Genomic DNA, 230,686 nt, shown 5'->3' with positions numbered 1-230,686 from the left:
GTCATCATGATGCCGCTGCTTGAAGGGCTTGATGGCGTTAAGAAAATGTCCAAGTCTGCCGGTAACTACATCGGGGTGAGTGAAGCCCCGGACGAAATGTTCGGCAAACTGATGTCCATCTCCGATGAGCTGATGTGGCGTTATTTCGAGCTGCTGTCATTCCGTCCGCTTACGGAAATCGAGCAGTTCAAGCAAGATGTGGCCAATGGCGCCAATCCTCGGGACATCAAAATTCTGCTGGCCAAAGAGATTATTGCCAGATTCCACGATGAGGCGGCAGCCGAAGCGGCCCATCAGGCATTTATTGCCCGTTTCCAGAAAGGCGCCTTGCCTGACAATATCGATGAAATCACCCTGACTGCAGGGGCTGAAGGCATTGCCGTGGCAAACCTGCTCAAAGACGCCGGTCTGGTGGCTTCCACCTCCGAAGCCCTGCGCATGATTAAACAGGGCGCCGTGAAAATGGATGGTGAGCGGGTGGATGATGCCAAACAGCATTATGACGCCGGCACCGAGGCCGTATTCCAGGTGGGCAAGCGCAAGTTTGCCAAAGTGACCGTGGCCTGACGCGCGGTTAAACCCGAATGAAAAGGGCCTTTCGGCCCTTTTTTAATGGGAATTACCGGGGCACGGGCACCGTTTTACAGTGGTTGGTGCCGAAAAAGTCATCGCTGGCACAGCGCCAACTCAAGCAGGCTTTATCCAGAGCCCAGTGGCCCTGCTGTTTTCCCAGTGACAAAATCAGCAACATTTGCGGATGCCCCGGGTGGGGCGCCTTGATGCTGTAAGTGATCATCTGTCCTTTGTATTGTTTGGCGTCAACCAACTGAAAGCCCTGGCCGGAATACTGCCGGCTTATCTGTCGGGGATCCTGGCTCCAGGCCGCTTGTTGCCGTTGGGCTTTGGCCAGGGCCTGATTGAAATGACTGACCGGTTGCACTGCATAGGAAAGCACCATTGGCGGCTCTGCCAATGGGGATGCTGGTGTTGCAGCCGTTTTAAGTGATGCGGCAGCCATGTTGCTGTATAGCAAACACAGCGCGGCTGCACTCATGGCTGAAAAATGCCCCATACGTACCTCAATTACAGATGCAGCGCCCACCTGCGAGTCAGGTTTGGGCACCATTCATTCTCTTTCTTGTGGGACAGTGATTGGGCAGGGGAGTTCCCCCCACGAACAATGGCCGGTTACTGGGCCGCCAGTTGATCCGTCATGGTTTGATAATCGATAAAATCCTGATGCTTGCTTACCCGGTGATTGAGCAAATCCAGCTTGAGGGTGGTCACGCCGGGAACGGCAATATCAATGATTTTCCCCGGTTTGCCAAACTGTTCCCCCGGCCCTTTGAAGTGGTAGTTGCCTATCATGACCACCAATGCGCCGGAGTTGAACATGTGCTCGATATTGAAGTCATATTCCAGGACTCCCCGATGGGCACGTTCCAGAAATTCAATGATATGGCGCCTGCCGGTGTAGCTGCGGCCGGCGGTCACATCCACAAACACGCTGTCACGGTTATAGAATGTTGCCAGCTTTGGGTAGTTGTGGTTGGTGTATGCCTTGAGATAACTCATGGCCATCTGTTGCTCCGCCGGCATTTCGCTGTTATTCGCCGACAGCGGAAGAGACATGAAAACGAAAACTAACCACAGATAACGCAAACTATATTTCTCTTTTTTGGGGAATGTAACACTGGGTGCGGCATAACGTCATATTGCGGCGGCACGGCTATGGTGCATGCGCCGCAGCACAGAAAGGGCAAGCCCCTTTCAAATCACGGGCATAATGCCCTGTGTCAGGATGCTAATCAAGCCGCTGATGGCGCAGAAATGTAACCAGGCGTCAATGACACCGCCATTGACGTTAACCTGGACAATAAGACGGCCATAACGGCTTAATGTTCATCCATTTGCTGTAGATGGATATTGAGCGCATCCACTGAAATGCGAATTTCAATCACTGACAAAATCAACGAATGCAGCAGTAACAACAGGCTTCCGCCAAAGACCAGTGAGCCGCTTTGATGAAAGCCAAGATAGATAAGGATCATGCACAGTACGCACAAGGCAAAGCTGGAAACCCCGGCTTCCTGCATGCGCTTGATGATCACAATCCGCCGGCGCAGGTTTTTAAGTTGCTCACTGGCAATGGGCTTGTCGCTGGCACTTAAATTGCGGATTAATGCCGCCAGTGAAAAAAAACGGTTGGTATAGGCCAGTAACAGCAATGAAATGGCCGGAAACAGCAGTGCCGGTGTGGTGAGTGATATGGGCATTTGTTCCAGCACAAAACCTCCTGGGGTGCAGTGAAATAGTAACAATCATGACAGGGTGTGAAACCAGCGTAGCCCCACCCACAGCAACGGTATGGCGCTGAGCAGGATCAGCCAGAAAGCCAGTGTAGCATTTACCAGCTGTTGTGCTCGGTTAATATCCCGGGCCGATGGCAAGGGGCCAAAACAGTGGCGTTGCAGCCTGACTTTGTTGCCATCATATTTTTGCGGGCCGCCCAGTTCAATCTGCAGCATGGCAGCACTGGCGGCGCACAGTTGCTGGTGGCCCCGTAACGCCGGATGGGTTGTTTGACATTCTGTTCCCGCACTGCGGCGAAATCCCCCATAAAATGCCAGTGACAGGCGCCATAGCTTTAAAGGGACCCAGAACAAACCGTAATTCAGCCAGCCCAGGATTTTGGAAAACTGGCTAAAGCGGGGGGACTGGGGCCACCAGCTAAGCTGCAGCTGCCACAACATGGCCAACAACAACGCCAGTGGTGCTCCCAGCAGCAGATAGGCCAGCAGGGTGCCCAGCAGCCGGTATGCGGGCATGGTTACCAGCAGTTCAATGGTGGCTTTCACCATGCCGGTTTCCGACAACTCTGTGGTGTCCCATGGCACCCAAGGACTCAGTAACTGCCGGGCCAGCGGCTTGTCATGTTGTTGCAGCGCTTTTTGAATGGCCGAGGCTGTACCCAGTAGTCCCATGTCCTGCAAACACAGGTAAAGAATGAGCATTTCAAAAAACCAGGGATAGGCAGCCATATAAAGCAGCAGGGCGCTGATGATCCAAAAAGGCAGCACCAGAAGCAACAACGACAAAACGCCGGCAAGGGATTGCTGTTGCTGGGGGCGGTGTAGATGCAACACTTTGGCTGCCAGCGCCGTTGCCAACTTGCCCTGCCAGCGCAGGGGCTGCAGTTGTGCTGGTAACGGCAGCACCTTTATGGCCAGTAGCGGCAGCAGCATGGTGGCAAAATGGCGCAACAGTTCGCCATCTTGTTGCCATAGGGTGTCAATAAAGGTGCCGGGCATGGCAATCTCAGAGGTGATGCAACATGCCAATCACCATCAGTGCCGAATGCTTGCCGGCTTTTACCAGATAAGCATCAAAATCGACAGGGGAATTGTTGTTGGCATTGTCAGACAAGGAACGGATCACCACAAAGGGCACGTTGAACTGATGACACACCTGGGCAATGGCGGCACCTTCCATTTCGCAGGCGGCCATTGCGGGGAAATGCTGGCGCATGACGGCTGTGCGCTGTGGATCGCAAATAAAGCTGTCACCGGTGCAAATGAGTCCGCATACTGCTTTTACCTCTCCTAAGCCCACAATGGCCTGTTGGGCGGCGTTGACCAATTTGGGCTCGGCAACAAAGGCGGCAGGTTGCTGGGCCATCTGGCCGATTTCATAGCCAAATGCGGTCACGTCCACATCGTGGTAACGCAGCTCGCTGGAAATCACGATATCGCCAATTTCCAGGCTGTCCACAAAACCACCGGCTGAGCCTGTATTGATAACGGCATCAACAGCAAATTTTTCAATCAGCAAGCTGGTGGCCATGGCCGCAGCCACTTTGCCAATGCCTGAACGGGTGATCACCACCTCTTTACCGCCCAGGCGACCGCTGACAAATTCTACCGAGCCAATGGTAACGCTGTGGGGGGCTTGCAGTTCAGCAATCAGGTGAGCAACTTCCGGCTCCATGGCGCCGATAATCCCAATTTTCATGGATAACCCTTATCAATTCAGTGACGGAAAACCGGCTCAATATACCATAGTGAATTTGGCTGCCACAAAAAAATGCGCATCAGGGCAAGCCCAGGATGCGCAATAGGAGAAGCAATCTTTAAAATGCTTAATCGAAGAAGTTCAATATGCCCTTGGCGGCTTCCCGGCCTTCGGCAATGGCGGTTACCACCAGATCCGACCCCCGCACCATGTCGCCACCGGCAAACACTTTGGGATGGGTGGTTTGAAATGGGGTATCGCTGTCTTTGGGGGCTTTCACCCGTTGCCATTCATCCACTTCAATGCCGTGCTCGGCAAACCAGGGGGCAGGGCTTGGCTGAAAACCAAAGGCGATAATCACCGCATCCGCGGCCAGCAGTTGTTCGCTGCCGGGAATGGGTTCCGGTCGCCGCCGGCCACTGCTGTCAGCTTCACCCAGTTGTGTTTCCACAAATTCAATGCCCACCACTTTGCCATTGTCGGTTTTGATGGCGGTAGGCTGGCGGTTGAATAAAAACGCCACTCCTTCTTCACGGGCGTTTTTGACTTCACGGCGGGAGCCCGGCATGTTGGCTTCATCCCGGCGATAGGCGCAGGTAACACTTGCCGCGCCCTGGCGCACGGCGGTGCGCACGCAGTCCATGGCCGTATCACCCCCGCCGAGTACCACCACCTTCTGGCCTTTCAGGTCGATATAGGGTTGCTGGGCTGATGCCGTTTCACCCAGCAGCTGGCGGGTATTGGCAATCAGATAAGGCAATGCCTGGATGACGCCGCTGGCATCTTCACCGGGCAGGCCGGCTTTCATGGCACTGTAAGTGCCCATGCCAAGGAACACGGCATCGTACTCCTCCAGCAACGTGCTGAAGGCAATATCCTGACCCACATTAACGCCCAGGCGGAACTCGATGCCCATGCCTTCCATCACCTGGCGGCGGGTATTCATGACGGCTTTATCCAGCTTGAAGGCCGGAATGCCATAGGTGAGCAAACCGCCAATCTGCTGATAACGGTCATACACCACCGCCTTGACCCCATTCCTTGCCAGAATGTCAGCACAGCCCAGACCGGCAGGGCCGGCACCGATAATGGCCACCCGCTCCGGGCGCGGCGTTACGCCGCTCATGTCCGGTCGCCAGCCTTGGGCAATGGCCGTATCGGCAATGAATTTTTCCACATTGCCAATGGTCACGGCACCAAATTCGGCATTGAGGGTGCAAGAGCCTTCACACAACCTGTCCTGGGGACACACCCGGCCACAAACTTCCGGCAGGGTGTTGGTTTCATGGGCCAAATCGGCCGCTTCCATAATCCGTCCCTCTTTCACCAGCTTGAGCCAGTTGGGAATGTAGTTATGGAGCGGGCAGCGCCACTCACAGTAGGGATTGCCGCAATCCAGACAGCGGTCAGCCTGCTGGTTGACCTGTGCCTGGGTAAATGGCTGGTAGATCTCGATAAACTGCGCCTTACGCAAGGCTACGGGCTGTTTGTCCGGATCAACGCGGTCCACTTCGATAAATTGAAAATTGTTACTCATTGACTCATTACCCCGCATTTACCGCCAGTTCAGGGCTGGGTGTCTGTGTTTTTAGCAGATCCGCCGCTGCAATATTCTTGGGTTTCACTAGTACGAAACAGTCCAGCCAGTTCTCAAAGTCATGCAGAATGGCTTTGGCATGTTCGCTGCCGGTTTCTGCCACATGCTGTTCAATCAGGCCTTTAAGGTGCTGTTGGTGGATGGGGGCATCCACTTTCATCAGCTCGACCATTTCCGGGTTGACCCGGCGACCGAAACGGCCAAACTGATCGAACACATAGGCAAAACCACCGGTCATGCCCGCACCGAAGTTAACGCCGGTGGTGCCCAGTACCACCACAATGCCGCCGGTCATGTATTCACAGCCGTTGTCACCCAAGCCTTCTACCACCGCCAATGCACCGGAGTTGCGAACGGCGAAGCGTTCGCCGGCGCGACCGGCCGCAAACAGCTGGCCACCGGTGGCACCATAAAGACAGGTGTTGCCGATGATGGCGCTGCGTTCAGACTTGAACGGGCTGCCGTGAGGCGGATAGATGCTCAGCTTGCCGCCGGACATCCCTTTGCCCACGTAATCATTGGCATCCCCGCACAAGGACAGCTCAAGTCCAGGGCTGTTCCAGACGCCAAAGCTCTGTCCGGCGCTACCGTTGAAGTGCACCTGAATGGGCTGCGGGCAACCTTTTCGTCCCCACTTGCCGGCAATATGGCCGGATAACGCCGCGCCTACGGAGCGATCGGTGTTGTTGATGGCAAAACAGGCGTCAAATTTTTCGCCCTTGTCCACCAGTGCGCCGCATTTGGACAGCAACTCTTGGTTGAGTACGCCTTTATCGGCAGGGTCATTGAGCTCCTGCCAGGTGAGGGCGGTAGCACTGCTGACTGCTGGCCGGTACAAAATGGGCGATAAATCCAGCCCCTGCTGTTTGTCGGTTTCGCCAGGCAGCAGTTGCAGCCATTCTGCATGGCCTACCAGCTCCTCAAAACGGGTAACCCCCAGTTTGGCCATCCATTCCCGCACTTCTTCCGCCACAAACTGGAAGTAGGTCATCACCCGCTCAGGCAAGCCGTGGAAGTGTTTTTCACGCAGTGTGGGATCTTGTGTGGCCACACCGGTGGCACAGTTGTTCAGATGGCATATCCGCAGATAACGGCAACCTAGGGCAATCATGGGCACGGTGCCGAAACCGAAGCTTTCGGCGCCCAGCAGGGCGGCTTTAATCACGTCGGTACCGGTTTTAAGACCACCGTCCACCTGCAGGCGGATTTTATGGCGCAGGCCGTTTTGCACCAGAGACTGATGCACCTCTGACAGACCCAGTTCCCAAGGACTGCCGGCATATTTCACCGAGGTCAGCGGGCTGGCGCCGGTGCCGCCGTCATAACCGGCAACGGTGATCATGTCGGCATAGGCTTTGGCCACCCCGGTGGCAATGGTGCCAATCCCCGGTTCGGATACCAGTTTGACTGACACCATGGCTTTGGGGTTAATTTGCTTCAGATCGAAAATCAGCTGCGCCAAGTCTTCAATGGAGTAGATGTCATGATGCGGTGGCGGTGAAATCAGTGTCACACCGGGACGGGCGTAACGCAGTGTGGCAATTTCCACACTGACTTTATGCCCCGGTAACTGGCCGCCTTCACCGGGCTTGGCGCCCTGAGCCACCTTGATTTGCAACACGTCGGCATTAATCAGGTAGTGGGCTGTTACCCCAAAACGGCCGGAGGCAATCTGTTTGATGGCCGAGTTGCGCTCGGTGTTGAAGCGGCGCGGATCTTCACCCCCTTCCCCGGAGTTGGAGCGTCCGCCAAGGCGGTTCATGGCAATGGCCAGCGCTTCATGGGCTTCAGGGCTAAGGGCGCCAATACTCATGGCAGCGGTGTCAAAACGCGGATAGAGGTTTTTATCCGGCTCGACGGCATCGAGCGAAACCGCCGGCTGCTGGCCTTGAATGGTCATCAAATCGCGGAAGGTGGTCACCGGCCGCTCATCCACCAATTTGGCAAATTGTTTGTACTTGGCGTAATCCTGCTCTTTCAGTGCCGTTTGCAGGGTGTTGACCACATCCGGGTTGAAGGCATGATATTCACCGCCTTCAACATACTTGAGCAGTCCGCCCTGGGCCACATTCTGGTGAGGGCGAAAAGCGGCTTTGGTGCGCTGCTTCACATCGGCTTCTATGCCGGTAAAACCCACCCCCTGAATGCGGCTGACCACCCCTTTAAAGCACTGGTCAATGACTTCATCCGCCAGTCCCACGGCTTCAAACAACTGGCTGCAGCGGTACGAGGCAACGGTTGAAATGCCCATTTTGGAAATGATTTTCCGCAGCCCCTTTTCAATACCATAACGGTAGTTGAGCATGGCGGTAATCACTTCCTGCTGCTGGCGTTGTTTGGCCAGTTGGGCGATGGTTTCGTACACCAGATAGGGGTAAATGGCGGTGGCACCAAAGCCCAGCAGTACGGCAAAGTGGTGCGGGTCGCGCACGCTGCCGGTTTCCACAATGATGTTGGTGTCGCAGCGCAGGCTCTTGGCAACCAGCATCTGCTGCACAGACCCTACGGCCATGGCCATGGGAATGATCAGGGCGTCTTTGCTGATGTTGCGATCAGACAGCACCACCAGTGTGGTGCCACTGCGAGCCAGTTTTTCCGCTTTGTTGGTAATGCGTTTTATGGCGTTTTCCAGGCCTTCTGCCGGCGCGTAGGACAGATCTATCACGTTTGCCCGGTAGTAGGTGCTGTCAAGGGCCAGCAACTGGTGAAAATCGCTGTATAACAATACCGGCGAATTAAACATTACCCGATAGGCATGGCCGGTGGTTTCATTAAACAGGTTTTGCTCTTTACCGATGCAGGTGGCCAGTGACATCACGTGTTTTTCACGTAGCGGATCAATGGGCGGGTTGGTCACCTGGGCAAATTTTTGCCGGAAATAATCGTAGAGCGTGCGTTGTTTGCGGGACAATACCGCCATGGGCGTATCATCACCCATGGAGCCGATGGCTTCTTCTCCTTTACTGGCCAGCACCCAGATGACCTGTTCCATCTCTTCCCGGGTGTAGGCAAACATTTTTTGGTAAGTGAGCAGGGTGGCCGCATCAAATTCGCTCACGCCCAGCTGTGACTCCTCTACCCTTTCCGCGGGTACCAGGGTCCGGCTGTTTTTCGTCATCCATTCTTTATAGGGGTGGCGGCGCTTGAGGTCGTTGTCAATTTCAAACGATTGGTACAGACGGCCGCGAACCGTATCCAGCACCAGTAACTCCCCGGGGCCTACCCGGCCTTTTTCCGTCACTTCATCCGGCGCATAGTCCCAAATGCCCACTTCTGAAGACAGGGTCAGAATGCGGTCCTTGGTTATCACGTAACGGGACGGGCGCAGGCCATTTCTGTCTACGGCGCAGGCAGCGTGGCGGCCGTCTGTCATCACAATCCCGGCCGGGCCGTCCCAAGGCTCCATGTGCATGGAGTTAAAGTCGTAAAAGGCCTTGAGTTCATCATCCATTTCCGGATTGCTTTGCCAGGCAGGCGGGATCAACAGCCGCATGGCACGGTATAAGTCCATGCCGCCGGCCAGCAGCATCTCCAGCATGTTGTCCAGCGAGGAAGAGTCGGAGCCGGTTTCATTGACAAACGGCGCCGCCTGTTGCAAATCGGGCAACAACGGCGAGTTGAATTTGTATGCGCGAGCGCGGGCCCATTGGCGATTGCCGGTAATGGTATTGATTTCACCATTGTGCGCCAGGTAGCGAAAGGGCTGAGCCAATGGCCACTTGGGGGAGGTATTGGTGGAAAACCGCTGGTGGAACAGGCAGATGGCGCTTTGTAAACGCATGTCGGCCAAATCGGAATAAAATGCCGGTAAATCTGCCGGCATCATCAACCCTTTATAAACAATCACCTGGCCGGATAAACTGGCCACATAAAAATCAGGGTCATCCAGTAGTTGTTGTTCTATGCGGCGCCGAGCCATGTAAAGGCGCCGCTCCACATCTTCCGTGCGCCAACCTACCGGTGCATTGATTAACACCTGCCATATTTGTGGCATGCTGGCTTTACCAATCTCACCCAAAATGTCGCTGTTTACCGGAACCTGCCGCCACCCTGCTATGCTGAGTGTTTCTTTTTCGAGTTCTCGTTCCGTGATGTATTTTGCCGTGGTGGCACGGGCGTCATCCTGGCTCAGAAACAGCATGCCCACCGCAAACTTACGGCTAAGGTGCCAGTCGGATTCTGCGGCAATTGCCTCAAAAAAACTGGTGGGCATCTGCATCAGCAAGCCGCAACCATCGCCGGTGCGTCCATCTGCGGCGATCCCACCTCGATGTTTCATTCGATCTAGCCCGTGAATTGCTGTACGCACGATGCGATGGCTTGCTTCACCATCCATCTGGGCAATCAGGCCGAATCCACAGTTTTCCCGCTCGAAACTGGGATGATACAAACTCATACAAACCCCCAACTAAACGTCCACATACAGCGCTATAGTAACCATTTTCTATAGATATGCACCCGAACCTCTCAAATTATCCTGAGACTCTTCAAAGGTCAAACCAAAAAATTGCATATATAGAAATAAAAAGCTGGTATTCCATAAAGAATTTCTAATTGTTTTCCGTTAACGTAAACTGAAAATTGCCACGTATAACCTTATGAATAAAAATAAATTTATAAAGTCATTAAAAAATAAGCTACGAAAAATTAACGAACAGGCCACCCAGAGTGTACCAGACTGTTTGCCGATTATTTAGTCAAACTTTAGTGGTAATAAAAAATCACAACAAATGACTAAATATTCAAATTTAGCCGTTTTTTGGTTTGGGATTTGTTAACTCGGGCAACTTTGATACCGGGCAATATGCTGGTGCGCCGGAATTGCTACACTGACAGCTATTTTTCTTTGCGGATGTTGTCGTCATTTATGGGTCTGGATGATTTTGTTGTAACGTTTGCCACATACTGCCGGCAACGATTTGGTGAGCGGGTACAAAAGCTGACGTTGGATGCCAGTTTTACCTGCCCGAACCGGGACGGCACCTTGGGGCGTGGTGGCTGTACTTTTTGCAATGTGGCTTCTTTCAGTTATACCCCTGACAGCGGTTTGCCCATTGCCACCCAGTTGCAACAAGGCAAACAGCGTTTGCGGGCCAAGGCCTCCAAGTTTTTGGCTTATTTTCAGGCTTACACCAGTACCTACGAAGAATATGCCGTACTGCAGCAGCGTTATGATGAAGCGCTGGCAAGCACCGATTTGGTCGGGTTGTGTGTGGGCAGCCGCCCGGACTGCGTTCCCGATGAGGTGCTGGATCTGTTACTGGCATACCAGCAACAGGGGCGGGAGGTCTGGTTGGAGCTGGGGCTGCAAAGCGCCCATGATGCCACCCTGAAACGCATCAACCGTGGTCATGATTTTGCGGCGTATGCCGATGCGGTGCAACGGGCCCGCCAGCGGGGATTGAAAGTGTGCACTCACTTGATTTTGGGGCTGCCCGGGGAAAATGCGGACATGCACCTGCAAACCTTGCAACAGGTGCTGGCCGTTGGGGTGGACGGTTTAAAGCTGCACCCATTACATATTGTGCAGGGCAGCATCATGGCCAAAGCCTGGCGCAGCGGGCGTTTGTCACCGCCATCCATTGATGAATACGTGCAAAGCGCCGGTACGCTCATTCGTCATACGCCAAGAGAGGTGGTGTTTCACCGGGTTACCGCTTATGCCAAACCCCCGGTATTGCTGGCACCGGAGTGGTGCAGTAGCCGCTGGAAAGGGCTGATAGGCATTGTGGATGATCTGGCCCAACACGGTGGTCAGGGTGCTGCGCTATCTCGTTGATTTTAAATTTGTTCGCCAGTTTTGTCGGGATAGTGTTAACAAATTATTGGGGGCGGGTTACAGACCGCATTTTGGTTGCGTCCAGCGTTTTACTGGGTATGATGTGGTAAATTTTAGTGGTTAAGGAGTGCCGGTATGGCTACCTCAGATTTGGACACGATACTGGATCTCAACACCCTGGAGCAATACTGCAGCGCCATTGGCGCCGGCACTTTGCTGAAAAGTGTGGTGTTGTTTGAACAGTTGCTGCCGGAATACCTGAATAACCTGCAACAAGCGGCAGATACCCAGAATCATGAGTTATTGTGTTCCGAGGCTCATAAATTCAAAGGGGCTGCTGGGTCCGTGGGGCTGAAACGCATCCATTATTACGCCCAGTTATTACAGCATGGTGACACCCCGGAATGGGCGGGGCAGCATCCGGCGTGGTTAAAGGCCATTACACAATACGTGGCGGATGATCTGCAGCAGCTGAAAGCGTTTTTACAAGCCAAAGCCTGAGATACCCCTTCAAAGGGCATGTTGGTAAATTCCTGCGAGGTTTTTGCCATCATGACCACGTGACACATTTGCCAGGGTTGGCAGATGCCTGCCAACGCGGTTTGTGATAAGTTGCTGAGTACCAGTCTCAGGAATATAACCGTCGGGAACGGATTCGATGAAACCTTTGCCTAGTCTGAAAAATCTCTATTATCTGGTAAACCTGCATCAAGAGCAGAACTTCAACCGCGCTGCCGGTGTGTGTAACGTCAGTCAGTCCACCCTTTCCAGTGGCATCCAGAATCTGGAAGAACAACTGGGTTATCAGCTTATTGAGCGGGATCATAAATCCTTTATGTTTACCGCCATTGGTGAAGAAGTGGTGCAGCGTGCCCGCAAGATCCTTACCGATGTGGATGATTTGGTTGAATTGGTGAAAAACCAAGGAGAGCCGATGACCGGGGACATCCGTCTGGGATGCATTCCCACCATTGCCCCGTTTTTGCTCAGCCGCCTGATGAAGCAGTGCCACGAAAGTTATCCCCAACTGAGCTTGTTGCTTAAGGAAGATACCACCGACAGGCTGTTGGCATCTTTGGGGAAAGGTGAACTGGATTTGCTGCTGCTGGCCCTGCCGGCAGACATTACCGGGTATCACAGCATGAAGGTGGGGATTGACCCTTTTAAAATGGTGATCCACAAAGACCTGGCCAACAGGGTGCACGAGCCGGTGGATTATCATGCCCTGCCGGATGAAAGCATCTTTTTGCTGCACAGTGAGCACTGCATTACCGGGCACGCCATTACCGCCTGCCAGCTGGGGGACAGCCGTAAGGTAAACCCTTTTGCCGCCACAAGTCTGCACACCTTGGTGCAGATGGTGAACAGCAAACTGGGCACTACGTTCTTGCCACAAATGGCCATTGATGCGGGCATTTTGAATGATACGGATCTGATGGTGCTCACCCCGCCGGGGGATTTGCCTTTCAGGGAAATCGGGTTGGTATGGCGTCAGACCACCAGCCGCATCCGGACGTTCAGGACCTTGGGGCTGGAAGTACAAAAATTGCTGCGGCAAACCATGTAGCGGTTTTTGGGGCAGCCCATCTGGCTGCCTGTCCATAAAGGGAAAGGGGTTATCCCTGTTTGGGCTTAACCCCGTACACCTCAATCGAGTGTTGCTTGCCTTTGAGTTTTACCGGACCTAGGTTGGTCAGTTGATATTCACTGTGATCGTTTTCCAGCCGGGAGACCAGCGCGCCGGATAACAGCATGCGTTGCCCAAGGGGATTGCATTGATCCTGTAATCTTGCCAGGGTATTGAGTACATCGCTGAAGAAGCTGATTTCCTGTTTTTGCACCCCAACCACGGCCGCAACCACCTGTCCGCAATGGGCCGCTGCCTTGAACTTGGGCACAAAGCCGTATTGCTCTTCAAAATAGCGCCGTTGCCAGTTCAGCTGTTGGCTGAATTCAAAATACACATTCATGCAGCGGTCATTCACAATGCCCTGGGGCAGGGACCAGTGGATTAATACCGCATCTCCCATATAGCGGTAGATTTCAGCATCATTATTGTTAATGGTTTCAGACAACAAGCTAAAACAATCCTGGATAAGACGGCTAAAGCGGTAATCTCCCAGGGATTCGGCGTGGGTGGTGGAAGCGACCATGTCGATATACAAAAAGAGCCGCTGTTCATAACGGGGACGGTGATATTTGCCCATGCCGATGTTCAGCAGAATTCTGGGCCCTACCAATAAGGCCATCTGCTCAATGAAGGCCAAACCCACCCGCACCACGACCAGATAAATCATCAGTGCCTGGAATGAAGGGCTGTACAGAATGTGTATGGTGAGCATCTGCCGCAGGGTGGCAATATGGTTTTCAATGGCCCACATGTTCAGGTACTGGGTCATGTATGCCAGCGTAGTGGCACCAAGCAACAGAAACAGCCCTTTGAAAATAACCGAAAAAACATAAGGTAAGCGATTGATGGCGCTGAAGTCGGCAATCAGGTTTGACATCCAGTGCAAGCTGCCGAAGATGATCCCCATGTATATCGCCAGGGTGGCAAGATCCCCTGAGCCTACAGCCCACTGGGGCAACTCAGTTGATTGGGAATAGCGAAAAAATACGAAGGCCGACATGGCTCCGGTCCAGGCCAGAATGGCGAACAGGAGTTTTTTTGCCTGTACACGAGCTCTCACGGAATGGGCAGGATCCTACAATTATGTTGGCTTACTAAAAGGCGGTAGTTTATCCGCATCAGCAGGGTGATTCCAGCGATAAGTGTGATCTACATCAAATCAAACTCACATCGTTAGTGGGGATGTCCAAAATAGTGCTGCAGTATTTGACGGGTGAAACTGGTTTTCAGATAAAAGCCCCGGGGATTGACCAAACGCAGGCTGCCGTCCTCTGCAATACTCTCGGTGAGCGACCGGCTATTGGCGGCTTTGGGACGCAGCTGCAGCACTTCACCGTGGCGGGCGGTGATGGTGGTGACTTTCCCGAGGCTTATCAGCTCCATTATCTCTTCCCAGTCCTGCTGCAATTGGCGTTGCTGTTCCCTGTCCGGTTGCCATAACAGCGGCATGCCGATTCTTCGTTCAGCAGGCGGCAGTGTGCGTTCACCCTGTACCGGTATCCACAACACTTGCTGCAATTTATGAAACACCAGGCTTTGGTGCCAGCGCAAGCCGGTAATGTTCACCAACGGCGCCACACAAACATAAGTGGTTTCCAGCGGCATGCCTTGCATATCCACCGGAATGCTCTTTAGCTCTACCCCCAGATGCAAGAAATCCTGTTGGGGTTTGGAGCCCGCATCGGCACCGAGGGCCATTTCCAGCAATTGTCCTGGCCAGCCCTTATGGCGGCGCAAGTTGGCCGGCACCGGCAAATCCAGGGAATGTGCCACTTGCCCGAGGGTTAAGCCCGCCAGGGATTCGGCGCGCTGCATTAACTCGGCAATGGAGGATGGAGGAGGCGTAAGCGTATTCATGGCACGATTTTACCTGAAATCAATCGCGACACAACGGTGTTCAAAAAATGGCCAATGATGAAATGGTGACGTTGCCTATCACCGCCATGGGATAACATCATAATGATTTATAAGTAGTTTAATCTGATCACTTCAGGCCGGTGGACATTTTTCCAGAATTACCCGCTGGATTTTCCATAGTTGCCAACACCTTTATCCACAGCTTTATGGGATAAAAGCCAAGAAAAACCCATGGCATAACAGTTTAATCGTTTAAGTTAATCAATTTGATGATTTCAAATCTAAAAACAAGTAAAAATGGAACGAATTATGGCTTCAATACACAGCAAAAAATCCGCAAAACCGGGATCGTTTAAAAAATAAGCGCTTGTGATTGTGAGGCAATCCATTATGGTTAAATAGTAAAAAAATGATAATTTACATAATGTTATGGTGAAATTAAAAACGATCCCAAGGGTTGACAATTGTAACATCCCCGGTTTTTGACGGCTTTCACCCTGTCATCAACATGGTTGTCCACAGTTTTTGTGGATAGTGTCGTGCCAACATGAAGTTAATATTGCATTGGAGTGAGTTGGCACAGATATTTACCTGCATTGATAACTGCCAATTGCTGCCGCGCAAGCTTTGTGAAACAATCGATGCATTGAAATTTATCAAGTTTTCGGAGTCCATGTGATTGATAGCGATGGCTTTCGCGCAAATGTGGGCATAATCATCTGTAACAGGGTCGGGCAGGTCATGTGGGCTCGCCGGTTTGGGCAGCATTCATGGCAGTTTCCGCAAGGTGGCCTGGATGATGGGGAACAGGCTGAAGAAGCCATGTTCCGGGAGCTGTACGAAGAGGTGGGGTTGCAACCGGAACACGTGAGGATTTTAACCTCCACCCGTTCATGGTTGCGCTACCGCTTGCCCAAACGATTGATCCGCCAGGACAGCCAACCTGTTTGCATCGGTCAAAAACAGAAGTGGTTTTTATTACAGTTGAAAAGCCAAGATAGCGCGGTAAACCTTAATGCATCCGGCCACCCGGAGTTTGATGACTGGCGCTGGGTCAGTTACTGGTACCCGGTGCGGCAGGTCGTATCCTTTAAACGGGATGTGTACCGCAAGGTGATGAAGGAGTTTGCTTCCACGGTGCTGGTGTTGCAGCAACAGCGGGAGCAACCTTATCGCCGCAAGGGGCGAAACCGGCAGTCTCGTTGACAAGATAATATGGGGGGCGTGCGTTGCTAAATACACTCAGGGATATCACTCAGGCGGTGGCCAGTGCCAGAGATTTAGATGCCGCGCTGGAGTTGCTGGTCAAGCAGATTAAAACCGCCATTGCCACTGAGTGTTGCTCCATTTACATTCTTGATAAAGAAAAGCTGGTATTGTCGGCCACTGATGGCCTGAAACCTTCCGCCGTGGGCAATGTGCGCATGCCCATTACCGAGGGCTTGGTCGGGTTGGTGGCTGAGCGTGAAGAGGCCATAAACCTGGCCGATGCCCGGCAGCACCCCCGCTTCAAATTATTCCCGGAAGCTGCAGAAGAGGAGTATCGGGCTTTTCTGGCGGTGCCCATCATTTACCAGAAACAGTTACTGGGGGTGATTGTGGTGCAGCAGGCCCATTCCCGGCAATTCAGCGAAGGGGAAGAAGCCTTTTTAATGACGCTGGCAGCCCAGTTGGCCATGGCCATCCGGGGATTGAAACAGAAAGCCAGTGTCAAAAGCCGGGAAAAACAGATCCTGTTCCAGGGCACCCCAGCCTCCAACGGCATCGCCATCGCCCACGCCCTGGTCTTGGGCGGCGAAATCTCCCTGCAACAACCCAACCGCAAAGCGCTTGATGTCAACGTGGAACTGGAGCGCCTCAGCGGTGCCGTTACCCGTTGTCGCAATAATCTTGGCACGCTTACCCAACGTTTTGACCGGGAACAGGATCAGGAAGTGGTTGCCATTTTTTCAGCGCTTACACTGCTGCTGGACGATTCCAGCCTGGGCGGTGAATACGTGCGGGAAGTGGAGCAGGGCTGGTGTGCGGAATCCGCCATCAGCCGGGTATCGCTGCGTTACATTGAGCAGTTTCGTGCCATGGACGATCCCTATATCAAGGAGCGCGCCAGCGATATCCATGACCTGGGGCAAAAAGTGCTGCGACAGCTGATTGAACCCGACAGACTGGTGCTCGATTCAGACAAACCGGTGATTTTGGTCACCAAAGAGGCCGATACCACCTTGCTGGCAGAGTTTCCCCGGGCCAAACTGGCAGGGATTGTCACGGAACTTGGCGGGGTCAACTCCCATGCCGCCATTTTTGCTCGGGCGCTGGGCATTCCGGCGCTTACCGGGGTGCAGCAGGTTTTAGCCTCCAATATCGACCGCAAAATGGTGGTGCTGAATGCCACCCGCGGGCAGTTGATGGTGTCGCCTTCCGGTGCCGTTATCAGTGAATACCGCAGCTTGCTCAGTGCTGAAAAGGCACTGCAGCGGCAATTCATGCAGGAAGTGAAACTACCCGCGCAATCACTGGACGGGGAGCGGATCCAGCTGTTTATCAATGCGGGGCTCATCAGCGGGCTGGCTTCCGAGCTGGCGGAAGGCGCCGACGGCGTCGGCCTGTACCGCACGGAAATTCCCTTTATGCTGCACCAGCGCTTTCCCAGCGAGTCCGAACAAATCAAAGTTTATACCCAGGTGCTGGATCTGGTGGCCGGTCGCCCGGTGGTGATGCGCACCCTGGATGTGGGCGGCGACAAGCCCTTGCCTTATTTCCCCATAAAAGAGGAAAACCCGTTTCTTGGCTGGCGCGGGATCAGGTTGTCGCTGGATCATCCCGAGCTGTTTCTGGTGCAAATCCGTGCCATGTTGCAGGCCAACGGTACCCGCAACCAGCTTAAAATTCTGTTGCCCATGGTCAGCAATCTGGTGGAAATTGATCATGCCATTGAATATTTCCATCAGGCCTATCACGAATTGAAAGCTGACATGGAGCCCGGTTTGTCCAAGCCCCAGCTGGGGGTGATGCTGGAAGTGCCAGCATTACTGTACCAACTGGATGAAGTGGCCAAACGGGTGGATTTCATTTCGGTAGGCTCCAATGATTTGACCCAGTATTTGCTGGCGGTTGATCGCAACAATCCCCGGGTAAGCGCCTTGTTTGACAGTTATCACCCGGGCGTTTTGCGTTATTTGCAAACGGCGCTGCAGCAATGTCGCCAGCATGGTTTGGGGATCAGCATTTGTGGTGAAATGGCCGGTGAGCCAGCCGGGGCGCTGCTACTGTCTGCCATGGGTTACCGTGAGCTGAGCATGAACCAGGGCGCTCTGGCCAAAATCAATTATCTGATGCGGCGGGTGAGCATGGATGAGTTGCAACGCTTGTTGCAGCAGGCGCTCACTTTGCGCTGTGGTCTGGAAGTGCGGGAATTATTGCGGGATTATCTGGATAACAAAGGGCTGGCGGCATTGCTTAACTAGCGTATCGTCATGGTCATGATCTTGAAAGATGGGGAACGATAGTGGAAAGCCTGATGCTAATGCTGGGAGCATGTTTGTTACTGGGAGTCGTGGTGGGGTTTTCTGCCGGGCTATTGGGCATCGGCGGTGGCCTGATTGCGGTGCCGGTACTGCTTTATTTGCTGCCCTTGGCAGAGGTGCCCGCCAATTATCTGCCTCACGTGGCCATCGCCACGTCGTTGGCCGCCATTATCCTCACCTCCTTTTCATCGGCCAGGGCCCATCACCAGCGCGGTAACGTGCCCTGGTTCTTATTCAAGCCCATGCTGCCCGGCACCATTTTGGGGGCCTTGGCATCTGGGTTTATTGCCGAGTTGATTTCCGGGGATGATTTAAAGCGCGGCTTTGCGGTATTCGTGATGTTAATGGCCGTGAATATGGCATTTCCCTACAAGCCGTCAGCCGAAGGGAAAACCATGCCACCGCCGGTGGTGATGTTTGTGGTGTCGGCGTTGATTGCGGTGATCTCCGGCATGATGGGCATTGGTGGCGGAACCCTGACTGTGCCATTTCTGTGCTGGTGCGGTTTGCAGATGCGCCAAGCGGTGGGTTTCTCCTCAGCTAACAGTCTTGTCATCGCACTTTGGGGCAGTTTAGGGTATGTTATTGCCGGCTGGAACATCCAGGGGATGCCGCTTGGCTCTCTTGGCTATATTTATCTGCCCGCACTGGTAGGCATTGTGGTGACCTCGATGTTGCTGGCTCCGGTGGGAGCAAAAGCCGCGAGTGTCTGGCCAACGCCGGTGCTGAAGAAAATCTTCGCCGCTTTGCTGCTTGTGGTAGGTCTCAAGCTGATGCTGAGCTAATAATCATCATAAATACCAGGATGTAATTTCATTTTATGGCGCTGCAATTTCCCGATATCGATCCGGTGATCGTTTCTTTTGGCCCTTTTGAACTTTTCGGACAAACCTTTAACCCGGCGTTGCGCTGGTACGGTTTCATGTATCTGGTGGGGTTCATGGCGGCCATGTTCTTGCTGAACCGTAAAGCCGATCGCTCCAATGGCCTTTGGAGCCGGGAGCAGGTGTCCGATCTGCTGTTCTATGCGTTCCTCGGGGTGATCCTTGGCGGACGCATCGGTTATGTGCTGGTATACCATCTGGATTATTTTCTGGCAGATCCCATGTACCTGTTCAAAATCACCGAAGGGGGAATGTCCTTCCACGGCGGTTTGGTAGGGGTGATCCTGGCCATGTGCTTTATTGCATACAAACAAAAACGCAGCTTTTTCGGGGTTGCCGACATTGTGGCTCCGGTGGTGCCCATCGGGTTGGGGGCCGGACGCATTGGCAACTTCATCAATGGCGAGCTTTGGGGGCGGGTTACCGATGTGCCTTGGGGCATGGTGTTTCCCCATGGCGGGCCGTTGCCACGTCATCCGTCCCAGTTATACCAGTTTGCCCTTGAAGGGGTGGCACTGTTTGTTTTGCTGCAATGGTTCAGCCATAAAACCGACAAGCGGGGTGCGGTTTCCGGCATGTTCCTGCTTGGCTATGGCATTTTCCGTTGCATTGTGGAGTTGGTGCGCCAGCCCGATGCCCAGTTAGGACTGTATCTGGGATTTTTTACCATGGGGCAGATTTTGTCTGTGCCGATGATAGTCTTGGGTCTCTATCTGGTGCTGCGTAAAGCACCAAGCAACAGTTTGAGTAAAGGAAAGTAAGCATGCAGCAATATCTTGATTTAATGCGCCACATTCTGGCGCACGGTGCAGAAAAATCCGACCGCACCGGTACGGGCACCCGCTCGGTGTTCGGTTATCAGATGCGCTTTGACCTCAGTAAAGGCTTTCCGTTGGTCACCACCAAAAAATGTCATCTGCGCTCCATCATCCATGAACTGTTATGGTTTCTGAAAGGTGACACCAACATCGGTTACTTAAAGGCCAATAAGGTTTCCATTTGGGATGAATGGGCGGATGAAAACGGCGATTTAGGCCCGGTATACGGCGCCCAGTGGCGCAGCTGGCCTGCACCAAACGGTGAACATATCGATCAGATAACCCAGGTGATTGAACAGATTAAGCAGCAACCGGACTCGCGCCGCATTATCGTGTCTGCCTGGAATGTGGCAGAGTTGGACAAAATGGCGTTGGCACCATGTCATGCGTTTTTCCAGTTTTATGTGGCCGACGGTAAGCTCTCATGCCAGCTTTATCAGCGCAGTTGTGATGTTTTCCTCGGTTTGCCCTTCAATATTGCCAGCTATGCGCTGTTGACCATGATGGTGGCGCAGCAGTGTGATTTGGCGCTGGGCGATTTTGTCTGGACCGGCGGCGATACCCATTTGTATTCCAACCACATGGAACAAACCCAATTGCAATTGAGCCGTGAGCCACGGCCTTTGCCAACCATGACCATTACCAGAAAACCCGCCTCCATTTTCGACTATCAATTCGAAGATTTCGAACTGACAGGTTACGATCCTCACCCTCATATTAAAGCGCCTGTTGCGATTTAATTAATCATTTTTCTGCCATTACCTCGGAAAAACCGAGCGTAATGGCAAAAACTTTCGATTTTTCTTGCTTTTCTCCCTCGGCTACACTTCTACGCATTACTGATTTTTGGAGTGCGTTATGGATAAAGTGATTCGGAATTTCCTGAGCCAGGAGTCTGCCGGCGGCATTTTGCTGCTTATCGCAGTGGCATTGGCCATGGTGTTGGCCAATTCACCATTGGATATTTTTTATCAGGGATTTCTGGATACCCCCATGCAGTTGCGTGTTGGCGCACTGGACATTCACAAGCCATTGCTGCTGTGGATTAACGATGGCCTCATGGCGCTGTTTTTTCTGCTGATTGGCCTGGAAGTGAAACGGGAACTGGTGGAAGGGGCGTTATCCAGCGTGGCCAAAGCCTCCTTGCCAACCTTTGCGGCCATTGGCGGCATGATTGCCCCGGCGGCCATCTATCTGCTGTTCAATTACCAGAACCCGGTAACGGCGGGTGGCTGGGCTATTCCTGCGGCCACCGATATCGCCTTTGCCCTGGGGATTATGGCGCTGCTGGGCAGCCGGGTGCCCGTTGCACTAAAAGTGTTCCTGTTGGCGCTGGCGATTATTGACGATCTCGGCGTGATTGTGATTATTGCGCTGTTTTACAGCAGCGATCTTTCCGTGACCAGCCTGGTGATTGCCGCAGTTGCCGTATTGGGGCTGATAATACTCAACCGAAAAGGAGTGACGGCGCTGGGCGCTTACGGTTTGGTGGGTGCCATTTTATGGGTGGCCGTGCTTAAGTCTGGCGTGCATGCCACGTTGGCCGGGGTAATTATCGCCTTTGCCATTCCTTTGCGTGCTGCAGACGGCAGCTCACCCTCCCAGCATCTGGAGCATGCGCTGCATCCGTGGAGTACCTTTTTAATCCTGCCGATGTTTGCCTTTGCCAATGCGGGCGTGTCTCTGGGGGGAATGTCGCTCAGCAGCCTGGTATCACCGGTGCCTTTGGGAATTGCCCTGGGTCTGTTGGTGGGTAAGCCTGTTGGCGTGCTGCTATTTAGTTATGTGGCCGTAAAACTCAAGCTGGCAGAGCTGCCTGCCGGTATTGGCTGGCGCCATATTGCGCCGGTGGCGGTGATGTGCGGTATCGGTTTTACCATGTCGATGTTTATTGCGTCACTGGCGTTTGAGCACGGTGGTGTGTTGTACGGCGATTTGGCCCGCTTGGGGATTTTGCTCGGGTCCATGACCGCTGCAGCGCTGGGCTATTTTTGGTTGTCAAAAGCGTTACCTAAAACAGGAGAAAAAGCATGAAAAGACCTTACTTAATGACTATTCTGTTGGCGGCTGGCATCATTCCGTTAGCCCAGGCGTCACAAATCGAGCGCTGTAAAACCGCCAGCAAAGAGGCAATTTGCCAAAGTTATCTGGAAGGTGTGGTCGATGGCGCATTGATGTACAAGCCCATGGCGGTAGGTGCCAGGCTCGATACTGGGGATTATCAGTCCAGGGCCCTGAAATTTCGCGGTGGCAAGCGCTTTCAGGAAGCCAATCGTCAGTATTGTCTGGGACGGGTACCGGACAGGGACGATTTGGTCAACGGGCTTACTGAAGCATTTGAGCGCGGCGAGGTAGCGGATAATACGAGCCTGCAAACAGCAGTGTTCAGCTTATTGGATTGCCAGCGCCTGCGATAAACAGGAGAGCGGTATGTCCCATCTCAATTACAACCATCTGTACTACTTCTGGATGGTACAGAAAAAAGGCTCGGTAACCAAAGCGGCAGAAACCTTGTGTTTGACACCGCAAACGGTTACTGGGCAAATCCGGGCCTTTGAAGAGCGCCTTAACGGCGCTCTGTTCAAGCGCAATGGCCGCCGTCTGGAGCCTACGGAGTTGGGTGAGTTGGTATTCCGTTATGCCGACAAGATGTTTGCGCTGTCTTACGAAATGCAGGATGTGTTGAATTACACCAAGGATAACAACCTGTTGTTTGAAGTCGGCATTTCCGACGTGTTATCTAAGGCCCTTGCCAGCAGGGTGTTGATGTCTGTCATTCCTCGGGATGGCACCATGCAACTGGCCTGTTATGAGGCCACCCACGAGAGCCTGATGTCCCGTTTGCGGGAACATAAACTGGATATGATCCTCTCGGATTGTGCCGGTGAATCATTGAAATACCCAGAAATCCTATCCAAAAAGCTGGGGGAATGCGGCATTGCCTTTTTTTCTGCCATGCCATTGCAACAGCCGTTTCCCGCTTGTCTGGAAGAAGCCCCCATTTTGCTGCCCAGTAAACGGACCTCCGTAGGCCAGCAACTCTACCGCTGGTTTGATGAGAAAAACCTCAATGTCACCATTTTGGGGGAGTTCGATGATGCGGCCATGATGAAAGCGTTCGGCTATTTCGGACGGGGCATTTTCGTGTCGCCCTCCATCTACCAGCAGGATATCTTAAGTCACAACGTGCGCCTGTTGGGCACAACCCGGGATGTACGTGAAGAATACCACGTGATGTTTGCCGAGCGGATGATCCAGCACCCGGCGGTAAAACGGCTGCTGGGCACTGATTTTGAAGAGCTGTTTGCCGGCATGGACGTGCAGGTGCAAAACCTGTAGTGATTCGACAGCCACAGCAGCAAGCAGTAAACTGGCCTTAGCATTTACTAAAGGAGTTAGCTGGTGGCAGATTTGATGAATTACGCTCGGGTGAAATGGGCCTGTCGTCGTGGAATGTTAGAGCTGGATGTACTGTTCCAGCCCTTTGTCGAAAAGTACTATCAGGACTTGCCTGATGCAGACAAAGCCTGTTTTGTCCGGTTGCTGGAATGTGAAGACCCCGAACTGTTTGCCTGGTTCATGGGGCATGAACAATGCCCGGACCCGGCCCTGGCACAAATGGTGGTCAAGGTTCGCGGACGTGCAGCGCCATAGATTTTTGGTGACAACCTCTCCCGGCCAGTATGCGGCATTGCTGCTACTGGCCGTTGTTTGTTTGGGGAGCGTGGCTTTTTGGCCAGCACTGGATTACCCCGTTTATCCCTATCTTCGGTGGGGAGCGCTGCTTGCCATGACCGGCTATTTTGCCTCCCGGATTCGGACACTATCGCGTTGGCAACTGGATTTTTGGCTGGCGGGTAACGGGGAAGGGCAGTTTGTTGGCAGCAGTCGTTTTCAGGTTGGGGGGCCGGTGCTGATCACGCCGTGGATGGTGAGTTTCCCCTGCCGGGGCCCTGGCGGTTTTCGCCGGCTTTACCTGTTTCGCGACATGTTTGACGACACAAACTTTCGTCATTTGTGCCGTCTTTTGCTCAATCGCCACAGCCCTTATTCGGGCTGAAGAATCGTTGGGGTCGATGTGGGCAGTTTGTCAGGATAATCAATGTTGTAGTGCAGCCCGCGGCTTTCTTTGCGGCACATGGCACAACGGATGATGAGCTCTGCCACCTGTACCAGGTTGCGCAGCTCCAGCAAGTTGTTACTCACCCGGAAGTTACTGTAATACTCTTCGATTTCCTGCTGCAACATGTTCACCCGGCGCAGCGCCCGCTCCAGGCGCTTATTGGAGCGTACAATGCCCACATAATCCCACATGAACAGGCGTAACTCATGCCAGTTATGGGCAATGACCACCTCTTCGTCAGAATTGGACACCTGACTTTCATCCCAGGGAGCGATGGCGCCCGGCATCTGCATTTTATGGAGCTGGCTGACAATGTCACTGGCAGCGGCCCTGGCAAACACCAGACATTCAAGCAGCGAATTGGACGCCAGACGGTTGGCACCATGCAGCCCGGTATAGGCCACTTCACCAATGGCGTATAAGCCGTTGAGGTCGGTTTGCCCATGAAGATCGGTCATTACCCCGCCACAGGTGTAGTGGGCCGCCGGCACCACTGGAATTGGCTGCTTGGTCATGTCGATGCCCAGGGCCAGACAACGCTGATAGATGGTGGGAAAATGCTTGGTGATAAATTCAGGGGCTTTATGGGAGATGTCCAGAAATACGCAGTCAGCGCCCAGCCGTTTCATTTCATGGTCGATGGCGCGGGCCACAATATCCCGGGGTGCCAGTTCTGCTCGGGCATCATATTCCGGCATGAAACGGCTGCCATCCGGGCGTTTCAGTAAGGCGCCTTCGCCCCGGAGCGCTTCGGTCAGCAAGAAGTTGCGGGCCTCGGCATGATACAGGCAGGTGGGGTGGAACTGGTTGAACTCCATATTGGCCACCCGGCAACCTGCGCGCCAGGCCATGGCAATGCCGTCACCGGAGGCAATGTCCGGGTTGGAGGTGTACTGGTAAACCTTAGAGCTTCCCCCGGTTGCCAGTGCCACGAATCTGGCCTTGACGGTTTCTACCTGCTCTTGTGCCCGGTTCCAGACGTAAGCGCCCAGTACCCGGTTGCCGGGCAGTGCCAGTTTGCGTGACGTGATTAAATCAATGGCGTTATAACGCTCCAGCACGGTAATGTTGGGGTGTGACAGTACCTGTTGCTGCAGGCGGGTCTGCACCTCTTTGCCGGTTGCATCTGCTGCATGCAAAATGCGCCGGTGGCTATGGCCGCCTTCACGGGTCAGGTGATAGCTGGATTCATCAATGGTGCCGTCGGGCAACTCATCCTTGTCAAAGGCCACGCCACATTCAATCAGCCATTTCATGGCGGCCTTGGCATTTTCGGCGGTGAAGGTGACGGCCGCTTCATCACAAAGTCCGGCGCCGGCAACCAGCGTGTCTGCCACGTGGGATTCTATGGTATCCTCTTCGTCGAAAACTGACGCTATTCCCCCTTGGGCATAATAGGTGGAGCCTTCACTGAGGGGACCTTTGGACAAGACGATGATATTGCAGTGGCTGGCAAGATGTAATGCCAGGGTTAAACCCGCGGCACCACTGCCAATAATCAATATGTCGGCTTGGTGTTCAACTGCTTGTTTCATAGGGTATCATGAGCCGATGGTTAGAGGGCTCAATCCTAAACCAATGGCGCCATGTTGGGTATATCTTTTGACCCAGAACAGTTTTTCCACGAGATTTTAACGTTCATTAAGAACTTTTCATCAAGGGGCTGGTCTACATCTGTGAATGTAGTTCGAGCGACCGAAAAAAGCAGCATAAAAAGAGTTGGGAGAAGTCGGCTCGGATGAGTGCACAGACGAGTGATCAACAGTTAGTTGAACGCGTACAACAAGGCGATAAAAACGCATTTAACCTTTTGGTACAGAAGTACCAGGGGAAGGTGATAAACCTGATTTCACGTTATGTGAGAAATCAGGCCGACGTGGCCGACGTAGCGCAAGAGTCCTTTATCAAGGCTTATCGGGCGTTACCCAATTTTCGCGGCGAAAGTGCGTTTTATACCTGGTTGTACCGCATTGCGGTAAATACAGCGAAAAATCATCTGGTATCGCAGGGACGTCGGACGCCAGCCAATGATGTGGATGCTGAAGAAGCCGAATATTACGATGGCAGCGATGCGTTAAAGGAGTTTGCATCTCCAGAGCGTTTAATGCTGTCAGACGAGATTAAAAAGGTAGTGTTCGATACTTTGGAATCACTGCCGGAAGATTTGAAAATGGCAATTTCTCTGCGGGAACTTGACGGTATGAGTTATGAAGATATTGCCAATGTGATGGATTGTCCCGTGGGTACCGTAAGATCGCGCATCTTCCGGGCTCGTGAAGCCATCGACAAAAAGCTCCAGCCATTGCTGGAAAGATGACCATTAAACTAACAGGTGAGTTGAGTAATGGAAAAATTAGGTCAGGAGTGGGTTTCCGCTGTCGTGGACGGTGAAGCCGACCCACAGGCACTGGCAGATTTAGCCAGCGATAAATCTTCTCATGATAAATGGCGTAACTATCATCTGATAGGCGATGCCATGCGCGGTGAGTTGCCACAAACACTGCAGTTGGACTTGTCTGATCGCATTGCCGCTGCATTGGAGCAGGAACCTGCCATTCTGGCGCCAGCGGCAATAACGCCACCTGTTACCACAGTACCCAAAACTTCACGGGTGATCCCGCTGTTCAAACAGTTCGGTCAATATGCCATTGCCGCTTCCGTGGCGTTGGTGGCCGTGGTTGGGGTACAGAATTACAACGCCACCGGTACTGATGATGAAGTGTCACCGGTACTGATGACTCGGCCACTTGTGGGTGGTGCCTCACCTGTGAGCTTGCAAACCGGTACGGTGCAGCAGCCTCAGGGGTATACCAATGAGCAACTGAGCGAACAACGGCGACGCATTAACAGCTACCTGCAGGATCATATGTTGCAACAACGATTGAATGCGGGTGTGGTTATGGATAACAATAACGAGGTCGTTACTTTTCCGTTGAAACAATAAGGAAATCTCTTGCGTCTCTTCTGGTTGGCTTTCCTGGCCTTAGCATTGCCTGCCTTTGCGCAGGAGCAACTTTCCGCCAAGGCCTGGCTCGAAAACATGAGTCAGGCCCTGCGTGACAAACAGTTCAAAATCTCGCTCATTCAACTCCAGGTCGACAGTATCCGTCCTTTGCTGTATCTCCACGGCACAGTGGACGGCAAGGAAGTGGCTTTTCTGGAACATTTGAATGGCCCGATAAAAAATGCCGTGCGTGTGGGAAATACCGTCACGTTCATTGAGCATGATCAGCCCGCCTACAGCATGACATCCAACCGTATTCAAGGGGTTATTCCCGCCGCCTTTGCCGGGGACATCTCGGCATTGGAGGCCGGCTATAACCTGGTGCTGGGGGGCAGGGCGCGCATTGCCGGCCGTACCGGACAGATGATCCGCTTGGTGCCCAATGACGAGTACCGTTATACCGTTCAGGTGTGGGTGGATACCGCCTCCTTTTTGCCGCTGCGTTATGACATGCTGTCTCAGGACAAACAGTTGCTGGAGCAACTGCTGGTAATCGAGCTGTTTGAAACCAAAACACCAGCGCCCATTTTGGAAGAAGCTTACCAGCAGGAATGGCCACCGGTGATGAACCCGTCCGAACGGGCTGATGGTCAAAACTGGCAGTTTAACTGGTTGCCCGCCGGGTTTCGGGTGATTGTGCGGGATCATCACCGCCTTATCGGCACGCATGAACCCGTCGAGTACATTGCGCTGACTGATGGCTTGAGCAATATCTCCATTTATGTGGCTCGCTCGGGGGATGCGCCAATTCCGGAAGAGCTGATGACTCGGGACGGCATCTCCATGGCGTCAGAGCGGGTGGGAAATCTGGAAGTTGTTGCCGTTGGCCGCGTGCCCACACAAACGCTGGTGCGCATTGCGTCAGGTTTGAGGCTGGATTGAGGTAACGCCGATGATGGAACAGGTTGCCACCGTGGTGAACTCTGACGATGAGGGTTGGGTTACGGTGGAAGTGGAAATGAAAAGCGCTTGCAACCATTGCTCCCAAGGAGAAAGTTGCGGCACTTCTGCGGTGGCCAAGGCCTTTGGCAGCAAATGGCAGGTGTTTTCCGTACCTGCCACAGAGCCTTATCCCAAGGGGACGCTATTGCGCTTGGGATTGCCGGAAAGCGTGGTGCTTAAAGCGGCAGCATTGGTTTACCTGTTGCCGTTGCTGGGCATGTTCATTGGCGGCACGGCAGGCAATCTGTTGGCTCGCTTCACCCACAGCAACAGTGACATAAGCAGCATGTTATTGGCATCGGTTATGGCCGTTGCAGCCTGGTCTCTGGGTAAACGCTGGGCAAAAAAACTGGAAGATGCCGCCCAACCGGTGATCCTGGCCAATTTGGGGCTGCCCTTATCCGGAAGCGTGCAATCCATCAATGAGCATCAGTAAAAAGGGCACGCGCTTAAGTAACGGGCACTTGGGCACGCCCTTTTTCTTGTTTCATCTTGCAAGTGCTCATCTTTCCATTCCACGTTCACGTTTAAGCACCGTGAAGTGCTGCAGCATCGACGCAGCACAATTAATTGTGCCATGGCCCCCAGCGTCTTTTCCGTCACCTACCTCAATCCATCCACTTTCATGTGCGCCCATGCCTTAACCTGCATGATGGTATCACTCATATTACCAATATGCTGCAACCGTACGGGGTGGCTTGGCATGACGGCTTAAGGCAGCCGGTAGCGCCGTCAGTTGATAACGGTTAGCCTAAAAATTATCCAGTCATGCGGCTATCATTACTCAAACCGTTCGCTGTTTGTGAAGTATCTGAGTATTAAAATAATAACCACTTGTTTACAATCGCAATAGTTAATTTCCAATGGGGTTGGAACTCATATGGCCTATAGCGGCGTGAAAGAAAAACAATGGGTGTTAGTCAAGTATGCTCATTCGATAGTGCGCCCTATCGGAATGGTCAGCATCTTCTTCGGCTTGGTGGCATTAGTCGGGTATCTGGGGAACATCGAGCCGTTGTACCGGCCGATAATGAATGGTCCGGCAACCAATCCGCTTACGGCCGTGTGTATTATTCTGGTGGGGTTGGCCATTCAGAAAACCGACCCAAAAAGCATTGATAAATGGTTGCAGCGGCTGTTGGTGATGGGGGTGCTGGCCATTACCCTAAGCCGCATGATGGACTTGGTGCTGCACACCCATACCGCTGAGTTGATTATGCCCTTTCATGATCTGGTCATTCATGAAATTCAACTTGGCAAAAGTAACGATATGGGGATGAATTCATCCGTCATGTTTTGTTGCATCGGTATAAGCTTGTTGTTTTATAACGTAAAACGACCTGCCATATCGCAATTCTTTGCTTTTGTTGCCATTGCCATACCCACCATCTCCTTTACCGGTTATGCCTATCAGCTGAATAACTTTTACGGACAAATGTCCATGTTGACGGCCATGGCCGGATTCACATTGGCCGTTGCCACCCTGGCATTGACGGCTCATGTAGGGGGGCTGAAGGCGATTTTAAGCCCTTACCATGGTGGAACCGTTGCCAGGTTACAAAGCCTGTGTGGCTACATCGTTCCTTCCGTTTTGGGGTTTTTGATTATTGAAAGCCTGCGCTTTCACGATGGTAATCTGTTCGGAGCCTTTGTGGTCAGCATCAGCTGGTTCATCATCCTGATGGTGAGTATTTCGGCCATTTATTATGAAAAAGTGGATGAAAAAAGGCGCCACAGTGAACGCTTATTGGCCGAGGCCGTGTTGATTGACCCACTCACCGGACTCTCAAACCGCAGAAAACTGATGCAGTTTGGTAAAGAGGAAATACGTCGCATCCATCGCAATAAAAACCAGGCATGGGTGCTCATTCTTGATATTGATTATTTCAAAAAAATCAATGATACCGCCGGCCATGACATGGGCGATCGGGTGCTGGTGGCCTTGGGGCGCATCTTGAAAGGTTCTGTACGGGCCGTGGATTTGGTCAGTCGGCTGGGAGGCGAGGAGTTTGCCATCATCCTGGTGGATACCACCATCCAGGGCGCCCAGCGCGTTGCCGACAGCCTGCGGCAAAACATTGAAAACATGGTCATCGAAGGCTGGACGGATATTTATGGCCCCATTACGGTGTCCATCGGCTGTGCCAAGAATGATGGCCACGGCACCATGACCCAAACCATGAAACAGGCGGATGAGGCGTTATATCAGGCAAAACACAATGGCCGTAACCAAGTGGTTTTTGCCGCTGAGTCTGCACAACAAAACAGGGTGCCAGAACCAGCACAATCATGATGTTTATGTGGCTGTTGCAATGTATCAGCGCCGCGTATGCTGAGTGCGGCGCCCCCCGCGCTTTTGCTAACGACAACCTCTTAACAGTCAGATATAATGCGCGGCATATACGCAAAATCGCGCAGCCAAAGAATTGAGATGGGGTGTTGTCAATCGATGCCCCACATGAGCAAGGCCTTTATGCAGGAAAAAGACAAAATCAATTACCTCAAGCATATCCGTAACTTTTCAATTATTGCCCACATCGACCATGGCAAGTCCACCCTGTCTGACCGTCTGATCCAGGTTTGCGGTGGTCTTACTGACCGGGAGATGGCCGCCCAGGTATTGGATTCCATGGATCTGGAGCGTGAACGTGGCATCACCATCAAGGCTCAGAGCGTAACCTTGGAGTATCAGGCCCAAAATGGTGAAACCTACCAGCTCAATTTTATTGATACCCCGGGGCATGTGGATTTTTCTTATGAGGTATCCCGCTCGCTGGCCGCATGTGAAGGTGCGCTGCTGGTTGTGGATGCAGGGCAAGGGGTGGAAGCCCAGACCCTGGCCAACTGCTATACCGCGCTGGACATGGATTTGGACGTGGTGCCGGTACTGAATAAAATCGACTTGCCTCAGGCCGACCCTGAGCGGGTTGCCGCTGAAATTGAAGATATCGTTGGCATCGAGGCCCAAAACGCCGTGCGTTGCTCCGCCAAAACCGGGGTTGGGGTTGCCGAAGTGCTGGAAACCATTGTGGCGGAAATTCCGGCGCCGGAAGGCGATCCTGAAGCGCCACTGCAGGCCCTTATCATCGACTCTTGGTTTGACGCCTATCTTGGGGTGGTGTCTTTGGTGCGCATTAAAAATGGCACACTGAAAAAAGGCGATAAATTCAAGGTGATGTCCACCGGGCAGAACCATATTGCTGAACGTGTGGGGATTTTTACGCCCAAACAGACCGATAAAAGCGAACTGCGAACCGGTGAAGTAGGGTTTGTCATCGCCGGCATCAAGGAGATCCACGGCGCGCCGGTGGGGGATACATTAACCCATGCAAAAAATGGTGCGCAAACGCCGCTCCCGGGCTTTAAAAAAGTAAAACCCCAGGTTTATGCCGGGGTATTCACTGTCTCTACCGATGATTATGAAAGTTTTCGCGATGCCCTGAATAAACTCAGCCTGAATGATGCCTCGTTGCAGTTCGAACCTGAAACCTCCTCAGCCTTGGGATTTGGTTTCCGCATTGGCTACCTTGGGTTGCTGCATATGGAGATCATTCAGGAACGCCTGGAGCGGGAATATGATCTGGATCTGATCACTACCGCGCCCACGGTGGAATATGAAGTAGTGATGACCAACGGTGATGTCATTTATGTGGACAATCCGTCGGAACTTCCGGCCATCAATAATATCGAAGAAATTCACGAACCCATTGTTGAAGCTAACATTCTGGTACCCAAAGACTATTTGGGAAATGTGATCACCCTGTGCGTGGAAAAGCGCGGCGTGCAAAAAAACATGGTGTATCACGGTAACCAGGTTGCGCTCACGTACCATATTCCTGCGGCAGAAGTGGTGATGGATTTCTTTGACCGACTGAAATCCACCAGCCGGGGCTATGCGTCACTGGAATACAATTTCGTTTATTTCCAGGCGGCGGATATGGTGCGCCTGGATGTGCTGATTAACGGTGACAGGGTGGATGCCCTGGCGATGATTTTGCACCGCTCCAACATTCGCCATCGCGGTATTGCGCTGGTGGACAAAATGAAAGAACTCATTCCGCGGCAGATGTTTGACATTGCCATTCAGGCCGCTGTCGGCAGCCAGGTGGTGGCCCGTTCCACCGTGAAAGCCTTGCGCAAGGATGTGACGGCCAAGTGTTACGGCGGGGACGTTTCCCGTAAGAAAAAACTGCTGCAAAAGCAGAAAGAAGGTAAAAAACGCATGAAACAACTCGGTAATGTGGAAGTACCGCAGGAAGCGTTCCTGGCCGTATTGAAACTGAACGAATAAACACGAGTTGTTCGGCTTGTTGATAACGTATTCTGGCGCCGCGGTTTGCGGCGCTTTGATTGGCAGGGCAGTAATGGTGCTGCACTAAAATCAGAAGATTAAGCCAACGTTATCAACAGTTTATTTTATTTATTGAATTCAAGGCAGGAGTATTACTGACCGATGGCAGCCTATTTCTCGATTTTTTTAGTGTTAGTCACCTTAGCTACCGGGATTGTCTGGGCGTTGGATGCCTGGTTGCTGGCGCCCAAGCGCCGTGCCCGTTTGGCAGCGGTAGAGGCGCGGCAGGGCGCGCTTTCCCCGGAACTCAGAGGCCAGATGCTGCAAGAGTCGGTTGTGGTGGAAACGTCCAAGTCCATCTTTCCCGTCATTGCCTTCGTGATGATCCTGCGCTCATTTCTGTATGAACCCTTTCAGATCCCGTCCGGCTCCATGATGCCCACCTTGTTGGTGGGGGATTTCATCCTGGTGGAAAAATTTGCCTATGGCCTGAAAGATCCTGTATGGCGCAAAAAACTGGTATCCACCGGCGAGCCCAAACGCGGCGACATTATCGTGTTCAAATACCCCAAAGACGAGTCCGTGGATTACATCAAGCGGGTGATTGGGCTGCCCGGTGACCGGATTATCTATCACAACAAGCAGTTATACATTCAGGAAGCCTGCCACGGACAAAATCCCTGCCCGCAACCACGACTGGTGATGCGGGCCGAGGTAAACCGGGGCGAGTTCAGCCTCGATGGGGTGGCGCAAATCCGTTATCGCGAACAGTTGGGTGACGTAACCCACGATATCCTGATTGACCCTGCAAGGGGTGAGCCTACTGCCTTCTATTTCCGTCAGCATGGCTTGGCCGCCGGGGAATTCATTGTTCCTGAAGGTACGTACTTTGCCATGGGTGATAACCGGGATAACAGCACAGACAGCCGTTTCTGGGGCTTTGTGCCCGAAAAAAACCTTGTGGGCCGTGCGGTGGTTATCTGGATTAGTTTTGAATTTGAGCGCAAGCCGGATGACTTCTTACCCACTTGGATCCCGACCGGTGTGCGTTTTAACCGTGTTGGAGGTCTTCAATAATGATGGAACCCATCAAGAATTTACCCAGACTGTGCCGAACCCTCGGCTATCAGTTTAAAGATTTATCACTTTTGGAACAGGCGCTGACTCACCGCAGTGCGGCAAACAAACACAATGAACGGCTGGAGTTTCTCGGGGATTCGGTTTTGTCGGTGGTCATTTCCGACAAACTGTTCCACCAGTTTCCCAAAGTGACCGAGGGCGACCTTAGCCGCATGCGCGCCACTTTGGTGTGCGGTAATATGCTGGCCAAAATAGCCAAAGAGTTTAAATTGGGTGATTATCTGACCTTGGGGCCGGGCGAACTCAAAAGCGGCGGTTTTCGCCGTGAATCCATTCTGGCCGATGCGGTAGAGGCCATTATCGGTGCCATCTATCTGGATGCGGATCTGGAAGTGGTCAGAGGGCTGCTGCTGGGCTGGTATGAACAGCGACTGGAAGCCATCCAGCCCGGTGAAGGGCAGAAAGATCCGAAAACCCAATTGCAGGAACGACTACAGGGCCATAAAAAACCACTGCCGACTTATCAGGTGCTGAAAGTGGAAGGTGAGGCCCATGATCAAACATTTACCGTCGAATGTCGTGTTGCCGAACTGTCCGAGCCGGTTACCGGAACCGGTAGTTCCCGGCGCAAAGCTGAACAACAGGCGGCGGCTCAGGTACTGGAGTTGATGAAATGAGTAAACCTCCCCAAATGCCAGAGCAGGAACCCAGCCTGGATGATCTGTTAGCCAAGCTGCAGCAGCCAGAGCAGCCTCAGTATGACACCACCTATTGTGGCATGGTGGCCATTGTGGGGCGCCCCAACGTGGGGAAATCCACCCTGCTGAACCGGCTTCTGGGGCAAAAAGTCAGCATTACCTCCCGCAAACCGCAAACCACCCGTCACCGGATTATGGGCATTCATACCGATGGCGACTCCCAGGTGGTGTTTATTGACACGCCCGGGCTGCACATGGAAGAGAAGCGTGCCATCAACCGTCTGATGAATCGGGCCGCCTCCAGCTCCATTGCTGATGTGTGCATGGTGATTTTTGTGGTGGATGGCCTGCACTGGACAGCCGATGATGAAATGGTTCTCAATAAACTGCGCCGCGGGGCCGATGAGCGTAAAACCGTGTTGGCGGTGAATAAAGTGGATCATGTCAAAGACAAGGATGTGCTGTTTCCCCATCTGCAGGCGTTGGCGCAGAAATTCCCGTTTGACGACATTGTGCCCATCTCCGCAAAATCCGGCACCAACGTGGGCAAGCTGATGTCGCTGGCCCGGGCAAGCCTGCCTGAAAGCGTGCACTTTTTCCCGGAAGATTACATTACCGACCGCTCCCAGCGTTTCATGGCCTCGGAAATCGTGCGTGAAAAGCTGATGCGCTACTTGGGGGATGAACTGCCTTACGATGCCACCGTGGAAATCGAACAGTTCAAAATGATGGAAAACGGCGTTTACCAGATCAATGCCTTGATCCTGGTGGAGCGGGAAGGGCAGAAGCGGATGGTGATCGGTAAAAATGGTGAACGCATCCGTACCATTGCCACCGAATCCCGTTTGGACATGGAAAAGCTGTTTGATAACAAAGTATTCCTCGAAGTGTGGGTGAAAGTGAAATCCGGCTGGGCCGATGATGAGCGGGCCCTGCGCAGCTTGGGTTATGGTGAAGACTAAAGACCCATGCACCGCGGATACGTGCTGCACAGCAAACCCTACCGTGAAAACAGTGTGTTGGTAAAACTGTTGGTGGACGGCCTGGGCCGAGTGGATGCGGTTGCCAGGCTTGGCAGCGGCAAGCGGTCGGTCAAGGGGATTGTGCAGCCGTTTCAGCCCTTGTTATTTGAGCTTTATGGCCGCGGTGAATTACAAACATTACGGCAGCTTGAGAGTGCGTCCCCGGCAGTTCCGCTGACCGGGGACGCTTTGTATGCAGCCATTTACCTGAATGAATTACTGGTAAGGGCGCTAAAACAGGTACAAAGCGGTGAAGCCCTGTTTGTGGCTTATCATCAAACCCTGATGGCTCTGGCCCGGGAGTTCAGCCAACCCCCGCTGCGTTTTTTTGAATTGTCGCTGCTCGATGAGCTGGGTTGCCTGCCGTCATTGACCCACGATGCCAACGGCATGGCTGTGGAGCGTGATGCCTGTTACCGCTGGCTACCGGAGGCGGGTTTTATCCAAGGGGAAGGCATGTTTCCGGGGCGGTTGTTACTGGGGCTGGCCATCAGGGAACTGGATGACAAAGATTGGGGATACGCCAAGCGCCTTACCCGGTTATTACTGCAACCCGTGCTGGGCGACAAGCCATTGGTCAGCCGGCAATTATTCCAGGCGCGTGGTTCGCAAAGCAATCAAGCATGAACATTGGGCTGGCAAAAACCTGCCCAGCATCGTTATCAGGAGTGAAAGGTTATGGGAAGAATTCTGTTAGGGGTTAATATCGACCATATCGCCACATTGCGTAACGCCCGTGGTACTGATTTCCCGGATCCGGTACATGCCGCCGCAGTGGCTGAACATGCCGGCGCTGAAGGCATTACCGTGCACTTGCGCGAAGACCGCCGTCATATCAAGGATCGGGATATTTACCTGCTGGCCAAAACCCTGCAAACCCGCATGAATCTGGAAATGGCGGTGACCGAAGAGATGTTGACCATCGCTTGCGAAGTTAAACCGCCCCATTGCTGTTTGGTGCCGGAAAAGCGCCAGGAGCTGACCACCGAAGGCGGATTGGATGTGGCGGGCCAACTGCCCAAAATGACCACTGCGGTGCAGCGCCTTAAGGAGGCGGGGATTTGTGTCTCCCTCTTTATTGATGCCGACCAGCGCCAGATTGATGCTGCCGTTGCCGTTGGTGCTCCCGTGATTGAAATCCATACCGGACATTATGCCGATGCCACTACCGAGGCCGAAGCGGCCAAGGAGCTGCAGCGCATTCGTGCCATGGCCGCTTATGCCCACAGCAAGGGGTTGGTGGTCAATGCCGGTCATGGCCTGCATTACCACAACGTCAAACCCATTGCGGCCATTGCCGAGCTGTACGAGCTCAATATCGGCCATGCCATTATTGCCCGGGCAGCCATTGATGGACTGGCAAAGGCCGTTGCGGACATGAAACAGCTGATGCTTGAAGGCCGCAGGGGCGAGTAAGCCATGGCCATTGTAGGGTTAGGCACGGATATTGTGGAAATCGGCCGTTTGGAGCGGTTGTCGCCACCTGTGCTGCAACGGTTGGCGCAGCGGGTGCTGACGCCTACAGAGCTGGCACAATTTCATGAGCACAAGCAACCGGTGCGTTTTCTTGCCAAGCGTTTTGCCGCCAAGGAAGCGGCGGCCAAGGCGCTTGGCACCGGTATCGGCAGCGGCGTGTCTTTTCAGCATCTGGTGATTTCCAATAATGCGCTCGGGGCGCCGCAGCTGACGTTGTCTGAGGGGGCCTTGGACCGATTGCAGTTATTGGGTGGCAGCGGCGCCTTGCTTACCATTGCCGATGAGCGCCATTATGCCGTGGCCACCGTGATTTTAAGCTGAACCTTGGCTAAGGTTAATATCATCACTCGCTCATCAATGATGCAGGTAACCGATGAAAACCGCCCAAGAGCAGCTCTCTTGCTATAAAAGCGTGCATCTTAATCCCGTCAATCTGACAACCCATTTCGTGGGCATTCCGTTAATCATCTGGTCGCTGTTTTTACTGGCATCATTCATCCGGTTGCCATGGGGCGCTGGCAGCATCGGTGGCGGCGCGTATTTGTTGCTGCCATTAATGTGCTATTACCTGTGGTTGCACTGGCGCTTGGCCATCGGCATGGGGCTTTTCATGGCGATGCTATTGTTGGGCGCAGAATGGCTTTATCGCAGTGACAACGCCTCTCTATGGCTGGCGTTGTCGGTGTTTGGCTGCGGTTGGCTTTTTCAGTTTGTAGGTCATTACCATGAAAAAGCCAAACCGGCTTTTATTGATGATCTGCAGCAGTTGTTTATCGGACCATTGTTTTTAATGGCCGAGATCTATTTCTGTCTGGGCTGGCTAGCGCCGTTACGGCAACAGATAACCCCGTTGGCGCTGCAAAAGCGCCGGCAGTTGGAGCAGCAACGCCAAGGAACATAACGGTGCCGCACCTAATGGCGTGATGATATCGGGGTAAGGGTGTGGCAATCTTTAGGGAACACGGTAAAACTGGGGCATTACCCTGACGGTTTTAATCATGTTATCGGCCACTTCAAGAATTTCCATGGGATACCCCGCCAGACGCAATCCGGTGTTGGCTGACGGAATGTCTTCCAGATATTCCAGAATAAGCCCATTCAGGGTTTTGGGACCATCCGTAGGGAAGTTCCAGTTTTTCTCCTTATTGAGATCACGGATGTTTACCGTGGCTTCAATAATGAAGGTACCGTCCTGCTGAGCCGTGATTTCTTCACTGGCCGATGGGATCATGGACGTGGTGAAATCCCCCACGATTTCTTCCAGAATATCTTCAAGGGTGACCATTCCCTGAATGTCTCCGTACTCATCCACCACCACGCCAATGCGTTCCTTGTTTTTCTGGAAGTTTGCCAGCTGTACGCTGAGCGGCGTGCCTTCTGGCACGTAGTAAATCTCTTTTACTGCCCGCAGCAGGGAGGATTTACTGAACTGCCCCTTGGATTGCAGCCTGAGGGCATCACGCAGATGTACAAACCCCACGGTATCGTCGATATTTTCCCGGTACAGCAACACCCGGGTGTGGGGGCTTTGAATGATCTGCTTATTGATGCTCTTGAAATCATCATTGATGTTAATGGCATAAAGCTCATTGCGCGGCACCATGATGTCTTCCACCGACACATTGCCCAAGTCCAGTACCGACAGCAACATCTCCCGGTTGCGTCTGGGGATCAGGGCACCGGCTTCATGTACCACGGTTGCCAGCTCTTCCTGACTCAGCGCATCACTGTGTTTGACCGATTTCACCCCCATCATTTTCAAGATGTAGGAGGTTATCCAGTTCATGACTTTCACCAAGGGCAACAACAGTACCAGTAGCCATTTCAGGATAAGGCTCGACGGGAATGCCACAGGCTCAGGGCGTAAGGCCGCGAGGGTCTTGGGGGTTACTTCGGCAAAAATCAGGACGACAAATGTGAGCATGCCGGTGGCCACGGCAATCCCGGCATCACCATACAGCCGCATCCCCAAAACCGTCGCAACCGCCGAGGCCAGAATGTTCACCAGGTTGTTGCCAATCAGGATAAGGCCAATTAACCGATCGGGTCGCTCCAGCAGTTTCAATGCTCGCTGGGCACCTTTGTGGCCATTATCGGCAAGATGGCGCAGACGATAACGGTTCAAGGTCATCATGGCGGTTTCTGAACCGGAAAAATAGGCGGAAATCAGGATCAGGGCAAATAGAATGAACAGAAGTGCGCCGGTCGATATAGCGTCCAAAAAGGGGCTCCGTAAGCAATAGTAAGCTTAGTAAATACTGGGAATTATTTTAGGTGTCAAGCAAACCGGCAGCGGATTGGCCACTGCCGGTGGTGTTTATCAGTTGAGGATCAGCTCTTTAACCGCCCGGGCGCCGAAATATGCCAGTGACAACAGCACGGCTCCCAAGATGGTGTAGATGACGGCAGTCTTGATGCGACAACCGATGGTGTACTGTTGCCACAGCATGGCGATATAGACAAACCAGGCCATGATGGACAACACCGCTTTATGGCCCTGGCCGCCGGAGAACATGCTGTCCATGAAGATAAAGCCGGTAGCCAGCGACAAACTCAGCAAAATAAGGCCGATGATGACAAGATGGTACAACTGTTTTTCAACGGTAAGCAGCGGCGGAATGGCATGAGCAACCAGCGGCTGCTTGTTTTTCAGCTTGTTCTGAATGAACATCAACTGCAAGGCATACAGCGCGGCAATCAGCAAGGCACTGTAGGCCATGAGCGATAGCACCACATGCACCAATACTGCTGGGTGTTCGTCAAAATGCAGTATGTATTGTGGCGGCACCAGCCACAGTAGCGCCACGCCGATAATGGCGCAGGCAAACACCACTGGCACTACCACGATGACCTTGATGTGAGACATCACGATGGTAAACATCAGGGCAATAATCCAGCACACCATGGAAATGACGTTGGTTAAACTGAAGTTTTGTCCATCCGCGGTAAAGATGGCGGGATACAGCGCCAAAGCATGCAACACCACGCCAATGGCCGCAAAAATTGTCACCAGTTTCCTGTTCGGTCCTTGGGGATGAAAAAGGCGACTTGTCACCAAAATCAGTGCCACGGCGTAAAATGCCATTGCAACAGCAGGAAGAATGACCATCAGATGTTAACCTATTCCTTTATTGATAAGTATTGCGGTGCGAAACCACAAAAAATTACTGCTTCAAGAATAACATGAGCGATGCATACTTGGGCAGTGATACAGACAACAAAATTAGTTTGTTTGCCATTTTTAAACGTCAATGCTAGGGCCGCGTCCTGGCAGCACACCCGCATGCGTGGTGAGGGCTGTCATCATGATTTACGATAAGCGGCGGCGTCTTGCTTGGTGGCATCTTGCCCCGACATAGTTATAATACGCCCAACTGCAGCAATTGAAAAACGGAACAGATCACACCATGTTTGAGAACCTTTCCGAGCGTCTTTCCCGAACACTCAAAAATATCAGTGGTCGAGGTCGTCTCACCGAAGAGAATGTTAAGGACACCTTGCGTGAAGTGCGCATGGCATTGCTAGAAGCCGATGTGGCATTGCCGGTGGTGCGGGAATTTGTCAACAGTGTGAAAGAGCGCGCTGTCGGTCAGGAGGTTACCAAAAGCCTGACGCCCGGACAGGTGTTCATCAAAATTGTCCAGAGCGAACTGGAACGGGCCATGGGCGAGGCCAACGAGGTCCTGAACCTTGCCACCCAGCCGCCTGCCGTATTAATGATGGCCGGGTTGCAAGGGGCCGGTAAAACCACCAGTGTGGCCAAACTTGCCAAATTCCTGCGTACCCGCCAGAAAAAATCCGTGCTGGTGGTGAGTGCCGACGTTTACCGCCCTGCCGCCATCAAGCAGCTGGAAACCCTGGCCCAAGAAGTTGAAGTGGAATTTTTCCCCTCGGATGTGGGCCAAAAACCGGTGGACATTGCCAATGCGGCCATTGCCCACGCCAAACGCAAGTTCATTGACGTGGTGATTGTGGATACCGCCGGGCGGTTGCACGTTGATGAAGCCATGATGGATGAAATCAAGGCACTGCATGCCGCTGTGGCTCCCATTGAAACCCTGTTTGTGGTGGATGCCATGACCGGCCAGGATGCGGCCAATACCGCCAAGGCGTTTAATGATGCGTTGCCGCTCACCGGGGTCATCCTGACAAAAGTGGACGGCGATGCCCGCGGCGGCGCGGCGCTGTCCATTCGCCATATTACGGGCAAGCCCATCAAATTCTTGGGGGTGGGTGAAAAAACCGATGCCCTGGAGCCTTTCCATCCGGACAGGGTTGCCTCACGTATCCTGGGCATGGGTGACGTACTGTCACTGATTGAACAGGTTGAGCGCGGCGTTGACAAAGAAAAAGCCCTGAAACTGGCGCAAAAAGTCAAATCCGGCGGCGGCTTTGATTTGGAAGATTTCCGCGAACAGTTGCAGCAGATGAAAAACATGGGCGGCATGATGAGCATGATTGAAAAAATGCCCGGGGTGGGCAAATTGCCCCCCGATGCCATGGCACAACTGCAAGAGGGCAAGATGACCGGCCAGATGGAAGCCATTATCAACTCCATGACGCCCGGCGAGCGCCGCCATCCCGACATTATCAAAGGTTCACGCAAACGCCGTATCGCCGCGGGTTCCGGCACTCAGATCCAGGATGTCAACCGCCTGCTGAAACAGTTTGCCCAAATGCAGAAAATGATGAAGAAAATGTCCGCCAAAGGGGGCATGAGCAAAATGATGCGCGGCCTTGGCGGGATGATGCCACCGGGAATGCGCCTGCCCAGACGTTAATCCGGTAACAGACACAGCTTTGGCTGGGGGAATTTTGGCCTGATGCGGTTGCAATTGGCTAAAAGTCAGGTAAAATTCTCCGGCTTTCTATGCTGGGACTCTTGGCGAACACAGGGTTCCAGTTTTTATTTTGCTGGCAAGCAAATCAAACAGAGGAACTAGAACGCATGGTTACCATTCGTTTATCTCGTGGTGGCGCTAAAAAGCGTCCATTTTACAACATCGTAGTGGCTGACAGCCGCAATGCACGCAACGGTCGTTTCATCGAGCGTGTAGGTTTCTTCAACCCACTGGCCCGCGGTCAGGAAGAAACACTGCGTCTGGACATGGACCGTGTACAGCATTGGCTGTCTAACGGTGCTGCCACCAGCGAACGTGTTGCAAAACTGATCAAAGACGCTACTAAAGCTGCTTGATCTCAATAAAGGTATAGATTGATGAACAGTAACCCGGAGCCAGTTGTATTGGGCAAGATAGGTTCCAGTTATGGTGTAAAAGGTTGGCTGAGAATCACCGCCTATACCGAAACTGTTGAAGGTATTTTTGAGTATGCTCCCTGGCTGGTACAACAGCAAGGCGAGTGGCGGGAAGTCAAGGTCAATCGCTGGCGTTTCCATGGCAATACGGTAATTGCCTTGCTGGAAGGTCTGGAAAACCGCGAGCAGGCGCAGATGCTCACCAATTGTGACATCGGCGTTTTGCCACAACAGATGCAAGCACTGCCTGAAGACGAGTTCTACTGGCGGGACTTGATTGGTTGTGAAGTGATTAATACCAATGGCTACCATATGGGCGTGGTTGATCAGATCGTGGAAACGGGATCCAACGACGTACTATTGATTAAAGCCAACCTGAAAGATGCCTTTGGCAAAGTGGAACGCATGATCCCCTTTGTCACCGAACAGTTCATCAAACAGGTGGACTTGACGGCGAAACAGATAATCGTGGATTGGGAACCGGACTTCTGAGTCGAGGAAACAGCTTATGTGGTTAGGGGTTATCACCCTGTTCCCGGAGATGTTTCGAGCAATCACAGACTTTGGTGTCACGGGCCGGGCCGTTAGAAACGGTTTGCTGGAACTGAAAACGTGGAATCCACGTGATTTTACGTACGACCGTCACAATACGGTGGACGACAGGCCTTATGGCGGTGGTCCAGGCATGTTGATGATGGTACAGCCGCTTCGTGAAGCCATACATGCTGCCAAGGCAGCGGCGGGCGAAGGTGCTAAGGTGATTTACCTGTCACCTCAGGGGCGCAAGCTGACACAGCGAGGCGTGACTGAGCTGGCAACGGCTTCCAAGCTGGTTCTGGTATGCGGTCGTTACGAAGGTATCGACGAGCGCCTTATCAAGGCAGAAGTCGACGAGGAATGGTCAATCGGTGATTATGTGCTCTCGGGCGGAGAATTACCGGCAATGACCCTTATCGATGCGGTGTCACGGCTGGTACCCGGCGTGCTGGGTAAACAAGCCTCGGCAGAGCAGGACTCCTTCTCTGACGGATTGCTCGATTGTCCTCATTTCACCCGGCCGGAAGTACTGGACGGTGAAGCAGTTCCATCAGTGTTGCTTAGTGGCAACCACGAAGAAATAAGACGCTGGCGTTTGCAGCAGAGCCTTATCAGGACCCTGACGCGAAGGCCGGAATTGTTTGAAACTCTAGCTCTGACTGACGAACAAAAGACGTTATTGGCGCAGTTTGTTAAACCAACGGACTCGGCGTAGTCAAGCTCAGTTAATCCTAGAACGGAGATGCAAATGAACAAAATTATCAAGATGCTCAACGATGAGCAGATGAAACAAGACGTACCAGCGTTTGGCGCCGGTGATACCGTAGTCGTTCAGGTACGTGTTAAAGAAGGTGAGAAAGAACGTCTGCAGGCGTTTGAAGGCGTGGTTATTGCCAAGCGTAACCGCGGTCTGCACTCAAGCTTCACCGTACGTAAGATCTCTAACGGTGAAGGCGTTGAACGTGTGTTCCAGACTCACAGTCCTCTGGTTGCCAACATTGAAGTTAAACGTCGTGGCCGTGTACGTCGTGCTAAGCTGTACTATCTGCGTGAACGTTCAGGTAAAGCCGCACGTATCCGTGAAAAACTGGTGACTAAATAATCCCCAGCTATTTCGTTAACATAAGTGTTCGCACAGAAGCCCGCCTATATGGCGGGTTTTTGTTTGTGTTAAAAAAATAAACAGTGCTTGATCCCGCCTGCAAATCAGGGCACACTTATTCAAAACGTAATGGCGTACCATTACATCGATACATTTGAGCGTAAAATCAATTAGCAGGTGAAGTAAGTGTCGGAACAATTAAAATCGGTTAATCCGCTGGAAAACGTGCGGATCCATGCAGAAAAAGTACTGTTTACGCCGGAACAACTGAAACAGGAATTACCCCTGTCGGAAAGTGCCCATCAGTTTATTTTGAATGCCCGCAAAACGGTGGCGGATATCATCCACAAACGCGATAACCGCTTGCTGGTGATTGCTGGCCCCTGTTCCATCCATGATCTGGCCTCTGCCAAAGAATACGCACTGAAGCTGAAACGTCTGCGGGATGAATTGCAGGATCAGTTTTACATTCTCATGCGGGTGTACTTTGAAAAGCCCCGTACCACCGTGGGCTGGAAAGGGATGATTAACGATCCGGACATGGATGAGTCTTTTGATTTGGAAAAAGGCCTGCGCCAGGCACGGGAACTGATGCTGTACCTGGCTGAGCTGGAACTGCCCGTTGCCACCGAAGCGCTGGATCCCATCAGTCCCCAGTACATCTCGGAGTTAATCAGTTGGTCGGCCATTGGCGCCCGCACCACCGAATCCCAGACCCATCGGGAAATGGCCTCCGGCCTGTCCATGCCGGTAGGTTTTAAAAACGGTACTGATGGCAATCTGGATGTGGCCATCAACGCCTTGAAATCTGCCGCCAGTCGCCACCGTTTCATGGGGATCAACCAGCAGGGGCAGGTGGCGTTGTTGCAAACCCGAGGGAATCCGGACGGACACGTGATTTTGCGTGGCGGCGCCGAGCCCAACTACGATGCTGACAGCGTTGCGCAAAGTGCCGAGGCGTTGCACAAAGCGGGGCTGACGGCACGGCTCATCATTGATTGCAGTCACGGCAACTCCAGCAAGGATCACCGGCGCCAGCCATTGGTTTGCCACAACATTTTTCAGCAGATTGCCGCTGGCAACCAGTCCATTATCGGCGTGATGCTGGAAAGTCACCTGTTTGAAGGCAACCAGAAGTGCGACAAGCCGCTGGCCGAGCTGCAATACGGGGTGTCGGTAACCGATGCCTGTATTGACTGGGGGGCTACCGAGTCTTTGCTGCGCCAGGGCGCTGAGCAACTGGCTTCGATTCTGCCGGGCCGATTTGATATGCTCAAGGCTGCAAATGCCTGAGGGACGATACAACATGAATGAAAAGACCACCGCAGAACTGGAAAAACTACGGGATCTTATTGATGGGGTGGATCAACAGTTACTGCACCTGCTGCATAAACGTTTGGAGTTGGTTGCCCAAGTCGGTGCGGTGAAGCATAAAGCCGGATTGCCCATTTATGCGCCGGAGCGGGAAGCGGCCATGCTGGCCAAGCGCCGCAGTGAGGCGGAAGCTTTGGGGATCCAGCCGCAGCTCATCGAAGATGTGTTACGGCGGTTGATGCGTGAATCCTACCTCAATGAAAAGGATGTGGGATTCAAGCAGGTGAAAGAAGATCTGGGCAAAATCGTCATTGTGGGCGGCAAGGGATTGCTCGGGCAGTTGTTCGCTCAGATGTTCAGTTTGTCCGGTTACGATGTGCGCATACTGGATAAAGACGACTGGCATCAGGCACAAACCCTGTTTGACGGCGCCGGGCTGGTGCTGGTTACCGTACCGATTGCCATCACCTGTGAACTGATTCGCCAGCAGTTGACGCGCTTGCCCGCCAATTGCATTTTGGCGGATTTGACCTCCATTAAGGCCGAGCCTTTATCTGCCATGTTAGAGGCCCATGCCGGGCCGGTGGTGGGATTGCATCCCATGTTTGGCCCTGATGTGGGCAGTTTTGCCAAACAGGTGGTGGTGGTCTGCCACGGCCGCCAGCCTGAAACCTACCAGTGGTTACTGGAGCAGATTAAAATTTGGGGGGCCAGATTGGTGGAAGCCAAAGCGGCCAAACATGATAAAGCCATGCAGCTGGTACAGGCCATGCGCCATTTCTCCACTTTTGTGTATGGTTTGAACCTGTGCCGGGAGCAGGCCGACATGCAAAGCCTGCTGCAGTTCAGTTCTCCCATTTATCGGCTGGAGCTGGCCATGGTGGGGCGCTTGTTTGCGCAAAGCCCTGAGCTGTACGCCGACATCATCTTTGCCCAAAAGGATAGTTTAAAAGCCATTTCCGATTACCTGGCCAATTATGCCGAAGCTCTCACGGTGCTGGAATCCGGCGACCGGCAGGAGTTTGTGCGCCGTTTTCAGGAGGTGGCGCAGTGGTTTGGCGAGCTGGCACCGCAATTTCAGCATGAAAGCCGGGCCATGCTGCAGTCGGTTAACGATTTGAAAAGCCACTGACATCACCCCGTGTTACAGCCTTCCTTGACGTAGCTTGTCCTTAACTCAGGTTAAGGACATTTTTTTATCTGTATATCATTGTGTTAGTGATTTTTATCGCCACCATTCCACAAAATGCACAGTGATCTGCCTCGCTCTTTTGCATTCATGTTGTTGGTCTTTTTATGGTTTCCATTACACTGCTTTTAAACATGCAAAATAAAAGCATGATTAAAAGGAGACCTCCCGTGTTTTGTATTCAATGTGAGCAAACCATCAAAACGCCTGCGGGTAACGGCTGCCGTTACGCCCAAGGCATGTGTGGCAAACAGGCTTCAACGTCCGATCTTCAGGATTTGTTAATTTACCAGCTGCAAGGGGTATCGCTGTATGCCGCCCAGTTGCGACCGCTGGGGGTGGTTGATGAAGAAGCGGACACCTTTGTGCCCAAGGCGTTTTTCGCCACCCTGACCAATGTGAATTTTGATGACGAGCGGATTGTGGACTATCTCCATCACGCCAGCGCATTACGCAATCGCTTGCAGGCGCAATATCTGCATTTGTGTGCTGAGCAGCATCTTGTGCCGGCCACCTTGCCGCCAGCTGCCACTTTGCAGCCTGCCAGCACCAAAGAGGCGTTGTTAGCACAGGCCAAGCAGGCAGCCCCCAATCGCGGCGAGGTGCATGAAGATATTCTGGGGCTGCGGCTATTGTGTTTATACGGTTTGAAAGGGGCGGCAGCCTACATGGAGCATGCCCGGGTTTTGGGGCAGACCAATCCTGAGGTGGCCGCCAGGTTTCATGAGATCATGGGTTTTTTGGCCACAGACAGCGAAGATGCGGAGCAACTGTTCAGCACCGCCATGGAGATTGGTCAGCTCAATTATCAGGTGATGGCCATGCTGGATACGGGCGAAACCGCCGCTTTTGGCCATCCGGAGCCTACCCAGGTCAACACCAAACCGATAAAGGGCAAAGCCATATTGGTGTCTGGTCATGACATGAAGGATCTGGAGCTGATTTTGCAGCAAAGTGCCGGCAAGGGGATTAATGTTTACACCCATGGTGAAATGCTGCCGGCACTGGCTTATCCCCACTTGAAAAAATATCCGCACCTGGTGGGGAACTATGGCAGTGCCTGGCAAAACCAGCAAAAAGAGTTTGCCAATTTCCCCGGGCCGGTGGTGATGACCTCAAACTGCATTATCGACCCCAATGTGGGCCAATATGCCAAGCGCATTTTCACCCGTAGCATTGTCGGCTGGCCCGGTGTTACCCATGTGCATGGGGATGATTTCAGTGACGTGATTGAGATGGCGCTGGCACTGGATGGCTTTAACTATGATGAAATTCCCCACCGGATCACCATTGGATTTGCCCGAAATACCTTGATGAATGCCGCTCCAGCGGTGGTGGAAAATGTCAAAAACGGCAATATCCGCCATTTCTTTTTGGTGGGAGGATGCGATGGTGACAAGGCTGAACGCAGCTATTTTACCGATTTTGCCAAGGCAACCCCCAAAGACAGCCTGATCCTGACGCTGGGATGCGGCAAGTATAAATTCAACAAACTGGATTTCGGGGAGATCAACGGCATTCCCAGACTGCTGGATATCGGCCAGTGTAACGATGCTTACGCTGCCATCCAACTGGCACTGGCATTGTCTGAGGTATTTGAGTGCGGCGTTAACGAGTTGCCGCTGAGTCTGGTGTTGTCCTGGTTTGAGCAAAAAGCCATTGTCATTTTGCTGACGTTATTGTCATTGGGCGTTAAAAACATCCGTACCGGCCCGACGCCGCCGGCGTTCTTGACCCCTAATTTACTGCAAGTGCTGGAAGACAGATTCGGTCTGCGCAATGTGACCAGTGTGGATGAAGATCTGCAAAGCATTCTTGGGGCAGCCTGAGGTAACAGCATGAGCGCGGCATTCGCCGCGCTCTGCGTGATAGGGGAAAATTCATGACAATGACGGCACGAGTGCAAGCTACCGCCATGAGCCATTTGGCGGCCACTCCTTGGCAACAGGGGAAAATCAGGCTGGTGTGCAGTGCCCGCTGGCAGGAGACCGCCGATGTGGTGAGTTTTCGCTTCCGGGCCGTAGAGCCTGTGACATTCCTGTTTAAGCCCGGACAGTTTTTGATATTCCATCTGGACATCGGCGGTGAACTGCTGCACCGGGCCTATACCATTGCCTCATCGCCATCGCGGCCCCATTCGCTGATGGTTACCATTAAGCGGGTGCCTGGCGGCAAGGTTTCCAATTACCTGCTGGACCACCTGCAGCCGGGGCATCGTTTGCAGGCATCCGGCCCCCATGGCGATTTCAATCTGATAGACATACCCGCTGAGCGTTACCTGTTTCTCAGCGCCGGTTGTGGCATTACCCCCATTTATTCCATGAGCCGCTTCCTGACGGATACCCAGGGCAGCGAAGCCGATATCTGCTGCATTCACAGTGCTCGCAGCCGTGAGGACATGATTTTTCATGACGGCTTGAGCGCCATGGCGCAGCATCATAAGGGGTTTTCGCTGGGGCTATTGTTACAACATGAGGCGCCATCAAGCAAAAGCCCGTTATCCACATGGCATTCGGGGCATTTGGATGTGCAAAAATTGACGGCATTGGCGCCGGATTTTCATGATCGCACCGTGTATGTGTGTGGCCCGGAGCGTTTCATGGCAGCAACCCGCAGGCTGTTTGCAACGGTGGGATTTGATATGTGCAACTACCATCAGGAAAGCTTTACCGGGAACTTACCATCACCAACTGGCACCTCGATGGGCAATGACTATGGATTGCGTGTCGATGCCCACAGTACCCGGCTTGCGGCCGAGCAAACCCTGTTGGATGGCATTGAATCCATGCAGCTGCCCATCATCGCGGCATGTCGCAGCGGCGTTTGCGGTGCTTGCAAATGCAAAGTGGTTAAGGGGCATGTGGCCTCAAGCAGTACACAAACCCTCACTGCGAAAGAGATTGCCCAAGGCATGGTGCTGGCTTGCTCCAGCACACCTTTATCGGATGTGGAGTTGTTATTAACCCTTTGATACGGGACCGGGATTTGCGCTTTGAGCATTGCACAAATGCATAACACACAGTATGGTTAAATTACGGGTCGTTGCTGGCCCTATCTTCACTGATGTTGGCTGGAGAACATGATGACCGAATCACCGTCGCAATTTCTGCTTGATGAAGACCGCAGTCTGGGGCACCTGCTGTATGGCCTTATGTGTGCCTTCCCGTTATTTTTACTGCCGGTGGTGTTGGGATTGCTGATTAATTTCAGTCAACGGCATATTGCGCCTTTATCGCTCATGGGCAGTCATTTGCGCTGGCAGCGTCATAGCAGCTTTGGTTTGTTGCTACTGATAGCGCTGGGATACTGGACCGGGCCGTTGTGGCTCAGCCTGAGCTTTTTTGCCTTTGGGGTCATTTGGTTCAGCTACCGGATTTTTAAAGGCTGGTTGAATTTAACCGATGGAGTGCCAATGTGATGCCGCATGCCATGTGATGGGCTGTAAGCATTTATCAGTGTCCATGTAATCAGTGTCCACGTAAAAAGTCCGGTCATGTGCCGGACTTTTTACGTTTTGCTGCAGTCTTGCCGTAATCTGAGCGCGGTTTTAGCGTCGCTGTTGATAAAGCTGTGCCAGCAGCTGGCTTTGGCGGGTGATGTCACCTTCGCTGAATATGACACCGTCAACCTGCAGTCGGTTGGCGGCCTGTGCCAATTGGGCATGCAAGGCGGCATCAATAAAACCAAGGTTTATCAGTATGGGCAAGTGGGTGATGGCCTGAAGGTTTATCACTGATGCCAAATCAAGGGTCAGCTCTTCCGGGTGATTGAAACTGCGAATGCCGGCTTCAATCAGCATTAATTGCTGATTGCCACATGAGAGCAATTTTTCTGCCGCCGCCAGCCAGTCCTGCTCGCTTGCCATGGTGTTGCGCTCAAGCAGTACCGGCAGGTTGAGCGCCCCGAGTTGCGTCAGCAAGCTGTCATTGAACATCTGTTTACCGGTTAACAGCAACATGTCGGCATAAGGTTGCAGCATGGCCGGATTTTGCTGTTGCTGGATGGCAATCACGCATTGCAGGCCTGCATGATTGAGTTGTTGCCTGAGTGCGACCAATTGTTCTGCCGGGAAATGCTCCGCCTGATGGAGGATCACCGCCTGAAAACCCGCTTCGCGCAGGGTGAGGGCCACTTGTGCCAGATTGTGCTGTACGGCTTTGGCATTGAGTGCAATCATGGCACTGAGACTGCCATTGCCCACATGCAGCTCGCCGCTGATCACCTCTGTTTTGTCAGTATCATCCCGCCGCAAATAACGGGCGTCTGTGCCGGTTCCCCCGGCGGTGGTCATGTCTTTGCTGCCGGGTGTGGCAACGGTTTGCTTGGAGCTGTCCGGTTCAATCATCAGCTGGTGGTTTTCCAGTCGGGTGGGTTTGACATTTTCAGAGGCATAGCAGCCCAGCACCTTGAGAAAACGGGTGAGTCGCTCCAGCTCATGGAGCGCATGTTGCACATTAGGGTGGGCGGTATTGCCATCAATATCCAGATAAAACATCTCTTCCCATGGGGTGCCGGGAATGGGGCGGGATTCCAGTTTGCTCATGTTGAGGTTGTGGGCCTTGAGCACCAGCAGCGCATCCACTAACGCCCCGGGTTTTTGGGCGGTGGCCATAATCAGGGTGGTTTTGGCCGGAAGCTGTTCAGGCACCACCACCGCCTTGCGGGCCACCACAATAAAGCGGCTTTGGTTGATTTTCTGATTAGCCAGATTTTTTGCCAGTGGCTCCAATTGGTAAAGGCTGCCGCCTTCTGCGCTGCCTATGGCGGCCATGGTCTGATCGCCTTCACTTACCAGCTCCATGGCTTCTGCACTACTGGCACAGTAATGGCGTTTCAATTGCGGGTGTTGGGTGAGGTAATGGCTGCACTGACTGATAGGCTGCGGGTGGGCATAAATGGTGGTTATCTGTGACATTTGGGTACCGGGTTTTACCAGTAAACAATGGCCTACCTCGATGGTGGTTTCGCCGACAATTGACAAGTTCGTGTGCTGTAACAGGTCATAAACTTCATTAATGGCTCCCGATGAGGTGTTTTCAATGGGTAAGAAACCATAATCGGCATGACCGGATTCTACCGCTTGGATGATTTCATCAAAACTGTGGCAGCCCATATCCTGCATTTTCAGCTCGCGGCGATCACAGTAGCGATGTGCGGCCAAATAGGAATACGAGCCTCGGGCGCCCAGATAAGCCACAATGTATTGCTGTTTATGCTCGCTGCCGTCGGCACGCAGTTGCAGGTAAGCCTGTTGGTTGAGTACCGAATCCTCAATGATGGTTTGGTAAAGGCTCAATACATAATGGGCATCCAGCCCTTGCTCCCGGCCCAGTTTGACCAGGCGGGCGAGAAGTTCCTTTTCCCGCTGGGTATCCCGGATGGGACGAATGTCCACCTCTTTGCTGCGAGCAACTTCCAGGCTCAATTGGCGCCGTTGTGACAGCAACTCCAGCAGCGATTTGTCCACATTGGTGATCTGTTCTCGGATCTGGTTAAGTTGCGGCGCTTGTTTCATTCCAACCCCTGTACCTGCTGTGTGCATCTCAAGACAAAAAAGCCTCCCGCGGGGGAGGCTTGGTGTTTTCACTGTGATTTTTACACGCTAACACCGCCTCCGGGGCTGAGGTGTAAAAAAGAAAGTGAAAAAGAAAGCATTAACTGTGTGCATGAGTTTTAAACTAAAGCGAAGGCTGGAACCTGTCAACGAAAAAATAGCCAACGGGGGGCTCATGGATAAAAAAAGCGCCCCGTAGGGCGCTTGAACGCTAACACACGTCAGGCCGCATATTCAGTGGCATATTCTTCTGCCTCAGCCCCGGTTAACAGGGTGCGTTTGGCGGGTTTGTGTGTCAGTCGATTCAGTTGTTTCTCCAGCTTCTGTCCCATTGCGTTGATAGCCGCGTAAAGGTTCTGGTGTTTTGCCTGGGCAAATAACTGGCCATTGTTCAGCTTGATAGAGGTTTCAATTTTAAATAAAGGTCCATCTGTATGAATAATGACGTGGGGGTTAATGAGCTGGACATCGTAACGGTCGAGCTTTTCAAGCCGACTTTCTATGCGGTTACGGATAGCTTCGGTGACGTTAAATTCTTTGCTGGTGATTTTTAGCATATTGTTTAACCCTCTTTCATTCCCGTGGTTTCAGATTACCAATTGCACGCATTCTAAATGTGATAGGTATCAACATTTTTTGCCAATGAAATTTTGCAGAACCAGAAGTTTGAAGCGCTGGGCAAGATTGGCAGATTGTCAGTGAAAAAGCTTGAAACTACCGGGTCAAATCGCCATATTTGAATGAATGGCTACTGCATGTTTTAAGTCTTCGCGTTGTTTCTGCTGGTGAAATTCCAATCGTTCCTTTATTTTCTATTTTCTTTCTTTCGTTAAGCTTTGCTGAATATTGAATGGCTAGCATGGGCGCCATTAACGTTATGGATAATGGGAAATGGAAAAATGACGCAAAAAATAAAAGTATGGGATTTTCCCGTAAGACTGTTTCACTGGCTGACGCTCGTGTGCGTGTGTTTGCTGTGGTGGTCGGCGGAGCAGGGAGAAATGGTTTGGCATCAGTTGTTTGCTTATGTGCTGATGATCAATCTTTTATTGAGAATCGCCTGGGGGCTGGTGGGAAGTCAGCATGCACGGTTTGGCGATTTCGTCACCACGCCGTCAAAGGTGCTGGCTTATTTGCGACAGGGGCATGGCAGTGGCTACCTCGGACATAACCCCGTTGGGGGATACATGGTAATTGCCCTGATGCTATTGTTGCTGCTTCAGTTGCTGAGCGGCATGTTTGCCACGGATGAAATTTTTACGGAAGGCCCTTGGTATTCTTTGGTCAGTGACGAGACGGCACAGTTGTTAACCTGGCTGCACAAGCGCAATTTCAATGTGCTGCAGTTATTGGTAGCGGTGCATGTAGCGGCGGTGCTGTTTTACGAGGTGCGTGGCCATGGCCTCATTGGCAGCATGATTAGCGGCAACAAACGCGTGGTCACCGTGCCGGCAGCACCAGAAGCGGTGTCGATGGGACGTTGGTGGATTTTACTGTTGCTGATTGCCTCCCCCATTGTTTACTGGCTAATCATGCCGTTAATGGGGCGATTTTAAGTTTGCTTGCCCATACCCATAGCGGGTAGTGGGCAGATGTTGGCGGTAGCACCGAGCATTATTGGTGCTACCGCAACAAATCAGTCTTTTTTGTACAGGTCATGGCAGGCTTTACAGCTTTTTCCTGTGGCAGCAAAAGCCTGTTTTATCTGGGATTCATCACCGGACTGGGCTGCCTGCAACAGGGTTTGGGTATTGGCTTGCATGGCGGTGAATTTCGCTGAAAAATCAGCCTGGTTTTTCCAGATGGTGGGCAAGGCGTCAGAGTCCTTGTTGTCTTCACCGGCAATAAAGCCTTCTTGGGGGAGCATGGCCAGCGCCGCCACATTTTTTGCCCGCATCAGCAGTAAATCGTTATCAAAGGCTTTTTTGCCTTTCACCATGGCGCCAATATCCGCGAAGTTATGGGCCATCACCTCAAAGGCTGCTTGACGGTAGTCGATGGCAGCATCCACATCTTTGAAATTGTTGGCCTGGGCGGCGGTAGCGGCCAGTGCAGTACTGCCGAGTATTGCCAGGCATAACGTTTTGATACGCATCTTTCTGTCCTTGGAATAACGTGATTTAGATCGCTATTTTAAGCAGAGTATGCCTTGCGCCGTCAATAGCTATATCGTTACGAGCCGGGGCCGTTGACTCGGCCTTTGGTGGCTTTATTTCACGGTGAGTGCAAGGTATACTGTCATCATGTAATGCTACGTGATGACACTTTGGCCATGCGTCCCCATTGGAATAATGTGCAGCAACTGGTACAGCAACATGCCCAGTCTCAGCAACTGGACTGTTTATTTGAACTGTTATTGACCGAGGATGAGCGCCAAGCCATTGCCGGGAGACTTAAAGTGTTTCAGTTGTTGCTCCAAGGTGAATTGAGCCAGCGGCAGATAGCCGCAGAACACGGCATCAGCATTGCCACCATTACGCGTTGCTCCAATTATTTGAAAAACATGCCGGAGCCTTTACGCAATAAGATAAAACAGCTCATTTTGTAGCCCATAAACAACAAGAGCTCCCTAGGGAGCTCTTGTGTTACATGCGGGCAATGCTTAGTGGCAACCGCAGCCGCCGTGACCGCCGCCACCGCAGCAGCCTTCTTCTTCATGGTGATGACCATGACCGCCACCGCAGCAACCGTCTTCATGCTTATGTTCGCCGCCACAGCAACCGCCTTCATGGTCATGGCCGCCACAGCAACCACCTTCGTGACCGCCGGCATGGAGATGGCCGTGTGCCATTTCTTCAGGCGTGGCTTCGCGTACTTCCATCACTTCCACGGCAAATGTCAGTGACTGACCGGCCAGAGGATGGTTGCCGTCAACTACCACGGAGTTTTCCAGCACTTCGGTCACTTGTACCGGGCGTTGTCCCATTTCAGTTTCAGCAATGAAGCGCATGCCGGGAACGATATCCTGAATATCGCCAAAGGCTTCTAAAGGTACTTCCTGACGCAAACCATCGTGGTAAGGGCCGTAGGCTTCTTCGCAGTCAATGGTAACGTCAATCTTTTCGCCTTGGGCTTTGCCTTCCAGCGCTTTCTCAAGACCAGGGATCAGGTTTCCCATCCCGTGAAGATACATCAGTGGCTCGGCGTCAAAGGAGTTTTCGATGAGTTGACCTTTGGCGTCAGTCAAGCGGTAGTGAATGGTTACCGCACTGTTTTGGGTGATTTGCATATCGCCTCCCGTTAATCGTGTCGGCGCATGATAACGTGGAAATGCAAGGCTGGCGACAATTGTTATTGGCAAATGCCAACTGTTGCACATTGTTTGAACATGAAGTGGTGATTAAGGGACATTATGCGCACCGCAAATCCGTTGCATTGGCGGTCATTGTCTCAGGTTTGTACAGGTTACCTGGGGATACTTTTAATCATTATGTAGTAATTTCACTGGATTATTGAGATTCTTTTAAGTTAATGAGAAATTTGTTGTGAAAGAGTTCAATAAAACCCTTGACAAGTTTGAGACAAAAAAGCGATTCTGTGGAACATACTTATTTACACAATCAATTAACATTAATTACTGTGCCTAAATGATCTTCGTCAATGTTGTGATTACCACCATTATTACAACCACCACCATTACTGGTGCGGGGGCGGGCTGACGCATCTTTTAGGAAGTATAAGAATCAGGCCCGCTCCCACCAGAGCGGGCTTTTTTGTTTGCAGAGGGCTGGTTTACAGGAGAAATACAATGAAGGTGATGAAGTTCGGTGGGACATCTTTGGCAAATTGGCAGCGATTTGACATGGCCGCCGCCATTATTGCAGATTCCGCCAGGGAAGAGAGTGTCGCAACCGTGTTGTCTGCACCTGCTACCGTAACCAATGGCCTGCTGGCAATGGTTGACACTGCCTTGGACAAGGGCGATGTGACGGCCGCCATTGAACAGGTTGAAGGGGTATTTCGCCGTCTGTACGGTGCGGCATTTGCCGAGTTGAATGATGAAGCGGTGCAGGTGGCCTTAAGCCAACTGCTGGATGGCCAGCGCCAATACTGGTCTGAAAAGCTTCAGGGGATCATGTTGCTGGGAGAATGCCCCGACAGTGTTCGGGCGCAGCTGGTGGTGACGGGGGAAAAAATGTCGGCTGCACTCATGGTGCGAGTGCTGGAAGCCAAAGGCGTCAGTGCCGGTTTGTTGGAGCCTACCGCATTGTTTTTGGCTCATGGCACGCCAATGGAATCCACGGTGGATATTCAGGTCAGCAAGCCGCGCTTCAAACTGCTGGGGCTGGATGAAAAACGGGTATGGGTCATGCCGGGATTTACCGCCGCCGATGAACAAGGCCAGGTGGTTACCCTTGGGCGTAACGGCTCGGATTACTCAGCTGCAGTACTGGCGGCATGTCTTGATGCCTCAAGTTGTGAAATCTGGACGGATGTCGATGGCATTTATAATACCGACCCAAGGGTAGTGCCCGATGCCAAACTATTGTCACAGCTCAGTTACCAAGAAGCCATGGAGCTGTCTTATTTCGGTGCCAAGGTGTTGCATCCGCGCACTATCTCTCCCATTGCCCAGTTCCAGATCCCCTGTTATATCAAGAACAGTTTCAACCCCGCGGCACCGGGTACGTTGGTGTCCAGTCATCCTGATCAGACCGGCCTGCAGGTCAAAGCCATTTCCAATCTGGATAACCAGACCATGGTGGATGTTTCCGGCCCCGGCATGAAGGGTATGGTGGGCATGGCATCACGCATTCTGGCATCCATTGCCCGTAGCGGTGTATCGGTCACGCTGATCACCCAAAGCTCCAGTGAGTACGGGATCAGCTTTTGTGTGCCCACCGCTGATGCCAAGCGGGTCAGGCTGGCACTGGAGCAGGAATTTGAGCTGGAACTGAAAAGCGAACTGTTAGAGCCGTTGGTGATGCGCCATCAACTGGCCATTGTGTCACTGATTGGTGATGGCATGCGCACCCACAAAGGGGTGGCGGCCAAGTTTTTCCAGGCGTTGGCCCAGGCCAGCGTTAATATTGTGGCCATTGCCCAAGGGTCATCCGAACGCTCCATTTCAGCAGTCATTGAGCAGCGTAAAACGCCTCATGCCATTAAAGCCTGTCATCAGGGATTTTTTGATGTGCAGCAATATCTGGATGTATTCCTGGTGGGGGCTGGCAATATCGGGGCGGGGTTGCTGGCGCAAATTACCCAGCAAGAGCAAGTACTGCATAAGCAAAACATCAGCATCCGGGTCTGCGGTGTGGCTAACTCCAATGGCATGTTATTACAGGCAGGCGGCATAGATTTGCACCATTGGCAGACATTGCTGGCCCAAAGTGCCGAGCCATTTGATTTGCCAAGATTACTGGCATGGGCCAAAGAACAGCAATTGCTGACACCGGTGTTTGTGGATTGCACCTCTTCCGATGAGATTGCCGCGCAATACCCGCAGGTAATGGCGGCCGGTTTCCATGTGGTGACTCCCAATAAAAAAGCCAACACCCGGGATTTGGCATTTTACCGGCAACTGCGCCAGAGCGCGTTGGCACAACGTCGGCAGTTTTTGTACGAAACCAATGTTGGCGCCGGATTACCGGTTATCGACAACCTGAAAAAACTGATATTTGCAGGCGATAAACTGTTGCATTTCAAAGGCATTTTATCAGGTTCCTTGTCTTACATATTCGGTAAGCTGGAAGAGGGCATGTCACTGTCGGAAGCCACGGCCCATGCCCGGGAAAAATGCTTTACCGAACCGGATCCAAGGGATGATCTCAACGGCATGGATGTGGCGCGCAAAGTGCTTATTTTGGCACGGGAAGCGGGAATGCCGCTGGAGATGCAGGATATTCATGTAGAGCCCGTATTGCCGCCGGCATTTGACAGCGAGGGCGATGTTGCAAGCTTTATGGCGCGGTTGTCTGACGCCGACGCCTGGATGGCAGATAAAGTGTCTGCCGCCAGTGCAGAAGGCAAGGTATTGCGTTATGTCGGGGAAATCACCGCTGACGGTTGCCGGGTGGGCATTCGCGCCGTGGATGAGCTAGACCCCTTGTTTCGGGTAAAAGACGGTGAAAACGCGCTGGCTTTTTATAGCCGTTATTACCAGCCCATCCCCTTTGTGTTGCGTGGCTATGGTGCCGGTACCGAAGTGACCGCCGCCGGGGTGTTTGCCGATTTGTTACGCACGCTTAACTGGACCCGCGAGGTGGATTTATGAGCCAGCCAGCGTCATTAACGGTTTATGCGCCAGCCTCCATGGGCAATGTGGGCGTGGGATTTGATTTGTTGGGTGCGGCGCTGGCACCGGTAGACGGCAGTTTGCTTGGCGATACCGTGACCATCAGCGCGGCAAATCAGGGGGTTCACTTTCAGCAGGTAGGCCCGTGGGCTCACAAGTTACCTGCGGATGCTGAGCAAAACATTGTTTACCAGTGTGCGGCGTTTTTTTTGCAGCGTTTTGCTGTAGAGCAGGGCGTGGCATTAACCCTGAGCAAAAATTTGCCAGTGGGCAGCGGGTTAGGCTCCAGTGCCAGCTCCGTGGTGGCGGCATTGGTTGCCCTGAATGCGTTTTTGGGAAGTCCTTGCAATCAGCAACAGCTATTGGCATTAATGGGCGAGTTTGAAGGGCGCATTAGCGGTGCGGTGCATTATGACAATGTTGCGCCCTGTTATCTTGGCGGCATGCAACTGATGCTGGATTTGCCCCAACGCATTTGTGAGCCCATCCCGGCGTTTACCGACTGGTACTGGGTGGTTGCCTATCCGGGAATTTCCTTGTCTACCGCAAAAATGCGGGAGTTGATGCCCGCACAGTATGACCGGGCGGTTACCATTGATTTCGGGCGCAATCTGAGTGCATTTGTACATGCAAGTTACCGTCAGGATGAAGCGCTGGCACTTGCCGTCTTGAAGGACGTTTTGGCCGAGCCCTACCGGGCGGCAGCCATTCCGGGTTACTTGCAGGCGCGTGCAGCATTGGCTGAATTGGGAATGTTAACCACCGGGATCTCCGGCAGTGGCCCCACACTGTTTTCTGTCTGTCGTGATTTACCTACCGCCGAGCGCGCCCAGCAATGGCTGGCGCAGAACTACCTGACAGAAACCGGTGGCTTTACGCATATCTGCCGCTTGGACAATGAAGGGGCAAGGGTGTTGTCACCTGCACATTACTGATTAAGCACAAGGGCATAACAACATTATGGAACTGTATAATTTAAAACATCCGGCACAACGGGTGTCATTTACCGAAGCATTGAAGTTGGGTTTGGGAATGGACAGAGGGCTGTTTTTCCCCTCTTATATTCCTCGCTTGCAGAATGTGGATGATTTATTGGCGCTGCCGTTTGTTGAGCGCAGCAAACGGGTATTGGGCGCTTGGCTTGCCAGTGAACTTGGGCAGGAAACCGTTGATGCCTTGGTAGAAAAAGCCTTTAACTTTCCGCTGTCTTTGGTGCCTGTGGATGAAAAACGCAGCAGCCTGGAACTGTTTCATGGCCCCACCTTGGCGTTTAAGGATTTCGGGGCACGCTTCATGGCCCAATGCCTCAATACCTTGGGTGGCAAAGCACCGTTAACCATTCTTACGGCTACCTCCGGTGATACCGGTGCCGCTGTGGCGGACGCTTTTTACGGGCTGGACAATGTACGGGTGATGGTGCTGTACCCCAAAGGCAAAATCAGCGAATTGCAGGAGAAAATGTTCACCACCTTGGGGAATAATATTCATACTGTGGCAGTGGCGTCAGATTTTGATGCCTGTCAGGCATTGGTGAAGCAAGCCTTTGAAGATCATGATATTCGCGATGGCTTACGGTTGAATTCTGCCAATTCAATTAATATCAGCCGGTTGCTGGCTCAAATCTGTTACTATTTTGAAGCTGTCGCGCGTTACCGTCAGCAGCATCAGGATGCGCCGGTGATTGCCGTGCCCAGTGGCAACTTTGGCAATCTTACTGCCGGGTTATTGGCTAAAGCCATGGGACTGCCGGTGAAACGCTTTATCGCTGCCACCAACAGTAATGATACGGTGCCCCGTTACTTGGCCTTTGGCGATTGGGCGCCGAAACAGACCATTGCAACCATGTCCAATGCCATGGATGTGGCAGAACCCAGCAACTGGCCACGGGTTGAAGCCATTTTCAAGGAGATGAAATGGCCTTTGACCGAGCTGACCGGCGTGGCGATATCTGAGTCACAAACCCATCAATCGCTGCTGGAACTCCATGGGTTGGGCTACCAGGCTGAGCCCCATGCGGCAATCGCCGCCAGGGCATTAGCGGTGTGCTTGACAGAAAATGAACGTGGCATTTTTCTGGCTACCGCCCATCCTGCCAAGTTCAAGGATGTGGTTGACCGGGAGCTTGGTACGTCACTGGCCTTACCCCCCGCATTGGAACATGTTAAAGAGAAAGAGGTGCTGTCCGTGACCTTGGCGGCAGATTTTGCCGCACTCAAGGCGCATATGTTGTCGGTGCTTGGATAATCTACCGGCACGCCTAGGTAGCCATTGGCTTGATGGCGCAAGGCTTAAGCATCCGGCAAAATGCCGGATGCTTAAGCTGATGATAACGTGCCATCATTACATGCACCGGGGGCCATGGCGGGGCTGACACTCAACGGCTTTGGGATTGCAGCCAAGTTATCTCTTCCGGCCAGATTTCCGGGCGAATGGTTTCCAGGATTAAGGGCATGTTGACCGTGGACGGGTGGGCCATGATGGCGCTGAATGCTGTTTTGCCGATGGTGCCGTATCCCAGTGAGTCATGCCGGTCAACCCTGCTGCCAAAACTGCTTTTGCAATCATTAAGATGCATGCCTTTCAGGTATGGTAACCCGACAATATCATCAAACTCGCCAAACATCCGGTTGACGGCCTCGGTGGTGAGCAGATCATAACCTGCGGCAAACAAGTGGCAGGTATCCAAACAGACACCTACCCGGCTTTTGTCTTCCACTTGATGGATGATTTCAGCCAACTGTTCAAAGCGGTGACCAAGATTGGAGCCCTGTCCTGCAGTGTTTTCCAGCACGGCGCAGACATTTTCAGTGCGCTCCAGTGCCATATTGATGGAGTCGGCAATGTTACGCAAACAGAGGCTTTCACTTATCTCGCGTAAATGGCTTCCAGGGTGGAAATTCAGTAACGTCAATCCCAGTTGCTCGCAGCGTTGCATTTCATCCACAAAAGCCAGGCGTGATTTGTCGAGCATTTGCGGGTCGGGATGGCCAAGATTAATCAAATAACTGTCGTGAGGCAGAATTTGGGCAGGCGTGAAATGATGGGTCATACAATGCTGTTTTAAAGGCGGCAATTTCCGTTTCACTTAACGGTGCTGCCTGCCACCGGCGTTGATTCTTGGTAAACAGCGCAAATGCCGTGGCGCCAATAGCGGCGGCATTGAGTGGTGCCTTGGAGACGCCACCTTGGGCACTTACATGGGCGCCTACCCATCTTTGTTGTGACATTTTGCCCTCATGTCTTGCGATTGTCATGTTACTCTAGTCTACTCAGAGTGGTTACTTAAGGTAAGTTGCAAATACCCAAGCGGCGAATAATGCCGCACATTCGTTACATACAATGGCTGTCGATTCTGTGAATTCGGCCGGGGTGTTAAGCAATTTGTGGCGGGTTTTCCTTGATCTTTGTCATGTATTAAATAAACAACACTCGCTACCATTAAAATTCGCTGGGTTGTTTGCTGCTATTATTGAGCTAGCGCCCCCCAATAAAGGAGAGCCTCTATGCTGTCAAGATTAATGAATGATCACAAGCATATCGCCGTATTGCTCAATTTGCTTAAAGCAAAATATCAAAAACTGTCTGACGGGGAACGGGTTAACTTTTGCCTGGTACGTGATGTAGTGGAATACATGCAAGAGTACGCTGAGCACAGCCATCATCCCGTAGAAGATATCGTGTATGCCTATTATGTGGAAAAATTCGCCAAGGACGAATCGACCAAACGCCTGAGCGAAGAGCACCACAAAGTGGTGGCGGCATCTGCGGCGTTGGCTGCCACACTCAATTTGATCCTTAACGATATTGTGGTGGCCAAGGAGCAATTGGTTCAGGAGTTACGTGATTATGTGACCCTGCAAGAACAGCACATGCTGTATGAAGAAGACTACATTTTCCCTAAATTGCAACGTGAACTGACCGATGACGACTGGGCGCAAATCCAACAGAGTTGTGCACAACAGTTGGTTGAAGATCCGTTGTTCAGCAGCGACGACCAAACATTTGATGAATTGCGCCAGTATATTCAGACCGTAGATCCTGCCTCTGCCGTTAACCTTCAGCACTGATGCTATTGGCCTGCCAGCAACTTGCGAGGCTTCAATTGAATGAAATCGTTGCTGACATCACGCCGGGTAGGTTTACTCGGCGTAGGGGAAAATCATGTACCACTGAGTAAGGATGTCGGTGTAGCGGCGTAGGGTTACAACGCCTGTTTGCACCGTCTGTGTGAGTGGAATATCAAGGAGAATTTTATGACTGCTGCGTTATGAATCGCTCGGCGATTTTGGGCAACATTGGCATGTATGTTATGGATTTATGGAACAATCACTAAAGAAGCATGGAACTGCTGAATCGTTATTTCAATTTCATCTAACCCCTGTGACTTCACCCGTTTATTATTACTAGCCAATCACAATATCATTAACTATTATTAACTAATATGTTTTTGTTGCACATAACTGACAGAAAAATAAAGAATAATTCACAAAAAAATGTCATGAGATTGGCGAGCGCCGGAGATTTGACGTTAATGAAAAACAAGAGCAAAGGGTTCTCGCTCATCGAGGTTATGGTGGCGTTGGTGATCCTGGTGATAGGGCTCATTGGTATCTTCAATCTGCATATTGTGGCCAAACGTGCCAGTTTTGAATCTTTCCAGCAGACCCAGGCCGCCTATCTGGCCAATGACATCCTAAACCGCATGAAACTGAATCGTTCTGTAATCAATGATTATGTTGGTGATTATGGCGTACTGAGCGGGGAGTCGACACCTACTTCTTGCGATGATGCCGCTGTTACTTGTGCTCCTGCGGATATGGCTGCATGGGACATTTATCAGTGGCGCTGGTTGTTTTCCGGCGGTGCAGAGGTTAGCTCAGACAGTGTTAATGTGGGAGGATTAGACTCCACCATGGCGTGTATTGCTGTGGCTGGGAATACCGTTACTGTTGCTGTTGCCTGGAAGGGACTGCAGAAAACAGCCGGAACCTCTGACAAATCCTCCACTTGTGGCGCGACACTAGGGGATAAACGACGCCTTTACGTATTAACAACCATGGTGGAGTAGGGATAGTCGTCATATGAAAATCACCCAACACAACACGGGGTTTTCCTTGGTAGAACTGATGGTGGCATTGGTCATCAGCCTGTTTTTGACCTTGGGCGTGTTTGCCATGTTCAGCATGTCAGCCACTAATGTCACCACTACCGGCCAGTACAACCAATTGCAGGAAAATGGTCGTTTGGCATTGGCCATCATGGCTCCGGATATCGAACAGGTGGCATTTTTTGGGGATATTACCGGAAGTGATTTTGTTGTGGACACAAATACCCGCATTACCGGGAGTGTGAGTGTTGATTGTGTCGGCGGTGGTTTGAATAATGCCACGCTGCCCAATAATCAACCGGCCCATTTTCGTCGTATCTGGGGATATGAAGCCAGTGATAGCGGGCCATCAGTCAGTTGTGTTAACGATGCGATAAAAGGGACTGACGTTATCCAACTGAAACGATTGGTAGGGCCTGCGGGGGCTACCTCGGGTTTCAGGGTCGCCACCACCTCCAGCGAAATCGTGTTTTTTGGAAAAGAGGCTGATCCGGCACTGATTAATGAAAGGGTGTGGGAATACCAGCATCATGTGTATTTCATTCAAGAGTTGAATGATGTCCCCGTTTTAAGCCGCAAAGCCCTGTCTGAAACCGGAATGAACAATGAAGAGCAGTTAGTGGAAGGCATAGAAAATATGCGCATTCTTTACGGTTATGATGATGATGGTGACGATACCGCAGACCGTTTTCTTTCAGCAGATAACGTAACGGACATGATGTGGGACAACCAATTGTTTCAGCGGATTGTAGCGGTAAAAATTTTCCTTTTAGTACGCACCATCGATCAAGATCGTAGCTATACCAATGACATCACTTATCAGTTGGGTGATAAAACCTTGGGTCCGTTTGACGATCATTTCCGTCGCAAGGTGTTGTCTACAACCGTAATGTTGGAAAACCCGGTATTGATTAGGAACTGATATGAAAAGTTTAAAGAAACAATCCGGTATCGTGCTGTTTTTTGCACTCATTTTGCTAATTGTGATGACCGTTATCGGTGTGGCTTTAGCGGTGAATGCCGGGCAATCGCTGCGGATGGCGGGGGCCGGCTCAGAAAGAATAGAGGCCAAAGCCGTTGCTGACGGAGGTTTGGCTGCGGTCATGAATACTTATACACCAGCTGAGTTAAGTACAATGGCACAGCTGCAAGAACGCAGTTTTTTTGGCGGTAAGCAAACACTGACACCACTGCCAATACTGCCAGCAGGTGCCGCCTCTTCTGCTCGGAATGTACCTTGCCAAAGAGTCGCGCCTGCCACGGGTACAGATATGGCGACATGTCGTCGTATTGAGGTGCAAAATCGTGTTTCATATGGCCGTGATGACCTTGGCTCAATCACGGTAACACAAGGTATTGAGCAAGAGTTGCTTAAAGGGAGTGGGTCATGAAACTCAAAAAGGTTTTATGCAGTTTCTTTTTTATGCTGATTGGATTTGCCAGCCAGGGCTGGGGGGATGATACAGACCTTTACTTGCTCCCTCCCCCAAACCAGGGCCGGGCCAAGGTGTTAATCATTTTTGATAACTCTGCATCCATGGATACCATGGAATATGGTGTTCCTGGAAGTTATGACCCCACAGAAGACTATGCGGCTTACAGTTCTTCACATTCGTATCAAGAGCGGATGATTTATTTTACCGTTGGCTCGGGCATGGATGACAGCTCATTACCTGTGCCGGATAGCCCTTCTGAATCCCGTCGTTTTAATGAATTGCTCAACGGTTGTGCCGTGGCTAAAACCTCGCTGGAAAAATACGGACGCTTTACTGGATATATCAGGGAGTATGTCTTTAATGGCACGGGTAAAGGCACTTGGCAACCAATAAAGGAAAACAGTGGTGGAGAGAGAAATAATCCAGTTGATTGTTGGGAGGATATAGAGGCTGCTAACCCGGGTAATAACGGCGTTACTGTTGATGGCGTTACTTACGGCAACGGCTATCCACAAAACAATGTTTCAAGCGGCAAAACCTATCGGCCATATGGTGGCACTGATGCTGATGCGCTGAATAATGCCACCTCGATGGGGTTTAACCAAGGAGAATTAGTCACGCTTTACAGTGATAATTATCTTCGATGGTATACCTTGTACAAAAACGGACAGTTAGATGGCTCTCAGAACCTCAGCCGGCTAGATATTGCCAAGAGTGCAATCTCCGGGGTGATTAGTTCCATGCCATCAGTGGATTTTGGCTTGGCGGTGTTTAATCTGGATTTTCCTTATGAGGGCTATCGCGATGGTGGGAGGATTATCGCGGGAATTCGCCATAGAACAGCGCCTGAAAAGGATTTGTTGCTTGAGACCATTAAACATTTGCCGGCTGAAACCAACACCCCATTGTGTGAAACCCTGTTTGAGGCTTACCGGTATTTCAGTGGTGGCCCGATTACATTTGGGCACAGCGATGATGATTATTTTAGTCACTCAATTTATTACATTAAGAACCAACCCCCCTATGATACAAGCATTGAAAATGGCGGTTACTATGACTCGCCCATGAGTGTCTGCAGTGACATTGCTTATATCATTTATGTGACGGATGGCGTCCCGAGTTTAGATAATCATGCAGATACCAAAATTACAGCATTGACTACCGCTTCGGGAGTGAGTAACGACGGGAATTATGCTCCAGTTAGGTATAAAGATAGCCGTGGCCACGATAAATATAGTTATTTACCTGCACTGGCTAGCTACATGTATCGTAATGATATTTTACCAGACACAGAAAAATTTCAGCGAGTGGTTACCCATACCATTGGGTTTGCATTAGATAAAGATTCTGACGCTGAACCGCTGTTGGTTGAAACGGCTAAACGCGGCAATGGCGAATATCATGCAGCCAATAGCGTGGCTGACTTGCAACAAGCTTTTAGTAATGTGCTGGAGAGTATTACTGAAAAAGGGCAGCGCTTTTCTGCTCCTGGGGTCGCGTTTAGTAACGCAGACCCTACCCGTACATTAGACTCGGCATATTATGCACTGTTTAGCCCCTCCCAAGGACCACGGTGGGCGGGTAACTTGAAAAAATTAAAAGTCAATGCATCCGGTGTACTTGTCGGCGCTAATGGCAAAGCTGCAATTGCCAGTAATGGCGGTATTGCAGATGATACTTGTAGCGTGTGGAGTAATTGTTCTCCTGAACCTGACGGCAATGATGTGCAAGAGGGTGGCGTGGCAAGAACCATAGTGCCGGATAATCGTACAATTTATAGCAATATCGGAACCGGTGGGAAATTAAGCCCTTTATCTAAGAATTCCGCTTCTGCTTTTGCTGGTGGTGATAGCGCGTTATTGGCACATATGAATATGTTTGTGAGATCAGGAGATGAAAGCGCAGCGCTGGAAACGGCTTTTGAATGGATTAAAGGCAAAAATGTCGATAAAGACGAGAATGGCGAATTCACATCTGACGATTTCAGCGGGGTTCGTGGCGACATTATGGGCGACCCTATGCATTCTCAACCACTTGCCATTGATTTTGGCGGTGATGCAAGCAATGTAAGAGTGTTTGTTGGCACCAACCACGGCATGCTGCATGCATTCAAGGATCTGGGTGATAGCGTTGAAGAAAGCTGGGCATTTATGCCTTATGAGTTGTTACGTAATGTTCAGGAGCTAAGGGACAACAGTTATGCCAATGGGCACAGTGTGTATGGTATTGATGGTTCTCCCGTTGCTTATCTTGAGCGCAATACTTCTGGTGTAGTAACCAAAGCCTGGATATTTTTCGGTATGCGTCGTGGCGGTGATGCTTACTATGCATTTGATGTGACATCTCCTGACTCCCCCCAATTGATGTGGCGTATTGATAGTTCCACTGCTGGCTTTACTAATATGGGGCAAACTTGGTCCACGCCTGTTGTGACCAATGTGCTCGGTATCGATGAGCCCGTGGTCATCTTTGGCGGGGGCTATAACCAGGGATATGATGGCGCTACGGGGAGTAATTCAGATGGCCGTAATGTTTATCTTGTCAATGCCAAAACCGGCACACTGGAATACACTTTTGGCGTCGGGGGAAATACCTCTCTTGCCGGAATAGAAAATGGCATTGCAGGCGCGGTTGCCACGTTAGATAGTAATGGTGATGGCATTACCGATAGATTATATGCTGCAGACCTTGGTGGCGATATCTGGCGTATGGATATGCCCTCTAAGGATACTGCCAGTTGGAGCGGGTTTAAATTTGCATCATTGGGTGGACAATTAACTTTATCTGACCGTCGATTCTTTTATAAGCCCATTGTGGCACAGACTATTTTAACGAATGTCACCAGTGTGACAGTGAAAGATGGTGATGGTAACGTCAGTACCACAATGGCATATCAGAATGTGCCGTATGACGCGGTGGCTGTAGGCAGTGGTGACAGGGCAACACCATTGGGTGCTGCAACCGAAGATATGTTTTTTGTATTACAAGACCGTAATGTGGTGAGCAAGACATTTGGCGGGGCGGGAAATGCTTCAGTGCCTACGCCAATAAGCCTGAATAATTTATATGATGTAACACAAGCCGCGCCAGATTCTGATAGTGACAATATCGACTTCGGTGCCAAATTGGGTTGGTACTATCGCTTTAAAACGGTTGGGGAAAAAAGCTTGTCGCCTGCTACGATTATTAAGGGAAAAGCTTATTTTACTTCGTTTATTCCAGCTCAGTCAGTACCAGAAACGCCAGCCAGTTGTTTAATCTCCTCAATTGGACGTCTATACACATTTGATTTGCATAAAGGTGGGCGTTATAGCAAAGAGTTTTTGGACATTTGTGAGGATTGTATTCCGCAGCCGCCCAAGTATGTAACTCCCCCTAAAGATCCTGATGATCCCGATGATTCCGGTAACTCGGATGCTGTATTGATTATTGGTAAAGGTGAATGTGATGAAACCGGGGAGAATTGTTCAGGAACAGTGCCCCTAGATACAGGAATGACCACCAATAAAATTTATTATCATGTAAATGAGTAATGATATATGAGTAATAGACAATGAAAAAAACTGTTGGATTCACCCTGATTGAAGTCATGATAGTGGTGGTGATTATCGGCATCCTAGCTTCAATCGCATATCCATCGTATATCGATTATGTTACCCGTAGCAACCGTGCCGAAGCCCATGCAGCGTTGTTAAAAGTGGCCAATTTGCAGGAGCAGTACTACCTGGACAATCGCACCTATGCAGAAGATATGAAAAAGTTGGGGCTAACGGCAGATCCTTATCTTACGGATAACAAGTTATACAGTGTGGATTCTGTGGGTACCGGCAGTTTTACCATCACGGCGACGCCCCAAGGTGCGCAGGCAACCCGGGATAGCCAATGTAAAACCATTACCCTGACAGACACTGGAGCGAAGGGGCCTTCTGCGGAGTGCTGGAAATGAAAAAATTTCTCGTCATGGCGATATTGTTGAGTGTGGGCAGTGCTCCGGTACTGGCTGCCAAAGTGAGCTATAAATGCCATCTGCTTACCACCATGGGGCAGGAGATAGGGTTCTATCGATGGAAAGAGCAGGATTTCAAAGCCAGACAGGCGGCATTGGTGGCATCAAAACGCACCGATAACAAAGGTAAAACCTACTATGTAAAAGAAGTGAAAGAGTGTGTGGCATTATCCACGCAGTTTCATTCACCTCAAGCCCAAAAGCTGGATGAGCAAACCCTCAGATAATCTTTATTTTCGGGTATGAAAAGGGCGTGGTTTATCCACGCCCTTGCTGTTTTATCAATGATGAGTGTGGTGGCAATCAATATAGCGTTGGCGCTTTTTATCTTTGAGCTTTTCCAAGTCGACCAAGACCAGTCCATCAATGCAATCGGCAAAATCGGCATCAATGCCAAAGGCTAAAAACTGCACCCCTTGAGGTTGGCAAAGTTCGCCATACTGTTTGTAAAGTGTGGGAACCGCAGCACCGATACTTGCCAGGGTCTGTTTAAGCTGCTTGAAGGCCTGTTCATATTCCATCCCCTGATAGCTTTGATCCAGCTCCCGTTGTTTGGCTGTTGGCAGCACATAAGGGTGAAATGATTCAGCCAGGGGCTGCGCCGGGAATTGGGACAGATAAAAATGCACTAACATCTCTTTGGCGGGAGCCGGCAGTTGGTTGCTGATGGTGACAGGGCCAAACAGATATCGATACTGGGGATTTTTGGCCAGATAGGCACCGATGCCATACCACAGATAATCCAGACTGCGTTTGCCCCAATATTTGGGCTGCACAAAACTGCGGCCAAGCTCCAGCCCATGCTGACAATATTGGTCAAAGTCGGCGTGATATTTAAAGAGGGATTCACTATAAATGGGCTGCCCGGCGGCATGGAGCGCCTGAGCGCTGGCAAAGCGATAGGCCCCTACGATTTCCATCTCGGCCTGATCCCATAGCACCAGGTGCAAATAATGGGGATCATACTGATCCGTATCCCGGCGTTCACCGGTGCCTTCGCCCACGGCCCGAAACGCAATTTCCCGCAAGCGGCCAATTTCGCGCATGATGGGATTGCTGCCTTGGTGGCGATAGAGGAAGATTTGTTTATTGTCCTGGGTGTTCCCCAAAAGCTCGCACTCTGCCAGCGCTTTATGCAATGCCAGCCTGTTTTCCGGGTGGGCAATGGCCCTTTGGGTTCTAAATAGCCCTGGACGGTTTTTACCGATGCGGTACAGATGGTTTTTCAACAGGTTGACTTTGGTTTTCAGCGGAAAATCATTGCTGTTTACCGCTTCTGCCGGAATGAGCTCGCCAATTTGAACCGGCAGATTATTATTGGCCTGCTTAAACATCTCTTTAACCAACAGCAGGGTAGCCAGTGGTTTGTATAACATGGATGCCCCATAAAAGGTGGGGGAGTTACGGGCATCAACAAACATTGGTAGCAACGGGGCATCGCAGCTAATGGCCATTCGTAAAAATCCGCTGTGCCAGCGGGTATCCCGTACGCCATTTGGTCGTAAACGGGAGACTTCTCCGGAAGGGAAAATCAGTACGGCGCCTTCATCGCGCAGATGCTCGTGAATATTTTCCAGATAGTGTCGTGGTGTCCCGCCGGTCATGTTACGCACGGGCAATAACAGATTATGCAATGGCTCCAAGGCCATCAGCAGTTCATTGGCCACCACCTTCAAATCCGCCCGGATTTCACTTAAGAGTTTAATGAGTACCAGCGCATCCAGCGAGCCGATGGGGTGATTGGCAAAAATGACCACCCGCCCCTGGGGGGGGACATTTTCCAGTTGTACGTCGGGTACGGTGTAGCTGATATTGAATGTCTGTAATACCTGTTCGACAAAATCAACGCCTTTTAAATGGCTGAATTGTGAGGCAATTTCATTGCATTGACGTTCATTTAGCAGATAGCGCAACATGGCTTTGGTTGGTTTGGCAAGCCAAGGTGCATTATTGAGTCGCGGTAGGTTATCCTCGATGACTTTGTCGACGGTAAAAATCATAGTAATGTCCTGAACTGAGACGCAAGGTTTTCCGGGCGAAAACACTTTAGGCAGATTCAGTCAGACAATAAGTCACAATATTGACGGCTAGATGAAGGCGGGATGGCAGTCTTGTGACAATATCATGCAAAGAGAGCCTTTATGAAGGCTCTCTTTGGGGGATGCTTAGAAGAACAGATGGGCCATGCCAGCGATAACCGGCAAGGTGATTAAGGTACGCAACAAGAAGATGACAAATAATTCCCAGGCGTTGACGGGGATTTTGCTGCCAATCAATAGCGCCCCAACTTCGCTCATGTAAATCAGCTGGGTGACAGATAACGACGCGATGATAAAGCGGGTAATGTCGGCTTCAATACCGTTGCTAGCCAGAATGGATGGAATGAACATATCGGCAAATCCCACCACAATGGTTTTGGAGGCTTCGGTAGCTTCCGGTATGTGCAACCACTCGAGCAAGGGGATAAATGGCATGCCAAGATAATCAAACACCGGGGTGTACTCGGCAATCATCAGGGCTATGGTCCCGATGGCCATGACCACGGGAATAATCCCGAAAATCATGTCAACGACATTTTTAAGCCCTTCCCCCACAACTTTCTTCACGCCACCGGTATGTGCCGCTTTATGTAACGCCAGCTGAAATCCCCAGGAAAGGGCATGATGTCCTGCCGGGACGGTTTCATCATCTTTTTTGCGGGGATTGCCATTGAGGTAAATGTCTTTTTTTAATGACAACGGTGGCAACCTGGGCACAATGATGGCCGCCACGATCCCGGCGACACAAACCGTGAGATAAAAGGGCAAAAACATGGCCTCTAACCCCACCTGGGTGATCACCACCAAGCTAAAGGTGATGGACACCGCCGAAAACGTGGTGCCGATAATGGCGGCTTCTCGCTGGGTATAGCGGTTATCTTCGTACTGTTTGCTGGTAAGCAGGATGCCCACGCTGCCATCTCCCAACCAGGAGGCCATGCAGTCAATGGCGCCACGCCCAGGCAAATTGAATACCGGCCGCATAACGGTGGTCAGCAGTGTGCCGAACAACTCCAGCAGCCCGAAATTAAGCAGCAACGGCAAGAGCAAGCCGGCAAAAAAGAACACGCAAAAAAGTACCGGTAACAAATCGTTCATGACCAGTCCGCCCGTATTGGCCGAACGTATGGCTTCAGGGCCAATGTCGCTAAAGGTCAGAATGAGGAAAAGGGTACCGATAAGCCGAATGGTCAACCAAAAGGGGTTGATATTCAGCAAGGCATTAAGAAACCCATTGGTTCGGATGAACTTGGGTCTGAAAATCTTGGTTGCAAGTGTGGCTAACGCCATAAACACCGCAATGATGAGAATGATGCCGGTTAATCCGTCACCCAGCAAACTTTGTAATCCTTTGGCCAAAATGGCTACCGGAATGGTAATTGATCCTTGGAAATTTACCGGTGTCATGAACAGCAAAACCCCCAGCAGTGAGGGAATTATGAAGGTCAAGATGGTTTTTAATGTATGGGGTTGGGATTTCGTCACGTTAATGCCTGTGGTTATTCTTTATCTCTGGCTGGATGGCCATGCAATATTATGCAAACTGAATGGTTGTCTATGGCGTAAGGTTACCCTCTCGCCTCGCCCTTGTAAATTCGCAATTACCAACATTTTTGGCAAGGTGAGTGTTGGCTGTTTTTACAATGGCTTTATGCAGGCTTGCATGCGTAAGTATTCGTTAGCAATCGCTTAAAAATCCAGAGGGGATGTTGTGGCGTGATTGTTTGGCGTTATTGAAACAGCTATTTGTAATTAAAAAGATTTTTCAAAAAATTTTGTCATAAATGAGCATGAGTGCGCATTTGTATAAATCATACCGATAATAGTTTGCTTGCCAAGTGGCATATCAGCTTATAACAATGTACCTTTGATAACTATCTATGGCTGACATTAGAAAAGCGTGAAGTACCGTGGCATGAGGGTGCTTTACTTGCATACTGGGGGCGAGCTGGCGATGGAAAATGAACAGCGTCTGATCAAGCTGGCACTGGGGTTTGGGTGTATGGGACTGCTGGGATTGGTGCTCGGCCTGGGGATTTCCATTGTCGGATACGATACGCTGGGGGAAGGGAGTTTTTGTTTTAATAACCACACCATGAGCGAGCTGGGAAATTACGGACATTCGCCTCTGGCGGTAACACTCAACGGCGGCTTGTTTTTCGGTAGTTTGTGTTTGGTCTTGTTTAGCCTTTATTCATTGCAGTTAGCCTCCACCATTACCGGTACTCTCAGTTTTCTTGGGCTGGCCATCACTTGCCTGGCATTGGCAGGCATTGGGCTTTTCCCCTTGAATGTTTACCACTTGCATGTATTCATGCTGAAATGGTTCTTCATCATGGGCAGCGTTAGCGCATTGCTGTATCTGGTGGATCAAATGGTGGCGCAGCCAAGCTCGGGATTGCGTTTGGGCATTTTGCCGGCGTTAGTGTGCTGTCTCAGTTTTGGACTGTTTCTTTTCTTGCCTGCGTTTGAGCTGGATGTGACTGAGGGCAACCGTCCGTTTTATCATGAAATGGTGCTGGAGAGTTTAAGGCCGGCTTTATGGTGGCCGGCGTTGCTGCAGTGGCTGAGTCTTGGCGGTTTCATGCTGTGGCTGGCAGCTTTGTTGTGGGAAAACTTCAGGGCATTAAAGCGCCAGCATTGATTTTTCACAGCCATTGCATGCCGGGTTTCCCAAACCAATAACCGTTGCATGCGTTTGTACTGGGTGCCTGATCAACCAAGGTGGCCGTGGTTAGCGCTGAGGCGGTGGCAATGCAATCATTGGAAAATGCCGAGACTCTGAAGTACGCAACCCCCATGGCCGTCATATCGGTTAATTGGGGGCGTAAATCGTAGCAAGCGGCTGATTGTGTCTGAATGCCGTTTAATCGCAGCAATGGTTGGTGCTCTTGGGTTTGGGTCAATATTCCTGTTGGATGCTGGCGACACACGGTGTTGCAGCCGTCTTTGGCCAGCCCTTGCAGTCTGGCGGTGAAACAGCGGGCAGAATAGGCCAGCGGCAGATGACCATACCCTATGACTTCCGCTTCATAGGCCGGCATTGGCGTTAATACTGCCTGTAGCCAATCTCTGGACAAGTCCACCGGCATGACGAAGCGTTGCATCCCCCATTGAGCCATTTTATCCAACGTGGCGCGATTGTAGTTATTGATACTCGGGCCACAGACAAAGGGGAGTTGTCGCTCATGGGCCATGGCCACGGCGGCCATGTCATTGGCTTCGATGACAAATTCGCCATTTTCCAATTGCCGCTGTAACTCGCCAAGTTCCGAGGCGTTTTCCAGCAGTCCCAAGGTGGAGATAATTACCTGTTTCCCTGAGGTTTTAAGCATTCTGGCCAAGGCCAGATAATCCGCCCACTTTACCTGCCTTCTGCGACTGCAAACGCTTTCCCCAAGGTAAACCAGCGGAATGTTGCTGGCGGCTACCTGCTCATAAAAGGCATAAACATCGGGTTTGGACCAGCAATAGAGCAAGGGTCCCAAAGAAATCTTCATTACATCGTCCTATTGCCATTTACGCTCATAAGCACCAAGGGTGGTGGTTTGTCCTTCCGAGACTTTATTGAGGGCCTGTTGCCATTGCTGTTGGATCTGAAAACGCGCCGGGTCAGCCAGGTATTGATCGATGGCATCGCGCCACACCCGGGTAACCTGAGCCACATAAGCCGGGCTACGTTGCCGCCCCTCAATCTTGAGTGATGCCACGCCTGCGGCTGCCAGTTCCGGAATAAGTGACAACGTGCTGAGGCTGGTGGGGGATTCCAGTAAAAATTGGGGAGTATTTGAGTTGTCACTCAAGTAACGTCCCTTGCATACGACGGGATAGCCCATTTGCTCCTGAAGCGCGGCGCGGTCAATCAACACATTGTTAAGGCGGGTCAGGCGGTGCGGGCCTTGCTCTTGCCAACGGACATGACGCGCCGGCGAGCAGGAGCCACCTGCATTTGGCGATTCTCCCGTCACATACGAGGATAATTGACAGCGTCCTTCGGCCATGATGCATAAACTGCCAAAGGCAAACACTTCCAAATCCACAGGGCTGTGTTTGGCCAGATCTTTAATCTGCTTGAGCGATAACACCCGAGGCAATACTGCCCGCCGGATATTAAACTGGGTGTGATAAAAACCCAGCGCGGCCAGATTGGTCGCACTGGCCTGCACCGAAAGGTGTAACGGCAGTTCCGGATAGTGTTGGTGGGCGTAATCCAGTAACGAGATATCGGCCATGATCAGCCCGTTAACACCACTTTGTGCGGCAAGATCGATGGCATGATACCAGCGCTGTTCCTGGCCGGGCTGTGGAAAGGTATTGATGGTCATGTACAGTTTGCGCTGGCATCCCTTGACCAAGGTGATGGCCTGTTGCAGTTTTTGCGGGGTGAAATTGAGTCCGGCAAAAGCGCGGGCATTGGTATCACCCTTTAATCCTAAGTACACCGCATCAGCGCCTGCATTTAAGGCGGCTTTCAATGCCACCAGATTCCCAGCAGGGCAAAGAAGTTCCATATCTCGGCATGTTCCCTTTTAATACAAAAACATAAGTGTATCGGCGTTCGGAACCTGAAGAATTGATGTAAGACAGGTTTGAGATTATCAATTATGGATAAAATGCCCGGTTGCCGGTCTTTTTATGGAGGGAAGGAAATGCAGCATAACCTGTTGTCTCACATGGCTAAAAACATATTGGTAATCACCCCAAAAGTGGCCGCAAAACCCTGGGTGATTATCCCGTTCGCGGTGAAATCAAAAATACTTGAGCAACTGTTGCAACAGCTGTTTTCAGAGCAAATTGCCGAGGATGAATTAGGCTTTCTCACAGATAAATGGGTAGCGATTGCTGTGCCGGATCTGCAACTATCCTTTGAAGTGACATTTACAAACCGCTTTATGGTACGACCGCTGAGCACCCCTGATGTCACTCTGAGTGCCAACAGTCATGATCTGTTACTGGTCGCGGCAGCCATGGAAGATCCAGACACCCTGTTTTTTCAGCGTCGGTTATGTATAGAGGGCAATACGGAATTGGGGCTTGAGGTGAAAAACATGTTGCTGGCCATAGATTTGGAGAAGTTACCTTCAGCGGCTCAAGCCTTGCTGCATCGACTGGCAACATCATTGGTATGGTTACAGAATGCTGCCATCCCTTCTTCCCCATCAGTGCCTTCCGCCTAAAAAAAGAGCGACCCACCGGGTCGCTTAATGTTTTCAGACACACATTCTGAACAATCGCGCTATTTCAAAAGGGAGGACATGATGAAAAATCAAAACCTATCAATATGTCTGACCGGATGCCGACCAAACAGTTCCCCCAAATTGAAAATTTAGGCAATTTTTGATGCGAGAGGAGCGGCGGCAATATCGGGTGTTACGCGATGGGAAAATGCTGGGGCAAAAAAAATGGCAACCAAAGGTTGCCAGAGGGATTTAGCTTAAGGATAAAAGCGCGCTAGAACTTCAATCCTTAAATAAGGGAGATAATGATGAACAATGAAAACTTGTTTCATAACATCAGACTCAGCATGGGATGATTAGTTCATTTTTAGTTATAAAATTTTTTAGTAAAGTAGCAATTAATGCCATGGCATAGCTATTGGCTTGTTTTAAAGCATTATTTTGCGTTTTTTGCGGGATAAAAAAACGGCAACCTAATTGGTTGCCGAAAAATAATTCTGAGAACTGACAAACACTATGCGCTAGAACAATGCTTGCCCAAGGGAGATGATGAAACACAAGACTAAGTCTTATTACATAAGATAAGCGCTTGGCGATAAAGTTCCGGTGTCAGCGAAAAAATTTTTCAGAGACGTTGGCCGCCATGAAAAAAGCAATCCGATAAGATTGCTTGAAAAGGAATTTACAAGGGTAGGGAGTCATCATCGACAGGCGCGGCCAGCGTCAATACCATTCCAGATTTCTATTTATAGCAACCATTGCGGCGGACTTGGGTTCTGGCAACGGGACAAAAAGGCATAAAAAAAGGCGGTCGTACCTGACCACCTATTTGATCCAATCTGGACCAATTGGGCTGCGCTAGAAGCCCGGCTAGGGAGAACAATGATAAAAACCTTCACACACTGATTTTGAGTGGTTGCCGTCTAAAAGGTTCCTGTTGTGGTGAAAAAAAGCACAGCTTTATTTTTTGTTAAATAATTCAACAAGTTGATTTTTAATGGTGCTAGGTTTGCAGGTGGGTGCATAGCGTTTCAACACGTTACCCTGCTGATTGACTAAAAATTTGGTGAAATTCCATTTAATGTTTTTTGACCCCAAGAGGCCAGGGGCCTGGGATTTCAGGTGTTGGTACAGGGGATGGGTATTGGGGCCATTCACTTCTATTTTGGCGAACATGGGGAAACTGACCCCGTAATTGAGCTGGCAAAATTGTTCAATTTCTTGATTGTCTCCCGGTTCTTGCGCGCCAAATTGATTACAGGGAAATCCCAATACCACCAGCCCTTTGGGGGCAAACTCCTGATACAGTTTTTCAAGCCCTTGGTATTGCGGCGTAAAGCCGCATTTGCTGGCGGTATTCACAATCAATAGTGTTTTGCCCCGGTAACGGGAGAGATGCACTTTGTTGCCATGAATATCCGTGGCTTCAACATCATAGATACGATGATCCATCTATAGGTTCCTGATTAAGATGATAGGCTATGGAGATATTGCTATTTTGCCATCACGATGTAAAAGATTTTGCTGCACTGGCAGCGATATAACCGCAGGCATTACCCTGCGGTGATGTCATCATGATGCATGCATTACGGGGTATTGGCTGCGGTGTCGTCAGTAAAATCCTGCTGCACATTCTGATCGGCAACAATGCTGATTTCATGAAGCTGCATCGCCGGATTGGGGATGGTGAACGCTTGATATTGCTCCGGATCATCATTTTCACCGCTGCAGGTAAATGCAACGGTATAGTCGCCCTCCGGTAGGTAGCCAAAGCTGTAGCTGCCGTAATTTCCATCACTCCAATGCACATCGGTCGAGGCGTAAGGGGCGATAATGGCTTCTGGCAATGTGGCGGTATTCACCAAGGCATCATAGTTATCGGCCAGTTTGCCGCTATCCAGATCATGACCTGAGTAGAGATACATGAAATTGCCGCTGTCCGCTTGGCATTGCCCGGCACTAAACAGGTTGATGTCCACCTTGCCAGACAAGGCGGCCAGGTTGCCATGACGGAGAATTTTCACGCCGTGGGGTTTCAGGTTAAAGCGGTTACCATTGCGGTTTTCCACCAGTGATTGGCGCAGATTAAATTCAATGGTAAAACGTTGAACGCCATTCTGATCAACGGTAAAGCTCCCCAGTTGCAATTTTTGGCTGGGTTGTTTTAGCGGAATTTGCCCACGCTCATTCACCACATAGCTGAGGTCGGAGCCGCTGGATTCATCCAGAATATGCAAGATCAGATTGTCGTAGGTGCCAAGAGGAAGGGTCTGATCCGAAATCAGCATGGCACTGTCGGTGCCTTGATATTGCATTAAGTCCAGTTGCCGGTAAGTGGCGCCGTTTTCACCTGTCACATCCAGTACAATATTTTCTTGGCCGTGCTTTACCAGTTCAATTTGGTCAAAGGCGATGACAACCTGTTGAGCACTGTCAACCGGAGCATCCGATACGGCGAATGATACCTTTGCCAGCTCTTTTTCAGGGGGCGTGTCATTGTCACTGCCACCACAGGCAGACAGCAGCAAGGCTGTGGCCGTGGTGAGCAATGCGATGGATAAACGTTTATTCGGTTTCATGGTTTACACCTTTTATGGGGGGTAAGTACCAAATCCTGTGTGGTGTCTGTCAGCCGTTTGGATGGGGCAAACATGCCACATGACGCTTGCATTGGCTGCATGAATACACAATGGCTAAGCCAGCCAATGCATGCCGCCTGTGAGTGATTAATTATAGTCAAATACCATTCATTCTTGTGGTTTATGCTGGCAGTGATGGCGTTCTTGTCGTTAAATACAGCCAGTTGTTGTCGGTGTTTGCTGCCTTAATTATCACCATGAATATTTATCTTTACCATTACCGCTTTGCCTCTGTAGCGGGCGGGCAGGAACACCGCCGCGCGGCGCTGGCATCACGGCGTCATGTCAGTCGTCAAATCTTGCGCTCATGCTTGTCGCATCACGCACAGGTGGCACCTGATGCCTGGGGGTTTCAACGGGGGGAATATGGAAAGCCTGCGCTGCTGTCTCATCAGCAACGGCAATACCGTTTGCAGTTTAATCTCAGTCACAGCCGCGATTGGCTGGTACTGGCGATTGCCGATGATGCTGATGCCAATGTGTTCCTTGGGGTGGATGTGGAGCAACCCAAGGCCAGGCGAAATCTCAGCGGCATTGCACAACATTATTTTAGTGAGGCCGAGAATGCCCAGTTAGGCGGGTTAGCCGAAGCCGATTTCCCCCGTGTTTTTTACCCGCTCTGGGTGCTTAAAGAGTCTTATGTCAAGGCTACCGGGCGCGGTTTGGCCCAATCACTGCAGGGGTTTGGTTTTCAACTGCCGCAAACAGGTGTGCCCATAACAACGGCCTGGCAAACGGTCTTGGGGACGGGGATGGCAAAAAACGTGGCTTGGTACCATGCATATCGGCCCTTTGCTGATGGGTATCTTGGGTTGACCCTGGGGCTGGGCCATGGTGCGGGGCATAGGATGGGGTTTACTGCAGATGACATCCAGCTCATTCCCATAGCAACACCACCGTCAGGACAATGACGGTATTGCCCTGAAGATAATCCAGCATCGCCTACTGCCGTGCCAGACGGTTGTTCTCTGGCAGGTGTTCAAAATCGCTGCGAAACGGATTGATGTCCAGTCCGCCGCGGCGAGTATAACGGGCATACACGGTGAGTTTGCTGCAATGGCAATACCGCTTGAGATCGGTAAATATCCGCTCCACACATTGCTCGTGAAACTCATTGTGCTGGCGGAAGGAAATGAGATAACGCAGCAGTTTTTCCCTGTCTATCTTCGGCCCCTGATAGCGGATCATCACACTGCCCCAGTCAGGCTGTGAGGTGATAAGGCAGTTGGACTTGAGCAGGTTGGAATTCAGGGTTTCGGCCACCAGTTGTTTATCATCCGTGCTGTGGTGCAGCCAGTCGGCATTAAATGCATAGTCCATCACTTCAATGTCCAAATCATCCATGCAAATCCCCGGCAGCTCCACAATGCGCTGACTGGCAAATTGCTTGGGCTCAATGACATTCACCGTGACGTCACCTTCGGCGCAGCGGGACACATCCTGCTGCAGCATCTGTTGCAGGGCACTGATGGAGTCCACTTTGGTTTGGTTGAAGCTGTTGAGATACAGTTTGAAGGATTTGGATTCCACCAGGTGCTTGCTGGCAGCATCCAGACGAAACTCCGCCATGGCCACCATGGGTTTGCCTTTGGCATTGAGCCAGGATAGCTCGTATGCCGTCCAGATATCCGCCCCATGAAAAGGCATGGGATCACTTAATGCAATGGCATCGCGGTTCAGCTGGCGCGGAACGGCCTGCAGCAGTTGTGGTGCATACTGGGCCTGATAACGGGTGTTTTTCCCCAATGTCAGTTCTGATAACGCCTCGGCATTATCATAAGGTGTCTGGTTTGATGTCATCGCTGCTGGTTTCGTGCAAGAATATGGGTTCATTATACCTGAATTCAGCGGAGCCATCAGTGTCTTGTGCAGTTGCGCTTGAACAATTACTTGACCGTTACCAGCGGTGTTATCAATCAGCTTTGGGCGAGTTTCCACGGCATTATGCTGACGGGGAAACATCGGTTTGTATGCTCGCCAATGAAGTTGATGATCCGGTGCAATGGCAATCCGTTATGCGGCCAGAGATCGCCTCTTTTGCCAATGTGGAGGCGGCTCTGTCATTATCCCTGCACCCGGATATTGAGCCGTTTTACGGGCGTTTTTTTGCGGGGCCCGTTTTGTTTGATGCCCCTTTTGGCTGCGGTGAATTACTGCAAGTGTGGAATGAAGCGGATTTTGCCCGTTTGCAGCAAAACATCATCGGCCACTTGATGATGAAACAAAAGCTGAAGCAGGCACCTACCTGGTTCATTGGGGTGTTGGACGGGCAGGATGAGATGCTGACAGTGGATAATCATGATGGCTCCGTGTGGCGTGAACGCCCCGGTGACGTGCCATGTGAACGCCTGGCCGATAATCTGGCCGACTTTTTGGGGCAGTTGTCACCGCGGGTGTCAGAGGCTGTTCGCCATCAGCAGCTTGTTGATGACCATGGCGGACCGGATCATCCCGGCATTTTTACCAGCTTGCAACGCATGTGGCGCAATCTTTTCCCACAGCGTTAATCAGTTACTACTGAAAATCCCAGGACAGGTTGGACACAATTCGGCAGTGGTCGCATTTAAAATGGAACAAATCCAGCAACGGTTGTGCCTGGTGCCAATGGGGATTACCGCATCGCGGACACGGGCGTTGCAGCTCCTGTTGACGATTGGCGCCGCCCACGCGGTACAGGTAATAGTAGGTGGGAATTTTCGTCAAATATTCAATCCGCCCGCGCAAATCCCAGCCCCGCCGGAAAAGATCACTGTCAATATCGCTCAACTCATGGAGCGCGGCAAACTCCGCTGCCGTGGCCGAGGCCATCTGTAGCTCATCACAGGCCTGCCATTCGGTTTGCCAGCGGATAAGTTGCTTGTGATCGCCATTGAAGGTTGCCGGCACTTGGTAAAGAGGGATGGGCAACAGGTTATCGCCACTGCGTAGCGGTGAGCACATATGCACATAGCTGGTGTACAACAGCTGCCAGGACGGCGGTTCAGTACAGCTGATTTCGGAATTAATGTCCTGCCCCAGCAGTTTCTCCCGTGGTGTCAGCAGTTTTGCCTGCGACAACTGGCGCAATGCCTGTTTGGCCCAAGGACTGTTGCAGCGATTGGCCAGGCTGGATTCTTCCGGTAGCAGCAGCCGCACCCTGAATGAACCGTCATGCAAGGCGACAGGAAACTCCCGGCCCAGTATCTGGCCATTGGCCCGCCAGGCTTCCAGCAGGTTGTTGATGGCGCTTTCCGCCAAGCTAATGGTGGTATTGGCAAAACAGTCAAACCTTAACTCACAGACAAACATCAGGCATGCTCCGGCGCTGCATTTTCGAGTTGCAGGATGCGTTGCTCTAGCTGCTGGCAATATTGCGCTAATGCGTCAACCTGCTGTTGCATTTGGGTTAACCGGGCAAGTAAATCCGGATGTCCCGCCTCATCGGTTGCTGTGGCTGGTGATGGCGCGGTGAGGCTCGGCGCGTTAAATGCCGCAAGCTCCTCTTTGGACATGTTTTTGAAATACTGCAAGCCTGCCACCAGAAGTGGCATGGGGATTTTTCCGCCCATTCTGGTTTTTACCAGGGCAAGGGTGGGCGTGTGTCCTTTGCGGTTAATGGCAATGGCCGCTGCAATAATGGGGGCTAATTCCGGTGACATCTTGGTTAAAAACCTCACTGATAGGTCAAAAATGCAAATTATGCCAAAAGGTTTAATCTAATTCATTGATAAATAACAATATAAAGATTGGCCTGTGATTTGCTTTAGCTTTGCCGGTTCAGGTTGAAATATTAAAAGATACCAAGGAGATAACATGAATAAAGCACAATTACTCCTGCTGGGGGCTGCCAGCTTAGGGCTTAGCGCCTGTGTGGTCAATGTGGGGGCGGATAAAGATCAGTATGACGGCCATGACTGGAAGCAATTGCAAAAAAATAATCAACAGCACATCTCCCGCTTACAGCTGGGAATGACACAGCAACAGGTGCAAGAACTCATGGGCTAGGCAGATATCAACGAGGCATTTATGTCCCAGGGGCAAGCGGTGCAGGTGTTGTATTATCGCACCCGGCATCTGCACAGTGATGGTAAAACCACAAAAGATGAATGCACGCCGCTGGTTTTTAAACAGCAGCAGCTGATTGGCTGGGGCGAAAAAGCCTATGCCCAGTTATAAATCCCCCTTTCTTGAAGACCATGGTTTAGCGCCGTAAAGATGCATCCATATGATCAATAATGGTCGCCCATTGATCGTCGCAAGCCAGAGATTCCTTTAAAAATGCACGTTGAGCGGGTGTCCAAAACGGGGCATCCGCCAGCATGACATCCTGGGGCAAATAATGCCGCTCAAAAAAATCCCGGATTGCCGTCTCATCACTTTCCAGCCCCAATTGTTGGAATAACGCCGTCATCTGATGTGGATTGGTCATTATGTCTCTCACTTTGCCTGTGCGCCCAACTATCAGTATATCAGCAGATTTGCCCACAAAAGTTGCTGGCAAAATGGTCGGTGTGTTCGCTAAAGATACATTTTGCAAAGAACGCTGTTGTCAGCGTTATGGTGTTTATGACATATGGCTTTCCTTAAATGCCAGTCACCGTGTAAGACATATCCTACAAAGCTGTGAGACTTTTCGGAAACAATGTGGATGACATGTCGCCAGTTATAATAAAAATCAATATACATCAATATGTTGAATCATTTTTGTGTTTGGAGTGATTGCCGCCATTATAAAAGCCCTGTGCCGACATACTGCTTTTATACCCCTTTAGGGTAATATTTAAAGCGTCCACGGAATGGCGCTTGAAGGAGATTGTCAGGATGACAATCACGCAAGGGAAGCAACAGAAAGGATGCTTTTTCTAGGGATGATACAAGGAATGTAAGCTGGCAGGAAGCTGGTTAATACGGACGTTGAACATGGTTCAGGATGTAACCATGCCCAGGATGAACAACAGGATGTTGCGGCAGGATGCCCAGGACATAAAGGACACGCTCAAGGATAGAGTCAAGACCGATACACGGAGTTGTCGGTGGCAAGGGAAGCGTATTTGATACAGGGAATTGCCAGGAAGGTAATGGAGTCAGGGACGCATTTCGTTCGCAAGGATGGTGCAGGGAGCAGATTGTATAGCAGGATGGCTTAGCAATGTGACAGAAAGGCGCGGCTCTATGAGTCGCGCCTATTCTTTTGGGATTAAGCCCATCCCTTTTCGCAATGTGGCGGATGGATTGTTATCGGCATCCACCGGAACGGCAGCTGCCACCGCAGCCCCCTCCCATGCTTCCCCGGCTGGTTGGCGCTTGGCTCCATTCCGGCTCAGGGAAAATCGGCCATTCAATTTTCTGTATGCGTTTTCCGAGCATGTGGATGTGCCCTTTAAACTGGTTGATGCCATCCGTACTGAACTCGAACTGAAAACTGGCCTTCCAGCCCAAGCCACTGCTGCTGAAAGCTGGGCGGGCGGCACTCATGGCCACCGACAGTAATTGCACCCGCTGGCGTTGGCTCTCGCGCTCGGCAAACTGACGGCAGATTTCAGCCATTTGTCGCAATTGCCAAAAAAATGCTGCGACGATTACCACCCCTGCAATCAATAAAAAATCAGTCATCATTTTTGCGTGTTCCTGAAGAGTCCGCCAATGGCGGCACTGAGTTGCACACTTCTGTCCGGGCTTCGTAACTCATTTAGCAACATGGGTCGAATTGCCGGAATAGCCACAATATCAGCAAAGATCCCGTTAAAGAAGTCCTGTGATTGTAGCGCCAGTGACTCCAGGAAAATTTTGCGGCATGGCTCCTGTTTTAAAATGTGCCAGACGCGGGCCGCAATGGCCAATAACAGCTCCTGATCCAGCCCCTGGGATAATGAAAGCTGCTTAATGAGGGTAGTACAGTGCTGTGGATGTGAAGCCAGTGCCCGCAAATAATAAGGCTTCAGGACGGCATCTTGTTGGGGAAACAAGCGCACGATTTCTTGCGCCAGCAGTTCGGGCAATTGTATATGCTCCAATAGCTGGCACAGGGCGATTTTGACTTCGGTGGCAATGGCACTGGAGGTGATGCCATGGCATAACAGCTGGGGGTGATCCAGCAAGTGGGCTCTGGCACAAATATCCGCCAGTCCCTGTAACCCTACCGCCTGCCACTGCTGTGATGGCGCTTTCCCCGCGAGATACTGACAGGCATAGTCATATTGGACGGACGCCGCTTGCCCTTGCTGCTGGCGTAACAGGGCGTTGAACAGTGCCAGTTTTTCCTGGGAGGGGCGGAAATTGAACGGGTGGTTGGCCAGTTGCTGCTGCTGTGCTTCGGTGAGCTCATTTTGGAGATTTTGCCCCATGGCGGTTAACAGCATTTCAATGAATTGGCTACGTCCTGCTGGGTTTAACAGGCCTTGTTCATCCAGTGGCATTTTCAAGAACCAGATAAACGGCATGCCGGGGCGTTCCCAAAATACCAGTGCAAAACAGGCATGCCCCTGAATGGGTGCAGGATAGGGGGCACGCAGCGCTTCTATCTGATGAAAAGCCATCACGTCGATGGGTTGTACCCTGCGGCCCATATCGTAAATCAGATACTGGCAATGCGCTGCAGAGAGTAGCTCTCCAAAAGTAGAAATGGTGTGCATAAACAAATCCTGTCGCGGGGTAAGATAGCCCGGCATTATAGGGATAACCGGCCGCGGATGGTATGATGGCCATTAATTAATTGCCGATATCAGATTGAGTAAAACATGCCTTATCAGCAAACCGAGGTATTACTTCAGGGCATTGAACAGGAATTAAAACAGTTGCAAATGTGGAGCCCAAAGTCGCCAGCGCCGCAAGCGCTTGCCAGTACGGCGCCCTTTGCCTGTGACCGCTTGCCCCTGGAGCAATGGTTGCAGTTCATTTTGGTGCCAAAGATGCAACAGCTGTTACGGACGCGCCAACCGTTGCCCAGCAAAATAGCCATTGCCCCCATGGCACAGTACGTGTGGGCGGAACAACCTGAAACCCGTAAACTTATCACCTTGCTGGAGATGCTGGATGACTTGCTCAGTGGACAGTGAAAATGCCCTAACGGCACAGGAAGTGGTCCCTGAAATCCGTATCCTGTATGAAGATGAGTATTTGGTTGCAATTCACAAACCCGCAGGATTACTGGTGCATAAAACCTATTTGGCTCGGCGGGAGCGTTTTTTTGCCATGCAGATGACCCGGGATCTGGTGGGGTGCCATGTGTTTCCGGTGCACCGTCTGGATAGACCCACATCGGGTGTCTTGCTGTTTGCCAAGAGCAGTCACATCGCCCACGAGTTGTGTGTGCAGTTTGAGTCCAGAAAGGTTACGAAACACTATCTGGCGCTGGTGCGCGGTAACATGCACGAGGCCGGAGTGCTGGATTATCCCTTAAAAGAAGAGCTGGATGATATTGCCGACAAGCTATCCCGTGAGCCCAAGGCCCCTCAATCGGCGGTGACTCGTTATCAGCCCTTATTGAATACCGAAATTCCTTTTTCGTCAGGGCGTTATGCCACATCGCGCTTTGCTTTGGTGCATTTGCAACCCCTTACCGGCAGAAAGCATCAGTTACGGCGCCATCTGGATCACCTGCGTCACCCCATCATTGGTGATACCGCTCATGGCGATGGCAAACAGAACCGTTTTTTCCGGGAACATTTTGGGGTTAACCGTTTATGGCTGTTGGCGCAAAAAATCGCCTTGACCCATCCGGTGACCGGTGCCCCCTTGAGTGTGGTGACAGAGCCGGAGCCTGAATGGGCCAAAATCTTTACGGCGCTGGGCTGGGATGACGCTGCATTGTCAGGGGCAACGCCCCTTATGATTGCCGACCGTTAGCCGCCGGATTATTTATTGCGTTGCTGCATCATGTCCAGCAGGGGAACATAGGCATCAAGCGGGAAGTTATGGTGTTCATCCTGCTGGCGAATGGTGCGGAAATAACAGGTTTTACGGGTATGGGTGAGACGCTGATGTTGTCTTATCAGTTTTTGGCGGCTGCTCTGGCGCATTACTGCGTTCCTTTATGAACTAGATGGATAATGTCGGCTGCTTGGTCTAGTTGCAGGCGGGGCAGTCGATAAAGTATGTTGGGTACATAATTTCCCGGTCGCGAAGTATAGCATGAAAAAAATCAACATAGTGTTCGGATCAGTTTACGGTAGTGCCCAGTACGTGGCAGAAACCCTGGAGGGGGCCCTGCATGACGCGGGATGGCAGGTACAGTTTTGGCCATCAGAGCAGTTGGCCGCCTTTGTGCCGCCAGAAGATGAACTGTTGCTGGTGGTCACATCCACGACAGGCGATGGCGATTTGCCGGAAAACATCATGCCCTGGTTTTCCATGATGAAAGAGCGGGCGCCGTATCTGCCCGGATTAAGCTATGCTGTGGTTGCACTGGGCGACTCCAGCTACAACACCTTCTGTGGCGGCGGTAAGCAGGTGGATGCACTATTGGGTGAGCTGGGTGCCAAACGTGTCGGCTCACGGCTGGAAATAGATGCCTGTGAAACCATGGAACCTGAAACCGAGGCGTTAACATGGCTCAAAACCTGGCTGCCACTGGCAGCATCCGTCGAACCTTAAACGGCCTGACCCAGCATTGGTTTAAGTTTGCCCAGAATCTCAGTCAGGCACTATTAACGCCCATCGCCATTTTACCCATTGCCGGGCTGATGATGGGGGTGGCGGGTTCGTTGTCCGGTGCATTGCCGCCCTTGTTGTTTTCACTGTTGTCCAATGTGGGCAACTTTGTGTTTGCCATGATGCCGTTGTTGTTTGCCGTGGCCATTGCCGTGGGCTTTTGTCGGGATCAGGGGGCGGCTGCCATCAGTGCCGTTTTCGGCTACGGCGTTTTTACCGCCGGCTTGGGGGTATTGGTGGCTGATCAGCAACTGCCGGGGGTGCAAACCCTTGGCGTCAATACGCTGGATACCGGCATTGCCGGTGGCATGATCCTTGGTGGCGTTTCCTGTTTTGCAATGTATCTGAGCCAGTTTGTAAAACTGCCCATGGTGTTGTCCTTTTTTGAAGGCCGTCGCAGCGCCCCTTTGCTGATGTTGCCGCTGGCGCTGGCCGTGGCCTGGTGTTTTTCGCTTGTCTGGCCATCCTTGGCACACCATATCCAGCAGTTTTCAGACTGGGCCGTTTATCAAAAAACCCAATGGGCGTTTGCGCTTTATGGGGTGGTGGAGCGGTTATTGTTACCGCTGGGATTGCACCATATCTGGAATGCCCCATTTTTCCTGGAATTTGGCCAGTATGCGGCCAATGGTGAAGTGGTTCGGGGCGAGATTGCCCGTTATCTGGCGGGTGATCCCCAGGCGGGTAATCTGGCTGGTGGCTATCTCATCAAAATGTGGGGGCTGCCTGCCGCCGCTTTTGCCATGTGGCAGTGCGCCGATGGCAATACCCGTCAGCGGGTTGCCGGCATCATGTTATCAGCGGCGGCCACCAGTTGGCTTACCGGCGTCACAGAACCCATCGAGTTTGCCTTTTTGTTTGTGGCCCCCTTGTTATACCTGCTGCATGCCTTGTTGTGCGGTTTGGCCTATCTGGTGTGCGTGTTGCTGGGGGTGCATTACGGCATCAGTTTTTCCCAAGGAGCACTGGACTTGGTGCTGATGTGGCATAACTCTGCCAATGCCAGTTGGTTTTTCATTCTGGGGCCGTTAACGGCGGTGCTGTACTACGTGATATTTCGCAGCGCCATCCTGATTTTCAACCTGAAAACACCAGGCAGAATGACGCAGCAACCGGCGCAATACACGCCAGCGCCCATGGCATCCCCCCCTGTTGCCGGTGAAATGCCCCAATTATTGATTAACGCCCTGGGCGGCGCTGATAATATCCATTCTCTGGGCGCTTGCATGACCCGCTTGCGGCTGAATGTGCTGGACCCGTTGCTGGTGGACAAACCGCAATTACTGTCGATGGGTGCCAAAGCCGTGATTGTGGTGGGCAGTGGTGTGCAGGTGGTTTTTGGCACCAAAGCCGAAGCCATGCGGCAGCAGATGCAGCAGTGCCTGGATCGTGGCACTTGTTAGATTTTTTAAATTTTTATTAGAATTTTTAAGATTTATGCAGAATTTTTAGGGTTGCTGTGGCATATTCTTCAGCCGATTTTGTTGTTATGTGGAGAAGTAAATAGCAAATGCAGCGTAAAATTCTGATGACGGACTGCGCCGACGAACGCGGTCTCATCGCTAAAATCACCGGGGTTTGTTTTAAGCATCAGTTAAACATCATAAAAAACAGTGAATTTGTTGATAATCAGCAGCAGCGTTTTTTTATGCGGACCGAACTGGAAGGCGAGTTTCACGAACAGCAGCTGCTTGCTGAACTGCAAGAAGTCTTACCGGCCAAAAACCAGATGCGCCTTATCGATGCCGGTCGCAAGCGGATTGTGGTGCTGGTGACCAAAGAAGCCCATTGTCTGGGCGATTTGCTGATGAAAGCCTATTACGGTGCGCTGGATGTGGAAATTGCGGCAGTGGTGGGCAATTACGATACCCTGGCGCCGTTGGCTGCCAAGTTTGACGTACCGTTTCATCATGTATCCCACGAAGGCTTGAGCCGCGAGGAGCACGAACAGGCATTACTGCAAGAGATTGCCCCTTATCAGCCGGATTATCTGGTACTGGCCAAGTTCATGCGGGTGCTGACCCCGGGCTTTGTGAGCCAGTATCCTCAGCGGATCATCAATATTCACCACTCATTCCTGCCAGCCTTTATTGGGGCCAATCCTTATCGTCAGGCATGGGAGCGCGGGGTGAAAATCATCGGTGCCACCGCCCACTTTGTGAATGACAGCCTTGATGACGGGCCGATTATCAAACAGGACGTGATCCCGGTGGATCATAACTACAGCGCCGAAGACATGGCCAAAGCCGGTCGCGATGTGGAAAAAAGCGTATTGAGCCGGGCATTGGCACTGGTGCTGAATAATCAGGTGGTTGTTAACGGGAATAAAACCCTGGTATTCAAGTAAGCCTTTTGGCTGCAGCCTGATAAAATTGCCTGGCAATTCATCCGATGCAATCCCCGTGAAAAACCCGCCTGTTGATGGCGGGTTTCTATTTCATGCACGACTTCATTGGGCAAATGCAATGCGCCAACGTCAGAGGAGGCCGGGATTAGTCAACAATGCGCAGCAGTTCGTTAATGCCCACTTTCCCGCGGGTTTTGGCATCCACTTTTTTCACAATGATGGCGGCATACAGGCTGTATTTTCCGCATTTTGACGGTAAGTTCCCTGCCACAACCACTGAGCCTGCAGGTACCCGGCCATAGTGGATTTCGCCGGTTTCCCGGTCATAAATCTTGGTGCTCTGGCCAATGAATACGCCCATGGAGATCACCGAGCCTTCTTCAACCACCACCCCTTCGACAATTTCCGAGCGGGCGCCGATAAAGCAGTTATCCTCAATGATGGTTGGGCCGGCTTGCAGGGGTTCGAGTACACCACCAATGCCCACGCCACCAGACAGATGCACATTTTTGCCGATTTGGGCGCAAGAGCCAACGGTTGCCCAGGTGTCTACCATGGTGCCTTCATCCACATAAGCCCCAAGGTTGACGTAAGAGGGCATCAGTACGGTGTTTTTGGCAATAAAAGAGCCTTTGCGGGCGGCTGCAGGCGGAACCACACGAATGCTTTCGGCGCGAAAACGCGCGTCATCGTAGTCGGCGAATTTCATCGGCACTTTATCGAAATAGCGGGTTTCGCTGCCTTCCATCACTCCGTTGTCAAAAATCCGGAATGACAACAACACGGCTTTTTTCAGCCACTGATGCACATGCCAGTTACCGTTGATTTTTTCGGCAACCCGTACTTCACCCCGGTCAAGCATGTCGATGACTTTTTCCACATCGGCTCGCAGGCTAGCGTCTACGCTGGTCGGACTTATCTGTGCGCGGGCTTCAAAAGCCGCCTCAATACGTTGGCGTAACGCCTCCATAAATGTACTCCTGTCTGTTACTAGGTCTGTTGATTGGAAAGGATGCTTATCAGCGCTTGTGTGAGCTGATGTTGCTGGGCTTCATCCAGCGCCTGACCATCCGTTGTCTGCAGGATAAAGAAATCTTCTGCCCGTTCGCCAATGGTGGTGATTTTGGCGGACTGTAGGGTAATGCCGCAGCGATACAGGGTATCGCCGATTTTGGCCAGTAGCCCCGGCGTATCCAGCGCAATCAGCTCCATCATGCTGGTACTGTGTTTCTGACTGGGCAGAAAGGTCACCTGGGTCGGCACGCTAAATGGTTTCATGATGCGTGCCATCTTGCGGAATTTGGGAATTTTGGTGCTATCGCCAGACAAGGCTTTGGCCAGGGTCTTGCGCAGGCTCTGAATGCGTGACAGGGCCTGCACTGGTGTGCCGTTTTGTTCCAGGATCACAAAGCTGTCCACCGCAAAGTTATCCTTGGTGGTCATGATGCTGGCGTCATGCACATTGATGTTTTTGTTATCGAGTACGGCCATTACCGTGGCAAACAGGCGCGGGCGGTCTTTGCAATAAATGAACAACTCGGTGCCGCCGCGGGTCATGTGCTTTGACACCAAAATCAGCGGCTCGTCCTGACGGTGCTTGAGAATGGCCTCGGCATGCCAGGCAATCTGGTTGGGCTGGTAACGCAGGAAATAATCCGCCTTGAAGCGTTGCCACAAAGTGTCCAGTGATTTTTCTTTAATGCCCCGGCGCAGCAGCTCTTTTTTGGCCTTGGCCTGGTGCTCCCGCACCCGGGCGCGAATATCCACCGGTTTTTCCTTGCCGCGGGCCAGTACCCGCTGTGCAGAAAAGTACAGGTCGCGCAGCAATGAGCCTTTCCAGCTGTTCCAGGTGTGTTCGTTGGTGGCGCAAATATCGGCCACGGTCAGGCAGTACAGGTAACTGAGATGGGAGGCATCACGCACCTTGTCGGCAAATTGTGCCACCACTTCCGGATCTGAAATGTCCCGGCGCTGGGCGGTAATGGACATGACCAGATGGTTTTCCACCAGCCAGCTGACCAGTCGGCCGTCGTGGCTGTTCATGTCATGCAGCTTGCAAAACTCCAGTGCGTCCACGGCGCCCAGTTTGCTGTGATCGCCGCCGCGGCCTTTGGCAATGTCATGAAAAATCGCTGCCAGTACCAGCAACCCTTTTTTGGGTAGCTGATTGATTAGAATGGAACCCAATGGAAACTCATCCCGCTGTTCCTGTTGGGAAAAATGCTCAATGTTCAGCAGCAGGCGATGGGTATGTTCATCCACCGTATAGGCATGGAACAGGTCAAACTGCATCTGGCCTTCAATGTTACGCCAAGCGGGCAGATAGGCTGAAATGATGCCGTGTTTGTGCATCAACGACAGGGCATTAATCCCCCTGGGATGACGCAGGATTTCCATAAAGGCTTCCCGGCATTGGGGATGTTCCATCAAGGGTTGCTGCAGGGCGTGCCTGGCATGACGCAACGCCCTTAAGGTCGGGGCATAAATGCTGTGAATATTGGAGTTGCGCGCCACGTACAGAAACAGGTTGACCAAGGCTTCGGGATGCTGGAACGGATCGGCATCCAGTGCCTCAATGGAGGAACCCCGGCGCTGGTAATGGGCATCTATCTCCTGTATTTCCAGTGCGCTGTTATCACCCAGCGTGGCGCGCTGGAACAGCTGCAACAGCATTTCGTTGAGCTCCATCACCTGACGCACGGTGCGATAATAGTGTTTCATCATCTGCTCAACCGCCAACTGGGTGGCATCCTGATAGCCCATCATGGCGGCCACCTGGCGTTGTACGTCAAACAACAGGCGGTTTTCATCCCGGCCGGTAATCGAATGCAGGGAAAAGCGCAAACGCCACAAGAAATCCTGTGAAGACAGCAGCTCTGTCAGTTCAGAGGGTTCAAGAAACCCGTGATCCACCAGTTCCCGAAGGTTGGCGGCATTGAAGTGGCGTATGGCCACCCAGGCAATGGTTTGAATGTCCCGTAAGCCGCCGGGACAGGTTTTGATGTTGGGTTCCAAATCAAAGGCATTGGCTTTGGCGTGGCGGGCGTTTTGTTCCGCTTTTTTGGCACTGAAAAAATGGCTGGAAGGCCAAAATTCCTGTTCGCGGATTTTATCGTACAACAAGTCAAAGCTGGCTTCTGGCCCGCAAAGCAGGCGGGCTTCCAGCAGGTTGGTGGCAATGGTGATGTCATCGCGGCCCTGGCTCAGGGTCTGGTCCAGCGTGCGTACGCTGTGGCCGATTTCCAGGCCAGTGTCCCACAAAAAGGCAATGAATTGGCTCAGCCTGGCTTCTGCCTCGGCACCGGCGTGTTCCGGCATTAAAAACAGCAGATCAATATCCGAGTGGGGCAACAGCTCGGAGCGGCCATACCCCCCTACGGCAATCAGGGCAATGCCTGAATCCTGCAAACCAAACTGCTGCCAGTGTGCCAGCAGCAGCTGATCCACAAAACGACTGCGTTCTGCCACCAGCTCGGTAATCTTGTGGTGCTGGGAAAACCCGTACTGCAACTGTTGCAGGTTGTCGCAGAGGGCGGCTTTGGCAGCTTGCGCAGTGGCCATTATAGTCCTTAGTGCATTGGATTACACGTGATTGATAATACGCGGGAAGTCTTCATTGCTACGCAGTGTCAGCACTTCCACTCCGGTGTCGGTTACCAGTAAGGTGTGTTCCCACTGGGCAGATTTTTTACCATCCACGGTGGTGACAGTCCAGCCATCAACCTCATTTAATACGGTTTGATAGCGCCCGGCATTAATCATTGGCTCAATGGTGAAACACATGCCGGGTTTTAACACTGTGCGGTCATTGTTGCGATAATGCACCACTTGAGGCTCTTCATGGAAGCCTTTACCAATCCCGTGGCCGCAATAATCCCGTACGATGGAAAATTTATCCACACCGCTTTTACTGGATTTCACCAGCTTCTCGATGATGGTGCCAATTTCACCCAGTTGCATGCCAGGGCGCACCTTGCGGATGGCCGCGTACAGGGATTCCTGGGCAATGCGGCACAAGCGGCGGTCTTTGGGGCTTACTTCGCCAACCAGAAACATCTGGGACGTGTCACCATGGTAGCCGTCTTTAATGACGGTAATGTCCAGGTTGATGATGTCACCGTCCTTTAACGGCTCGTCATTGGGGATCCCGTGGCAGATGACCTCGTTGATGGAGGTGCAGATGGACTTGGGATAACCGTGATAGTTCAGCGGCGCGGAAATGGCACCGTGCTCTTCGGTAAAGCGGGCGCACAGATCATCCAGCTCATTGGTGGTCACCCCGGGTTTTACGTGGGGCGCTATCATTTCCAACACGTCGGCCGCCAGCTTGCCGGCGATGCGCATTTTTTCAATTTCTTCAGCAGTTTTGATTGTGATACTCATGGTGATTTCTCGGTGCCGTGTCCGCCAACGGGGTAACGGCTTGAATCAGGTTATAACTTAGGGAGTTGAACGATAATACGCTCGTTTGACCCGCCAAAAAAGACCACTGCCGTGGTGCTTTTCATTTGTGTTTTTCAGGCTTTTATGGTATAAAGCGCGCCGTTATGTTTGAGTCTCGAACAAGTGCTTTCCCGGGCGTAACGCTCAGTCAGGGTACTTGTTGTGCAGAATGAAAAACAGGCGGCCATTATACATGGCAATGTGTTAAATACTAAATCACACACGAATCGACACATTTTCCGGGGTGCCCTCAGGGTCGGAAGTATGGGATTCGTGGAGGTATAACCCCTAATTTAAGGTAGAGAAAATGACTACAGTTTCTATGCGCGATATGCTTCAGGCTGGTGTGCACTTCGGTCACCAGACCCGTTACTGGAACCCAAAAATGAAGCCATTCATCTTTGGTGCCCGCAATGGTGTACACATCATCAACCTTGAGCATACCGTGCCAATGTTCAATGAAGCTCTGGCTTTCGTAAGCAACGTAGCTTCCAAAAAAGGCAAAATCCTGTTCGTTGGTACCAAACGTGCCGCCAGCGAAGCTATCAAGGAAGCTGCCATTTCTTGTGATCAGTACTACATCGACAAACGCTGGTTGGGCGGCATGCTGACCAACTGGAAAACCGTTCGTCAGTCAATCAAGCGTCTGAAAGATCTGGAAACCCAGTCTGTAGACGGTACTTTTGACAAACTGACCAAGAAAGAAGCCCTGATGCGCAGCCGTGAGCTGGAAAAGCTTGAAAAATCACTGGGCGGTATCAAGAACATGGGCGGCCTGCCAGATGCCATTTTTGTTATCGGCGCTGACCATGAACATATTGCGATTAAAGAAGCCAACAACCTGGGTATCCCAGTGGTTGCAGTGGTAGATACCAACTCTACTCCTGATGGCGTTAGTTATGTTATCCCTGGTAACGATGACGCTATGCGCGCCATCCGCCTGTACGCGGAAACTGTTGCTGCTGCAGTCAACAGTGGTCGCGGCCAGGACTTGGCAGTTCAAGCTGAAGAAGAAGGTTTCATCGAAGCTGAGTAATTAGTAAGGCGTAATGGCAACATTTCCCTTATTAGCTGAGATACATGCTGGTTAACAGGGGCTATATGCCCCTGTTTCATAAGAGTGTCTTGGTAACTTTTGTCGAATTATCAATTGAGGATTTAACAATGGCTGTTACTGCTGCCCAAGTTAAAGAACTGCGTGACCGTACTGGCGCAGGCATGATGGATTGTAAAAAAGCCCTGACAGAAACCGATGGTGACATCGAGCTGGCAATCGAAAACATGCGTAAAAACGGCGCGGTTAAGGCAGCTAAAAAAGCTGGCCGTATCGCTGCTGAAGGTGTCATCCTGAGCAAAAACGCCGGTAATGTAACCGTTCTGCTGGAAGTGAACTGCGAAACTGACTTCGTTGCCCGTGATGCCAGCTTCCTGGCATTCGGTAACAAAGTTGCAGAGCTGGCACTGGCCAACAACATCACTGACATTGACGCGCTGATGGCCACCGAACTGGATGGCGATACCGTAGAAAACACCCGTGCTGCCCTGGTGGCAAAAATTGGTGAAAACATCAATGTACGTCGTGTATTCCGTTTCGAAGGTGAAAACCTTGGCGTTTACATCCACAGCAGCCGCATTGGTGTTGTGACTGAAGTGACCGGTTCCGACAACGAACTGGCCAAAGATCTGGCTATGCATGTTGCAGCGTCCAACCCTCAGTACGTTAAACCTTCTGACGTACCTGCTGAAGTGGTTGAGAAAGAAAAAGAAATCCAGATCGAAATCGCAATGCAGAGCGGCAAACCAAAAGAGATTGCTGAAAAAATGGTTGCCGGCCGCATGGCGAAATTCACCGGTGAAGTCAGTCTGACCGGTCAGCCTTTCGTGAAAGATCCATCCATTCACGTTGCCGATCTGCTGAAGCAGAAAGGTGCTGACGTTATCAACTTTACCCGCATCGAAGTGGGCGAAGGTATTGAGAAGAAAGAAGAAGATTTCGCCGCTGAAGTTGCTGCCCAGATTGCAGCTTCTAAAAAGGCTTAATCAACTGTCACAGTGACCTTGAAGACCGCAGCAATCGCTGCGGTCTTGTTATGACCAGGATATAAATAACATGAGCACCAATCCTAAACCTGCATTTCGACGTATTTTGCTGAAACTCAGTGGTGAAGCCTTGATGGGCGATGAAGGTTTCGGCATCGACCCTAAAGTACTGGATCGCATGGCCCAGGAAATCAAAGAACTGGTGGAACTCGGTATCCAGGTTGGCGTGGTTATCGGTGGTGGCAACCTGTTCCGCGGTGAGGGATTGGCAAAAGCCGGCATGAACCGGGTGGTGGGCGATCACATGGGTATGTTGGCCACCGTGATGAATGGTCTGGCAATGCGGGATGCGTTGCATCGTGCCTATGTTAATGCCCGTCTGATGTCGGCCATTCCGTTAAACGGGGTGTGCGACGCTTATAACTGGGCAGAGGCCATCAGTTTATTGAAATCTGGCCGTGTCGTCATTTTATCCGCAGGTACCGGCAATCCGTTTTTCACTACCGATACCGCCGCCTGTCTGCGTGGCATTGAAATCGAAGCGGAAGTTGTGCTAAAAGGCACTAAAGTTGACGGGGTGTTTTCTGACGATCCGATGAAGAACCCTGACGCGACCAAATATGAAACACTCAGCTATAATGAAGTACTTGATAAAGAACTGAAAGTTATGGACTTAGCTGCATTTACCATGGCCCGTGATTACAATATGCCCATCATGGTGTTCAACATGAACAAACCAGGTGCTTTACGGCGGGTGGTGATGGGTGATCAGTCTGAAGGTACTCTGGTACAAGCTTGATCTGACTTTGAATAAAAAGGAACTCTAACGTGATTGATACTATTCAACAAGATGCGCAGACCCGCATGGAAAAATGCGTGGAAGCGACCAAGGCCCAGATGACCAAAGTCCGTACTGGCCGTGCTCATCCGGCGTTGCTGGATTCCATTCAGGTTTCTTACTACGGCAGCATGACCCCATTGAAACAGGTGGGCAATATCACCGTTGAAGATAGCCGTACACTGGCCGTCAGCGTTTTTGACCGCAGCATGATTCAGGCCGTGGAAAAAGCCATCATGGCATCCGATCTTGGCCTGAACCCCATGTCTGCCGGAACCGTTATCCGCATTCCGTTGCCAGCGCTGACAGAAGAGCGTCGTCGTGACTTGGTGAAAGTGGTGCGCGCCGAAGCTGAAAATGGCCGCGTAGCGGTACGTAACGTACGCCGTGATGCCAATTCTGAAGTGAAAAAGCTGGAAAAAGAAAAAGCCTGTACCGAAGATGATGTACGCCGCAGCGAAGATGACATTCAGAAAATGACCGATGTGCACATCAAAAAGATCGATGAGCTGCTGACAGCCAAAGAAGCTGAATTGATGGAAGTCTGATATTGGTTTGTTAAACTAGAGTTGAAACGCCGTGTAGCGTTATACTACACGGCGTTTATCTATTTATAAGGGTTGTAAATTAGATGCCATCCAACATGGACGCCACATCATCATCTAATGACTTCACCACAAAATGCCAGACATCGGAGCGCTTACCTGCGCAATTGCCAGACTTAGTGAAACAAGCTATCCCCAATCATGTCGCCATTATCATGGATGGCAACGGGCGCTGGGCACAAGCAAAAGGCAAACCCCGGATAGTCGGCCACCGTGCGGGGGTGAAAGCGGTTAGAAGCGCCGTGGGCACTGCGCGGAAACTGGGTATCAAGTCATTAACGTTATTTGCGTTTTCCAGTGAAAACTGGCGGCGGCCGGACCAAGAAGTCAGTTTGCTGATGGAACTGTTTTTCACCGTGCTCAGGCGCGAAATAAAAAAGCTCCATGCCAATGGGGTTCGGCTTAACATTATTGGTGATATCAGCCGCTTTTCTGAACGATTACAAAAACAGATCCGTGCGGCAGAAGCCTATACCGCAGACAATACGCAGTTAATCCTCAACGTGGCGGCAAATTACGGCGGCCGTTGGGATATCGTGCAGGCCGCCAGAACGCTGGCGGAAAAAGTCGCAGCTGGTGAAATGAGCAGCAGTCAGTTGACCGAATCCGCGCTGGCAGCGCATTTGTGCATGCAAAACCAGGGTGAAGTTGATTTAATGATCCGCACAGGCGGGGACTACCGTATCAGCAATTTCATTCTGTGGCAGGCGGCATATGCCGAACTGGTCTTTATGGACACCCTGTGGCCGGATTTTGATGAAGCCACGTTTTGCCAGGCCATTGAAATGTTCAGCAATCGTCAGCGCCGTTTCGGACTGACGGGGAACCAGATCGAAAAAATACGCAATATTTAACGACTCGGGAAGAGGAAAGTTTTTTGCTAAAACAACGAATTATAACTGCAATTTGTCTGATCCCACTGGTTCTTGGCGCACTGTTTCTATTACCCACCAGTTATTTTGCCTGGGCATTGGTGCCGGTATTCCTAATTGCCGCTAAGGAGTGGGGGCACATCATCGATAAAAACTGCAGTGTCACCCAATGGAGTTTTACCATCACCTTGGGCATTGTGCTGGTGGCACTCAACCTGATGGTGCCAGCCAATGACATCTGGCTGCGGGGGCAACTGCATCCCATCATGTTGTCAGTGGTGTTAATTGGCGCCATGTGGTGGGCGATGGCACTGCTACTGGTCATCTTTTTCCCTCGCAGTGCCAACTGGTGGCAAACCAGCCCCATGTTGAAGTCCATGTTCGGCCAACTTACGTTAATGCCGGCATTTGCCTCGTTTATCGCGTTAAAATCCCTCAGCACCCCAGCACAGCCTTATTGGGGTGGCATTTTGGTGCTGTTGGTGATGCTGGTGGTGTGGGCGGCAGATTCAGGTGCCTATTTTGTGGGCAAGGCCGTTGGCCGGGTAAAACTGGCACCGCGTGTCAGCCCGGGGAAAACCCTGGAAGGCTTCCTTGGCGGGTTGCTGACCACACTGGTTGTGGTGGGGGGCATTATGTACTTCTCGCCGGAGCAAGAGCTGGGGTTGATTATCGGCGTAGTGTTATTGACCGCATTGGCCTCGGCACTGGGAGACTTGTCGGAGAGTATGTTCAAGCGGGTGGCCCAGGTGAAAGACTCTGGCACCCTTTTACCGGGGCATGGCGGCGTGCTGGACAGGATTGACAGCCTGACTGCGGCCTTGCCGGTATTTACCCTCCTGTATATCGCTTTTTGGATGTAATGAAAATGCAGAACATGGTTATTTTAGGCGCGACCGGCTCTATCGGGACCAGCACGCTGAGTGTGATAGCGGAAAATCCCGAGGCTTTTAACGTTTTCGCCTTGGTAGCCAATACCAGCGTCAGCAAGATGGCGGCGCTGTGCCGTTTGCACCAACCGCAGGTGGCACACATGGTGGATGCTGACGCGGCCTTGCAACTCAAGGCGCAGATTGCGGATTTACCTGTGGAAGTGACCAGCGGCGAGTCGGCCCTGGCGGATTTGGTCACCCGCGCGGAAGTGGATACGGTGATGGCCGCCATTGTGGGCGCCGCCGGCATGGCACCCACTCTGGCGGCCGTGCAAGCCGGTAAACGGGTGTTGCTGGCCAACAAGGAGGCGCTGGTCATGTCCGGTCGCCTGTTCATTGAAGCGGTAGCGACCTCTGGCGCCACCTTGCTGCCGGTGGACAGCGAACATAACGCCATTTTCCAGTGTCTAACCAAAACGGCACAACAGCAGCTGGGTCGCTGTGATTTGCCAGGTGCCGGCATTTCCAAAATCCTGCTAACCGGTTCCGGCGGCCCGTTCCTGCATGCCGACCTTGCCAGTTTGCCATCGGTGACGCCTGCCCAGGCCATCAAGCATCCCAACTGGTCCATGGGGCCCAAAATCTCGGTGGACTCTGCCACCATGATGAATAAAGGGCTGGAGTATGTGGAAGCGCGCTGGTTATTCAATGCAGGCATCGACCAGTTGCAGGTGGTTATCCATCCCCAAAGCGTCATCCATTCCATGGTGCAGTATCAGGATGGCAGCGTATTGGCGCAATTGGGCAACCCGGACATGCGCACGCCCATTGCTCACTGTATGGCCTATCCGGCGAGAATTGTCTCCGGCGTGGAACCTTTGGACTTTTTCAAAGTCGGACAATTGAGCTTTTGTGAACCGGATTTTGCCCGTTTCCCTTGTTTGAAGTTGGCCATGACCGCTTGCCGGGAAGGACAGGAGGCCACCACGGTACTGAACGCTGCCAATGAAATCGCCGTAGCGCATTTCCTGCAAGGCGACATCCGTTTCACGGATATTGCCAAAGTGAATGAATATTGTCTGGAGCAGGTCGTGCAATCGCCACTGGATTCGATTGCTGATATTCTGGCGCTGGACACCGAAGCCCGCGTTTGTGCCCGAAAGGCGCTGACGCTTTGTCATTGAGGATGATTGACGGCTAATGCTAGATTTTTTATGGAGTCTTGGCGCGTTTATTGTGGCGCTGGGCATTTTGATCACCGCCCATGAGTTTGGCCACTACTATGTGGCCCGTCGCTGTGGCGTTAAGGTGCTGCGTTTTTCCATCGGCTTTGGCAAGGCCATCTGGCGCCGTGTGGGCAAGGATGGCACTGAATACGTGGTGGCGCTTATTCCCCTTGGCGGTTACGTGAAAATGCTGGATGAGCGGGTGGAAGAGGTTCCGCCAGAACTGCAGCATCAGTCCTTTAACCGTAAAAGCGTCTGGGCCAGAATTGCCATTGTTGCCGCCGGCCCCATGGCCAATTTCGTGTTTGCCATCATCGCCCTGTACATCATGTACCTGCTTGGGGTGCCTGCGGTAAAACCCGTTGTTGCCACCACTCATGCCAACAGCCCGGCGGCGGTGATTGAACTGCAGCAGCCACAACAAATTCTGGCGGTTTCCGGCCAGCGCGTGCGTAACTGGGAAGAGGTTAACCTGGCCTTGGTGAGCCATATCGGCGAGGAGCAGGTGTCACTGACCCTGGCGCCGGTAAGCGAACTCAGCAGCCCGGAAGATGCGGGGCTGCGCCAAGGGAAAACCTATCAGCTGGATATTCGCAACTGGCATTTTGACCCGGAAAAAGAGTCACCCATTGCCACGCTGGGGCTGGAGATATACCGGCCAACAGTGGAGCCCATTCTGGCGAACGTGGTGGCAGGGGGCGCTGCCGCCCTTGGTGGCCTGCAGGTGAATGACACCATTTTGGCGGTGAATGATGTGCCATTGCAGAACTGGCAAGCTTTTGTGGCGCAGATTAAAGCCTCTGCCACAAAAACGCTGCACATTACCGTATTGCGTGACGGCCAGCGTTTGACATTGCCGGTAACCCCCTCTGCCCATGAAAATGCAGCGGGTGACCGCGAAGGCTACCTTGGCATCTCTCCCAAGCTGCCCGAGTGGCCTGCCAACATGAAGCTTGATTTGCAATATGGCCCGCTGGCCGCCATTCCGATGGCCATGGATAAAACCTGGCAGTTAACGCTGGTCAGCACCAAAATGCTGGGCAAACTGTTCACCGGGGATGTGGCCATCAAGAATCTCAGCGGCCCGATTTCCATCGCCCAAGGGGCGGGAAATACGGCCGCATTCGGATTGGTATATTTTCTGGGGTTTTTGGCGCTTATCAGCGTTAACCTCGGCATTATCAATTTGGTGCCGCTGCCGGTGCTCGATGGCGGACACTTGATGTATTACGTGATTGAAGCTGTTACACGTAGGCCTGTATCCGAAAGAATACAGGAAATTGGATTCAGATTTGGGGCGGCGTTGCTATTGCTACTGATGAGCATTGCCCTTTTCAATGATTTTGCCCGACTCTGAGCAAGGACTGACAAATAATTAGAAGTGCTCTATGCGAATAAATAAACTTTTTGCCTCTATGTTACTGGTCGGCGCCGCTTTTTCAGGGAATAGTTGGGCCGAAACATTTCAACCTTTCAAGGTCACAGACATTCAAGTCGAAGGTTTGCAGCGGGTTGCCCTCGGGGCGGCACTGCTAAATTTGCCGGTCAAAGTCGGGGATACCCTTGATGAATTGAAACTGCAGCAGGCCATTAAAAGCCTGTATGCATCCGGCAACTTCGAAAACATCCAGGTCTCCCGGGAGGGTGATGTACTGCTCATCCAGGTGCGGGAACGCCCCACCATCAGCGCCATTACCTTTGATGGCAACAAGGACATCAAGGAAGAGCAGTTAACCCAGAGCCTCAACGACAGTGGCGTGAAAGTGGGCGAGTCTTTGGACCGTACCATGCTGTCGGATATCGAAAAAGCGCTGCAGGATTTCTACTACGGCGTGGGAAAATATGGCGCCAAAGTGGAGGCGCAGGTCATCAACCTGCCCCGTAACCGGGTTGAACTCAAATTCAAGTTCACCGAAGGGTTGGCGGCTGAAATCCGCCAGATTAACTTTGTGGGCAACCAGCATTTCAGTGATGAGCAATTGGCGGATTTGCTGGAGCTGAAGGACTTTGTCGCCTGGTGGAACCTGTTTGGGGAGCGTCGCTACCAGAAACAGAAACTGCAAGCCGATTTGGAAACATTGAAAACCTTTTACCATAACCATGGTTACATTCGGTTTGACGTGACGTCCACCCAGGTGTCCATGACACCGGATCGCAAAGGCCTGTATATCACCATCAACGTGGATGAAGGCGAGCAATACAAGGTCAAGGCGGTTAATCTCACCGGCGATTTGGCCGGCCGTGAAGACGTACTGAAAACCATTTTGCCCCTGAAAGCCGGCGGGCAATACAATGGCGCGGATGTGACCTTCACCGAAGAGATGTACAGCAAGTTCCTCGGCCGCTTCGGTTACGCCTATCCGGAGGTGAAAACCATCCCGGAAATTGATGATGAAAACAAGGAAGTGACGCTGAACATCAACGTGAATCCGGGCAAGCGGGTTTATGTACGCAGCATCAACTTTACCGGCAACAATATTACGGCGGATGAAGTGATGCGCCGCGAGCTGCGGCAAATGGAAGGGGCTTGGCTCAACTCCGCCTTGGTAGAGCAGTCCAAAACCCGCCTTAACCGTCTTGGCTATTTCGAAACCGTGGATACGGAAACCGAAAAAGTGGCCGGTACGGATGATTTGGTGGATGTGTTGTTCAAGGTGAAAGAGCAACCCTCCGGTTCATTCAATGCCGGTATCGGTTACGGTACGGCTTCGGGCTTGAGCCTGCAGTTTGGCATTTCCCAGTCCAACTTCCTGGGCAGTGGCAAGCAGGCGGGGATCAGCCTCAACACCAACAAGTACTCCAAGAGCATCAACCTGTCCTATACCGACCCTTACTTCACCAAAGACGGTGTGAGTCTGGGTGGCAGCGTGTTCTGGAGCGCGTTTGATGCCAACTCGGCCTATCTGGAGCGGTACAAGAACAACTCCTACGGCGTGATGGCCAATCTGGGCTTCCCCATTAACGAAACCAACCGCATCAACGCCGGGGTCGGGTATCGCCATAACACCATTTCTGATGCCTCGGATTACGAACAGGCCGTGCGTTTTTACGACATCTACCGTAACGGCAACGGCAAGGATTCCGATCTCAGCTTTGACAACTTCGAGGTCAGCCTTGGCTGGACCCGCAGTACCCTCGACAGGGGGACCTTCCCAACAGACGGTTCATCCCAGCGCCTTAATGGCCGCATGACGGTACCCGGATCCGATCTGCGTTTCTTTAAAACCGACTTTGAAACCAGTTTTTATTTCCCGTTGACCAGGTCGCATAGCTTTGTCTTCCTGACCCGCGCCCGTCTGGCTTACGGCAACGGTTACGGCACCTTCAATGACAACGACCAGATCCTGCCTTTCTGGGAAAACTATTACACCGGCGGCAGCTCTTATCTGCGGGGCTTCAAGTCCAATTCCGTGGGTCCGCGCGCGTTTTACATGTATCGCGACAGTGCCAACTGCGCACCTGACCCGTCAGGGGATGGCTGCTCATTGCCGGGCGATGTGAACTCGGTTTATGTCAGCAGCAGCCGCTCCATCGGGGGTAACGCGTTGGCCACTGCCAGTATTGAGCTGATTGTGCCGACGCCGTTCCTGGATGAAGCCTACGCCAACTCCGTGCGTACCAGTTTCTTCGTGGATGCGGGTAACGTATGGGATACGGAATTCAATTACGAGTCGTACCAAACACTGCCGGCAGAAGAGTTTGCCAGACTGGCGGATTACAGTGATGCGGGACGTATCCGTTCATCCTGGGGGATGAACTTGCAGTGGTTGTCACCCATGGGACCCATGGTGTTCAGCCTTGCCTGGCCAATCAAGAAGTTTGACGATGACGACACTGAGATCTTCTCGTTCAATATTGGCAAAACATTTTAAAACACATAAACTCGGCAAGCATTGCTGAACCACAACAAGGAGTTTTACTTTGAAAAAGCTACTAAACGGTGCACTGGTGTCGCTGATGTTGTTAGGCACCTCTACAGCTTACGCAGAAAAGCTGGCTGTCGTTGATATGGGCGCCGTGTTCGAGCAGATCCCACAGCGTGAGCAGGTTACCAAACAACTGAAAAGCGAGTTTGGCGATCGCATGGCACAAGTGCAAAAACTGCAGGATGAGCTCAAGGGGCTGCTGGAAAAACAGCAACGGGATGCCCAGTTGATGACTGACGCCCAGAAAACGGATCTGGTGCGTAAAATGGAATCCCTGAAAGCCGACTATCAGCTCAAAGGCAAAGCGCTGGATGAAGATCTGCGTCGCCGCCAGGGTGAAGAGCAGAACAAACTGCTGATCAAGGTACAAAAAGCCATCAACAGCATTGCCAAACAGGAAAACTACGACGTTGTGCTGCAACGGGGTGCTGTTATCTATGTAAAACCGGAGCAGGACATCAGCAGCAAGGTTGTTGACGCACTGAGCAAAGGCCAGTAATCAATGAATGGTGTGTCGCTAAAACAACTCGCTGAACATTTGGGCGCCGAACTCCGGGGAAATGCCGAACAGGTGGTTTCTTCGGTGGCGCCGCTGGATAAAGCCACTGACGGGCAGGTGTCGTTTCTGTCCAACCCCAAGTTACGCCATCAGCTGGATCAGACTCAGGCCAGTGCGGTGATTTTACCGGCCGATGCCGCTGAAGGCTATGCGGGCAACGCCCTGATCCTGAAAGATCCTTACGTGGGTTTTGCCAGAACCGCCCAGTTACTGGATACCACACCCAACGCGGCCGATGGCATCCATCCATCCGCGCAAATTCATCCCTCTGCCCGTTTGGGCGATGGCGTGGCAGTGGCCGCCAACGCGGTTATCGGTGCCAACGCGGTGATTGGTGAAAACGTGCAGATTGGTGCCGGTACTGTGATTGGGCCGGATGTAATCATCGGCTCCGGTTGCCGCCTGTGGGCCAATGTGACGGTTTATCACAACGTGCATATGGGCATGGGATGTATCATCCACTCTGGTGCCGTGCTTGGCTCTGACGGCTTTGGCTATGCCAATGAGCGTGGCAACTGGATTAAAATTCCCCAAACCGGTGGCGTGCGCATCGGGAATAACGTGGAAATCGGTGCCGGTACCACTGTTGATCGGGGCGCGCTGGAACATACCGAAATCCATGACGGTGTCATCATCGATAACCAGGTGCAGATTGCCCATAACGACATCATCGGTGCCCATACCGCCATTGCCGGGTGTACCGTGCTGGCAGGCAGCGTGACCGTTGGCAAGTACTGCATCATTGGTGGCAGCTGTGCGATTTCCGGGCATTTGAGTATTGTTGATGGGGTTCATCTCTCCGGTGGCACCAACATCACTAACGATGTGAAGCAAGCTGGGTTATACTCTTCCGCCACTGTGGCCATGGACAATCGTTTATGGCGTAAAAATACAGTCCGTTTCCGGCAGTTAGATGAACTGTTCCAACGTGTCAGAAAGTTGGAAAAACGGCTGGCTTCAGAAGAATAACCGCCGCTTGACGGCGCGAGGAAAAGAGCCCGTGTCTAATGAATTGAACACTATGGATATCCAGGAAATCATGGCCTTTTTGCCACACAGATATCCATTTTTATTGGTTGACAGAGTCCTGGACTTTACGCCGGGAGAAACCCTGACCGCCATCAAGAACGTCACCATTAACGAACCTTTTTTTACCGGGCATTTCCCGGTGCAACCGGTGATGCCGGGGGTGTTGATTATGGAAGCCATGGCTCAGGCCACCGGCTTGCTGGCGTTCAAAACCATGAGTGAAAAGCCTTCGACCAACGTGCTGTATTATTTTGCCGGCATTGATAATGCCCGCTTTAAGCGCGTGGTTGTGCCTGGTGATCAGTTGCGTTTTGACGTGAAAATGATTAAGGAACGCCGCGGGATTGGCGTGTTTTACGGAGAAGCCACTGTGGATGGCGAATTGGCCTGCTCTGCAGAAATCATGTGTGCCCGTAGAGAGATTCGTTCGTGATCGATAAATTAGCGTTTGTTCACCCCAATGCCAAAATTGGCAACAATGTCACCATTGGCCCTTGGAGCTATATCGGCGCCGATGTGGAAATCGGCGATGATTGCTGGATAAGCTCTCATGTGGTCATCAAGGGGCCAACCGTCATTGGCAAAGGCAACAAGATTTACCAGTTCGCCTCAGTGGGTGAAGATTGCCAAGACAAGAAATATGCGGGGGAACCTACGCGGCTGGTGATTGGTGATAACAACGTCATCCGCGAATCGGTCACCATTCACCGCGGCACGGTGCAGGATCAGGGGCTTACAAGCATCGGCTCCAACAACTTGCTGATGGCCTATGTTCACGTGGCTCATGATTGTGTGCTGGGCGACAACATCATCATGGCCAACAATGCCTCTATTGCCGGCCACTGCCATGTGGATGACTGGGCCATTCTTGGCGGCATGACCGGTGTGCACCAGTTCGTGCATATTGGCGCGCACGCGTTTACCGCCGGTTACTCGCTGGTGTTGCAGGATGTGCCGCCGTTTGTGATGGCATCCGGTCAGGCCGCCGTGCCCCGGGGCCTGAATGTGGAAGGGCTGAAGCGCCGAGGTTTTGCCAAAGATGAGTTGTTGGCACTGCGCCGGGCTTACAAAATGCTGTATCGCAACAGCATGACGGTGGCCGAAGCGGTAGCGGCACTGGCCGATGATGCCGCCAACCATCCCAAAGTGAAACAGTTCCTTGATTTTGTGACAGCTTCAGAGCGGGGAATTATCCGCTGAGACGATTGAGCTTATGACACAACACTCACAACGGATTTTTGCCATGGTCGCCGGAGAAGTCTCCGGCGATATTTTAGGTGCCGGTTTAATAGCATCGCTCCAGCAGCGTTATCCCGATGCCCGCTTTGTGGGCATTGGCGGCCCGCGCATGGAAGCCTTGGGCTTTGAATCACTGTTTGCCATGGAAGAATTGGCGGTGATGGGGCTGGTGGAGGTGTTATCCCATTTGCCTCGGCTGCTGAAACTGCGAAAATCCCTGCTGCAACAGTTAAGTGCCCTGAACCCCGATTGCTTTATCGGCATTGACGCCCCGGATTTTAATCTTGGCGTGGAGCTGCAACTCAAGCAGCAGGGCATTACCACCGTGCATTATGTCAGCCCGTCGGTTTGGGCCTGGCGCCCCAAGCGCATTTTCAAGATTGCCAAAGCCACCCATATGGTGCTGGCACTACTGCCGTTTGAAAAAGCCTTTTACGATCGTTATCAGGTGCCCTGCACTTTTGTGGGGCATACCCTGGCCGACACCATTGCCATGCACAGCGATAAAAGCGCTGCCAGAGCACAGCTGGGACTGGATGCGGAAGCGGAATACCTGGCGATTTTGCCAGGCTCCCGCAGCGGTGAATTGAAGATGCTGGCCCAACCGTTTGTTGAGGCGGCCACCCTTATCAAGCAACGCTTTCCGGATATCCGCTTTGTGGCACCGTTAGTGAATGCTCACCGCAAAGAGCAATTCATGGCCGCGCTGAAACAGTACGCCCCGGATCTGGAAATCCATCTGGTAGAGGGGCAATCACGGGAAGTGATGACCGCCGCCGACTGCATTTTGCTGGCCTCCGGCACGGCCACTCTTGAGGCCATGCTGGTCAAAAGGCCCATGGTGGTGGGCTACCGGGTCAGCCCTGTGACTTACCAGCTGGCAAAATGGCTGGTAAAAATCCGCAGTTTCTCCTTGCCCAACCTGTTGGCGGGCAAAACATTGGTGCCGGAACTCATCCAGGATGACTGCACCGCTGAGAAACTGGCTGATGCCGTGAGCGGGCAACTGAATCAGGATCCAAGGCCGTTGATGGCCGAGTTTGCCAGATTGCATGAGCTGCTGCGGCAAAATGCCAGCGAGCGGGCCGCCGATGCGGTAACGCTGCTACTTAAGGATGGGCCGCAATGACCATTTACCGGGATTTGACCGCCGAGGCGGCACTGGCATTGGGGCAAGGGCTGGTTGCCGGCGTTGATGAAGTGGGCCGCGGGCCGCTGATTGGCAATGTGGTGACCGCTGCGGTGATCCTCAATCCTGAGCGGCCCATTGCCGGGTTGAACGACTCGAAAAAGCTCAGTGAAAAAAAACGCGATGCGCTGTTTGAGCTCATCATGGACAACGCCTTGTGCGTGGCACTGGGCGCCGCGACCCCTGCAGAAATTGATGAACTCAACATTTTGCAGGCCACCATGCTGGCCATGCAACGGGCGGTGCAAGGGTTATCGGTACGCCCGGAGCGGGTGCTGGTGGATGGCAATCGCACTCCGGATTTTGGCTTGCCGGCGGATGCGGTGATTAAAGGCGATGGCCTGATTGCCGCCATCAGTGCCGCTTCCATCATTGCCAAAGTGACCCGTGACCGGGAAATGGCAGCGCTGGACAAACAGTTTCCCCAATACGGCTTTGCTGCCCACAAGGGCTATCCGACCAAAGCCCACTTTGCCGCCATTGCCCAGTATGGCGTGCTGGCGCAGCATCGGCGCAGCTTCAAACCGGTGCGCCTGGCACTGGGGCTCGAGTAAAACGCGCTTGTTGTCCTTGCCGCAAGGTTTTAGCATAGCGGCAAGGTTTTCATTTCTTCCAAGACACTAAGCAGATAACCAACCTATGGCCGATCCCCGTTTTGTACACCTGCGTGTTCACACCGATTATTCCATGAGCGATGGCCTGGCCAAGGTCAAGCCCATCATTGCCAAAACCGTGAGTGAGAACATGGCCGCTGTGGCCATCACCGACCAGGGCAACATGTGCGGTTTGGTGAAGTTTTACAGCGGTGCCAATGACAGTGGCATCAAGCCCATTATCGGCGCCGATGTGTGGGTGTGTGTGCCGGGGTTTGATGACGAATTCTGCCGCCTCACCATTTTGGCAATGAATAACGAGGGGTATCAGAATGTTACCCAGTTGCTGAGCAAGTCCTACCTGCGGGGCTACATTCGCGACAGGCCGGCTATCGATCAGTCATGGTTATTGGAACACAATGCGGGCATTTTACTGCTTTCCGGCGGCCGGGAAGGGGATGTGGGCAAGGCTCTGCTCAAGGGAAACCAGCAACAGGTAGAGGAGCTGACCCAATTCTATCAGCAGCACTTTGCTGACCGTTATTATCTGGAGCTGCTTCGCACCGGTCGTCAGGATGAGGAACGTTACCTGCACATGGCGGTGGCTCATGCCCAGTCGTGCAGCTTGCCGGTGGTGGCCACCAACCAGGTGGTGTTCATGAATAAAGCGGATTTCGAGGCCCATGAAATCCGCGTGGCCATTCACGACGGGTTCACCCTGGCCGATCCCCGTCGCCCCAAGAAATACAGCGAGCAGCAGTACTTCAAATCCGAAACCGAGATGTGCGAGCTGTTCAAGGACATTCCCGAAGCGCTGGAAAACACGGTGGAAATTGCCAAACGCTGCAATGTTACCGTGAGGCTGCACGAATACTTTTTGCCCAATTTCCCTACCGGCGACATGTCCACCGCCGACTATCTGGTGCACAAGGCGCAAACCGGGCTGGAAGAGCGTTTGGCCTTCCTGTATCCGGATCCTCAGGAGCGGGAAGCCAAGCGTCCGCCCTATGATGAACGCCTTGAAGTGGAACTCAAGGTGATTAACCAGATGGGCTTTCCCGGTTACTTCCTGATTGTGATGGAGTTTATCCAGTGGGCCAAAGATCACGGCATTCCGGTAGGCCCGGGGCGCGGCTCCGGTGCCGGCTCGCTGGTGGCCTATTCCATTAAAATCACCGATTTGGACCCACTGGAATTTGACCTGCTGTTTGAACGTTTCCTTAACCCGGAACGTGTGTCCATGCCCGACTTTGACGTGGACTTTTGCATGGACCGGCGCGATGAAGTGATTGATCACGTGGCCCAGATGTATGGCCGGGATGCGGTGTCGCAAATCATCACCTTCGGTACCATGGCCGCCAAAGCGGTGATCCGTGACGTGGGGCGGGTACTGGGTCACCCTTATGGTTTTGTGGACAGGATTTCCAAAATGGTGCCCACAGAGCCGGGCATGACCCTGGAAAAGGCCTTTGCGGCGGAACCGGCGCTGCAAGAAGCCTACGATGGCGACGAAGAGGTCAAAGAGCTGATTGACATGTGTCGCAAGCTCGAAGGGGTGACCCGTAACTCGGGTAAACATGCCGGGGGAGTGGTGATTTCACCCACCACCATTACCGATTTCTCGCCGTTATTGTGCGATTCTGAAGGCAAGAACCCGGTGACCCAGTTTGACAAGGGCGATGTGGAATACGCCGGACTGGTGAAATTTGACTTCCTGGGTTTGCGAACACTCACCATCATTGAGTGGGCGCTGGAGATGATTAACCCGCGCCGTCAGCGGGAAGGGAAAGACCCCATCAATACCGCCAGCATTCCGCTGGATGATGCAGAATCTTTCCGCACCTTGAAACGTTACGAAACCACCGCGGTGTTCCAGCTGGAATCCCGGGGCATGAAAGACCTGATCAAGCGCCTACAGCCGGACAACATTGAAGACATGATTGCACTGGTGGCGCTGTTCCGTCCCGGGCCGCTGGAATCCGGCATGGTGGACGACTTCATCGCCCGTAAGCACGGTCAGGCCAAAGTGGCCTATCCCCATCCGGATTTTGAACATGAATGCCTGAAAGAGATCCTGGAGCCCACCTACGGGGTGATTGTTTACCAGGAGCAGGTGATGCAGATTGCCCAGGCGCTGGCCGGCTACACCCTGGGCGGTGCAGACATGCTGCGGCGCGCCATGGGTAAGAAAAAACCCGAGGAGATGGCCAAACAGCGGGATATTTTCCGCAAAGGCGCCATCAGCCAGGGGGTTGAACCTGATCTGGCCATGAAGATTTTCGACCTGGTGGAAAAGTTTGCCGGTTACGGTTTTAACAAATCCCACTCGGCGGCCTATGCCATCGTGTCTTACCACACCTTGTGGCTGAAGGTGCATTTCCCGGCAGAATTCATGGCGGCGGTGATGTCGGCGGATATGGATAACACCGACAAGATTGTCACCCTGGTGGATGAGTGCGAGCGCATCAACTGCAAAATCCTGCCGCCGGATGTGAACAAGGGGCTGTTCAAGTTCACCGTGGATGAACAGCAAAACATCGTTTACGGCATCGGCGCCATCAAGGGAGTGGGCGAAGGCCCGGTGGATGCCATTATTGAAGCCCGCAAGCGCGGCCCGTTCAAGGACATGTTTGATTTTTGCGCCCGGGTGGATTTGAAAAAACTCAACCGCCGGGTGCTGGAGCGGCTGATAAGCGCCGGCGCACTGGATACCTTGGGGCCCCATCGCGCCGCCATGATGGCCACCTTGCCCGAAGCCATGAAAGCCGCCGAGCAACATGCCAAGGATGCGGCCATCGGTCAGGATGACATGTTCGGTTTGCTCAATGACGATCCACAGGATTGTCGTCAGCAGTTTGTGGAGTGCGCCCCGTGGCCGGATAAAATCTGGCTGGAGGGCGAGCGGGAAACCCTGGGCTTGTATCTTACCGGCCACCCCATCAATCAGTACCTGCCGGAGCTGAAACATTATACTTCCGGTCGCCTGAACGACATTCACCCCACCGAGCGGGGCAAAACGGTGAAGGTTGCCGGGCTGGTGGTGGCCTGCCGGGTCATGACCACCAAACGCGGCTCAAAAATGGGGCTGGTAACGCTGGATGACAAAAGCGGCCGGCTGGAGGTGATGCTGTTTACCGAAGCCTATGAAAAGTATCATCAGTTATTGGAAAAAGACCGCATACTTATCTGTGAAGGCGAAGTGAGCTTTGATGACTTCTCCGGCGGTAACCGCATGACGGCCCGGCAGATGATTGATATCAGCGAAGCCCGCAGCCATTTTGCTTCGGCGGTGGCCCTTAACCTCACCCGGCAGGGCTTGTCGGAGGAAAAACTCGGCCGCCTGTACGAGACGCTGTCCCCCTGGCGCAATGGCTCAGTGCCTTTTGTCATCAACTATACCCGCGGGGATGCCAAAGGGCGGTTACGGCTGGCGGATGACTGGCGGGTCAATCCCAGCGATGAACTGATGCTGGCACTGGAAACCCAGTTCGGCACTGACAATGTAAGGATTTTGTTCAAATGAAACTCAGTGAGTCTGCAGTAATGGCAAGATTGCAGCAACAGCTGGCGGATTTGCCCCAGTTGCCTGGCGCGCTGTGGCTTGGCTACAGCGGCGGTGCAGACTCCCAGTATCTGGCATATGTGTTAGGGCAGTTTGCACAGCAATATCCCACATGGCGTAACCGAATCCACCTGTTGCACATTCACCACGGTTTGAGTGCCCATGCCGACAGCTGGGCCCTGCATTGCTGCGAGTCAGCCCAAACCTTCGGGCTGGATTGCCGTGTCTTGCGGGTCAACCTGCAACTGGCCTCCCGCACCAGTGTGGAAGCCGAAGCCCGCCGGGTCCGTTATCAGGCACTGGCCCGGCAGATGAATGCTGGTGACGTGTTGCTGACGGCCCATCATCAGGATGATCAACTGGAAACCGTCTTGCTGGCACTCAAACGGGGGCAGGGGCCCAAAGGCCTGGCCGCCATGGGCAGTTGCCAGCCCTTTGCCGAAGATTGCTGGCAGTTACGGCCGTTGCTGGATGTTAACCGGGCGCAGATCTTGGCCCGGGTTACGGCGCTCAAGTTGCATTACGTGCATGATGAAAGTAACGATAATGTGCGTTATGACCGCAATTTTTTACGGCGGGACATTATCCCAAAATTGAAAATGCGCTGGCCGGAGCTGGCCACTACCGTCAGCCGCAGCGCCGCATTGTGCGCCGAGCAGCAGCAACTGCTGGATGAGATCTCCCAGGAAAAGCTCCAGCCTTTGTTGCATGACTGCGCTTTTAGCGGCCAGCCCATATTGGCGTTGGCGGGGCTGAAGGGGCTGCCGTTACGATGGCAGCGACAACTGTTAAGGCACTTCATTGAGCGGCAGTCACTGCCGTTGCCTTCTCGGGTACAGCTGGATGAGGCGCTATGGCAGCTTTTGCAAAGCGAAGATGATGCCAAAGTGCAACTGCAGTTTGCCGGGCTGAGCTTGCGGCGCGCTTATGGTCATATTTATGCCATGTCCTCTGGCGCCTTCACATCTTTGACATCAGCACCTTTGGCATCAGCGCCTTTGAGCACTGAGCAATGCCTGGCGCTGCAACAGGGGCAGCTGGCATTACCGCTGGCAGCCCCATTGCCTGCACTGCGCAGCGTGTTGCAGCAAGATGGCCCCCGTTTGGCATTAAGCGCTTTGCAGCAGCCCTTGAGCCTTTGTTACGGATTGCCCGGCAGTTTGCGCTGCCATCCCCATTACCGCAATAAAGGCCGCGAGCTGAAAAAAGTCTGGCAGGAAGCCCGGGTGCCTTACTGGTTGCGCCCTCGCATTCCGGCGCTATGTACCGCCGATGGCCAGTTGCTGGCGGTGGCTGGATTGTTTATAGAGCAACATGCATTGGCTGCGCCTGGGCAGCCGGGCGTGCAATTACTGCTGGGCGAATGCCGGGCAATATCTTAGGGATTATTGTCGGACTGTCGGCATGCGTCCTCTTGGCCTTCTGTTATAGGCACTTGGGCACCAGTCATCCAGTCGCCATTATGTGATCCCCTTTTTTTAAATGGCATAAAAAAACGGCATTACCGGTGTGTAACCGGGTAATGCCGTTTGGGTGACACGCTTTGGCGCCAATCACTGGCGCTTGTCAACGGTTAGGGGAATACCACGCCGGAGGTGCGTTGCCGCACCGGTTGGGCAATGGTGCCTGTCGCGTGCTGTGGCGCCTGGCTTGCCTTTTTGGGGGCAGCGCGGCGAACCACCGGCAAGTCCTGCATGTCTTCAAGCTTGCCTTTTACCAGGGTGACATAAGCAATTTTGTGCTGCACCTTGTTCACTTTCACCTGTCCTACCAAGCTTTCATCAAAGCCAAGGCTTTCTTTGGTGTAGGGGTCGACCAACTCTTCCCCCATGCTGAACACATTGTACAGCTCGCCCACCTGCACGGTTTTGCCACCGGAGTTGAGTACCAGATGGCCATCGCTGGTGCTAAAAAGCACGATGGGATAAATGTTATCCTTCAACTGATCAAAAACCTTGCGGCTGGTGATGTCGACCAGTTGCGACAGATTGTTGCGACTGGAGCTGGTGGGCACCTTGGCGCTCCATTTCACCTGATTGTTCACCACATCCAGCAGCTGGTATTCCACTACCACCTGGCTGCTGTAGGTGACATTGACCTCTCCGACGGTTTCTCCGGTCAGCTGCACGGTATGACGGTTATCAACGGTTTTTTTGGTGGTGTTGGCTGTCAGCACGTGTCCGCGCAATACATAATCCACGCCGGGAAGGGTGCGATCCGCCACCACCTTGAACAACCTGTCCTGCACAAAGCGGTCTTCCACAGCCCGGGTGAGTGCCCGGGCCTGTGCTCCACCGGAGAACGGCTCAATGGCCAGTGTCCGGCGGTTGCCATTCATACCTTTCAGGTTTTTTTGACGCATCATGTCGTCATCGTACTCAACGCTGGCACGGATGCGCACGGCACAGGCCACCCCCTCGCAATTTTCACTCAAAATGCGATAGGTGGCGGAGCCGGCCGTGCCAAAGCGAACCGTATTGGCGTTTTTGTTATCAAAGGTAAAACCGTCATTGGTTTGCTTGGCATGGTTCGATGAGGTGTTTTCACTGGCAATATCCACCCCGACTACCTGCTGTACCGCACTTATCAATGCGGCATTAATGGCGGCACTGCGCTCCGGGCCTTCACCTTTGACTTCAATGGTTTCAATGCCCGCCCAGGCGGGCAGGGCAAAGAGTAGCCCGGTCAATACTGCAAGATTGCGCTTTTTCATATCAGAAGTCCGGGTCAAAACGTGAAGAGGATTTCTTGGATGTCACTTTTTGTGGCGCTGCATTTTGCTGGGCAGCCGACTTTTGCTGGGCGGCGTCCAGCTCGGCGGCACTTTTACCGCTTTGCAGGGCAATGGACTGGCGCTCCTGTATCGGGTGCCATACCAGTGCCACCCCAACCATGGTGTGGCCGGTAACCGGATGGCGCATTTCCCAGTGATTGACGGTTTGCAGACCATTCAGGCCACTGACTGATGACGTCATTTTGGAGCTTTGATCCAATATGTTGCGAATGGAGTGAACCACACCGGGATCTACGGTAGACACGGTATTGTTACTGGCAAGGGAGTGCACCAGCTCCCGGCCCTGTTCGGTCTTTTTGGTGACTTCACGGCTGAAGTCACCGCTCATGTTGTAGGACTGTGCCAGGTTGGCCATGGCGTTGGATTCCGCTTCGCTGGCGGCGGCTTCCAGTTGCACCTCCATCATGTCGGCATCATCCGTATACTGCACCCCGGCTTGGCCATAGGAGATGATAATGGGGTAACCCTTGTCATCGTAGGCAAGCTGGGTGCCGGCTTCCAGGTAAGGGGCATCTACGGATGCCAGCGCCGCGGGAATGTTGGCAAAGTCTGGATTGGCCATTCTGGGGTCGGCTTTTACCTGTCCGTGGGATTGCACCAGTGTTTTGATTTTATCCCGTTTGTTGGCGGATTGTGCCATGACCACGCCTACCGTGCCGGTGCCATCATCCTTGAATGCTTCAAAAGTGCGTATCACAAACATGCCGGAGATGTCACCAAAGGCGGTGGTCACGGTTTTTTCCGCAAACATCTTGTGCATGAGTTGCTGTTTTTGGGTGGGTGTTGAGTTGGCAAACAGTTTGGGATCGATACCGGCCTCTATCAATTCGGCATCCAGCTTGCTTTCGATAAGGGCTGCCAGCTTGGTGAGAATGCCTGCCATGCCTTTTTCGGTCTTAAAGTCTTCCGGCGAAGGTTTTGGCGCACCGGCATCATTAAACAGCTCGTTGATCACCTCGTTGCGAATATCGATATTAAGCTTGGACAGGTGGCTTTCCCGCGCTTTGGCAATGGCTTGGCGTACCGCATTGGCCCGGTAGTGGGACCACATGGGATTGTCTTTGGTCACCGCTACCGTGGCAGTGCCTGACACCACTTTGACCATATGACTGCGGCCTCGCTCCAGCAAGGTGGCGTTTATCTCTTTGACATATTCCTTGATGTCGTCCTTGACTTGCTGACTGGGGGTTTTGGACTGTTTCACCGTGTCGGAAGACTGCTGGCCAAAGGTTTGCTTTTCTTCCTGGGCGGTCATGGCAACAGGCGCTGCGGCGGTCACCTGAGCTGCTGGCGCTTCAGCTACGGTTGGGGTTTGTGTGGCTGGCGCCGGTGCTGTTGTTGCCACGGCTGGAGTTTGCACTGTGGCGGCGGGTATTGGCGCTGGGCTTTGTTCCGCAGCAGATGTACCAAAGGTGGCCAGTGTCACGGCCAAGGCGATTAGGTTTTTTTGCATGACATAATTCCTTTTAGAGTGTACAGAAAAAGGCACCGGCATGATGCCGGCGCTTTTAAGGGGCGTTACCAGCTCACGCTGTCACCATCAGCCACCTTGCCGATGACCCGTTCCCCTTCGTAGTAAGAAATCCCATTGCTCACATCGGTTACCGATAATTGGAAATAGTATTCGATGCGCTGATCCCCGTTATCCATGGTGTTGTTACGTTGCAGGATTTTGCCGGAAAGGCTGAAATCCGGGGAGATGACCGACTGATCACTTTTCAGCGAGGCTTTATTGACGATTTTGGAGTTACCCAGCTCGCCGGATTCATGATAAGCCCCAACCGCACTGTCACGATTGGCGCCAAAGGCATTGGTTACGGCAAAAGTGCCGCTATTGGTGAGTTTTACCCGCAGCGCTTTGGTAAGCTGATCCGTATCGATGCGCTGCATGGTGTCGTTGACAATATCGCTTACCACCAGAATGTAACGCATGCGCGGCTGTGGGTGCACAAACGCCCGGTTTGCGCTGATTTCATCGGCCATTTCATCGGCAGCGCTTTTAAAGTCTGCATAGGAGAGCCCGGCCACTACATTGGTGGTTTTGTCCTTGGCATCAATGTAGCTGGTTGTGGTGGCACAACCGGACATCAGCAACAGCAGTGATGTTGCCAGAATGGTCTTAGCTTTTCGCATCTTGTTTTCCTTGTTAGATATTAATCACGCGTACGGTTGGCACTACCGCAGCGCTGGTGGCCTTGATATACACAATGTGTTTTTGGGCGGCGGAGTCCAGTGTTACCGGCAGTTCATGGGCTCCGGCTTTTACGGTCAGTGACTCGCCTTCATATTTGAAATGTGCGGTTTGGAACTGTTTGGGCAGGGCTGAAAATGTACGGGTGTCCGCATTGGTGGTGGCTAGCTGGAACAATCCGGATGCCAGCCCCAGGGCCGAGCTTTGATCCTTGAGTTGTTTCTGGGCAATGGTTTTCACCAGGGTGCGGGTGATTTCCCGGGTGAGGATCATGGGGTACTCTTTTTCAAACTCGGCACCGATGATTTTATCCATATCCGCCACGACTTCGGTTTGCACGCCGTTGGCTTCCACATGGGGGTAAGCACTGTTGCGTTGCTTCAGTCGGGGCAGGGCGATACCGGCATAGGAGACATTGTCACTTAACAGGAATAACGGCAGATCCACCCGAAACTCTTCTTTGACGGCAGATTCACCATTTTCAAAAATCACCCAAACCATGTGATTCAGCGTGGTTGCTCCTTTTGCCATCTCCTGTGCCAGCTGCAAGTCGGCTTTCACCTGCGAGGCATCCGTCAGGCCATACACCCGCTTGAAAGCATCGGCAGCCTTGTTAAAGTCCGAGGCGGTTTTACCGTTGAGCAGCAGGTTCAATCCATAGGAATAGGTGGTGTAGGGGTTAACAAAGGCGTCGTAGGGTTTCCACTTGTCAAAGGTGACGCCATTGTCCTGCAGCAGTTTGCGGGTTTCATCGTTTTCGATGGTTTTGTTGACAAATTCCGTGGTCTTTTTGTCAGCCTTTTTTTGCTCTTTGGCCATTTCCTCTTGCTGCTTGCGGATCTGCTCGGCAAAAAACTCGGCGGCACGGCGCTGGCGATCTTCTGCCCGGTTCCATTCCACCCGGGCATTGTTGAAATCCCCCTCAAACATGAAGTTCCAGGCCTTGATGGTATTGAGCATGACACCGTCTGACTGGCGCTGCTCATAGGCCATCATGGCGTCGTTCCCCAAAATGGACAGCGCCGCCTCGGTGGCATTTTCCACGACGCCTTCCTGATCTTCATCTTTCATGGCGTTTTCAGCGGCATCCAGCACCTGTGTGGAAAGGGCATAACGCCCTGCATAGTTGAGTGCTGCACCTGCTTCAATCCCCCACAACAAGTCGTCAATGTCTTTTGTTTTTTCATCGTAACCTGATTCGGTAAGGGCAAATTGGGAAGCAGCTTGATAATCACCGGCATGCAGTGCACCGTCAAAGGTATTGGCATCCTTTTGATGCATCATACCGGCACAGCCTGAAAGTAATGTGGTGGCGAGCGCCAATGTCATAATGCTTTTTTTCATCAAATAATCCTTTAAAGCGAGGTTGGTAAACCATTAACCCCGTAAACCCTGTGAAGAAAAATGTTGATTGGTCTCACGCCGTATCCCTGGCCATAAATGAAAATAAGTATACGGCACGGGCGATAATATATTACGCACACAAATTTTTTACATCCATTAATTACTCTTTTTCAGGTGGTCATTCTGTATCTGGTTAATTTTGGGAGGGAGTTCATATTCTATCGGTGAGCAATGAATGACGGCGATAATATGTCAGTTTTTGCTGGGTAAAAATTGAGCATTGTCAAACAGGATTCAAACGTAATAATGGTCAAATGCAGTGGCTCAATGCTACCACCAAGCACGGTCATTAAATACGTTGATAGAAAGTACGGTGAATAAAGCACGGAGAACAAAACGTACTTAAGAGGGTTGGTTGAATATTGCCCAATTTGAATGTGTATGAAATATGAATAATAAAGAACCGTTTTATTATAATTTACCCATATTATTTCTTTAAAATTTAACAAGATTACATTATTAACATATTATAAACATAACTATATGATTTTTAATGAGTTTAAATTTATTTATTATATGAAATCATTTGTATTATATGCGTTTTTTGTCAACTTCATTGTTTGGTAATGTCATTTTGTAACAGATTTTTATCTGCGAGCGGTAATGTGCGATATATCTGTGTGGCATGAGGTTTTATTTTGACGGGGCAAAGCGTGCTGATGTTCAGCAGATGTGTCAGTTATATAGACATGCGGACATTAATTCATGCGGCAAGAATAACATAGTCATCAGTAACTATGATGCATTCTAATGATTAAAAAATAACCAAAGCAAGAGGCGAAATAGGCATTTATCCATGCATTCATGGATTGAAAGCCTTCTGAAAATGGGCGGGTAATATCGCCTTGTTGGTGGGGCTGTTAATTCGTTGGGTTGTAAATTTCATATTCGGCAATGTTGCAATGATAAATAGGTAATATGTTAATTGATGCTGACAATAAATATATCGGGTAACTGGACAGTCTTTTTCAGCGTGAAGTTAGCGTTTTATATTGTTCAAGGGCATCTTGTTCTCGCATACCGCTTGGTGCGTTTTTGCGGCGCTGCCAAATAAGATTTTCAGGGAGCAGGGAAGCACATGAAATAATGCCAACGCTCCCGGGGAAAATATGTTGCACTTGGCATGTCATGTCCCCAGGCATCCATTACCGGTGCCTTGGGGATATGCCTTTGGGGAATTTGCGGTTATGGGTGCATTGCCGGCGGGAACACGACCACACAAGCCAACTGTTTCTGACGGCCATAACACATCACCTGCAATAGCTCACCGTCACTAATGGGCACATAGGTGGAGCCAATGGCATCGCGGGCTTTTTCGACGTTAGGGTCGTGGAAGAAGAAAAACTGACTGTTGCAACCACTGAGCACAATCCAGTGGGGGCCTTTTTCGCCACTGAAACGGTAACTGCTGACCATCAGTAACACCGCGGCGCCCTGGGCCAAAAAATGGCGCAGCTCGGTAGGCGACGGCGAGCGGGCCTGGGCATTAACCCCTCTTGTTTGTAACTGCTGGCAAAAATCCTCATGTACCAGCCGGATCACCGCTTTTTTACCGGGGTCGCGTACACCGTCAATAAAGGGGATGGATTGGGCACGGCTGAACAGTTGCACGTCAAATCCTCGATGCAGCGCCGCCAGTGCCAGACCGTGGGCAGAGCAACCGCCATGGCCGCTGGTCATGAAAATGGTGGTGGCTTCACGCCATAAGCGCAGCTCTTCAATGCGGCTGGGGGCGGCATCCGGTGTCAGGGCGGCAAAGGCCATCAGCAGGCTGGCAGGGCCACAACTAAAGGGGGTGGTTTGCGCATAAAGCGGCATGTTCAGCACAGTGCTGGGGCCCGGCGGGTCCAGCCGTTTGTGCATACGCACGCCGTCCGCCAGGTCATCGTAATAATGTACCAGCGCTTTCAATACCTTATAGCCTAATTTTTCATAAAGCTTACGCGCCGCCGTATTGTCATTGCGCACCTCCAGGCGTAACGTTATGTAGCCTCTGTGAATGGCTTCCTGTTCACACCGGTGCATCAGTTGCTGTGCAATCCCGTGACCTCGCCATTTGGCATCAATGGCCAACGAATAAAGCCTTGCCAGGTTAGTTCCCCGGTGAAACAGCAACAGGGCATATCCTGCGAGCAGACCCTCATTCATGGCCACTAACAGCCGGGCGTGAGGTGATTGAATAAAACGTTTCATTTGGCGGTGACTGATGCGGTCACCGTTGAAGGCGGAGAGTTCCAGTTGATCGAGCGCTGAAAGTTCGGCCTGTGTAGCGGCACGTATTTCCATGATGTTCAGGTAGAAGACAAACTTCTGATATTTAATCCCCAACTTATGTGTGAGGCAACAACTATTTATGGCACAACTGCTTATCGTGACTGACGACGCCAGTGACTGGTGTCCGTACTTGCCCAGTGAACGGATGGTGACGGTAAATGATTATCTTGATATGGGGGCATTTACCGATAACAACCGGGTGCAGGTACTGAATTTGTGCCGCAGTTACGATTATCTTACGACGGGCTATTACTGTTCCCTGATGGCAGAAGCCCGTGGTCACCGTGTTATTCCGTCAGTGATGACGATTAATGATCTGTCCCAGGACAGGTTTTTCAGTTTGCCTCAGGCGGGACTGGAACACCTGCCACCGGAGCAGACACAGCTACAGTTCAAGCTGTTTTTTGGTCACAGCGAGCGCGAGGAGTTAGCGCGGATTGGCCATAAGATTTTTGAACGCTTTAATGTGCCGGTGCTGGACGTGGTGCTGGTGAAAGGCGGCAATAAATGGCAGGTGAGCCATATTGCCCCTTTTCCGTTCCAGGCCCTCACCGACGAAGAGCAGGATTTGTTTGCCCATTACCTGCAGGCTTTTTCCCAAAAGGTCTGGCGGGCGCCAAAACGCAAAAAAGCCTACCGCTATGAAATGGCCATGCTGGTGGATGACGATGAAAAAATGCCGCCGTCCAATCATGGCGCCATCAAGCGCTTCATCAAAGCCGCCAACCGCATCGGTATGGACATGCAGTTATTGGGGCGCCGGGACATGGGGCGTTTGGGGGAATTTGACGGATTGTTTATCCGGGCGACTACCAATATCAGCAATTTCACCTACCGTTTTGCCAAAAATGCCGAGCAGATGGGGCTGGTGGTGATGGATGATCCTGAGTCCATCATGAAGTGCACCAACAAGGTATTTTTGACAGAACTGTTGATGAACCACAAAATTCCGGTGCCAAAGAGCCTGATCCTCAACGGCTCAGATCCTCAATGGGAAACACAGCTGCTGACGACAATAGGCTTGCCTGCCGTGCTCAAAGTGCCAGACGGGGCGTTTTCGTTAGGGGTGGTGAAGGTGAAGGATATTGACAGCTTGCGCGCGGAGGCCCAACGGATTTTTGCCCACAGCACCTTGATGCTGGCACAGGAATATCTGCCCACCGCCTTTGACTGGCGTATTGGCATCCTGAACCGTCAGCCGGTGTATGCCTGCCGTTACTACATGAGCCGCGGGCACTGGCAGATTTATGAACATCATAAAAACGGCAAGTTCACCGCCGGCGGTTATGACGCCCAGGATCTGAAACAGGTGCCGTCACAAGTGGTGGATGCGGCGCTGAAATCCGCCAACCTTATCGGTTCCGGTTTTTACGGCGTGGATTTGAAAGAGGTGGATGGCCAACCCTATGTGATTGAGATTAACGACAATCCGAGCATTGATCACGGCATTGAAGACCTGTTTTACGGGGACTTGTTATATGACCGCATCATGACCGAATTCCTGCGGCGCATTCAGCTGCGGGGGCTGTAACCTTTCACCGTGGGAATATGGTCACACCCTGTTCCCGGTGGTGATGCAGCCCCGTCACGCAAGGCGCAAAAAGGTTTTAATGCGGGGCAATTGCGCCATGGCGTCCTGATAGCCCAAATCAATCAGGGCGCCAGTATAGGCTTTTTCAAACAACAGGTAAGACACGATACTGGTGTCAGACTGGCGGCTTATGCCCATCAGGGCCAGCAGCCGGCGGATGGCATAGGGCATCTCCGTATAATAGCGTTTGGCTATTTCGCTCAAATCTTCACTGGGTTTTATCACCAAGGCTTCAATGTGGCGCAAATTCAGGGGCTGGCGGCTACCTGGCGGCACCAGCTCCAGCGTGCTGTTAATCCGGTTCAGCCGCTCCATGTCGCTGTTTAAGGTATCGGAAAAGATGGTATCCAGCAGGTGACCGGCAATGGTGGCCGTTTTGGGATGATATTCCAGATCCTTGGCTTGCTGCTGGTGGGGGCTTTCTAGGTTGATCACCATGATCCGGCTGGCGCCCAGATGGATGGGACAGGACAGGGGCGACAACTGATGCACCGAGCCATCGCCATAATAGCGTTTCCCCAGCCGGATGGAGGGAAACACCATGGGGATGGCGGCGCTGGCCATCAGGTGTTCGGTGTTAAGGCGCGTGCGCACGCCGCTGCGTCTGGCCCGCTGCCAGTTTTCCATCTCACTGCCGGCTTGGAAAAAACTCACCGACTGAGAAGTGTTATAGCAAGAGGTGTCCAGGCTGATGGCGGTAAGATGGCCATTTTGAATGTTACGGTCGATGCGCTCAAAATTGATAAGCTCATTGAGTAACGCCCGTAACGGTGCGTTATCCAGCAGGCTGCCCGCATCCGTGTTGGCCAAATCGGTTTGCATCCCTTTGAGCAGCATCGCCCCCAGATGTTGCAATACGCTCGGTATTGAGGCCCGGTAGATGCGGCTGGTGTGCAGATGGCGCCAGACCCATTCCAGTTTTTTAACCCCCAGATGAAAACAGGAGGCATGGGTAGCCAGGGAAGTACCATTGATGGCCCCGGCAGAGGTTCCGCAAATAATGTTGAACGGAATGCCGTGGTTGCGGGGGTACAACTGTATTATCGCTTTGAGTACGCCCACCTGATAGGCGGCTCTGGCACCGCCGCCGCCTAGCATCAAGGCACAGTTTTCCTGAGGCATTCTTCCTCTTCCTTGGAATGGATGATGGTATGAGTGACTGTGATTCACTATAACGCCAAATGGCGGGGAAGGGTGGACGGATGACATAAAAAAGCCAACCTTTTTATGCGGTTGGCTTTCGTCTGGTTTAGCGGGCGAGTTTATCGGTAAACTGGTTGATTTGGTTTAATATGCCCGGGGCATCCAGTTGTAATTCATGAAGAATTTCCTGCTGGCTACCGTGCTTGATGAATTCATCCGGCAACCCCAGTTGCAGCAGCGGTTTGGTGAGCTGCTGGCGGGCCAGATATTCCAGCACGCCGCTGCCGGCGCCCCCGATGATGGCATTTTCTTCCAGGGTAACCAGTACATCATGCTCGGTGGCCAACTGTTGCAGCAGGGTTTCATCCAGCGGTTTGACAAAACGCATGTCGGCCACGGTGGCATTCAGTGTTTCTGCTACTTCCAGTGCCGCTTGCAGGGTGGTGCCAAAATTGATGATGGCCAGCTTTTCGCCTTGGCGTTTCATGACCCCTTTACCGATGGGTAGGGCGGTCATCTCCTCCTGGGGGGCAATGCCGGTGGCAGATCCTCTGGGGTAACGCACGGCCGCTGGGCCATCCTGATAACAGTAGCCGGTATACAGCATCTGACGGCATTCGTTTTCATCAGACGGCGCCATGATCACCATGTTGGGAATGCAGCGCAGGTAACTCATGTCAAACGCACCCTGGTGGGTCGGGCCGTCGGCACCCACAATGCCGCCACGGTCAATGGCAAACAATACCGGCAGTTTTTGCAGGGCCACATCGTGGATCACCTGATCATAAGCCCGCTGCAAAAAGGTGGAATAGATGGCCACAACGGGTTTGTAGCCTTCGCTGGCAAAGCCCGCACCCAGGGTGACGGCGTGCTGCTCGGCAATGGCCGCATCAAAATACTGCTCGGGGAACTGGTGGGAAAACTCCACCATGCCGGAGCCTTCACGCATGGCGGGCGTGATGCCCACCACTTTGTCATCCTTTGCGGCAATGTCGCACAGCCACTTGCCGAAGATGTCGGAAAAATTGGGCAGGCTGTTGGCAGATACGGGTTTGCAGAACTGGCTGGGATCGAATTTGGGCACGGCATGCCAACCGATGGGGTCTTTCTCCGCCGGTTCGTATCCCTTGCCCTTTTTGGTCATGATGTGCAGTAACTGAGGGCCGCTCAGGTTGCGCATGTTGCGCAGGGTTTCCACCAGTGCATTCACGTCATGGCCGTCAATGGGGCCAATGTAGTTGAAGCCCAGCTCTTCAAACAGCGTGCCGGGCACCATCATGCCTTTCAGGTGCTCTTCGGTGCGCCGGGCCATCTCTTTGATCACCGGCATGCCTTGCAACACTTTTTTGCTGCTTTCACGGATGCTGGAATAAAAGCGGCCAGACATCAGTTGGGCCATGTGTTTGTTAAGCGCCCCCACATTTTCCGAAATGGACATCTCGTTGTCGTTCAGTACAACCAGCATGTCTTTATGGAGATCACCGGCATGATTCATGGCTTCAAACACCATGCCGCCGGTCATAGCGCCATCACCGATTACCGCTACCACCCGGCGTCCGGCCTGTTCTTTATCGGCGGCAATGGCCATTGCCAGTGCGGCTGAAATGGAGGTGCTGGAGTGGCCAACACTGAAGGTGTCATAGTCGCTTTCACCGCGCCACGGGAATGGGTGCAAGCCGCCTTTTTGGCGAATGGTGTGCATCTGATCCCGGCGACCGGTGAGGATTTTATGGGGATAGGCCTGATGGCCCACATCCCAGACCAGCCGGTCAAAGGGCGTGTTATACACGTAGTGAAGTGCCACGGTGAGTTCTACTGCCCCCAGACCAGAAGCAAAATGCCCACTGGACTGCCCCACGGATTGCAGCAAAAAAGCTCTGAGTTCGTCGGCCAGTTGCGGCAACAATGCCTGGGGCAACTGGCGCAACTCTTCGGGTGTATTGGCCTGTGCCAATACCGGAAATTGAGTGATATCCAGACTCATAAGGAGCTACTTTGTCTCTTTTTATACTCGCCGCTCAATGATATAGCGTGCGAATTCAGCAATTAGTTGGCTATTGTAGGGCAAATTACCTATGGCTGATAGTGCCTCTTGCAGCAGTTTTTCAGCGGTGGCTTTCGCCCCGTCTAATCCCAGCAATTTAGGATAAGTACTTTTATTGGAACGGGTATCTGACCCCTGGGGCTTGCCCAGTTCTTCAGTGCTGGCGGTGATGTCAAGAATGTCGTCCTGCACCTGGAATGCCAGGCCGATGGCATCGGCATAGGTCATGAGCTGTTGCCGTTGTTCCGGGGCTATTTCGGCGGCAATCACCGCCAGTTCTACGGCGCAGCGGATGAGCGCCCCGGTTTTCAGGCGATGCAACTGAGTCAGCTCGTCAAGGGCAATGGCCTTGTCGGTGGCCGCCAAATCCAGTGCCTGGCCGCCACACATGCCCAGATAGCCGGAGGCTCTGGCCAGTGCCTTGGTCATTTGCAGCTGCTGGCTGGCGCTAAAGCTGGAATCATCCTGGCATATCAGTTCAAACGCCAGGGTTTGCAAGGCGTCACCGGCCAAAATGGCCGTGGCTTCATCAAAGGCAATGTGCACGGTGGGCTGGCCGCGACGCAGCTCGTCATTGTCCATGGCCGGCAAGTCATCATGGATAAGCGAATAGGCATGAATGCATTCGATGGCGGCGGCACAGGCATCCAGGCGCTCGGCGCTGATCCCCAGCATTTCACCTACGGCATAAACCAGAAAGGGACGCACCCGCTTGCCCCCCAGCAACACGCCGTAACGCATGGCCGCGCGCAAATTGGGATCGTTTTCCGGCAGGTGGTCGAATGTCGTTGACAGATAAAGATTGACTCGATGCTGGCAGCGATTAATGGCTTGCGTTAACAATTACTCTTCCTCGACATCAAATGGACTGAGCGGTGCCTGGGGATCGTCTGACAACAGAATCGCAACTTTCTGTTGCGCCTGCTCCAGCTTGCTCTGACTGCTGCGCACCAGTTTAATGCCGCGCTCGAACTGTTTCAGGGCATCATCCAGCGACACGTCTCCCTGTTCCAGTTCACTGACGATGTGTTCTAGTTCGCCCAGGGACTCTTCAAAACTGAGGTTTTCAGGTTTTTTGGCCACGTTGTTTTCCTTGGAATTACACTGCCATGGAGTATACCAATGATTTGACAGCGGAATCGAGGCAGGCTCGGCAGCGGGTTCGGTTCAGAACAGGCGGCGACTGCATGGGCACACACGTTATAGCAGGCACCACAAAGGGTCAAATTAAGGCGTTGGTTATTTGCTCGAAAGCACGCTTTGTCGCAAAAATATTTTCGCCCGGCGTTAAAATCCCTCTAAACTTGCCGGAGTTTGATCCGATAAAGCACAATAGAAGCCGTTAAAAAGCGTAATATTCCCTTTCCAAGGTATTTCTCTGGCAGAGCGTGGTCGGTCTCCGTATTTTCTATCACCTCAGCTCACAGATGGATGACACGACTTTAGAGAATTGAGGAGCAAGAGTGGATTTAGCAACCCTGATAGGCATTATTGGCGCGTTTGGCGTGATGTTCTGGGCCATGGTCAGTGCCGGTGGCATCTCCATTTATGTTGACGTTCCCTCCGTGTTGATTGTGTTTATCGGCTCCATGTTTGTGGTGATGATGAAATTCAACCTCAAGCAGTATCTGGGAGCCATGAAAATTGCCGCCAAAGCGTTCATCTTCAAGCTCGACACCCCGGAAGAGCTGATTGAACAGTCGGTCACCATGGCGGATGCCGCGCGCAAAGGGGGCTTTCTGGCACTGGAAGAAGCGCAGATTTCCAACTCCTTCATGCAAAAAGCCGTGGACATGCTGGTGGATGGTCATGATGGCGAAGTGGTGCGCGCCGCACTGGAAAAAGACATCGCCCTGACGGAAGAGCGCCATCGCGCCGGCATTGCCATCTTCAAGGCATTTGGCGACGTGGGCCCGGCCATGGGAATGATTGGTACCCTGGTGGGACTGGTGGCCATGCTGTCTAACATGGACGACCCCAAATCCATTGGCCCGGCCATGGCGGTGGCCTTGCTGACCACCCTTTACGGGTCATTGCTGGCCAACCTGGTGGCCCTGCCCATTGCCGACAAACTGTCGCTGCGGATGAATGAAGAGATGCTCAACCGCAACCTGATCATGGATGCGGTATTGGCCATACAGGACGGCCAAAACCCGCGGGTGATTGAAAGCTTCCTGAAAAACTACCTGTCAGAGAAACAGCGCACCATAGAAACCACCGGTGGAGAGTAAACAATGGCCAAAAAAAAGTGCGATTGTCCACCACCGGCCCCGCCTTGGCTGGCGACCTTTTCCGATTTGATGTCACTGTTAATGTGCTTCTTTGTGCTGTTGCTGTCTTTTTCGGAAATGGACGTGCTTAAATTCAAGCAGATTGCCGGCTCCATGAAGTACGCCTTCGGGGTGCAAAACAAGGTGGAAGTCAAAGACATTCCCAAAGGTACCTCGGTGATTGCACTGGAGTTTCGTCCCGGTCGGCCGGACCCGTCACCCATTGAGGTGATTAACCAGCAAACCAATGAGATGACCCAGCCCACACTGAATTTTCAGGCCGGCGATGATGAAAGTGCCGGCGGCAAGCAGCCTCAAAAAGGGGAGCAGCGGGGCGGTGATTCTGCCGCTACCGCCCGGGAGCAGGCCGAGGCCAAACGCACCCAGAAAAACACCGCCGCCCAGCAGCAAATCAACACCCAAGTCAAACGCATGGCGGAAAAACTCAACAAAGAGATTGTGGATGGCGCCATTGAGATTGAATCCCTGGGGCAGCAAATCATTATCCGCATCCGGGAAAAAGGCTCTTTTGCCTCCGGCTCAGGCTTTTTGCAGCCCCAGTTCAAACCGGTGATCCACGCCATTGGCGAGCTGTTAAAAGAGGTGCCCGGCATTGTGACCGTCTCTGGCAACAGTGACAATTTGCTGATCAGCAATGAGTTGTATCAGTCCAACTGGGACTTGTCGGCCCAACGGGCGTTGGCGGTGGCTCACGAGTTAATCCGGGTGAAAGGGTTTGATGCAAAACGGATGAAAGTGGTGGGGCTGGCCGATACCAATCCTTTGGTAGCCAACAACAGCGCCGAGCACCGGGCGCGTAACCGGCGGGTGGAAATTGCCATTGAACAGGGCAAAGCCAAACAGTCGGACGAAATCCAGGTAACCCCCAATTAGCCGTTGCAATCAGGTGTGCCGTTATCGGGCGCCGATGGTCAACGGGCTGTTGGCGTGTTGGCGTGTTGGGGTTTCAGGTTTTTCATCGCCCTTGCTGTGACTGGCAGGGGCAGTTTGCTATAATCCCGCGATTGCTTGTTGATACAGTTTTATTCTGCGGAAAATCCATGAAGTTTATCGTTAAGCTATACCCCGAAATCATGATGAAGAGCAAGCCGGTGCGCATGCGCTTCACCAAAATGCTTGAGTCCAATATCCGGAACGTACTGAAAAAAGTGGATGAAGGTGTCACTGTGCAAAAACAGTGGGATCGCATCATGGTGGGGGTGCCGCAGGACAAACCCGAACTGCTGGATGCCATTGGCGAACGCCTGACCTGCATTCCCGGCATTGCCAGTATTGCCCGGGTGGATGAATACGCCTTTGAGAGCGTGCACGACATCTATTTGCATGCCCTGGCGGCATTTGGCGATTCTTTGGCCGGTAAAACCTTTTGCGTGCGGGTAAAGCGTAGCGGCCAGCATGAGTTTACCTCCATTGAGGTGGAACGCTACGTTGGCGGTGGTCTCAACCAGCATACCGAAGCGGCCGGGGTCAAACTCAAGCACCCGGATGTCACCGTCAATCTGGAAATCAATAACGACAAGCTGTACCTGGTGCAGCGCAAAGTGGCCGGTTTGGGCGGATTCCCCATGGCCACGCAAGAAGATGTCTTGTCACTGATTTCCGGCGGCTTTGATTCTGGCGTATCCAGCTTCCAGTTCATCAAAAAAGGCGCCCGCACCCACTATTGCTTCTTTAACCTTGGCGGCGCCCAGCACGAAATCGGCGTGAAACAGGTGGCCTACCATCTGTGGAAAACCTACGGTCAGTCCCACAAAGTGAAATTTGTCACCATTCCTTTTGAACCGGTAGTGGCAGAAATCCTCGAGCGGATTGATAACGGCCTGATGGGCGTTATCCTCAAGCGCTGCATGATGCGGGCTGCCAGCAAGGTTGCCGAGCGCATGGGCATACAGGCACTGGTCACCGGTGAAAGCCTTGGGCAGGTGTCGAGCCAGACGTTGACCAATCTCAACGTGATTGACCGTTGCACCGACACCTTGATCCTGCGCCCGTTAATCACCATGGACAAACAGGACATCATCAACGAAAGCCGTAAAATCGGTACGGAAGATTTTGCCAAATCCATGCCGGAATATTGCGGCGTGATTTCCCAGCGGCCCACGGTAAAAGCCGTGTTGTCGAAAGTGGAAGCCCAAGAGCAGAAATTTTCCGAAGATTTGCTGGAGCGGGTGCTGGCGGCAGCGGAAATCATGGATATTCGTGACATTCCCAAAGCGATGGACACCCGGGTGACTGAAACCGAAACCGTTTCCAGCGTGGCTGCCGAGCAGGTGATTTTGGATATCCGGGCGCCGGAAGAGGAAGAGCGCCAACCGCTCAAAGTGGAAGGGGCTGAAATCCAGCACATTCCTTTCTTCAAGTTATCCAGCGCTTTTGCCCAGTTGGATCAGCAAAAAACCTACCTGCTGTATTGCGATCGGGGCGTGATGAGTAAGCTGCAGGCATTGTATTTGCTGGAGCAGGGGTATGAAAACGTGAAGGTGTACCGGCCTTAACCTGCCCAATGGTATGAAAGCCGCATCTCATGATGCGGCTTTTTTTGTGGCTTAAGCCATGAACGCGCCAAGCGGCGCCGGATTTACGCCGGGTTACATAAAATCGCTGGCACTGCCACATGATAAAATGTAACAATATGGATTAGAAAAACTAATTATAAATTTTGGAATGGATGCTCATGTCAAAGCGACTTCCTCCGCTGAATGCCGTGAAAGCGTTTGAAGCAGCTGCCCGCCACTTGAGTTTTACCCGTGCGGCAGAAGAACTGTTTGTGACACAGGCGGCTGTCAGCCATCAGATAAAAGCATTAGAAGACTTTTTGGGGCTGAAACTGTTTCGCCGCAAAAACCGCTCCTTGCTGTTAACCGAAGAAGGGCAAAGCTATTTCCTTGATATCAAGGATATTTTCGGGCAACTGGCCGATGCCACCGACCGGTTGCTGGCCCGTAGCGCCATTGGTTCCTTGACGGTAAGCATGCCGCCCAGTTTTGCCATTCAGTGGCTGGTGCCCAGGCTTGCCAAATTCAGTGAAAAAAATCCGGATATCGATGTGCGCATCAAGGCGGTGGACAGTGCCACCGACTCGCTGGCGGATGACGTGGATGTGGCCATCTATTACGGACAGGGCAATTGGCCGGGATTGCGTGCCGACAAACTGCGCAATGAAGTGTTGATCCCGGTATGTTCCCCCATGTTGCTCAATGGCCCCAAACCGTTAAGCAAGCCCGCTGACTTGAAATTTCACACCCTGCTGCATGACATGAGCCGTCATGACTGGCAGGCCTGGTTTCGCCAGTGCGGCGTAACCGATATCAACGTCAATCAGGGCCCCATCTTCAGCCACTCGTCACTGGTATTGCAGGCCGCGGCCCACGGTCAGGGGGTTGCGCTGGGGTACAGTGTGCTGGCACGCCCGGAAATTCTGGCCGGGCGCCTGATTTGCCCGTTCCAGGAAGTGCTGGTCAGCAAGGATGCCTATTATCTGGTGTGTCAGCAAAAACATGCCGAGCTTGGCAAGATTGTGGCATTTAGGGAGTGGATGCTGGACATGTTTGCCGAGGAGTCCCGCAGTGAGCTGCTACCCGGATAATTGGCGCGTTGACAAAAGCCCCACAGCCGCCAATACCCTTGTTCTGTTTGCCCACGGTGCCGGTGCCGATATGGATCACGCCTTTATGGCGGCCGTTGCTGCCGGCATGGCCAGCGCCGATGTTACCGTGGTGCGTTTCAATTTCCCCTACATGCAAAAACGCCAGCTGGATGGCAAACGCCGACCACCGGATAGAGCGCCGGCATTGATTGCGGATTTTAAGCAACAGTTACAACAGGTGATTGCCCGGTTTCAGCCACAGCAGCTGTTTTTGATGGGCAAGTCCATGGGCGGGCGCATGGCGCTGATGCTGGCCACTGACCCCTTGCCCGAGGTGGTGCGTGGCGTCATCTGCTTGGGTTACCCGTTTTTGCCCCGGGGTAAAAACGAGCCGCGTTTACAACCGTTGGTGGACTGCAGCTTGCCGGTAGCCATTTTTCAGGGTGAACGTGACAGTTTTGGCAATCGGCAGCAATTACAGCAATGGCCTTTGCCTCCCGGCGTGCAGGTGCATATAGTCTGCGACGGTGACCACAGCTTTAAGCCAAGAAAAAGTGCTAGGGTATCACTGGATGACAATCTCTCATCAGTGATCGATGGATCGCTGTCATTTATCAGGAGTTGGATATGAAAAAAGGCCTGTTTATGTTGGCTGCTATCAGCGGTTTTATGGCCGTTACCCTGGGAGCGTTTGCCGCGCACGGATTGAAAACGGTGACCCCGCCGGACCTTATCGCCATTTTCGATATCGGGGTGGAATACCAGTTTTATCATACCTTTGCCTTAATCGCGATTGCCCTGGCAGGGCAATGGGTTAAATCCCCCTTGCTGGATTGGGCCGCCTGGCTGTTTATTGCGGGCATTGTGCTGTTTTCCGGCTCCCTTTATCTTTACGCCTTACTGGGCGTTAAAGTGCTGGGGATGATCACTCCGTTCGGGGGCTTTTGCTTCCTGCTGGGATGGGCATTGCTGGCCGCTTCCATGTGGCGTCATCGCACAGAAGATCTGTAAGCGCACAGTTCTGGTATACTAGCGCCTTTTGCCGAAAAGGCTGGTTACGGGATTATTCATGAACAATCTGTTTTTGTTCTGTCGTGCAGGTTACGAAAAAGAGTGTGCCGCTGAAATACAGGATCGCGCCGCAGAGCTTGAAGTGGCGGGATTTGTCAAGGCAGCGGCCAACGACGCCTACGTGGTTTTCCAGTGTTTTACCCCCGGCGATGCAGACAAGCTGGCCCGTGAATTACCCCTGGACACACTGATTTTTGCCCGGCAGATGTTTGTTTGCGGTGAGCGTTTGAGTGATTTGCCAACCGATGACCGGGTGTCGCCTTTGTGTCAGGCGCTGTCGACCATCGAAAAAGCCGGTGAATTGCGGGTGGAAACACCGGATACCAATCAGGCCAAGGAATTACTCACCTTTTGCCGCAAATTCACGGTGCCGCTGCGGGCGGCATTGAAGCGCCAGGGCAGTTTGCTGGCTACGGAAAACCCCCGCAGGCCCATTGTGCATGTCTGTTTTCCCGCAGCGGGTAATGCCTATGCCGGCTATTCCTACAGCCATAACAGCTCACCATTCTTTATGGGCATTCCCCGGCTGAAGTTTCCTGCCAGTGCCCCCAGCCGCTCCACCCTCAAACTGGATGAAGCCTTTAACCATTTCATTACCCCGGATCAGCAGCCAAGCCGGCTGCACAGCGGCATGAATGCGGTGGATTTAGGCGCTTGCCCCGGGGGCTGGACCTATCAGCTGGTGCGCCGCGGCATGTTTGTGGCCGCAGTGGATAACGGGCCCATGGCCGACAGCCTGATGGAAACCGGGCAGGTAACCCACTACCGGGAAGACGGATTTCGCTTTGAACCAAAGCGCAAAAACATCTACTGGCTGGTGTGCGACATGGTGGAACAACCGTCTCGGGTTGCCCGGTTAATGGAGCAGTGGGCCATCAATGGCTGGTTTGAAGAGGCGATTTTCAACCTGAAACTGCCCATGAAAAGCCGCTATAAAGAAGTGACCACCATTTTGCAGCGGATGGCTGAAGTCTTGCAACAACACGGCTTTCGTCACTATCAGCTGCGTTGCAAGCACCTTTATCATGACCGGGATGAAGTGACCGTGCATTTGTGCTTGCGGGCCGGACAGCACCAGTAACATCTCGGGCACCAGCATTCATTATGGTGTTGGCGTAAGCCGTTGTGGCCTGCCAATCAGTCCCAGGGGGTTACTCGTGGGACAAGCGGGCCAGTTGGGCATCCGAGGCAAACTGCTGCAATACCGCGCGGGGCAATTGGTATTGCTGGCAAATCCATTCCAGATTGCTGTCTACAAAACCCAGAAACTCCCGGGTAAGCATCAGGTTATATACCGCATCGGTCAGTTGCTGATGATGCCAGGCTTGGGAGTGTTGCTGAAACCGGGCGGCCTTATCGGCGTTATACCCCTCAAGGGCGGCTTTTAGGCGCTCACCGGCTTTGCCCAATGCGGCGGATTGTTCTTTGGCAATTTCCTGTTCAAGTAGTGTTTGTTTGTTGCCCCTGAGACTGGCAAGACCGCTTTTAAACACACGCCCTCCTGATAGTGACTGCTTACCTCACGGTTTTATCTTGGGGGGTCATTGGGGTGAGATCAAGTCCTCATGCTGCAATCTGATAGGTGGGTAATCCTTTTGACTACTAATGCCTGACATCTGCTATGCAGGTGGATTTTTACCTGTGTGATTACGTTTGTTATGCATTTTCATCACTCGGCAGTTTTACTTCCAATTGTGCATTAATGTCGGACACTTTACACTGCATCGTAATATCACTAATGTCACCAATGTTTAATATCAGGGGATCATTTCCTGCAACACCTGTATCAAAAGAAAATCTATATTCTTTTTGGTGCTTGTATTCATCTCGCTTTCTAAAAATAGATTCAACTTCTGAGAAAGAGCCATTGAAGCTAGTAGGGTCGTAATACTCAACCAACCCAGCATTAAACCCATAATTATTGGAACTTACTGCTGCTTTAACTCGCTCAATAAATTGAGTTACATTGGTGACTATGACAGCGTACTCGCCAAGATTCTCACATTCTTCAGGAATAGAGATTTGTTTCTTAAAGTCTTTTATTGTTTCTTCAGAAATTTCATCAAACTCACCACTATGAGCTGCATAAACACAAAAAATATTTAGGTGTTCATGCCAATTCATCTGAGTCATTACAGGACCAGCAAGATCCGTAATGACTCTGCCATTGATTTCTAGCTGTATTTGATCTGGTTGATACCAGCCGACGACACCTTCGTGTTTATCACCACGATTAGCTGATTCGTTTTCTTCATATTTTCTAAAAAAAGAAAGCCTATTTGAGAATAATTTTCCTTTTATGAAATCTTCAGCATGTTCTTTCTTATTAAATACTTTTACGAAGAAAAATATCGTTCTACTCACCGTAGCTCCTTATATGGATAACGCTAAGCACAGTTGCAAAATATTTGGCACTACATTTTGCGAAGCAAAATTCGTGACATATATTTTGTCAATTGCTGCGCATTGTTAGGCAGTTTTTCACTAATTCCTAAAGGTCATCATTCGCATCTTTTTCTGTTTTCTTAGCATGCAATTCATTCACAAATGATATATTAGTAACCATAACAATAAAAATTGCTTTTAATTGTAAGAAAGCTAGATAAAAAACAGACGAAATACCTACAATTTTAAGAAGATGCCGATAATTTGCAATTAAATCTGATTTATAAACTAACAAATAGAAAACATTAAAAAACAACAATGAAGATATTACAAATGCAGATGTTAATACAATTAAAACTAAATTTTCTATTCTCTTAGTTTCATCTGTAGGTATAACACTAACAGTGCTTGGTGAAGTATATGCTGAAATAGCCTGCGGATAAGAATAAGCAATCCAAATTCCAGCTAGAGTAAATACTGCTGCTGCTATATTTTGTAGAGTACTCATAATTGGTCGTAAATCTACTAATGATATGTGACCAACTAGACAATAACCAATAACTAGACTAATGACAATATATAAAGAATGGGGAAGCAATCTACTTTTTAGGAAAATAAAAAATGCTTTTAATACTTCTTTTCGATGTGAGTTAAGCAACATGTTCCTCTCCCACATCACATTCATCTCTTATATCATCACCTTCAATTTTAGCCACATCGTTAGGAATTTGAATTAATAATTCATCCCGTTGATTTATTAATTCTTTTAGAACAACATCTGCTGAATAATATGTATGATTTTCAGCCAGTGGCTCTAATTTTATATGTTCTCGACTTACATATTTGTTGAACCACCGAGTGGTGTCATTTCCTGACTCTCTAAAACCAATATTATTCCACCTATCCAAAGGATTATATTCTTTATTATGAACTTTAATAATTTCTGACACTTCTGATTCGGAAAGTGTAACTTCTTCAATTATTTCAACATGTTTACTAAACGTTTTTTTACCTTTAACTTTTGACCAAAGGTTAAAAAGAGAGTCTTTATTATCACTTTTCTGTGTGGAAATCGTATCCCTAACAACAATATGACTAATACGTTTAGCTAATCGAGCAGCATTCGCTTTATCCGTGTTTAACTCTTTAATACTTACGTGAAACTTAGAACGCATAGTTCTAGTATTATCCTCACTCATATAAGTAATATATTTTCTAATAATAGCTTTGCCATTATTAGGGTTAACACTTTCAGTTTCGTTAATTTTTTTCCTAGGGTGGGAAATTCTGTAATCCAAACAACGTTTGATATAATCGCATACATCCTTTGTCATGGCTGATGAGTGTGGGAAATTGACAGTTGCGATAACATTTCTACGAGGGATAAACCAATAATACATTGGTTGCCCCAAGAAGGCACTTTGCCCCTTAACTTTTGGATCTATTTTTATTGAGTCACTCGTATCTAAACCAACTTTTGCGTCTGGTGCAATACCACTGACTTTCCCACTATCGTCCCCAAATCTTCGCCACAAAACAAGTAAAGTATCTTTAGTTTCGGCATCTTGTGCAATGCTTTTACAATATATCTGTGTTCTTCTAGGATGTGCTGTACTATCCCAAGGTATAGTTTGGCTGAAATCACGACCTTTAACCCACTCACAAAAACTATTAATGATTTCTTCCATAGTTCCTTCTTCATAAACAGATTTATGATCTTTGGTAGAATAAAAACCACACTGCTTAACTTCAAAAAAACTAATTGACCCCTTATTCATGATTTTCCTTATTTAAATTAACTACTAACCTACTCATAATTAATGCTGAACTTACGGTTACTGCCTAACATTATATTAGTGCGCATGCACATGGATACAAGGGCTTTACTGAAAGCCGCCTTGTTCATCGCCCTCATGTCAGCCAATGCTTTGCCTACCCATTGTCATCCCGTATCAGGTGCGGGCTGATGAGCCGTTTATCACAAGGCATGGGGCGTGGAATGCGCAAGTGCGCCAGCTTACTACCATTCAGGGATAAAAAAAGCGTACACACTGCCATGCAGGTGTGTACGCGTTAGTGCCTTGCCAGCGAATTGCAAGTAAAAGGCTTTCACTTACTTTTTAACGGTGGCAGGCACAGTCTTACAGGCGTTCCAGCACCGCTTGGGTGAAGTCGGTGGTGCCGTGGCTACCGCCCAAATCGCGGGTGGTGCGATCGCCATCGGCAATCACGGCTAATACCGCATTGCGGATTTTGGCGGCTTTGTCTGCCATGCCCAGATATTCCAGCATCTGCACGGATGCCAGGATGACGGAGGTGGGGTTGGCCAGGTTTTTGCCGGCAATATCGGGAGCACTGCCATGCACCGCTTCAAAAATGGCGGTATTCTTGCCGATGTTGGCCCCGGGCGCCATGCCCAGTCCACCGACCAGGCCTGCACACAGGTCTGACAAAATGTCGCCAAACAGGTTAGTGGTCACTATCACGTCAAAGTTTTCCGGATTCATCACCAGCTTCATGCAGGTGGCATCCACAATCATCTCTTCTGTGGTGATGTCTGGATAACGCTGGGCAATTTCCCGGGCGGTTTTCAGAAATAACCCGGAGGTGGATTTCATGATGTTGGCTTTGTGCACGATAGTGACTTTCTTGCGTTTTTCCTTACGGGCCAACTCATAGGCAAAGGTGGTGATGTGCTCGGCACCCTGGCGGGTGATTACGCTGGTGGCCTCTGCCGTTAAGCCGTCGTCGGACACTTTCTGGCCGTAGCCGGAATACATCCCTTCGGTGTTTTCACGCACGGTGATGATGTCGATATTGTTGTAGCGTGCCTGGGTGCCCTTGATGGAGTGCACCGGACGCACGTTGGCATACAAGCCGAATTTTTTACGCAGGGTCACGTTGATGGAGGTAAAGCCTTCACCTACGGGTGTGGTTAATGGCCCTTTCAGCGTGATGCGATTTTTTTCAATCAAATCAAGTGTTTTTTGTGGAAGCAGCTCGCCATATTTATCCAGCGCGGCCAAGCCGGCATCGGCAAACTCGTACTCAAAATCGCAGCCTGCTTTTTCTAAAATCTGTATTGCGGAATCAATAATACTTGGACCGATCCCGTCACCGGGGATCACGGTTATGGTTCTTTTTGACATGGAGAATCCTTGCACGGGTTAGCATATAGAAAATGTACAACCGCATGTCAAACACGGTTAATGCCATGAAAATGTGTGATATAGATCGCCTTTATTCTAAACACTTTTAAACATTTTTTACAGGAAATTAATGAGCAATCCCCAGCCTTTTTCGGTAGGCTAACATGACAAAATTTTCACATGTCGATAACTTGGTTTGCGTTGACCCAAATCAACGGCGTCGGCATGCCGAGTAAGAGGATAGCCGTGAAATTTTCCGCTCTCGCTTCATTGCTGCTGGTTGCCGGGCTGTCGCTGACGGCCCAGGCGCAAACCCCGACGAAAAACGCACTGACACTGGAAGACATCATGCACTTCCAGTCCATTACCGGGCAAACGCTGGACCCACAAGGCAAGGTGCTGGCCTATGCCACTGCGCCTGATCGCGGCGACAGTTCGGGTTACGTGAAGCAACTGCCAGACGGTGAGTTGCATCAGGTGCCGGGCGGCTCTGCGCCGGTGGTGAGCCATGACGGCCGCTATACCACGTTTTTGCAAAAGCCTGCCTTGCTTGCCCACGAACAAGCCAGCCCCAAAGCCCGCAAGAAACTGAAATCCGGACTGTTGCTGGTGGATAACCACAGCGGCAAGGTGCAGCAGTTTGCGCGGGTCGAATCCCGGGCGTTTTCTGAAGACGGCAAGTTTTTGGCCTTGTGGTTTGATAAGGATGAGGGCAAAAAAGAGGACGCCGATGCCACTGATGCCTCAAGCCAGCCAACCGCCGAGCCTGCTGCCAAACCGGAAAAAGACGCACCCAAAACCGCCAAGGAAGATGCTGGCCGCCGTTTGGCGGTGATTAATCTGGCTACGGGGAAACGGCTTGATTTTGAACATGTGACCGATTGGGATTTTTCCCATGACAGCCGTTATTTGACGCTGGCGCAAAATGACAGTGCCAGTGGGTTTCATCAGTTGCAGCTAGTGCGGCTGGACAGTTTCAATCAGGCGGTATTGTTCAGCAGTAAAACCGAGCAGATAGGCGCCGTTACCTTGAGCCGTGACGCCGCCCATCTGGCTTATACCGCAGGTGATGCGGCGATTGTGGCACCGGAGCGTCCCTATCGGCTGGCGCTGTACAATCTGCATAGCGGTAAATTCACCCCGGTGCTGGGCAGCGGTAAAAGTGCTGATGGCTGGTGGCTGAATCGCTACAGCAAGCTCAATTTTTCCGTAGATGGACAACGGCTGTTTTTCGGGCGGGTGGCGCAGATAAGCCAGCAGTGGCATGTGCCCAAAGTGACCAAAGAAGCGGATTTGTATGATACGCAGGTGATTACCGGACAACGGGGCCTGAATGTGTGGCACGGTGATGATGCCCGTATCAAACCCAATGAAATCAAGCAGTATGACCGTGAACTTAAACGCACGTACCTTGCGGTGCTGCATCTGTCTTCCGGCAATGTGGTGCAGTTGGCCGATACCCAAGTGCCTGATGTGACACGTTCCCAGCACAAGCGCTTTTTACTGGCAAGCTCTGATATTCCCTATCGGAAAATGATCACCTGGGCAGGTTTTTTCCGGGATTTTTATCTGGTGGATATCAATACCGGGCATAAAGTCCGTTTGCTTACCCAGCAGCCCAGCAACAGCAAGCCCACCTATTCACCCAACGGCAAATATCTGGCGTGGTACCAGCAAGGCAAGATTTATCTTTATGATGTGGCAAAGGGCCGTAAATACCCGCTTACCTCGGCCATAAAAACGCCTTTTGCCGATGAAGATCATGATTATCCTTCAGCTGCCCCCGGTTATGGTTTTGGCCCCTGGCTGGCGGATGACTCGGCCATTCTGGTTTACGACAAATACGACATCTGGCAATTTGATACCTCCAGCCATCACGGTTTCATGGTGACCGCCGGTGAAGGGCGCAAGCAGCAAATCAGTTATCGAATGGAAGCGCTGGCACAACCGGACGGGGCGTTTCCCGCCACGGTGACAGACGGCGAAGCCGTATTGCTGCAGGGCTTTAGTGAACGCACCAAAGCCGATGGCTTTTATCAGGCTGAAATCGGCAAGGCGGGCACCCAAGTGTTGTTGCAACAGCCAGCCAAATTGAAAGTGCTGGCACGGGCAGACAAGCACCACACCATGGTGTTCAGCAAACAGCGCTACGATTTGTATCCGGACCTGTATACCGCCGATATCCTAAGGCCCCAACAGGCACAACAACAAACCACGCTGGACAAGCAGCGCCAACAGCTGCCCTGGGGCAAAGCCGAGTTGGTGCACTGGCGTGACGGCGATGGCCGGGTGATGGATGGCGCCTTAATCAAGCCGCCCCATTACCAGAAGGGCAAGCGCTATCCCGTATTGGTGTATTACTACCGATTCATGAGCGACAGGCTGTTCTCCTTCCCTGACATGAAAATCAACCACCGGCCCAATTTTGCCTGGTACGCGGCCGATGACTATGTGATTTTCCTGCCGGATATCCGCTTTGAAGTGGGCTATCCGGGGATCAGTTCCGTGAAAGCGCTGACCGCTGGGGTGCAAAAGCTCATTGACATGGGCATTGCCGATGCGGATGCCATTGGCTTGCAGGGGCACTCCTGGAGCGGCTACCAAACCGCGTTTGACATTACCCAGACAAGGCTGTTTAAAGCGGCCGTGGCCGGAGCGCCTGTCAGCAACATGACCAGCGCCTATAGCGGCATTCGGCTGGGCAGCGGGTTGGCACGGCAGTTCCAGTATGAAACCGGCCAGAGCCGCATTGGCGAAAGCCTGATGCAGGCACCACAGAAATACATTGAAAACTCACCGGTATTTTATGTGGAGCGCATCCAGACGCCATTGTTAATCATGTTTGGCGACCGTGATGATGCGGTGCCCTGGCAGCAGGGGATTGAGCTGTACATGGCCATGCGCCGCGCCGGCAAGGACGTGATCATGCTGCAATATGAAGATGAACCCCATCATCTGAAAAAGTATCCCAACAAGCTGGATTACAGCATCAGGATGAAACAGTTTTTTGATCATTACCTGAAAGGACGTAAAGCGCCCCAATGGATGACACAAGGGGAAGCCTACCGGGAAGCGGCCAAGGATGATTAACCCGTAATGGCGTAATGGCCGGGGGCATTTGCCCCCATTATGATGCCATGGCGGAACATCACTGAAACAATTCAAGAGGCGGCGTCAATGCCGCCTTTTTCATGGGGGTTATACGCCAATTTTGCCCAATACGTGCAGTGGCAGTGCCGGAATCAAACGTTGTGACATTGTCCCCTGACCATGCAGCGGCTTGATGCTTGCGGAGGCATAGGGCAAGGGCTGATGATGCAGGGGAGCGCTGCCTTATGCACCTTTATTCACTTTTGGGTTCCGGCTCGGTTGTGGCCATTTGGGCGGCAGGCTCGCTCTGGCGCAACGCTTGGGCAGATTGCGGCACCATTTGCAGATATTGCTGGTAGGTGTCTGCGCCCCAGCCGATGAGCTTGTCATTGCTGAACAGCAGCGGCGTGCATTCATCCCGGGTGGTAATGCCATCGGCTTGGGTTTGATGGGTACGGTAAAACAAGATGTTAATGGCTTGTCCCTGGCTGATTTTGGCTTCGCTGAAATCCGGTCGCCCCAGTAGATGAATAATGCTTTCGCCGGATTGTCCCAGGGTCAGTTCGGTGAGTTTTTGTTGGTTGTACAGCTGGCGATCTTCCCAGCTCATCTCTGCCGGATCCGGTTCATAAAAAAACACCACCACAGCCACAAATGCCAAATAGGCCAGAAAAATGGTACCGATGATCAGGGGCACTTTGCTTTTCATTTATTTTCCCTTGTCTGTGTTGGCGGGACATCTTGTGGTTGCGTGATTTCAGCTCGGCTCAGCGGTAGCCTCTTTGGGCTGCCAGCGGTAATCACTGAGGTTGAGATTGAGGGTCATATCCGTTTGCAGTTTGGCCAGGCGGTAACTCAGGCGCGCCATGTCATAACCGCTGCGCAGCTTTTCGGCCTGTTTGTGGCCCAGGGTATCCAGAGCGTGATAGATATTGGCCAGCGAGCGGAAACTCTTGAGCAATTCTGCTGCGGATTTGGGGCCAATGCCGGGGATCCCCGGAATGCGGTTGCCGCTGTCGCCGCTCAGGGCGATGAAGTCCAGCAGTTGCTGGCGGTTGATGCCCAGTTTTTGCTCCAGGCTTGCCACATCCATCCAGCGCTGGGCAAAGTGATCCCATTGTTGCAGTCCTTTGAACTGCAACTGAAAAAAACCTTTGTCGGTGGAGACGATAATGGCCTCTCCGGCGTGTTGGCACACTTTGCAGGCCAGCGTGGCAATCACGTCATCAGCCTCGGCGTCGGCATTTACCGATAGCATCCCCGCCGTGGCCAATGCCTGCTTCAGTTGCGGCAGGTATTGGGCCAGTAACGGCGGCATGGGCTTGCGGCCTTTTTTGTAGTCGCCATACAGCTTTTTGCGCCAGGACTCCTGCTCGCCATCCCACACAATCGCCAGATGGCTCGGGTGATGGTAAGCGCATAATTTATGGCAAGCATTCAAGGTGCGCTGGGCAAGCCCGGCAAGGTCCTGTTCATCCGGCTGCGCCGCATACAGCCGGCGCACCAGATTCATGCCGTCAATAATCAACAGGCGGTTCATTGGCAGACCCGGTAGCAGGGCACATAAGTACTGCCGGGCAATTTCATCCTTCCTTGGGCCACAAACGCGTTGAGCAGTTTGTCAATCATTGACATCAGTTGGGGATCGCCACTGAGGCAGAAGGGCCCTTGCTGCTCAATGCTGAGTATGGTCTCTTTTTTGACATTGCCGGCCACAATGCCGGAAAACGCCTTGCGCAGATTGGCCGCCAGCTTGGCTTTGTCCTGCTGGAAATGCAAATCGAGGTTTTCCATGCTGTCATGGGTGGGCACAAAAGGCAGCTGGAAGTCGGCATCAATTTTAAGGCGCCATTGGTACTGGTAAGCATCGCCGGTATATTTGCGATAGGCTTTCACCTCTTCCATCCCTCGGCGCATTACCCGGGCGGTTTCAGCCGGATCATCAATAATGATTTGATAACGCCGCTGGGCGTCTGGCCCCAAGGTGGCACCAATAAAGGCATCAAGCTCGGAGAAATACGCCGCACTGCCAGCGGGCCCTGCCAGCACCAGCGGGAAGGGAATTTCCCGGTTTTGTTCGTTGAGTAAAATCCCCAGCAAATACAGCAGTTCTTCAGCCGTGCCGGGGCCGCCCGGGAAGATGATAATGCCATGGCCCATGCGTACAAACGCTTCCAGGCGTTTTTCAATGTCCGGCATGATGACCAGTTCATTGACTATCTGGTTTGGCGGCTCGGCGGCAATAATGCCCGGCTCGGTAATGCCGATATAACGGGCATCGTGAATGCGCTGCTTGGCATGGCCAATGGCGGCGCCTTTCATGGGGCCTTTCATGGCGCCAGGGCCACAACCGGTGCAGATGTCCAGTTTGCGCAGCCCCAACTCATACCCCACGGACTTGGTGTATTTGTACTCATATTCACTGATGCTGTGACCGCCCCAGCACACCACCACGTTGGGCTCCTGCATGGGCGATATCACCCGGGAATTGCGCAGAATATCAAACACCACATTGGTGATGTGGTTGGAGTTGGTGAAATCCAGATGGGTGACATGGCTGTATTTGTTGCTGACATAGATGATGTCACGCAACACGGCAAACAGATGCTCCTGTATGCCCACAATGATTTGATCATCCACAAAGGAGCAGGCCGGAGGATTGTGCAACTCCAGTTTTACCCCACGCTCCCTGCGCACCACGTCAATATCGAAATCTTCGAACTGTTTGAACAAGGCCCTGGCATCATCGGTGTCTGAGCCGGATGCCAATACTGCCAAGGAGCAGTTGCGGTACAGCTGGTACAGCTCACTTTGGGCACTTTGCTTGAGTAAATCTACTTCTAACTGGGACAGCTGATCCATGCTGCCTCTGGGGTTCACTTTGACAATCATCATGACTCCTGCGCCGGCCAGACCACTGAATTTAGTCAATCATGACCCGATCACGGCTTGCGTGTTTGGCTTTGTAGAGTGCAGCATCGGCACGCTCAAAGGTGTCCAGAATATGTTCGCCAACGAGCACCTGTGCTGCGCCAATGGATAATGTAACGGTAATACGCTGATTTTTAAACTTAAACCGAATATTTTTAATTTTTTCGCGCACCCGGTTGAGCAATTGGGCAATATCGTTTTCGGAAACATCCGGGATTAGCATGACAAACTCTTCACCGCCGTAGCGCGCCACAAATTCCGTTTCGCGCAACGAGTTTTTCAGCGCCAGGGCAATCACCTGCAGGGTCTTGTCGCCAGTGCTGTGACCAAAACTGTCATTGATAAGCTTGAAGTGATCAATATCGGCCACTGCCACCCACAGGGAACCCTTATGGTGTTGGAAACGGCGAAACTCCTGATCCATGCGCTCATCCAGCGCCGCCCGGTTGGGCAATTGGGTCAGGCTGTCCAGCTGATTGAGGCGCTGCTGTTCAAACAGGCGCTTTTTATAGGAAGAGACTTCAGCGGTCATCTCCGTCAGCTCTTTGCGCAGGGTTTTAATCGACCGCTGAAACAGCACCATCTCCTGCCGCTCCAGGGTTTCCTTGTGGGCAATGCCTTTTTGAATGGCCTGTAGCTGCTCGGTGACTTTTTGCTTTAGCAGGGTAATTTCATCAATGGCATTGATGCTGCCCAGCACGTTGTTGACATGGCCGGAGATTTCCTGGTTAAGCTGGTGTTTCAGCTGTTGATGGTGTTCCGCTTTGCTGAATGACTCGCTGACAATGTTGCGAACGGAAGCCAGGGCCTCGTTGAGGGTTTGTAAAAATTTCTTCGAGGTGGACTTTTCCCGGGCAAAATAATCCAGCAAAAGGCGCAGGATGGTTTGGTAGGTGTCCAGCAGCTCATCCACGGTCAGGGTGTCGCTGGCCAGAACCTCTTTGAGTTTAATGATGTGATCCCGCTGGGGTTTGGGAAAATCCATGTCGGAAATCAGCTGCGCCAGCTCTTGGGATAACTGGCGGTGAACGGGCTGTATTTCAAGCGTTTCACCGCGTTGCTTTTGGATTAAAAGCTGTTCGTAATAACCGATGAGTTTTTCAATTTTCGGGAAATATTCCCAAATGTTCTGAAATGGTTTGGTCAGTCCGCTACGGAAGCTGGTCAGCTCTTTTATGATTTTTTCTGGCAGGTTATCAACACGTTGCAATTCTCGGCTGAAGTCATCCAGTGCATTGCGGCCGTGTTCCAGTTTGCGCCTGACCACGTGTTCCTGACCACTGAGCAGACGTTCAATGGCGGGCAGCTCGGGAATGATTTCATCAAGATTTTCGTAATTGCCGATGTTGGCGCGCAGTTTGTCGAGTTTTTGATCCAGCTCTTTGTTGTGGCCCTTGCAGGCAAAGCTCATTTGGGTCATGAGCCTTGTGAGCGCCATTAACTTGTTGTTGCGGTCATCGTTGAGTGCTTCCAGGGCCGCAGTGGTGGCTTGTAACTTTTGCTTTAACAAGCCCAGTTGTGACTCATCCAAACTGTCGTGGTTCATTCCAGAAGTATTCCCTAGACATTTACGTCATGTAGCTGCCATTGGCACCCGTCTCTCATCAGTGCCTTGTTGTCATTAATGTTATAGCAAACCATTGCAGCTGCAAATGCGCGCAATGACGCACTGCGCGAGTTTTAATCTGTTTTGTCCGTCGCTTCAGTGAGAGTGTCGGCATCGGGCTGGCCGGGCCAGCGAATGGCGTTTTTAGGCACGTCACAGTCCACCCGAATGAGGCCGCGCTCAATGGCTTTCCCAAGGCTTGGATACAGCGGTTCGCTAAAGATGCTGGATGATGTGAAGTCCAGCGTTGATAACGCCACATAGTGATTTTCATCACCGTCAAGGCTCATGCATCCTGCCAGGGCAAATTGCAGGGTTTCGTACAGGGTTTCAGCCGGTAAATGGACCTCGGTATCCCCCAGTAACGGCATGGCAATAAAGCTCATGGAGGTGAGCTGGCGCTGTTTTTGGCAGGTGAGTTTGGCCAGTTGCTGTTGCAGCGTTGGCAAGGTGATGACCTTGTCGAACACCAGGGCGTAAAGTCCGGCGCCCAGGCTGAACAGGCGGGCATCGGTTTGGTGGCGCAGCTGATTATAAATGAGCTGTTGCCGGCGGGTGAGCTGCAAGTGCCCCTGTTGCAATTCCTGTTCAAACTGGGCTCTGACCGCCAGCAGCGCCGATGCCTGATGGGGCTGCTGCAGCGCCTGCATGAATGCCCGGAATCCCGGGAGGTTGGTGCGGGGGTCTGTCAGTGTCAGTTGCTGGGTGGCGGCAAGTTCGCGTTTGCGCAGTACCCGTTCCCGTAACAGGTACAAGCAGTAGCTACTGGTAAAGAGCAGTAACAGCAAAATGGCGCTTATCAGGTAATCCCGGCTGTTGAGCACCTCAACATGATGGCGGTTTTGCTGTTCCAGTTGGGTGAGTTTCAGCGCCAGCTGCTGGCCGTTAAGCGCTTTGGCGCTGTTATTGTGTTGTTGGGCTTTTTGTTGATCGAGCGATGATTGCTGCAGGGCGATAATGCGCGACTGCAGGCCAAGAATGGCCGGATCGTCCCCTTGGCTTTGCAGTGCCTTGACCTGGTACTCCAGTGCTTCAATGAGCTCGCCATTAAGTTTGAGCATGGCGGCCAGCTTTTCGGCATTTTGGGCATGGGCCAGTACATGGGCCCAGGCTTTACGGGTGGCGGCAACCTGGGCAATGAGCAGCTCGTTGTAAACCAGATAGTGATTGCTGTTGCGGTCACGGAAAATCTTGTTGGCCTGATGCAGGTAATCCAGGGCGTTTTGGGTATTGCCCAGTTTGAAATAGGCTTCGCCGATGTTGTGGAAATTCAGCCCCTGGGCGGTAAAGTTTTGCAGCTCGGCATCGATTTGTTGGGCATTGAGGTAATAGTCAATGGCCTTGTTCCAGTCGCCCTGGTTGGCATAAACCGTGGCAATGACCGTCATGCTGCTGGACAGGTAAGTATCAAGCCCCAGGGTTTTGAATGATTCAATGGCCTGGTGGGTATAAGCCAGTGCATCAGGCCATTGTTCCAAATCCCGGTACAGCTTGGCCAGGTTAAGCTGCAGCATGGCTTTTTGGTAGGGACGGTTGACTTTGGAGGCGATGCGGTAAGCATCGGTATAGTGCTGCAATGCCTGATTCAGCTGGTTTTGAGCACGAAAATACTTGCCCAATTGGGTTTCGGCCTCGGCAATCAGGTAATCGTTTTGCAGTTGCCTGGCGGTGTCCCGGAGTAAAATCAGGTTGTTCAGCGCCGCTTGGGCATTTTTTGTCATCAGGTTGACAATGCCCACGTCTTCGTAAATCACGAATTTCAGCAACAGTGAACGCCGGTCACTGGTGTCGGCCAGCAGGGTGAGCGCTTGGTTGTTGAGCTCAATGGTAGCGCGGTAATTTTGTTTGAAACGTCCTTGATAACGCCCTTCCAGATTGAGCCAGGCGGCCCGTTCGTAATTGCCTTGCACTACATGTTGCAGTTGATCCAGCAACTGGCGGGCATCTTGTTCCTTATGGCTTTTTTTCAGCTGGATATGCAGGTTAAGGCGGACCAACAGCAGCATGTTGTCAAGGAGCTGTTCCGGTTGCAGCATCAATCCGCGCGCCAGTTGTTGCAACTGTTCCCGTGAGTTTATCTGACTGCCCTTGGGAAACTCCCGTGACAATTTGTCATACAGTGCCTGGGGGGTTTCTTGCAGGGCTATTTCAGTGTCATCGGCGGTGTCAGCCAAGGCATGCGGTGCCCAACACATCAAAAATAGCCATAAGGCGGCGGTTACAAAACGCATATCATCTGTCTCTAAGCGTAAAGATTGTTTTAATTGTTAACTTTTATGTCGTGTTGCTGAGTCACGCTGTCGTAACGGGTATAATCAGCAGTTTACAGAATGATGCTAACTTAGGAAGGAATTTCGAGTGAAAATCAGCAGTTTGTCAATGCTGGCGTTAACCTCTCTGCTGGTGTCGGGGGTCAGTGCCTCTGCCATGGCGAAGGTCCAATATCAGATAGATTTGTCTCACCCTGAACATCACCTGGCAAACGTGCAGGCACTATTCCCGCAAACGGATAGCCAGGTGCTGACTGTGAATTTGCCTGTCTGGCGCACCGGCCGATATCAGGTATTGCCGCTGGCAGACGGCATCCGGCAGTTTGAGGCGCGAGACAGTGCCGGCAATCTGCTGGACTGGCAGCGGACGCAAACCGGTGAATGGCAGGTTAGCCTGCCACAGCCAGACACGGTGACCGTTACTTATCAGCTGTATGCCAACGAGCTTGGCAAACGGGTGCGCCATATTGATGCCACCCACGCGTTTTTGGATGCCAGCGGCACCTTGGTCTATAGTCCCCAATTTCGTCAGGAGCCCGTGGAAGTGGCGCTGACCGTGCCGGAAAGCTGGCGCAGTTACTCAGGGATGACCCAAGTTGCCTCCCAGCAGTTTGCCGCCGCCAACTATGATGTGTTACTGGACTCGCCCATTGAGACCGGCGTGAGCCAACAACGCCAGTTTGAGGCCGATGGTAAGCAATACCAGCTGGTGGTATGGGGAGAGGGTAATTACAACCTGCAGCAGATGGTGACGGACTTGCAAAAAGTGGTGCAGGCATCCCAGGCCATTTGGGATGGGTATCCGTTTGAGCATTACCTCTTCATGGTGCATGCCACCAATGGTGCTCGCGGTGCCACCGAACACCTTAATTCCACCGTTATTCAGCTGCCCCGTTTCAATTTTCGTGAGCGCAAGGACTATCTGCGCTTTATCAGTACCGCATCCCATGAGTTTATCCATACCTGGAACGTGAAAGCGTACCGGCCTGCGGCCATGGTGCCTTACCGTTACCAGCAGGAAAACATGACGCCGTTATTGTGGATGGCGGAAGGCTCTACCAGCTATTTCCAGAATCAGCTGTTGTTGCGTGCCGGGATCATGACACCCAAAGAGTTTCTGGAAGACTTGGCCAAGCGGATTGATGCCAATCAGCATAAACCCGGGCGGAAGGTGCAGTCCGTGGCCGATGCCAGTTTGAACGAGTGGACCAGCACCGGTGGCGATTACGCCATGAACCACAGCGTGAATATCTATTCCGAAGGCTACATGGCCTCTCTGGCGCTGGATTTTTCCCTGTTGCATGACACCGGGCTGAAAGCCTCTTACCGGGATGTGCATAAACGCCTTTATCAGCATTACCCTGTGCCAAAGGGTTATCGTGTTGCTGATGTGAAAGCCTTGCTGCAACAGATCTCCGGGCGGGATTACCAGGCTTGGTGGCAACAGCATGTGGACTCCCCGTTAACCCTGGATTTTCCGGCACTGCTGGCCAAGGCCGGATTGCAAATCAGCTACGGGAGTGACAGTAAACCTGAACCTTATGCAGGCATGACCCTGGGGGACGGCTTGCAGTTGGCACGGGTGGCCAGTGACGGCCCCGCCTGGCAGGCAGGCATTGGTGCCGGGGATGAGCTGATTGCGGTGAACGGGCTGAAAGTGACCGCTGCAGGTTTTAGCAAACGCCTGGGGGATTTTCAGCCTGGCGACAAGGTGACTTTGACCCTGTTCAGTAACGATACTCTGGTCAACCGCGAGGTGACATTAGGGCAGCAGCCCGCAGGCAAATTACGGTTATTGCCGCTGAAAAATGTGTCGCGCCAGCAAAAAGCGTTTTTCAAAGCCTGGCTGGGCATTGACTGGCCTTTTACCCGTAAGGGCCAGTATCAGGCATAATGCCCCTGAGTTTGAGGGGATTAAATGAAAAAGGCGCCCAAGGCGCCTTTTTTATGCTCGTGAGTGTCCGTTGCCGTTACAGGGCGCTGTCGTCCAATCCACCCAAGGCATTGATAACGGCCAATACCAGTGCCAGCAGCTCGCCACTCATTAGGGCAAAATCGGCATCGGCCTTGGCGGCAGGGTCTTCATTGGCCACATCATCGGTTTGGGCCCGGAACTCCTCGGCAAATTTAAGCCGTTTCAAACTGGCGTCAGATTGCAGCACAAAGGCGATGGACTGCTCAAAATGCAGCGCCAGCTTGTGTACCTGCTTGCCGGTTTCCAGATGCGCCAGCACTTCATCTTCCGTCAGGTCCTGCTGCTTGAATTTCACCGTGGCGCCATCTTCACTGGCGGATTGCAATTCTGCTTCATCCTGCATGGTGAATGGCAACGGGGCGTGCCCCTGTTTCAGCCAGTCGGTTAATTGCATTTCAATGGGGGTTTTCACGCTGACGGGTACCACCGGCAGTGAGCCCAATGCCTTGCGCAGTAATGCCAGTAACTCCTCTGCCTTGGTGGCACTGGCACTGTCAACCAGCAACAGTTGTTGCTCCGGCAATAACAAGGCGCGGATTTGGCTTCGTTTGGAGAAGGCTCGGGGCAGCAAAGTACTGGTAATATCTTCTTTTAGTGCATCTTTTTCTTTTTTGGTGATCTTGCGGTTTTCTTCATTTTCCAATTTGGCCACTTGCTCATCAAGGGCTTCGCGGATCACCTGGGCAGGCAGCAGCTTTTCTTCTTTGGTGGCACAAATCAAATGACGGTTATTGGCGGAATGTACCAGCGTCTGGCCCAATTTCCCCAAGGCCTGGCTAAAGCCAAACTTGCTGATGTCCTGACTGGAACAGGGCGAAAATGGATAACCGGCAAGGGCCTGCTCCAAGGATTCTGGTGTGGCAGAAAAAGGCTTATTGAAACGATACAGGGTGAGATTCTTAAACCACATAATGACGGCTCTGATAAAAATAAAGGGGCAGTGTAAGCCATCCGCCCGGGAGGGTAAACCGCGACAGTAGCACAGATTTTATCGGGTAAAACAGATTTAACTGAATTGTAATAAAGCGTTGAGGTGGCAGGTAACCCCTGTTAACACGGGATTTTCCCGCTGGGGAGCCCGGCGTGTTTTCTGGATGTCATACAGATGCGAAAAAAATGAAATAAAACTGCAATCTGTGCGCTGCACACTTTCGCTCGTTCCAAATCAATAACCAAGACGAGAGAACGTCGAAAGGAAATAATGATGAACGCATTTTGCAAAACCCTACTCGCTTCTGCTATTGCTACAGCTTCTATCGCCTCAGCTCACGCAGCTGATCCGCTGACTGTTTACGGTAAACTGAATGTCACTGTTCAGTCTAACGACGCTGCCGGTGCAGACTCTGAAACTACCGTGCAAAGCAACGCCTCTCGTTTCGGCGTGAAAGGTGATTATGACCTGGGTAACTCACTGTCAGCTTTCTACACTGTTGAGTATGAAGTGGACACTGGTGATGACGTTAAAGAAAACTTTAAAGCACGTAACCAGTTCGTGGGCCTGAAAGGCAACTTCGGTGCGGTTTCTGTTGGCCGTAACGACACCATGCTGAAAAACTCCCAGGGTAAAATTGACCAGTTCAACGATTTGTCTGGCGACTTGAAATCCCTGTTCAAGGGTGACAACCGCATGGCACAAACCGTGACTTACATGACACCTTCCATGGGTGACTTCCGCTTCGGCGCTACTTATGTAGCCGATGCTGACGGCGATCAGGCTGGTGAAAACGGTTTTTCTACTGCCTTGATGTATGGTGATGCCGGTCTGAAAAAATCAGCCGTTTATGCCGCCATTGCCTATGACTCAAAAGTTAAGGGTTATGACATCCTGCGTGCTTCCGTACAGGCCAAACTGGGTGACTTCAAACTGGGCGGTATCTACCAGACTCAGGAAAAATCTGAAGGTGACAGCGACAGCACCAACGGTTATCTGGTAAGTGCTGCTTACAACATGAAAGAAGTGACACTGAAAGCCCAGTACCAGGACATGGAAGACAAGGGTGATTCTTGGTCTGTAGGCGCTGACTACAAACTGGCCAAGCCAACCAAACTGTTTGCCTTCTACACTAACCGCTCCATGGATAGTGCTGCAGAAGATGACAAATACTTCGGTGTAGGCATGGAACACAAGTTCTAAGCTACGCTTAAGTCAAAGCTCAACGGATGTGTGAAAGGCCGGTCTTGTGACCGGCTTTTTTAATGTTTGATGTGATGCTTGCAATTGTGACGCTTTGTGGACGGTGGCTGATGCCAATCGCGTTGGTATGACAGATTTTGCATCAGGCAAGCCGCGCATATGGCTTTTTATGACACAATGAAGGCAATTAACCCGGTGATGTGACAGGTTTTCATAATTTTGTCACAAAACTGACCAATAATAGTGACGTGTTAATTCACTGATAGAAACGCTTATGACTGCAAGGATTTTGATCGTCGAAGATGAGCTGGCCATTCGTGAGATGCTCACTTTTGTAATGGAACAGCATGGCTTTGCTGCCAGCGGCGCTGAGGACTTCGACTCCGCCATGGCACAGTTGAAAGAGCCATACCCGGATCTGATCCTATTGGATTGGATGTTCCCTGGTGGCAGTGGCATTCAGTTCGCTAAGTCACTTAAACAGGATGAATTCACCCGTAAAATTCCCATCATCATGCTGACCGCCAGAGGTGAAGAGGAAGATAAGGTCAAGGGCCTGGAAGTGGGCGCCGATGACTATATCACCAAACCTTTTTCACCCAAAGAACTGGTGGCGCGCATTAAAGCCGTATTGCGCCGCGCTGCGCCTACCCGGCTGGAAGACACCATTGAAGTGCAGGGGTTGACACTGGACCCAGTGAGTCACCGGGTAACCGTGGGTGAGTCCGTGCTGGACATGGGGCCAACGGAGTTCCGCTTACTGCATTTTTTCATGACACACCCAGAGCGGGTATACAGCCGCGAGCAGCTGCTGGATAACGTATGGGGCACCAATGTGTATGTGGAAGACCGCACGGTAGATGTGCATATTCGCCGGTTACGAAAAGCGATTGAGCCTTCAGGCCATGATCGCCTGATCCAGACCGTGCGTGGTGCGGGTTACCGTTTTTCAACCCGTAGCTGATCATCCCGGGATGGGCACCTGGCGCTTTTTGCGCTATCTTGTGCCCCATCTGCCTGAATTCAAGGCCCGCTTTTATGTTTGATGCATATTCCGGATACCAGCAGTTTTCCAGACTGGCGCTATATCTGCTCATCTGTCTGCTGCTGGGACTGGTGGTTGGTGATGTGGTCTTGGTGCTGTGTATCGGGGCATTTCTTATCCTGGCATGGCATTACCGGCAACTGATGCGCCTGAATTACTGGTTATGGAAAGACCGGCGCTTAACGCCGCCTCAGGGCAGCGGCAGTTGGGAAGGGGTGTTTAACGGCATTTACCGCCTGCAGGGAAAAAACCGCAAGCGGGTAAGTCAGTTGGCAGCGCTGCTAGGGCGTTTTCGCCAGGGCGCCGAAGCCCTGCCAGATGCGGCGGTGGTGTTGGACTCCGGCCTGAACATCCTCTGGTGTAACAAGCTGGCACAGCTGATGCTGGGGTTGGTCTGGCCGCAGGATAACGGCCAGCGGGTGGATAACCTTATCCGCCATCCGGATTTTTCTGCCTACCTTAAAAAAGCCCGATTTCAGGAACCGCTGGAGTTGCCCTCACCCGTTTCGGAAAAACGGATGCTGGAAGTGCGCTTGATGGCCTATGGCGATCGGCAATTGTTACTGATTGCCCGCGACATTACCCGGGTACGGCAATTGGAGGGCATGCGCAAGGAGTTTGTGGCCAACGTTTCCCACGAGCTGAAAACGCCGCTCACCGTGCTGCAGGGCTACCTGGAAATGATGGAAAGCATGGCGGATGAAACGGACCCCAATCGTAAGGCGCTGGTGCTGATGCAGCAACAGACCGGGCGCATGCAATCCATGGTGGAACAGTTGCTGGTGTTGTCCAGGATTGAAGATGCCTCCGAGATCAATCTGGCCAACGTGATTGATATGAACAAAATGCTGGCGGTATTGCGCACCGAAGCGGAAGCGCTGTCCCGTGAGCGTTATCAGATAACGTTTGATTTTGATACCAAACTGCATGTTCACGGCAATGAGCTGCAACTGCGCAGTGCCTGTTCCAATCTGATCTCCAATGCCATTCGCTATACCGAACCGGGAGGCAAAGTCACGATTTGCTGGAAAAAGGTGGCCACCGGCGCCATGTTCAGCGTGACGGATACCGGTATTGGCATTCCTCCGCAGCATATCGCGCGACTGACCGAACGTTTTTATCGGGTGGACAATGCCCGCTCACGCCAGACCGGCGGTACCGGATTGGGGTTGGCCATTGTAAAACACGCCCTCAACCATCATCACAGTGAGCTGGTGGTGATGAGTGAACCGGGCAAGGGCAGTACCTTCAGTTTTGTGATCCCCCTACACTTATTGGCACAATAATTAATCGTTATTCGGCATGATTTTGCACGGTTGCGATAATGAGTCTTTGATTATGCAGCTGTTTCACTAAGTTGATGGTTTTAACGCCTGTCATGCAACTGTCATTAAAAAGTCATAGAATTTTCACTGCACCGACGAATACTGACCCACAATAACTGTGTTGCCACTACATTGGAGCAAACCATGAAACTGAAACAGCTTGCAAGCGCCATTGCGCTGACCGCAGGTTTATTCTCTGCGGCGGGCATGGCCGAGGTGGATAAATCCCTGCCAAATTATGAGAAAACCAGCGGAGTCTCAGGTAATTTCTCATCTGTCGGCTCTGATACACTGGCGAACATGATGACGCTGTGGGCCGAAGAATTTAAGCACATGTACCCCAACGTGAATGTGCAGATCCAGGCTGCGGGGTCTTCTACTGCGCCACCAGCATTGACGGAAGGCACCTCCCAGTTCGGCCCCATGAGCCGCGCCATGAAGCCTAATGAAGTGGAATCTTTTGAAAAACATTACGGTTACAAGCCAACCCGCATTCGGGTGGCCATTGACGCTCTGGCGGTTTTTGTCCATAAGGATAACCCGGTGAACGGGCTGAGCATGGCACAGGTTGACGGTATCTTTTCTTCCACTCACAAGTGTGGCTCTGGTGACTACACCCGTTGGGGCGACATCGGTTTGAGCGGCAACTGGGCATCCCGTGATATCCAGCTCTATGGCCGTAACTCCGTATCGGGCACTTATGGCTTTTTCAAAGAGCATGCCCTGTGCAAGGGTGACTTCAAGCCTAACGTGAATGAACAGCCCGGCAGTGCATCTGTTGTGCAGTCAGTCTCACAATCCTTGAATGCGGTGGGTTATTCCGGTATCGGTTACAAGACCGCCGGGGTCAAAGCGGTGGCCATCTCCAAAAAAGGTGATGACTATATTGCCGCGACCGCGGAAAATGCCGCCAACGGTACTTACCCGCTGTCCCGTTACTTGTATGTTTACGTGAACAAACACCCCAACCAGGCATTGCCGCCCATGCAGCGTGAGTTCCTGCGCTTTATTCTGTCCAAGCAAGGGCAGGACATTGTGGAAAAAGACGGTTATGTGCCGTTGCCAAAAAGCGTGATTGCCAAAGATCTCGCCAAGGCCGGCATTACCCTGTAAGTGACGCCTGATTGATGACAAACCCCGCTGATGTTCGCGGGGTTTGTTTTTTGTCAGATGTTCATGGAGAACAAATCGGCGGCGCGGGATTGCATGAACTCAATGAATAACCGTACTTTTAACGGCTGCTGTCCCCGTTGGTGATACAGCAATGATATGCGGCGTTTTTCCCCGTTCCATTCCGGCAATAGGATTTCCAGCGATCCTTCATGCAGCTGTTTTTTTACAAATAATTCAGGCCCATAAAGAATGCCACTGCCATGTTCCGTGGCACGGATGGCGCCGTTAAGATCCGTCAGGGTCAAATTGGCCGGCCCATCATAATAAAATGCATCCCCGTTGGCATGGCGCAATGTCCAGTTAAAAAACGGCCAGGCTTTAATGATGCGGTGTTGATACAGCTGCTGGGGATGCTGCAGCATGGGGGCCTGTTGCAGGTAGCGCGGTGCGGCCACCATGCGGTAATTCAGTATGCCCAAAGAGCAGGATACCCAGGATGAGTCGGGTTGGGTGCCACCCACAATGGCCACATCTATCGCTTTGTCTATCAGATCAAACTCTTCGTTGCTTTGGGCAATATGCAGCTGAATGTCCGGATATAAGTCGCAAAACTCCGTGAGGGTGTCAATCAGCAGATTGGCAATGATGGAGATGGGGGCCGCCAGGCGCAGGGTGCCTTCAGGTTTTTCAGGACTGCCGCTGTGGCTCAGGGTGTCAAACTGGGCCACCACTTCCTGATATTTCTGAAACAGCGCCAATCCCTCTTCGGTGAGCCGTAATTTTCGGGTGCTGCGCATCAATAGCTGCCGGTTGAGCTGCTCTTCCAAACGGGCCAACTTGCGGCTTACCGTGGCTACCGGCATATCCAGATGACGGGCGGCGGCGGAGAAACTCCCAGCATTTACCAAATGGACATAAAGGTAGATAAGCTGAAGTTCCGGGGTTGGCTGCATGATGGTTCTCAATGTGACGGCTGAAACAGGCTACCATAATAACGGATTGCTCAAAAACAGTGAAACGGCTTCCCGGCGAGAAGCGCCATATTACGGCTGACGAGCTGTCATGAAGAATTAATACACCACTATTTACTGTATAAAAAATCAGTATATACTGTTCATTAATACAGTGCTTTGGGGATATTTTATGCTTTGCCAACTCAGCATCAACAATTTTGCCATTGTGCGTTTTCTGGAGCTGGATTTTCGTGACGGTATGACCAGTATCACCGGCGAAACCGGCGCCGGGAAGTCCATTGCCATCGACGCCTTAGGCTTGTGTCTTGGTAACCGGGCCGATGCCGGTAATGTGCGCGCCGGGGCGGATAAGGCCGAAGTGAGTGCGCGTTTTTCGCTGGCGGACATTCCGCTGGCCAAACGCTGGCTGGAAGACAATGACCTGGAGTTGGATGACGAATGCATTTTACGCAGAACCATTAACAGTGACGGCCGCTCACGGGCCTACATTAATGGTAATCCGGTGCCGCTGGCCCAACTGAAATCGTTGGGGCCGTTACTGGTGGGCATCCATGGGCAGCACGCCCACCATGCCCTGTTGAAAAGCGAGCAGCAATTGGTGCTGCTGGACAGCTATGCCAACCACCGATTACTGCAAGAAGCCGTTAGCCGGGCCCATCAGAATTGGCGACAACACGAGCAACAGCAGCAGGCGTTATTACACTCCCAGCAACAGCGCCTTGCCCGTAAACAGCTGTTGCGTTATCAGGTGGAAGAGCTCAATCAATTTGCATTGGGCGAGCAGGAATTTACCGAACTAGAACAGGAACACAAAAAGCTGGCCAATGGCACGGCGTTGCTGGAAGCCTGTGAAAACGGCATTTTTTTGCTCAGTGACGGGGATGATGTGAACGTGGAGTCCTTGCTCAATAAGGCGGTGCACATTGCCAGCGAGCTGGAAAGCATGGATCCCAAACTGGCAAGCATTGGCACCATGCTCAGTGAAGCGTTAATCCAGGTGCAAGAAAGCAGCAGTGAACTGCAACGCTACCGGGATCGGCTGGAGATGGACCCTGAAGTGTTTGCACAGATAGAGCAGCGCTTGTCCCAGGCGATGATGCTCAGCCGTAAACACCATGTGCCGCCCGCCGCCTTGTATCAGCATCATCAGGCTCTGTTACAGGAGCTGGCAACCCTGGATGGTGATGAGTCCCGGCTGGAAGAGGTGGAACGGCAGTTGGCCGCCAGTCGTGAGCATTATTTTGCACAGGCACAAAAACTGAGCCACAGCCGCCAGCGCTACGCCCGGGAGCTGGAAAAACTGGTGACCGCTTCCATCCGCGAGCTGAACATGCCCAAGGCCAAGTTTGAAATTGCAGTGACTTTCAATGAGCAGCAGCTGCATGCACAAGGCTGCGATCATGTGGAATTTCGGGTGAGCACCAACCCGGGGCAACCTTTGGAGAGCATGGCAAAAGTGGCCTCCGGCGGTGAGTTGTCTCGCATCGGTTTGGGCATACAGGTGATTACCGCCCGTAAAGTGGCCACCCCCACATTGATTTTTGATGAAGTGGATGTGGGCATTTCCGGCCCGACGGCTGCGGTTGTGGGCCGCATGCTGCGCGCATTGGGCGAGTCTACCCAAGTGCTGTGCGTAACCCATTTGCCCCAGGTGGCCGGTAACGGCCATCAGCACATGTTTGTGGCCAAGCACAGTAAAGGCGCCAGTACCGAGACCTCCATGGTGGCACTTAACCGGGAGCAGCGGGTACAGGAGCTGGCGCGATTATTGGGCGGTGACACCATTACCGACAATACCCTGGCCAATGCCCGGGAGTTGCTGACGGCTTGAATGTGAGATAACCCGACACTTGTGTTATTGGCCAACCGACTGGCGCTGGCGGCGGCAGTTCAGGGCAGGATGGTGGTAGTTGTCGCTGTTGCTGATGTGGCAATAATGGATGGCATAACCCCTTGGGCAGTAACAGCGTGAGTCAGCATGGCCGGTCAGGCACCGGCCATTACTGTTTACAAGGCGCCTTTGCTACAGCGCCTGCTGGTGGTTAACGCTTGCAGCTCAATTAAGGGTGATGCCGATATTGGAGACACCGGCCGCCACAATCTCTTTGCGCAGCTCTTTGATAAAGTCCGCCTTGGGGTGGGGCTGCTCTTCCACAATGGTCAGCAGGTTTTCCTGTACTTCCCGCTCGGCCTGCATGACCTCGTGGGCAAATACAAAATCTTCCAGCTGTTTGTCGCTAAGGTTTTCTGGGGCAATGGCCTCAATGTAGTTGGCCACGGTGGCGGATGACAGCTTGGAGATATTGGTAATGTCATCCTCCACTTTGCTTTCCAGCGCCCCCAGCAAGGATGACAGTGCAACAACCGCATCCAGTGCGGGGTAAACCCCGTAAACGTCAAACTGCTCCGGCTCTGGTGTGTTTTCTTCCAGTTTTGCCAATTGCAGCTCAATATTGAGTTTGAGTTTGCTGTCGTACAGTGACTGCCATAACAACTGCAGCAGGGTGTCCAGCACGGCGGGGTTGCCAAACTGGCACACCTCGGCAAACAGTTGGTAGTTGGGCAGCATGCGCTGGCACAGGGCTACGGCCAATAATTTTTTCTGCGGTAGGCTCAGCGCCTTGAGCCGTTTAAAAAATCCCGCTTTTACATTCATGGGTTCAGTCCGTTACAAATGAAGAAAGTAACTTTTGGGCTGCCGATTCTACCTTAGTCAGCTCATCAAGTAACTCAAGAATTTCCGGTTCCATCGCCTGCAACGACTCTCCCTGTTTCAAGGCCGACTCCAGTGTTTGGCATAACTGCTGCAATGTGGGCACGCCGGAGTAACAACAGGCGCCATGAAGCTTGTGCACCAGGCTGAGTAATTGGTCGGTTTGCTCTTTGGATAAGGCGGCCTCTATCTCTTGGCGGTTTTGCGGAATGGAGTCTAGCAGCATCTGCAACATCTCTTGTGCCAAGGATACTTTGTTATTGGCCTGCATCAGACACAGTGGCCAGTTGAGGGTTTGGTCATTGCCGTTTTCTTGCGCCGGATTATGGCTCCAGCGGTTAAGGATGGCTTTGAGGGCCACTTCGTCAATGGGTTTGGGCAGATAGCCGTCCATGCCGCTGTTGAGGATCCTTTTGCGTTCTTCATTAATGGCATGGGCGGTGACGGCAATAATGGGCGTTTTGCCGTTCATGCTGTCTTGGCGAATCGCCGCCGTGGCGGTAAAACCATCGGTTTCCGGCATCTGGATATCCATGAAAATCAAATCGAAATGGGAGGCTTTGGCAAGCTCAATCGCCTGGGCACCACTAGCGGCGGTTTGCACATGGCTGACCAGCTCTTGCAGCAGGGTCTGGATGAGTTTCAAATTGGCCGGATTGTCATCTACTGCCAGCACTGTCATGGGCAGGGTGGCTCGGGCTGGGGCGGGTGCCAATGGCAACAGGCTTTCAGTGGGCGAGATTAGCAGTGCCAGCATGTGTCTTGCCATGGCGGACTCACCCACGGGCGGGGTCAGTACCAGATCGGCATTGGGCCGAATCACGCTGTTGAGCAGCTGCTGATCATGGCTGTCAGAAAGTGCCATCAAGCGCTTGGCGTATTTGCGGGCCGTGGTAATGGCATCGCTCAGGGTGTCGGTATCGGTAAAACTGATACAGGAAAATAGCAGGAAGTCGTAGGATGGACCCTCGGCAAGCCGCGTTAGCAATGAGGGAAGATCGTTGATGATGTCCACTTTCATCTGCCAGTGCAGCAAGCGGCGTTGCAAAATGGCGGCCGATAGCGGCCGCGGTTCAAACACCAGGGTGGTTTTACTCGATAACTGATGCAGCGGCAGATGATCCGCCAGCGGATAGGGACTTTTTTTCAGGGGCAAGGTGAACCAGAATGTGGAGCCTTTCCCCGGACGGGAGGTCAAGCCAATCTGGCCGCCCATCTGGTTGATGAGGCGTTTGGTGATGATAAGCCCCAACCCGGTGCCGCCAAAGCGTCGTGATATGGACGTGTCTGCCTGACCAAAGGCCTGGAACAACAAGGCCTGTTGCTCCTCTTTGATGCCAATGCCGGTGTCTGACACTTCACAGTGCAGCTCTACCTGATCTTCCTGCAGGCCATTCACGTCCACCTTGAGCAGCACGCTGCCCTTGTCGGTGAATTTGATGGCATTGCCCACCAGGTTGTTGATGATTTGGCTTACCCGCATGGCATCCCCGCTTACCGCATCCGGCACGGCAGGCATGACTTCCACCACCAACTCCAGGCGTTTTTCTCGGGCTTGGGAGGACAGCAGTTTGACGGCTTCATCAAGGTTCTCCCGCAGGGAAAACGGCATGTTTTCCAGTACCATTTTTCCGGCATCCAGTTTGGAAAAATCCAGTATGTCATTGATGATGCTCAGCAGGTTGCTAGCGCTGCGCTCAATGGTGCGGATATAGTCCAGCTGACTGTCATGCAACGGGGTTTTCAGTAACTGCCGGGCAAAGCCAATCACCCCGTTTAATGGCGTGCGTAGCTCGTGAGACATATTGGCCAGAAATTCGGACTTGATGCGGCTGGCTTCCTGGGCCCGTTTTTTGGCCATGTCCAGTTCCACGTTCTGGATTTCAATCTGCTCCAGGGTTTCCCGCAAATCGGAGGTGGCCTGGTCAATGTTTTGCTGCATCTCGTCATGATATTCAGACAAGGACCCCGCCATGGCGTTAATGCCGCGTTTAAGCAAGTCCAGCTCGCCAATCAGGTTACCGTTCACCCGGGTATCCAGTTTCCCCTCGCGGATTTTGGCCACCACCTGCACCATCTCGGTAATGGGTTGGGTGACGTTTTTTACCAGCCTGAACGTGAAGAGCAGATTAAGCTGCACCCCAATCAGCACAATGATAAAGGCGGCAAAGGCGGCGCGGTGTTGCTCCAGCAGTGCCCGTTCCTTGTTGAGCAGCATGGTGACATACCCAATGGGCCGGTCGGCTTTTTGGGTGATGCCCGGCACATCATCCAGCGTGAGCAGCGCCCCTGTGGCATAAATGGGTGTGCGGACGATTAAGCTGTCACCAATCTGTTCGTATTGGGTATGGGTGAGTTTGGCAATCTCCCGGGGAAAACGCATCAGCTCAAAATCTTTATGGTAGTGGGAGGTGACAAACAGCTGGTTGTTGGCATCAAAAATGGCAATGGACTGCACCAGTGACGACTTGTTCAGTTGGGCCGCGGCCAGCAGTCTTTTGGCGGCTTCGCGGTTATTGCTGAGCAAACTGGCTTCACCCGCAATGGCAATGGGCTCGATAATGTTACTGCCCTGTTCCCGCAGGGTATCTTCCAGTTCATAAAAGCGATTTATGGTAAAGTACGCCCCCAGCAGGATGCCGACCAGAATGGTCGGCGCCAATGCCAGCACCAGCACCCAGGAGCGCAGACTGTGTTTGGACATGTAGTTGCTGCTTTTCATTGGCAAAGGCGATTCCGCAAGAGAGTGTAAACGTTACTAGACTGCCAGAAACGGCGTCAATTTTACCAGTATTTTTATTGCCCAAGAGATTTGCATGGCACAATTTTTTAAAGCAAAACCAAAAACATCGGCTGTCACTGCGAAAAAAATTCAGGTGATGGCCCATTCACTGGATCATCTCGGCGCCGGTGTGGCGCAATCAGGGGGCAAGGTGGTATTCGTGCCCGGGTTGCTGGCGCAGGAAACCGCCGAGGTACGCATCACGGAAGACAAAAAGCAGTATGCCCGCGCCCAGCTATTGAAAGTGCTGCAAACCTCACCACAACGCTGCCAGCCCGTATGTGCCCATTACCGGCAATGCGGTGGCTGCGATTTACAGCATCTGCAGGTGGATGCACAACGCCAGTACAAGCAGCAGGTGTTAACCGAGCTGTTCCAGAAATTCTCGGACATTGACGGGCTTCCCCCCATTGAGGTGCTGAGTGATTCAGCGCTGGCTTATCGCCGTAAAGCCCGCTTGGCCACCTGGTACGATAAAGCCAATAAACGGTTTTCCATGGGATTTCGCGCCAAAGACAGCAACAAGGTGATTGCCGTGGAAAGCTGTCCGGTACTGATGCCGGCATTGTCCGCCCTGATAAAACCGCTAGCGGCATCGTTGGCGCAGTTGCAAAGTGTGGGTCATTTGGGACATGTGGAATTAATCGCGGCAGACAGCGGCCCCTTGGTGGTTTTGCGGATGACAAAAACCGTCGCGGACAAAGATCGCCGCCGTCTGTCGGAGTTGGCAAACCGGCTCAACTGCCACCTGGCGCTGCAATACGGCGATGATGAATATGAATACCTGGCAGGGCAGCAACCGTTTTATCTGTGTGCCGGCGCTAAGCGGCAGCTGACACTGCATTTTAACCCCGGTAATTTCATTCAGGTCAATGGCGGGGTAAACCAGCTGATGTTGGCCAAGGCGTTGCAGTGGCTGGCCCCAAAACCCGGGGAACGGATTCTGGACCTCTTTTGTGGCATGGGAAATTTCAGCCTGCCATTGGCGGACTGCGGCGCCAACGTGACAGGTGTTGAAGGGGTGGTGCAACTGGTGGAACAGGCGCGGCGCAATGCCATGGCGGCAGGACTGGCAAACGCCACATTTTACTGCGCCGACCTTAACGGCGAACTGCACACGCAACCCTGGTTACACAAGGTGGATAAATTGCTGCTGGATCCCAGCCGCGCCGGCGCTTGGGAATTGCTGGCCCAATTGCCGCGGCTGGCACCAGAAGCCGTGGTGTACGTGTCGTGCAATCCGGCCAACCTGGCCCGGGACAGTGCCCGCCTGAGCGCTGAGGGATACCAGCTTAGTCAACTGGCCTTGCTGGACATGTTTCCCCAGACGCATCACATCGAAGCCATGGCATTATTTACGCGCAAATAATCACCGCTTTACAGGCGGTTTGCCAAAAATTGCCATCTGGGGTTTGACTTCCCGCAGGCAAATCCCAAGATAGAGGGTCTGGAGGCGTCTGTTTTTTACAGGCCAATAAAAGGAAACAAAGATGGTATCTGTTCGCGAAGCGCATTTTCAGGATCCGGACTTTACCCTGGATGACTGGGTGAAGCGTCATGTGGCTCAGCCAGAAGAAGCCCGGCAATTACTGGCATTGTTGCAGCAACTGGAGCGTTTGCCCTTGGGTAAATGCCATATTGCGCCATCCGAGCTGCAGGCCAAGGCCCGGGAACTGATTGAAATTCTGGCGCCGCTGAACATGGATATTGAAACCCTGCAGGCTTCGGTATTGTTTGTGTGTTTCGAAGCCGGACTGATTGACGACGAATACCTGCTTGAGCGGTGCGCCCCCAGCCTGGCCGCTCTGGTGCGCAGCGTGAAAACCATGGATGCCATCGGTTATTTGCAGCTGAGTCATGATAGCCGCACCACGGAATCGCAAATTGATAACATCCGTAAAATGTTGCTGGCCATGGTGGAAGATGTGCGCGCCGTGGTGATTAAGCTGGCGGAGAAAGTGTACCTGCTGCGGCAGGTAAAAAGCGCGGATGAAGAAAACCGGGTATTACTGGCCCGGGAAATTGCCGACATTTATGCCCCGTTGGCCAACCGTCTGGGCATCGGCCAGCTCAAATGGGAGCTGGAAGACCTGTCGTTTCGTTACCTGCATCCGGATACCTACAAAGAGATTGCCCGGCAACTGGATGGCAAACGGCTGGATAGGGAAGTCTACATCGACAATTTCGTGGCGCAACTGCAGCAACGGCTGGATGACGAACAGATTGCCGCCAAAGTGTACGGTCGCCCCAAGCACATCTACTCCATCTGGCGCAAAATGCGTGGCAAACACCTGAAATTCGATGAGCTGTTTGATGTGCGCGCCGTGCGGGTGGTGACCGAGCGCTTACAGGATTGTTATGGCGCGCTGGGGGTGGTTCACACCCTTTGGCACCATATCCCCCGGGAGTTTGATGATTATATCGCCAATCCCAAACCCAACGGCTATCAGTCCATTCACACCGTGGTGGTGGGGCCTGAAGGCAAAACGGTGGAAATCCAGATCCGTACCCAGCAGATGCACGATGATGCCGAGCTCGGGGTGGCGGCGCACTGGAAATACAAAGAGGGCACCGCTGGCAAACAGACGGGCTATGAAGAAAAAATCAACTGGCTGCGTAAAATCCTGCAATGGCAGGAAGATGTGGCCGAAAGCGGCAATCTGGTAGAAGAGATCCGCGCCCAGGTATTTGAAGACCGGGTTTACGTATTCACGCCGTCAGGTGAGGTGGTTGACCTGCCCGGCGGCTCCACCGTGCTGGATTTTGCCTATTACATTCACTCGCAAGTGGGCCATCGCTGTATTGGTGCCAAGGTGGACGGCCGCATTGTGCCTTTTACCTATCAGGTACAAACCGGTGAGCGGGTGGAAATCATCACCTCCAAAACCCCCAACCCCAAACGGGACTGGCTGAACCCAAATCTGGGATACATCAAGACCTCCCGTGCCCGCAGCAAAATCCTGCACTGGTTGAAACAGCAAGACCGGGATAAAAACCTGGTGGCAGGCCGGGAGATGCTGGACGCGGAGTTGTCTCGCATCGGCCTTAACCTGAAAGACGCCTTTATTGCCGTGGAACGTTTTAACGTGGGCAATATGGATGACTTGCTGGCGGCCATTGGCGGCGGCGACGTGCGTTTGAACCAGGTGGTGAATTATATCCAGGGCCAGTGCCGTCAGGAGCACCCCTCCGAAGAGGATGCCATTGAAGAGCTGGTCAAAAAAGGCGGACAGAAAGCCAACGGCGGCAGTGGCAAGGATCGCATCGAAGTCAACGGCGTGGGTAATCTGATGAGCCATCTGGCCCGTTGCTGCCAGCCGGTGCCGGGGGATGAAATTTTCGGGTTCATCACCAAAGGCCGGGGCATTTCGGTACACCGGGCTGACTGTGAACAGCTCAAAGAGCTGGTGCGTGCCCATCCAGAGCGGGTGGTGGATGTGGTGTGGGGCGAAAACTATTCCGGCGGCTACAAAGTGAGGCTGCGGGTGATGGCCAATGATCGTACCGGCTTGTTGCGGGATCTCACCTCCGTGCTGGCGGCGGAGAAGTCCAATGTGCTGGCGATGAATACCTCTTCGGATGTCAAAACCCAAACCGCCACCATTGAGCTGGAGATGGAACTGTATAACGTGGAAGGTTTGTCCCGGGTCATTTCCAAACTCAATCAGGTCGACGGGGTCATAGAGGCGCGTCGTCTGTAGTCAGCGGCCGCGCTTGGCAATGGGTATTGCAGTATCATCAAGCAGTCAATAGAAGAGACATCAACAGGTTATGGCAGATTCAGCAGGTATGGAAAGATTATTGGCCATTATGGCAAAACTGCGGGATCCCCAGCAGGGATGCCCTTGGGATCAGGCGCAAACCTTTCAGTCCATTATTCCGTTTACGCTGGAAGAAGCCTATGAGGTGGCGGATGCCATCGAGCGGCAAGACTGGCAGGGGCTGCCCGCGGAGCTTGGGGACTTACTGTTTCAGGTGGTGTTTTATGCCCAGATGGCCAAAGAGCAGCAACGGTTTGATTTTGACACCGTGGTCAGCAGCATCTGTGACAAACTGGTTTCTCGCCATCCCCACGTGTTTGCCGATGCCAAAATTGATGATTTGCATGAAAACTGGGAAAGTCTCAAGGCCCAAGAGCGCCAGTCTCGGCAGTTGATCTCCCTGCTGGATGACATTCCCCTAGCGTTGCCGGCTCTCAGCCGGGCGGCCAAAATCCAGAAACGGGTGGCCAGGGTCGGCTTTGACTGGGATGCGCTGGCACCGGTGGCCGCCAAGGTGGAGGAAGAGCTGGGGGAAGTGATGGAGGAAGCCCAGCAATCTCCGGCCAATGCCGAGCGCTTGCAAGAAGAGGTGGGCGATTTGTTGTTTGCCGTGGTGAATCTGGCGCGCCATGTGGGCGTTAACCCTGAAGAAGCGCTGCGACAAGCCAATCATAAATTCGAGCGGCGTTTTCGCGGGGTGGAACAGCGGGTGCAACAATCGGGAAAACCCTTTAGTGAGCATAGCTTAGCGTCACTGGATCAGTTTTGGGAGCAGGTTAAGCAGCAAGAGCGCCGTTAAGCGGCTATTTGTAAATCCCTGGTCATCACAATTTTCATGATTCACGGTTTGGTAAATCCTGAGGCTTTTGATATACTGTCGCCCCATCCTGGCGCGTCATTCGAGCGCTAAATTCTCACTCTTTTTTTCTCAGGTTCAGCATGACTACAAGGTATATCTTCGTAACCGGTGGTGTGGTTTCATCACTAGGCAAAGGCATTGCAGCTGCTTCATTGGCCGCAATATTGGAGGCGCGGGGCCTCAATGTGACCATCATGAAGCTGGATCCTTATATTAACGTTGATCCGGGCACCATGAGCCCCATCCAGCACGGCGAAGTGTTTGTCACCGAAGACGGTGCCGAGACCGATCTGGATTTGGGCCACTATGAACGGTTTATTCGTACCAAAATGGGACGGCGTAATAACTTTACCACCGGCCGCATCTACGAAGAAGTGCTGCGCAAGGAGCGCCGTGGTGATTATCTGGGCGCCACCATTCAGGTGATCCCCCACATTACCAATGCCATCAAGGAAAAAGTGCTGGAAGGCGGCGAAGGACACGATGTAGCCATTGTGGAGATTGGCGGCACCGTGGGTGATATCGAATCACTGCCATTTTTGGAATCCATCCGTCAGTTGGGGGTTGAGCTGGGCCGTGAGCGCAGCATGTACATGCACCTGACGCTGGTGCCTTTCATTGGCCCGGCCCAGGAAGTGAAAACCAAACCCACCCAGCATTCAGTGAAAGAACTGCGCTCCATTGGCATTGCGCCAGACATTCTGGTGTGCCGTGGCGATCGGGCGATTCCTGCCACCGAACGGGCAAAAATTTCCCTGTTCTGCAATGTGGAAGAAAAAGCGGTCATCTCCCTGCGGGATGTGGACTCCATCTATAAAATCCCGGCGCTGCTGCGCTCCCAGGGGCTGGATGAGCTGGTGGTGAAACGCTTCGGCCTGCAATGCAATGATGCGGATTTGTCAGAATGGGAAAACGTGATTTACCAGGAAGCCAACCCCAACGGTGAAGTTACCATCGGGATGGTGGGTAAATACACTGAACTGCCGGATGCTTACAAATCCGTGAATGAAGCGCTGAAACATGCTGGGATCAAGACCCGCATGTCAGTGCACATCAAGTATATTGACTCCCAGACCGTGGAAGCCAAAGGCGTGGAAGTGCTGGAAGGGCTGGATGGCATTCTGGTGCCCGGCGGCTTTGGCAACCGTGGCATAGAAGGCAAAATCATGGCGGCGCAATATGCCCGTGAGCACAACTTGCCTTACTTCGGCATCTGCTTGGGGATGCAGGTTGCCCTGATTGAATTTGCTCGCCATGTGGCCGGTATGGAAGGCGCGCACTCTACAGAATTCGATCCACAAACGCCTTATCCTGTAGTGGGATTGATCACCGAATGGATTGATGAAGAAGGGCATGTGGAACATCGTGACGAAGCCTCGGATTTGGGCGGCACCATGCGTTTGGGCGCCCAGTTGTGTCATCTTATCCCGGGCACCAAGGCTGCGACCGCCTATGGCAGCGACAGCTGTGTTGAGCGTCACCGTCACCGTTACGAAGTCAACAACACCTTTGTACCGCAGCTGGAAGCCGCCGGTCTGGTATTCAGTGGCTTGTCATCAGATCGCAAACTGGTGGAAATGATTGAGCTGCCTAATCATCCATGGTTTGTGGCCGGTCAGTTCCATCCGGAATTCACCTCCACCCCACGGGATGGCCATCCGTTGTTTGAAGGGTTCGTCACTGCTGCCAGTGCCTACCAGAAAAGCAAATTAGGCTAAGATGCCAAGAACCGGTGCTGCAATGCAGTGCCGGTTTTTTTATAAATGCTGACGGTGCTTCATCAATATGCCGGGAATGTCGTATGATGGAACACCGCTACCGTATCAAGAGCCCGGTACCTATGTCATGGGGATGCTATATGGGTATGGGTTTTTCTTTTAATCTTTATCTCTGAATTGAGGATATTATGGCTAAGATTGTTAACGTCATTGGTCGCGAAATCATGGATTCGCGCGGTAACCCCACTGTAGAAGCCGAAGTGCATCTGGAAGGTGGATTTATCGGTATGGCTGCAGCACCCTCAGGTGCTTCTACCGGCAGCCGGGAAGCACTGGAACTGCGCGATGGCGACAAGAGCCGTTATCTGGGCAAAGGGGTTTTGCTGGCCATGGGCAATATCAATGGCCCTATCCGTGACGCGTTGCTGGGTAAAGATGCCACCGCCCAGGCTGAGCTGGACAACATCATGATTGAGTTGGACGGCACCGAAAACAAAGACAAACTGGGTGCTAACGCCATTTTGGCCGTATCACTGGCCGCAGCCAAAGCCGCCGCAGCATTCAAGGGTGTGCCCTTGTATGCCCATATTGCCGAGCTTAACGGCACCCCAGGGCAGTACAGTATGCCTGTTCCCATGATGAATATCCTCAACGGCGGCGAGCATGCCGACAATAACGTGGATATCCAGGAATTCATGATCCAGCCCGTAGGTGCCCAGACGTTCCGTGAAGCGCTGCGCATGGGCGCTGAAATTTTCCATAATCTGAAAAAAGTCCTGAAAGCCAAAGGCTTGAATACTGCTGTGGGTGATGAAGGCGGTTTTGCGCCCAACCTGTCATCTAATGCCGAAGCCTTGGCAGTCATCAAAGAAGCCATCGCTGCTGCCGGTTATGCACTGGGCAGTGATGTGACCTTGGCACTGGATTGCGCCGCCTCCGAATTTTACAAAGACGGAAAATATGATCTGGCCGGTGAAGGCAAGGTGTTCTCTGCCAATGAATTTTCTGATTTCCTGAAATCATTGACCGAAGAATACCCGATTGTCTCCATCGAAGATGGCCTGGATGAATCCGACTGGGAAGGCTGGGCTTACCTGACCAAAATCCTCGGTAACAAGATCCAGCTGGTGGGTGACGACTTGTTTGTGACCAACACTAAAATTCTGGCCCGTGGCATTGAGCAGGGCATCGGTAACTCCATCCTGATCAAATTTAACCAGATTGGTTCCTTAACCGAAACGCTGGCGGCCATTCGGATGGCAAAAGAAGCGGGTTATACTGCCGTTATCTCTCACCGCAGTGGTGAAACCGAAGATGCCACCATTGCTGATTTGGCTGTAGGCACTGCCGCTGGCCAGATCAAGACCGGTTCTTTGTGCCGTTCAGACCGTATTGCCAAATACAACCAGTTGCTGCGCATTGAAGAGCAATTGGGCGAAAAAGCACCTTTCCTGGGACTGGCTGCGATTAAAGCGCAGGCATAAGCCGCGTTTTTGGCAAGATAGCCAGCAACAGATGGAAAAGGCCACCACCAGGTGGCCTTTTTTGTTGTACTATCTGTCGCAGAACATTTGTCAGGAAGGGTTTGCACCGCCTATGAAACCTTTGCTTTTGTTAGGATGCCTGTTGCTGGGGTTGATGCAGTACCGGTTATGGTGGGGAGACAACAGCCTTACCGAATATTTCCATTTGCAGCGGCAAATCGCTCAGCAACAACACAATAACGCCACGCTCGAAGCGCGCAACCAGGCATTGAAAGAAGAGATCCTGGATTTGCGCAGCGGCAAAGAAGCCATCGAAGAGCGGGCCCGCAATGAATTGGGGCTCATCAAAAAAGGCGAGACGTTTTATCGGGTGGTGGGCGGTGAACAGCGCTCCATGACGGTATCTACCAACTGACAGTCGCCAGGTTTTTTATTGCAGGGCATCATGAATCGAACTGAATTACAGCATACGCAAGAACAGGCGGACCAGGAGGTCATTGCCATTGTGCCCGCCGCCGGGATTGGCAGCCGCATGGGGGCTGATTGTCCCAAACAATACCTGCCATTGCAGGATGGCTGCATTCTGGGGTGTACCTTACAGCTGTTGCTGGGGCACCCGGCCATCACCCAAGTGATTGTGGCCTTGCATCCGCAAGATGTGTTTTTTGCCAAGCTGCCCCAGGCTCATCATCCCAAGCTGTTAACCGTAACGGGCGGGCAGGCGCGGGCAGACTCAGTGCTGGCAGCGCTCAATCATGTCACAAACACCAGCGCCTGGGCACTGGTGCACGATGCCGCCAGACCCTGTTTGACTCATGGCGACATTGATAAATTACTGGCAGCGCGTACCCAATACCCTCAAGGGGCGATTTTAGCCACTCCCGTACGGGACACCATGAAGCGAGCATCTGTTGATGGCAGCATTCAGGAAACCGTGTCACGGGATGCCTTGTGGCATGCATTAACCCCTCAGCTGTTTCCTGCACGGCTGTTGCAGCAACATCTCACAGCCGCCATTGCCGCAGGCGCGGTGGTGACAGATGAAGCCTCCGCCATGGAGTGGGCCGGTATTCACCCCGGGTTGGTGCCCGGTCGCAGCGATAATATTAAGGTAACTCATCCGGACGATTTGACATTGGCAGCCTTATATCTGCGCCATCGTCATGTGCAATGTTAACTGAAACCGGATAACGGGAGTCATTGATGAAAATACGAATAGGGCATGGTTTTGATGTCCACAAATTTGGGGGCAATAAGCCGTTGATCCTGGGGGGCGTTACCGTCCCTTACGATACGGGGCTTGAAGCACATTCAGATGGCGACGTGGTGTTGCATGCCGTGGCAGATGCCTTGTTGGGGGCCATGGCATTGGGTGATATTGGCCGTCATTTCCCTGATACCGACCCCAAATTCAAAGGGGCCGATAGCCGGGCATTGCTTAGGCACTGCGTAACACTGGTGCAACAGCGTGGCTTTGGTGTGGGCAATCTGGATGTCACCATTATTGCCCAGGCACCGAAAATGGCACCCCATATTGCGCCCATGTGTAGCGTGTTGGCCGCCGATTTGAACGTGGCGCTGGATGCCATTAACGTTAAAGCCACCACCACGGAAAAATTAGGCTTTACCGGCCGTAAAGAGGGGATTGCCGTGGAAGCGGTGGTGCTGTTGCAATCATTAACAGAGGAGCAAGTTGCGTGGTAGAGCTGCATTACCTTTACGGAAAACCCAGTGGCCAGGGCGCTTTGCGTACCCAAAACAGCGACTTTTTGGTGCAAGAACTGTTACCTTTTACGGCCACGGGTGAAGGCGAGCACCATTTGCTGCATATCCGTAAAAACGGGCTTAATACGGCAGCGGTGGCCGACATGATAGCCAAATTTGCCGGCGTGCATCCCAAAGAGGTTACCTTTGCCGGACAGAAAGATAAAAACGCCGTCACCGAGCAGTGGTTCGGCGTGCGCATCCCCGGCAAGGAAACCCCGGACTGGCAGCAGTTGAATGCTGATAACTTGCATATCATCAGCAGCCAGCGACACAGTAAAAAATTACGCATCGGGGCGCTGATGGGAAACCGTTTCACCCTCATTTTGCGAGACGTGAGCGGGCTGGATGATATTCAGCAGCGGCTGGAGAAAATTCGCCAGCATGGCGTGCCCAACTATTTTGGCGAGCAGCGCTTTGGGCACCGTGGCGGCAATATTGCCAAAGCCCGTGAAATGCTGGCGGGCAAAAAAGTGAAGGATCGCAATAAACGCTCCCTGTACCTGTCGGCCTTGCGCTCCATGCTGTTCAACAGTGTGGTGTCGGCAAGATTGCAGCAGCATCCCGATGCCTTGCTGGCCGGTGACTGCGTGATGCTGGCCGGCAGCCATAGCTTTTTTGTGGCTGAATCATGGGACGATGTGCTCAAACAGCGTTTGGCCTCTCAGGACATTCAATTGTCCGCTCCCCTGTGGGGACGGGGACTGCCCCTGTCCCAGGGGGATGCCCGTGAATTTGAAACGGCTGTCCTGGCAGATTATGGCGAGGATTTGGATGGGCTGGAACATGCCGGGCTATCCCAGGAGCGCCGTCCCTTGTTGCTGTTTCCCCAAGCCATGAGTTGGACGGTTGTGCCGGAAGGGCTGCGCATAAGCTTTGTATTGCCCGCCGGTGCTTATGCCACCTCGGTGCTGCGCGAATTACTCGACTATACCGATGTGGCCGAACGCCGCTGGCAACAGGCCATTGCCGAAAAAGAAGCGCAACAGGACAACAAGCAAGCATGAAAATTCTGGTCAGCAATGATGATGGGGTGACCGCTCCTGGCATTAGGGTTCTGACGGAGACCCTTTCACAGGTGGCCACAGTGCAAACCGTGGCGCCGGATCGTAACTGCTCCGGGGCAAGCAACTCATTAACCTTGACGAACCCGTTGAGAATTAATAAGTTGGACAACGGCTACATCTCAGTAAACGGTACACCTACAGATTGTGTTCACTTGGCCATTCGGGAATTGTGCGGCGATGGCGAACCCGACATGGTGGTTTCCGGCATTAATGCCGGTGCCAACATGGGGGATGATACCTTGTATTCCGGCACGGTGGCCGCGGCCATGGAAGGGCGGTTTTTAGGATTACCCGCGGTGGCGGTGTCTTTGGCTGGTCGGGCATTGACCCACTACGGTACGGCCGCAGCGTATACACTGAAAATCATTGAGGGACTGAAACGCTTTCCCATTGCATCGGATCAGATCCTGAACATCAATGTACCGGATTTACCCATGGATCATATTCAGGGGATCAGGGTGACCCGCTTGGGAACCCGTCATAAAGCTGAAGATATGGTTCGGACGACTGATCCACACGGACGTGAGATCTTCTGGCTCGGCCCTCCGGGGATTGAGCTGGATGTGGGGGAGGATACCGACTTTTACGCCGTGGCTCAGGGCTATGTGTCTATAACACCATTAACCGTAGATCTGACGGCATACCGACAGTTATCAAAATTGCAACAGTGGATTGAGAAACTATGAGTCGCGCAGCTTCAGCATCTGCGGCACTGCAGTTAACCCGTAAACTCAGTGACGCCGGGATAAACCATCCCCAGGTGCTTCAGGTACTGGCATCAACACCCAGAGAGTTGTTTATTGACGGTGCCTTGGCCCACAAAGCCTATGAAAACACCGCCTTGCCCATAGGCTCCGGGCAAACCATTTCCCAGCCCTACATTGTGGGGCGCATGACGGAGCTGGTGATGGCCACCCATCCTGGCAAAGTCTTGGAAATTGGTACCGGCTCCGGTTATCAGGCTGCAGTGTTGGCGCAACTGGTGCCGCAGCTTTATACGGTGGAGCGCATAAAGAGCCTGCAAATCCAGGCCCGGCAACGATTGAAACGGCTGGATTTGCATAACGTGTCATTCAAATACGGTGATGGTTGGCAAGGATGGGAAAACCGGGCACCGTTTGACGCCATTGTGGTAACTGCGGCAGCAGCGGATATTCCGGATGCCCTGTTACGCCAATTGGTTGACGGCGGGGTGCTGATCATTCCCATCGGCGAAGATAACCAACAGTTATTACGCATTGTGCGCCACGGAGAAACCTATACCTCCAATGTGGTGGAAGCGGTCAGATTTGTCCCGTTAGTGAGTGGTGCATTGGCCTAAACCTATCGCCTAAGCCAAACAGAGAGGAACGGAGTGTCCCAGAGAAAATGTCATTTGAGTGTCCGCACATTAAGTCTTTGGGGAAACCACACCGGGTTGCTCTGCATCACTGCGTTACTGCTTCTTGGTGGGTGTAGTTTTAAAGCGTCTCATCCCGCCCCGGTTTATTCCATCAACGGCACTCGCCCGGTGATCGAAAAAGGTTATTTGAACGATGCCAAACATTACCGGGTGCACAAGGGCGATACCCTGTACTCCATTGCCTGGGCTGCCGACAAGGATTACCGGGATTTGGCCCGGCTGAACCACTTGGACTCCGCTTATACCATCTACCCCGGCCAGGTTTTACGGCTGGTTGATTCCCCACGCGCCAGCCAAGCCCCTTCATCGAGTAAAAACTTCAAACGGCAAGTGCCGACAGCAAAACATAAAAATGAGAAAAAACAGATTATTACCCATAAAGAGGTAGTGAAAGGAGCCTCATCGCCCACATCGCAAAAAACACTTGATTCTGCCCATAACACTGCGTACATTGTAACCAATGGTAAACAAGTTGTTAACGGAGTTGTCCACAGTTCGGGGGTTGTTCTACCTGAAAATGTCAGCCAGTGGTTATGGCCGGCAAATGGCAAGTTGATAGCAACGTTTTCCAATAAAGAACAAGGCAATAGGGGAATTAAGATTGCTGGTAGTCGTGGCGATATTATAAAAGCCGCTGCTGATGGTCGAATAGTCTATGCCGGTAATGCCTTACGAGGATATGGAAACCTCGTTATTATCAAACATAGCGATGATTATCTGAGCGCATACGCACATGCAGATAAGGTCTTAGTTAAGGAAAAACAACACGTCTCGGCAGGACAGACTATTGCCAAAATGGGAAGTACAGGCACGGATCGGGTAATGCTTCACTTTGAAATACGTTACCACGGAAAACCTGTTAACCCTTTGAATTATTTACCCAAACGTTGATGGTTTGGCGCCACTTTGGCATCGGAGGAAAACACCAAATGTAGATTACTGTTGAAAATTTTGGGAGAGCACTTATGAGCCGAAATAATACCAAAACTTCCGTGCAGGAATATGCAGACCTGTCGGTGGACAGCAACGTGCAACAGGCTGAAGCACTGGCAGAACGCGTGCAGGACGATCTGCAGAAAAACCTTGATGTTACCCAGCTGTATCTCAGCGAAATCGGTTTTTCTCCGCTACTCACCGCAGAAGAGGAAGTCTATTTTTCTCGCAAATCGCTCAAAGGTTGCGAAAAGTCCCGAAATCGAATGATTGAAAGTAATCTACGGCTGGTGGTCAAAATCGCCCGTCGTTACAACAATCGCGGTTTGGCGTTATTGGATCTCATCGAAGAGGGCAATCTGGGTCTTATCCGCGCCGTGGAAAAATTTGATCCTGAACGGGGATTTCGTTTTTCCACCTATGCCACATGGTGGATCCGTCAAACCATTGAACGGGCCATCATGAACCAGACCCGCACCATCCGCCTGCCCATACACGTGGTCAAGGAGCTGAACGTATACCTGCGTACTGCCAGGGAACTGGCGCATAAACTGGATCATGAACCCACCGCGGAAGAGATAGCCGATAAACTGGACTTGCCCAGTGCCGACGTCAGTCGCATGCTGAAATTGAATGAAAAAATCACCTCTGTGGATATGCCCATTGGCGGTGATAACGAAAAAGCGTTGCTGGACGTGTTGCCTGATGACGACAGCTATACCCCGGATGCCCAGGTGCAAGAGGAAGACATGTCCAAATCTGTGGTGAAGTGGTTGAATGAACTGAGCACCAAACAGCGGGAAGTGTTAGCCCGGCGTTTCGGGCTGCTGGGATATGAACCGGCCACACTGGAAGATGTGGGGTCTGAAATCGGGCTTACCCGTGAACGGGTGCGGCAGATTCAGGTGGAAGCGCTCAAGCGCTTACGGGATATGATTTCCGCACAAGGGTTGTCCGTAGAGGCGTTATTCAAAATGTAACCCCTGCACGGCGTTGGCGTGAGGGAGGGGCGTTTGCCATTGCAAAACGTCACTGAGATTGAGTGAAAAAAGCGCACAGTCATTAACCTGTGCGCTTTTTTTGTGTTTTGCCATAACCCGGTTAAACGCACCGGGGGTTTGGTCATTAGGGCTGATTGGCCAAAGCCTGCAATTGATACAATACTTCCAGCGCCGCCTTGGGGGTTAACTCATCCGGATTAAGCCGTTTGAGTGCAAGCTCCAGCGCTGATGGCTCATACTCCAAGGGCAAGCTTGGCTGCAATGGCGCCGCCTCGGTGCCATGGTGGCTATCCCGGGCTTCCAACTCCCGCAATTTCTGTTTGGCGGCCTTGATGACTTTTGCGGGCACGCCGGCAAGGGCCGCTACCTGCAACCCGTAACTCTTGCTGGCTGCCCCTTCCTGTACCGCATGCATAAAGACAATGGTATCGGCGTGCTCCATGGCATCCAGATGTACGTTGATGACCTGCGGTAACAATGTGGCCAGTTGTGTCAATTCAAAATAGTGGGTGGCAAACAGCGTCAGCGCCCCTAATTTTTGCGCAAGATATTCAGCGGCGGCCCAGGCCAGTGACATGCCGTCATAGGTGGAGGTTCCCCGGCCGATTTCATCCATCAGAACCAGGCTGTTTGCCGTGGCGTTATGCAGAATGTTGGCGGTTTCCGTCATTTCCACCATGAAGGTGGAGCGACCGGATGCCAGGTCATCAGATGCACCTATGCGGGTGAAAATCCTATCCACCGGCCCGATGATGGCGTGGGTGGCCGGCACAAAACTGCCGATATGCGCCATTAAGGTTATCAGCGCCACTTGCCGCATATAGGTGGACTTCCCACCCATGTTGGGGCCGGTCACAATCAGCATGCGGCGTTTGGGGTTGAGGATCACCGGGTTGGCAATAAAGGGGGCGGTGCTAACCCGCTCCACCACCGGGTGGCGGCCTTCGGCAATATCTATCCCTGTATCATCCGTGAGTTGGGGCTGACAGTAATTGAATGACTCGGCCCGTTCGGCAAAATTACTCAGTACATCCAGCTCGGCGGCGGCAATGGCAAAACATTGCAGGGCGTGGAGTTGGGGCAACAGCAAATCAAACAATTCATCCCAGAGCTGTTTTTCCAGCGCCAGCGCTTTCCCCTGGCTGGACAGCACTTTTTCTTCATATTCCTTGAGTTCGGGAATGATGTAGCGTTCCGTGTTTTTCAGGGTCTGGCGCCGTTGGTAACTCATGGGTACCAAGTCGGACTGGCCGCGGGACACTTCAATGTAATAGCCATGCACCCGGTTAAAACCCACCTTCAACGTGGCAATGCCGGTGCGTTCCTTTTCCCGCACTTCCAGCTGTTGCAAGTAATCAGTGGCCCCGTCACTTAAGCGGCGCCATTCATCCAGCTCGGCATGGTACCCTTCCCGAATAACGCCACCATCACGAATTAACACCGGCGGATTATCCACAATGGCCCGTTGCAACAGTGACAGCGTCTCCGGAAACTCGCCCAGTTGTTGTTTGATCTGTTGCAAATGGGCTTGCTGCAGTTTGGTCATCTGTTGCTGGATATCCGGCAACAGAGCCAGTGCCTGGCGTAAACGTGCCAAATCCCGGGGACGGGCATTGCGGATGGCTAGCCGGGCGATAATGCGCTCTACATCCCCCAGTGATTTGAGCAAAGGATGCAGCGATTCGTAGGTTCCCGTGGAGAGCAATTCGGCCACGGCATTGTGCCGCGCTTCAATCAATGGCCGTTGGCGTAACGGCTGATGGATCCAGCGTTGCAACATGCGGCTGCCCATGGGGGTGGCGGTGGCATCCAGTACGGCGGCCAGTGTATGTTCCCGTCCGCCGGACAGGTTTTGGGTCAGCTCCAGATTACGCCGGGTGGCCGCATCCAGCACTATGCTGTCGCTGGGGTTGCATTGGTGAATGGCATTGATGTGGGGCAGGGCCGTGCGCTGGGTGTCACGCACATACTGCATCAAGCAGCCTGCCGCCTGTAATGAAAGCCGGGCCTTTTGAATGCCGAAACCACGTAAATCCTTGGTGCCAAATTGTTCCAGCAATAAACGCATGGCCGTGTCAAAATCAAACTCCCACTCGGGACGGCGACGTTTTCCCTTAATGCTGTCAAGCAGTTGCTGGGGAGCAAAGTCTTCGCTGTACAGCAACTCGGCGGGCTTGGTGCGTTGCAGTTCGGCTTCAAGGCTTTCAAGCGTATCAAGCTCTGTGATGATAAAACGCCCGGAGGCCACATCCAGCGTGGCATAGCCAAAACCGTTTGTGCCGTCATAGACGGCGGCCAGCAGGTTATCTTGCCGCTCTTGCAGCAGGGCTTCATCGGTCAGTGTACCGGGGGTTACAATGCGCACCACCTTGCGCTCCACTGGCCCTTTGGCCAATGCCGGGTCTCCCACCTGTTCACAAATGGCAACGGATTCCCCCTGTTGCACCAACTTTGCCAGGTAGCTCTCTACGGCATGATAAGGGATCCCGGCCATGGGGATGGGATCTCCGCCACTCTTGCCGCGTGCGGTTAGGGAGATGCCCAGCAGTTCAGAGGCGCGCCGAGCGTCGTCATAAAAAAGTTCATAAAAATCCCCCATGCGGTAAAACAGCAACATGTCGTTATGCTGTGCTTTCATGGTGAGATATTGCCGCATCATGGGCGTGTGCTTTTCGAGATCGATACCGGGATTGGCAGCTGAATTTTGCATCATATGCTAGCGCAGTTCTTCTTCTGGTTACTCGGGAATAAACCCGCAATTTAACTGGCAATATTAACAGGTATTTGCAGGGGATGAAGTTCAGCATCGTAAATTTTGTCTGCCAAACCGGTAAGCGGATGACTTTGATGAAACGCTGCTGGCCCTTGGATAGTCATCGCTAAATTAATCATGCACAGGGGTTGATACTGTATGATTGTACAGTATACTACTGACGTAATGTTGAAGCGATTTTTGCCCGCCCGGGTGATGACAGGCATTTCACAACGCGCAGGTTGTGCCAAGAGGGAACCAGAATGAAGATTGATCCGAACAAAGAGAAAGCGTTAAACGCTGTGCTGGGCCAGATTGAAAAACAGTTTGGCAAAGGCTCGATTATGAAATTGGGTGAAGACAGAAGCATGGACGTGGAAACCATTTCCACCGGTTCACTCTCGCTGGATGTCGCCTTGGGCGCCGGCGGCTTACCCTTGGGACGCATCGTAGAAATCTACGGCCCTGAATCCTCCGGGAAAACCACCTTGACGCTGGAAGTGATTGCCGCCGCACAGCGGGAAGGTAAAGTGTGTGCCTTTATTGATGCCGAACACGCGCTTGACCCGATTTATGCCCGCAAGCTAGGGGTCGATATCGATAATCTACTGTGTTCCCAGCCGGATACCGGCGAGCAGGCATTGGAAATCTGTGATGCCTTGACCCGCAGCGGCGCGGTGGATGTGATTATCGTGGACTCGGTTGCCGCCTTGACCCCTAAAGCAGAAATTGAAGGGGAGATTGGTGATTCCCACATGGGGCTGGCAGCCCGCATGATGAGCCAGGCCATGCGTAAGTTGGCGGGTAATCTGAAACAATCCAATACCTTGCTGATTTTCATTAACCAAATCCGCATGAAAATCGGGGTGATGTTCGGTAACCCTGAAACCACCACCGGTGGTAATGCCCTGAAATTCTACGCTTCCGTCCGTTTGGATATCCGCCGCACCGGCTCGATTAAAGAAGGCGATGAAGTCGTGGGTAATGAAACCCGCGTCAAAGTGGTGAAAAACAAGGTGGCAGCGCCTTTCAAACAAGCGGAGTTTCAAATCCTTTATGGCCAGGGGATTAATCGTGTAGGGGAGCTGGTCGATTTGGGGGTAACCCACAAATTGGTTGAAAAATCAGGTGCCTGGTATAGCTATCAAGGGGATAAAATTGGTCAGGGGCGTGCCAATGCCGGTAAGTTCCTGCGGGAAAACCCTGAAATAGCGCAAGAGATTGAGCGCAAGCTACGCGAAATGTTGCTGCATAAAGGGGCGGATGCGGCCACAGCGCCAGCTGCCACTCCCGAAGATAATGTGGATATGGAAACCGGAGAAATCTTCTGAGCGAGTCAGTCAAGGATGCCGCGGTGACGCTATTGGCGCGCCGCGATTACAGCCGGGGGCAGTTATGCGCCCGACTGCTGGATAAAGGCTTTGCCAAGTTGGACATAGCGCCGTTACTGGATGCGTTGGAGCAGCAGGGCGTTGTGGATGACCAGCGTTATGCCGCCATGCTGATACGCGGGCAAATTGCCAAAGGCCACGGCCCGGTAAGAATTCGGCAGACTGCCCTGCAAAAAGGCCTGACCAAAGAAACGGTTGAAATGGCGTTGGCTGCTGCGGATTGTGACTGGGTGCAGTTGGCCAAGGCTCGGGCACTGAAAAAATTCGGTGCTGACAACAAGGGCGTGGATGCCAAAGAGCGTGCCCGTCGTATGCGTCATTTATCCGGACAGGGGTTCAATTACGAGCAAATAGCTGCCGCGCTGGATGATGACCCCGAGGCATAACGCTTTAGGTGTCGTGTTGCGTTTTCATGATGTTGTCATGGTGTTGTCATGTAAAACTCCCCATGAGAGGCCAGGGCGCTGCCCAAGGGGTTTAAAACTGCAGCGCCTGTCAGTGCTATTGCCATCTCTTTAGTGATCACTACACACCCCGTCATTTATCAATTCTCTATTTACCCACCACCCTCTTTACTAAGCCTTTTGTTGCGTTTGTGACGGTTTGCCGGCCATGTCATGTAACAGGGTTTCATGTTGATGAACGGATATGGCGGCGGGCAACATCTTTGATTTTTGCGCCTTTCCCTTGGCTGTTTGGGATGACGATGGTCAGCATTGGGCTGTGCTGTATTGGTTGCCATTGTGCATGGGACTTGATTGGGTGACGGCGGGGCTTTGCCACGTGATTCTGATTGGTATTCTGTGCCTGCACGCTTATAATGGCGGGCTATTAACTATTACGTGTAACAAATGCTTCTGCGCTTCTTGTCGCAGGCCCTATTTGTAGATTACAGCCTAAGTTATTCAGGACGATTTCATGTATCAGACCACCGCCGCACTGCGAAGTGCTTTTCTGGAGTTTTTCCGAAAGAACGGTCACCAGGTAGTAGACAGTAGTTCTTTAGTACCGGGTAATGACCCTACACTGCTGTTTACCAATGCCGGGATGAACCAATTCAAAGACGTGTTTCTTGGCAATGAAAAACGCAGCTACAGCCGCGCAACCACCGCGCAGCGTTGTGTTCGTGCCGGCGGCAAGCATAACGACCTGGATAATGTGGGGTACACCGCCCGTCATCACACCTTTTTCGAGATGTTAGGCAACTTCAGTTTCGGCGATTACTTCAAGCATGATGCCATTCGGTTTGCCTGGACCTTCCTCACCGAAGAGCTGAAACTGCCAAAAGAAAAACTGTGCGTAACGGTTTACCAGAACGATGACGAAGCCTTTAACATCTGGAACAAGGAAATAGGCATTCCGGCCGAGGACATTATCCGCATTGGGGATAATAAAGGCGCGCCTTATGCCTCCGACAACTTCTGGCAAATGGGTGATACCGGTCCTTGTGGTCCTTGCACTGAAATTTTCTATGATCATGGCGATCACATCTGGGGTGGCCGTCCCGGTACTCCTGAAGAAGACGGTGACCGCTTTATCGAAATCTGGAACATCGTTTTCATGCAGTTTAACCGCCAGGCTGATGGCACCATGTCACCGTTGCCGAAACCTTCGGTAGATACCGGCATGGGGCTGGAGCGCATCGCGGCCATTTTGCAAAAGGTGCATTCCAACTATGAAATCGACGTATTCAAAACCCTGATTGCCAAAAGCGCTGAGATTATCGGCGTGAGCGATTTGGAAGATAAATCCCTGCGGGTGATTGCTGACCATATCCGCTCTTGCGCGTTCTTGGTGGCTGATGGCGTAATGCCGTCCAATGAAGGCCGGGGTTACGTACTGCGCCGCATTATTCGCCGCGCCGTGCGCCACGGTTACAAACTGGGCGCAACTGACACCTTCTTTTACAAGCTGGTGCCTACGCTGATTGACGTGATGGGCGATGCCGCCAAGGATTTAAAGGCCACTCAGCACATTGTGGAAAATGCACTGAAAGGCGAAGAAGAACAGTTTGCCCGCACGCTGGAGCGGGGACTGGGCATTCTGGACAGCGCACTGGCAGAGCTCAGCGGCGATGTGCTGGATGGTGAAACCGCTTTCAAACTGTACGATACCTATGGCTTCCCGCTGGATTTGACCGCCGATGTATGCCGTGAGCGCAACATCACTGTTGATGAAGCCGGCTTTGATGTTGCCATGGCCGCCCAGCGCAGCCGTGCCCAAGCTGCCGGACAGTTTGCCGCCGATTACAATGCGGGCATTAAAACCGATGTTGTCAGTCACTTCTGTGGTTATGACACGCTCAATGGCACAGGCAAGGTGGCGGCCATTTATGTGAATGGCCAGCCAGTGGAAGCCTTGCAGCCAGGACAAGAAGCCGTGGTGATCCTGGATGATACGCCTTTTTATGGCGAGTCCGGTGGGCAGGTAGGCGACAAAGGCACACTGAGTGCTGATGACAGCGAGTTTGTGGTCAACGATACCCAAAAATATGCCCAGGCAATCGGCCATGTGGGCGTGTTGAACAGCGGTAGCCTGACGCTCGGACAAAGCGTTAATGCCATGGTGGATAAAAAGCTGCGTCATCGCACACAGCTCAACCACTCCGTGACCCATTTGCTGCACGCTGCGCTGCGTCAGGTATTGGGAAGTCATGTTGCTCAGAAAGGGTCATTGGTAGAACCGGATCGCCTGCGTTTTGACTTCTCGCATTTTGAAGCCATGAGCCCAGCCCAGCTGCAAGAAGTGGAAGAACTGGTGAATACCCAAATTCGCCGTAACCATGAGCTGCACACCGATGAGATGGATCTGGAACAGGCCAAGGCGAAAGGTGCCATGGCGCTGTTCGGTGAAAAATACGATACCCATGTACGGGTGGTCACCATGGGTGACTTTTCGATTGAACTGTGTGGGGGAACCCACGTGGGGCGCACCGGTGACATCGGCGTATTCAAGATTGTCTCCGAAGGCGGCATTGCCGCAGGCATTCGGCGTATTGAAGCCGTGACCGGCGCTGCCGCCATGGCTTATATCGCCCAGCAGCAGCAAGCATTGTCAGATGCGGCCCACCTGCTCAAAGGGGATGTCCATTCCGTGGTGGACAAACTCAAAACCCAGTTGGATCGCAGCAAGCAACTGGAAAAAGAGATTGCGCAACTGAAGGATAAACTGGCTGCTGCAGCCAGTGCCGACTTGGTGAATGACGCCACCACAGTAGCCGGTACCAAAGTGTTGGTGAAATTGCTGGAAGGCGTTGATGCCGGTGCACTGCGCGGTTTGCAGGATGAACTGAAACAGAAGTTGCAGTCTGGCATTGTGGTGTTAGGTATTGCCCATGATGGCAAAGTCAACCTGATTGCCGGTGTGACCAAAGATCTTACCGGTAAGGTGAAAGCGGGTGAACTGGTTGCCATGATTGCCGCACAGGTAGGCGGTAAAGGTGGTGGCCGTCCTGATATGGCGCAGGCCGGTGGCAGTGAACCGGAAAAATTGCCTCAGGCATTGGCAACCGTGCTGCCCTGGTTGCAGGAGCGTTTATAAGCCACATCTCTGCTGAGGTTTCTGTGACAACAGCACCCGTTCACCGTGGTTCACGGTTGTATGTGAAAAAATTCGGCGGCACCTCAGTGGGTTCTTTGGAACGCATTGGGGTGGTTGCCGAGCAGATTGCCGAGGCTTACCGCCTTGGCGAGCACCAGGTGATTGTTTGCTCGGCAATGGCCGGTGAAACCAATCGCCTGTATGCCCTGGCGCAGCAATTGGGGGGGGAAGCACCCGCCCGTGAGCTGGATATGCTCGTGGCTACAGGAGAGCAGGTGAGCATTGCCTTGCTCTGTATCGCGTTGCAGCAACGGGGCGTTAATGCCCGCTCACTGTTGGCATCCCAAGTGCCCATTCGCACTTCGTCCATGCATGGCGCGGCGGATATTGAACAGATTGACAGCCATCATCTGCAGCAACTGCTGCATGCCGGCATCGTGCCGGTGGTGGCGGGTTTCCAAGGGGTGGATGCTGCCGGCAATATCACCACTCTTGGCCGGGGCGGCTCTGATACCACTGCGGTGGCTTTGGCAGCAGCGCTGGCGGCTGATGAGTGCCAGATATTCACTGACGTTGACGGGGTTTTCACAACAGATCCCGCCATAGAACCCACGGCCCGCAAGCTTGATTGCATCAGTTTCACCGAGATGTTGGCATTGGCCAGACACGGCGCCAAAGTGCTTCATCCCGATTCTGTCGCTACCGCGCAGCGCTACCGGGTACCGCTGCGGGTATTGTCCAGCTTCACGCCGGGGCAGGGCACGCTTATTGAAGAGGCGATGCCTGCAACTTCCAGGGTTACCGGCATTGCCATCCATCGCCACCAAGCGCTGCTAACGCATGCAAACCCCCTGCAGGCCCATGAGTTGCGCCAGCAGATCCAGGCCCTTCTTCGCCATTGTGGCGTTTCGTTTGAAACCGACGACAGTGCCAGCAATCTCTGGTTCGGCGTACAGCAGCAGCAATATTCCCAGCTGGTGGCTGCCATGGCGCAGTTAAATTCATCGGCCATCTCTTGCAAGTGTTTTCCTTCATTAAGCCGCTTGTCAGTTGTTGCTGGCGTGGTGCCGTCAATTTCTCGGCTAACACAAAATATTGATGATCTCTTGGAAGGTGAAGGCATTGATGTTAAGTTGACCAGTTGTTCCACTGCGGCATTGTCGGTATGGGTGGATGAAGCAAATACTGACCGCGCTGTTCGCGTGCTGCATCACGGTTTTGGATTAAATAAGGTATAGCAAAACAAGGGATTTGGTATTGCATACTATTATTTTGTACTAAGCTCACATTATAATAGGCGCCATAACTGATAAGCGCCGTAATATAAAGATATGGATAATAGAGGAGCAATCTAATGCTGATTTTGACTCGTCGTGTTGGCGAAACACTGATGATTGGTGACGAGGTCACAGTGACTGTACTGGGGGTGAAAGGCAACCAGGTGCGTATCGGCGTTAATGCGCCTAAAGAAGTTTCCGTGCATCGCGAAGAAATTTATCAACGCATCCAGTCTGAAAAAAGCGGCTCTTCCTCTGAAGGCGGCGACTTTTAATCCTATGTTTATAGGTCTTGCAATGGATGTTTGAAAAGCCAGCCGAACGTGCTGGCTTTTTCATGTCTGGCACTTCCCAAAACCTTGTTTTTGGCGGCGTTGCCAGCTTATTGAGCGATATGATTAAAAACAGGACAAACGATTTGGCTTTCCTAAAAAGCGTTTGACTTATTTTCTTCAAACAGTAATATGTGCGCCAAGAAAAACGGAGAGGTGGCCGAGTGGCCGAAGGCGCTCCCCTGCTAAGGGAGTATGGGCTTTAACTCCCATCGAGGGTTCGAATCCCTCCTTCTCCGCCATTTTCTTAACGTGAAAAATGCGCATGTAGCTCAGCTGGATAGAGTACCTGGCTACGAACCAGGTGGTCGGAGGTTCGACTCCTTCCATGCGCACCATTTCCCGTTTTAGCAGTAAGAATACAATTCGCGCATGTAGCTCAGCTGGATAGAGTACCTGGCTACGAACCAGGTGGTCGGAGGTTCGACTCCTTCCATGCGCACCACTTCCTGCTTTAGTTTTCCAAGATGATCAAGCGCATGTAGCTCAGCTGGATAGAGTACCTGGCTACGAACCAGGTGGTCGGAGGTTCGACTCCTTCCATGCGCACCATCGGAAAACTGAAGACTGCTAAGCATTGATTGTCTGAAAGCGCATGTAGCTCAGCTGGATAGAGTACCTGGCTACGAACCAGGTGGTCGGAGGTTCGACTCCTTCCATGCGCACCAGATATCACAAAAGATGTAACGAATTCACGCGCATGTAGCTCAGCTGGATAGAGTACCTGGCTACGAACCAGGTGGTCGGAGGTTCGACTCCTTCCATGCGCACCAATTCGCGGAGAGGTGGCCGAGTGGCCGAAGGCGCTCCCCTGCTAAGGGAGTATGGGCTTTAACTCCCATCGAGGGTTCGAATCCCTCCTTCTCCGCCATTCTTTATGAACCGCTTGTTTATTTTCCCTCGTAATACCCCTTGGCTGCACAATTTCCCCGTCATTTCCCTTGCATCATCGCTGTCACGTCGCAATCACCGGGTTACGATAAGTGGTATGTTGATTGATGGCCGGCTGATGACAAGGTTCAGGCGGTTAGCCACATTGCCAATGCCAGCAGGCAGATAACGGTGGCGCTCACGCCAATAATCCACACAAAGCCTTGGGCGCCCTGGGCCAGCGACATGCGGTTGTAACGTAGAAACGCTAGCCACAGCAGTGCCAATATAAGCGGTAAAAACAGCAGTCGTCCAATTAACATAACGTTCCATTCAAATAGGTGCTTGGCCGGGTAATCATAGCGGTTGTCAGCCATAAGCAAAAGGCTGCAGTGGCAGCCTTTGGTCATTCGCGATGTTGTGAGCGAAGTTTAAACGATGGGAGCTTAAGCCGCTTTAGCTTCAGCTGGATGATGGTCAAACCGTTGGGGATCAAATTCCCCTTCGGATTTCCCCACCACCACGGCGGTCATCATGTCGCCGGTGATATTGGTGCAGGTGCGCGCCATGTCTATCACCCGGTCAATGGCCGCAATATAGGCAATCCCTTCCAAGGGCAATCCAATTACCCCCAAGGTGACGGTCAGCATCACCATGGCGCTGCCTGGCACCCCGGCGGTGCCTACTGAGGCCACGGTTGCGGTAATGGCTATCAGCACATAGTCGGTCATATCCAGCGGAATGCCATAAATTTGCGCGATAAAAATGGCGGCAATGGCAGGATAAATACCACCACAGCCATCCATGTTCATGGTGGCACCCAAAGGCAGTACAAAAGCGCTGTAGCGTTCTGATACGCCCATGGACAGGGCGCAACGGGTAGTGACCGGCAACGTGCCGTAACTTGACGCGCTGCTGAATGCCACCAGTTGCGCCGGCATGGCTTTGCGGAAAAACTGTAACGGGCTCAGTTTGGCTACAAACTTTATCAGCCCACCATAGACGCAAATGATGTGGATCAGCGCCGCCACATAAATGGCCAGTATGAAATTGGCCAGTGGCAATAGGCTGTCCAGCCCGTATTGGCCCACAACCCAAGCCATCAGGCCAAATACGCCAATGGGGGTCAGCTTCATCACCAGCCGTGTCAGTTGGAACATGACTTCAGCCCCCGCATGGATGGCATCTTTCAATGCCTTGGCTTTATCGCCCACCATGTTGATGGCAATGCCCACCAATGCGGCGAACACGATGATTTGCAATACCTTGCCCTGGGCCAGTGCATCAAACGGATTCACCGGGATCATATCCAGCAGCACCTGGCCGAAACCGGGAATGTTGCGCTCCCTGATTTCAGTGGTGGCCAGCTCAATACTGCCGCCCATGTTCATGGCGCTGCCGACCGCCAGCCCTATCAGTGATGCCAGGGTGCCGGTTAGCATAAACATGCCCAGGGTTTTAAGGCTGAGGCGCTTAAGCCCCACCTCACTGCCCAGGGCGGTAATGCTGGAGACAATGGCACAAAACACCAGCGGTGCAACCAGCATGGTGATGGCCTTGATAAACAAATCCCCCAAGGGTTTTAATACCGTGGCATTTTCGCCCAGCAATACGCCCATAAGCGCGCCGAGCAAAAAACCTGCCAGTACTTTTTGCCAAAAGGGAATGCCTTGGTAAAACCGCAAAAGCGGGGAGTTACCGGTAGCGGCAAAAGGTGTGGGTTTATTATCGGGTGTACAAGTCATGGATGAATTTTGTGTATGAAATCAATGGAGGGATTGTAATCCCATGTGCTGCCGTGCAGATAAAACCTTTTCTTATAACTTATGGTTATCGTTATTGTTAATGGCGTTGGTGCATGTCACCGGGGCAGTATCAATAAAAGCGGGAGCCGGTGCAAGATGGATGCCCTGACACATGTAACGCCCATTTCTGATGCTTGCCGAAGCATTTGTTAGCACCCATGGTGGTGGCCAAGAGGCAATATCCATGTTCATGACACGTTATTTTACAAAATTTACCCTTAAGTTTTTTTCCCGATAGCGTGTAGTCTTGACTGATGACAACGCTTGGCTATGGTACTGACCAGTAGTTAAGACGAGTAACCCCCTAAGGAGCAACCGATGAAAAAATGGCTATTGGCAGTGGCTGTTTCTGCCGCATTAGTAGGATGTGCGGCGGATTATACTACCAAACCCGCTGAGGTGAATGCGGCAATGCAGTTGCCCGGCGGCGTGACGTTTGTGGAAAGTTACACCCCAAAAGCCGGGGAGATTGGCATCCCTTATAAAAAATATCAGCTGGCCAATGGGCTCACGGTGGTGCTCCATGAAGATCACTCCGATCCCTTGGTGAAAGTGGACGTGACTTATCACGTGGGCTCTGATCGCGAATTGCCGGGACGCACCGGGTTTGCGCACTTGTTCGAGCACATGATGTTTCAGGGCTCTGAACACGTGGCGGATGAACAGCATTTTAAAGTGGTCACCGAGGCCGGCGGCACCCTCAATGGCACCACTAACAGCGATCGCACCAACTATTTTGAAACCGTGCCCAGCAATCAGCTGGAAAAAATGCTGTGGCTGGAGTCTGATCGCATGGGCTACCTGTTGCCGGCATTAACCGATGAGAAATTTGAAGTTCAGCGGGCCACCGTCAAAAACGAGCGGGCGCAACGGGTGGATAACCGCCCTTATGGCCGTTCTAGCGAAAAGTTCGGCCAGGCATTTTTCCCGGCAGGCCATCCTTACAGCTGGCCGACCATCGGTTGGCCGGAAGATCTGGAACGGGCAACCACTCAGGATGTGAAAGACTTTTTCCGGCGCTGGTATGGCCCCAACAATGCCACCTTGACCATTGGTGGCGACATGGATGAAGCGCAGACACTGGCATGGATCAGCAAATACTTTGGCGACATTCCCCGTGGGCCTGAAGTTACCCCGCTGGCCAAACCTGCGGTAACACTGGATAAAACCCGCTATGTATCAATGGAAGACAATATCCATATGCCATTGATCCAAATTGGTTTTCCCACCGTGTATGCGCGCCATCAGGATGAAGCACCCCTGGATTTGCTGGCCAACATTCTGGGCGGCGGCAAAACATCCATCATTTATAAAAACTTGGTGAAGGACGGCTACGCCGTACAGGCCGGGGCCGGTCATCCTTGCCAAGAGCTGTCTTGTCGCATGAGTTTTTATGCGCTGGCCAATCCGGCCAAAGGCGCATCTTTGGCACCCATTGAGCAACGCATTCGTGAGTCCATTGCCGAATTCGAACGTCGCGGAGTCACCGATGAAGACCTGCAAAAGGTTAAAATCCAGTTCCGCGCCCAGGCCATCTACTCATTGCAGAGCGTGGATGGCAAAGTCTCCTCATTGGCAGCCAATCAGACCTTTACCGGCAGCCCCAATCGGATTGGTGCCGATTTGGCACGATATGATGCGGTTACCAAAGCGGATGTCATGCGGGTATTCAAGCAGTACCTGAAAGGCAAACCTTCGGTAGTGTTGAGTGTGGTGCCTAAAGGCGGCGCCAATCTGGTCGCGGCGCAGGACAACTACGTACCGCAGCAACCCGCGGTGGCAGCCAAAGCGGTTACCGGATTAACCGCCGCTGCCGGTGCCACCCAAAGCAGCTTTGATCGCAGTGTAATGCCCAACGCCACCAAGGCGCCCGTATTGACCGTTCCTGCATTATGGAATGGCAAGCTGGGTAACGGCATTGGGATTATGGGCACCCAGAGCACGGAAACCCCCACCACCGAGCTCATCATCTACCTTAACGGCGGCCATCGGCTGGCGCCGCTTAACAAGGCCGGTTTGGCCTCATTAACCGCCAGTGTGCTCAATGAATCCAGTGCCCGCCACAGCAGTGAAGCATTGGCACAGGCATTGGAACTCCTTGGCTCCAGTGTCAGCTTTAGCGCCGGTGAGTACCAAAGCGTTATCCGGGTGTCATCCTTGACGGAAAATCTGGATAAAACCCTGGCGATTGTGCAGGAGCGCTTGCTGGAGCCGGGGCTGACAGAAGCCGATTTCAACCGGGTGAAACAACAGGCATTGCAGACTTTGCAACACATGGCGTCCGAACCCACTTATCTGGCCGATGCCGGTTTTTCCAAGTTACTCTTTGGCAGTAATAACAGCCTGGGGGTAAGCAGCAGTGGCACCTTGCAAACCGTGGCGTCCATTACGCTGGATGATGTCAAAGCCTTTTATGCCAGCCAATATCGTGCGGGTAATGCCCAGATGGTGGCCGTGAGTGACTTGTCCCAACAGCAGCTGCTTGGCAAGCTGCAACCCTTGAGCGCCTGGCAGGGAGAGGCCACGCCCATGAAACCCCTTGGCACCTTGCCGGCGGGAAACCCGGGGGTGGTCTTCATGATTGACAAACCCGGTGCGGCCCAGTCGGTGATCACCATCGGCAAGCGGGCGCTGCCTTATGATGCCACAGGCGATTTCTTTAAAGCCTACTTGATGAATTACCCGCTAGGGGGGGCATTCAACAGCCGCATCAACCTTAACCTGCGGGAAGACAAGGGCTATACCTATGGCGCTCGCAGTTTCTTCAGTGGTGGCAGCGAGCTGGGACGTTTTGAAGCCACCGCCAGTGTGCGCAGCGATGTTACCGACAAAGCGCTGGTGGAGTTCATGAAAGAACTTGAACGTTATCATGCCAAAGGCATGACGGCCGAAGAGCTGGCATTCATGCGGGCGTCCATCAGTCAGAGCAAGGCGCTGGATTATGAAACGCCATACCAGAAGGCCGGTTTTATCCGCATGCTCCAGAAATACCAATTGCCCAGTGACGTGACCACACAGCAGGACAATATCGTATCGCAAATCGGGCTGGCACAATTGAATCAGCTGGCCAAGCAGTGGCTGGACCCGGCCACCATGCAAATTCTGGTGGTTGGCGATCAAGCAACTGTGGCGCCAAGCTTACAGGCGCTGGGGTATAAGGTGGTTAACCTGCCCTTGTAATTGCGTCGGTTTGTCCCCATATTTGACTACACCACATTGATGTTGTGGTCAGATATTTCAGCAGAGCGGTGACGGTAAATAGGCTGTCACCGCTCTGTGTCGTATAAATTGCGCTTGCCTGACGTTCTGCAAGGACTTATGTTGGGCAACATCTTACAAGCTGCACCGGTATATCTGTAAACCCGCACAACCATGGGGGTTTCAGAGTGTTCAGCCATGACTGCATATCTGGCTGCCCGGAAAAGAGATAATCAATTTGAAGCCATTTAGCGAAACACTTGCACTGTTTGACAGTGCTGAAGGCCGCCGCGCCCTATCGGGCATGCAGCGAGGGATTGAACGGGAAACGCTGCGGATTGACGCCGACAACCAACTGGCAATGGATCCCCATCCGGCAGCGCTGGGCGCTGCACTGACCCATTCCCGCATCACCACCGATTACAGTGAGGCACTGCTGGAATTCATTACTCCGGTATGCGCCGATATTGACGCCATGCTCCAGGGGCTCAGCGAAACCCACGCCTTTGCACTGCGTCATCTTAACGGGCAAAAGCTGTGGCCGGTGAGCATGCCCTGTTTTGTGGGCAATGAGCAAAAAATTCCCATCGCCCATTACGGTACCTCCAACAGCGGCCGCATGAAAAACCTGTATCGGAAAGGGCTCACTTATCGTTACGGCGCCCTGATGCAAATCATTGCCGGGGTGCATTTCAATTTTTCCGTGTCACAGGAACTGTGGCAACGGCTGCATGAGCACAGTGGCTCCGCGCTGTCATTATGTGATTTCAAGTCCGAAGGCTACTTTGGCCTGATCCGCAACTACCGGCGCCTGGTTTGGGTATTGCCTTACCTGTTCGGCGCTTCACCGGCATTGTGCAGCTCTTTCATAAAAGATCAGCAAACCGAGCTGGTGTTTGAACAGATGGGGCAGGGCACGCTGTTTTTGCCCTATGCCACCTCTTTGCGCATGAGCGATTTGGGCTACACCAATAAAGAGCAGGAACAGCTGGACATCAGCTATAACTCTTTGGCGGAATATCTGCGTGGCATTCGCGCGGCCATTAAATTGCCCTCGCAAAAATTTGCCAATATCGGCGTAAAAGTGGGGGATGATTACCGCCAGCTGAATGCCAACATTTTGCAGATTGAAAACGAGTTCTATGCCCCCATTCGTGCCAAACGGGTGGTGCAACAGGGTGAAAAACCCTCAGATGCCCTTGCCCGCGCGGGCGTGGAATACATTGAGGTTCGGGCGCTGGATGTGAACCCGTTCAGCCCCGTTGGCGTGGAGGCTTCCCAGCTGCGGTTGCTGGATCTGTTTTTGCTTTACTGTTTGCTGTCACCTTCACCCATTACCGATGAAGCTGAAGAGCATGAAATTGCCGCCAACCTGAAAGCGGTGGTACTGGAAGGCCGCAAACCGGGCCTGTTGTTGCAGCGTCAGGGGCAAAGCATTGAACGCCTGACATGGATGCGGCAACTGTTCAGCCAGTTGGGGGATATTGCCAAATTGCTTGACGGGGATGACTCCCATCAGTACCAGGAGGCCCTGGCCTACTGGCAACAGGCCGTAGAAAACCCGGATAAAACCTTGTCGGGTCGGGTGCTGGCCCAATTGCAAATGGCCGGGCAGTCTCATGGCAACTGGGTGAAAAACCTGGCAGAGCAGTATCGTCAGCAGTTGCTGGATTATCCATTAAGCGAAGCGGCCATTGCCTCTCTGGAGGCCGAAGCCCAGCGCTCGCTGGCCAAACAGCAGCAGCTGGAGCAGGATGACACCCTGAGCTTTGATGAGAGCCTGGCCCAATACCTTGGCAATGCAACAACAGAGGAAGCCTCTTTCACGTGAAATATTTAGGCGTTGTATTTCTGAGCCTGATGCTGGGGGCCTGTGCTTCATCACCGGATGAAAGCAACACTTGCGGCCTGGTGTCCACCTATGCCAAGGCCACGCCCGATGACGGGGCTTACCGACTGGTGGTGACCCATGTGGATGGCAAGCCGGTCATCTCCAAGCCCTTTTATCAGTTGTCTCCCGGCGAGCATACTTTTCGGGTATCGGAGCTGATAGATGCTCCCGAATTGAAGGTGCGGCTGGCAGCGCGGGTGGCGAAGGATATCAAGGTGACCGTGCAGGCCGAGCAGCATTACCAACTGGTGGCAAAATTTAATACCGACCGGCAATACAGCGGTGATGACACCGCATATTGGCAGCCGCAAATTCGCGTGTTAGGCGCGGTGGCATGTGAGTTGCCAGCGGATAATTAATGGCCCAGGGTTGCAATCTGCGGATTATTCAGGTGAAACTAGCAAGGGTCTTTAGGGTGGCTTGCTTACAGCCCATGTGCATGGATGGTTTCAGTGCCTGATTTTGCTTATCTTTATCGTACATTCCGTCGGGCCGTACCCCTAACGCTGGTATTGCTGTTGGCGGGGTGTGCGGCCTCTCCGCCTAAAAATCCCGATAACATCTGCGCCATTTTTCAGGAGCACCGTGCCTGGTATGATGCCGCCATTGATGCCCGTGAAAAATGGGGCGTGCCGGTACACGTGCCGTTAGCCATGATGTATCAGGAAAGCTCCTTCAAGCATGATGCTGCGCCGCCCATGGAATATTTTTTAGGCTTCATTCCCATTGGTCGTGCCAGTGATGCCTATGGTTATGCCCAAGCGAAAACCATGACCTGGGATGATTACGTGCGCGAAACCGGTAACAGCTGGGCCAGTCGCAGTGATTTTGACGATGCCATGGACTTTATGGGGTGGTTTATTTATAAAACCCATAAAATCAACAAGGTGTCCAAATGGGATGCAAAAAACCTCTACCTGAATTATCACGAGGGCTGGGGCGGTTACAAACGTGGCAGTTACCGCAGCAAGCGTTGGTTAATCAGGGTGTCGGATAAAGTGGATGCCAGAGCCAAGCGCTATGCCGTGCAGTATCGCGGTTGCAAGGATGATCTGGATTCATCCTGGTTATGGCGGTTGTTTTTTGGGTAGTGCTGTAGGCAAGGCATAAAGTCTCATGCTAAACAGCCAAGGTATCAGCTCGTACCGTTTTAGATTAAACGTGACCCAAAATAAAGATTCTGACTAATAGCGACTACCAACTACCAAGTCCGAATCGAGCTACAACTGAGTATTAACGTATCATACCCGTTGTGGCTAATTTCTGGACATTTTCGAGTTGAAGCCTTAACTCTAACCTGTCATTTTCGGATAAAAATTTCTATGGATAATGCCCTGTCAATGTTCGGATTACGCTTGGCTAAAATTAGCGAAGAATGAGCGCCAGTCAAGCAGTGGTAAGGGGTCCATTTTAAACAACTTGTCAGCCGCCAACTTTCAAAATACCTAACTTTTTGAATATTAAAGTCAAAACTAAATAAACGGGAATAAATACCAACATAAAAGCAAAAAATTCAATCCAGCTATCATTTGAACTGAAAAATTTAATACTACTTTTTAAATATTCAACACCGCGCATAGTGATGAACACCGAAACAAAACTCACCAAAAACTCTTTAAAAAAGTTCAACAATTTACTCCTTAATTCTAACTTTTCACATGGCTGCTAACGCAAAGCATACGGGCGACGAGCCGCGCAAGCGGGTTGGCGTCTCAGCGGCCATAGGCCGCGAGTGATGCGTATTGTTAGCCATTATTTGTTTACACCGACGATGTACTCTTTATTAATTCTAGAGTAAGCATCTAAATCTATCAGACTTATTAAGAGGTTATCGATTACAGCTGTGCCATTGCGATCAATATTGATTGACTCATCGTCAACATAAACTTTTACGATTGGCATCTTGGTCTTCTCATCAATTGATGTATTAAATTTGACTTCAATCTCTTTCCCGTCTGAACGCTGATATGTCTTTGCGGCGCTTCCGTTAAAACTTTCAAAATCCTCAGATAGCTGAGACTTTATTTCGTAGACATAAAAGGAAATATCCTTTTGTTCTAGACTGTTTAATTTAGGGCCACTATCGCCTATGTAATTAAGGGCATAGCCTATGAAAATCCCTGCTGTCAATATCACTGAATGTAAAATGAACTTCTTCATTGTATTTCTCCTTGTGAATGGCTAACGCCGCAAGCACGTGCGGCTTTGTAGTGAAGGCGAAGCCGCAACGGAAAAGCCGTCGCCGTGCCTAGCCTTGTTATGGCTACTTCGCCCGTTTGATGGCACATGTCCCAGACCTATTAACGACATTAGTAGCTCGTTTTGCCATAGCTGCTCAAATATATCTTTTTGCAAAGGCAACAACTTTAGAGCGCCTTGCCCAGAGATGAGCCAATAATTACTCCAAAGCTCATGATAAAAGCTGCCGCACAAAATGCCGCTAAGACAATCAGGCCAGTTTTCTCGGCTTTTGGCACTGAGCTCCACCAATTTTTAATTTCATTAATCATAAAGTTTCCCAAAACATCCGAACGCGAAATTACTTAGCCATAACGCCGGTAGCAAAGGCGAGTGTTAGCGAGTCCAGCTCGCGTTTTTTGCGGGCGCTTTTGCCTACCCTTGTTAGCTGAAGTTCTTTGCACGATATTTAACTACGAAAACATACCCTATTAAACCGACAATACCACCAAGCACAAAAATAGCTATTACATACTGAGACATACTACTGACTGCCATTGCTAATGGTACTCGTATCAATATTTCAGCTATAGCTGCCGAAATTAAACCTATGTAGCTATATGACATACACTCAAAGTGATTGCGCATCCAATTCTTATGATGCCGCCCAAATATTGGAAGGTACAAGCCAACTAGAACGGTTGGAAGGCTCATAAGAATGAATATATGAAACGGCCCGATGCCGCCAAATAAGCCGGTAATGGGTATTGCTGATACGTTAAGACCTATCATGGCTATGGCATAAACATAGCCCAACTTACGATGAAATATTGTTCCCTTCGCTCTTAATAAGACAATAAAACCTGTAATCAGAGCGATCAACGCACAAAGCGAGTGAATTGCGCCTAGGCTACCTTGATAAAAAAATTCCATTTTAGTATTCCATTGTGCTATTCAGCTAACGCCCGCATTTGCGGCTGGTTTGGAGCGTAGCGAAAAACCAGTCCGACAACATGCGCTTGTTAAATTTAATGTGACTTAGACCCGATAGGCAGGTGAGGACCACAATAACCAATGACAATCGTGGATTTTTTACTATCCCAATGAAAGTGAACTCGGATAGTTTCAGTTATATTGTCCGCCACTCCTATTCTTAAATGTTTAAACATGTAGATATCTTCACCATTGTAAGTGAACTGTCTCAACTTGCTTAATTCTGGGCTTTTTTCTACTGTTTCTGACTCATTGGCTGAATACAATTTTCCAAAGATTTCTTTTGCTTTCGAGTCACCTCCCTGCGACAAAACATCAATATATTCGGTTGATAACTTAAACAAAAGACCAATCAGCTTGCGGCCTTGCCCGAATGAAATTGAATCCCTTGCTGATGCTAAAGCACTATCAAGCACTACAATTCTAGATGGATATATGGCCTCGACTAACTTCAAGCATTGTTCTGGGCTAGGGTCATGAGATAATGCTTCAGATAGAATCTGAATTAACTCGGCATCTAATGCCTGGCCCCCAGAATTAGCACTTCCTAGCTGCCTTTTTAATTCTGAAATTGTGTAGCTATTTGATCTGATTTTTTCGGATAATGATTCATTTATTTCTTCAAGTTCCATCTTTTCTATTTCGAAAGAATCGACTATCTGTTGATGCTCATCCTTGAGGGCTTCAATAGTACTATCATACGAATCTATTTGTTCAAACGCCTCATTCAAAAGCTCTTCATAATCACCGGACTGCTGAAGCTCACTATATTTTTGTTTGAGAAATTCCCTATGGTCTTTTTGACGTTTTGCACGGACATCTGTTGGACTAAAGTGGAGCCTTTTTCTATACCCATTTGTAGTATGGGTAACAATAGATAAAATCTCACCAATGAGATACTTATCATTACTTTTCAGCTCTTCTAAGTGTTCTACTAATAGTAATCTTCTTGGGCAAACGGATCTGTTTCTAATTGGAAAAATGACGTTAATAGCCCCGCCCCAAGCAGAATAACGTCTACCCAAGACTCTTTCCATTTCCCAGCTGTCAACTGACTGATCACATACAACAACCTGTGCCAATCCAATAAGCTGCTCTTGTAAACTTCGTGGATTGAGCAATGGCTTCCCACTCGAATCACTACTAACCAGCACGACCGGGTGTTTCCGCTCAGGCCTTTCTAGTTCAGAAAGAAGGGCTCTAAATAGATCTTCATCGTTGCTAATATTTTTTAGACTAAGACCGACAGTATCTTTCGCTACATTGCAGTTATTCTGGAGATATTTGATGACTTTTGGTCTTGATGATTGAGGAATATCTGTAACCTGTGTACTGATATCGCTAGTCTCTAGAAGAGTTGTAAAAAGCACACCATCGGATTCTACCCTGATACCAATTTCTGTAATCCATTGACGTCCATGAACTTCGGAGTCTGGGTTAGAAAACAATATGGAATAAAGAAGAGGTTCGGCTTGGGATGCGTTGTAGGTTCTAACTTTTTGCCGTCCAATAATATAATCTTCTGAGATCTTAAGCTCTTCAGGTGTAAAGTGTCTTTTCGTTAGCTCCTTTAACCAACCTGCAACTGTTTTTAAGGTGTCATCAAGAGCATTAGATCCATTAACTTTAATCTGATTCACATATATTAGCATCTTATATCCCTAGATTTGTCTTGATGACTGAGTAGAAATTTAACATTTTAATAATGAGAATGCTCATTTACTACCTCTGACCAGTGAAAATCGAACATGTGAATTGTTTTAATAATTAACAATTTACGCCATTTTGTCCAGAGAAATTTACGATGAAAATGAGCATACTTGTTATCTCCCTGGATGCCGCACACTATCTCGCGATAACAAGTCCTTAACCTGCTGATTTAAAAAATAATAATATTTTTACTGGTTGGATAACCGGACTGCTTATCAGATCAATTCTGACTTGAAATCGCCAAAATCTCGATAATGCTGTACTTGTATACAGTATATGGAGATTGCCATGAGTAAGAGTCCCTTTCTTCGCGCTGTCAGTGATGATATGCGTCTACGCGGATATAGCACTCACTATCTGGTGAGTGTCGGCATCAACGGCCAAGTGCACCTTGCGCCATATACGCCGTTTCTCCTTGCCATGCTTACGGATTTTCCATTCTCCTTCCCCGAATACCTTCAGCCCTGTCGCGTCAATCACAATTATGTGATTGCTGCCATTTTAGTATGAGACTTTATGACGCTCACTTAAGTGTCTGGGGTCACTGGGGTTAAGGCTGTTGATCCATTTTTTGAACTGCCACATCCAGGCTTTCTGCCACATTGCCGTTAAAGGGCAGGATGACACTGCTGAACCCTAGGCCGGGATGATGCAGGGCATACGCCTGGCGCAACTGTTGTAACATGTACTTCAAGTGCGTTTGTTCATCACTGCACAACAGGGCGAACTTGTCTCCGTGCCAGCGCCCCATAATGGCGTCTTGTGGCCATTGCTGGCGCAGTAACTGTGCCAGTTGCCTTAGGGCTTCATCTCCCCGCTCGTGCCCGTGTTGCTCGTTAATCTGTTTCAAATGGTCGATATCCAACAGGATTAAATGGCTGGGCGCCGTAACATACAGGGGCCACAGTGCGGCTTGCTGCTCAAAGTGATGGCGGTTCATCAAACCGGTAAGGGCATCGTAGCAGGTCAGCTGGTGGATTTGCTGCTGCTTTTGGAACAGGTTGACGGCGGTTGCCGCAGATTTGGTGAGCGCCTCGATAAGCGGGGTGTCAGCCTCGGAAAAGCCGTGAGGATTGCGGCTGTCAAGGTGTAACAGCCCAAACAGCCGGCCTTCCACATACAGGGGGCTGGAGAGTGTGGCAAGGGTGGGCATGTCTTCCAGCAGTCCACGGGTAATGTGTGCCTGCTGGCCGTCTACTTCATGAATGATGACCACCCGGTCACAGCGTCCGCCGGTAAGCCGGTATTGAAATGTTTGGGACAACTGCAGCTTGAGTTGTTGCAGTTGGGGGAGGGGATAGCCTTCGGCACAGGCAAAATGCAGTTTGCGCTCATGGCCCTGTACCAGAATGACGGTGCCCATTTCAGCATCGTCGGTTAGCCGGATGGCCTGATGCAGCAACTCTTCCAGTATGGTGTTTTGTGTGCGGCATTGTGCCGGTAGGGACAGCAGCTTGTTGTGGGCGTCTCCCAGCAGCTGCAATTGCTGCAGCTGCTGCTGAAGGCGGGAAATATGCCCTTGATATAACACATGGCCCAGCAAGGTCACCAGGCTGTAAATCAGGCTGACGCCCGCCAATAACAGCCATGAAGCGCGCGGTTGGCCATTCCAGACCCAAAACAGGATCAGGAACAACAAAAGAGGCACCAGCAGTAACCACCAGTGAAAACCGGATTTTCCCAGAGGTTTAACGTTGGCTAATGGCGTCAATATGTTGTCCTGTGTACAAGTGGGCTGGGTTTAAGCGTGGGCAAACTCCGCTAAAATCCACGCCAGCGGCGCCTGATACTGCATTGGCATCCAGTGCTGCAACTGTTGAATGCTGTCGGTTAATTGCTGCAGGTTATGTGCCGACAGATTCAGGTGGCCCACCTTGCGGCCGGGACGCACTTCCTTGTTGTACCAGAAAAGCTCCGCGTTTGGCAGGCTTAACCAACGATCATCTTTGTCAATGCCGATAAGGTTGACCATGACGCACTGGAAATTGACTTGGGGCCGGTGCAGCGGCAGATTGCACAGCGCCCGCAGGTGCAGCTGGAACTGGTCGATATGACAACCGGCCTGGGTCCAGTGCCCGGAGTTATGCACCCGTGGCGCCAGTTCGTTGACCAGCAGTTTATCCCCCAGCCGGAAGCATTCCATGGCCATGACACCCACATATTCCAGCCCCTGCATGATGGTGCTGAGCATTTTTTCGGCCTGGGCTTGCAAGGGTTGCAACCGGGAAAGGGGCGCAATGGAGGCCATCAGGATACCATCCTGATGCAGGTTGAGTGTCAACGGATAGAAATGGCACTGGCCATCTTGCCCGCGAGCGCCCACCAATGACACCTCTTCATCAAAATCAATGGCTTGTTCGGCAATTGCATGATTGCGCCAATCTGTGGGGATAACGCTGTTTTCAGCCTGTTTGAGCCAGTGCTGCCCTTTGCCGTCATAGCCGCCGGTGCGCCGTTTAAGCAGTACGCGCTCACCGTAACGCTGATGCAGTGTTTCAGTGTTGCTGTGATTGTCCACCGCTTCCCAGGGGGCGGTGGCAACCTGCAATTCATCCAGCAGGCTTTTTTGGGTAAAGCGATCGGCCAGACGCCCAAACACCGGGCCGTTAATGAAATGGGGGTGGGTGGAAAGCTGAAGGCTCAAGGCGGATTCCGGCCATTGCTCCCGTTCTGCGGTGATGATGTCCTGCGGCGCTAACGGCAATTGCTCATCGGTTGGCGTCATAATGTCCACCGGACGCACATCCAGTGCCAGCGGTTTGCCGGCATGGGCCAGCATGGCGCCCAATTGGCCATCGCCCAATACCCATATGCGCTTGTTCATTACGCCTCCCGTGGGTCTGGGTTTTCCAGTACTGTCTGGGTTTGCGCTTCGCGAAACTGCTCCAGCCGTGCTGCCAGGGCTTCATCCTGGGTGGCCAGGATCTGGCAGGCCAGCAGTCCGGCATTAAAGGCGCCGGCGGTGCCGATGGCTAATGTGCCCACGGCAATCCCTTTGGGCATCTGCACAATGGATAACAGGCTGTCCATGCCGTTTAACGCTTTGCTTTGTACCGGAACGCCCAGCACCGGCAGCCGGGTTTTGGAGGCCAGCATTCCGGGTAGGTGGGCCGCACCGCCCGCGCCGCCAATAATGACCTTGAATCCTTTGTCGGCAGCCGTTGCGGCAAATGCTATCAGTTTGTCCGGCGTGCGGTGGGCACTGACCACTTCCACATGGTAAGGCACTTTGAGGGTATCCATGATTTCAGCGGCTGCTTCCATAGTGGGCCAGTCGCTTTTCGACCCCATAACAACAGCAACAAGGGCTTGCATCATAACTCCTTAAACAGCAAATTTTAGTTTGTTTTATAGGTCTGCTGACAGACGTAGGGTAAACAGTCCCGGCGTTTGGGTGGTGCCGGTTAAATGATCCTGCTTTTGTGTGGCGGCATAATAGCATGGCATCACTGATTTCGCTGCTTCGGTCACAGAAAATTCCGTTCGCTGAAAACGACTACGCCCTGTAAAAGGCGCCATTGGCACTACTGGCAAGGGCGCTTGGGATCGGTGATGGGGGATGGCGCAAGTGCTCGGGCAAATAAAGGAAAGGCCGCTTGCTGGCGGCCTTTGACGTTACAGTTGTAAATCCTACTGGGTTATTTGTGATGCTTGAGATGGCTCTGGGGTAGCCTCCACTTTGGGCAGCTCTTCATCCAGCAGCTCTTTCATGGAAGGGTAGAACTTGAGCACGCCCGGAATGGGCTGAACCTTGGCTTTTGCCAGTGTGCGGATGGGCTGGAACTGCAGATCGCTTATCAACAAGCGGGCGCCTTCATCACGGCATTTGCTTACCAGCTTGTTCAGCGCTGCCAGCCCCCCGGCATCCAGCATGGATACCCCGTCAAGGTTCAGGGCAATCACTTTTTTGTTTTGCGCCATTACGGCCAGCTCGGCAAAAATGCGCTCCGCCGCGGCAAAAAACAGCGGGCCGTTGATTTTCAGCACAGCCCAGTCATCGGGTACTGGCTGGTCAAGATAACGCTTGTTACCGGCCAGGCCATACAAGCGGGTCATCTCTGCAATCTCTTTCATGAACAGCAGCGCCGCCAGCATAATGCCGAAGGAGATGGCCACCACCATGTCAAACAGCACGGTGAGCAACAGACAGCAGAAAAACACCACAATATCGCTGCCAGGCGCGGTTTTTACCAGATGCACCGCTTTGGGGGCTTCACTCATGTTCCAGGCCACCACCATCAACAGGGCCGCCATGGCTGACATGGGCAGATAGGATAACACTCCCGCCAGTGCCACCAGACCCAGCAACACCACAATGGAGTGAACAATGGCAGAAACCGGGCTGTAAGCGCCTGAGCGCACGTTGGCGGCGCTGCGGGCAATGGCCGCGGTGGCGGTGATGCCGCCAAACAGCGGCGCAATGATGTTGCCAATTCCCTGACCCAGTAACTCACTGTTGGCACTGTGGCGTTTGCCGGTCATGCCATCGAGCACCACGGCGCACAGCAAGGACTCAATGGCGCCCAGCATGGCAATGGCAAAGGCGGATGGCGCCAGGGTGCGAATGCTGTCCCAGGTCAACCCCAGCGGTGTGCCGTCAGGGCCGGGACGTTGCCAGGGCCATTCAAAACTGGGCAGAAATGGCGGAATGCCGTTACCTTGGGTGCCGTCAGCCATCATGTAGTGGAAGCGGCTGCCAATGGTTTCCACTTCCCAGCCGAAGTGGGCATACAGCAGCGCCAGCAAGCTCCCCACCACAATGGCCGGCAGGTGTGCCGGTACCGGCAACTTGAGTTTGGGCCAGAGCAGCATCACTGACAGGGTGGCCACCGCAATGGTCAAACTGGGCAGGTGGGTTTGTGGCAGCGCCATGGCCAGCGCCTGCAGCTTGCCGCCAATCTCCTCTGGCATCTCTTCAATTTGCAGGCCCAAAAAATCCTTGATCTGCAGGATGGCAATCACGATGCCAATCCCGCCGGTAAAGCCCAGGGTGACCGATTGGGGAATGTACTGGATTAAGCGCCCAAGCCGTAACAGGGCCATGATGATCAAAATGATGCCCGACATTGCGGTAGCCATCAGCAACCCGGCCAGTCCGTATTGCTGGGCGATGGGGTAGAGCAGTACCACAAAGGCCGCGGTGGGGCCGGAGATGGCATAGCGGGATCCGCCGCACAGGGCAATGACAAAACCGCCGATAATGGAGGTGTACAACCCGTATTGGGGCGGAACGCCACTGGCGATGGCCAAGGCCATGGCCAGCGGAATGGCAATGATCCCCACCGTTATCCCGGCCATGATGTCCTGAAACAGGTTACGCCCGTTATATCCCTCCTTGGAAAACACTTCCCGCAGGGCGTACCCCAGATGCAGCGAGAATAATTGGGTTCGAAAACTGGTCGAATTTGGCACGAGGTAAGCTCCGGCAGGTGAGGCTCAAAAAAGAGCGGCATATTTTAGGAAGTCGTCAACACTTCAGATGTGATATTTATCACATATAAACTTTGTGGTTAAGCGTGTTGCGGGATTATTTTGCGCATAAAAGCAACAGTTCCCCCAAGGGAATTGTTCCCTAGGTCATTGACACATTTGCTAATAATTATTCGATGCACTGCTGCTGAATGTGGGGGGCTTCTCTGTTAATTTGGCAAGGCATTTTCGTAATACCGTATACCGAATTATAAGAGGCAATCATGAAACTTCGTCATTCCGTCGCTTGCTGCATGTGGGCGCTGGGTACTTTGGCCGCCACTGCGGCAACGGCGCAACCCTTTGCAGCGGGTTATTATCGCGCCCCTGCATTACATGACAACACGCTGGTCTTCACGGCGGAAGGCGACCTGTGGACCCAACAGTTGGGGGATAGCCGGGCGAGCCGTTTGACGAGCCTGCCGGCAGAAGAGCTGAACGGCAAAATCTCGCCGGACGGTAACACCCTGGCGTTTATGGCCAATTATGACGGCGCCCAGGAAGTATACGTGATCCCGATGCGTGGCGGGGTGGCCAAACGGGTCACTTTTGAAAACAGTCATGTAAGACTGCAAGGGTGGACCGCCAAAGGCGAGGTGCTCTATGCCACCGATAACGCCGAAGGCCCTGCCAACTTCTGGGTGTTGCGCACCGTGCAGCCTGACACCCTGACCACGCAGGACATTCCGCTGGCAGATGCGGTGCAAGGGGTTGTTGATCCCCAGGGGCAATATGTGTATTTCGTGCGCTTTGGCCTGCAGGTGACCGGCGATAATGCCAAAGTGTACCGTGGCGGTGCGGCGGGCACCTTGTGGCGTTACTCGCTGGGTAAAGACCAGGAAGCCCAGCAGCTGGCCAGCGCCCACAAGGGCTCCATCCGTTCCCCCATGTACTGGCAGCAACGGCTGTATTTCGTCTCGGATGCCAGCGGCAATGCCAATATCTGGTCCATGGCGGCAGATGGCAGCGATTTGCAACAGCTGACCCATCATCAGGATTTTGAAGTGCGCTCACCATCCCTGGACAACGGCAAAATCGTGTTCCAGTTGGGGGCCGACATCCACCTGTTGGACATTGCCAGCAAGCAGGAGCAGACACTGGATATTCGGCTGGCCTCCGATTTTTCCCAAAAACGGGAACACTGGGTAAACCGGCCGCTGCAGTATGTTAATGATTTCAATCTGGCACCGAACGGTAACAAGCTGGTGTTGACCGCCCGTGGGCATGTGGCCGTTGCCGGTACCGATGGCTCCCGCTTGGTGCAGTTGGCAACCGATGGCAGTTATCGCGTCCGCAACGGGGTGATGAGTCAGGACGGGAAGTGGATTTACGCCATTTCCGATGCTTCCGGGGAACAGGAAATCTGGCGCTATCCGGCAGATGGCAGTGATGGCGCCAAACAGCTCACCCACGATGGCCAGAACATGCGCATGAGCCTGGTGTTATCCCCGGATGGCCGCTATTTGGCCAACGATGACTACCAAGGCAACCTGTGGCTGCTGGATTTGAAAAAAGGCGGCAACAAAAAAATCATCACCAACAATGAAGGCCTTGACCCATACCGGGACATTGTCTGGTCACCGGATAGCCGCTATCTGGCGCTCACCCGCAACGAAGTGGGCAGCCCCAGACCACAGATCATGCTGTATGAACTGGGCAGTGCCAAATCGGCCTTGCTGACCAGCGATAAATACGAGTCCTTCTCTCCGGCTTTCAGCCGTGATGGCAATTGGCTGTATTTCCTGTCTAACCGGGAATTCAACAGCACACCGGATGCGCCTTGGGGCGATCGCAACATGGGGCCGGTTTTTGACAAACGGGCCAACATTTTTGCGCTAGCGCTGAACAAAAGTGCACGGTTCGCTTTTCGCCATCCCGACGAGCTGACAACAGCCGATACGGCAGAGGAAGGTGACAGCAAAGCGGATTCATCGGCCAAACTCAAGGTTGACTGGCAGGGGCTGGCCCAGCGCTTGTGGCAGGTGCCGGTAGATGCGGGGAATTTCAGCGCACTGCAGATAAGTGACAAGGGCCTGTATGTGACCGAATGGCAACTGGATGGCAAGCAGCAGTCTTTGCTGTTTATCAAATACGATGCGCTGGCGCCCAAGGCCGAAACCTTTGCCGACGGGGTGAAGGGGTATCAGTTATCAAGCGATGGCAAGAAACTGTTTGTGTTTCGCGGTACCGGTAACGGACAGATGCTGATTGTGGATGCGGGTGAAAAATTGCCCAAGGATACACAGCACAGCACCGTGCAGGTTTCTGGCTGGCAGCTGGCCATCAAGCCGCAACAGGAATGGCAACAGATGTTTGATGATGCCTGGCTGATGCACCGGGAGTCGTTTTTTGACAAAAACATGCGCGGTGTGGACTGGCAGGCCACCAAAGAGAAATATCAGCCCTTACTGGCCCGGGTGACGGATCGCCATGAGCTGGCGGACATTTTCACCCAGATGATGGGCGAACTTGATGCCCTGCATTCACAGGTGCGGGGCGGCGATTTTGCCCATGATCCCGCCACCCCGAAACCTGCCACACTGGGGGCAAGGCTGGCGCAAACAAAAGATGGCATCGTCATCAACCATATTTACCGCAACGATCCTGAATTGCCTCAACGGGCATCCCCTCTGGCGCAGCCAGGCGTGGATGCGGCGGATGGGGATGTCATCACCCAGATAAACGGCCGCAACGTGAGTCAATTGTCAGCGCTGACCGCATCCTTGCGCAATCAGGCGGGCAAGCAGGTGTTGCTGACCCTGCAACGGGGGCGCGTGAGCCATAAAACCGTGGTAAAACCCGTGGGACTCTATGCCGACAGCCAGTTGCGTTATCTGGACTGGGTGTATCACAACGCCCATAAGGTGGATGAAGCCAGCCACGGGAAAGTGGGTTATTTGCACTTGTATGCCATGGGCGGGTCTGACATCAATAATTTTGCCCGGGAATTTTACGCCAATTACGATAAACAGGGCTTGATTATTGATGTGCGTCGTAACCGGGGCGGCAATATCGACAGCTGGATTATTGAAAAATTGCTGCGCAAGGCCTGGGCTTTCTGGCAACCCACCCACGGCACGGCCAACACCAACATGCAGCAGACCTTCCGGGGGCATTTGGTGGTACTCACTGACGAGCTGACCTATTCCGACGGTGAAACCTTTGCCGCCGGCATCAAGGCCCTGGGCTTGGCGCCATTGGTGGGCAAGCGTACTGCCGGTGCCGGGGTGTGGCTGTCTGGTCGTAACCGGCTGGTGGACGGCGGCATGGCGCGGGTGGCTGAATATCCCCAGTATGCAATGGATGGCCGCTGGATAGTGGAAGGCCGGGGCGTGAGTCCGGATGTGGAAGTGGATAATCTGCCGCTGGCCACCTTCCGTGGAAAGGATGCGCAGCTGCAGCAAGCCATCAACTATCTGCAAGACAAGCTAAAATCCGAGCCCATTGCGCCCCTTAACGGCGTGATGCCCGCCCGCGGCGAAGCGCTTTCAGTGCGGCCCGAGTAACGCCGAGTAACAAAAACGCCCCGCGTTCAGGCGGGGCGTTTGATGATGCCGTAACACGTTTTAGGGGGTGTCGCACAAGCAGTTCCCGGTGCGATAACCCCCGTTTTTCCTAGAATTCGACTTCCACGATAGTGTCACTGGCCAGTGAATTGGCAATGAAGCAGTTGGCATGTGCCTTTTCGTGGATTTTTTCCAGTGTTTCCCTGTCTATTTCCGTACCTTCGGCAAAGGTCACCTGTGGTCTCAAAAAGATGTGGGTGATGGCAACCTTGCCGGATTCCTTTTTCCCCAACTCCGCCATGGGCTTGTCACAATAACTGAGCACCGGCAGGCGCTTGAGATGGGCAATGGTCAAAAAGGTCAGCATATGGCAAGAGGAGATGGCTGCCAGCAGGCTTTCTTCCGGATTCACCTTGGTTTCATTGCCTTTGTATTCGGGCGCGGAGGAAGCCTCAATGCGCTGGCCGCTGCCAAACTGAACCTGATGGTCGCGGTTGAATTCCCCTTCCGGGGCGGGGCTTGTCTCCCATGACACAGTGACATGAAAGCTCATAGTTGACTCCTGAATGACATCTAAAAAGTGTGTGTGCACTATAGCTCAGATAATGCGGCTTTGTCTTCTTTTGAGGTTTTTTATTGTTTTATAAAGATTTTTTATAAAAAAGGTGGTGCTGAGGGAAAATTGCCGCAAGCCATTGTTTGTGATAGGTGCGCACTACTTGCGCAATAACTGATATGCCGTTATAAATTCAAATGCAACAAATTAAAAACAATTTAAACAATTAGCAAACAATTGCATCTGCACAAGGAGATAGCTATGCAGGCTTTATATCAGTCAGTGGTTGCCGCGGTGGCATTAACCCTGTTTTCCGGAGCCAGTATGGCGGCCAGCGAACGTTACATCATCAAGTTCAAAGAAGGGAAGGGACCCGCAGTCAAGGCTGCACTTAAGGCACAAGGCGGCAAACTGGAGCTGGAGCTTGCCAAGCATCATGCAGCAGCGTTTACCTTGCCGGCACAAGCCTTGTATGGCATCTCCCATAACCCCAATGTGGAATATGTTGAAGCGGATGTGAAACGTTATCCGTTGGCGCAATCGGTGCCTTATGGCATTCCCATGGTGCAGGCGGACTTGCTCAGTGATGCCCAGGCCGGCAACACCAAGGTGTGCATTATCGACTCCGGCTATGATCTGGCCCATGAGGATCTCAGCGGCAACATGGTGGATGGCACCAATGATATCGGTACCGGAGATTGGTTCACCGATGAAAACCATCATGGCACCCATGTGGCGGGCACCATTGCGGCGTTGAACAATAATGTGGGTGTTATCGGCGTGAATCCCAACGGCAATCTCAATTTGCATATCGTCAAGGTGTTCAATGCTGATGGTTGGGGATACTCCTCCGGGCTGGTGGCCGCGCTTGATGCCTGTGAGGCGGCAGGTGCCAAGGTGATCAACATGAGCTTGGGGGGCAGCAGTAAAAGCCGTACCGAAGATGCCGCTTTCAGTGCCGCGCAAACCGCGGGAATTTTGAGTATTGCCGCCGCTGGCAACGATGGCAACAGCCGTTATTCTTATCCTGCCTCTTACAGCTCGGTAGTGTCGGTTGCCGCCGTTGATGAACACAAGCAGCACGCAGATTTTTCTCAATATAACAGCCAGGTGGAATTGGCCGCACCCGGTGTGGGCGTACGCTCATCTGTGCCCATGGGCAGTGCTGAAGAGGCCTCAGCCTTGGTGGCTGGCAGCGGCTATGAAGCCATTGCCATGACAGGCTCACCCCAGGGGAGTGCTGTGGGTACCTTGGTCAATTGCGGTACCGGTGAAAACCTGTGTGATGCTGCCGGGAAAATCTGTTTGATTGCCCGTGGCAACATCACTTTTGCCGATAAAGTGCTGAGCTGTGAAAACAGTGGCGGGGTGGCGGCCATTATTTATAACAACACTGCAGGCGCATTGAATGGCACCCTAAATGATGTCAGCACGGCCATTTTGTCTGTGGGGGTGAGCGATGCTGTCGGCGCCGCCATGCTGAGCCAGGTGGGTGATGAGGCATCGGTGAACATCGGCCCTGGGAATTACGCCTATTTTGATGGCACCTCCATGGCAACCCCTCATGTGGCTGGCGTAGCGGCTTTGGTCTGGAGCCACTTTCCCCAGTGTTCCAACGAGCAAATCCGTCATGCATTACAGCTGACCGCAGAGGATTTGGACAGCGCTGGCCGGGACAATTACACCGGCTTTGGTCTGGTGCAGGCCAAAGCGGCAGTGGATTATCTGGCGCTTAATGGCTGTACTGCCAATAACAATGGTGGCAGTCCCAGCAATGACGCCAAACCCTGCAAAGGGAAACGTTGCAAATAACTGTACGGCATACGGGCAAGGGGCTTGGCTGTGAGCGGTGCGAAGTTTCTTGAAGCATGGTCGTTGCCATGACTGCCATCTGAAAAACACCACGGGCCGGCGGCTGTGGTGTTTTTTTGTTTCATTTACTTCACTTTATCTTGATATAAATATCAAACACTTGCCTGCCATTATCTCCTGTTTGCTGTCAAGAGTGACCGGCAAAATATTGCACCATAAAATCTGTAACGCACGTTGCATTTCTGGGCATTAATGATTGCGCTGAATCACATAACTGCTACTGTGAGCGCTTCCTACTGGGCCCAGCAAACTGTTACTGTTGTAGCATCACGCGGCATATAACAGCGATAGCAGAAACATCTTCAGGAGATATCTGCAGATGCGTGTAAATCAACCCGTCACTCAGCAAGAAAAACAACTTTCCGATACCAGCATTCTTCTATCCACCACAGATCTGAACGGCACCATTAAATACGTGAATCAGGATTTTGTGGCTATCAGTGAATTCAGCGAGCAGGAGTTATGTGGTCAGCCCCATAACATCGTGCGCCATCCGGATATGCCGCCGGCCGCTTTTGAAAGCCTCTGGACGCGGATCAAATCTGGCAAACCGTGGATGGGCATTGTAAAAAACCGCAGTAAAAGTGGTAGCCACTATTGGGTAAACGCTTACGTGGCCCCGGTGCTGGAAAACGGCAAACTCCACGAGTTCCAGTCGGTACGCCATAGCGCCAGCCGGGAGCAGGTGGCCGCCGCCAGCGACATTTATCAGCAAATGAATGCGGGCAAAACACCCAAACAGCTGCGTCCTGCCCGGTTGGGGTTGGTTCGCAGCCTGCAGTTATCCGGTATCTGCAGTATTTTGGCTGGCGCTGCTGCAGCATGGTTTTCCCCCTGGTTGGCCGTGGTCGTGGCCGTGGTGTTATGGCTGTTGCTCAGTCAGTGGTTACTTGCGCCCTTTACGGCGCTGGTGCAAAAATCCCGCAAGGTGATTGACGATCCTTTGGCTCGCGCCGTGTATTGTGGCCGCCAGGACGAGCTGGGACAATTGCACATGGCCATGACCTATCTGGTGGAGGAAACCGGGGGCGTGATTGGCCGCATGGCCGACTCGGCGCTGGTTATCAGCGAAGAAAGCTGCAATTTGAAACAGACCCTTTATTCCAATGCGGAGCGGGCAGAAGGGCAAAGCGAACAAACCCGGCAGGCGGGCGCGGCCATGTCAGAAATGGCGGCCAGTTTCAACGAGGTTGGCAATAATGTGCAAAATGCCACCACGGAGATGAGCGCCAGTTTACAGGCCACGCAAACCGGTCACGACAGTTTGCAAAAAGTGGTTGCCGCCATTGGTGACGTGAATCAGCGGGTACATGACTTTGCCGAGCTGGTGGCTTCCATTCAAAAAGACAGCGCGGCCATTAGCGAGGTGCTGGATGTCATTCACGCCATTGCGGATCAAACCAATTTGCTGGCATTGAATGCCGCCATTGAGGCTGCCCGCGCCGGTGAGGCCGGCCGGGGATTTGCCGTGGTGGCGGATGAAGTGCGCCATCTTGCCAGCCGTACCAGTGAGTCCACCAGCCACATTGAAAACATCATCAAGCAGTTTCAGCAAACCACCGTCAATGCCGGCCATCAGATAAAGGCTGGCGAAACCGAAGCCCAGCGTTCGGTGGAACTGGCAGAAGAAGCCAATCAGGCATTTGAAGCCTTGAAGCATTCCATTAATCGCCTTGGTGAAATGAGTGAAGCCAATGCCGCTGCATTGCAGCAACAAACACTGGTGGCCGAAGAAATCAACCGCTCCATTGTGCTGATCAGTGATTTGGCCAAAGAAAGCAGCCAGCAAACCCAGCACGCGGTGGAACGCAGTGAACAGGTGAGCCGGTTGTCAGTGAAAACCCGCCACCTGTCCGAGCAATTCTGGAACCAAAGCGTACAACGCAATTAATGATTTGGTGATATTTTGCGCGAACGGCGCGATTTACTGAGCCCATTGTCGATTTTATTGGCAATGGGCTCTTGTGTTTTTATATAAAAGCCCCAAGCTCTATAGTCAGTCAATGGAAAAGGGAAAGACATATGAAAATTCAAATTTCAGGTCATCATGTTGAAGTAACCCCCTCTGTACGCGCTCATGTGGAAGAAAAGTTTTCTAAAATTATCAAACACTTTCCTGGGCTTATTGGATTCGATGTGATTATTGCCAAGGAGCATGGCCAGTATCAGGTAGACATTCGCACCAACTATGAAGGGGTGGCTGTTGCCGCTGCCGGCAGCGATGAAGTGATGTATCCGGCCATTGCCGTGGCGCTAAAAAAACTGGAAACCGCGCTCAAGCACAGAAAAGGCCAACTGAAAGCTGATTTGCATGAAAAGCCCGAGTGCACCACCCCATCCATTGCCCATGAAATCATTCAGGAAATGGATCTGTCCAAATAATCCTTGTACCGTCATGGGAAAAGGCCGCTAAGCGGCCTTTTTTTTGCGCCGCAGCATGCAATGCGCCCGCCCGTGAGCGTTTTGCGGTTTCCTTTACCATCCCCCATCTTTAGCGAAAGTCTAATAAGGAATTTTCAGGCAACTCATTGCTGTGTGGTTTAAGCTGAAATATCAATAACAAGTCTCATGTTCATCAAATATTTCAGGGGAATATATGCCAACCATGCAACGTCCTTGGCCGTTTATTGCCGGTATCACCTGTGGCATCTTTTTGTTGGCGGCAGGGCTGTTATTCTTTCGCGAAGGTTTCATGTGGCCATTATTGGGCACTTTGCTGCTGTTGCTGGCCCTGTGCTTGCTGTATTGGCAATTGCGCCCTGAGGCGGCTGCAACGACTGACGTCCAGGATAATGCCATACAGCAGCAGGCATTACAGCGGGTGGCCAAAGATGCCAGTCGCATTGCCATTGGCGGCGCTGAAGTGTCCCATTTGGTGGATGGATTGCAGCATAACATCGAGGGTTGCGGTGAGGCCGCCAGCCAGATAGCCGTTGCAGCCAATCAGCTTTCGGCCACCACGGTAACGCTCAGTGAACATGCCGAGGCAGTATTGTTGCAGGCCGAGCATGCACAGCAGCTCAGTCTGGAAGGACGTCAGCATGCGTTATCCGGCGTGGCTGCCATCAACACCCTGAGCCATGATGTGGACAGTGCGGCCGACAAAGTGATGCAGTTGCAACAACAGGCTGATGCCATTGGCCAGATCACCGAGGTAATCGACAGTGTTGCAGCGCAAACCAATTTATTGGCACTGAATGCCGCCATTGAGGCGGCGCGGGCGGGAGAGGCCGGGCGAGGGTTTGCGGTAGTGGCAGATGAAGTGCGCAGTCTGGCGGCAAAAACGGCCGATGCCACCCAGGACATTGGCCGCATGTTGGGGCAAATCCGCCAGGATAGCGAGCAAACCTCCGCCTTGATGCAAACCGTGGTACAGGGCACCGCTACCACGGTCAGCATGGTATCAACGCTGGAGCAGCGTTTTGACGGCATTGCCAACGGTGTAGCTCAATCAACCCAGGCCTTGGCGCAAATTGAAACGGCGTTGCGGGAATATCGCGACAGCACCGGTGAAATATCCGCCGCCATTGTCAAAATCAGTGATGCGTTGGCTGAAACCGGGCAACGCAGCCAGCAGATAAGCCTGCAGGCGTTCGAGTTTTCAAAAACCACCGAAGGCATTTTCCTGGCCTTGCGGCACTGGGATACCGGCACCTTTGAGCAACAGGTTCTCGCTGAAGCGCAGCAAGCCGCCCATGCCTGCGGCGAGTTATTGGCTCAGGGACTGGCCACCGGCAAATTCACCCAAGAGCAACTGTTTGCGCCCCGTTATCAGCGTATGGGAAAGGTGGTGCCGGCAAAATATGCCACGGCATTTGACCATTACACCGATGCCACGTTTCCCGCGGTTCAGGAACCCATATTGGCAAAATACGAACAGGTGGTGTATGCCGGCGCGGTAGACAGGAAAGGCTATTTCCCTACCCACAACCAGCGCTTTAGCCAGCCGCTGACCGGGGATGAAGCCCATGACACGTTGCATAATCGCAGCAAGCGCATATTCGATGATGCCACCGGCAGCCGTTGCGGTCAGCATACCGAGGCGATGCTCTTGCAAACTTATAAGCGCGATACCGGAGAGGTCATGCATGATCTGTCTGTGCCCATTTATGTGAACGGTCGGCATTGGGGTGGCTTTCGCATTGGTTTTCATGCCTCGTAACAGAGACTGCACTGGGTAATGACGGCACCTAAAGGTGAGGCAATGTTAGCTCTGGTGAATGTGTGGCATTAAGCCATAAAGTGGATGACGCCAGATAAGCGCGTATTGATATGCCGGGGACCATGGCCGCGGCGGGCTCATCAGTGCGGCGGGCGTTGGCCGGATGATTTGCGGCATTTGGGTGGATTGCAGCATGGCGCCATAATGCGCCAGAATTTGCTCATAACGGCCGTCTTCCATCATCAGTTTGAGGCCGTCATTGAAAGCATCGATTAAGACTTTGCCGTCAGGGTTATTGCGCCCGGCAGCAATATACAGATTTTGTACCGTGAGTGGCGGCCCGGTAAATTGATAATGATCCGCAAGCTTAAGCTGATAAAAATGGTAGCTGGCCACAATCTCGTCTTCCAGCGTCAAATCCAGTCGCTTGGCTGCCAGCATGCGCAAATTGCCCCGCAGGTTCTGATGGGGCTCGCGGATGAAATCATGGCTGTCAGCAAACGCTCCGGTATAACTGTAGTCCCGGATAACGCCAATGCGCTTGCCCTTGAGTGATGCCAAATCGCGATATTCAAAAGGATCATCAGAGCGTTTGATAAACCGCAGCCGGTTTTGTAGGTAGGGGTTGGAAAACAACAACTGTTGTTGCCGGTCAGGGGAGTGCCAGGCGGCGAGCAGCAAGTCTGTTTTGCCATCGGCAACATCCTTTATTGCCCGCGCCCAGGGCTTGATAATCACTTGCAGGTGCACGCCCTGGCTGGCAAGTGCCGTGGCGATGATTTCCAGCGCCAGGCCGCTGTTGCCATCAGCGCTGACAAAAGGCGGCCAGGCATCATTGGTGACAGACGCCACCGAGGGCAGGGGCTTTTTCGCCACTGCTGGCAACGGGGCGTTAAGTGTGGTCAATAGCAGTAATGCTATCAATGAGAGCCTGCCCTTCATAACCACACTCCGCCAGATTAACCTTTGTCGTTATCGCGAAGTATAGCAAGATTGGCTGCGGCTGTACCCAATACGCTGTGTAACGGAAAGTGTCCCCGTTTGTCGGCGTGGCCGGCTTCCATGTCACACAGAATGCTCAAGGCATCGCTTACATGTTCCACACTCCAGATGTGGAACTTGCCTTTGGCTACTGCATCCACCACGGCTTTTTTCAGCATCAGGTTATTCACGTTACTGGCGGGAATAATCACCCCTTGGGTATGCTTGCGCCCCTTGAGCTGGCACACATCAAAAAAGCCTTCTATTTTTTCATTCACCCCGCCAATGGGCTGGGCTTCGCCAAATTGATTCATGGAGCCGGTAATGGCGATATCCTGGCGAATGGGCATATTGCTTATGGCTGACAAAATGGCGCAGCATTCCGCCATGGAAGCGCTGTCGCCATCCACGGAGGAATAGGATTGCTCAAACGTGAGTGAGATGGTCAACGGTATGGCCTGGGTTTTTCCCAGCAGGTTATTGATGAAAGCCGATAAAATCCACACCCCTTTGGAGTGGATTTTGCCCCCCAAGCGGGCTTTATGTTCAATATCCAGCACTTCACCCTTACCAAAGCTGGTGCTGGCGGTAATGCGGTTTGGCATGCCGAATTGATGATCGCTGGTGGCAATCACTGACAGCGCATTAATCTGTCCCACGGCACTTCCTTTCACGTTAAGGAGGTTGGTGCCGTTGCTAAAGCCCTGCATGAGCTGATCCCGCAGTTTCGACACCCGCTGTTCCTGTTGGTTGAGTGCCTGTTCCACATGGATGGCCCGGATGGTTCTGGCGTTGGCCGATTTGGCGCAGTAATGGCTTTCTCGCAGCAAATTGGCCACGTTGGCAGAATGCAGGGATAACAGGGTTTGATCGTCCGCCTGACGGGAGCTGTACTCAATAATGCGGGCAATGGCGCTGTTGTCGCAGGGCAGCAATTGGTTGTCATGCACAATGGAGGCAATAAACCGTGCATATGACCCTTCCACCTGGGCGCTGCGGGGCATGGTGTCTTCAAAATCCGCGGTAACCCTGAAAAGCTCGCAAAAGTCAGGGTCGTAATACTGCAGTAGCTGGTAAGTCTGGTAATCCCCAAACAAGACGATTTTCACATCCAGCGCAATGGGCTGGGGTTCCAGGGAAACGGTACCTGACAGCGACACCTGGCGCTCCAGTGAGTTCAAATCCAGCGTGCGGGAGCGCAGCGCCCGTTTCAGGCCGTCCCACACATAAGGGCGCTCGAGCACCTTGATGGCATCCATCAGCAGTACCCCGCCATTGGCATGGTGCAGGCTGCCGGCGCGGATCAGCGAGAAATCGGTAAAAACGGTGCCGCGAAAGGTGGCGTTTTCCACATAGCCAAACAGGCCGTGATAAGTGGGGTTTTCTTCCACCACCACCGGGAATTGCGCCGCTTGGCTGTCTTGGGTTACCAGCAGGTTTACCTGGTAACGCCGGGGCATTTTTTTCTCCAGTGACGCGTAGGCCAGCCCCAGTTGGTCTTCACTTTGCTCCAAAAAGATATCCAGATTCCTCAGCATGTCTTTTTGCATGGCGCTTAAAAAATTGCGGACTTCCGCAATGGTGCGGTATTCATCCTTGAGCGGCTTGAAAAAATGGCCTAACACCTCCCGGGCCACCTGTTCGTCATGCTGTTGCTGTTTGGTACTGAACTCCTCTTCCCACTCGGTGAGTTGCCGAACAATGCCCCGCAGGCGGGATTCCAGATGGCGAATGCTGTCATCAAATTGCTGGCGTTCAGACTCCGGCAAGGCGGCATAGCTTTCTTCGGTATGGGGTTCTTCACCGTTAAGGGCCGTCAGTTGGTAATCGCCATCGGGATTAATGGTCAGGCGGACATGTTTTTCTTTGGCTTCGGTTGCCAGTTCAGCCAAGGTGGCTTCTTGTCGCTGGGCCAGCTGGGTTTTCAGCTTGTCTGCCCGGCGGTAATACACTTCGTTGTCAAAGGCCAGCGGCAGCGCCTTGACTAACCTGAGCACGGTTTTTTCCACTTCCTTTTTAAACTGGGCACCGCTTCCGGCAGGCAATGCCAAGACCTGTGGCGTGCGGGGCTCGTCAAAATTGGCCACATAGCACCAGTCACTCAAGGTTTGCTGTTGGGGATGACGCTTGAGATAACGCAGCATCATGGTGCGCTTGCCCAGACCACTGCGGCCGATGGCAAAAATGTTGTAGCCCTTGTCACGAATGGACATGGCAAACTCAACGGCACTTTGTGCCCGCTGTTGCCCGATAATATCGTCAAGGGGGGCTAAATCCCGGGTGGTTTTGCAGTCCTCCAGCAAGCTGAGGTCGGCATGGCGGTACAATTGTGAGGCGTTAAGGACGGCGGTAGCCATGAAAGCATCCTTGTTAATCATCATTCAGGCATGGTGTATAGACAATAAAGGGCTGTGTATGGCAAAGCAAATGCCCCGCAAGGATTTGCTGTTGTTTTGTGCAATCCTGAGTGGTTGTGGCCAGATGATTGCAGATAAGAGGCATGAATGCAGCAGTTGCCGAAAGCCCGTAAATAGGTAATGATTTTGCCTGTTATAACGGCGCCTTTTGTGAGGGTAGGGGTTTATGTCCAAGTTTGAACGGATACTGGAAAACTGGTTGTTTCGATCGCGGTGGCTGTTGGCCCCTTTTTTCGTGGGGTTGATGCTGGCGGTGTTTGCCTTGCTGCTGAAATTTTGCAAGGAGCTGTATTTTTTGCTGGCGGGCATTTTAAGCGGCACCCCGGAGGAGTCCATCGTGAGCATACTGACGCTGGTGGACACCGCCTTGCTGGCGAGTTTGTTACTTATCATCGCCTTTAGCGGCTATGAGAATTTTGTATCCAAAATGTCGGTGGATGATCATGAAGACCGTCCTGCATGGATGGGCAAGGTGGGATTTTCCGATCTTAAACTCAAACTGATTGGCGCCATTGTGGCCATTTCAGCGGTAGAGCTGTTAAAGGCGTTTGTGGCGGCAGGCGAGCTGAGTCATGCAGAGCTCGGCTGGAAGGTGGGGATCCATTTGGCGTTTGTGATTTCAGGGGTGCTGTTTGCGGTGACAGATGCCATTGCCGATCGCCCGAACAAACATTAAGCCGCCCCTTGCGGTAAGCGCAGCGAATGTCGGCCATTAAACGTGTAACGATGGTTATCCATGATTGACTGGCCGTGCCGGGGCAACGCCCTTGTGGCCATGTCGGTTCCCATCGCGCCATGCTCGGGTGTTTTGCCATTATCCATCAGACAATGCGATTGGCGTTGTCACATCATGATTTTCACTTTCAAGAAAACATCATTTGCTTAACTACCTTGTTACACGTCACAGGCAGGCTTGCTTGGCGATGCAGAGGTTATGTGAACTGGCGCATTTTATGACCAAAAACACCACGGGCATCGCAATTATTTTCCCTACATGAAAAAAAACTCCTAAAGAAAATTTTAATGAAATGTGAATAACTCGTGGCCGATCACATTTACCCTGCCGTAAACCATCTAACCTAATTTTGCCATTAAGTGGTTGATTTAAATAGTTTTAATTATCTTAAATTGGCATTTTACAAAGTGTAAATTGCAATATGTAGAATAACAAAATGTGGGGTGATGAACATGAACGTAAATCGACGTCAGGCGATGGGGCAGATTATCGGCTTAGTTGGTGTTGCTGCTGGTGGGGGCATCATGGCAACCGCAATGGCGGCAGAAACTTGCCCAGGGGATAATGCGATTGGCGTAGGTAGTGATGGTGGCGATTTGGGGGCAAATCTGCTGACCTACGTTAAAGTTGATCCCATGGCAGTAGCTAAACGCGCTTATGAAGGCTACGGTCGTGGTGGCTGCATGTATGGGGTATTTGATGCCATCATCAAGGAATTGGCAGCGCAAGGCCATGAAGATGCCTGCAATTTTGCCGCAATTCCTACCAACATGACCGTATATGGTGGTGGTGGTGTCGCGGGTGTGGGCTCTTTATGCGGCTGCTTGAATGCGGCAGCCATGGCCGTGAACATGCTGGCCGGGGTTGATCGTACAAAAGTGATCCGCTCGGTTTACCATTACTATGAAAGCGCCTCCATGCCTCGGGGTGATGCCGCGTTTTTGACAGCCATCGGGGCGCCTACCCGTACTGATGATGCCGGTGAGTTGTTAACACCTGACAAAATCGGTCAGTCTGTAGCCAAATCCGTACTGTGCCATACATCCGTAACGCTATGGTCCAAAGCCAGCGAGTATGGTACCGGTCACAAGGCCAAACTGGAACGTTGTGCCCAGGTGACAGCAGAAATTGCCTACGTCACTGTGGATTTCCTCAACAAAGCCATGGATAACGCCTTGGATGTGGCTACCGCTGCAGCAGGCAATGCGGATTGTGCCGAGTGTCATGGCAGTACCAAACGTGAGCCGGATGTTTATTTCGGTACCGATGTTAACTCTCAAATGGAATGCCAGACATGCCATAGCGAGCATGATGTATCTTCTGGCCTGACAGGTGCCCATGCTGATTTCACTTGCAGCGACTGCCACTAGGAGGCTGTGATGAAATACCAAGGTCTGATTGTGATGACAGCGCTGTTGGCGCTGGGGGGCTGCGGTGGTTCGGATGATGATAACAGTGCGGTGACCCCGCCAACACCTGAGCCGACTTACGTTTCCATTAACGATGCCACCAGTCTGAAGGTGAGCGTGGACGGTGTGGATGCGGTCACCAAGGCCATTACCTTCTCGCTCAGCACTGATGCCGGGGTGGCCGTGACCGATGCAGGTGCCAATTATTCGGTGATGTACCTGAATTTCCCAGAGGAGCAGGTTTCCGCATTTTCCATTCCCTGGCATAACGGCGTGCGTTTTACCTGCAGTGAAGGCAATGACTGTAGCGGTACGTTGGCTGCTACCGAAACGGCCGGGCAATACCTGTTTACACCAGGGAGCCTGGAAAAGTTGGGGGATGCAACAGGGCAACTTAAACTGGCCATCAACATTGCCGGCACTTTGGCACAAGCCCAAACCGGATTGGTGGAGCCTCCGGCCCCCAAGGGATGATGCTTACGATAAACAGCGCTTGATGTTGAGATAAGGCATCATCATTCATTGTTATGATGAGTTTGTCATCAAACCGTTGTTATTAGCAGTCGTTATTGAAAAAGCGCCCGGCTTATGCCGGGCGCTTTGTTTTTGCCACTTCATGCCAACACCATATTGGGTCTTGCCAAGCGGGTGCCGCTAACCATGATGCTGGTGATGTTGTCTTGGCAATGCTCCCGGGTGTTCGTGGTTACAGGCCAACTGCTCGGCTAGCGTTTCGGCCGGGGTAAAACCGCGAAACGCTGCAATCACGTTACCTTGTTGCAGCAACAAGGTAATGGGCGTTGCCGGTATTCCGCCCAAATCCGCAATCAGGTTTCTTGGCGCCATATAACCCGGATAGGGAAATTGCAGGTTAAAGAGCGCCTTTTTCAGTGCCAGCTTATTGCCATTGACCCCTAATGCCACCGGATGAATAAAAGCGCATTGTTGATGCAACTTGTCCAATGCTTTTGCCTGTTTGTGACACCAGGGACAATCGGGTTTAAAGAACATCACTGCCACCGTATTCCCCGGCAAGGTTGCCAGGGAGGTATGGTGCTGACCGCGCAAATCCTGCAGTAGGTACTCGGCTTGTTGCGGGGCTGCCAGTGCCGGGAAAACGCTAATCCCGACGCTGAGCAGCAGTAACCGGATGACTCGATTCATGGTGATTAAAAGTCCATTTTCAGGCCGATGTAGGCTTCTCTGCCACGTAACGGGCCATAGATGTAAGCCACGTCAAAATTGCCGTCGCCGTCGTAGAATAACGGGCTGTCGCTATCGTTAACCTGGGTGTAATCCAGCAAGTTGGAAGCCCCGACATACAGCGACATGGTGTCGCTAAGATGGTAAGTGGCTTTAATATCCAACGTGTAGTATGAGGGGGCATCGGTGGATTTTTTCGATGTCGGGTCCACGCTGCCGTCTGCCAGCAGCCGGTTATAGCCTTCATAACCAAAGTCATTCAAGTCACGGCTGCCAATCCATACCAGGCTGCTGTAAATGTCCCAACCTGCCACGTCCCAGTCCACGGCAAAGGTCACCCGCTGTTCTACCGGCGCAATGGCATAAGAGGATTTGAACGTGTCGTCGTAGTTAAAGTTTTCCAGGGTTAAATTGAGTGTCAGGTTGTCCAGTAGCTGATAGCCAAGCGCCAGATCCGATGCCACAACGCTGGCATCTTCATCCATCTGGGTCAGTAATGGAATGCCGTTGCTGTCGGTGGTCAGCGAGGCTAGGTTGGCCACGCTGGTCCAGGCAATGGAGCCGGTGGCGGTGAGGGCGTCGCCTTCGAAGTTCAGGGAGTAATTGGCTGATTTGGAGCGCTCCAGCGAGTCAATATCGATTTCAAACCCCAGGGAGCTGTCCAGAATGCCGTGGTCAGATTCGAAAAATGACAATGGCGCCCGGTAACCGCGTCCGGCAGACAGTCTGGATGTCCACTGATCATTGTGGTGATAACGGATATCCACCCGTGGTGAGATGATGCTTTCATCCAGCTCGGTGCCGGGTTTTTGCGGATCGGTAAAATCCGCCTTTACCTTGTCCAGCCGCAGGGCAAGCGACACTTCCATATTGTCCATGGCGCGCCAGGTATCCTGCAGGTAAATGCCGGAGACATCATAATCAAAGGAGTCGGCAATATAATCAGGATTGATGGATCCGGCATTGGAGTATGAGCGCATCTCTTCGGTACGGTAATCCGCGCCCAAGGTCACCAGATGGTCATCGGTGAGGGTATAGTTCACTCGGGCATCATAAAACAGCATGGTATCTTTATTCGAATAATCAAAGCCTTCGTAAAAAGAATCCTGCTTATGATCCGCATAGCTCACTGACATGTGAGAGTTGAGCCGTTCGTTCCATTCCCGCAACCAGCTTAAGGATGCTTCATTGCGCTTGGTTTTGATCCACTCGGTGGTTTCCCAGGCATTGCCGGTAAAGCGGTTGCGTACATCCTGACCATCAAACAGGGCGGTGTTTTCGCTGCCATTGTCAGCAAAACTGCGTAACACTCCGCCAATGCTGTGGGCCGTGCCGTCAGCAAAGTCAGCGCCCAGCATGGGGCCGCCAAACACTTCAGAGCTGACATTGGCCACCCGCAGGGCCAGGTTGTCGCTCATGCCGATATCATGGGACACCCGGGCGGTAAAGTTGCGGTTATCCTGCATGGGGGATTCGTTGACGTTATTGTCATCCGCATCGTATTGATCGCGATAATCGTATTGGGCAATCAAGGTGGCGCGGGTCATGCCGTCTTCACTGACCCCTTTGCCCAAAAAGCCTGCTTTGCGATAACCGTTTTCCCCCATGGACAGGTCAACGGATACGCCGTTTTCCGTGGGCTCATAACTGACAATATTGATAACGCCACCAATGGCTTCTGGTGCCACCAGTGACGCTCCTGCGCCGCGGGCCACCTCAATGCGCTCAATGCCGGTAGTGGGAATGGCATCAACCGCATAAAAACCGGAGACCATGGTTTGAGTGGGCAAGCCGTCAACCAAAATGGTGGTTTGTTCACCTTTCATGCCGTTGAGCATGACCCGTTTAACGCCACACATGGAGCATTCATTGGATACCTTGACACCTGGAGAACTGTCGATGGCTTCAGTAAGGTTTACCGCGTTCTTGTTTTCAATGGATAACGCGCTGACAACCTCGGTTTTCACAATGGTATTGGCTAATGTCCCGGCTTGCTCAAGGCGCTGTTTTACACCGGTTACGGTAATTTTTTCAATGTTGGCAGCGGGCGTTTGGTTGTGCTTGTCATTATCGGGTAACGTTTGTGCTTGCAGATTACCGGAAACGAATGAGGCAATAATGCTCAATAAAAACATCTTATTCATGATGCCAATACCTTTAATATTAAAAATGAGAACGATTATCATTAGGTTTTGAGCATATTAACATTAAATTTTGGTTAAGGTTAGTGATAAAATTCACAAAATTTACAGGCGTCAGGGATGGCAAGGCCAACATAACCACCGCATTTTCAGGTGCGCACATGGTTTGTTGAGTGGGAGATGGGGAGCTTCGTTGCACTTCATGACAACGGGGATTTTCATTTGTGGGGCAAGCAATCTCGAGAGCCATGATGAATTTACCCAGCGCCAATGCTGGGTAAATTACAGGGTTAAATTAGAAGGCTAAATCAAAAGGCTACGGGGCCTGAGCCGGTAGCCATGGCGCTTATTGTTGGCGCCGTTGGCGACAACCTGCAATGAGTAACAGCAAGCACAAGATGGGGAGCGTCATGCTGCCCCCGTTTTTGTTCAGCATGATAGGTTTGCATGGCCCAGCAATCACGTTTCCGGCCGGGCTGCTGGTGCCATCGATGGTTTGGGCAATAACACTGAACTCATAATCATTGAAATCATCTGCGGCAAAATCCGTAATATTGAGCTGGATGAATCCGGGTTTGCTGCTGGTGTTGGGGTCAGGATAACCTGATGCATCCACGTTAACCGTTAATGCATCCTGATGCCCATCACCGTTGAGTTTTTTCCAACTGACAATATAGCGCGCAATGGTTCGGCCTTTACCATCTACCGGTGCCCAGAACACATCAACCTGGTGGTCGCCGGGCACGGCGCTGGGGGCGGGTGCAGCAAGCTCGCCATAGGAGGTTACCTCTACCAAATTGCTCCACGGGCCCACATTGGTGCTATTAACCACCCTGACAACAACAGCATATGGGGTACCGTTGACTAGGCCACGTATTGAGCCGCTATTGGTTGGTGTGGTGCCCATGGTGTCAAGCGTACCGGGGCAGGTACCATCCTGTGGTGCGTGAGGCATGGCTGTCAGCAGAGCAAAGCACACGTCATAATGGGTGGCGTCACCTGACGCCAAGGCGCGGGGCGTGGTCCAGGATAATGTGGCTTCCGTATCGGCAATATTGAGCAGCGTTAAATACGGCGCCGTATGAGTCTGGATGGCACCTGCATTACGACGGCCATTTTCATCATAACGGGCATTTCCCAGCACATCGTTTTCAATAGGATTACCCTTGATGTCCACTAATTCATTGGTCTCACCATTGGCGGCATTGGGCACAATATCAATCAATGGTCCTAAGGTTACGCCATCGCCCAATAGCGGTGTGATATTCTGTGGTGCTTCAGAAAAGAGCAGTTCCACCACATTGGTGACCGTAGGCATGGCTTGGGAAGTCGTAATCAAGTTGGGCTGTTGAGTGAGGGTTTTTAGCGCTTCCGCCGTTTGTAGGTTAGTAGGCTGGATGAAGGTATATTCATCGGCGAATATTGAAGAACTGTCATACGCCGTGAGCAGGGGTTGTTGCTCTTCCCCATAGTTTGGCAGGCGAACTTGAACAATGGATGATACAAAAACGATTGCCCCATCATTAAATGCCATGATGGGCGAACGATAGGTAAAATCTCCCCAAGGCCAGTTTTCATTGACACAGGTGCTTTCGAACAATGTCTTGTCACAGCTGGTGTGCCCAAAAGAAATCGTGGAGGCAGACACCGCCAGTGTGCCGTTATCCACATATACCCAATCCCGGTCTCTGCCATTTATCCGGCCTTCCTGATATAACACAGAGTTGTTAAAGGTAAAACTACCGTCACGTAAAAATAGCCCGCCGCTGTTATGGAATTGGCTGGAGGTAATGTTGACATCACCGCTCCAGGCAATGGCCGCTTTTTGGAAGTTATTATCAAACAACGAATTGTTAATGGTCAGGGTGGATGCTTTAACAGCACTGGGCCCCGTGTTTTGCAGTAGCCCCACCACTAACGGCGGTAATGGACTCCATAACTTGGCGATTTGAATTCTTGAATTCGTCAGCGTGACATCGGCTCCGGGTTTGGCCAATACCGCAGGCCTAGAACAGGCATAAAGGCTGGTAATATGATCTGCAAAAACCCGCGTCATCTGCAATGTTGCATTATCCTCCACCTCGGCAATCATTGAGAACTTACTGAGAAAAAGATCAAATATTTCAACGTTAATTCCACTGTTATCCTGCTCGTAAGCGCCAATCTGAAATAGCCCACGACTTTCACCGATAATGATCCCCCTAGGGCAATCTTCTGTATCTGCGTTAATAGGACTGAGTATATCACCGGCAGATAGCCATTCATTTTGGCCATAAAAACGTGCAAAATTGCCATTGATTTTTACAGAGTCGGTAATTTCCAGATGGAAAGGATTTGGTGTATCGGCGCCATCACAGCCATAAATGGAAAGCCCGCCTTCAATCTCAATGGTGTCCACCCCGGGATTGGCATTGGCCATGGCAATGGCTTCCGATATGGAGTTCGCACCGTTACACGATGATGAGGTAACCGGGTAAGTGTCGGACTTTGCCGTAGGTGAAAATACCATCAGTACAGTGCATAGCAACAGTGTCAGAAATTGCGTGTAAGACATAAGTGACCCCATCCTTTGTCAGATAAATTATTTATACCGATAAAAGCGTAGTCATTTTTTAAGATTACGCGAGCCACATACTGTTTTTATGTTCAGAATAAATTTTTAAAACAGGTACTTATTGCCATAATCATATAATTTACGGCAAATAAAGGTTCCCGTGATTTTAATGGGCAGATAACCACTGTATTTTCAGCATGATTGCATTAGCCGTTGTCATCATGAAGCGATTGCAATAAGTCTGTTTGTTTTTGACAGGGGAATGCGTGCATTAAAATTTTCATAGCCTCCAGTCGGAGTTTGCCACTGCTAATGAGTGTCCGTTTTAATTGGGGGCTATTACACTGATAGCCATGTTGGGTACACCATATTATCGAAGTGAAAGCTGTGTACCCTTGGGAGTACCCAAAAATCAAAGATTAGTAGGACCTCATAAAACGTCGTTGAACTGTAAGTTATTGATTGTACGTTGCTACAGGCAATAAAAAAGACGTCCGGAGACGTCTTTTTTATCTGATTTGGTGGAGGCGGCTTATGTCAAACCCCCATTACCTAACTACCTGATTTCCCTTCGGAACCGACAGTGGGTTATGTAGCACACAGTGTAGCACATCCTCAAGTGATGATTAAGGACTCTTGCTCTGCCCCTCGGACATAATATTTCGTGTAAAAGGCTCAAAATCTTCAAATCTTACATATTTTTGATTCATCACAGTATTTACATGGTAAATACAATAATATTCAATATATTACATTATGGAATATCAGATAACGGAAGTCAGTATGAGTGAAGCTTCAAAATGGTGGGAAATACGCACACCTCGGTCGGTCGACAATCTAAGGCTTTGGATAGATAATCCCAGATTGGATCCAATAGAAAACCATGAAACGCTGAATGATTTTGTTGAAGATCTGCTGTCTGACAATTCCGAGCGGGATGAATTTATCGCACTGGTCAAGTCCATTGCCGAAAGAGGGTTTCAATCATTCGACCCTGTAGTTGTGTGGAAGGATGATAAGGGACGGTTTGTTGTCGCTGAAGGCAATCGCAGAGTCTTAGCTTTAAAGCTTCTTAGAAAACCTGAAAGTGCCCCTCAGTCAATTAGTCGGTTTATTCGAGAGCAGTCTCGATTGATTGATCGAGATAGCATCGAAAAGATTAAAGTGTGTGTTGCCCCTTCATACGAAGAGACTCGGTGGTACATCCTACAACGCCATTCTACAGGCTCACTACTCAAGAAATGGCAACGTTTGCAGCAACAACGCTTCATCCTCAACGCTTATGAGGAGCAGAATGAGGACATTGATGCAACAGCTAGCGCTACAGGGATGAAGCCTGGTGAAATTAATGAAGCACTTCGATTTGTCTGCATTAGAAATATTGCGACCCGTAACGAAATTACGTCAAAGCTAAGTCTTGAAGAAAGAGAGCAGGTTTATAGCCATAAGATTAGTATGACAATCTTGGAGCGTTGGTTCAGCCGAAAGTTAATTCGTGAAAAATGGGGACTTGATTTTCAAGATATGACTGTGGTGATTAAGTCGGAATTGAATAGCTTCTATAGCGCCTATGCTCAGTTTTTGAAGATCATGCTTAATCCTTCAGACAACATTTTAGGATTTCCCATTAATACCCGTACCATAGACCAACGCTTTGACGAAATATTCAATGTACTGCCGCTAGTGAAGTTTCCTTCTGATGGTAGTAGTGTCATCGTCACTCCTGAGAAATTTGATGCGGATAAGGAAAGAGAGGGGATGAAGACCCCAGCGGAAGAGGGGAGTAGCGAGTCCGCACAGCCTTCTGATGGTCAAGCCACTTCTGACGGTGACGCAGAAAAGCAGGGAAAATCTGCCATTATAAAAAGGTTGACTGCAAATCCTGATCGCAACCAGATGGCATCTTCTTTTTACTCAATAAATGTAACTAGTTACAAGCTGAAAGCTCTATTTAATGAACTTCAAGTGTTACCAGTAAAGCGCTATAAAAACGTATCTGCCTCAAGTTTAAGGGTGTTCCTTGATTTATCTGTGGATGAATATATTAAAGTTAAGGGCCTAGAAAGTGATATCGCTGCGAGAGAAAAGTGTGCTTATCCAGAAGTTTCGCTAATAAAACGTCTAAGATTTATTCAATCGGATCATATTCAAGATAGAGAAGCTAAAAAGGTCGTTGCGGAGCTATTGACCCATAGCAATGACCACAGCTTGAACACGCTGAATGATTATGTTCATGGCACTAAAACGCACAAAACCAATCATAGATTTATCAATGGATTCTGGGATATGCTTACGCCGCTTTTGGCGGAACTTATTGATTTGAAGGAAAAGTGATGTTTTATTCACCGCTCAGATATCCAGGTGGGAAGTCCAAGTTAACCGCATACATACTTGAGACCATAAAAATCAATGAGTTGGATGGTGGTGTCTATGTAGAACCATTCGCTGGCGGTTGTGCTATCGCGTGGTATCTATTGCTCGAAGGACATGTAAGCAAAGTTTGGATTAACGACTTAGATAACGCAATTCATTCCTTTTGGTACAGTGTCCTATACCGCACAGATGAACTTTGCGAATTGATCAGAGAAACGGACGTTACTATTGACGAGTGGTTTAGGCAGAAAGAAATCTATGCTAACGATACGGATGTATTAAGACTAGGATTTGCAACTTTTTTCCTTAATCGTACTAATCGTTCTGGAATCCTAAAAGGGGGGGTTATCGGCGGGATTGAGCAAAATGGGAACTATCTGCTTGATTGCCGTTATCCTAAAGATGCCCTTATCGAAAAAATTAGGGCAATCGCCGAACGGGCCCCTGATATCCATCTGACAAATTTAGATGCCACTCAGTTTATAGACGAATATTTGCCAAGCATTGAAGGAAAATGCCTAGTGAATATTGACCCGCCTTATTATGTAAAAGGTAAAGGGTTATATCAGAACTTCTATGAGCACAATGATCATTATCGGCTTTTTGAAAGCGTTCGTAGGATAAGACATCCTTGGATCGTTACTTATGATGATACTCCTGAAATATTAGGTATTTACTCGGAATTTGAGCCACAAGTTTTCGGGCTGACCTATACGGCCCAAACTAAACGCAAGGGATCTGAACTCATTGTCCATAGCCCTACGTTGGTTAGAGCTGATTATAAGCCTGATGTCACATTTGCAGAGCTAAAGCGAAGCAAGAGGAGAAAAGGCGAACAGTAGTACAGTTCAGGCTACTGTTGCCAGTTCGTTTCTAATTCGTTTTCGACAGTTGTTTCAATATCCTTTGTACACTTGAAACGCTGATGTTTAACTCTTTCGCTATCTCAGTTTTAGGTAGTTTTTGTTTGGCTAGTTCTAGAACATCATTAGACTTGGCCATGGCAGTTGCAGCTCGACCTTTGTAGTGGCCTCGTTGCTTGGCTAGCGCAATTCCTTCAGCTTGCCGTTCCAGCATCAACTCTCGTTCAAATGTCGCTATTGCCCCCACCATGGTTAGCATTAGTTTTCCGGTAGGCGTACCAGTATCAATCCCTAGGTTCTGGATTTTCATTGTGACTTTCTTGGTGGCTAGAAACTCTGCAATTTCCAGAAGGTGACGGGTATTCCTTGCCAGTCGGTCTAACTTGGTGACGACGACTGAATCACCTTCACGTACGAACTCTAGCATCAGCTTGAGCTGTGGGCGGTCATCCTTAGCGCCGCTGACTTTCTCCTGAAATACCTTATCGCATGTACTCAGGGCGGCGAGCTGGGCGTCTAGGCTTTGTCCTGTGGTTGATACTCGGGCATATCCAATGGTTGCCATAATGGCTCTCCTTAGTTGGTCAATAGGGTCTAGGTTCACTGACCAAACGTGTCAAAAGTCGGAAATGAACCCATGTGACACGGTTTTAGCGTCCGTTCTTGCTATGTCACATGGGCTTGGTCTATTGACCTGTACGGTGAGGGCTTAGGAAATCTCCTCATCGTCTGGGTCATGGCCTTGTTGGCGATTAACCCAAGGATCTTCACCTGACAGATATGCGTCAGCGAATGCTTGGATTAGGATTGGCACGATGGTCAGTAGTGCGGCTTTAGCGACCTGCTTCATGAGTTCGTTAATGACGGTTCTCCTTGTTATCTCATAGGCAGCACAAAGGTCTTACAGTGCCTATTGCTGCATTGGTGGGTTAATCCCAAGTGATGGTTATCTGGAACGTATCGTTGTTCAGATAGCTGCGGAAGTTGGCTTCCCATATCCGATAGATACCGCTGAAGTTTCTAAGGGGATGAATACCAACAAATGCCTGATACCCCTGTCCGGTGGTGAAGTTGAAATCGATATCCTTTACCAGCTCAGGGTAGGGGCGGCCAAAGTAGCCAAAGTCAGTGATGTAGCAGATGTGCCAATAGCTGTTCGTAGGACTGGGCTCTATGCGGATCTCGACAGGATGAAAACCACCCGATTCGGGCGAGTTGTCAGGGTCACGAAAGTTAAGCGTGACGCCTGTCTGCGAGGCGGCTGGTGGTTTCTCTGCAAGTAAGGCCATAAGTTTTGCCACCAGCATTCTAGTAACGGGCAGCCAGCGTCTTGCGGGTTGAGCGTTAATGACTATCTGCTTGTCACTCATAGCCACCCCCGCTCGGCAAACGATATAGCATCCAGATGACCAATCACGAGATGATCCAGCACGGGAATATCTATGGTCGCTAGTGCCACGGTAATCCCCCCGAATATTACCGCTGCAGCGTTCCTAGAGAGCGTCAGCTTGACGACTTCTCTGGGATATACCGATGCTGCGTCTATGGTGCCGTAGAACAGTTCTTCGTAGCGAATAAGCCGATGCTGACTGTCCAGCAGCAAAACGGCAAAGTGTAGTGGCATACTGAATTTGGCCATCTAATTAGAGCTGCTATGATGGCGGCATTAGAAAGTTAGGTGACAAAATGACAAAGAAACAAGGCCCAAATTTCAGCCCTGAATTCAGACTGGAAACAGCACAACTGGTAGTTGATCAGGGTTATACGAATAGAGAAGCGGCTGAAGCGATGGGCGTTGGTTATTCAACGCTGGGCAAATGGGTTAAACAATTGCGAGAAGAGCGTGCGGGGAAAACCCCTCAGGCCTCACTTATGACGCCTGAGCAACGCGAAATTCGTGAATTAAAGAAGCAAATTGAACGCCTTGAATTAGAAAAGGAAATTTTAAAAAAGGCTTCTGCTCTGTTGATGTCGGACTCCATGAAACACTCTCGTTAATCGAGAAACTGAACCAGAGCAATAAGCGCCGTTATTCGGTTAATCATTTGTGTGCGGTACTGGATGTCCACCGTAGCACGTTTAAATACTGGCAACAGCGCGATAAGCGACCATCGCCGGAAGCTATCCGTCTGCGTAGCTTAGTACGTGAAGCATATCGACTGAGTGGAGGTTCTGCCGGGGCCAGAACCATCTCAGACATTATCACAAACGATGAGTCTCACGACATTACACTTAGCCGATACCGTGCAGGCAAGCTCATGAAAGCACTGAGTTTATTCAGCTGTCAGTTGCCAAAACATACTTACAGGAAAGCTACTCAGGAACATGTTGCTATTCC

At 52.0% G+C, this 230,686-nt stretch carries 197 protein-coding genes, 7 tRNA genes, 5 pseudogenes and 1 other annotated feature (1 of these 210 cut by a window edge); of the genes and pseudogenes, 131 read left to right on the top strand and 78 right to left on the bottom strand.

Features of this window, described 5'->3' with window-relative positions; genetic code table 11:
* Positions 1 to 567 carry the 3' portion of a tyrosine--tRNA ligase gene (gene tyrS, locus ACIDEJ_RS06640; RefSeq protein ID WP_411987289.1) on the top strand. Its footprint begins 633 nt before the window's first position, so only the last 567 of its 1,200 coding nucleotides appear in the window; the start codon falls outside the window, past its left edge; it ends in the stop codon at positions 565 to 567.
* Between the two features lie 52 nt (positions 568 to 619).
* Here the strand turns inward: tyrS and ACIDEJ_RS06635 are convergent, their stop codons facing one another.
* The 7 genes from ACIDEJ_RS06635 to gltB form a co-directional block, all read right to left on the bottom strand.
* Positions 620 to 1,126 (bottom strand): hypothetical protein, encoded by a 507-nt coding sequence (locus ACIDEJ_RS06635; RefSeq protein ID WP_411987288.1) that lies wholly within the window; start codon positions 1,124 to 1,126, stop codon positions 620 to 622.
* A 62-nt stretch (positions 1,127 to 1,188) separates the two neighbouring features.
* Positions 1,189 to 1,632 (bottom strand): nuclear transport factor 2 family protein, encoded by a 444-nt coding sequence (locus tag ACIDEJ_RS06630; RefSeq protein ID WP_411987287.1) that lies wholly within the window; start codon positions 1,630 to 1,632, stop codon positions 1,189 to 1,191.
* Between the two features lie 263 nt (positions 1,633 to 1,895).
* A complete protein-coding gene (locus ACIDEJ_RS06625) occupies positions 1,896 to 2,276 on the bottom strand; it encodes a DUF2721 domain-containing protein (RefSeq protein WP_411987313.1) in 381 nt (126 codons plus the stop codon).
* 45 nt (positions 2,277 to 2,321) lie between these two features.
* Positions 2,322 to 3,341 (bottom strand): cobalamin biosynthesis protein, encoded by a 1,020-nt coding sequence (locus ACIDEJ_RS06620; RefSeq protein ID WP_411987286.1) that lies wholly within the window; start codon positions 3,339 to 3,341, stop codon positions 2,322 to 2,324.
* Entirely contained in the window at positions 3,319 to 4,011 is a 693-nt protein-coding gene (locus ACIDEJ_RS06615; protein ID WP_411987285.1) for a 5'-methylthioadenosine/adenosylhomocysteine nucleosidase, read from the bottom strand. The genes ACIDEJ_RS06620 and ACIDEJ_RS06615 overlap by 23 nt, the downstream gene beginning before the upstream one ends.
* Before the next feature lie 127 nt (positions 4,012 to 4,138).
* Entirely contained in the window at positions 4,139 to 5,548 is a 1,410-nt protein-coding gene (locus ACIDEJ_RS06610; protein WP_411987284.1) for an FAD-dependent oxidoreductase, read from the bottom strand.
* Between the two features lie 7 nt (positions 5,549 to 5,555).
* Positions 5,556 to 10,004: a glutamate synthase large subunit gene (gene gltB, locus ACIDEJ_RS06605; protein WP_411987283.1), complete on the bottom strand. Its 4,449-nt coding sequence runs from the start codon at positions 10,002 to 10,004 to the stop codon at positions 5,556 to 5,558.
* Positions 10,005 to 10,475: 471 nt separating this feature from the next.
* Between gltB and ACIDEJ_RS06600 the strand changes: the two genes are divergently transcribed.
* From ACIDEJ_RS06600 to oxyR, 3 genes are all read left to right on the top strand, one after another.
* Positions 10,476 to 11,387, top strand: coding sequence for a TIGR01212 family radical SAM protein (locus tag ACIDEJ_RS06600; RefSeq protein ID WP_411987312.1), 912 nt, complete (start codon positions 10,476 to 10,478; stop codon positions 11,385 to 11,387).
* A 135-nt stretch (positions 11,388 to 11,522) separates the two neighbouring features.
* Complete coding sequence (locus tag ACIDEJ_RS06595; RefSeq protein ID WP_411987282.1) at positions 11,523 to 11,888, top strand: Hpt domain-containing protein; 366 nt, start codon at positions 11,523 to 11,525, stop codon at positions 11,886 to 11,888.
* Positions 11,889 to 12,045: 157 nt separating this feature from the next.
* The gene (gene oxyR, locus ACIDEJ_RS06590; protein WP_411987281.1) at positions 12,046 to 12,954 is read left to right on the top strand and encodes a hydrogen peroxide-inducible genes transcriptional activator OxyR; all 909 of its coding nucleotides are present in this window, start codon (positions 12,046 to 12,048) and stop codon (positions 12,952 to 12,954) included.
* A gap of 49 nt (positions 12,955 to 13,003) precedes the next feature.
* On the opposite strand, the gene ACIDEJ_RS06585 is transcribed toward oxyR, so the two are convergent.
* On the bottom strand, positions 13,004 to 14,077 hold the full coding sequence (locus ACIDEJ_RS06585) for an adenylate/guanylate cyclase domain-containing protein (RefSeq protein WP_411987280.1): 1,074 nt from the start codon (positions 14,075 to 14,077) through the stop codon (positions 13,004 to 13,006).
* 113 nt (positions 14,078 to 14,190) lie between these two features.
* The gene (gene mutH, locus ACIDEJ_RS06580) at positions 14,191 to 14,874 is read right to left on the bottom strand and encodes a DNA mismatch repair endonuclease MutH (RefSeq protein ID WP_411987279.1); all 684 of its coding nucleotides are present in this window, start codon (positions 14,872 to 14,874) and stop codon (positions 14,191 to 14,193) included.
* Between the two features lie 675 nt (positions 14,875 to 15,549).
* On the opposite strand from mutH, the gene rppH reads away from it, so the two are divergent.
* From rppH to ACIDEJ_RS06530, 10 genes are all read left to right on the top strand, one after another.
* Positions 15,550 to 16,080, top strand: a complete 531-nt coding sequence (gene rppH, locus ACIDEJ_RS06575; RefSeq protein ID WP_411987278.1) for an RNA pyrophosphohydrolase — start codon at positions 15,550 to 15,552, stop codon at positions 16,078 to 16,080.
* A 23-nt stretch (positions 16,081 to 16,103) separates the two neighbouring features.
* Positions 16,104 to 18,338, top strand: a complete 2,235-nt coding sequence (ptsP, locus tag ACIDEJ_RS06570) for a phosphoenolpyruvate--protein phosphotransferase (RefSeq protein ID WP_411987277.1) — start codon at positions 16,104 to 16,106, stop codon at positions 18,336 to 18,338.
* A gap of 41 nt (positions 18,339 to 18,379) precedes the next feature.
* A complete protein-coding gene (locus ACIDEJ_RS06565) occupies positions 18,380 to 19,183 on the top strand; it encodes a sulfite exporter TauE/SafE family protein (protein WP_411987276.1) in 804 nt (267 codons plus the stop codon).
* A gap of 35 nt (positions 19,184 to 19,218) precedes the next feature.
* Complete coding sequence (gene lgt / locus ACIDEJ_RS06560; RefSeq protein WP_411987275.1) at positions 19,219 to 20,043, top strand: prolipoprotein diacylglyceryl transferase; 825 nt, start codon at positions 19,219 to 19,221, stop codon at positions 20,041 to 20,043.
* Positions 20,044 to 20,045: 2 nt separating this feature from the next.
* Positions 20,046 to 20,840, top strand: coding sequence for a thymidylate synthase (gene thyA / locus ACIDEJ_RS06555; protein WP_411987274.1), 795 nt, complete (start codon positions 20,046 to 20,048; stop codon positions 20,838 to 20,840).
* A 118-nt stretch (positions 20,841 to 20,958) separates the two neighbouring features.
* The gene (gene nhaA / locus ACIDEJ_RS06550; RefSeq protein WP_411987273.1) at positions 20,959 to 22,134 is read left to right on the top strand and encodes a Na+/H+ antiporter NhaA; all 1,176 of its coding nucleotides are present in this window, start codon (positions 20,959 to 20,961) and stop codon (positions 22,132 to 22,134) included.
* Positions 22,131 to 22,517 (top strand): hypothetical protein, encoded by a 387-nt coding sequence (locus ACIDEJ_RS06545; protein ID WP_411987272.1) that lies wholly within the window; start codon positions 22,131 to 22,133, stop codon positions 22,515 to 22,517. Before nhaA ends, ACIDEJ_RS06545 begins: the two co-directional genes overlap by 4 nt.
* 13 nt (positions 22,518 to 22,530) lie before the next feature.
* The gene (nhaR, locus tag ACIDEJ_RS06540; RefSeq protein ID WP_411987271.1) at positions 22,531 to 23,439 is read left to right on the top strand and encodes a transcriptional activator NhaR; all 909 of its coding nucleotides are present in this window, start codon (positions 22,531 to 22,533) and stop codon (positions 23,437 to 23,439) included.
* A gap of 75 nt (positions 23,440 to 23,514) precedes the next feature.
* Positions 23,515 to 23,754 carry an FAD assembly factor SdhE gene (locus ACIDEJ_RS06535; protein WP_411987311.1) on the top strand — a complete coding sequence of 80 codons (240 nt, stop codon included), beginning with the start codon at positions 23,515 to 23,517 and terminating at the stop codon, positions 23,752 to 23,754.
* A complete protein-coding gene (locus ACIDEJ_RS06530; RefSeq protein ID WP_411987270.1) occupies positions 23,741 to 24,160 on the top strand; it encodes a protein YgfX in 420 nt (139 codons plus the stop codon). The genes ACIDEJ_RS06535 and ACIDEJ_RS06530 overlap by 14 nt, the downstream gene beginning before the upstream one ends.
* Here ACIDEJ_RS06530 and nadB read toward each other — a convergent pair.
* The gene (nadB, locus tag ACIDEJ_RS06525; RefSeq protein WP_411987269.1) at positions 24,148 to 25,758 is read right to left on the bottom strand and encodes an L-aspartate oxidase; all 1,611 of its coding nucleotides are present in this window, start codon (positions 25,756 to 25,758) and stop codon (positions 24,148 to 24,150) included. The two genes, ACIDEJ_RS06530 and nadB, sit on opposite strands and share 13 nt — an antisense overlap.
* Before the next feature lie 203 nt (positions 25,759 to 25,961).
* On the opposite strand from nadB, the gene rpoE reads away from it, so the two are divergent.
* The 13 genes from rpoE (at position 25,962) to ACIDEJ_RS06460 (ending at position 37,637) form a co-directional block, all read left to right on the top strand.
* The gene (gene rpoE, locus ACIDEJ_RS06520; protein WP_411987268.1) at positions 25,962 to 26,540 is read left to right on the top strand and encodes an RNA polymerase sigma factor RpoE; all 579 of its coding nucleotides are present in this window, start codon (positions 25,962 to 25,964) and stop codon (positions 26,538 to 26,540) included.
* Positions 26,541 to 26,567: 27 nt separating this feature from the next.
* Positions 26,568 to 27,167, top strand: a complete 600-nt coding sequence (locus ACIDEJ_RS06515; protein WP_411987267.1) for a sigma-E factor negative regulatory protein — start codon at positions 26,568 to 26,570, stop codon at positions 27,165 to 27,167.
* A gap of 9 nt (positions 27,168 to 27,176) precedes the next feature.
* Positions 27,177 to 28,109, top strand: a complete 933-nt coding sequence (locus ACIDEJ_RS06510; protein ID WP_411987266.1) for a MucB/RseB C-terminal domain-containing protein — start codon at positions 27,177 to 27,179, stop codon at positions 28,107 to 28,109.
* Positions 28,110 to 28,119: 10 nt separating this feature from the next.
* Positions 28,120 to 28,605, top strand: coding sequence for a SoxR reducing system RseC family protein (locus tag ACIDEJ_RS06505; RefSeq protein ID WP_411987265.1), 486 nt, complete (start codon positions 28,120 to 28,122; stop codon positions 28,603 to 28,605).
* A 444-nt stretch (positions 28,606 to 29,049) separates the two neighbouring features.
* On the top strand, positions 29,050 to 30,462 hold the full coding sequence (locus ACIDEJ_RS06500) for a GGDEF domain-containing protein (protein ID WP_411987264.1): 1,413 nt from the start codon (positions 29,050 to 29,052) through the stop codon (positions 30,460 to 30,462).
* Between the two features lie 180 nt (positions 30,463 to 30,642).
* Positions 30,643 to 32,460, top strand: a complete 1,818-nt coding sequence (gene lepA, locus ACIDEJ_RS06495) for a translation elongation factor 4 (protein ID WP_411987310.1) — start codon at positions 30,643 to 30,645, stop codon at positions 32,458 to 32,460.
* 162 nt (positions 32,461 to 32,622) lie between these two features.
* A complete protein-coding gene (lepB, locus tag ACIDEJ_RS06490; RefSeq protein WP_411987263.1) occupies positions 32,623 to 33,537 on the top strand; it encodes a signal peptidase I in 915 nt (304 codons plus the stop codon).
* 2 nt (positions 33,538 to 33,539) lie between these two features.
* The gene (gene rnc / locus ACIDEJ_RS06485; protein ID WP_411987309.1) at positions 33,540 to 34,217 is read left to right on the top strand and encodes a ribonuclease III; all 678 of its coding nucleotides are present in this window, start codon (positions 33,540 to 33,542) and stop codon (positions 34,215 to 34,217) included.
* A complete protein-coding gene (gene era, locus ACIDEJ_RS06480) occupies positions 34,214 to 35,200 on the top strand; it encodes a GTPase Era (RefSeq protein ID WP_411987262.1) in 987 nt (328 codons plus the stop codon). The genes rnc and era overlap by 4 nt, the downstream gene beginning before the upstream one ends.
* A gap of 6 nt (positions 35,201 to 35,206) precedes the next feature.
* A complete protein-coding gene (recO, locus tag ACIDEJ_RS06475; protein ID WP_411987261.1) occupies positions 35,207 to 35,887 on the top strand; it encodes a DNA repair protein RecO in 681 nt (226 codons plus the stop codon).
* Positions 35,888 to 35,938: 51 nt separating this feature from the next.
* The gene (gene pdxJ, locus ACIDEJ_RS06470) at positions 35,939 to 36,676 is read left to right on the top strand and encodes a pyridoxine 5'-phosphate synthase (protein ID WP_411987260.1); all 738 of its coding nucleotides are present in this window, start codon (positions 35,939 to 35,941) and stop codon (positions 36,674 to 36,676) included.
* Positions 36,677 to 36,679: 3 nt separating this feature from the next.
* Entirely contained in the window at positions 36,680 to 37,057 is a 378-nt protein-coding gene (gene acpS / locus ACIDEJ_RS06465; RefSeq protein ID WP_411987259.1) for a holo-ACP synthase, read from the top strand.
* Between the two features lie 52 nt (positions 37,058 to 37,109).
* Positions 37,110 to 37,637, top strand: coding sequence for an Mpo1 family 2-hydroxy fatty acid dioxygenase (locus ACIDEJ_RS06460; protein WP_411987258.1), 528 nt, complete (start codon positions 37,110 to 37,112; stop codon positions 37,635 to 37,637).
* A 51-nt stretch (positions 37,638 to 37,688) separates the two neighbouring features.
* On the opposite strand, the gene ACIDEJ_RS06455 is transcribed toward ACIDEJ_RS06460, so the two are convergent.
* Both ACIDEJ_RS06455 and ACIDEJ_RS06450 read right to left on the bottom strand, forming a co-directional pair.
* On the bottom strand, positions 37,689 to 38,957 hold the full coding sequence (locus tag ACIDEJ_RS06455; protein WP_411987257.1) for an HlyC/CorC family transporter: 1,269 nt from the start codon (positions 38,955 to 38,957) through the stop codon (positions 37,689 to 37,691).
* 99 nt (positions 38,958 to 39,056) lie between these two features.
* The gene (locus ACIDEJ_RS06450) at positions 39,057 to 39,845 is read right to left on the bottom strand and encodes a cytochrome C assembly family protein (RefSeq protein WP_411987256.1); all 789 of its coding nucleotides are present in this window, start codon (positions 39,843 to 39,845) and stop codon (positions 39,057 to 39,059) included.
* A gap of 298 nt (positions 39,846 to 40,143) precedes the next feature.
* Here ACIDEJ_RS06450 and ffh point away from each other — a divergent pair, with 298 nt between their 5' ends.
* From ffh to ACIDEJ_RS06400, 10 genes are all read left to right on the top strand, one after another.
* Positions 40,144 to 41,517, top strand: coding sequence for a signal recognition particle protein (ffh, locus tag ACIDEJ_RS06445; RefSeq protein WP_411987255.1), 1,374 nt, complete (start codon positions 40,144 to 40,146; stop codon positions 41,515 to 41,517).
* Between the two features lie 167 nt (positions 41,518 to 41,684).
* Positions 41,685 to 41,933, top strand: a complete 249-nt coding sequence (gene rpsP / locus ACIDEJ_RS06440; protein ID WP_411987254.1) for a 30S ribosomal protein S16 — start codon at positions 41,685 to 41,687, stop codon at positions 41,931 to 41,933.
* Positions 41,934 to 41,954: 21 nt separating this feature from the next.
* Positions 41,955 to 42,485: a ribosome maturation factor RimM gene (gene rimM / locus ACIDEJ_RS06435; RefSeq protein WP_411987253.1), complete on the top strand. Its 531-nt coding sequence runs from the start codon at positions 41,955 to 41,957 to the stop codon at positions 42,483 to 42,485.
* Positions 42,486 to 42,501: 16 nt separating this feature from the next.
* A complete protein-coding gene (trmD, locus tag ACIDEJ_RS06430; RefSeq protein WP_411987252.1) occupies positions 42,502 to 43,245 on the top strand; it encodes a tRNA (guanosine(37)-N1)-methyltransferase TrmD in 744 nt (247 codons plus the stop codon).
* A 33-nt stretch (positions 43,246 to 43,278) separates the two neighbouring features.
* Positions 43,279 to 43,632, top strand: a complete 354-nt coding sequence (rplS, locus tag ACIDEJ_RS06425; protein ID WP_411987251.1) for a 50S ribosomal protein L19 — start codon at positions 43,279 to 43,281, stop codon at positions 43,630 to 43,632.
* Positions 43,633 to 43,818: 186 nt separating this feature from the next.
* Entirely contained in the window at positions 43,819 to 44,925 is a 1,107-nt protein-coding gene (locus ACIDEJ_RS06420; protein ID WP_411987250.1) for a 3-deoxy-7-phosphoheptulonate synthase, read from the top strand.
* 13 nt (positions 44,926 to 44,938) lie between these two features.
* The gene (tyrA, locus tag ACIDEJ_RS06415; RefSeq protein WP_411987249.1) at positions 44,939 to 46,078 is read left to right on the top strand and encodes a bifunctional chorismate mutase/prephenate dehydrogenase; all 1,140 of its coding nucleotides are present in this window, start codon (positions 44,939 to 44,941) and stop codon (positions 46,076 to 46,078) included.
* A 227-nt stretch (positions 46,079 to 46,305) separates the two neighbouring features.
* Positions 46,306 to 47,964 carry a hydroxylamine reductase gene (gene hcp, locus ACIDEJ_RS06410; RefSeq protein WP_411987248.1) on the top strand — a complete coding sequence of 553 codons (1,659 nt, stop codon included), beginning with the start codon at positions 46,306 to 46,308 and terminating at the stop codon, positions 47,962 to 47,964.
* Between the two features lie 53 nt (positions 47,965 to 48,017).
* On the top strand, positions 48,018 to 49,106 hold the full coding sequence (locus tag ACIDEJ_RS06405) for an FAD-binding oxidoreductase (RefSeq protein ID WP_411987247.1): 1,089 nt from the start codon (positions 48,018 to 48,020) through the stop codon (positions 49,104 to 49,106).
* Between the two features lie 111 nt (positions 49,107 to 49,217).
* On the top strand, positions 49,218 to 49,553 hold the full coding sequence (locus ACIDEJ_RS06400) for a hypothetical protein (RefSeq protein ID WP_411987246.1): 336 nt from the start codon (positions 49,218 to 49,220) through the stop codon (positions 49,551 to 49,553).
* A gap of 129 nt (positions 49,554 to 49,682) precedes the next feature.
* Here ACIDEJ_RS06400 and pheA read toward each other — a convergent pair whose 3' ends face one another.
* Both pheA and hpf (ACIDEJ_RS06390) read right to left on the bottom strand, forming a co-directional pair.
* Positions 49,683 to 51,650: a prephenate dehydratase gene (pheA, locus tag ACIDEJ_RS06395; protein ID WP_411987245.1), complete on the bottom strand. Its 1,968-nt coding sequence runs from the start codon at positions 51,648 to 51,650 to the stop codon at positions 49,683 to 49,685.
* A gap of 33 nt (positions 51,651 to 51,683) precedes the next feature.
* Positions 51,684 to 51,800 (bottom strand) — a sequence feature (Phe leader region).
* A gap of 110 nt (positions 51,801 to 51,910) precedes the next feature.
* Complete coding sequence (hpf, locus tag ACIDEJ_RS06390; RefSeq protein WP_411987244.1) at positions 51,911 to 52,246, bottom strand: ribosome hibernation-promoting factor, HPF/YfiA family; 336 nt, start codon at positions 52,244 to 52,246, stop codon at positions 51,911 to 51,913.
* Between the two features lie 342 nt (positions 52,247 to 52,588).
* Between hpf (ACIDEJ_RS06390) and ACIDEJ_RS06385 the strand changes: the two genes are divergently transcribed.
* The gene (locus tag ACIDEJ_RS06385; RefSeq protein WP_411987243.1) at positions 52,589 to 53,245 is read left to right on the top strand and encodes a cytochrome b/b6 domain-containing protein; all 657 of its coding nucleotides are present in this window, start codon (positions 52,589 to 52,591) and stop codon (positions 53,243 to 53,245) included.
* Between the two features lie 80 nt (positions 53,246 to 53,325).
* Here the strand turns inward: ACIDEJ_RS06385 and ACIDEJ_RS06380 are convergent, their stop codons facing one another.
* Positions 53,326 to 53,784, bottom strand: a complete 459-nt coding sequence (locus tag ACIDEJ_RS06380; protein WP_411987242.1) for a c-type cytochrome — start codon at positions 53,782 to 53,784, stop codon at positions 53,326 to 53,328.
* Between the two features lie 177 nt (positions 53,785 to 53,961).
* Between ACIDEJ_RS06380 and trpR the strand changes: the two genes are divergently transcribed.
* The gene (gene trpR, locus ACIDEJ_RS06375; RefSeq protein ID WP_411987308.1) at positions 53,962 to 54,237 is read left to right on the top strand and encodes a trp operon repressor; all 276 of its coding nucleotides are present in this window, start codon (positions 53,962 to 53,964) and stop codon (positions 54,235 to 54,237) included.
* A 54-nt stretch (positions 54,238 to 54,291) separates the two neighbouring features.
* Here the strand turns inward: trpR and ACIDEJ_RS06370 are convergent, their stop codons facing one another.
* Entirely contained in the window at positions 54,292 to 54,918 is a 627-nt protein-coding gene (locus ACIDEJ_RS06370; protein ID WP_411987241.1) for an FKBP-type peptidyl-prolyl cis-trans isomerase, read from the bottom strand.
* A gap of 519 nt (positions 54,919 to 55,437) precedes the next feature.
* On the opposite strand from ACIDEJ_RS06370, the gene thrA reads away from it, so the two are divergent.
* The 3 genes from thrA to thrC are packed head-to-tail and all read left to right on the top strand — an operon-like array spanning position 55,438 to position 60,171.
* Positions 55,438 to 57,906, top strand: a complete 2,469-nt coding sequence (gene thrA, locus ACIDEJ_RS06365; protein ID WP_411987240.1) for a bifunctional aspartate kinase/homoserine dehydrogenase I — start codon at positions 55,438 to 55,440, stop codon at positions 57,904 to 57,906.
* A complete protein-coding gene (thrB, locus tag ACIDEJ_RS06360) occupies positions 57,903 to 58,862 on the top strand; it encodes a homoserine kinase (RefSeq protein WP_411987239.1) in 960 nt (319 codons plus the stop codon). Before thrA ends, thrB begins: the two co-directional genes overlap by 4 nt.
* A 25-nt stretch (positions 58,863 to 58,887) precedes the next feature.
* Entirely contained in the window at positions 58,888 to 60,171 is a 1,284-nt protein-coding gene (thrC, locus tag ACIDEJ_RS06355) for a threonine synthase (protein ID WP_411987238.1), read from the top strand.
* Between the two features lie 130 nt (positions 60,172 to 60,301).
* On the opposite strand, the pseudogene nfo reads toward thrC, so the two are convergent.
* Positions 60,302 to 61,154, bottom strand: a pseudogene (nfo, locus tag ACIDEJ_RS06350) (deoxyribonuclease IV).
* A 276-nt stretch (positions 61,155 to 61,430) separates the two neighbouring features.
* Between nfo and ACIDEJ_RS06345 the strand changes: the two are divergent.
* From ACIDEJ_RS06345 to ACIDEJ_RS06315, 7 genes are all read left to right on the top strand, one after another.
* A complete protein-coding gene (locus ACIDEJ_RS06345) occupies positions 61,431 to 61,994 on the top strand; it encodes a hemerythrin domain-containing protein (RefSeq protein ID WP_411987237.1) in 564 nt (187 codons plus the stop codon).
* Positions 61,995 to 62,458: 464 nt separating this feature from the next.
* A complete protein-coding gene (gene pilV, locus ACIDEJ_RS06340) occupies positions 62,459 to 62,995 on the top strand; it encodes a type IV pilus modification protein PilV (protein ID WP_411987236.1) in 537 nt (178 codons plus the stop codon).
* Between the two features lie 13 nt (positions 62,996 to 63,008).
* Positions 63,009 to 63,956: a PilW family protein gene (locus ACIDEJ_RS06335; RefSeq protein WP_411987235.1), complete on the top strand. Its 948-nt coding sequence runs from the start codon at positions 63,009 to 63,011 to the stop codon at positions 63,954 to 63,956.
* A gap of 1 nt (position 63,957) precedes the next feature.
* Positions 63,958 to 64,425 (top strand): pilus assembly PilX family protein, encoded by a 468-nt coding sequence (locus ACIDEJ_RS06330; RefSeq protein ID WP_411987234.1) that lies wholly within the window; start codon positions 63,958 to 63,960, stop codon positions 64,423 to 64,425.
* On the top strand, positions 64,422 to 68,003 hold the full coding sequence (locus tag ACIDEJ_RS06325; RefSeq protein WP_411987233.1) for a pilus assembly protein: 3,582 nt from the start codon (positions 64,422 to 64,424) through the stop codon (positions 68,001 to 68,003). Before ACIDEJ_RS06330 ends, ACIDEJ_RS06325 begins: the two co-directional genes overlap by 4 nt.
* Positions 68,004 to 68,023: 20 nt before the next feature.
* Positions 68,024 to 68,416, top strand: a complete 393-nt coding sequence (locus tag ACIDEJ_RS06320) for a type IV pilin protein (RefSeq protein WP_411987232.1) — start codon at positions 68,024 to 68,026, stop codon at positions 68,414 to 68,416.
* Positions 68,413 to 68,703 (top strand): TapY2 family type IVa secretion system protein, encoded by a 291-nt coding sequence (locus ACIDEJ_RS06315; protein ID WP_411987231.1) that lies wholly within the window; start codon positions 68,413 to 68,415, stop codon positions 68,701 to 68,703. Before ACIDEJ_RS06320 ends, ACIDEJ_RS06315 begins: the two co-directional genes overlap by 4 nt.
* Positions 68,704 to 68,757: 54 nt before the next feature.
* On the opposite strand, the gene olsF is transcribed toward ACIDEJ_RS06315, so the two are convergent.
* Together olsF and ACIDEJ_RS06305 are read right to left on the bottom strand one after the other, a co-directional pair.
* Positions 68,758 to 70,476, bottom strand: a complete 1,719-nt coding sequence (olsF, locus tag ACIDEJ_RS06310) for a bifunctional ornithine lipid synthase OlsF (RefSeq protein WP_459382713.1) — start codon at positions 70,474 to 70,476, stop codon at positions 68,758 to 68,760.
* Between the two features lie 165 nt (positions 70,477 to 70,641).
* A complete protein-coding gene (locus tag ACIDEJ_RS06305; protein ID WP_411987306.1) occupies positions 70,642 to 71,922 on the bottom strand; it encodes a YjiH family protein in 1,281 nt (426 codons plus the stop codon).
* Between the two features lie 523 nt (positions 71,923 to 72,445).
* On the opposite strand from ACIDEJ_RS06305, the gene ACIDEJ_RS06300 reads away from it, so the two are divergent.
* A complete protein-coding gene (locus tag ACIDEJ_RS06300; RefSeq protein WP_411987230.1) occupies positions 72,446 to 73,159 on the top strand; it encodes a DUF998 domain-containing protein in 714 nt (237 codons plus the stop codon).
* 4 nt (positions 73,160 to 73,163) lie between these two features.
* Here the strand turns inward: ACIDEJ_RS06300 and ACIDEJ_RS06295 are convergent, their stop codons facing one another.
* Together ACIDEJ_RS06295 and ubiU are read right to left on the bottom strand one after the other, a co-directional pair.
* Entirely contained in the window at positions 73,164 to 74,015 is an 852-nt protein-coding gene (locus ACIDEJ_RS06295) for a U32 family peptidase (protein WP_411987229.1), read from the bottom strand.
* Positions 74,016 to 74,024: 9 nt separating this feature from the next.
* Complete coding sequence (ubiU, locus tag ACIDEJ_RS06290) at positions 74,025 to 75,026, bottom strand: ubiquinone anaerobic biosynthesis protein UbiU (RefSeq protein WP_411987228.1); 1,002 nt, start codon at positions 75,024 to 75,026, stop codon at positions 74,025 to 74,027.
* Positions 75,027 to 75,164: 138 nt separating this feature from the next.
* On the opposite strand from ubiU, the gene ubiT reads away from it, so the two are divergent.
* A complete protein-coding gene (ubiT, locus tag ACIDEJ_RS06285) occupies positions 75,165 to 75,692 on the top strand; it encodes a ubiquinone anaerobic biosynthesis accessory factor UbiT (protein ID WP_411987227.1) in 528 nt (175 codons plus the stop codon).
* A 960-nt stretch (positions 75,693 to 76,652) separates the two neighbouring features.
* Here the strand turns inward: ubiT and ACIDEJ_RS06280 are convergent.
* On the bottom strand, positions 76,653 to 77,144 hold the full coding sequence (locus tag ACIDEJ_RS06280) for a glutathione peroxidase (protein ID WP_411987226.1): 492 nt from the start codon (positions 77,142 to 77,144) through the stop codon (positions 76,653 to 76,655).
* 134 nt (positions 77,145 to 77,278) lie between these two features.
* On the bottom strand, positions 77,279 to 78,271 hold the full coding sequence (locus ACIDEJ_RS06275; protein ID WP_411987225.1) for a DUF4382 domain-containing protein: 993 nt from the start codon (positions 78,269 to 78,271) through the stop codon (positions 77,279 to 77,281).
* A gap of 257 nt (positions 78,272 to 78,528) precedes the next feature.
* Between ACIDEJ_RS06275 and ACIDEJ_RS06270 the strand changes: the two genes are divergently transcribed.
* Positions 78,529 to 79,242, top strand: a complete 714-nt coding sequence (locus ACIDEJ_RS06270; RefSeq protein ID WP_411987224.1) for a 4'-phosphopantetheinyl transferase family protein — start codon at positions 78,529 to 78,531, stop codon at positions 79,240 to 79,242.
* 31 nt (positions 79,243 to 79,273) lie between these two features.
* Here ACIDEJ_RS06270 and queF read toward each other — a convergent pair whose 3' ends face one another.
* Entirely contained in the window at positions 79,274 to 80,131 is an 858-nt protein-coding gene (gene queF, locus ACIDEJ_RS06265; RefSeq protein ID WP_411987223.1) for an NADPH-dependent 7-cyano-7-deazaguanine reductase QueF, read from the bottom strand.
* Between the two features lie 59 nt (positions 80,132 to 80,190).
* On the opposite strand from queF, the gene syd reads away from it, so the two are divergent.
* Positions 80,191 to 80,838, top strand: a complete 648-nt coding sequence (gene syd / locus ACIDEJ_RS06260; RefSeq protein WP_411987222.1) for a SecY-interacting protein — start codon at positions 80,191 to 80,193, stop codon at positions 80,836 to 80,838.
* Between the two features lie 7 nt (positions 80,839 to 80,845).
* Here syd and ACIDEJ_RS06255 read toward each other — a convergent pair whose 3' ends face one another.
* Both ACIDEJ_RS06255 and ACIDEJ_RS06250 read right to left on the bottom strand, forming a co-directional pair.
* Positions 80,846 to 81,619: a Zn-ribbon-containing protein gene (locus ACIDEJ_RS06255; protein ID WP_411987221.1), complete on the bottom strand. Its 774-nt coding sequence runs from the start codon at positions 81,617 to 81,619 to the stop codon at positions 80,846 to 80,848.
* Positions 81,619 to 81,969 (bottom strand): coiled-coil domain-containing protein, encoded by a 351-nt coding sequence (locus ACIDEJ_RS06250; RefSeq protein ID WP_411987220.1) that lies wholly within the window; start codon positions 81,967 to 81,969, stop codon positions 81,619 to 81,621. Before ACIDEJ_RS06250 ends, ACIDEJ_RS06255 begins: the two co-directional genes overlap by 1 nt.
* A 154-nt stretch (positions 81,970 to 82,123) precedes the next feature.
* Between ACIDEJ_RS06250 and ACIDEJ_RS06245 the strand changes: the two are divergent.
* Positions 82,124 to 82,486, top strand: a pseudogene (locus tag ACIDEJ_RS06245) (DUF3192 domain-containing protein).
* Positions 82,487 to 82,511: 25 nt separating this feature from the next.
* On the opposite strand, the gene ACIDEJ_RS06240 reads toward ACIDEJ_RS06245, so the two are convergent.
* The 3 genes from ACIDEJ_RS06240 to ACIDEJ_RS06230 form a co-directional block, all read right to left on the bottom strand.
* Positions 82,512 to 82,847, bottom strand: coding sequence for a DUF2789 domain-containing protein (locus ACIDEJ_RS06240; protein ID WP_411987219.1), 336 nt, complete (start codon positions 82,845 to 82,847; stop codon positions 82,512 to 82,514).
* 698 nt (positions 82,848 to 83,545) lie between these two features.
* Positions 83,546 to 83,926, bottom strand: a complete 381-nt coding sequence (locus ACIDEJ_RS06235; RefSeq protein WP_411987218.1) for a DUF3301 domain-containing protein — start codon at positions 83,924 to 83,926, stop codon at positions 83,546 to 83,548.
* Positions 83,923 to 84,942 (bottom strand): DUF3549 family protein, encoded by a 1,020-nt coding sequence (locus ACIDEJ_RS06230; RefSeq protein ID WP_411987217.1) that lies wholly within the window; start codon positions 84,940 to 84,942, stop codon positions 83,923 to 83,925. The genes ACIDEJ_RS06235 and ACIDEJ_RS06230 overlap by 4 nt, the downstream gene beginning before the upstream one ends.
* A gap of 105 nt (positions 84,943 to 85,047) precedes the next feature.
* Between ACIDEJ_RS06230 and ACIDEJ_RS06225 the strand changes: the two genes are divergently transcribed.
* Both ACIDEJ_RS06225 and truC read left to right on the top strand, forming a co-directional pair.
* A complete protein-coding gene (locus ACIDEJ_RS06225) occupies positions 85,048 to 85,365 on the top strand; it encodes a YqcC family protein (protein WP_411987216.1) in 318 nt (105 codons plus the stop codon).
* Complete coding sequence (gene truC, locus ACIDEJ_RS06220; RefSeq protein WP_411987215.1) at positions 85,343 to 86,155, top strand: tRNA pseudouridine(65) synthase TruC; 813 nt, start codon at positions 85,343 to 85,345, stop codon at positions 86,153 to 86,155. Before ACIDEJ_RS06225 ends, truC begins: the two co-directional genes overlap by 23 nt.
* Positions 86,156 to 86,163: 8 nt before the next feature.
* On the opposite strand, the gene ACIDEJ_RS06215 is transcribed toward truC, so the two are convergent.
* Entirely contained in the window at positions 86,164 to 86,328 is a 165-nt protein-coding gene (locus ACIDEJ_RS06215) for a hypothetical protein (protein WP_411987214.1), read from the bottom strand.
* A 112-nt stretch (positions 86,329 to 86,440) separates the two neighbouring features.
* Here ACIDEJ_RS06215 and ACIDEJ_RS06210 point away from each other — a divergent pair, with 112 nt between their 5' ends.
* From ACIDEJ_RS06210 to purU, 3 genes are all read left to right on the top strand, one after another.
* A complete protein-coding gene (locus tag ACIDEJ_RS06210) occupies positions 86,441 to 86,902 on the top strand; it encodes a flavodoxin (protein WP_411987213.1) in 462 nt (153 codons plus the stop codon).
* Positions 86,857 to 88,362 (top strand): PTS transporter subunit EIIC, encoded by a 1,506-nt coding sequence (locus ACIDEJ_RS06205; protein ID WP_411987212.1) that lies wholly within the window; start codon positions 86,857 to 86,859, stop codon positions 88,360 to 88,362. Before ACIDEJ_RS06210 ends, ACIDEJ_RS06205 begins: the two co-directional genes overlap by 46 nt.
* A gap of 107 nt (positions 88,363 to 88,469) precedes the next feature.
* Complete coding sequence (gene purU / locus ACIDEJ_RS06200) at positions 88,470 to 89,306, top strand: formyltetrahydrofolate deformylase (protein WP_411987211.1); 837 nt, start codon at positions 88,470 to 88,472, stop codon at positions 89,304 to 89,306.
* Positions 89,307 to 89,451: 145 nt separating this feature from the next.
* On the opposite strand, the gene dapD is transcribed toward purU, so the two are convergent.
* Genes dapD through map form a run of 3 tightly spaced genes read right to left on the bottom strand, consistent with a single transcriptional unit; the run spans position 89,452 to position 93,689 of the window.
* A complete protein-coding gene (gene dapD, locus ACIDEJ_RS06195) occupies positions 89,452 to 90,276 on the bottom strand; it encodes a 2,3,4,5-tetrahydropyridine-2,6-dicarboxylate N-succinyltransferase (RefSeq protein ID WP_411987210.1) in 825 nt (274 codons plus the stop codon).
* A 20-nt stretch (positions 90,277 to 90,296) separates the two neighbouring features.
* Positions 90,297 to 92,867 carry a bifunctional uridylyltransferase/uridylyl-removing protein GlnD gene (glnD, locus tag ACIDEJ_RS06190; RefSeq protein WP_411987209.1) on the bottom strand — a complete coding sequence of 857 codons (2,571 nt, stop codon included), beginning with the start codon at positions 92,865 to 92,867 and terminating at the stop codon, positions 90,297 to 90,299.
* 21 nt (positions 92,868 to 92,888) lie between these two features.
* Positions 92,889 to 93,689 carry a type I methionyl aminopeptidase gene (gene map, locus ACIDEJ_RS06185; protein ID WP_411987208.1) on the bottom strand — a complete coding sequence of 267 codons (801 nt, stop codon included), beginning with the start codon at positions 93,687 to 93,689 and terminating at the stop codon, positions 92,889 to 92,891.
* A 367-nt stretch (positions 93,690 to 94,056) separates the two neighbouring features.
* Between map and rpsB the strand changes: the two genes are divergently transcribed.
* The 17 genes from rpsB (at position 94,057) to tilS (ending at position 113,681) form a co-directional block, all read left to right on the top strand.
* Positions 94,057 to 94,785 (top strand): 30S ribosomal protein S2, encoded by a 729-nt coding sequence (gene rpsB / locus ACIDEJ_RS06180; RefSeq protein ID WP_411987207.1) that lies wholly within the window; start codon positions 94,057 to 94,059, stop codon positions 94,783 to 94,785.
* A gap of 128 nt (positions 94,786 to 94,913) precedes the next feature.
* Positions 94,914 to 95,789, top strand: a complete 876-nt coding sequence (tsf, locus tag ACIDEJ_RS06175) for a translation elongation factor Ts (protein WP_411987305.1) — start codon at positions 94,914 to 94,916, stop codon at positions 95,787 to 95,789.
* Positions 95,790 to 95,859: 70 nt separating this feature from the next.
* Positions 95,860 to 96,588 (top strand): UMP kinase, encoded by a 729-nt coding sequence (pyrH, locus tag ACIDEJ_RS06170; protein ID WP_411987206.1) that lies wholly within the window; start codon positions 95,860 to 95,862, stop codon positions 96,586 to 96,588.
* 65 nt (positions 96,589 to 96,653) lie between these two features.
* Entirely contained in the window at positions 96,654 to 97,175 is a 522-nt protein-coding gene (frr, locus tag ACIDEJ_RS06165) for a ribosome recycling factor (protein WP_411987304.1), read from the top strand.
* Between the two features lie 95 nt (positions 97,176 to 97,270).
* Positions 97,271 to 98,086: a polyprenyl diphosphate synthase gene (gene uppS / locus ACIDEJ_RS06160; protein WP_411987303.1), complete on the top strand. Its 816-nt coding sequence runs from the start codon at positions 97,271 to 97,273 to the stop codon at positions 98,084 to 98,086.
* 23 nt (positions 98,087 to 98,109) lie between these two features.
* The gene (locus ACIDEJ_RS06155; RefSeq protein WP_411987205.1) at positions 98,110 to 98,967 is read left to right on the top strand and encodes a phosphatidate cytidylyltransferase; all 858 of its coding nucleotides are present in this window, start codon (positions 98,110 to 98,112) and stop codon (positions 98,965 to 98,967) included.
* A gap of 5 nt (positions 98,968 to 98,972) precedes the next feature.
* Positions 98,973 to 100,160, top strand: a complete 1,188-nt coding sequence (ispC, locus tag ACIDEJ_RS06150) for a 1-deoxy-D-xylulose-5-phosphate reductoisomerase (RefSeq protein ID WP_411987204.1) — start codon at positions 98,973 to 98,975, stop codon at positions 100,158 to 100,160.
* A 16-nt stretch (positions 100,161 to 100,176) separates the two neighbouring features.
* A complete protein-coding gene (gene rseP / locus ACIDEJ_RS06145) occupies positions 100,177 to 101,559 on the top strand; it encodes a sigma E protease regulator RseP (RefSeq protein ID WP_411987203.1) in 1,383 nt (460 codons plus the stop codon).
* Between the two features lie 31 nt (positions 101,560 to 101,590).
* A complete protein-coding gene (gene bamA / locus ACIDEJ_RS06140; RefSeq protein WP_411987202.1) occupies positions 101,591 to 104,074 on the top strand; it encodes an outer membrane protein assembly factor BamA in 2,484 nt (827 codons plus the stop codon).
* 85 nt (positions 104,075 to 104,159) lie between these two features.
* Positions 104,160 to 104,627 (top strand): OmpH/Skp family outer membrane protein, encoded by a 468-nt coding sequence (locus ACIDEJ_RS06135; protein ID WP_411987302.1) that lies wholly within the window; start codon positions 104,160 to 104,162, stop codon positions 104,625 to 104,627.
* Positions 104,628 to 104,630: 3 nt separating this feature from the next.
* Positions 104,631 to 105,656 (top strand): UDP-3-O-(3-hydroxymyristoyl)glucosamine N-acyltransferase, encoded by a 1,026-nt coding sequence (gene lpxD, locus ACIDEJ_RS06130; protein ID WP_411987201.1) that lies wholly within the window; start codon positions 104,631 to 104,633, stop codon positions 105,654 to 105,656.
* Between the two features lie 31 nt (positions 105,657 to 105,687).
* Positions 105,688 to 106,149, top strand: a complete 462-nt coding sequence (gene fabZ, locus ACIDEJ_RS06125; RefSeq protein WP_411987200.1) for a 3-hydroxyacyl-ACP dehydratase FabZ — start codon at positions 105,688 to 105,690, stop codon at positions 106,147 to 106,149.
* Complete coding sequence (gene lpxA, locus ACIDEJ_RS06120; RefSeq protein ID WP_411987199.1) at positions 106,146 to 106,916, top strand: acyl-ACP--UDP-N-acetylglucosamine O-acyltransferase; 771 nt, start codon at positions 106,146 to 106,148, stop codon at positions 106,914 to 106,916. Before fabZ ends, lpxA begins: the two co-directional genes overlap by 4 nt.
* A 13-nt stretch (positions 106,917 to 106,929) precedes the next feature.
* A complete protein-coding gene (gene lpxB / locus ACIDEJ_RS06115; RefSeq protein ID WP_411987198.1) occupies positions 106,930 to 108,084 on the top strand; it encodes a lipid-A-disaccharide synthase in 1,155 nt (384 codons plus the stop codon).
* Positions 108,081 to 108,698, top strand: coding sequence for a ribonuclease HII (rnhB, locus tag ACIDEJ_RS06110; RefSeq protein WP_411987197.1), 618 nt, complete (start codon positions 108,081 to 108,083; stop codon positions 108,696 to 108,698). The genes lpxB and rnhB overlap by 4 nt, the downstream gene beginning before the upstream one ends.
* 85 nt (positions 108,699 to 108,783) lie before the next feature.
* Positions 108,784 to 112,260, top strand: a complete 3,477-nt coding sequence (dnaE, locus tag ACIDEJ_RS06105) for a DNA polymerase III subunit alpha (protein WP_411987196.1) — start codon at positions 108,784 to 108,786, stop codon at positions 112,258 to 112,260.
* Positions 112,257 to 113,681, top strand: a complete 1,425-nt coding sequence (gene tilS / locus ACIDEJ_RS06100; RefSeq protein WP_411987195.1) for a tRNA lysidine(34) synthetase TilS — start codon at positions 112,257 to 112,259, stop codon at positions 113,679 to 113,681. The genes dnaE and tilS overlap by 4 nt, the downstream gene beginning before the upstream one ends.
* Before the next feature lie 191 nt (positions 113,682 to 113,872).
* Here the strand turns inward: tilS and ACIDEJ_RS06095 are convergent, their stop codons facing one another.
* The 5 genes from ACIDEJ_RS06095 to ACIDEJ_RS06075 all read right to left on the bottom strand — a co-directional run bounded on the left by ACIDEJ_RS06095 (position 113,873) and on the right by ACIDEJ_RS06075 (position 120,974).
* Entirely contained in the window at positions 113,873 to 115,012 is a 1,140-nt protein-coding gene (locus tag ACIDEJ_RS06095; RefSeq protein ID WP_411987194.1) for a hypothetical protein, read from the bottom strand.
* A gap of 1 nt (position 115,013) precedes the next feature.
* Positions 115,014 to 116,546 carry a DUF6844 domain-containing protein gene (locus ACIDEJ_RS06090; protein ID WP_411987193.1) on the bottom strand — a complete coding sequence of 511 codons (1,533 nt, stop codon included), beginning with the start codon at positions 116,544 to 116,546 and terminating at the stop codon, positions 115,014 to 115,016.
* Positions 116,547 to 116,611: 65 nt separating this feature from the next.
* Positions 116,612 to 117,226: a penicillin-binding protein activator LpoB gene (lpoB, locus tag ACIDEJ_RS06085; protein WP_411987192.1), complete on the bottom strand. Its 615-nt coding sequence runs from the start codon at positions 117,224 to 117,226 to the stop codon at positions 116,612 to 116,614.
* Positions 117,227 to 117,239: 13 nt separating this feature from the next.
* A complete protein-coding gene (locus ACIDEJ_RS06080; protein ID WP_411987191.1) occupies positions 117,240 to 118,628 on the bottom strand; it encodes a COG3014 family protein in 1,389 nt (462 codons plus the stop codon).
* A gap of 1,245 nt (positions 118,629 to 119,873) precedes the next feature.
* Positions 119,874 to 120,974, bottom strand: coding sequence for a GNAT family N-acetyltransferase/peptidase C39 family protein (locus tag ACIDEJ_RS06075; protein ID WP_411987190.1), 1,101 nt, complete (start codon positions 120,972 to 120,974; stop codon positions 119,874 to 119,876).
* 67 nt (positions 120,975 to 121,041) lie between these two features.
* On the opposite strand from ACIDEJ_RS06075, the gene ACIDEJ_RS06070 reads away from it, so the two are divergent.
* Positions 121,042 to 122,493 carry a RimK family protein gene (locus ACIDEJ_RS06070; protein WP_411987189.1) on the top strand — a complete coding sequence of 484 codons (1,452 nt, stop codon included), beginning with the start codon at positions 121,042 to 121,044 and terminating at the stop codon, positions 122,491 to 122,493.
* Between the two features lie 54 nt (positions 122,494 to 122,547).
* Here ACIDEJ_RS06070 and ACIDEJ_RS06065 read toward each other — a convergent pair whose 3' ends face one another.
* The 4 genes from ACIDEJ_RS06065 to xseB form a co-directional block, all read right to left on the bottom strand.
* On the bottom strand, positions 122,548 to 123,675 hold the full coding sequence (locus tag ACIDEJ_RS06065) for a patatin-like phospholipase family protein (protein WP_411987188.1): 1,128 nt from the start codon (positions 123,673 to 123,675) through the stop codon (positions 122,548 to 122,550).
* A gap of 127 nt (positions 123,676 to 123,802) precedes the next feature.
* Positions 123,803 to 125,680 (bottom strand): 1-deoxy-D-xylulose-5-phosphate synthase, encoded by a 1,878-nt coding sequence (gene dxs, locus ACIDEJ_RS06060; protein WP_411987187.1) that lies wholly within the window; start codon positions 125,678 to 125,680, stop codon positions 123,803 to 123,805.
* Between the two features lie 21 nt (positions 125,681 to 125,701).
* Complete coding sequence (gene ispA, locus ACIDEJ_RS06055) at positions 125,702 to 126,583, bottom strand: (2E,6E)-farnesyl diphosphate synthase (RefSeq protein WP_411987186.1); 882 nt, start codon at positions 126,581 to 126,583, stop codon at positions 125,702 to 125,704.
* A complete protein-coding gene (gene xseB, locus ACIDEJ_RS06050) occupies positions 126,584 to 126,823 on the bottom strand; it encodes an exodeoxyribonuclease VII small subunit (protein ID WP_411987185.1) in 240 nt (79 codons plus the stop codon). It abuts the gene before it with no gap.
* 380 nt (positions 126,824 to 127,203) lie between these two features.
* On the opposite strand from xseB, the gene pomA reads away from it, so the two are divergent.
* The 7 genes from pomA to rlmM all read left to right on the top strand — a co-directional run bounded on the left by pomA (position 127,204) and on the right by rlmM (position 133,769).
* The gene (gene pomA, locus ACIDEJ_RS06045; RefSeq protein ID WP_411987184.1) at positions 127,204 to 127,971 is read left to right on the top strand and encodes a flagellar motor protein PomA; all 768 of its coding nucleotides are present in this window, start codon (positions 127,204 to 127,206) and stop codon (positions 127,969 to 127,971) included.
* Positions 127,972 to 127,974: 3 nt separating this feature from the next.
* Positions 127,975 to 128,904: a flagellar motor protein MotB gene (locus ACIDEJ_RS06040; RefSeq protein ID WP_411987183.1), complete on the top strand. Its 930-nt coding sequence runs from the start codon at positions 127,975 to 127,977 to the stop codon at positions 128,902 to 128,904.
* A gap of 167 nt (positions 128,905 to 129,071) precedes the next feature.
* The gene (thiI, locus tag ACIDEJ_RS06035; RefSeq protein WP_411987182.1) at positions 129,072 to 130,526 is read left to right on the top strand and encodes a tRNA uracil 4-sulfurtransferase ThiI; all 1,455 of its coding nucleotides are present in this window, start codon (positions 129,072 to 129,074) and stop codon (positions 130,524 to 130,526) included.
* A gap of 179 nt (positions 130,527 to 130,705) precedes the next feature.
* Positions 130,706 to 131,617 (top strand): transcriptional regulator GcvA, encoded by a 912-nt coding sequence (locus tag ACIDEJ_RS06030; RefSeq protein ID WP_411987181.1) that lies wholly within the window; start codon positions 130,706 to 130,708, stop codon positions 131,615 to 131,617.
* Positions 131,598 to 132,248 (top strand): alpha/beta fold hydrolase, encoded by a 651-nt coding sequence (locus ACIDEJ_RS06025; RefSeq protein ID WP_411987180.1) that lies wholly within the window; start codon positions 131,598 to 131,600, stop codon positions 132,246 to 132,248. Before ACIDEJ_RS06030 ends, ACIDEJ_RS06025 begins: the two co-directional genes overlap by 20 nt.
* Positions 132,245 to 132,628 (top strand): DUF423 domain-containing protein, encoded by a 384-nt coding sequence (locus tag ACIDEJ_RS06020; protein ID WP_411987179.1) that lies wholly within the window; start codon positions 132,245 to 132,247, stop codon positions 132,626 to 132,628. Before ACIDEJ_RS06025 ends, ACIDEJ_RS06020 begins: the two co-directional genes overlap by 4 nt.
* A 58-nt stretch (positions 132,629 to 132,686) precedes the next feature.
* Positions 132,687 to 133,769 (top strand): 23S rRNA (cytidine(2498)-2'-O)-methyltransferase RlmM, encoded by a 1,083-nt coding sequence (gene rlmM, locus ACIDEJ_RS06015; RefSeq protein WP_411987178.1) that lies wholly within the window; start codon positions 132,687 to 132,689, stop codon positions 133,767 to 133,769.
* 70 nt (positions 133,770 to 133,839) lie between these two features.
* Here the strand turns inward: rlmM and ACIDEJ_RS06010 are convergent, their stop codons facing one another.
* The 5 genes from ACIDEJ_RS06010 to ACIDEJ_RS05990 all read right to left on the bottom strand — a co-directional run bounded on the left by ACIDEJ_RS06010 (position 133,840) and on the right by ACIDEJ_RS05990 (position 138,222).
* On the bottom strand, positions 133,840 to 134,181 hold the full coding sequence (locus ACIDEJ_RS06010; RefSeq protein WP_411987177.1) for a hypothetical protein: 342 nt from the start codon (positions 134,179 to 134,181) through the stop codon (positions 133,840 to 133,842).
* A gap of 163 nt (positions 134,182 to 134,344) precedes the next feature.
* The gene (locus tag ACIDEJ_RS06005) at positions 134,345 to 135,052 is read right to left on the bottom strand and encodes a hypothetical protein (protein ID WP_411987176.1); all 708 of its coding nucleotides are present in this window, start codon (positions 135,050 to 135,052) and stop codon (positions 134,345 to 134,347) included.
* Between the two features lie 127 nt (positions 135,053 to 135,179).
* A complete protein-coding gene (locus ACIDEJ_RS06000) occupies positions 135,180 to 135,734 on the bottom strand; it encodes a hypothetical protein (protein WP_411987175.1) in 555 nt (184 codons plus the stop codon).
* On the bottom strand, positions 135,724 to 136,851 hold the full coding sequence (locus ACIDEJ_RS05995) for a hypothetical protein (protein WP_411987174.1): 1,128 nt from the start codon (positions 136,849 to 136,851) through the stop codon (positions 135,724 to 135,726). The genes ACIDEJ_RS06000 and ACIDEJ_RS05995 overlap by 11 nt, the downstream gene beginning before the upstream one ends.
* 363 nt (positions 136,852 to 137,214) lie before the next feature.
* The gene (locus ACIDEJ_RS05990) at positions 137,215 to 138,222 is read right to left on the bottom strand and encodes an isocitrate dehydrogenase (RefSeq protein WP_411987173.1); all 1,008 of its coding nucleotides are present in this window, start codon (positions 138,220 to 138,222) and stop codon (positions 137,215 to 137,217) included.
* Between the two features lie 246 nt (positions 138,223 to 138,468).
* Here ACIDEJ_RS05990 and ACIDEJ_RS05985 point away from each other — a divergent pair, with 246 nt between their 5' ends.
* Positions 138,469 to 141,312 carry a prolyl oligopeptidase family serine peptidase gene (locus ACIDEJ_RS05985; RefSeq protein ID WP_411987172.1) on the top strand — a complete coding sequence of 948 codons (2,844 nt, stop codon included), beginning with the start codon at positions 138,469 to 138,471 and terminating at the stop codon, positions 141,310 to 141,312.
* 253 nt (positions 141,313 to 141,565) lie between these two features.
* Here ACIDEJ_RS05985 and ACIDEJ_RS05980 read toward each other — a convergent pair whose 3' ends face one another.
* From ACIDEJ_RS05980 to ACIDEJ_RS05960, 5 genes are all read right to left on the bottom strand, one after another.
* Positions 141,566 to 142,021, bottom strand: a complete 456-nt coding sequence (locus ACIDEJ_RS05980) for a DUF3192 domain-containing protein (RefSeq protein ID WP_411987171.1) — start codon at positions 142,019 to 142,021, stop codon at positions 141,566 to 141,568.
* 48 nt (positions 142,022 to 142,069) lie between these two features.
* Positions 142,070 to 142,852 (bottom strand): flap endonuclease Xni, encoded by a 783-nt coding sequence (xni, locus tag ACIDEJ_RS05975; RefSeq protein ID WP_411987170.1) that lies wholly within the window; start codon positions 142,850 to 142,852, stop codon positions 142,070 to 142,072.
* Positions 142,849 to 144,204, bottom strand: a complete 1,356-nt coding sequence (gene ppnN / locus ACIDEJ_RS05970) for a nucleotide 5'-monophosphate nucleosidase PpnN (RefSeq protein WP_411987301.1) — start codon at positions 144,202 to 144,204, stop codon at positions 142,849 to 142,851. The genes xni and ppnN overlap by 4 nt, the downstream gene beginning before the upstream one ends.
* Before the next feature lie 31 nt (positions 144,205 to 144,235).
* On the bottom strand, positions 144,236 to 145,789 hold the full coding sequence (locus ACIDEJ_RS05965) for a diguanylate cyclase domain-containing protein (protein WP_411987169.1): 1,554 nt from the start codon (positions 145,787 to 145,789) through the stop codon (positions 144,236 to 144,238).
* Between the two features lie 134 nt (positions 145,790 to 145,923).
* The gene (locus tag ACIDEJ_RS05960) at positions 145,924 to 148,044 is read right to left on the bottom strand and encodes a tetratricopeptide repeat protein (protein WP_411987168.1); all 2,121 of its coding nucleotides are present in this window, start codon (positions 148,042 to 148,044) and stop codon (positions 145,924 to 145,926) included.
* A gap of 163 nt (positions 148,045 to 148,207) precedes the next feature.
* On the opposite strand from ACIDEJ_RS05960, the gene ACIDEJ_RS05955 reads away from it, so the two are divergent.
* The gene (locus ACIDEJ_RS05955; RefSeq protein ID WP_411987167.1) at positions 148,208 to 150,013 is read left to right on the top strand and encodes a M61 family metallopeptidase; all 1,806 of its coding nucleotides are present in this window, start codon (positions 148,208 to 148,210) and stop codon (positions 150,011 to 150,013) included.
* Positions 150,014 to 150,089: 76 nt separating this feature from the next.
* Here ACIDEJ_RS05955 and rdgC read toward each other — a convergent pair whose 3' ends face one another.
* Positions 150,090 to 151,004 (bottom strand): recombination-associated protein RdgC, encoded by a 915-nt coding sequence (rdgC, locus tag ACIDEJ_RS05950; RefSeq protein ID WP_411987166.1) that lies wholly within the window; start codon positions 151,002 to 151,004, stop codon positions 150,090 to 150,092.
* A gap of 291 nt (positions 151,005 to 151,295) precedes the next feature.
* Between rdgC and ACIDEJ_RS05945 the strand changes: the two genes are divergently transcribed.
* From ACIDEJ_RS05945 to ACIDEJ_RS05930, 4 genes are all read left to right on the top strand, one after another.
* Positions 151,296 to 152,228, top strand: a complete 933-nt coding sequence (locus tag ACIDEJ_RS05945) for a porin (protein WP_411987165.1) — start codon at positions 151,296 to 151,298, stop codon at positions 152,226 to 152,228.
* Between the two features lie 274 nt (positions 152,229 to 152,502).
* Positions 152,503 to 153,192, top strand: a complete 690-nt coding sequence (gene phoB, locus ACIDEJ_RS05940) for a phosphate regulon transcriptional regulator PhoB (protein ID WP_411987164.1) — start codon at positions 152,503 to 152,505, stop codon at positions 153,190 to 153,192.
* A gap of 74 nt (positions 153,193 to 153,266) precedes the next feature.
* Positions 153,267 to 154,559, top strand: a complete 1,293-nt coding sequence (gene phoR / locus ACIDEJ_RS05935; protein ID WP_411987163.1) for a phosphate regulon sensor histidine kinase PhoR — start codon at positions 153,267 to 153,269, stop codon at positions 154,557 to 154,559.
* A 183-nt stretch (positions 154,560 to 154,742) separates the two neighbouring features.
* Positions 154,743 to 155,711, top strand: a complete 969-nt coding sequence (locus ACIDEJ_RS05930) for a PstS family phosphate ABC transporter substrate-binding protein (RefSeq protein WP_411987162.1) — start codon at positions 154,743 to 154,745, stop codon at positions 155,709 to 155,711.
* A 53-nt stretch (positions 155,712 to 155,764) separates the two neighbouring features.
* On the opposite strand, the gene ACIDEJ_RS05925 is transcribed toward ACIDEJ_RS05930, so the two are convergent.
* Positions 155,765 to 156,664 carry a LysR family transcriptional regulator gene (locus ACIDEJ_RS05925; RefSeq protein ID WP_411987161.1) on the bottom strand — a complete coding sequence of 300 codons (900 nt, stop codon included), beginning with the start codon at positions 156,662 to 156,664 and terminating at the stop codon, positions 155,765 to 155,767.
* Between the two features lie 190 nt (positions 156,665 to 156,854).
* Here ACIDEJ_RS05925 and recN point away from each other — a divergent pair, with 190 nt between their 5' ends.
* Entirely contained in the window at positions 156,855 to 158,516 is a 1,662-nt protein-coding gene (gene recN, locus ACIDEJ_RS05920; protein ID WP_411987160.1) for a DNA repair protein RecN, read from the top strand.
* 225 nt (positions 158,517 to 158,741) lie between these two features.
* On the opposite strand, the gene ACIDEJ_RS05915 is transcribed toward recN, so the two are convergent.
* Complete coding sequence (locus ACIDEJ_RS05915; protein WP_411987159.1) at positions 158,742 to 159,341, bottom strand: YjaG family protein; 600 nt, start codon at positions 159,339 to 159,341, stop codon at positions 158,742 to 158,744.
* Positions 159,342 to 159,345: 4 nt separating this feature from the next.
* Complete coding sequence (gene barA / locus ACIDEJ_RS05910) at positions 159,346 to 162,102, bottom strand: two-component sensor histidine kinase BarA (RefSeq protein WP_459382712.1); 2,757 nt, start codon at positions 162,100 to 162,102, stop codon at positions 159,346 to 159,348.
* Positions 162,103 to 162,214: 112 nt separating this feature from the next.
* Between barA and rlmD the strand changes: the two genes are divergently transcribed.
* The 13 genes from rlmD (at position 162,215) to rpoS (ending at position 176,148) form a co-directional block, all read left to right on the top strand.
* The gene (gene rlmD, locus ACIDEJ_RS05905; RefSeq protein WP_411987157.1) at positions 162,215 to 163,549 is read left to right on the top strand and encodes a 23S rRNA (uracil(1939)-C(5))-methyltransferase RlmD; all 1,335 of its coding nucleotides are present in this window, start codon (positions 162,215 to 162,217) and stop codon (positions 163,547 to 163,549) included.
* A 121-nt stretch (positions 163,550 to 163,670) separates the two neighbouring features.
* Positions 163,671 to 165,881 (top strand): GTP diphosphokinase, encoded by a 2,211-nt coding sequence (gene relA / locus ACIDEJ_RS05900; protein ID WP_411987156.1) that lies wholly within the window; start codon positions 163,671 to 163,673, stop codon positions 165,879 to 165,881.
* Positions 165,882 to 165,951: 70 nt separating this feature from the next.
* Positions 165,952 to 166,740, top strand: coding sequence for a nucleoside triphosphate pyrophosphohydrolase (gene mazG, locus ACIDEJ_RS05895; protein ID WP_411987155.1), 789 nt, complete (start codon positions 165,952 to 165,954; stop codon positions 166,738 to 166,740).
* Positions 166,741 to 166,880: 140 nt separating this feature from the next.
* A complete protein-coding gene (locus ACIDEJ_RS05890; protein WP_411987154.1) occupies positions 166,881 to 168,518 on the top strand; it encodes a CTP synthase in 1,638 nt (545 codons plus the stop codon).
* Between the two features lie 188 nt (positions 168,519 to 168,706).
* Complete coding sequence (gene eno, locus ACIDEJ_RS05885; protein WP_411987153.1) at positions 168,707 to 170,002, top strand: phosphopyruvate hydratase; 1,296 nt, start codon at positions 168,707 to 168,709, stop codon at positions 170,000 to 170,002.
* Between the two features lie 112 nt (positions 170,003 to 170,114).
* Positions 170,115 to 170,417, top strand: coding sequence for a cell division protein FtsB (gene ftsB, locus ACIDEJ_RS05880; protein ID WP_411987152.1), 303 nt, complete (start codon positions 170,115 to 170,117; stop codon positions 170,415 to 170,417).
* A gap of 30 nt (positions 170,418 to 170,447) precedes the next feature.
* On the top strand, positions 170,448 to 171,179 hold the full coding sequence (gene ispD / locus ACIDEJ_RS05875; RefSeq protein ID WP_411987151.1) for a 2-C-methyl-D-erythritol 4-phosphate cytidylyltransferase: 732 nt from the start codon (positions 170,448 to 170,450) through the stop codon (positions 171,177 to 171,179).
* Between the two features lie 26 nt (positions 171,180 to 171,205).
* Positions 171,206 to 171,706 (top strand): 2-C-methyl-D-erythritol 2,4-cyclodiphosphate synthase, encoded by a 501-nt coding sequence (gene ispF / locus ACIDEJ_RS05870; RefSeq protein WP_411987150.1) that lies wholly within the window; start codon positions 171,206 to 171,208, stop codon positions 171,704 to 171,706.
* Entirely contained in the window at positions 171,700 to 172,773 is a 1,074-nt protein-coding gene (gene truD, locus ACIDEJ_RS05865) for a tRNA pseudouridine(13) synthase TruD (protein ID WP_411987149.1), read from the top strand. Before ispF ends, truD begins: the two co-directional genes overlap by 7 nt.
* Entirely contained in the window at positions 172,770 to 173,519 is a 750-nt protein-coding gene (gene surE, locus ACIDEJ_RS05860; protein ID WP_411987148.1) for a 5'/3'-nucleotidase SurE, read from the top strand. Before truD ends, surE begins: the two co-directional genes overlap by 4 nt.
* Positions 173,516 to 174,154 (top strand): protein-L-isoaspartate(D-aspartate) O-methyltransferase, encoded by a 639-nt coding sequence (locus ACIDEJ_RS05855; RefSeq protein WP_411987147.1) that lies wholly within the window; start codon positions 173,516 to 173,518, stop codon positions 174,152 to 174,154. The genes surE and ACIDEJ_RS05855 overlap by 4 nt, the downstream gene beginning before the upstream one ends.
* 54 nt (positions 174,155 to 174,208) lie before the next feature.
* Positions 174,209 to 175,126: a peptidoglycan DD-metalloendopeptidase family protein gene (locus ACIDEJ_RS05850; RefSeq protein WP_411987300.1), complete on the top strand. Its 918-nt coding sequence runs from the start codon at positions 174,209 to 174,211 to the stop codon at positions 175,124 to 175,126.
* A 74-nt stretch (positions 175,127 to 175,200) separates the two neighbouring features.
* Positions 175,201 to 176,148, top strand: coding sequence for an RNA polymerase sigma factor RpoS (gene rpoS / locus ACIDEJ_RS05845; RefSeq protein WP_411987146.1), 948 nt, complete (start codon positions 175,201 to 175,203; stop codon positions 176,146 to 176,148).
* A gap of 145 nt (positions 176,149 to 176,293) precedes the next feature.
* On the opposite strand, the gene mutS is transcribed toward rpoS, so the two are convergent.
* On the bottom strand, positions 176,294 to 178,879 hold the full coding sequence (mutS, locus tag ACIDEJ_RS05840; RefSeq protein ID WP_411987299.1) for a DNA mismatch repair protein MutS: 2,586 nt from the start codon (positions 178,877 to 178,879) through the stop codon (positions 176,294 to 176,296).
* Between the two features lie 305 nt (positions 178,880 to 179,184).
* Here mutS and recA point away from each other — a divergent pair, with 305 nt between their 5' ends.
* From recA to ACIDEJ_RS05780, 12 genes are all read left to right on the top strand, one after another.
* Positions 179,185 to 180,252, top strand: a complete 1,068-nt coding sequence (gene recA / locus ACIDEJ_RS05835) for a recombinase RecA (protein WP_411987145.1) — start codon at positions 179,185 to 179,187, stop codon at positions 180,250 to 180,252.
* Positions 180,253 to 180,275: 23 nt separating this feature from the next.
* Positions 180,276 to 180,698 carry a regulatory protein RecX gene (locus ACIDEJ_RS05830; RefSeq protein ID WP_411987144.1) on the top strand — a complete coding sequence of 141 codons (423 nt, stop codon included), beginning with the start codon at positions 180,276 to 180,278 and terminating at the stop codon, positions 180,696 to 180,698.
* A 532-nt stretch (positions 180,699 to 181,230) separates the two neighbouring features.
* Entirely contained in the window at positions 181,231 to 183,852 is a 2,622-nt protein-coding gene (gene alaS / locus ACIDEJ_RS05825; protein WP_411987143.1) for an alanine--tRNA ligase, read from the top strand.
* A gap of 23 nt (positions 183,853 to 183,875) precedes the next feature.
* Entirely contained in the window at positions 183,876 to 185,090 is a 1,215-nt protein-coding gene (locus ACIDEJ_RS05820; RefSeq protein WP_411987142.1) for an aspartate kinase, read from the top strand.
* Between the two features lie 116 nt (positions 185,091 to 185,206).
* Positions 185,207 to 185,404: a carbon storage regulator CsrA gene (gene csrA / locus ACIDEJ_RS05815; RefSeq protein WP_411987141.1), complete on the top strand. Its 198-nt coding sequence runs from the start codon at positions 185,207 to 185,209 to the stop codon at positions 185,402 to 185,404.
* 207 nt (positions 185,405 to 185,611) lie between these two features.
* Positions 185,612 to 185,703: transfer RNA gene (locus ACIDEJ_RS05810), tRNA-Ser, on the top strand.
* Positions 185,704 to 185,722: 19 nt separating this feature from the next.
* A tRNA-Arg gene (locus ACIDEJ_RS05805) sits at positions 185,723 to 185,799 on the top strand.
* Positions 185,800 to 185,829: 30 nt separating this feature from the next.
* A tRNA-Arg gene (locus ACIDEJ_RS05800) sits at positions 185,830 to 185,906 on the top strand.
* A gap of 30 nt (positions 185,907 to 185,936) precedes the next feature.
* A tRNA-Arg gene (locus ACIDEJ_RS05795) sits at positions 185,937 to 186,013 on the top strand.
* A gap of 39 nt (positions 186,014 to 186,052) precedes the next feature.
* Positions 186,053 to 186,129: transfer RNA gene (locus tag ACIDEJ_RS05790), tRNA-Arg, on the top strand.
* 28 nt (positions 186,130 to 186,157) lie between these two features.
* Positions 186,158 to 186,234, top strand: a tRNA-Arg gene (locus tag ACIDEJ_RS05785).
* Positions 186,235 to 186,240: 6 nt separating this feature from the next.
* Positions 186,241 to 186,332 (top strand) — tRNA-Ser (locus ACIDEJ_RS05780).
* Positions 186,333 to 186,480: 148 nt separating this feature from the next.
* Here ACIDEJ_RS05780 and ACIDEJ_RS05775 read toward each other — a convergent pair.
* Both ACIDEJ_RS05775 and ACIDEJ_RS05770 read right to left on the bottom strand, forming a co-directional pair.
* Complete coding sequence (locus ACIDEJ_RS05775; protein ID WP_411987140.1) at positions 186,481 to 186,654, bottom strand: hypothetical protein; 174 nt, start codon at positions 186,652 to 186,654, stop codon at positions 186,481 to 186,483.
* A gap of 123 nt (positions 186,655 to 186,777) precedes the next feature.
* Positions 186,778 to 188,076, bottom strand: a complete 1,299-nt coding sequence (locus tag ACIDEJ_RS05770; protein WP_411987139.1) for a dicarboxylate/amino acid:cation symporter — start codon at positions 188,074 to 188,076, stop codon at positions 186,778 to 186,780.
* A 378-nt stretch (positions 188,077 to 188,454) separates the two neighbouring features.
* Between ACIDEJ_RS05770 and ACIDEJ_RS05765 the strand changes: the two genes are divergently transcribed.
* From ACIDEJ_RS05765 to ACIDEJ_RS05750, 4 genes are all read left to right on the top strand, one after another.
* The gene (locus ACIDEJ_RS05765; protein ID WP_411987138.1) at positions 188,455 to 191,316 is read left to right on the top strand and encodes a M16 family metallopeptidase; all 2,862 of its coding nucleotides are present in this window, start codon (positions 188,455 to 188,457) and stop codon (positions 191,314 to 191,316) included.
* Positions 191,317 to 191,572: 256 nt separating this feature from the next.
* Positions 191,573 to 193,165, top strand: a complete 1,593-nt coding sequence (gene gshA, locus ACIDEJ_RS05760) for a glutamate--cysteine ligase (protein ID WP_411987137.1) — start codon at positions 191,573 to 191,575, stop codon at positions 193,163 to 193,165.
* Complete coding sequence (locus ACIDEJ_RS05755) at positions 193,162 to 193,584, top strand: hypothetical protein (protein ID WP_411987136.1); 423 nt, start codon at positions 193,162 to 193,164, stop codon at positions 193,582 to 193,584. The genes gshA and ACIDEJ_RS05755 overlap by 4 nt, the downstream gene beginning before the upstream one ends.
* Positions 193,585 to 193,731: 147 nt before the next feature.
* Positions 193,732 to 194,316, top strand: coding sequence for a transglycosylase SLT domain-containing protein (locus tag ACIDEJ_RS05750; RefSeq protein ID WP_411987298.1), 585 nt, complete (start codon positions 193,732 to 193,734; stop codon positions 194,314 to 194,316).
* Between the two features lie 331 nt (positions 194,317 to 194,647).
* On the opposite strand, the gene ACIDEJ_RS05745 is transcribed toward ACIDEJ_RS05750, so the two are convergent.
* The 10 genes and pseudogenes from ACIDEJ_RS05745 to dauA form a co-directional block, all read right to left on the bottom strand.
* Complete coding sequence (locus ACIDEJ_RS05745; RefSeq protein ID WP_411987135.1) at positions 194,648 to 194,854, bottom strand: hypothetical protein; 207 nt, start codon at positions 194,852 to 194,854, stop codon at positions 194,648 to 194,650.
* Between the two features lie 123 nt (positions 194,855 to 194,977).
* Complete coding sequence (locus tag ACIDEJ_RS05740) at positions 194,978 to 195,385, bottom strand: hypothetical protein (RefSeq protein ID WP_411987134.1); 408 nt, start codon at positions 195,383 to 195,385, stop codon at positions 194,978 to 194,980.
* 206 nt (positions 195,386 to 195,591) lie between these two features.
* Entirely contained in the window at positions 195,592 to 195,735 is a 144-nt protein-coding gene (locus ACIDEJ_RS05735; protein WP_411987133.1) for a hypothetical protein, read from the bottom strand.
* 112 nt (positions 195,736 to 195,847) lie between these two features.
* Complete coding sequence (locus tag ACIDEJ_RS05730) at positions 195,848 to 196,336, bottom strand: DUF2306 domain-containing protein (protein ID WP_411987132.1); 489 nt, start codon at positions 196,334 to 196,336, stop codon at positions 195,848 to 195,850.
* A 95-nt stretch (positions 196,337 to 196,431) separates the two neighbouring features.
* Positions 196,432 to 198,036 (bottom strand): hypothetical protein, encoded by a 1,605-nt coding sequence (locus ACIDEJ_RS05725; RefSeq protein ID WP_411987131.1) that lies wholly within the window; start codon positions 198,034 to 198,036, stop codon positions 196,432 to 196,434.
* A 415-nt stretch (positions 198,037 to 198,451) separates the two neighbouring features.
* A pseudogene (locus ACIDEJ_RS05720) lies at positions 198,452 to 198,589 on the bottom strand (transposase); the annotation flags it as partial.
* A gap of 67 nt (positions 198,590 to 198,656) precedes the next feature.
* Entirely contained in the window at positions 198,657 to 199,817 is a 1,161-nt protein-coding gene (locus ACIDEJ_RS05715) for a GGDEF domain-containing protein (RefSeq protein ID WP_411987130.1), read from the bottom strand.
* A 30-nt stretch (positions 199,818 to 199,847) separates the two neighbouring features.
* Complete coding sequence (gene purK / locus ACIDEJ_RS05710) at positions 199,848 to 200,930, bottom strand: 5-(carboxyamino)imidazole ribonucleotide synthase (RefSeq protein ID WP_411987129.1); 1,083 nt, start codon at positions 200,928 to 200,930, stop codon at positions 199,848 to 199,850.
* Positions 200,930 to 201,421, bottom strand: a complete 492-nt coding sequence (gene purE, locus ACIDEJ_RS05705) for a 5-(carboxyamino)imidazole ribonucleotide mutase (protein WP_411987128.1) — start codon at positions 201,419 to 201,421, stop codon at positions 200,930 to 200,932. The genes purK and purE overlap by 1 nt, the downstream gene beginning before the upstream one ends.
* A 315-nt stretch (positions 201,422 to 201,736) precedes the next feature.
* Complete coding sequence (gene dauA, locus ACIDEJ_RS05700; RefSeq protein ID WP_411987127.1) at positions 201,737 to 203,518, bottom strand: C4-dicarboxylic acid transporter DauA; 1,782 nt, start codon at positions 203,516 to 203,518, stop codon at positions 201,737 to 201,739.
* A 281-nt stretch (positions 203,519 to 203,799) separates the two neighbouring features.
* Between dauA and ACIDEJ_RS05695 the strand changes: the two genes are divergently transcribed.
* Positions 203,800 to 207,081: a S41 family peptidase gene (locus ACIDEJ_RS05695; RefSeq protein WP_411987126.1), complete on the top strand. Its 3,282-nt coding sequence runs from the start codon at positions 203,800 to 203,802 to the stop codon at positions 207,079 to 207,081.
* A 109-nt stretch (positions 207,082 to 207,190) separates the two neighbouring features.
* On the opposite strand, the gene ACIDEJ_RS05690 is transcribed toward ACIDEJ_RS05695, so the two are convergent.
* Positions 207,191 to 207,634, bottom strand: coding sequence for an OsmC family protein (locus tag ACIDEJ_RS05690; RefSeq protein ID WP_411987125.1), 444 nt, complete (start codon positions 207,632 to 207,634; stop codon positions 207,191 to 207,193).
* A gap of 264 nt (positions 207,635 to 207,898) precedes the next feature.
* On the opposite strand from ACIDEJ_RS05690, the gene ACIDEJ_RS05685 reads away from it, so the two are divergent.
* The 4 genes from ACIDEJ_RS05685 to ACIDEJ_RS05670 all read left to right on the top strand — a co-directional run bounded on the left by ACIDEJ_RS05685 (position 207,899) and on the right by ACIDEJ_RS05670 (position 213,671).
* Positions 207,899 to 209,449 carry a S8 family serine peptidase gene (locus ACIDEJ_RS05685; protein WP_411987124.1) on the top strand — a complete coding sequence of 517 codons (1,551 nt, stop codon included), beginning with the start codon at positions 207,899 to 207,901 and terminating at the stop codon, positions 209,447 to 209,449.
* Positions 209,450 to 209,828: 379 nt separating this feature from the next.
* A complete protein-coding gene (locus ACIDEJ_RS05680; protein ID WP_411987123.1) occupies positions 209,829 to 211,400 on the top strand; it encodes a methyl-accepting chemotaxis protein in 1,572 nt (523 codons plus the stop codon).
* A 131-nt stretch (positions 211,401 to 211,531) separates the two neighbouring features.
* Entirely contained in the window at positions 211,532 to 211,891 is a 360-nt protein-coding gene (hpf, locus tag ACIDEJ_RS05675) for a ribosome hibernation-promoting factor, HPF/YfiA family (protein WP_411987122.1), read from the top strand.
* Between the two features lie 214 nt (positions 211,892 to 212,105).
* Positions 212,106 to 213,671 (top strand): methyl-accepting chemotaxis protein, encoded by a 1,566-nt coding sequence (locus ACIDEJ_RS05670; RefSeq protein WP_411987121.1) that lies wholly within the window; start codon positions 212,106 to 212,108, stop codon positions 213,669 to 213,671.
* A gap of 45 nt (positions 213,672 to 213,716) precedes the next feature.
* Here the strand turns inward: ACIDEJ_RS05670 and ACIDEJ_RS05665 are convergent, their stop codons facing one another.
* Together ACIDEJ_RS05665 and ACIDEJ_RS05660 are read right to left on the bottom strand one after the other, a co-directional pair.
* Entirely contained in the window at positions 213,717 to 214,613 is an 897-nt protein-coding gene (locus ACIDEJ_RS05665; RefSeq protein WP_411987120.1) for a substrate-binding periplasmic protein, read from the bottom strand.
* Between the two features lie 17 nt (positions 214,614 to 214,630).
* Positions 214,631 to 217,009: a Lon protease family protein gene (locus ACIDEJ_RS05660; RefSeq protein WP_411987119.1), complete on the bottom strand. Its 2,379-nt coding sequence runs from the start codon at positions 217,007 to 217,009 to the stop codon at positions 214,631 to 214,633.
* A gap of 226 nt (positions 217,010 to 217,235) precedes the next feature.
* Here ACIDEJ_RS05660 and ACIDEJ_RS05655 point away from each other — a divergent pair, with 226 nt between their 5' ends.
* The 3 genes from ACIDEJ_RS05655 to ACIDEJ_RS05645 all read left to right on the top strand — a co-directional run bounded on the left by ACIDEJ_RS05655 (position 217,236) and on the right by ACIDEJ_RS05645 (position 219,688).
* Complete coding sequence (locus ACIDEJ_RS05655; protein WP_411987118.1) at positions 217,236 to 217,745, top strand: TIGR00645 family protein; 510 nt, start codon at positions 217,236 to 217,238, stop codon at positions 217,743 to 217,745.
* Between the two features lie 512 nt (positions 217,746 to 218,257).
* The gene (locus tag ACIDEJ_RS05650; RefSeq protein ID WP_411987117.1) at positions 218,258 to 219,175 is read left to right on the top strand and encodes a cytochrome C; all 918 of its coding nucleotides are present in this window, start codon (positions 218,258 to 218,260) and stop codon (positions 219,173 to 219,175) included.
* 9 nt (positions 219,176 to 219,184) lie between these two features.
* Positions 219,185 to 219,688 (top strand): hypothetical protein, encoded by a 504-nt coding sequence (locus ACIDEJ_RS05645; protein ID WP_411987116.1) that lies wholly within the window; start codon positions 219,185 to 219,187, stop codon positions 219,686 to 219,688.
* 180 nt (positions 219,689 to 219,868) lie between these two features.
* Here ACIDEJ_RS05645 and ACIDEJ_RS05640 read toward each other — a convergent pair whose 3' ends face one another.
* The 3 genes from ACIDEJ_RS05640 to ACIDEJ_RS05630 all read right to left on the bottom strand — a co-directional run bounded on the left by ACIDEJ_RS05640 (position 219,869) and on the right by ACIDEJ_RS05630 (position 225,112).
* On the bottom strand, positions 219,869 to 220,378 hold the full coding sequence (locus ACIDEJ_RS05640) for a TlpA family protein disulfide reductase (protein ID WP_411987115.1): 510 nt from the start codon (positions 220,376 to 220,378) through the stop codon (positions 219,869 to 219,871).
* A gap of 5 nt (positions 220,379 to 220,383) precedes the next feature.
* Positions 220,384 to 222,561, bottom strand: a complete 2,178-nt coding sequence (locus ACIDEJ_RS05635) for a TonB-dependent receptor plug domain-containing protein (protein WP_411987114.1) — start codon at positions 222,559 to 222,561, stop codon at positions 220,384 to 220,386.
* 343 nt (positions 222,562 to 222,904) lie between these two features.
* Positions 222,905 to 225,112, bottom strand: a complete 2,208-nt coding sequence (locus tag ACIDEJ_RS05630) for a fibronectin type III domain-containing protein (protein WP_411987113.1) — start codon at positions 225,110 to 225,112, stop codon at positions 222,905 to 222,907.
* A gap of 783 nt (positions 225,113 to 225,895) precedes the next feature.
* On the opposite strand from ACIDEJ_RS05630, the gene ACIDEJ_RS05625 reads away from it, so the two are divergent.
* Together ACIDEJ_RS05625 and ACIDEJ_RS05620 are read left to right on the top strand one after the other, a co-directional pair.
* Positions 225,896 to 227,446, top strand: a complete 1,551-nt coding sequence (locus tag ACIDEJ_RS05625) for a ParB N-terminal domain-containing protein (protein WP_411987112.1) — start codon at positions 225,896 to 225,898, stop codon at positions 227,444 to 227,446.
* A complete protein-coding gene (locus ACIDEJ_RS05620; RefSeq protein WP_411987111.1) occupies positions 227,446 to 228,327 on the top strand; it encodes a DNA adenine methylase in 882 nt (293 codons plus the stop codon). The genes ACIDEJ_RS05625 and ACIDEJ_RS05620 overlap by 1 nt, the downstream gene beginning before the upstream one ends.
* A 31-nt stretch (positions 228,328 to 228,358) precedes the next feature.
* Here ACIDEJ_RS05620 and ACIDEJ_RS05615 read toward each other — a convergent pair whose 3' ends face one another.
* From ACIDEJ_RS05615 to ACIDEJ_RS05605, 3 genes and pseudogenes are all read right to left on the bottom strand, one after another.
* Entirely contained in the window at positions 228,359 to 228,913 is a 555-nt protein-coding gene (locus tag ACIDEJ_RS05615; RefSeq protein ID WP_411987110.1) for a recombinase family protein, read from the bottom strand.
* A gap of 364 nt (positions 228,914 to 229,277) precedes the next feature.
* Positions 229,278 to 229,718: a DUF2787 family protein gene (locus ACIDEJ_RS05610; protein ID WP_411987109.1), complete on the bottom strand. Its 441-nt coding sequence runs from the start codon at positions 229,716 to 229,718 to the stop codon at positions 229,278 to 229,280.
* Positions 229,715 to 229,960 (bottom strand): annotated as a pseudogene (locus tag ACIDEJ_RS05605) (JAB domain-containing protein); the annotation flags it as partial. The pseudogene ACIDEJ_RS05605 and the gene ACIDEJ_RS05610, both read right to left, overlap by 4 nt.
* 74 nt (positions 229,961 to 230,034) lie before the next feature.
* Here ACIDEJ_RS05605 and ACIDEJ_RS05600 point away from each other — a divergent pair.
* Positions 230,035 to 230,686, top strand: a pseudogene (locus ACIDEJ_RS05600) (transposase); the annotation flags it as partial.

It is taken from the genome of Shewanella mytili, assembly GCF_046765975.1.
In the GTDB taxonomy this organism is placed as follows: Bacteria; Pseudomonadota; Gammaproteobacteria; order Enterobacterales; family Shewanellaceae; genus Shewanella; species Shewanella mytili.
This window is presented reverse-complemented; position numbering and strand designations above follow the sequence as displayed.

Bases quoted from the DNA above. Each gene is read 5' to 3' on its own strand.
- bamA (WP_411987202.1), top strand. From the start codon at position 101,591: ATGCGAATAAATAAACTTTTTGCCTCTATGTTACTGGTCGGCGCCGCT.
- gltB (WP_411987283.1), bottom strand. From the start codon at position 10,004: ATGAGTTTGTATCATCCCAGTTTCGAGCGGGAAAACTGTGGATTCGGC.
- tyrA (WP_411987249.1), top strand. From the start codon at position 44,939: ATGAATGAAAAGACCACCGCAGAACTGGAAAAACTACGGGATCTTATT.
- ACIDEJ_RS05925 (WP_411987161.1), bottom strand. From the start codon at position 156,664: ATGCAGCCAACCCCGGAACTTCAGCTTATCTACCTTTATGTCCATTTG.
- rpoE (WP_411987268.1), top strand. From the start codon at position 25,962: ATGAGTGCACAGACGAGTGATCAACAGTTAGTTGAACGCGTACAACAA.
- ispF (WP_411987150.1), top strand. From the start codon at position 171,206: ATGAAAATACGAATAGGGCATGGTTTTGATGTCCACAAATTTGGGGGC.
- ACIDEJ_RS06610 (WP_411987284.1), bottom strand. From the start codon at position 5,548: ATGAGTAACAATTTTCAATTTATCGAAGTGGACCGCGTTGATCCGGAC.
- ACIDEJ_RS06600 (WP_411987312.1), top strand. From the start codon at position 10,476: ATGGGTCTGGATGATTTTGTTGTAACGTTTGCCACATACTGCCGGCAA.
- queF (WP_411987223.1), bottom strand. From the start codon at position 80,131: ATGACATCAAACCAGACACCTTATGATAATGCCGAGGCGTTATCAGAA.
- ACIDEJ_RS06235 (WP_411987218.1), bottom strand. From the start codon at position 83,926: ATGATGACTGATTTTTTATTGATTGCAGGGGTGGTAATCGTCGCAGCA.
- ACIDEJ_RS06000 (WP_411987175.1), bottom strand. From the start codon at position 135,734: ATGTTGCTTAACTCACATCGAAAAGAAGTATTAAAAGCATTTTTTATT.
- dapD (WP_411987210.1), bottom strand. From the start codon at position 90,276: ATGGAGGCGTTACGCCAACGTATTGAGGCGGCTTTTGAAGCCCGCGCA.
- ACIDEJ_RS05980 (WP_411987171.1), bottom strand. From the start codon at position 142,021: ATGAAAAGCAAAGTGCCCCTGATCATCGGTACCATTTTTCTGGCCTAT.
- ACIDEJ_RS05685 (WP_411987124.1), top strand. From the start codon at position 207,899: ATGCAGGCTTTATATCAGTCAGTGGTTGCCGCGGTGGCATTAACCCTG.
- ACIDEJ_RS06315 (WP_411987231.1), top strand. From the start codon at position 68,413: ATGAAAAAATTTCTCGTCATGGCGATATTGTTGAGTGTGGGCAGTGCT.
- rpsB (WP_411987207.1), top strand. From the start codon at position 94,057: ATGACTACAGTTTCTATGCGCGATATGCTTCAGGCTGGTGTGCACTTC.
- ACIDEJ_RS05930 (WP_411987162.1), top strand. From the start codon at position 154,743: ATGAAACTGAAACAGCTTGCAAGCGCCATTGCGCTGACCGCAGGTTTA.
- rlmD (WP_411987157.1), top strand. From the start codon at position 162,215: ATGGCACAATTTTTTAAAGCAAAACCAAAAACATCGGCTGTCACTGCG.
- olsF (WP_459382713.1), bottom strand. From the start codon at position 70,476: ATGATTTTTACCGTCGACAAAGTCATCGAGGATAACCTACCGCGACTC.
- ACIDEJ_RS06635 (WP_411987288.1), bottom strand. From the start codon at position 1,126: ATGGTGCCCAAACCTGACTCGCAGGTGGGCGCTGCATCTGTAATTGAG.
- thyA (WP_411987274.1), top strand. From the start codon at position 20,046: ATGCAGCAATATCTTGATTTAATGCGCCACATTCTGGCGCACGGTGCA.
- pilV (WP_411987236.1), top strand. From the start codon at position 62,459: ATGAAAAACAAGAGCAAAGGGTTCTCGCTCATCGAGGTTATGGTGGCG.
- ubiU (WP_411987228.1), bottom strand. From the start codon at position 75,026: ATGGAACTTCTTTGCCCTGCTGGGAATCTGGTGGCATTGAAAGCCGCC.
- rdgC (WP_411987166.1), bottom strand. From the start codon at position 151,004: ATGTGGTTTAAGAATCTCACCCTGTATCGTTTCAATAAGCCTTTTTCT.
- ACIDEJ_RS06225 (WP_411987216.1), top strand. From the start codon at position 85,048: ATGCCTTATCAGCAAACCGAGGTATTACTTCAGGGCATTGAACAGGAA.
- ACIDEJ_RS06090 (WP_411987193.1), bottom strand. From the start codon at position 116,546: ATGCAAAAAAACCTAATCGCCTTGGCCGTGACACTGGCCACCTTTGGT.
- ispC (WP_411987204.1), top strand. From the start codon at position 98,973: ATGCAGAACATGGTTATTTTAGGCGCGACCGGCTCTATCGGGACCAGC.
- phoB (WP_411987164.1), top strand. From the start codon at position 152,503: ATGACTGCAAGGATTTTGATCGTCGAAGATGAGCTGGCCATTCGTGAG.
- ACIDEJ_RS06080 (WP_411987191.1), bottom strand. From the start codon at position 118,628: ATGAAAAAAAGCATTATGACATTGGCGCTCGCCACCACATTACTTTCA.
- ACIDEJ_RS06345 (WP_411987237.1), top strand. From the start codon at position 61,431: ATGCTGTCAAGATTAATGAATGATCACAAGCATATCGCCGTATTGCTC.
- xni (WP_411987170.1), bottom strand. From the start codon at position 142,852: ATGAACCGCCTGTTGATTATTGACGGCATGAATCTGGTGCGCCGGCTG.
- rlmM (WP_411987178.1), top strand. From the start codon at position 132,687: ATGAACAATCTGTTTTTGTTCTGTCGTGCAGGTTACGAAAAAGAGTGT.
- rnhB (WP_411987197.1), top strand. From the start codon at position 108,081: ATGACCATTTACCGGGATTTGACCGCCGAGGCGGCACTGGCATTGGGG.
- ACIDEJ_RS06380 (WP_411987242.1), bottom strand. From the start codon at position 53,784: ATGCGTATCAAAACGTTATGCCTGGCAATACTCGGCAGTACTGCACTG.
- ACIDEJ_RS06325 (WP_411987233.1), top strand. From the start codon at position 64,422: ATGAAACTCAAAAAGGTTTTATGCAGTTTCTTTTTTATGCTGATTGGA.
- ACIDEJ_RS05960 (WP_411987168.1), bottom strand. From the start codon at position 148,044: ATGTGTTGGGCACCGCATGCCTTGGCTGACACCGCCGATGACACTGAA.
- ACIDEJ_RS06330 (WP_411987234.1), top strand. From the start codon at position 63,958: ATGAAAAGTTTAAAGAAACAATCCGGTATCGTGCTGTTTTTTGCACTC.
- rpoS (WP_411987146.1), top strand. From the start codon at position 175,201: ATGAGCCGAAATAATACCAAAACTTCCGTGCAGGAATATGCAGACCTG.
- ACIDEJ_RS06535 (WP_411987311.1), top strand. From the start codon at position 23,515: ATGAATTACGCTCGGGTGAAATGGGCCTGTCGTCGTGGAATGTTAGAG.
- purK (WP_411987129.1), bottom strand. From the start codon at position 200,930: ATGAACAAGCGCATATGGGTATTGGGCGATGGCCAATTGGGCGCCATG.
- lepA (WP_411987310.1), top strand. From the start codon at position 30,643: ATGCAGGAAAAAGACAAAATCAATTACCTCAAGCATATCCGTAACTTT.
- ACIDEJ_RS06255 (WP_411987221.1), bottom strand. From the start codon at position 81,619: ATGTTTGTCTGTGAGTTAAGGTTTGACTGTTTTGCCAATACCACCATT.
- rseP (WP_411987203.1), top strand. From the start codon at position 100,177: ATGCTAGATTTTTTATGGAGTCTTGGCGCGTTTATTGTGGCGCTGGGC.
- ACIDEJ_RS06075 (WP_411987190.1), bottom strand. From the start codon at position 120,974: ATGGAAATACGTGCCGCTACACAGGCCGAACTTTCAGCGCTCGATCAA.
- ACIDEJ_RS06500 (WP_411987264.1), top strand. From the start codon at position 29,050: ATGGCCTATAGCGGCGTGAAAGAAAAACAATGGGTGTTAGTCAAGTAT.
- ACIDEJ_RS05665 (WP_411987120.1), bottom strand. From the start codon at position 214,613: ATGAAGGGCAGGCTCTCATTGATAGCATTACTGCTATTGACCACACTT.
- ACIDEJ_RS05770 (WP_411987139.1), bottom strand. From the start codon at position 188,076: ATGACTTGTACACCCGATAATAAACCCACACCTTTTGCCGCTACCGGT.
- lpxB (WP_411987198.1), top strand. From the start codon at position 106,930: ATGACACAACACTCACAACGGATTTTTGCCATGGTCGCCGGAGAAGTC.
- rimM (WP_411987253.1), top strand. From the start codon at position 41,955: ATGAACAGTAACCCGGAGCCAGTTGTATTGGGCAAGATAGGTTCCAGT.
- thrC (WP_411987238.1), top strand. From the start codon at position 58,888: ATGGAACTGTATAATTTAAAACATCCGGCACAACGGGTGTCATTTACC.
- ACIDEJ_RS05620 (WP_411987111.1), top strand. From the start codon at position 227,446: ATGTTTTATTCACCGCTCAGATATCCAGGTGGGAAGTCCAAGTTAACC.
- oxyR (WP_411987281.1), top strand. From the start codon at position 12,046: ATGAAACCTTTGCCTAGTCTGAAAAATCTCTATTATCTGGTAAACCTG.
- ACIDEJ_RS06595 (WP_411987282.1), top strand. From the start codon at position 11,523: ATGGCTACCTCAGATTTGGACACGATACTGGATCTCAACACCCTGGAG.
- ACIDEJ_RS05855 (WP_411987147.1), top strand. From the start codon at position 173,516: ATGAGTCGCGCAGCTTCAGCATCTGCGGCACTGCAGTTAACCCGTAAA.
- ACIDEJ_RS05690 (WP_411987125.1), bottom strand. From the start codon at position 207,634: ATGAGCTTTCATGTCACTGTGTCATGGGAGACAAGCCCCGCCCCGGAA.
- ACIDEJ_RS05740 (WP_411987134.1), bottom strand. From the start codon at position 195,385: ATGAAGAAGTTCATTTTACATTCAGTGATATTGACAGCAGGGATTTTC.
- barA (WP_459382712.1), bottom strand. From the start codon at position 162,102: ATGTCCAAACACAGTCTGCGCTCCTGGGTGCTGGTGCTGGCATTGGCG.
- ACIDEJ_RS05915 (WP_411987159.1), bottom strand. From the start codon at position 159,341: ATGAATGTAAAAGCGGGATTTTTTAAACGGCTCAAGGCGCTGAGCCTA.
- ACIDEJ_RS05965 (WP_411987169.1), bottom strand. From the start codon at position 145,789: ATGAACCACGACAGTTTGGATGAGTCACAACTGGGCTTGTTAAAGCAA.
- surE (WP_411987148.1), top strand. From the start codon at position 172,770: ATGAAAATTCTGGTCAGCAATGATGATGGGGTGACCGCTCCTGGCATT.
- trmD (WP_411987252.1), top strand. From the start codon at position 42,502: ATGTGGTTAGGGGTTATCACCCTGTTCCCGGAGATGTTTCGAGCAATC.
- ACIDEJ_RS05645 (WP_411987116.1), top strand. From the start codon at position 219,185: ATGAAATACCAAGGTCTGATTGTGATGACAGCGCTGTTGGCGCTGGGG.
- thrB (WP_411987239.1), top strand. From the start codon at position 57,903: ATGAGCCAGCCAGCGTCATTAACGGTTTATGCGCCAGCCTCCATGGGC.
- ACIDEJ_RS06450 (WP_411987256.1), bottom strand. From the start codon at position 39,845: ATGGTCATTCTTCCTGCTGTTGCAATGGCATTTTACGCCGTGGCACTG.
- ACIDEJ_RS05615 (WP_411987110.1), bottom strand. From the start codon at position 228,913: ATGGCAACCATTGGATATGCCCGAGTATCAACCACAGGACAAAGCCTA.
- ACIDEJ_RS05680 (WP_411987123.1), top strand. From the start codon at position 209,829: ATGCGTGTAAATCAACCCGTCACTCAGCAAGAAAAACAACTTTCCGAT.
- ACIDEJ_RS06215 (WP_411987214.1), bottom strand. From the start codon at position 86,328: ATGCGCCAGAGCAGCCGCCAAAAACTGATAAGACAACATCAGCGTCTC.
- nadB (WP_411987269.1), bottom strand. From the start codon at position 25,758: ATGAAACAAGCAGTTGAACACCAAGCCGACATATTGATTATTGGCAGT.
- frr (WP_411987304.1), top strand. From the start codon at position 96,654: ATGGAAAAATGCGTGGAAGCGACCAAGGCCCAGATGACCAAAGTCCGT.
- ACIDEJ_RS05635 (WP_411987114.1), bottom strand. From the start codon at position 222,561: ATGAATAAGATGTTTTTATTGAGCATTATTGCCTCATTCGTTTCCGGT.
- ACIDEJ_RS06460 (WP_411987258.1), top strand. From the start codon at position 37,110: ATGAAAACCGCCCAAGAGCAGCTCTCTTGCTATAAAAGCGTGCATCTT.
- csrA (WP_411987141.1), top strand. From the start codon at position 185,207: ATGCTGATTTTGACTCGTCGTGTTGGCGAAACACTGATGATTGGTGAC.
- ACIDEJ_RS06210 (WP_411987213.1), top strand. From the start codon at position 86,441: ATGAAAAAAATCAACATAGTGTTCGGATCAGTTTACGGTAGTGCCCAG.
- mazG (WP_411987155.1), top strand. From the start codon at position 165,952: ATGGCAGATTCAGCAGGTATGGAAAGATTATTGGCCATTATGGCAAAA.
- hpf (WP_411987244.1), bottom strand. From the start codon at position 52,246: ATGCTAAAAATCACCAGCAAAGAATTTAACGTCACCGAAGCTATCCGT.
- acpS (WP_411987259.1), top strand. From the start codon at position 36,680: ATGGCCATTGTAGGGTTAGGCACGGATATTGTGGAAATCGGCCGTTTG.
- ACIDEJ_RS06320 (WP_411987232.1), top strand. From the start codon at position 68,024: ATGAAAAAAACTGTTGGATTCACCCTGATTGAAGTCATGATAGTGGTG.
- lpxD (WP_411987201.1), top strand. From the start codon at position 104,631: ATGAATGGTGTGTCGCTAAAACAACTCGCTGAACATTTGGGCGCCGAA.
- ACIDEJ_RS06020 (WP_411987179.1), top strand. From the start codon at position 132,245: ATGAAAAAAGGCCTGTTTATGTTGGCTGCTATCAGCGGTTTTATGGCC.
- ACIDEJ_RS06545 (WP_411987272.1), top strand. From the start codon at position 22,131: ATGAAAAGACCTTACTTAATGACTATTCTGTTGGCGGCTGGCATCATT.
- ubiT (WP_411987227.1), top strand. From the start codon at position 75,165: ATGCAGCATAACCTGTTGTCTCACATGGCTAAAAACATATTGGTAATC.
- glnD (WP_411987209.1), bottom strand. From the start codon at position 92,867: ATGGCCACTGCGCAAGCTGCCAAAGCCGCCCTCTGCGACAACCTGCAA.
- ACIDEJ_RS06280 (WP_411987226.1), bottom strand. From the start codon at position 77,144: ATGGATCATCGTATCTATGATGTTGAAGCCACGGATATTCATGGCAAC.
- ffh (WP_411987255.1), top strand. From the start codon at position 40,144: ATGTTTGAGAACCTTTCCGAGCGTCTTTCCCGAACACTCAAAAATATC.
- truC (WP_411987215.1), top strand. From the start codon at position 85,343: ATGACTTGCTCAGTGGACAGTGAAAATGCCCTAACGGCACAGGAAGTG.
- pyrH (WP_411987206.1), top strand. From the start codon at position 95,860: ATGAGCACCAATCCTAAACCTGCATTTCGACGTATTTTGCTGAAACTC.
- nhaA (WP_411987273.1), top strand. From the start codon at position 20,959: ATGGATAAAGTGATTCGGAATTTCCTGAGCCAGGAGTCTGCCGGCGGC.
- ACIDEJ_RS06095 (WP_411987194.1), bottom strand. From the start codon at position 115,012: ATGAAAAAGCGCAATCTTGCAGTATTGACCGGGCTACTCTTTGCCCTG.
- trpR (WP_411987308.1), top strand. From the start codon at position 53,962: ATGCGTCCCCATTGGAATAATGTGCAGCAACTGGTACAGCAACATGCC.
- ACIDEJ_RS05640 (WP_411987115.1), bottom strand. From the start codon at position 220,378: ATGAATCGAGTCATCCGGTTACTGCTGCTCAGCGTCGGGATTAGCGTT.
- alaS (WP_411987143.1), top strand. From the start codon at position 181,231: ATGTATCAGACCACCGCCGCACTGCGAAGTGCTTTTCTGGAGTTTTTC.
- mutS (WP_411987299.1), bottom strand. From the start codon at position 178,879: ATGCAAAATTCAGCTGCCAATCCCGGTATCGATCTCGAAAAGCACACG.
- ACIDEJ_RS05670 (WP_411987121.1), top strand. From the start codon at position 212,106: ATGCCAACCATGCAACGTCCTTGGCCGTTTATTGCCGGTATCACCTGT.
- ACIDEJ_RS05765 (WP_411987138.1), top strand. From the start codon at position 188,455: ATGAAAAAATGGCTATTGGCAGTGGCTGTTTCTGCCGCATTAGTAGGA.
- recO (WP_411987261.1), top strand. From the start codon at position 35,207: ATGCACCGCGGATACGTGCTGCACAGCAAACCCTACCGTGAAAACAGT.
- ACIDEJ_RS06275 (WP_411987225.1), bottom strand. From the start codon at position 78,271: ATGAAACCGAATAAACGTTTATCCATCGCATTGCTCACCACGGCCACA.
- ACIDEJ_RS06305 (WP_411987306.1), bottom strand. From the start codon at position 71,922: ATGACACCGGTAAATTTCCAAGGATCAATTACCATTCCGGTAGCCATT.
- ACIDEJ_RS06295 (WP_411987229.1), bottom strand. From the start codon at position 74,015: ATGAAGATTTCTTTGGGACCCTTGCTCTATTGCTGGTCCAAACCCGAT.
- ACIDEJ_RS05890 (WP_411987154.1), top strand. From the start codon at position 166,881: ATGACTACAAGGTATATCTTCGTAACCGGTGGTGTGGTTTCATCACTA.
- ppnN (WP_411987301.1), bottom strand. From the start codon at position 144,204: ATGATTGTCAAAGTGAACCCCAGAGGCAGCATGGATCAGCTGTCCCAG.
- ACIDEJ_RS05945 (WP_411987165.1), top strand. From the start codon at position 151,296: ATGATGAACGCATTTTGCAAAACCCTACTCGCTTCTGCTATTGCTACA.
- ACIDEJ_RS06515 (WP_411987267.1), top strand. From the start codon at position 26,568: ATGGAAAAATTAGGTCAGGAGTGGGTTTCCGCTGTCGTGGACGGTGAA.
- pheA (WP_411987245.1), bottom strand. From the start codon at position 51,650: ATGAAACAAGCGCCGCAACTTAACCAGATCCGAGAACAGATCACCAAT.
- ACIDEJ_RS06205 (WP_411987212.1), top strand. From the start codon at position 86,857: ATGGCTCAAAACCTGGCTGCCACTGGCAGCATCCGTCGAACCTTAAAC.
- ACIDEJ_RS05995 (WP_411987174.1), bottom strand. From the start codon at position 136,851: ATGAATAAGGGGTCAATTAGTTTTTTTGAAGTTAAGCAGTGTGGTTTT.
- recN (WP_411987160.1), top strand. From the start codon at position 156,855: ATGCTTTGCCAACTCAGCATCAACAATTTTGCCATTGTGCGTTTTCTG.
- ACIDEJ_RS06070 (WP_411987189.1), top strand. From the start codon at position 121,042: ATGGCACAACTGCTTATCGTGACTGACGACGCCAGTGACTGGTGTCCG.
- ACIDEJ_RS06135 (WP_411987302.1), top strand. From the start codon at position 104,160: ATGTTGTTAGGCACCTCTACAGCTTACGCAGAAAAGCTGGCTGTCGTT.
- ACIDEJ_RS06400 (WP_411987246.1), top strand. From the start codon at position 49,218: ATGACCGAATCACCGTCGCAATTTCTGCTTGATGAAGACCGCAGTCTG.
- ACIDEJ_RS06630 (WP_411987287.1), bottom strand. From the start codon at position 1,632: ATGTCTCTTCCGCTGTCGGCGAATAACAGCGAAATGCCGGCGGAGCAA.
- ACIDEJ_RS05625 (WP_411987112.1), top strand. From the start codon at position 225,896: ATGAGTGAAGCTTCAAAATGGTGGGAAATACGCACACCTCGGTCGGTC.
- rpsP (WP_411987254.1), top strand. From the start codon at position 41,685: ATGGTTACCATTCGTTTATCTCGTGGTGGCGCTAAAAAGCGTCCATTT.
- ACIDEJ_RS05610 (WP_411987109.1), bottom strand. From the start codon at position 229,718: ATGAGTGACAAGCAGATAGTCATTAACGCTCAACCCGCAAGACGCTGG.
- eno (WP_411987153.1), top strand. From the start codon at position 168,707: ATGGCTAAGATTGTTAACGTCATTGGTCGCGAAATCATGGATTCGCGC.
- ACIDEJ_RS06030 (WP_411987181.1), top strand. From the start codon at position 130,706: ATGTCAAAGCGACTTCCTCCGCTGAATGCCGTGAAAGCGTTTGAAGCA.
- recA (WP_411987145.1), top strand. From the start codon at position 179,185: ATGAAGATTGATCCGAACAAAGAGAAAGCGTTAAACGCTGTGCTGGGC.
- ACIDEJ_RS06625 (WP_411987313.1), bottom strand. From the start codon at position 2,276: ATGCCCATATCACTCACCACACCGGCACTGCTGTTTCCGGCCATTTCA.
- ACIDEJ_RS05650 (WP_411987117.1), top strand. From the start codon at position 218,258: ATGAACGTAAATCGACGTCAGGCGATGGGGCAGATTATCGGCTTAGTT.
- ACIDEJ_RS06230 (WP_411987217.1), bottom strand. From the start codon at position 84,942: ATGCACACCATTTCTACTTTTGGAGAGCTACTCTCTGCAGCGCATTGC.
- tilS (WP_411987195.1), top strand. From the start codon at position 112,257: ATGAAACTCAGTGAGTCTGCAGTAATGGCAAGATTGCAGCAACAGCTG.
- lgt (WP_411987275.1), top strand. From the start codon at position 19,219: ATGGCGCTGCAATTTCCCGATATCGATCCGGTGATCGTTTCTTTTGGC.
- ACIDEJ_RS05655 (WP_411987118.1), top strand. From the start codon at position 217,236: ATGTCCAAGTTTGAACGGATACTGGAAAACTGGTTGTTTCGATCGCGG.
- phoR (WP_411987163.1), top strand. From the start codon at position 153,267: ATGTTTGATGCATATTCCGGATACCAGCAGTTTTCCAGACTGGCGCTA.
- relA (WP_411987156.1), top strand. From the start codon at position 163,671: ATGGTATCTGTTCGCGAAGCGCATTTTCAGGATCCGGACTTTACCCTG.
- ACIDEJ_RS05990 (WP_411987173.1), bottom strand. From the start codon at position 138,222: ATGTCAAAAAGAACCATAACCGTGATCCCCGGTGACGGGATCGGTCCA.
- ACIDEJ_RS06335 (WP_411987235.1), top strand. From the start codon at position 63,009: ATGAAAATCACCCAACACAACACGGGGTTTTCCTTGGTAGAACTGATG.
- mutH (WP_411987279.1), bottom strand. From the start codon at position 14,874: ATGAATACGCTTACGCCTCCTCCATCCTCCATTGCCGAGTTAATGCAG.
- ACIDEJ_RS05730 (WP_411987132.1), bottom strand. From the start codon at position 196,336: ATGGAATTTTTTTATCAAGGTAGCCTAGGCGCAATTCACTCGCTTTGT.
- ACIDEJ_RS05630 (WP_411987113.1), bottom strand. From the start codon at position 225,112: ATGTCTTACACGCAATTTCTGACACTGTTGCTATGCACTGTACTGATG.
- pdxJ (WP_411987260.1), top strand. From the start codon at position 35,939: ATGGGAAGAATTCTGTTAGGGGTTAATATCGACCATATCGCCACATTG.
- ispD (WP_411987151.1), top strand. From the start codon at position 170,448: ATGAATCGAACTGAATTACAGCATACGCAAGAACAGGCGGACCAGGAG.
- era (WP_411987262.1), top strand. From the start codon at position 34,214: ATGAGTAAACCTCCCCAAATGCCAGAGCAGGAACCCAGCCTGGATGAT.
- thiI (WP_411987182.1), top strand. From the start codon at position 129,072: ATGAAGTTTATCGTTAAGCTATACCCCGAAATCATGATGAAGAGCAAG.
- ACIDEJ_RS05775 (WP_411987140.1), bottom strand. From the start codon at position 186,654: ATGTTAATTGGACGACTGCTGTTTTTACCGCTTATATTGGCACTGCTG.
- hpf (WP_411987122.1), top strand. From the start codon at position 211,532: ATGAAAATTCAAATTTCAGGTCATCATGTTGAAGTAACCCCCTCTGTA.
- ACIDEJ_RS06250 (WP_411987220.1), bottom strand. From the start codon at position 81,969: ATGTCACCGGAATTAGCCCCCATTATTGCAGCGGCCATTGCCATTAAC.
- purU (WP_411987211.1), top strand. From the start codon at position 88,470: ATGCAGCGTAAAATTCTGATGACGGACTGCGCCGACGAACGCGGTCTC.
- nhaR (WP_411987271.1), top strand. From the start codon at position 22,531: ATGTCCCATCTCAATTACAACCATCTGTACTACTTCTGGATGGTACAG.
- lepB (WP_411987263.1), top strand. From the start codon at position 32,623: ATGGCAGCCTATTTCTCGATTTTTTTAGTGTTAGTCACCTTAGCTACC.
- dxs (WP_411987187.1), bottom strand. From the start codon at position 125,680: ATGAGTCTGGATATCACTCAATTTCCGGTATTGGCACAGGCCAATACA.
- rplS (WP_411987251.1), top strand. From the start codon at position 43,279: ATGAACAAAATTATCAAGATGCTCAACGATGAGCAGATGAAACAAGAC.
- dnaE (WP_411987196.1), top strand. From the start codon at position 108,784: ATGGCCGATCCCCGTTTTGTACACCTGCGTGTTCACACCGATTATTCC.
- purE (WP_411987128.1), bottom strand. From the start codon at position 201,421: ATGCAAGCCCTTGTTGCTGTTGTTATGGGGTCGAAAAGCGACTGGCCC.
- ACIDEJ_RS05695 (WP_411987126.1), top strand. From the start codon at position 203,800: ATGAAACTTCGTCATTCCGTCGCTTGCTGCATGTGGGCGCTGGGTACT.
- ACIDEJ_RS06040 (WP_411987183.1), top strand. From the start codon at position 127,975: ATGGCCAAAAAAAAGTGCGATTGTCCACCACCGGCCCCGCCTTGGCTG.
- lpoB (WP_411987192.1), bottom strand. From the start codon at position 117,226: ATGCGAAAAGCTAAGACCATTCTGGCAACATCACTGCTGTTGCTGATG.
- ftsB (WP_411987152.1), top strand. From the start codon at position 170,115: ATGAAACCTTTGCTTTTGTTAGGATGCCTGTTGCTGGGGTTGATGCAG.
- ACIDEJ_RS06615 (WP_411987285.1), bottom strand. From the start codon at position 4,011: ATGAAAATTGGGATTATCGGCGCCATGGAGCCGGAAGTTGCTCACCTG.
- ACIDEJ_RS06065 (WP_411987188.1), bottom strand. From the start codon at position 123,675: ATGCCTCAGGAAAACTGTGCCTTGATGCTAGGCGGCGGCGGTGCCAGA.
- ACIDEJ_RS06370 (WP_411987241.1), bottom strand. From the start codon at position 54,918: ATGCAAATCACCCAAAACAGTGCGGTAACCATTCACTACCGCTTGACT.
- ACIDEJ_RS06270 (WP_411987224.1), top strand. From the start codon at position 78,529: ATGAATATTTATCTTTACCATTACCGCTTTGCCTCTGTAGCGGGCGGG.
- tsf (WP_411987305.1), top strand. From the start codon at position 94,914: ATGGCTGTTACTGCTGCCCAAGTTAAAGAACTGCGTGACCGTACTGGC.
- uppS (WP_411987303.1), top strand. From the start codon at position 97,271: ATGGACGCCACATCATCATCTAATGACTTCACCACAAAATGCCAGACA.
- ACIDEJ_RS06405 (WP_411987247.1), top strand. From the start codon at position 48,018: ATGACAATGACGGCACGAGTGCAAGCTACCGCCATGAGCCATTTGGCG.
- ACIDEJ_RS06505 (WP_411987265.1), top strand. From the start codon at position 28,120: ATGATGGAACAGGTTGCCACCGTGGTGAACTCTGACGATGAGGGTTGG.
- map (WP_411987208.1), bottom strand. From the start codon at position 93,689: ATGAGTATCACAATCAAAACTGCTGAAGAAATTGAAAAAATGCGCATC.
- ACIDEJ_RS05660 (WP_411987119.1), bottom strand. From the start codon at position 217,009: ATGGCTACCGCCGTCCTTAACGCCTCACAATTGTACCGCCATGCCGAC.
- rnc (WP_411987309.1), top strand. From the start codon at position 33,540: ATGGAACCCATCAAGAATTTACCCAGACTGTGCCGAACCCTCGGCTAT.
- thrA (WP_411987240.1), top strand. From the start codon at position 55,438: ATGAAGGTGATGAAGTTCGGTGGGACATCTTTGGCAAATTGGCAGCGA.
- ACIDEJ_RS06385 (WP_411987243.1), top strand. From the start codon at position 52,589: ATGACGCAAAAAATAAAAGTATGGGATTTTCCCGTAAGACTGTTTCAC.
- ACIDEJ_RS05735 (WP_411987133.1), bottom strand. From the start codon at position 195,735: ATGATTAATGAAATTAAAAATTGGTGGAGCTCAGTGCCAAAAGCCGAG.